Below are 230,686 nucleotides of genomic sequence, written 5' to 3'. Positions count from 1 at the left end.
AATGGTCTCAATGACCAGTGGAGTGAATGGGAGAACGTCGATCAGCGGGCTGCCGCGGAATCCGAACAGCCAGTCATTTCCGATTCGCACTCCGAATGGATTACACTCACTTGGCCACAGGCGGTGCAGATTGATCGACTAATCACGTTGTGGACCGGGTTCGGAGCGGCGGAGGTGTTAGCGTATGTCGGTCCGGAGTCACGTCATCCCCGTGAGGCGGAAGCGGACGACTGGCGATCGGTCGGCATCTACCGGGATTTGGAGAACGGATATCCCACCCAACTCTGGCCGAACGCGATGGTGTTTCCAAAAACCATCGAGACCCGTGCGATCCGGCTGCGGATGATCGAACCTTCGATCGCAAGACATCCCCACACCAAGAACCGACCCGCCGGCGGAAAACGTGTTTGGCTGGGCGAACTGCTGGCGTGCCGTGACTTGGACGAGGCTCCTCTGACCGCACTGTCGGAGTTTACGCCCGCGAAGTCGAACTCGCTTGCCCATGCACCGGTCCCGGTGCGGTTCCATCTGCCGGAAGACGGTTACGTCACCCTGGTGATTGAGGACGAGACCGGCAAACGTGTGCGAAACTTGGTGTCCGAGACCCCGTTTTCAGCAGGCGAGAATGTTGTCTGGTGGGACGCATCCGATGACTTGGGGCGTGATGTCGAGGCGGCCAAGCACGGTCTGTACAATATCCCCGCTCGCATGGTAGCACCGGGAAGTTATACGGTTCGAGGTCTGTGGCGGAAGAAAATTCGACCGTTCTATGAGTTTTCCGTCTACGGCACGGGCAGTCCGCCGTGGAGCACGCCCGATCACACGGGAGCGTGGTTGGCCAACCACTCACCGCCATCGGCCGCCGTGTTCGTGCCCGCCTCAAATTCTCCCACCGGAGAACCGGCCGTATTTCTGGGTTGCTATGTCACAGAAGGGCCGGACGGCTTTGCCTGGGTCGATCTCGATGGAACTAAACGAGGCGGATTGAAATGGATCGGTGGCAACTGGACTGCCGCTCCATATCTCGGTCGAGATACCGGTCCCGATGCCCCATCAGATGTTGCAGCTTATGTCGCCTCAACATGGGAAACGGCCAAGCGGTCCGGCATCACGGAACTCCGCGTGACGGCATTGAGACAATCTGGCAACAAGTTGACGCCGGAACCCGTGGTCGCCCATCGCCTGGGATCATCCCAACCTGAGCAAGATCGTTTTGAAGAACTTGGTGGCATCGCGGCCTGGAACGGCGTCATCGTTTGCAGCTTGCGACAGGAGCACCGGTTGCTGTGGATCGACGCCGAAGCTGGTAAGGTCATCGGAACAGCCAGCGTGCCGAACCCCCGTGGAGTCTTCTTTGACTCCCACGGACGATTGCTCGTCCTATCTGAAACGCAACTTCTGCGATACACCAAAGCGAGCACCCCGGCGGAATTGTCGTCACCGGAGACTTTGATCGTTGAAGGTCTCGACGATCCGTTCGGCCTCACTTTGGATGCCGAAGACAAGATCTACGTGAGTGACCAAGGGCAAAGTCATCAAGTCAAGATTTTCACTGCGAATGGAAAACCGATCCGTGTGATTGGTCACGCCGGTCCGCCCCAGGCAGGTGAATATGATGAATTACACATGAATCATCCGGCGGGTCTTGCCGTCGATTCTACAGGGCAGATTTGGGTCACCGAGCACGACTACCTTCCGAAGCGAGTCAGTGTGTGGTCACCGACAGGGAAACTCGTCAATGCATTCTACGGTCCCGGGAAATACGGCGGTGGCGGAGCACTCGATTCTGCTGATCCGTCCCTGTTTCATTATGCGGACGAATCGCGTGGCTCGCTGGAATTCCAACTCGACTGGCAAACGGGGTCGTCGAAACTGAGACGTGTGCTCTACCGTGCCCAAGCCGACTTTCCGATGCCCTTCCGCGCAGCCGCCCCAGAGAAATCATTGCGTCACAACGGCGAGCGGTACTTCACCAACTGCTTCAACACGAATCCTGTGACAGGGCACTCGACGGCGTTCCTCTTTCATGATCGCGATGGAACCGCTCAACCTGTCGCCGCCATGGGCCGAGCTAATGCGTGGGACCTCCTCAAGACGAAACCATTTCTCGATCGATGGCCCGATGGAGTCAATCCGCAATCCAAAGACGTGCACGGTCACGGCGGTCGGAATCAGGTATTTTTTGCCTGGAGCGACCTCAACGCAGATGCACAGGTGCAACCCAATGAAGTGTGGATGGAGCAGGCCGTCTGCGGTGGCGTCACTGTGATGGATGACCTTTCCTTTTGCGTTGCGCGTCTAAATGGACAAGCCGTTCAATTCAAAACCACGAAGGTCACCTCGGCGGGAATCCCCGTCTATGAACGCTCGAACAGAGTTGTGTTGGCGGACGATGTGCAGCGTCCCGGTTCGTCTGGCGGCGATCAAGTTTTGACGGATGACAGCAACGAAGCCGTAATCACATTGGGCGTGGAGCCGTTTCATCAGCATTCTCTGAGCGGAACCCGTGACGGCAAACCCATCTGGAGCTACCCCAATCCGTGGCCGGGTCTGCATGCGTCGCACGAAGCTCCTTCACCCAGCTTTGCGGGCCAAGTTATCGGTCCAACGCGACTGATGGGAGGCTTATTCGAGGTGCAAGGTTGCGAAGTCGGTCCGTTGTGGGCGGTGAATGCCAACATGGGCAACTTTTATCTATTCACTCGCGATGGGCTTTTTGTGGCAACCGTGTTCGAAGACGTTCGGCAAGGCAAACTCTGGAAAATGCCGGTCGCTGAACGTGGGATGTCCCTCGATGGCATCTCGCTGCACGACGAAAACTTTTGGCCGACAATTACCAGCACCCCCGACGGGCAGGTGTATGTCGTCGACGGTTCTTACAGCAGTCTCGTGCGTTTGGATGGTCTGGAAACGATTCGCCGCATCGACGCCTTCCCAATCGAAGTCAACGCTGAACAACTCACAGAAGCCCAGCGTTGGGTGCTCGACCGGGAAGCCGAACGACAGGCGACATTCGGCCGAAGCGTACTTCATGCCGTCATTCACCCGAACGGTGCCATCAAAACCGATGGCGCCCCGAAAGACTGGAGCAACGCGAACTGGGTGGATATCGACACTCGCGGCGTTCGAGCGAATTTCAATTCCAACTCCAAGCCATTCAATATTCGAGGTTCTTTGGCAATTGCCGGCGACAATTTGCATGCCGCCTGGCAGACATCGCAAAAGGATCTCATCCAAAACTCCGGCGAGATTCCGCATGCGTTGTTCAAGACGGGCGGCGGTCTGGACCTGATGCTAGCCACGAATCCCGCTGCCGATTCGAGCCGAAGATCTCCCGTTGCGGGTGATCTTCGGTTGCTCGTCAGTCAAGTCGATGGCAAACCGCGGGCGGTGCTCTATGAGCCCGTATCTCCGAAAGCAAACGGTGAGAAAATCCCGTTTAGTTCTCCTTGGCGAACCATCACATTCGACCGCGTCGAAGATGTCAGTGATCAAGTCCAATTGGCAACCGACGGACAAGGTTTTTACGAAGTTTCGATTCCCCTGAAAACCCTGCAACTGAAGGTAACCGATGGCCTGCGAATCAAAGGGGATCTCGGTATTCTTCGCGGAAATGGAACCGAGACAACCGCCCGCTCCTACTGGTCCAACAAAGCCACCGGCATCACCGCCGACGTGCCAAGCGAAGCTGCATTAACTCCACACTTGTGGGGAACGATCGAATGGCAAACACCATAGAGGCTCAACCATGAAATCCATACTTGCCGTCGTAACGGTTTCGCTCTTCCTCTCGATCACTGTGGTACAAGCGGAAGATCGGGAGTCGAACCAGGAATCGGAAAGAGCGATCATGCTCGCCGGAGACTGGCTGCCGGACGATCCGCATCAGATTGACTACAAGAAGCTCCCACGGGTTCCCGCACAGCACGCAATCATCAGTGATGTTCGTGATCAGGCAGGGACTCGTGTCCATCAACATGCGTACTTGGCTCACCATGATGACCGTTTCTGGGCCATGTGGAGCGATGGCCCTGGTCTCCCCAGAGGCGGTGCCACTCCCGAACAGCACCGAAACATCGTGCCCGGCCACGATCGACCAAATACTAGGAATTCGTTTGCAACAAGTGCGGACGGACTCCGATGGACCAAGCCCGCCGACCTAACCGGACCACCTCGGATCAAAAACTACGGTTGGATCGCACGCGGTTTTTGGAAGCGTAACGGCCAGTTGCTTGCTCTTTCCAGCCATTTCAATGCACCCGGCTATGACGGACTCGGGCTGAGTCTCGAAGCCTTTCGCTGGAATGGCAATCACTGGGTGCCTCACGGAACCGTCCTAGATGACTCCATGAACAACTTCCCCCCCAAGAAACTGCCGTCGGGGGAATGGATGATGACTCGTCGCGATCACCGAAGACAAGTCTCTGTGATGATCGGCGGAGTCAAGGCGTTCAATGATTGGCGGATCAATCCGCTCGCTGCATACGATGGCAACGGTCGCCCTGAAGAACCCTACTGGTATATCCTTCCCGACACCAAAACGATCGTCGGCCTCATTCGTGACAACGGGGGCTCGAAATTCCTTCTCCGCACATTCTCCCACGACAACGGCCAGACATGGAGCAAAATCCAACCAACCAATTTCCCAGACGCCACAAGTAAGTTTTTCGTGCATCGCACGAGCCGTGGCTATTATGTCATGGTGTCGAACTCTAATCCTCGCCGCCGTGACCCATTGACTCTCGCCATTAGCAAAGACGGACTCGTCTTCACGAAACTTTTTTGGCTAATCGGTGGACGTCATATCGACTACCCACACATCATCGAACACGATGAGCATCTTCTGATCGCCTTCTCCGGTGCCAAACAAACGATGGAGGTCATGAAGGTCTCGTTAGATGAGCTCGAAAAACTCGCGATGCCGAATTCCGTCGAACTCGCTCAGCACCTTCCCTCCGTCAAACGAACTCCGCAGCAACCACCACCAGCTTGGATCGATCTCGGAGACGACGGCAAGACTCTATACGCAACCATGGAACTCGTTGTGCCTGATGTCGGCACGCAGGCAACACTAGCAATGGCAACTTCAAGTGGAGAGGAACGTGTCGTTATCGGAATCAATAAGCAAGGCCATCTAACGTCGCAACTTTACAAAGAAGCGGTTGTCGGTCCAAAACTGAAACCGGGCAGCCATCATTCATTACTCGTTCGAATTCGCAGCCATCGCAACAAACCAGACGATTTGCACATTCAACTTGGATTACCCACGCAAATCCCGACTGAACCGAAAAACTGGAGCCTGTCCAATACACTTGGCAATAGCGATGCCAATCTATCAAAAATGGTCCGACAAGGAGATGCAATTGAGCCAACCGGGTTCAAGAAGATCCGTGTGGCGACGACATACAACGGGCTAGCAAATGCAAAACTCATCTCGACAGAACCGGCTAACACGCCATAACACACGAGTTCAAGGAAACTGATCATGTTCAAGCGTCTTCAGATACTCGCACTAATCCTCTTACTACCGACACCTCTGGTTGCATCGAACATAGTTCGCAACGTCAACCTGCGGGGTAACTTCGACAATTGCCGAATTCAGTTTGAGCGTGAAGAAACTGGCCATGTCGCATTCATTGGTGGCTCGATCACTGAGATGAACGGCTATCGCCCGATGGTCTGTGAGTTCCTCCAGAAACAGTTTCCGAAGACGAAATTCAACTTCACTGCCGCGGGAATCTCCTCAACGTGTTCAACAACTGGAGCATTCCGACTAGAGCGTGATGTGTTAAGTAAAGGCCCAGTTGATCTGTTTTTCATCGAGTTCGCAGTCAATGACGATCAAGATGCAGGTCATGCACGACGCGAATGTATTCGAGGACTGGAAGGAATTGTCCGCCAAGTCAGAGAACACAATCCCCAAGCCGATATCGTTATTACGTATTTCGTCAACCCAAGCATGTTAGAGACGCTGCAGGCCGGAAAAACGCCTCTGACCATTAGCAGCCACGAAGCCGTTGCCGAGCACTACAACATTACAACAGTCAATCTCGCGAAGGAGGTTGCCGAACAGATTTCAGCCGATGAACTGAGTTGGAAAGTCTATGGTGGCACACATCCAAAACCAGCAGGCAACCGGATCTGTGCGACGATGATCGCGGACCAACTGTCTCAATTGTGGGCCGAGGAACTCTCGCCCAAAACGACGAAGAAGAAACATTCGTCACCGAGCAAACCGCTTGACTCAAACCATTATGGCAATGGGCGGTTCGTCTCACCGGAGAAGGCAGAAATCGTCCGTGACTGGAAATGGGGAATTCCCGCCTGGGACGAACTTCCCGGCGGCAAGCGATCACGATTCACGAACATCAACATGCTTAGCGCAGATCGGCCAGGAGCCGAACTCAGCTTGGAATTCACAGGGAAAGCCGTGGGAGCATACATCGTCGCCGGGCCAGATGCTGGAATTGTGGAGGCGAGCATCGACAACCAACCATTCAAGTCATTCGACTTGTATCACCACTATAGCCGAGGGCTACACTACCCCAGAAGCGTCATCTTCGCTGCCGATTTAGAGCCCAAAGAGCACACCCTTCGACTCCGGATATCCGAGAAATCGAATGAAGAAAGTTCAGGGCACGCAATGCGAATCATCCAATTCGAGGTCAACTAGTCTCCAGGACTCAAAGTATTCACAGGAATAGCTCAAGGAAACACGATCGCCCACATGATCCACACTGCCGCGAATGGTTAGTCCAAATCGCTATAGGACTCCACAAGGGAACCATTCACTAGCAGCTGAGTTCACTTTCAACAATAACTCGAAGTTCTAACTCGCATCGTGCTCACAAAATTAAGTCAATGAAGCAACTGTCACCAGCACCAGCTCTCTCCCCGAACGCCATAGATTGCGTATGCCCTGTGACATCAATTTCGCAAACTCAGACTAGCAGTATGCGGCTGTCCCAGAGGTCGCCTCTGATGACGCATTTTCTCTGGCGTCTGGATTGCGCCCCTTCGCGAACGACACGGTGCATGCGATATCTGGTGCTAGTACTTATCCTTGCTCTCAGCGGAATCGACGTTCGTCCCTTGGATGCCCAGGACAGCCGGTCGATGGATGCTCACCCCCTAAAAACGGCGGACACTTCCAGCCCCCGCGCGACATTGCGAAGTTTTATCGATGCCTGCAATGAGATTCTTCGCCGGTTTCGTGGAGAGGGTTTAAGTTTCCGTAGCGAAGCGGAACGCCGTGCCGTTCGCGGAAGGGCTTTGCGTTGTCTTGACCTAAGTGAGGTTCCAGAATCTGTACGAGTACATGTCGGCCAAGAGGCGGTGGTTTACCTCAAAGAAGTGCTGGATCGGATCGACTTACCTGCCGAAGATACTTGGCCAGATGCCAAGCAAGTTGTGGACGAGGGCATCGCTCGGTGGCGAGTCGCTGACACCGAAATCACGATTGCAAAAGTCAAAGACGGACCACGAGAAGGCGAGTTCTTGTTTACCGCAGAAACGGTGGAACGCGCAGCGGAATTCTACGAAGTGGTTCGAGAACTACCGTTTCGAAAAAGAGATGGAATCACCCCAGGCTTTTACCAATTCTACCTTTCGGAACCGGGTTGGTTGATTCCACGCTCGTGGGTCCGCTCGTTGCCAAGATGGGCACATGCCCGCTGGCTGGGGCAGGCCATTTGGCAGTGGACTTTGTTCGGCATCACTTTGTTTCTAGCAGCACTTCTGATTGCCACAATCTATTTGTTTGGTTACCGACGAGCCCGTTCACTACGGTCCAATGTTCTGCGATATGTCTTAACGCTCGGTTTTCCAATCGCCGCAACAATTGTCCCGCTGACGGCCAACTACTTCATTAGCGAGCACATCCGAATCAGCGGCACAGTCCAACTTGTGACGTCATACTCTCTGCGTCTAATTTTTTTGTTAACGCTCATTGTGATGCTGCTTGGTGCGGGAAGTCGAGTTGCGGCTCTTTTAATTGCTAGCCCGTGGATTGCGCCAAGGGGTTTAGACGCTCAACTGGTGCGACTAGTCTGTCGGGTTGCCAGTATTGCCGCTGCTGCAGTTGTCTTCTTAGAGGGTGGGCAGCAGTTTGGAATTCCGCTGACAACGCTGCTTGCTAGTGCCGGTGTGGGCGGGCTTGCAGTCGCGTTAGCTGCTCAAGACACTCTTAAGAATGTGTTCGGGAGTATCATGATCACGCTCGATAAACCCTATCAAGTCGGCGAGCGGATAGTCACGAAAGACTACGATGGTTTAGTCGAGGAAATTGGCCTGCGAAGCACGAAAATTCGATTGCTGACCGGGCACCAAGCTTCCATTCCGAACGAAGAAATGGCGAGAAGCGATATCGAGAACATCGGGCGTCGCCCCCACATTCGGCATGCAACAACCATTCAAATGCCTTCATGCACATCCGTCGCCAAGGTTAATCGTGCGTTAGAAATTGTTCGAGAAGCGGTAAAAGACCACGAGGGATTGAAGGAAGAACTCCCACCGCGGGTGTTCTTGCGAGATGTCAACGACGCCTCAATCGGCATTATTCTGATCTATTGGTATCACCCGCCCGACTACTGGGATTACTTAGCGGTCAACGAACGAATCAATCTGCAAATCATGGAACAGTTCGAGGCCGACCAAATCCCATTCGCAAGACCCGGACGAACGGTTCACATTGCTGAACCAAGCCCGACTAACGAATCAGATGCTCCCAAATAGTCCAACGCAATCTTAGAATTCACTGATTCCAAACGACTATCGATTATGGTTTCGGAGTCGCACGATTATTGAAGACGTCTTTCAATCGTTGAGACATCTCCTCTGTCCAGTCGTTTGGAGTCGTGACTGCATTCCAAGCATCTATGTAGCTCGATGGTGAATAGTTGTGGCCAAAACCGAGGGGGACTGATGTGGCCATTGGCATGTCATACGCCGCTTGGAGAAAGGTAACAATCGGGTACCACCGCAATTGAGGTGAAACGTCGGGCCCGCGTTTTCCAATCAACCAATCAGGTTGTCTCCAAGCAAGTTCTGGCGAAAACCAAACCATGGGATCACTTGCATATTGAATGTATGCGACACGCAACGGGCCCCAAGCCTTTTCCGGTTCCAACGCGTTCTTCTGTGACGTAAATCGCACAAGACGGCTGTCACGAAACTTGGGAAGCCAAATTGGACTGCCTTCGTTTCGAGTTCGAACAAGTTGCTGCCATCTCACACTCGGGAACGGTGTGCCACTAAACACAGCGCCTTGAATGGGGTCTTCGAAGATGGTGTAGACATCCGCTGAACCCTCTGCCCCTAGTGCACCGAGACTCAAACCGTGCACATACAACCGGGGGCGTGAGTCTCTCGGAAGTGTTTTCCAATAACTATAGATTTCATCGAACAATGCCGTTGCAGAATCTATGGAATGTTGAGGTTCGACCAACAATGTGATCCAACTTGGCAAGTACGAATACTGCATACTCACAATCGCCGTGTCACCTCGATGCATGTATTCCACGGTGTCAACAGCCGATGGATCCAGCCATCCGGTTCCTGTCGGTGTTGCGACAATCAGGACGGAGCGTTGAAATCCGCCGACACGTTTAAGTTCTTTTAATGCGAGTTCCGCCCGCTCCTCCATCGTCGATCGCGAACGCATGCCAACATAGACACGGATAGGACGCTTTGCGACTTTGTTATGAAAGTCCTCGATCTCTTGTTGGGTTGGTCGTTGGGTCAAGAACAACTTCCCTTGGCGTCCAATTGAGTCCCAGTCAATATAGGATTCTTCGCCTTCGGTGCTATCGAAATCACTCGGAGGTTGAATCCCTTCTTCAGTGATTTGATCTAACTCTGCAAAGAAGTTGTCTGCGGAACGAAGCAGCATCGCGGCAATTAAGTCGTTTGTGAGCAGCAGGACACAAATGCTTACAAAGCTAAAACTTAAAAACAACGCGATTCGGCGTGGTGCGAATTTTTCAGCAACTCGCGCGGCAATAATGTTGGCGGTGATAAACAGTCGCCCGAGGACCAAGAGAACAATCCCAACGATTAACGCGATGCCTATGACACGCATCGGGTACGCTGTCTCGTGTGGAGGCATTTCCATAAGTGTTCGGATGGAATTCTGCCAAGCCGTCATTTGCCATAGCGCGGTGACAGTCACAATGGCAACCAGGGCTGATGAGACGATCTTTGATATCCGCTGTGTCTTGGCTTGCGGTTCTGGTAGCGCAAGGAAACGGTAAAGTCCAACGACGAGCACACCGAATCCATACCCGACAGCCAACGACATGCCGGACAGAATGCCCTGAACAAGATAGTGTCTCGGCAACAGCGACGGCGTTACCGAAGCGGCGAAGAAGAGGACCGCGAAAAACAAACCCACGAAGGAGAACTTGTTCCACCAAGACGAAAGCCAGATCTTCATTCTCATACCCTCGTTGCAATGGCAGACGAATTCGACTCGTGACAAACCCAAAGGCCGTGTTTGAACACGGAAACTTAGTCAAGTCGCGATTGGAGAATAACGGTTAGTCGAGATGCGAAAACAGTCGCTGCGGGCCTCTTTGACCGACAGCGACCGATTGAGAAGATACTCTCGGAAGACATAACGGGACTACGGAATCGGACAGGGTGATGCATCCCAGATGTCGTCGGCGTAATCCAGAATTGTTCTGTCGCTCGAGAACTTTCCGGAGCAGGCGATATTGATAATTGCTTTTCGACTCCAAGCATCTTGATCGGCGTATAGTTCTCCGACCTGTTCTTGCGCTTCTGCGTAGGATGTGAGATCGGCAAGATGCATAAAGTAATCGCCGTTCATCAATGTCTGAAGAATCGGCTCAAACAAATCGGGCTCGTCAGGACTGAAGTGATTGCCAGAAATTCGATCCAAGACGGCTCGGACTTCCGGCTCATTTTCGTAGTGCCACTCGGGATTGTACCACCCCCGATTCTTGGCAACTTGGTCGGCGGTGAGCCCGAAGAGGAAGAAGTTTTCCTCACCGGCCTCTTCCGCCATTTCAATGGTGGCCCCGTCGCGTGTCCCGATCGTGAGTGCACCGTTCATCATGAACTTCATGTTGCCCGTGCCGCTAGCTTCGTAGCCGGCCGTCGAAATCTGCTCGGAGACATCACTCGCAGGGATGAGTTTTTCGGCCAGCGAAACATTATAGTTCGGCAGGAAGACGACTTTGATTTTCTCTCGCACTTGCGGATCGGCATCGATGACCGCAGCCACATTATTGATCAGCTTGATGATCAATTTGGCAAGCCAGTAGGCCGGTGCTGCTTTGCCAGCGAAGAAGAACGTCCGAGGCGGCATGCTCAGATTTGGGTTCTCTTTCAACCGGTTGTACAACAGGATGATATGCAGTGCATTGAGCAACTGCCGTTTGTATTCGTGAATCCTCTTGATTTGGCTATCGAAAATGGTCGTTGGATCGACGACGAGACCAGACCGATCCTTGAGCCATTCAGCGAATCGGTTCTTGGCAGCCTGCTTGGCCTTGCGGAACTGGCTGCGAAACTCGGCATCATCGGCTAGTGGCCGCAGACGGCTCAATTGCGAAAGTTCAGTGACCCAACCCTCGCCAATCTTTTCGGTGATGAGTCGTGCTAAATCCGGATTGCAACGCAATAGCCAACGTCGCGGGGTGACACCGTTGGTCTTGTTGTTGAAGCGTTCGGGAAACATATCTGCAAAGTCGGTGACCACGCGTGTGCGGAGCAAACCCGAGTGGATCTCCGCCACACCATTAATACTATGACTCCCGACGATTGCCAGATTCGCCATCCGCACGAGTCGATGTTCTCCCTCTTCAATCAGACTCATACGTTTGAGACGAGCGGCATCCTTGGGATATTGTTCTTTGACCGTTTGGAGAAATCGCTGATTAATCTCGTAGATGATTTCCAATAGCCGCGGGCAGGCCAATTCAAAGAATCTGGTCGGCCACTTTTCCAGTGCTTCCGGCAGCAACGTGTGATTGGTGTAAGCCAACGTGTTCGTCGTGATTTCCCAAGCCTCGTCCCAACCGAGTCCATTGTTATCAATCAAAATCCGCATTAGCTCAGCGACTGCCATGGCAGGGTGTGTGTCGTTGAGTTGGATCGCGGCTTTGTTTGGAAGATTCTTAAGGTCTTTGTTCGTCCGCTGGAAACAGGCGACGATGTCGGCGAGTGAACAACACACCAAGAAGTACTCTTGCACGAAACGAAGAGCCTGACCAGCTGTTGTCGAATCGTCTGGGTACAAGACGCGTGTCACCGATTCCGCCAGAATCCGTTCCACTACCGCCCCGACAAAATCCCCCGTGCTGAACTCACCGAAGTCGAACTCATCGGGCGAGGAAGCTCCCCAGAGTCTCAGGGTGTTGATCGTGCGACCACCATAGCCAACCACCGGCCGGTCGTACGGAACTCCGAGCAAATGCGATGAATGGCCTGCGACCGCTCGCAACTGTCCGTGATCCAGTTCAAACGTGCAACCGAGTGGAATGGTCACGACATCATTCGGACGCATGACTTCCCATGGGTCGGGTCGGGCCAACCAATGATCGGGGTGTTCGACCTGATAGCCGTTCTCGATCGACTGACGGAAAATACCGTACTCGTAACGCAGTCCATAACCGACCGCGGGTATCTGCAAGGTTGCCAGCGATTCGATGAAACAAGCGGCCAGACGGCCCAAACCACCGTTGCCGAGTCCCGCGTCGGGTTCGGTTTCGATGACTTCCGGCCAATCCTGGTGCGGGTCGGACTGCAATTCCTCTTGAACGAGCTCTTCCACCCCCAAGTTGATGATGTTGTTGACCAATGTGCGGCCGATCAGGAACTCCATCGACAGATAATACACCCGCTTGGGGTTCTCTTTGTCGTACGTTTCCTGGGTCAATAGCCATCGTTGGGTCAACAAATCTCGTAGTGAACACGCGACGGCTTCGAATCGTTCACGTTGGGTAGCGTTCTCGACATTCACGGCGTGATCGAAAACCAGGTGGCGGTCGTAAATCTCGCGGGCCATTCGATCGGTGAAGCGGAAGCCTCCGCATTCATACTGACGCAGCGAATCCTTCGTGGAGCGTTCATTCATGGGAATCCGACTCTCAATTAATCATCGAAATGGGCGGTAATCAACGGAACCGACGACGACGTGGCCGACAACGGCTTCGATCTCTGAAATAGCAGAAAACCATGACGGTTGCACGGCTTCTGTTGTACGTTTTCCCTGGAGAATAGCGTTTGCGGGGCTTCGCGTCTCTACAGATTCGAGAATTTCCGAAGTCGCGGTGGACGTACCGTTTCCGTCTGTCTCGGAAACAAAACGTCTACCTTCGAGCGTGGCTTGATCTTTGTATTCGCGTTTCGTGCAGTTCCTCGTCATTCACAATGACGGAGTAATCTTTCCGGAATACAACATCACGACGGAGCGGGCCCCGACGTGATAGTCGTCCGTCTCGACCGGTGCGGCCGTCTCCCAGGGAACGATATCTTCCGGAGAGTCTAACGATGTATCGATCCAACGTCGCCAGGGTTGATCGTCGGTGACGGCTGGCAATTCGACGATGTGTGATTCCCAATGGGAATTCAAGATCAGGTGCGCCAGGAAATCAACGCCCTGAAATTCCACCCCGATTGCCACCAAATGGGATGAATCACTCCAGTCGGGAGCGTGAAGTTTGATACCGTGCCAATCGTGCGGAGCGTTGGCGATGATATCGATGAGGCTAAAACGATTTTCTTCGTGTTCGATGTTCCGTAACGATCGCCGTGCAATGAGCAACTTCACGAACCGAAGTAGATCGGCACGAGACTCGACGAGCGACCAATCCAGCCAACTGATCTCGCTGTCTTGGCAGTAGGCGTTGTTGTTGCCACGCTGCGTGCGGCCGACTTCGTCTCCCATGAGAATCATCGGCAGCCCGAGTGAGAGCAGATTGACAGTCAGGAAGTTCTTCATCTGCTGATAGCGGAGTTTCAAGATAGCGGGGTCGTCTGTTTCCCCTTCGGTTCCACAATTCCAACTCCGGTTATCGTTCGTGCCATCTCGATTGTCTTCGTCGTTGGCTTCGTTGTGTTTTTCGTTGTAGGACACTAAGTCGTACAGGGTGAACCCGTCGTGACAGGTTACAAAATTCACACTTTGCTCGGCCTCACGGCCTTTGTGTCCGTAGATATCCGGGCTGCCGAGAAGACGATCGGCGATTTGCCGAACCGAACCGGGCGTACTCCGGAAGAAATCACGGACGTCATCCCGGAACCTCCCGTTCCATTCCTTCCAGCTGTCCCCGATGAAGCTACCGACTTGATACAACCCGGCTGCATCCCAGGCTTCGGCAAGCAACTTGGTTCCGGCCAACACGGGATCGGATTCAATATCCCAAAGAACCGGCGGGTTGGGTAACGGATTTCCCGTTGAATCGCGGGCGAGAATCGAGGCTAGATCAAATCGAAATCCATCCACATGCATTTCCGATACCCAGTATCGGAGACTATCCACAATCATTCGACGGACAATCGAATGGTTGGCGTTGAGTGTGTTTCCGCATCCGGAATAGTTCGCATACTCCGCGCCCGGGGAGTTCAAAATGTAGTAGGTCGGATTGTCGATCCCTCGGAAGGAAAGTGTGGGGCCATTCCGTTCGCCCTCGGCGGTATGATTGAAGACGACATCGAGAATCACTTCAATGCCTGCTCGATGCAGGGCCTTGACCATATCTCGGAATTCATTGACCGCGTCGCCAGGCTCCTGACGCGATGAATATGCCTGATGCGGCGAAAAGAACGAAACCGGTGCATACCCCCAGTAATTTGTTTTGCCAGGTGGACAATCTTGGGCGTCGAATTGGAACACCGGTAGCAATTCCACCGCAGTGATGCCCAACTCTTGGAGATAGGGAATCTTTTCGATGAGCCCCGCGTAGGTGCCGCGTTTTTCTTCACTTAAACCGGAGGATGAGTGTTGTGTGAATCCGCGAACGTGCATTTCATAAATGATTGTTCTGGCCGCGGGTAATCGCAGTGGCACGTCGTCTTCCCAATCGTAGTCATCTGAGTCAACCACGACATTCTTCATCGCATGTGCGGTTTGACCGACACGGCACAGCGCTTCGCGGTCGTACTCATCCGGCACGACCACCGCTCGCCCATAGGGATCAAGAAGAACTTTCGAAGAATCAAAGTGAAGACCACGGTCGGGGTTGTTGGGTCCTTCAAACCGGTAGCCGTAGAGTTGCCCTGCACCGATTCCCGGCACAAACGTGTGCCAGTAGTGGTAGGTTCGGTTTCGGATGGGATCGAGTCGGATGATTCGACTGGGAGACAAATCATTCGGCTGATCGAACAGGACAAGTTCCACTCTCGTTGCATGGCGGGAATAAATGCTGAAATTGACACCCCCGTCATTGAGTGTGGCTCCTAATGGATAACTATGCCCAAGAGGATTTTGAGTCACGGTTCCGCCTTCACGGCCGCGACGAATGTTCTTCGGGGCTCCACTGCTCTGAAATCCGAGGGGCTTTGACATGATGCGAGACACCGAATGTGAGAGAAATCAATGATTTCATACTTGAACAAGAGAACCGGCAGACCGCCAATCCTGCCTAATCAGCAGAGTCTAGCAAGTTTCCCGATGTGATTGTCCACGGAGTCGCGTAGCGTGACAACGCAGTTTCGGAGCGAGGCTTACCTAACAGGACATATCGTGCACTGGGTGACGAGTTTCGGTGAGATTGGACGAATGGACTGATCTCATCATTCTGCCTGGTCGAATCCTTTTAATGCTGTTTCTGCACCGCGGAGAATGTTTTTCAAAGGATTGAGAACATGCAAGCACCGCTTGCGCGAACGCGATTTCTTCCGCTGACGTTGATGCTCCTTACGATACTTGGGAGTTCCAACGCATTCGCGACCGAACCAGGACCTGCCACTCCGGTTCAGCCGCTGGAGCTTCAGTGCGGAGGCCCACGACACGCGGAACTCATGCAGGCGTTCCAGCAAGCTCAGCAGTTCGCGTATGCAGGGAATGACGAATGCGTGGACTATTTCTTCGCGACGGCGGTTCAATGTTGGGGTGAAGTCACAGAAGGGCTTTCTCAGGATCCGCCCCAGCTTTGGCGTGGGAGCATGCGACTCTACAACTCCGCCGTGGTGTCCAGTCTGATTTACGGCCAACACTTCGGTCGGCTCGATCTTCTTCAAGGGCTCAAGGTGCGTGTCGGAGAAGAGTGGTATACGGTTCCTGTCACCAAACGCGGCATGCCGTGGCGACTCGATCAGATCGATTGCCTTCGCACCGCTGGGACGTGTTTCGAGAATCCGCATTTTCTCCCGACCGTCCGCGTCGGACTTGGCGGCAGCCTTCTTGGAGTTCATTTCCGCCGTTCCGGCAACCCCGAAGACGAACGATTCTTCGACAAACAAGCTATTTCCATCACCGCATTGCTTTGTCCCAATGACGAGTCCGCGGACACGCCGTCGGCATGGCGATTTGAATTCAACAGCCCGATCAACGAGACCACCAAGGTCGTTCAGGGGTACCGGCTGGGATTGTCGCGAAATATCGCCGCCGCCGTTCAATTCGTTTTGAGCCAACTTGAAGCAGAAATGAATCCGATCAAGGCGTTCTTGCAACCGGAAATCGCGATGGACCACGAGGGGTTGTTGATGTGTCAACCATATCAACCCGGCAAGATTCCGTTGGTGCTCGTCCACGGTTTGCTTTCCAGCCCGACGACTTGGGGAACAATCCTCAACGATCTCCTTAATCAGCCAAAACTGATGGAACGCTACCAAATCTGGGTGTACTTGTATCCCACGAGCATGCCGTTCCTGGCGACCGCTGCGGATCTCCGGAAAGACTTGCGAAGCACGCTCTGTTATCTCGACCCCAACGGACGCGACCCGGCACTTCAAAATATGATCTTGATGGGGCACAGCATGGGTGGGTTGCTGTCGCGATTACAGGTCGTTCACAGCGGCCATATTCTTTGGAACTTGTTCGCCAAAGTGCCGTTTAGCGAACTCGAGGGAACTCCCCAACAAAAACAGAAAATCGCGGATTGGCTGTTCTTTGAACCACAACCATTCATCACACGCGTCGTTTTCATGTCTGTGCCACATAAGGGATCGGGAATGAGTCAGCGGTTGATAGGTTGTCTTGGGAAGCTCCTCGCTGGCCAACCACACGAGTCCGCCGAAGACTGGAAAGAAGTCCGAAGACTCAACAAAGACAATCTACGCCCTTACATTCCTCGCCGTCTGCCCAGCAGTGTGAGAGGGCTCTCACCACGAAGTCCCGGTCTGAAGGGCCTGAACATGCTTCCGTTCGCATCGCATGTGAAGTTGCACTCCATCATTGGAACGGGGGGATTAGAGCCATGTTTCCCGGGCGATGGCGTTGTGGCTGTTGATAGTGCACGAATCGGTGGTGTCGAAAGTGAGTTGTTCGTTGACGCGGGACATTCCAGCATCAAAGAACAACCAGAAACCCTCCGAGAAATCCATGCCATCCTCTGGTTGCATCTGAGGGAAAGCCCGCCGGACCTGTCCCCGATTCCCGAACAATTGGCTCCGACTCCCGATCAGCAATTCGACATCCTGCCACCTCTGCCAACACCGTGAACGAGACGAGAGTTGCGGACACACTTACCATTCGACGGCGTCCTAATTCGACGTCCCATGGCGACCGGTCACATCTCGAATTGCGCAGGAAATGAGGAGTCCTTGTTCGGTTTGCACGGGACTTAGACTGATTTCCGCGGGGAACACGTCTCCGTTCTTTCGACGCCCGTAAAGTTCCAATCCCGATGCCATTGGTCGACACTCCGGCTCTGAAATATACTTTCGGACATAAGCCGGATGTCGTTCTCGAACCTCCTCCGGAACCAGTGTTTCGATGGGTTGGCCGAGAAGTTCCTGACGGTCAAAACCGAACAGATGCTCAATCTGTGCGTTCACCAAAACGATCTGTCCTTGATCGTTGACGATCACCATGCCATCGGGAGCCGACTCGAGTAGTTCTTGGAACGTCTGCTCGGTTTGCTTGCGTTCCGTGATATCGCGACCGACCAGATAAATCGAACCCTCCCCGGCAATCAGGCTGGCATTCCACAAAATCCACCGATACGAACCATCGCGGCAGCGGCAACGATGTTCCACTTCGGTCAACGACTCGCCAGCCAAAATTCTCTTGAGATTGTTCGCCAACTGAGTTTGATCGTCCGGATGCAAAAGACTTCGAACCGTTTGACCTTCGAGTTCGGATGAAGTCCAACCGAGCACTTTTTCCCATGCCGGATTAGTTTGGCTCAGGGTTCCTTCGGCGTCGAGGATCGCCAGCAAATCTAGCGAGAGACTGAAGAATCGTTCGCGTTCCTGTTCGGTCCGTTTGCGGTCAGCTCGTTCCGCGATCCAATTTTGAATTTGCTCTGCCAGCTCGGTGGCCGACTCGGGGCGGGCTTTTCGATCTTTGGCCAAGCCCTGAAGACAAATCCGCTCCAACTCGGTTGGTAAATCCGGCACGATCTCGCTGGGTCTTTTCGGCGTATCATGGATCACCGCATCGAGGATTTTGACAATGCTCTTTCCCGTGAATGGCGGTTCGCCCGTTAGGATTTCATAAAGAATCGCCGCCAGGCCGTAAATGTCGGTGCGTTGGTCGATCCGATCAATGTGCCCTAACGCTTGTTCGGGAGCCATGTAAGCCGGCGTTCCCAGTTTCTCTCCTTGCATTGTCGCGTTGGACGGTGTCGGGTCGGCATCGTCGGTAATAATTGTCGCCCCGTATTCGTCATCCAAGACGGTCTCCACGAGAATCTCGTCAAGCCGTTTGGCCAACCCCCAGTCCAAGACAATCACCTCGCCAAAGTCGCCAACGACGACATTGTCTCCCTTGAGATCACGATGAATGACATTCCGCGAATGAGCATAAGCAATGGTTTGGCAGATGTTGATGAACATTCCGAGCAGTTTGATCAGCTCGCTCATCTGAAGCGTGTCGGCCTTCTTTCGCTCCGCATGATAGGCATTAACGACCTCCGTCAGCGTGCGTCCTTTGATGAAACGCATCGTGTAGTAACACCGACTTCCTTGTTCGTTAGCCCTGTAGTCGTACACAGGGACGATACCAGGATGTTCCAACTGAGCGGTGAGTTGAGCCTCGCGAAAAAACCGGTGACGATTCTTTTGAGACCGGGCCATATCGGTCTTGAGTTCCTTCAAGGCGATCTCTCGCTTGAGGATCTGATCCTCCGCAATCCAGACCTGACCAATCCCCCCCGTCGAATGCAAACCTTTCAAGGTGACTTTGTCGCTCGGTTCCTCGGGCGGTTCGATCGCAACGGTGGTTTTCCAGCGATCGTTGTCGGCCAGTTCCTGAATTGTCTCGATGATCGAATCGTTCTCGATGCCCGACAAAGCGGCTTTCACATCGTCGGGCATGCTGGCGAGTGATTTCCGAACGTCGCCTCCTTGTTTGTCGATTCGCCGTTTGAGCAGGTATTCCACGTGCTCGCGGTCTTCTTCATCGAGCCAACCTTGCTGCACGAGAATTTCCGCCAACGTGGACTCTTTGCGAGAAGACCACAACGTGCAAGCATCGACGAACTGACGCATATCGATCAGATCGCATTGCATGGCAATGACGCCGAACAACAAATTCTTGTCCGCCTCGAAGTTCGTCATTGCGTGGCATCTTTCTTTGCGGATTGGGGGGCCAAGTTGAGACACAACTCTTGTAGAAATAGGAACACGATGTCACCGAGGATTTCAAGTTCCAGAACAGGACCGGTTCCCGCCCCGGAAGAGTCCTTACGACTCGCATTCTCAACGGACATTGAAGGGACATCGCGCGTCGATTTGGGAGTGTCTCTGAATCACCAAACATGCTGGACTTGCGACATTCCAAAGTGTACTCTAACGAACCTATCACAGTGAGGGGAAATCGACTTTCCCTTCACCGAAAATTGTTCGTGGACCTCCAGCCTACCCAGCAACCATGTGATAGAATAGAGCCCCTTGCCTCTTTCGTGAGTTTGTTTGACGCAACTTGCCATTGAGACGACTGAGATCAAGATTCCTGTCGCTTCGGTACGCCGTCTCACACGAGCGGTGGTGGAGCCAGTCAGGCTCATCAAAAATTAACTAAGAATCATTCAGGACCTGTGCCGAATATGATGCCCATTTCTCTGCGGAGTCAACTATGCACGAGCGTCTAAGAATGGCCTGTGTCTTACTCGCCGTCGCGGTGCATGCGGGGTGTGGGGAGACGGAAACCACCACTGAACCGGTGCGACCCGTCCGCGCAATCAAGGTGGGAGACCTGAAATCCATTGGTGGCCGAGAATTCCCTGGACGAGCATCCGCCAAGAACGAAGTCGAACTCTCGTTTCAAGTCGCTGGGCTTCTGGCATCGCTCCCTGTCGATGTCGGAAGCGATGTGAACAAAGGCGACGTCATCGGTACCCTTGACCCACGCGACTTCGAAACAGCCCTGGCGAGCGCACAAGCGACGTTGGCCCAAGCCCGTGCGAACCTGACGGCCATGGAAACCGGTGCTCGACCGGAAGAACTCGAACAACTCAAGGCAACCGTTTCCGAAGCCGAAGCGACCTATAAACAGGCATTGGTCGACTATCAGCGAACCGAAAAACTCTTCGCCAGAGGAGCAGCCACCCAACAAGAAATCGATGTGGCCGTTGCTCGCCGTGACCGAACATCCGCGCAATTGGTTAAAGCCAAAGAAGATCTCAACATTGGGATGAAAGGCGCGCGGGAAGAAGATCTGGAGGCCAAACGGTCCGAGATTCGCGCTTTGGAAGCCGCCGTGGCGAATGCCAAGAACCAACTCCAATACACGGTGCTCAAAGCACCGTTCGATGGCGAAATCGCCGCCCGATATGTCGATAACTTTCAGACCGTCGTGGAAAAGCAACCGGTGGTCCGACTGTTGGATGTCGCCACGATCGAGGTCACAATCCAAATTCCCGAAAGCATCATTCCGCTTGTCCCATTGGTCAAACAAGTGAGTTGTTTTTTCGATGTCTTCGGTGATCGGGAGTTTGTTGGTCGCGTGACGAAAGTTGGTAGCGAAGCCTCACGCACCACACGCACATATCCCGTTACGATTGAGATCGATCAACCCGAGGACGTGCGAATTCTACCGGGCATGGCTGCCAAGGTCCGGAACAAACCCGACGAAAATGAAGTCGTGGAAGAGGCGGGATTGATTGTCCCACCATCCGCTGTCTCCGCTGGTGAGGATGGGCAAAAGAGCTTTGTTTGGGTCGTCAGCGAGGCCGACAAAACGGTCACACGTCGGGAAGTTGAACTCGGCGAACTCACGCCGGTCGGGCTGTCTGTCTCCAAAGGACTCAAACGTGGGGAATGGGTCGTGACCGCTGGCGTGAACACCCTGCGTGAAAATCAGCAAGTGAAGATTTTCCAAGACGGGGGACGCTAACGCGATGAATTTAACAGCGTTGGCCATTGAAAAACGTGCCGTCACCTATTTCGCGATCTTGCTGGTCGTGGCTGGCGGAATCTTCAGCTATTTCCAGCTTGGCCAATTGGAAGATCCGGAATTCTCCGTCAAAACAGCGGTGATCACGACGACGTATCCCGGTGCGAGTGCCGAGCAAGTCGAACTCGAGATCACCGACCGGCTCGAAACCAAATTGCAGGAGATGGTCGAACTCAAGAACGTCTATTCCAACTCCCGCGCGGGGCTGTCGATCATCAAAGTCGACATCAAAAGCAATTATTGGTCGGATCGGTTGCCGCAAGTTTGGGATGTGTTGCGAAAGAAGGTCGCGGATGTCGAACCGACGCTGCCTCCCGGTGCCGGCAAACCTAAGATCGGTGATGACTTTGGCTATGTCTTCGGCTTTCTCTTGGCGGTCAGCAGTGATGGCTTCAGTTATGCGGAGTTGGAACAGTACGTCAAAGACATGCGGAAGGAGTTGAGCGTTGTTTCAGGCGTGGCTCGCGTCGATCTATGGGGCGTTCAAGACAAACGAATTTTCATTGATGTCTCGAGTGCTCAGCTCGCGGCCCTCGGTCTGACGCCCGAACAGATCATGACCACACTGCAATCGCAGAACCTGGTCGTCGATGCGGGTCGCGTGGACTACTATTCCCAACGACTCCGAGTCGCTCCGACGGGCGAATTCCAATCCCCCGAAGACATCGGCAATCTAGCCATCACCAGCAAAGTCAATGGCCAGGATGAATTGATTCGCATCCGCGACTTTGCCAACGTCCGAGTTGGCTATGTGGATCCGCCGGTTCAACTACTTCGGCAGAACGGTCGACAAGCGATCGCCATGGCGTTGGCTCCGGGCGCAGGCGAAAACATCGTCCAAGTCGGTCAAGCGATCGACCAGCGAATCAACGAGCTCGTCGCCGAACTGCCGGTGGGGATCAACGTCGAGCGGATTTCCTGGCAGTCCGACCAGGTGAGCGAATCGATTCGGGCCTTCATGGTCAGTCTTCTTGAGGCTGTTGCCATCGTTCTGATTTTGCTCGCGATCACGATGGGCGTGCGAGCCGGAATCATCATCGGAATTAGCGGTCTGGTGTTCCCGATTCTAGGGACGTTCGTGGTCATGGCCATTATGGGGATCGACCTGCACCGTATTTCACTCGGAGCATTGATCATTGCGATGGGTATGATGGTCGACAATGCGATCGTCGTGACCGATGGCATCATGGTTCGGATTTCTCAAGGAATGGATCGCGAAAAGGCGGCCATCGAAGCCGCCAGCGGACCGGCGTGGCCACTTCTTGGTGCGACGGTCGTGGCGTGCATGGCGTTTTATCCGATTTTTGCCTCGAGTTATGACACCGGAGAATACGCCGGTAGCTTGTTTACAGTCGTCGCGATTTCCCTGTTTCTGAGCTGGGTTTTCTGTCAGACCGTCGGACCGATTCTGTGCATCGCGATGTTGCCTGCTCCCAAACCGGGGCAGACGGAAACCGATCCGTATCAAGGATCGTTCTATCAACGCTTTCGCGGCTTATTGTCTTTGACAATTCGGTTCCGCGTGCTGTTTCTCGGCGGCATGGTGGCTTTGCTTTTAGTCTCCGTAGCGGGATTTCGTTTTGTCCCGCAGTTGTACTTTCCGGATTCCAGCCGCCAGCAAATCATGATTGATTATTGGGCGCCGCAGGGAACGCGAATTCAACAAACCAGTGCCGATCTTCGGCGGATCGAGGAATTTGTTCAGAAGCACGATTCGACGGCGTCCGTTAGCGCGTTTATCGGCAAAGGCCCGCCACGGTTCTATCTGCCAGTGAGCGCGGAAGACCCCTACTCCTCGTATGCTCAGATCATCGTCAACACGAAGTCACTCGATGGTGTCAACAAGTTGGTGGAAGACACGGATGCTTGGGTTCAAGAGAATGTGCCCGAGGCGATGGTTCGCGTTCGCAAGTACGCGGTTGGAGCGTTTGACGACTGGAAAATCGAAGCTCGTTTCAGCGGACCGGCGGTTGCCGATCCCGCAACACTAAGACGATTGGCCGAGCAAGGTGCGGACATCCTCCGCGATTCCCCGTACGCCAAGGAAGTTCGTGTCAACTGGCGAGAACGTGTTCAAGCGGTCGTCCCGGAATTCAATGAGGAACGTGCCCGTTGGGCTGGCGTCTCGCGGGACGATCTCGCACGGGTGATGCGTCGCGCGACCGACGGTGTCGTGGTTGGCCAGTACCGGCAACAAGATGATTTAATTCCAATCGTTGCCAGAAACATTGATGCCGAAAGGCAGAATGCGGCGTCCTCACTCGATGAGTTGCAAATCACACCGAAGTTGTCCAGCCAATCGGTTCCGGTGTTGCAAGTGATCGATGGTGTGGTAACGCCGTGGGAAGATCCGATCATTTGGCGATGGGACCGCCGACGGGCAATCACGGTGCAATGTTCTCCAAACAACGTCACGGCCCCCACGTTGCGAAACTCCGTGCTGAAGCAATTCGAGGACATCGAACTACCGCCGGGCTACCGACTCGACTGGGACGGTGAGTATTGGAGTGCGAAACAATCCCAAGAAGCACTCGTCCCGGGAATCGTCCCGGCGTTGGTCGTGATGTTGTTCATCCTCGTGGCTTTGTTCAACAGCTTTCGACCGATGTTGATTTGCTTCATGGTGATCCCGTTCGTGATGATCGGTATCACCAGTGGATTGCTCATGACGAACACGCCATTCGGATTTATTGCCCTCTTGGGAGCGATGAGTCTGTCTGGGATGATGATTAAGAACGTCGTCGTTTTGCTGGACGAAGTGAACTCGAACCTGGCTAAGAATATGTCGCCGTACAATGCGGTCGTCGAAGCGGCCGTCTCCCGTTTGAATCCCGTCGTCAATGCAGCGGGAACGACCGTCCTGGGTGTGCTGCCGATGTTGCAGGATGTCTTCTGGGTGGCACTTGCGGTCACGATTTTCTTCGGCCTGATTGCCGGCACATTGCTGACGATGGTGATGGTGCCAACACTTTACAGCTTGCTGTACCGCATTCCGTGGCAGAAGAACGCTCCCTCTGATTCACCAGGACAGACCACAGCTTGATGAAATGAGGCGTCATGCTCAATGATCTCACGTTTTACACGCACATTCTGTCTATTGTCGGCGACATCATCAAAGTTCGCGCGAAGCAGGCTGGGCTTGGTGATCTGGCGGTGGTGGAGAATTGGGATGGCGAACGTTCGCTAGCCCAGGTGATCGCCATCCACAGAGACGAAGTATCCCTTCAAGTCTTCACCGGTGGCAAGGGACTGTCGACCGAAGCGCGGATTCAATTCTTGGGTCATCCATCACAAGTCACGTTTTCCGAGAACATCTTGGGACGCGTCTTCAATGGTGCGGGCGAGCCAACGGATGGTGGTCCTTCACTCCAGGGAGACCCGCGAGTCGAAATCGGGGGACCATCGGTCAATCCCGTCATGCGGATTGTTCCAAAACGCATGATCGAGACCAAAGTCCCCATGATCGATGTGTTCAACTCGCTGGTGGAAAGCCAAAAGATCCCCATCTTTTCCGTCGCGGGGGAACCGTATAACCAATTGCTGGCACGCATCGGAATTCAGGCCGACGCGGAAATCATTGTGTTTGGTGGCATGGGCCTCGTGTTCGATGACTACCACTTCTTCCGCACGACATTCGAGGAAGAGGGCGTGTTTCCACGAACGGTTATGTTCGTCAATCAAGCCTCCGACCCGATCGTCGAACGCATGTTAGTTCCGGACATGGCCTTGAAAGTCGCGGAGCGATTTGCTGTCGAGCAGAAGAAACGTGTGCTGGTACTACTCACCGATATGACGGCCTATGCGGATGCACTCAAAGAGATTGGCGTCTCGATGGAACGTGTGCCAGCTACGCGGGGGTACATGGGCGATCTCTACAGCCAACTCGCTTTGCGATACGAACGCGCTTGCGACTATCGCGGAGCCGGATCGGTGACAATTCTTACCGTCACCACCATGCCCGGTGATGATGTCACCCACCCCGTTCCCGATAACACCGGCTACATCACCGAGGGTCAGTTTTATCTGCACGATGGCATGATCGACCCCTTCGGTTCGTTGTCGCGACTCAAACAACAGGTGGTTGGCAAAACCACACGGGACGATCATGGCCAACTCATGAATACCATGATCCGTCTCTATTCCGGAGCCCGAGAAGCCGAGAAGAAACAAGCGATGGCGTTTGACTTGTCGCCGTTCGATCACAAGTTGCTCACCTACGGAAAGATCTTTCGACAGCGATTCATGGAGATCGACGTTTCGCTCCCCTTGGTGGATGCCCTTGACCTTGGCTGGCAGACACTAGCGGAATGCTTCCAACCGGAAGAACTGCTGATGAAGCAGGAACTGATCGACAAATACTATCCCGCTAACGTGGGAGACTCGAAAACTTGAGACTCGCCTTAAACAAGAACTCTCTCAAACAGCAACAAGACCAGTTGGGCATGTTTCGAAAGTTCTTGCCCTCGCTGGATTTGAAACGCCAACAACTTCAAGCGGCTTGGAAAGACGCCCGGACGGAGTTGGCACGGTTGGAAGCCAACGAGGTTGAGTACCGCCATTCGTTGGAACCGCTCCTGTCGCTGTTAGGAAGTTCCACCCTGCAAACTCAGGACTTGTCGCGTCTTGTGCAGGTTCGGAATGTTGTGATCGAAGAAGAAAACATCGTGGGTGCTCGTGTGCCGGTCGTTAGGGAAATCGAGTTTGAACGAACCCCCTACTCCACTTTGACGTTTCCGTTCTGGGTCGATCAACTGGTCGAAAGTTTGGAGAACCTGGCCCGGTTGCGGGTTGAGTTGCAAGCCCAACAAACGCTAGTCGAACGGTTGGAACAAGCCGCCCGCAAAATTACCCAGCGAGTCAACCTTTTTGAAAAAGTGCTGATTCCCAACGCATTAGAAAACATCAAACGGATTCGCATCGCATTGTCCGATGAAGAACGAGCGGCGGTGGTCCGGTCGAAACTCGCCAAACAAAAGAATCGTAACTGACAGCCGGAACATCGCATGGCTATCGTGGAATTAAAAAGAGCCACTTTGTTTGGCACCAACTCGCAGCAAACCGTGATCATCGACGGATTGCAGAAGTTGGGTTGCATGCATCTGATCAACCTCCGAGAGACGCCGGTTCAAGCCCCCCAACTCGTCTCGAAAGAGGCTCGTGAAACACTGAAATACCTGACGTCGTCTCCGACTCAACGTCGACAGGAGAAATCTCGATATCGGTTCGATCGGGAGAAGCTGATTCGTGATGTCTTGGAGATCAAACAACAAAAAGAACGACGGATCTCCGAGCGAGACGACCTCAAAAAAGCGATTACCGACTTGGAACCCTGGGGAGAATTTCAACTCCCCGATGCCGATGAAACCGGCGGATTGCGGTTCTGGTTCTTTCAGGTTCCGCGACATCGGCTGACAGAAATTCCCGACGAGATCAACTGGTATGTTGCCAACGAGGGACCTCGTTTCGCCTACGTCGTTGTCCTCGCTCATGAATCCCCCGAACTGCCCTTCCCGCCCTTGGAGTTGGACCGTCGACCGCTTTCGGAACTTCGGCAGGAACTACAACGGATCGAACACGAACTTGAGGAACTCGATTGGAAACGAGTGACACTCACCCGTTGGCGAACACTGTTAAAAAAAGACTTGGATGCCGCGGACGATCAGGCAGCTCAACACGCAGCGGCACAGTGCACGCTTCGTGATCCAGACGTCTTCGCCTTGCAAGGGTGGGTTCCCGAGAGTGCTTGCGAGGACGTGAAACGATTCGCTGACGAGCATGATGTTGCTCTGACGTTGGAAGCGGTCACCCCCGAGGACCAACCGCCTACGCTTCTCAAAAACCCTGATCGTGTTGCCGGCGCTGAGGGTTGCGTCACGTTTTACATCACACCGAATTATCATGCGTGGGACCCCACGTTCATCGTCTTTTTTTCGTTCAGCCTGTTCTTTGCCATGATCGTCGCCGACGCCGGTTACGGTTTACTGATGGCAGGAATCCTTTTTCTCTCTTGGCGAAAACTTAGCCAATCGGCGTCGGCCATTCAGTTCCGCAATCTGCTCGTGGGCATCGTGTTTGCGACCGTGGTGTATGGGGTGTTGGTGGGAAGCTACTTTGGCGTGGAACCACGCGAGGGGTACTTCGCAGACAGACTCCGTGTCCGCATTGGTGGCGAACCGATGATGAATAACCAGACCGCAATGATGGGAATTGCAGTCGCGATCGGCGTGATTCATCTGAGCCTCGCGAATGGAATTTCCGCTTGGAATTCACGGCGTTCGTTCCGATGTCTTGGTCATTTGGGATGGGCGTTTCTTATCCAAGGTGGCTTCCTGATGGGGGCGGGACGTCTCGCGGAAATCCCTCAGCTCTTTGAAATCGGGAAGATGTTGGCAATCGGTGGAGGCGTCGGCATTCTACTTTTCAGTAGCGACCGCACGTTGCTTTCCTGGAATCCGATTTGGCATTTGCGTCGACTTTTTGATGGCATCATGCAAGTGGCCAATCTGTCGAAAGCGTTCGGCGACTGCCTGAGTTATCTGCGACTGTTCGCACTTGGTCTGGCCAGTGCCCAACTCGCGGTCACGTTCAATGACCTCGCTCAACAGGCGTCCCAAACTCGAGGCTTCGGGATCCTGCTGGCATTACTAATTCTCGTGGTCGGACACGGGATCAACTTGCTATTAGGTCTGATGGGCGGTGTCGTTCATGGATTGCGTCTCAATTGCATCGAGTTTTTCAACTGGAGCCTGACAAGTGAAGGATACACTTTTCAGCCCTTCAACAAGAAAGCGGAGACATAGAACCTCATGGAACTCTTCTGGATTATGCTCGGTTGGATGGGAATTTACGGCCCCACCGCGCTTGGAGCCGTGGGTAGCATCATCGGGTGTGCCCGTGCCGGGCAAGCAGCCTGTGGTGCAATGATCGATGTGGAAAGTGGATACGGACGTCTGGTTGGGCTTTCGGCGTTGCCTTCCTCACAGATCATTTATGGTATCGTCGTGATGTTCACACTGAATCGGCCCGTCACAACCGAGACGGCACCCGGGTTGTTCGCGGTGGGAATTCTGTGTGGAATCGCTCTTCTGTTTAGTGCGGTGTTCCAAGGGTTGTGTTGTGCCTCCGCGATTGTCGCGAGCAAGAGCAAACCGGAAATCTTTGGCCTCTCCGCTGCACCTGCTGCCATTGTGGAAGGCTTCGCCGTGTTCGCGTTCATTTTCGCTTTGGTGATCGCCGGCGAAATCCCCACACCCGGTAACTAGATCCATCGTCACGGAGAACGAAATGAATTCCAATCCGACGGAATCCGCCGGTGTTCAAAAGCTGATTGATCGGCTGCATCAAGAAGGTGTTTCCAAAGGGCAGTCTGAAGCGGATGCTCTGCTGTCCGCAGCACGTGAACAGGCCGCGGAAATCCTCGAACAGGCGAAACAGGAAGCCGAGTCCATCCTCAACGCCGCGCGAGAACAAGCCGAGCAAACGCGAATCAACGGAGAAGGTGCCATTCGATTGGCCGGTCGCGATGCGAGTCTGCGACTGACGGAAGAACTCCGTGCCGATTTCGTCCGCAAGTTACAATCGCTTGTCGGCCATACTCTGAAAGATCGTGAGTTCCTCAAGAGTCTCATTTTGGAAATCGCACGACATTCCCTTCCGGAATCGGAGAAGCCACAACCACTCAAAGTATGGGTGCTCATGGAACGTGATGTCGCACATGAATCCGCTGATGATGCTCGCCAAGAGCTCGATGAATTTGTGCGGTCACTCAGTGGCGAAGCATTACGAGACGGTCTGACGTTCAAAGTCGACGAACACGATTCTGTCGGGGTGCGAGTGCAAGTAGTGGACGACGAATTAGAGATTGACCTCACGACGGAAACCCTAACCGAACTTCTGTTGCAGCATCTTTCGCCCCGGTTTCGTGCGATCATGGAACCGAAGACCTAAGAAGGCAACGTTTTGTGTCTTACTTTACTCTGATTGCCAGTCTGCCTCCCTTGCCGCCGCATTTCGATGTGACGCGACCGCCGATCACACGTCTACAATTGGACGAACGGCTCAAAATGCTCACGGAGGAAGACACCGAGACCATCGCCCAGCTCAATGAGTTTTTGGCCTGGGATCATCAACCGTTAGAGCAATCGGACACGGAAGTCATCAACCGGTTCCACAAACTGAAGCACGAGGTTCACCATCCGATCATCTGGCGGATCGTGGAGAACCGATTGAACATGCGAACGATCATCAGTGCACTTCGTCGTCGCCGTGCTGGGGACGGACCGCCTCAAGGCGTTGGCGAGTTGGTCGATCCCATCCGTCGCAACTTCAAGGAACCGTATTTTCGACTCGAAAACCGGTTTCCTTGGATCGAAACGTTCGCGAGGCATTGGGAAGCCGGAGAGGCATTGGAAGCGGAACGAATTCTGTTTGAAGTCATGTGGAAACTCCGCCATCACATGGCAACGAGGTTCACGTTTTCTTTTGAAGCCGTGCTCCTCTATCTGGCTCGCTGGACGATCGTTGATCGTTGGACGAGTCGAGACGCCGAGGTGGGAAAAACTCGTTTTGATCAGATGATTGAGGAGACGCTGGGTGACTATGCCAACATCACCTTCTAAGGCCCGAATCGTCGGCGTGGCGGGGAACATTGTGACGATCGAGGCGGACTGCCCGATCATGAAAAACGAAGTGGCGTACATCCACGTCGGCGGAGATCGGCTCAAGTCGGAAGTGCTCCGCGTGTTCGGCAACACCGCGGACATGCAAGTCTTCGAGGAAACCCAAGGGGTCCGTGTCGGGGATGAGGTCGAATTGACCAAGGAAATGTTGCCCGCCGTCCTCGGTCCCGGTCTTCTGGGAACGGTGTTCGATGGTCTGCAAAATCCGCTGCACGAATTGGCCGAACGGGATGGCTTCTTCCTACATCGTGGCAGCACCGTTCCGGCTTTATCCACGACAGTCGAATGGGATTTTCGACCGACACGCACAGTCGGTGAGAAACTCCGAGCCGGCGATGTCTTGGGAACCGTTCCCGAGCGGCAAATTACCCACAAAATCATGTTGCCGTTCGGGGAAAGCCATGAAGTGGAACTGCTCTGGATCGCCAAAGGCAAATTCACGGTCGATCAACCGATCGCACGAGTTCGCGATGCCAAGGGACGCGAACGCGAAGTGACCATGCAACAGACATGGCCCGTTCGTCGCCCAGTCACAGCCAAACTTCTTCGGCAACGCCTGTCCGAACGTCAATTCCCCATCGAACGACTGACGACGACAATCCGCCTGATCGACACTTTCTTTCCGATCGCCCGCGGCGGAACCGCGTGTATTCCAGGGCCGTTTGGTGCGGGAAAGACCGTACTACAGGGATTGATCGCGCGGTACTCGGCCGTGGATATCGTTGTTGTGGTCGCCTGTGGAGAACGTGCCGGGGAAGTGCTGGAAACCGTGCACGAGTTCTCCACCATGGTTGACCCACGCAGTGGCGGCAAACTCATGGACCGCACGATTATCATCTGCAATACCTCATCCATGCCCGTGGCCGCTCGCGAGGCGTCAATTTACATGGGCATTACACTCGGCGAATACTATCGTCAAATGGGGTTGAATGTGCTGCTCATTGCCGACTCGACGTCACGTTGGGCACAAGCCATGCGGGAGACATCCGGCCGATTGGAAGAGATTCCTGGCGAAGAAGCGTTTCCCGCGTATCTCGATTCCTCCATCAAGAACGTCTACGAACGGGCGGGGCTCTTCAAGACCAATGACGGCAGCGTCGGCAGTTTGAGCATGGTTGGCACCGTTTCGCCGGCAGGTGGGAACTTCGAGGAACCCGTCACCCAATCCACGTTGGGCGCGGTCAAATGTTTTCTCGGCTTGTCTTCGGATCGGGCCTACAAACGTTTCTACCCCGCGATTGATCCCTTGTTTTCCTGGTCCCGGTATCTGGACCAATTGCAGCCCCACCTCGATCGTGAACTCGATCCCCAATGGACCGAATCAGTGAAAGAGATGACGGAACTTCTCCACCGCGGTGACAGCGTCCATCAGATGATGCAAGTCACCGGGGAAGAGGGCGTCACCATGGAAGACTTTCTCGACTATCAGCGAGCGACGTTTGTCGACTTGGTGTTCTTGCAACAAGATGCCTTCGACGCGGTGGACGTGTCTGTGCCCGTCGATCGGCAATTGGAATCATTCCGGCTCGTGCGTCGTCTGGTCCAGCAAAACTACGAGTTCCACGACAAAGAGCAAATTCGGACGTTCTTCACGCAACTCACTAGCCTCTACAAGAACCTGAACTATGCCGAGTTTGGGTCGGACCACTACCAGGACTTGGTCGAGCAAATTCTGAACTTGGACCGCCGCGCGATTGCCGGGGAATTCGACTCACTACAAGCAACGTCCTAAGCCGAATGCGGTCGATGTCTCAAGCCGCGTTCAGTTTGGAATCGCCAAAAACCGTCGCACGCGGCCCGAGATCCTGCGGCGAGCGTTTGGATTTTTTGCGTGAATTTCGAATGAACAAGTAGCATGTAGAGTTGTGGTCGCCGGTTCTTGTAAGATACTCAGGGTCTTAGATTCCCTGGAGTGTGGTACCGAATTATGCACAACGACAACAATTGCGTCCGCATCGGCCGAAGAGCTTTTCTGAAACAAGGAACGCTTACCTTGGCAGCGACTTCACTGGCTTCGTCGCAACTGCTCGCGAATGACCAAGCCGCAAAACTGCGTGTGGGGCTCGTCACAGACTTGCACTACGCTGACAAAGCCCCCGCCGGAAGTCGGCATTACCGAGAAACACTCGCGAAACTCGAAGAAGCAGCGAAGCAGTTCGAGCAAGACACGCCGACATTTCTCGTGGAATTGGGGGACTTCATCGACGCCGCCGATTCGGTCGATGTCGAGCAAGGTTATCTCCAAACGATCAATCGACCGTTTTCAGCCATCTGCAAAGATCGGCACTACGTCTTGGGCAACCACTGTGTGGATACGCTCAAGAAAGAGGAGTTTCTCGGCGGTGTGGAACAGGAGAAGTCGTACTATTCCTTCGATCGGGGAGGCTTTCACTTCATCGTGCTGGATTCCTGTTTCCGCAGTGATGGTCAGCCTTATGAACGCAAAAACTTCCATTGGACCGACGCGAATATTCCCGCTGCGGAACTCGAATGGTTAGAATCCGATCTCAAGAGCAATGACAAACCGACGGTTGTTTTTGCTCACCAACGATTGGATGTGCAAAACCATCACGGCGTCAAGAACAATGCGGAGGTGCGAAAAATCCTGGAAGCCTCTGGCAAGGTGTTGGCGGTCTTTCAAGGACACAGCCATCAGAACGACCTCAAGGATATCGGCGGCATCCAATACTGCACGCTCGTGGCAATGGTTGAAGGTAGCGGTGCCCAAAACAACGGCTACTCTCTAATGGAAATCGAACCGAACGGGACCATCCACCTCACCGGTTTTCGCAAACAGAAGAACTACGAATGGTAGCGGATCGCGGCTCCATTTCTCGGAGAGCGATACGAGACAATTCTAAGAGGCAGCTAAGTCGTGCAGAATGATGTCTTCTGCGTGGGCTTGCAGTTCGATATCGGCAGCGATGATGAGTACGCTGCCATGTCGGACGGGTTTGCTGGCTACCGTTCGGGGAGATGTTCGGAGCAGTCGCACACCGACCGGAAGTTGACGATGAATGTTTGCCATCCACTCATCGACATCGGCCGGCCAACGAACATGGAGCCAAGTGCCAACTTCTCCCGGTTGCAACAAGCGTTGAAAGCCAATTGACAGCCGGCCCATCGTCCAACGAGCGTTGATGTCTTGTAATGGTCGCAACTTGAGCAAGTTCTCGGCATCTTGGTATTCCATCACATCGATGCCAAGCGGTCCCTGGTAACCGTCTTGCTGAGCGGCTTCAGCGGCCACTTGCGTTTGTTCCCTTGCTGGTTCGAATCGCGAAACATCCACCGCCCCAATCCGATTGCCCTGATAACGACCGTCCGGTGTCGTCAACAGTGGAATGATGCCGACACAATTCGGTGGACCGTCTCCGCGTGCGGGGATCTCGAATTGAAAACTTGCTTCCGCCTTGCGTTCAACCCATGGTTCGATGACCAACGACTGACCGCGTTCGAGCTGGTTTTCGCACCAGCGGAACAGCGATTCCGAAAACTCACCGCCGCAACCAATTTGCCGATTGCGGGCGGCGGTACTGAAATTGGTCTTGATAACCCACCGCCCCTGGGCTCCCAATTCTCGGACCGCGTCCACGAGTTCCGTCATCGTCTCCACGGTGAGTTGCCCCGGCAAACCACATTGAAGCCGAGATTCCCAATGATGCGAAAATCGCCGACTGTTGGTGTGCATCGCGGCTGTTGCTTGGGCGTCGCTCAGTGGAAAGCCGAGGGACCGTCCGCAATCGATCGCATCGGACGACCACCCCCACGGACAGAATTCCCAATCCCCAGGTGTTTCTTGCACCCACCGAGATCGCGTTTCCACAAATTGCGGTTGCGGCAACCCCGCGTCCCAGAGTTCGGCAAATTCCGAATGATCACGCTCCCACGAGACAATGGCATCGTCGGCATTTGCGACCGCGATCCACAGCAGACACATTTCTCTGACCGTCCGACGCGCCGTCTTGGAAATCGGCTGTTCAGTCAGTTCGTGTTCAAAACCAAAGTTGCCAAAGAAGAGACGCGGCATGCTCAGACTTTTCTTCCGTTTGGCATCATCTTAAACTCATCAACGAAAACTGTTGCATGTATCCGGGCGACTTGCTGGAGACGATCTCGATGGAACTGACTCATTTCTTGAAGTGGCTGCCGCGAGTGGCGGTCGGCTTCGCTGTCCTAATCTCATCGGTCGCCGCTGGCGAACCGCAGTTTGCGGCACTGAACGGGCAAGACGATTGTCAAAATCCAGCCGCGTTCCAACTCGATCTACGATACCGCACCGAGACCGCCGAAGATAGCGGACGCTTCCACGCACTGACACGGTCAACATGCTGGGCACCGGAAAAAACGGCCGTTATCGTGTGTGACGTCTGGGACACGCACACCTCGCCAAAGGCGGCGGCTCGCGTCGTCGAGATGGCTCCGCGGATCAACCGATTGCTCGTCAAGGTCCGGAATCGTGGCGGCACAATTATCCATGCTCCCAGCGGTTGCATGGACTTCTATGCAGATCACCCGGCTCGCGAACATGCGAAAACGACACCGAAGTCGAAGAATCTTCCCAAAGATATCGGCAGTTGGTGTTACCAGATTCCGCCGGAAGAACAAGGCGAGTACCCGCTCGATCAAAAAGACGGGCTCAACGGCGACGACCCGGAGACGAAGAAAAAGTTTCTCAGCGATTTGGAGGCCAAAGGCCGAAATCCCGGGCGTCCGTGGATTCGACAAATTGACACACTGAAAATTGAAGATGACGACTACATCAGCGACAAAGGCGATGAAGTTTGGAGCATTCTTGAACAGAATGGCATTCACAACGTGCTACTGGTCGGCGTGCACACCAACATGTGCGTGCTCGGACGGCCATTCGGGTTGCGGCGAATGTCACAGAACGGCAAACGCGTCGCTTTGTGTCGCGATTTGACCGATACGATCTACGATCCCTCGAAATCTCCGTTCGTCAATCACTTTACCGGAACAGATTTAATCGTTGCCCACATCGAGAAATGGGTTGCTCCGACTGTGACGAGCGATCAATTCCTCGGCGGCGAACCGTTTCGGTTTTCCGAGGACAAACGCCCACGCTTAGTGGTCGTGATGGGTGAACGAGAATACCGCACGAACGAATCTCTGCCGAAGTTTGTCATGGAGCATCTTGGCAAAGATTATGCCTTCGAATTCGTTCACGCGAACGAAAGTGATCGTGACGACATGCCTGGGTTGGAAGCGTTGGAACACGCAGACGCAGTGCTCATCAGCGTTCGTCGACGGGCACTGCCAACGCAGCAACTCAAGCGAATTCGGGATTTCATCGAAAGCGGCAAACCCGTCATCGGGATTCGGACGGCTAGTCATGCGTTTGCACTCCGGAACGCGGATCCGGCGGAAGGCCACGCGGTTTGGCCGGAATTCGATCGCGAAATCCTGGGCGGAAATTACACCAACCACTACGGTGCTGGTCCGCAGGTGGAAATCACGACCATTACGGGAGCGGAAGATCACCCGATTCTTGATGGTGTCGATGCCACCAAGTTCCGGGGGTTTGGTTCGTTGTATAAGGTCAGTCCGCTGGCGAACTCGGCGACACCTCTGTTGCAGGGAAAGATTCCCAACCAGGAACCGGAACCGGTCGCGTGGGTGAACAAAACCAAACACGGCGGCCGCGTCTTCTATTTGGCCACCGGACATATTCAGGACTTCGACCAACCTGAATTCAACAAGCTATTCAAAAACGCCGTTGATTGGGCCGTCGGTCGGTAACGATTGAATTTGTTGTGTCGACCGGGTGAAACCGGTGGCATTGTTGGATTGCGCTTGCCTCATACATTCACAGAGAATTTCAACCTGATGCATTTTTATTGGATACGATTTGGTTTCGCGTTGTGTTTCGGCTGGCTATCGATCACCTCGCTACATGCGGCTGACACCAAGCCCGAATGGACGCACCTCACGGTGCCAGGGGCCTGGGAGGAAAACGATCCCAAGAAACTCGGCGAATATGACGGGTTTGCGTGGTATCGAAGTTGGGTGACGATTCCCAAGGCGTGGAAAACTCGTGATGTCGAATTGCTGGTTTCCGAGGTCGGAGACGTTCACGAAGTGTATCTCAACGGCCAGCGAATCGGATCGGCAGGTGCGTTTCCTCCGAACTACACCGACGGCAGTGCGGAAAACCCCCGTCACAAAGTCCCTTCATCCGCAATTCTGGCGGGCAAAAACAATCTTCTCGCGATCAAAGTCTATGACCGCGATGGTCACGGCGGATTTTTGGGGCAGGCACCGGTACTGCTCTCAGGAGATCAAGGCATCGCACTTAACGGGCAGTGGGAGTTCCACACCGGTGACGATCCCGCCTGGAAAGACGGACCCGCCGCGCTCACCACAACCGCAATTTTCTGGCGGGTGATGAGTCTTGGTGATGCCCTCCGCACCGCTCAACGCACCGGTGCAATTCCTCCCGAAAAAGCCGTCGAAACATTCACGACTCCCGACGATCTCGCCATTGACTTGTTGCTTGCTGAACCAGATGTCCGTCAACCGCTGAACATGACATTTGACGAACGCGGGCGGATGTGGGTCATTCAATACCTACAATACCCGTATCCAGAAGGGCTGAAGATTCTCAGTAAGGACAAGTTCTGGCGAAGTGTTTACGACAAAGTTCCCGATCCACCGCCGCACGGTCCGAAAGGGGCCGACAAAATCACGATCCACGAAGACACCGACGGCGACGGCACATTCGACAAGCACAAAACCTTTGTCGAGGGATTGAACATTGCATCGTCTTGTTTGGTCGGGCGTGGTGGGGTGTGGGTGCTGAACCCACCATACTTGCTGTTCTATCCCGATAAAGACCAAGACGACATTCCCGATGGCGATCCCGAAGTGCACCTCAGCGGTTTCGGGATGGAGGACACGCACTCTGTTGCCAACAGTCTGACGTGGGGACCCGACGGTTGGATTTACGGTGGTCAGGGAAGTACGGTCAGCGGGCACATCAAGAAACCCGGCGACGACAAAAACGTCACCCATTCGATGGGCCAAATTATCTGGCGGTATCACCCCGAAAAGAAAATCTACGAAATCTTCGCCGAGGGTGGTGGCAACACGTTCGGTGTCGAGATCGACGCCCACGGTCGCACGTTCTCCGGACACAACGGCGGCAACACCCGCGGGTTTCATTACGTGCAAGGCGGCTATTACCGCAAAGGTTTCGGCAAGCACGGCCCGTTGTCCAATCCGTTTACATTCGGATATTTCGAGCACATCAAACATCACAATGTGCCACGATTCACGCACAACTTCGTGATCTACGAAGACCGTTCCCTTCCCGAAGCGTATCGTGAGAATTTGTTTGGTATCGAACCGCTTCAGGGTCGGGTTGTAAGAACTGATATCTCGACGCTGGGTTCAACGTTCCAATCCAAGGACATCGGTTTTCCCGTGACCACGACCGACCGTCAATTCCGCCCGGTCGATATCAAAGTCGGTCCAGACGGCGCGATTTATCTGGCTGATTTTTACGAACCTCAAATCAGCCACCGCGAACACTTCTCTGGCCAGATCGACAAATCCAACGGCCGCGTCTTTCGGTTGCGATCCGCCGATTACCAAGGATATCCCACTCAAAACTTGGGGGAACTCTCGTCGAAGGAACTTGTCGAGATGTTGAAGCATCCGTCCAAGTGGTTTCGGCGTGAGGCACTGCGGCTGTTGGGGGATCGGAAGGATGAGGCGATCATTCCGTTGTTGAGTCAGGGAATTGATGGCAACGATAAAGACTACGCCTTGGAATGCTTGTGGGCACTCCATCAGACCGTCGGACTCGATGACGCTACGTTGCTCAAAGCCTTCCAGCACCAAAACCCTCATGTGCGATTGTGGGCCGTACGTTTGGCGTGCGACGACCACACCGTCAGCACACAGGTCGCCTATGCGATGGCAGAACTTGCCAAGAAGGAATCGAATGTTGAAGTTCGCAGTCAACTCGCGTGTTCGGCTCGTCGTTTGACGACTGAGAACTGTTTGCGAATCATCACACAGTTGATTCAGCACGATGAGGACGAGGACGATCCACACGTTCCGCTGCTGTTGTGGTGGGCCATTGAAGCTCACGCGGAAAAGGATCGGGAAGCGATTGTCGGGATGTTTGCCAACGAATCGGTTTGGGCCCGGCCATTGGTCGAAAACGTGCTTGCTGGACGCTTGATGCAGCGGTACGCCTCCGCCGGAAAACGGAGCGATTTGCTCACCTGTGCTGAGTTGTTCGCATACGCACCCAACAAGAACGCAACCGCGAAACTTCTCGCCGGTTTTGAAAAGGCATTCCAGGGACGTTCGCTCAGTGGGTTGCCCGAGGAATTGACCAAAGCCATTGCCAATGCTGGTGGCGGTTCGCTGGCACTTAACGTCCGGTTGGGCGATCAATCTGCCGTCAACACCGCACTCGAACGTATCTCCAATCCGAAAACGCCGATCGCGGAACGCATCGAGTTGGCTCGCATCTTCGGCGAGATCGATCAACCAACCTCAGTTCCGGTATTGCTCGGTGCATTGAAGTCCGTCGACAACGAAGAATTTCAGCAAACCGTATTGGCGGCGTTGCCACGTTATTCCGACGAGCGAATCGGTCGTGATGTCCTTGGACTTTACGAGAGTTTTTCCGCCCCCGTGCAAACCGCCGCTCAGGGTTTGCTTGCCAGTCGTGCGAAATGGGCGAAGATGCTCGTGGATGCCGTCGCCAATGAGAAAATCCCGACCGAGTCCGTTTCACCGGATTTGGTCCGCCGCATGACGCTTCACCGCGATGAGAAACTCGCAGCGAGCATCAAATCGATTTGGCCAAGTTTGAAAGGGGCCAGCGACGCACAAATGCAGGCCCGCATCGCGGAACTGGCGGCCATTCTTGAGAATCAGGGCGGTGATCCATCCGCCGGGAAGAAACTCTACGCCACAAGCTGCGGGAAATGTCACATCTTGTTTGGCGAGGGTGGACGTATCGGACCGGCGCTCACGACTTACAATCGTGACGACACACTGCGAATCTTGCTCAATGTCGTCAATCCGAGTGCGGAAATTCGCGAAGGGTTTGAATCGTATCTGGTCCTCACGGACGACGGTCGAACCGCAAGCGGGTTCCTATTCGATCAAGACAACCGTGTGGTCGTGCTCCGCGGTGTCGATGGGCAATCCGTCACCATCGAACGGGATCAAATCATCGAGATGATCAAACAACCCAAAAGCCTGATGCCGGAAGGGTTGCTCAAGTCACTATCGAAAGACGAAATCCGAAACCTATTCGCATACCTAAGAAGTGCTCAGCCACTGAACTAGGGCCTTGGCCCCGTAACATTCTCGTGTCAATCAGTCTCACACTCCTGGTTGATTGACACGCTCTCTAGCGAAATAAACATTAAAGGTATTTCACAAGTTGCGCTGCAACCTCAGCGATTCGATCGCTTGAGCCTTCGCGAACGTCTTGATACTGCAGGAGCTTCATATAAGTCGGAAGTTCTGCGGTAAAGAGATACACGGGAAGCAAAACGCCATTTTCAGTCTCCCGATGCCGAAACAACGCAATATTGAATTCTTCTTTGCAGATTTTTGATGCCATGTAATCGGGGGAAAATGCACATATAACCTTCCTTGAGTCGTCAAGGCATTCAAATATGTGTTGTTGCCATGCAGCACCCGAATTTAGCTCAAGGCGGTCGAGGAAGATGCGTAGTGAAGGTTGGCTATCAATCAAATGTTCCACTAACTGATCGACCTCAGACCTATTCTTTTGGGAGTAGCTTATAAAGACATCGAATCGAAAGTGATCGTTGCCTGTATCGTCGGTTCCATGCATGAACTGCCGTTTCAACCGCCCAAAAGTCTCATGCAACAAATGAATACAAGAAGAATCTCGAACCACGATCTTAATTTGACCCAATGGCATTCCTAGGGACAGCCAATGTAGAGAAGCCGTTACAAGCATCTCAAGCATAACTTCAGATGATTCTCCCTGATCGCCTGCAGCAAGTAGCGGCATAGCCACCTGCGAGATCGAATGATTACCTGCTGTAAACGGTACAATGCTCCGAAACACATCACCAACGACTTCAGGCGCGGTACCACGATGCTGCGGTTCGAAGCATAAAACTCGGTGGAAATACGCGTCGGGATGTTCAATCGGACGCGACAACCAGCAACTCGAGAATTTGCGTAAATCAACTTCTTTGTCGCGTGCTAATTGGGCTATGGAAATTCCTTTTCGATTCAGGGCACCAATCAGGCTCGTCCGCGTTGGAATGTAGTCATTGGGAAATGCAGAGACAATTAGTAAGTCAACTGACTCATGCTGCGGAATTGAGCTTAAGTCACCCACATAAAGCATGACATGCCGCTCATGCTCTTGGTGACGAACTGTGATCGTATCGATCAGTTCCATATACGTGTCTACCAAAAACTATGATCTGCGATTTCAAACAGGGAACTACCATCTATTTCGCGCTTGTCGCGGACTTCTTGACCAATCCGAAGCGTCTGAGTTTTTTGTAGAGTCCCACGCGGCTCAGGCCGAGTGATTTTGCGGTGGCGGTGCGGTTGTCGTTGTGGGCACGCAGTGCTTCGATCAGCATTTCGCGTTCACTTTGGGCAACACGGTCCGACAGGCTCCAGCCATTCGGTTTTCGCGCTCCCGTTGGCGTTTCGCATTCCGGTTCAGCGAACTGTGCGCGAATGATAACTGGCGAAAGATCGTTGACGGTCAGCATGTCCGTTTCGCAAAGCAACACCGCCCGACGAATATGGTTCTTGAGTTCCCGAATGTTTCCGGGCCATGGGTACCGTTTGACCGCGTCGATGAAGTCTTCATGAATCGTGTTGATAACGATGTCGTGCTGTTCGCAAAACTCCGTGACGAATGCCTGCACCATCGGGATGATGTCCAGCGGCCGATCTTTCAGACAGGGCAGCGGGAATTCCAGGACGTTTAACCGGTAGTAAAGGTCGGCACGGAATTGGGAGTTCTGCGTGAGAGATTCCAAATTCACGTTCGATGCGACGATCAACCGGGCATCGGAATGCTTGGTCTCAGTCGACCCGACCATTTCGTATTCGCCGGTTTCAATCACTCGGAGCAACTTGGCTTGCTGTTTCGGATCAAGAACATCGATTTCGTCCAACAACAACGTGCCAGTTCCGGCAGCTTGAAATCGACCAATTTTGTTGCGATCCGCACCCGTGAATGCACCGCGTGAATGGCCGAAGAGTTCGCTTTCGATCAAATCGCCCGGCAGTGCTCCACAGGCGAGCGTTTGGAAGGGGCGGTCTCGCCGCGGCGAAAGCATGTGGATGAACTTCGCCAACGTCGTTTTGCCGGTCCCGGTAGCGCCGACGATCAACAACGTAACGTTGTGCTGACTCACCCGACTCACGTTCTCCAACACCGGAAACAAAGACGGCGTGTACGTCGAGATGGCGACCGACCCAGCATCCACGGTAAACCGTCGTGGCACGGGACGAGCGTGTGGGGTGTTTAAGATTTCTCGAAGCCGATTTTGAACGTCTTCGTCGTTCCAGCAGTTCTCATGATTGAGATGCAACTGTGTGAGCAGATCAACAACACCTACCAATTCAATTGGGTAGGCGTTCGATCCGATCGTCACCAGATTGAGAGCGGCAAGTTCTCCATCAATAACACCTCGAAGAAACGTCGCGGCTTCGCTCGCAAATTCTCCGGCACGGGTGTCGAGAAACACGGTCGCACAGGGCGATCGCATTAGCAATTGGCTCGCGGTTTCGGTGTCTTCGGCGATCGTCGCGGCGACGGAAAAATCCGTTGCTAGCCAAGTTAGAGTTCGATTGGCTAGGGCAGGGTCGCGGGTCAGTATGACTGGGGAAGACGTCATAAGTCGGCGTTTCCTTCACGGCAGGTAGTGACTCCAACGCCACGAAATCATCGAGGGGAGGTACTCGATGAAGTTGAGAGAGAGTGTGGCTTCTGTCGTCTAAGGCAAGTTCTGGACCGAATTAGATAGGTGAATCCATTTCTCTAGCCCGCAACACGAGAAAGGGGAGTGTCCCCGTTGGATTACACTACTGAAACCGGTCGGACTCAGTTTGTATCGCCCTGTTGCCAAGGCGAAATCATCATGGCCGCCTGTTCTACCACTCGCAAGCGGAAAATAGGCAATCTAGTATAAAAAACGGGATTTTCCCGGTTGTAACGCTCTGAGTGATTACGGCATCCCATTTGCCTATACTGAATACACGTGACGGAATTCATTTCAATGCAACAAGATTCGTCACGTGCTCGCTTTTCGATGTCCCTTGGAAAATTAATTTTCACGTTTAAGGGACATGGTTGAGTGATGTTGCAGTTTTCTTGCGCTGAACGGGAGTGGCGCTAACTTTTGGAAACACGCAGGCCGCTCATGTGCGATCTCACGGTTGTCGTTCCTACGTACCAGGAAGCCGCCAATCTGCCAGAGTTAGTCTCTCGGATTGATCAGGCCACGAAATCCGCAGGCATTCACGCCGAGATACTGATCGTCGATGACAACAGCCCTGACGACACACCGATGGTCTGCAAGGAGTTGGCGGTGGATTTTCCCATCCGGCTCATCGTGCGAACCGAAGAGCGAGGTCTCGCCAGTGCGGTGGTTGCAGGGATGAAGGTGGCCCGTGGTGATGTGCTGCTGTGTATGGACGCCGACCTGTCTCACCCCCCCGAAGCCATTCCCGAACTGTATCACGCCGTTAGCGGCACGGCCCCCATTGCCGACTTCGTTGTTGGCAGCCGATATGTCCCTGGTGGCGGAACCGACGCCGCTTGGGGTCTTTTTCGGTGGCTGAACTCCAAAATCGCGACGCTCTTGGCTCGCCCACTGACGGCTGTTCAAGACCCCATGGCCGGTTTCTTCGCATTACGGCGAGAGACGTTCGAGCAATCCGCCCCGCTCGATCCAATTGGCTGGAAGATCGGGCTGGAATTGATCGTCAAATGTGGCTGCCGAGCGGTTGTGGAAGTTCCAATTCATTTTGCTGACCGAACGCAGGGAGAGAGCAAACTCAACTTGCGTGAGCAGATCAATTACTTGCGGCATCTGCGGAAGCTGTATGAATTCCGATTTCCGAATTGGAATTGGTTGTTGTTATTCGGCTGCGTTGGCCTGACTGGCGTTGTTGTCGATTTGTCCATGTTCCAGGTACTGCTGAACTGGCTGACGGTACCGATGGCGGCCGTCTTGGCCATTTGGATCGCGATGACATGGAATTACATCCTGAACCGATCCATCACGTTTCGGAACACCGAGCGAAAACCTTGGTTGAAGCAGTACGCGGAATTCTGCGCGAGCTGCTTATTCGGTGGGCTGATCAACTGGGCCACACGGAGCAGTCTTTGTTTAGCGACCGCGTATTTCGCGACGCACCCTTTGCGGGCTGCGTTGTTGGGAGTGATTGCGGGAACCGCGTCGAACTTCCTACTTTGTCGGTTCCTGGTGTTTCGACCCACGACTGCCGGTCTCGACACGCCGAGCGTGAACTCCGTTCAGCCCACCGAAGCCTCGACGGAAAATCCACAGTTCCCCAAGGTCACCGAACCCGCCCAACACCATCATCAGTCAACTGAAGGGGAATTGGAATCAAGTCGTCATCGACAGGTTGTTCACGATAATCCACTGCCGTGACCTGCCTATCTGAAAAAGTCACCATCTCCTACCTGGGCTCATCTTCAAGAGAAAACGGACCTTCAGCGAGACGGCCCCCTTGGGAAGTTGGAATCGAACGATTTGTTGTTTGACACCCCTTCTCTGTCGGCTACTATCAGTCACATGAGTGAGTCAGACGCGAAGTTCATCAACCGTTCATAATTTGTCGCGAATTGTTCAATCGGTCACACGGAAACCTTCTTTCTCGGCCTGGTGCCTCTCGCCAGAGAAAAAGAGTTGACAGTGGCCCGAACATCAAATCCGCCGAAGAAACTTCTTCATCGGATGAGACAAAAAAATTCACAAACGGTTCACCTTCTCGTCCTTTCAGATAAACGCAGCATCCCCGCTGAATCGGGCTTTCCTTCACGGTTTCGTAGAAACCGTCGGTTCGTTGTGCGCAAGCATTGCGCGAACCAAGCCAGTTGAGTCGGGGCGTTAGGGGTCGCAAGATGCTGCCCGATCCGGGACAACAACAAGACGAACTGTCGTCGCGTGCGCCAGTATCGAATCCATCCGATCGCGAACCTGCATCGGCCGATTCGGATCCAAGCGAAGACATTCGCTTGCACTGTGAGCATGACGATGGCGAACAGAAATCTTCTCCGGCGGAAATTCCGTCGGCGGAGAACGTCGTCGAACAACTACAACACGAGTTGGCACAACGCCTAGGGCCGCGAAGCTACAACCGTTGCTTCAAAGCCGGTGCGAAGTTAGCCGTAAGCGGAACAGTCGTCACCGTCAGCGCGGTAAGTCCGTTCCTGCTTCGCTGGGTTCAACGGGATTTTCGCGCGGTCATCGTTCAGACCGTTCGTGATATTCTCGGGCCAGCCGGTGAAACACGCTTCACGTTGGCGTCGGCATCGGCGGCGAACGTGGTTTCGACCGAGCCCAAGGAAACGGCGCAACCGAAACCAACTCCACTGGCAGTCGCTGCCCCTGAGGCAACCGCGACCGATGACCGAGACAACTCAGAAACCGACGCCGATCCAGCAACTCAACGTGTTCGGCGATTCGCGTCGTTGAGTGATTTCATCAGCTGCCCTGCTAACATGCTGGCGTTTACAGCGGCTCGTGAAGTCTGCGAACGACCGGGAACGGCCTGCAACCCCGTGATTTTCTACGGTGGTGTTGGTGTCGGAAAGACGCATCTGCTCGAGGGCATTGCTCGTGAGTTCAAGCGAACTCGTCCAAGAGCAAGAACGCTGTTTCTGACATCCGAAGCGTTCACGAATTACTTTACAACTGCGCTGCGGAACCGTAGCACACCCGGATTTCGGCAACGCTTTCGCGGCGTCGATCTTCTATTGCTGGATGACTTCGATTTCTTCGACGGTAAGAAAGGAATCGCAGAGGAGTTGTTGCACACGTTTCAGCAACTCACCTCGCAAGGCAAGCAAATCGTGCTCACGGCCGACCGGCATCCGCATCTGCTCACCAAGTTGAGTGATGAACTCGTTTCACGATGCGTCGCGGGACTGCTTTGCAAAATGGACACGCCGGATGCTTCCGCTCGGGAAAAAATCCTAAGTCGCCAAGCCCAACAACTCAATCTAAAAATCACCCCGCCGACACTCGAATGGATTGCGAATCGCTTCCAGAATGTCCGCGAAGGTCAAGGGGCTATCAACATTCTAGCCACGCACGGGCGGATGAATCCCGGCCAAACGTGTTCTTTGGCTTTTGCTCGAACGGCATTGGCTGACTTGGAGCGTGACTGCACCCAAGTCGTCAGTCTGGCCGACATCGAAGCCGCCGTTGCAAAGTTCTTCAATCTGACCGGAGCAGACCTACGATCGGCCGGTCGAAAACGTTCGTTGACCGGCCCACGAATGCTAGCAATGTTCCTTGCCCGCAAGCACACACAAGCGGCTTACAGCGAGATCGGTGATTTCTTCGGCGGACGCAATCACAGCACTGTGATATCGGCGGAGAAACGAGTCGTCGGCTGGCTCGATCAATCCGAAAACCTGCCTGTTGCTCATGAGTCTTGGAGTGTCGGCCAAATCCTTGATACCCTCGAAAAGCAACTGCGAGCCGGCTAGGCGTTGCTTTTTGTTTCTCGCTGCGTGAACAAAACACAAGGACGAAAGCAAGAGTTCAAGCAATGGAGTCGCCGACGCCCTGTTACCGATAGACGTCTAGCATTCCTCTTAAGAAGAGATGTGTGTTCACGCAAGCGAACCCACAACTGTCCTGCCCACGCACATCCGACACAAATACTCCCCGCCGAAAATGCATCGCAATTCGATTTTCGAGCCTTGTTCTCGGAAGTGGTGCAGGTCGAGATTCCATCCCGGTCACTGCGTTTGAACCAAGAACTAACAAGATTGACAAGATATGGAATTGACAACTGGTGTCGTTGTTCACTTGTTGGTGGAACTCGTTTTAGTCATTCGGGTCATGCTCAAACCGCACCGTGATCCGGCATCACGCATTGCATGGATCGCGGTAATTGGTTTCGTCCCGTTCCTGGGGATACTTGGTTATCTGCTGTTCGGCGAAACTAATATAGGTCGCCGCCGTTCCGAGAGACTTCGCCAAGTCCTAGCCGACATGCCGGAAGCACCTCCCATCGATGCTAGTGAGGAAACTAATCTCTCTCCATCGATTCCCTCGAAATACCAGCCGCTGTTTCGGTTAGGTGAATCAATTAGCGGTTTCAAGCCGGTCGGCGGAAACTCAGCAACGTTGATGAAAGACTCTAACACGACAATTGACTCGATGGTCGCAGACATTGATGCCGCGACTGAGCACGTTCACTTGTTGTTCTATATCTGGCTAGCCGACAACAATGGCACCAAAATTGTAGAAGCTCTCAAACGAGCCGCTAGTCGTGGAGTTGTGTGTCGGGCGATGGTCGACAATCTAGGCTCGCGTGCCATGATTCGCTCCGAACACTGGCAATCCATGCAAGACGCTGGCGTGCGATTGGCGATCGCATTGCCAATTGGCAATCCCTTTCTACGCACTTTAATCGGTCGCATCGACCTGAGAAATCATCGCAAAACATTAGTCATTGATGGCCACACCACGTACTGTGGAAGTCAAAACTGTGCCGACCCGGAATTTCTAGTCAAGGCGAAGTACGCTCCTTGGGTAGACGCCGTGATGCGATTTGAAGGTCCGATTGCCCGACAAAACTTGCAACTGTTTGCTAGCGACTGGATGACTTACACCGATGACTCGATGCACGATCTGTTACGTGAACCTCTTGTTGCTCCCGAGCCTGGAATTCCAGCCCAGGTGATCGGCACCGGCCCGACGAGTCGATACTCAGCGATGTCCGAAACCTTCGAAGCATTGTGCTATTCCGCCCAGAAAGAACTCGTCATTTCAACCCCGTATTACATACCGAATGACTCAATTCAGAACGCAATCTGTTCGGCCGCCTATCGTGGGGTGAAGACGACGATGATCTTTCCGGCACGGAATGACTCCTGGGTGGTCGCCGGTGCAAGTCGTAGCTACTACGCGGAACTGCTCGAAGCGGGCGTTGTGATTCACGAATATCAGGGGGGACTTCTCCACACTAAGTCTTTGACATTAGATGGAGAAGTTACACTGATCGGCTCCGCGAACATGGATCGTCGCAGTTTCGAACTCAACTATGAGAACAACATCCTGCTTTGCGATTCTCAACTGACCGAAGCCATGCGAGAACGACAGCAATCATACATCAATCAATCTCAACTTATTTCGTTGGATTCGGTCATTTCGTGGACTTACTCGCGACGACTCTGGAACAACACACTCGCCGTCTTAGGGCCGATTCTTTAACCGCAAGTTGCAAGACCTAGCAACGTCCAGAACGGCGGGCAATGCAAGGATTGCCACTAGTGATCAAATTGGACGAGAGTCGAATTTGAAGACAAGTGAGTCTCGACTTCGAAGCTAGCACTTCTAGATGGAATCGACGAAAGGGGTTCGTTGGCAGCATCCCAATGAATGCAAGAATGGCCACTAGGTCAACATCTCACACCGCTGAATAGAAGCCGAGCCGAACTTGGTCACAGGTTCCAGTCTGAGTGCGTTGAGTCTCCCCAGACCGCCTGCTCCCAAATAACTACAATTCGGCTGCCACGATTGAGAGTGAACTCGGCGAGGAATTTTCCCTCGAAATCTCTTCCACTTGTCATGTGGCTGTCGTAGCATGATGTGATGAGATTTCAACCTAATGCGCTCCGTTCGGTTGTTCTGGTTTTCGGCTGTCTCGGGGTGTTCCTGCATTGCGGATGCTCCACTGGCGACGAAGACTCGACCGCAACCTCGTCGTCATCGAAAGACCTTCGCCCTAAGGACTCGCATGAGCGAATGGTCTGGGAGTTATCCCGGATTCGCTTCGAGTCCCGCAAATCGAACGAGTACTTTGCAACGCAACATGTTGATGCGATGCGGAAGCAGCTAGGCAAGTCCGAGACGAACCAAACCGACCTTCGGCAATTCGAAGCTCTTTGGCTGCTCGCACCTCAAGAGTTGCAACTTGGCGATACCGAAGAAGCGGTTGCGAATTTGGAAGCCGCCAAGCGACTGCTGGAATACGTCGAACCGAAGATGTCCGAGGAACAGATCGAACTGTTCTACATCGATCTTGCAGTTGCTTGGTTGCGGCTTGCCGAAACGCAGAACTGTATCCATTGCGAAACTGGTGAAAGCTGCATTTTCCCGATACGCGACGAAGGAATCCATCGTCAAAAGGATGGCAGTGAGAAAGCCAAGGCCTACCTGATTGAGCTACTTGATCGCCAACCAGACAGTCTCACAGCGAAGTGGCTCTTGAATGTCGCAGCGATGACGCTCGGTGAACATCCGGATGGAGTTCCGACCGCTTATTTGATTCCAGCTGAACGATTCGAATCCGATGAGGATTTCCCCGTTTTTCAGAATATCGCCAAGGAATTGAAGGTCGATACGCTGGGTTGCTGTGGCGGCTCGCTGGTTGACGATCTCGACGGCGACGGCGACCTGGACTGGATGGTGTCGGATTGGGCACCGTCGGGGCAACTTCGATTGTTCCGCAACGATGGAAACGGAGGTTTCGAGGACACGACTGAACAATCCGGGCTCAAAGGGCTGTTTGGTGGACTCAATCTCGTGCAAGCAGACTATGACAACGACGGTGATGTCGACGTCTTGGTATTGCGAGGAGCGTGGTTGGGTGATGCTGGGCAATATCCGAATTCGCTCCTGCAAAACGACGGTGACGGCAATTTCCGCGATGTCTCATTTGAAGTTGGTTTCGGAGATCAGCACTTCGCCACCCAAACCGGGGCATGGGCCGATTTCGATAACGATGGCGATCTCGATTTGTACATCGGCAACGAAACCGCTGCGTCGCAACTATTTGAAAACCAAGGGGATGGGACGTTCCGTAACATCGCTGCGGCGGCAGGTGTCGAGAACAATCGGTATGCGAAGGCCGTTGTTTGGGGCGACTTCGACTCAGACCGGTTCCCCGATCTGTATGTCTCTAATCTGGGAGAAGAGAATCGTCTGTATCGGAATCAACGGGATGGCACGTTCAAAGATGTGGCACTCGAAATGGGTGTCACGGGGCCCATCCACAGCTTTCCCGCGTGGTTCTGGGACTACAACCAAGACGGTCGACTGGATCTCTTCGTGTCGAGTTACCTCGTTGGTATCAAACATGTTGCGGCTGATTACCTGGGGATAGAACACGAATCGGAACCAGATGCCCTCTACCGAAATGACGGCGGAAAGCTAACCGATATTGCCAGTGAAGTCGGGCTGACAAGCGTGACTCAACCGATGGGTGCCAACTTCGGTGACCTCGACAACGACGGTTTCCCGGATTTCTACCTTGGAACCGGATACACCAACATTCGCGGACTTATGCCGAATCGCCTGTTCCACAATCGAAACGGGAATCGCTTCTCCGATGTCACGTCGGCCGCCCGCGTCGGACATCTGCAAAAAGGCCACGGTGTTTCGTTTGCCGACTTCGATGAAGACGGCGATCAAGACCTCTTGCTGGAAATGGGGGGAGCCTATCCCGTCGATGCCTTTCAAAACGTGTTATTTCAGAACCCGGGATTCGGCCATAACTCTTTATCTGTGCGTGTGATCGGTCGTCGGTCGAATCGGTCGGGGATCGGTGCGAGAATCCGAGCGACTTTTCGAGAAACCGAGACAAGTGACGCAAGGACCGTCTATGCCTGGGTTGGGAGCGGTGGAAGTTTCGGCGCGAACCCCCTGCGACAGCATCTTGGGGTCGGCAACGCGAAGAAGATTGACCAACTCGAAATCTTCTGGCCAACCACCGGCGAAACTCAACGATTTCAAGATCTGCCTGTAAACCACATCATCGAAGTCACGGAAGATTCTACGGAAATCGCGAAACGCCCGTATGCCAACATGGAAAAAGTCAGCAGCGATCCGAACTGACCAAGGCCAGGTCGCCAACCCCCACGGTTTATGAGGGAATCTCGGATGAAAACGATGTTTCCAGGTGGTCGCGATTGATACTGCGGCTACAAAGCTTAGTGAAAACCTAGAAACTCGTGAGCTCCGCTCAAGATAGATCGTTGGGGCAGTCGAGTTCGCAACAACGCAAAAGTACAGTCAGCAAGACTACGGATTTCGGTGAAGTAATTCACAAATATTTCCCGAAGATTAAACAAAACCGGTTGACTTTACGGTCATCTCTGGCATCATGGGTGCCAATTCTATCGAAAAGCGGAATATTCTTTCCCGCAACACAAATCAGAATTTCACTTCTCGAAACCCTTCTTTTCCTCGTTTTAAGGAACTCTATTGTGCCTCGAAAGTACCAACGCGGTGCGTTCACGCTCATCGAACTGCTAGTGGTGATCGCGATTATTGCGATTCTTATTGCTCTACTGCTTCCGGCAGTTCAGCAAGCGCGTGAGGCTGCACGTCGAACAGAATGTAAGAACCACCTGAAACAAATTGGCTTGGCTGTCCACAACTTCCACGATGTCAATGGCGGTCTTCCACCGCTGACCCTGGCGTCCACACGCGCCTCGTTTTGGGTCATGATCCTGCCTTACCTGGAACAACAAAACGCGCAAGATGCGTTTATCAACGGTGCGAATGCCGGCACTGACAAAACGGCGATCGGGCTCAGTATGGAAACGAACTGGGACCGTCTCAACGCTTCCGAGAGAGAAGCCATGGGCTCTATCCCTGATTATTTCTGTCCGTCACGACGCGCCAGTGGAACCAAAGACACTGGCTCACAGCGTGGCCCGCTTGGGGATTACGCGGTGGTATTCCTCTACCGAGAAGTTGATGACAACACCAACTCCGAAGACAGCTGGTGGGGACACTACGACCCCTGCAGCGGCAGTCATGTAAACCGTCAAAAAGGTGCCATTCGCGTGTCCAAAGCGACTGATTGCTCCAACGACAATCGAAAAGCTGAGACTTGGAAAGTCCGTGCCGCATTCCGTGATATCACGGATGGCTTGACCAATACGGCCATTGTCGGGGAGAAGCATATCAGCGCGGATGAAATTGGCCGGTGTTGTAACGAGAATCACACGGATGGTTCATGGGCATTCTCGGCCGGTAGTTGGCGTGAATACCAAGTCGCTCGGAACATTCGTCACCGGTTCGGCAAGGGAGCCAACGATGACGGCAACGGTGCCGACCCCGCCCGTGACGTCGGTTTCGGAAGTTGGCACCCAGGAGTCTGTCACTTCTTGCTCGGTGACGGCTCTGTCCGTGGACTCAGCGACAACGTACCGGAGCTGATTCGTCGCCAGCTTGGTCACCGCTCAGACGGGACGACCTTTGAGCTTCCGTAACGCTTAATCACAACATGAACGTCCGGTCACATGACATGGGCCGCCCCGAAAAGGCGGCCCGTTTTTAGTTATCGTCCACCAATAGATTTAAACGCGGGATTGACAATGAAAACCTCAATGGCTTCGACGCTGGCCATCTTTGCCTGTTCACTGCTTATGGGATGTGGCGGCAGTGACAACTCTTCACTAAGCGGGACCGTGAAGTTTTCGGACGGCACCCCTTTAACTCAAGGAACTATTGTTTTCACAAGTAGCACCTACGAGACCGAGGCCCGGATTAACAATGATGGCACGTTCAGCGTGGAAGGCATCGGCAACGATGAAGCCGGCGCGCCCCCTGGAACCTATAAAGTCTGGTTCCGTGATGTGGGCGGTCAAGCGGATTTGAGTGCCCACTCGGAAGATGGTAGTGAGAACGAAGACAGTGCCAAAACAGACTTCTTGGTCGCGGAAAAATTCACAACAGTGGGTGCGACAGACATCACGAAAGAAGTGGAGAGTGGAAGCAACGAATTTGAGATCACTGTGGAGAAACCGTGAGGTTCAATCATTGGAATGGTTGCTTGAGGGCGGCGAGATTTCGAATGATCCCCTCACACACGATTCGTTGCGGTGCCGTCATTTTGGCGGCATTGTTGTGTTCGTCATGCAGTCGTGAATCGTCCCCCGTTGAAACCAGCGAGCAGAAACTCGACAACCGTAATGAAGCGGCGGCCTCGCCGAAAGAAACTCGCTTCGCAAAGTTGCCGCACCAACAATCGCGTGCTACGGAAATGTCACCGGCTCAGCCGACGGATTGGTTAGAACTTGTCGAGCCAACCGGTTTCGACTTCGCCTATCAAGACGGAAGCGAAGCCGGTTACTACCAGTTGCTGGAATCGGTTGGTGGTGGAGTCGCTCTGTTCGACTTCGATCGCGACGGCGATCTGGACGTCTTCGTGACCGGCGGGGGATATTTCGAAGAAATTCCCATTCAGGCGCGTGGTCACCGGTCGGCCTTGTTCCGCAACGATGGCGACTGGAATTTCGTTGACATCACCGAGCAGATGGGGCTAGCAGAAGCGGCATTTTATTCTCACGGTTGTACCGTTGGGGATGTTGACGCCGACGGCTGGGACGATCTGTTCGTCTGCGGTTTCCAAGGCTGTCGCCTGTTCCGTAATAACGCCGGATCAGGGTTCGAGGATGTCACCACCAAATCGAAATTGCAGTTCGACGGCTGGGGAGTAACGGGGGCATTCGCTGATGTCGACCGTGACGGCGATTTAGATCTGTATCTCGTCACCTACGCAGATTGGAAACCGGATCATACCCGTGAGTGCAAGAACGATCAGGGTATGCGTGACGTCTGCGGGCCCACCAAGTTTCCGGGAAGTCGTGACGTCCTTTGGCGTAACCGGGGTGATGGAACTTTCGAAGATATCAGTACACAGGCTGGGCTTGTCGACCGTAATCGCGGCCTGGGAATCGTCTGTGCTGACGTCGATGATGACGGCTGGATTGATTTGTTCGTCGTCAACGACGTCGAGGAAAATCAACTCTACCTCGGCGGGCCAGAATTGCCCTTCCGTTCCGTGGGTGAAATCGCAGGAGTTGCCTATTCCGATAGCGGCGAACGCGAAGGGTCAATGGGAGTCGATGTCGGCGACTTCAATGGCGACGGTTTGGCCGACCTTTGGTACACGAATTATGCCTTCCAGGACAATTCGCTGCTGCAAAAGGTTCCGGGAATCAGTTACGTGAATGTGACCAATGTTATTGGTCTCCGTGGGACGTCACGCCGGTGGGTCGGATTTGGAACCGCGTTAGCCGACTTAAACAGCGATGGTTGGCAAGACATTTTCATTGGCAATGGGCACGTCGTTTACGAGCGTTTCGATAGTCCCTATTACCAGCCGGCTCAACTTTTTGAGAATCAACAGGGTCAGCAGTTCGCCGAAATCACCGAGAAAGGTGGCCCATTTTTCAGCGTACCGCATTCGATCCGCGGGACGGCTGTCGGTGATCTCGACAACGATGGCGGTCTCGATCTGGTCGTCGTGCAGCAAAACGATCCGGTCGCCATGTTGCGGAATCGACAACCAGCCAAGCACTGGGTACGAGTCCTTCTTCAAGGGAAGGAATCGAATCCGAATGCCGTCGGAGCGGAAGTGTCTGCACCGTTCGATGGCCGCACACTCACACGCTGGGTGCGGGGAGGCGGGGGATACTGCTCGTATTTCGATCCGCGAATCCTATTCCCGCAAACGGATCCCCAACCCGTCGATGTCACTGTCCACTGGCCGAGTGGTCAAACCGAAGTCTTCCGGCAACTGGAACCGATGAGAACGCACAAGCTCACTGAGGGTGACGGTCAGCATGTCGACACCAGCCAATGATTCGCAACGCCATCCGATTCGTGAGTTGGTCGTTATTCTAACGGGAGTGCTGCTAGTCGTTGGAATAGTATTGGGCGGATGGTGGTATGCATCGCAAGCCGACCCCACGCCCTCGGAACTCGACGAAGCTAGAGTTCTGCTCGATGAAATCAAAGCGGGAACGAACGCCTCCGCGAGACTCGAAACCGCCCAAAAAGCCGAGCAGAAGCTTCGCCAATTTCTCCAAGAAGAATCGAATCAAGAAGATGCCGCGGACTTGCTGCTGCTTGCCGCTCGTTTGATTCAATCCCCGGTCGAGAACTTGGAAGGGCAAGTCGACCGCATTGATTTGTCGTTGGTCCCAACCCCCGACTTGGCAACGATGGCTTTCATCACCCTCAGCGTGGGTCAACACGCGATTGCGGACCAAGTCATTTCAGAAGCAGTGACACGCACAGCAAACGATCGCTCGTCGCAGCGTGAGCAGGTACTTCGTTTGGCGGCGATGATTCGGTATGAACTGGGTCGCAGAGACGAGGTGCTCGCTCATTGTCACGAGTTGATCGAATTGGCTCCTGAGGATCCGGGCCCGTATCGCGTGATGGCATTTGTCTACGAGGATCGCCAGGAGACGAAGCAGTTGGCGGAGGCGTTGCGTCAATTGATCCAACGAACTGACCATCCGGCTGACGATCCGTTTCAACTAAAACGCGTGGAAGCTTTGATCACACTTGGAGAAACCGCCGCTGCCCGCAAAGAATTCGACACTTTAGAGGTGGAGTCTCTCCAAATAAGTGCCGATGCCCCGATGGTTCGTGCGAAATTGCTGGAGCTAGAGGGACGACTCGATGAGGCCAGCGTCGTCGCCAATCGTGTTCTAGCCGAGAGGCCAGACGATGTGGATGCGTTGTCGCTCTTGGCTCGTGTGAATGCCGCCCAAGGGGATTTGGATGCCGCGATTGACCGGCTCCGAAGAGTCTTGGAACTAACACCGTCCGATGAGAAAGTTCATTATCAACTTGGCAAAATCCTTGCGCGGCAAGGGAAGTTGGAAGAAGCTCAGACGCATATCGATCGGCATCGAGAATTGCTGGATACGAAAGTTCTGCTGAACCGTCTGGAACATTTAGCATCGCAACGACCCGCCGACATCGAAATCCGAAAACGAATCGCTAAGCTGTATCGCAGCTTGAGTTGGGAGCCAGAAGCAAGATTCTGGGATCACGCTGCCGAAGCCGCCGCATCCTTCGGTCAATGAAAGCAGACTTCTTCATGGAGCCATCGTCAAGACATTCGAGTCGCGTCTGCTTGCGACTCTCCTCCCCTGCGCGTCGCCCCTATGTCGTAAGTTTGGTGATGGTCATCGTCGCAGGGTGCAGTCCAGACAACACACCAGACTCGGACCGCAAAGTCCAAACGGCATCTCACGCGGAAACGCCCGTCGCGGAAGATATTCGCAACGCACCACTTCCCCATACGTTCGACAAGCGTGCGGAACCTCGGCCGGCACGTGAGACAGATTGGTTCGAAGATAAAACCGCCTCATCTGGAATCGATTTCGCTTACCGAGACGGCAACGAGGCCGGATTCTACACGCTCTTGGAAACGGTTGGCGGCGGTGTCGGAATGATCGACTACGATCAAGACGGCGACTTGGATTTGTACTTCACCGGTGGCGGCATGTTGAACGGCCCGCCACTCACTGTCCAAGGTCGGCAACCAGCGTTATTCAGAAACGACGGAAATTGGAAGTTCACCGATGTGACTCAGTCGGTCGGGCTTAACGAGAGCGATCAGCAACATCGTGTCTATACACATGGTGTTGCTGTCGGCGACTACAACAATGACGGGCTCCCGGACCTTGCAGTCACGGGATACGGCAAATGCCGCCTCTTTCGCAACGAGAATGGTTCCCAATTTGTCGATGTCTCAGAGGAAGCCGGGATCGTCGGGAATCGCTGGTACACAGCAGCCGCTTGGCTCGACATGGATCAGGACGGCGACCTTGATCTGTATGCAGCCACGTATTGCAAGTGGACTCCCAAAGACCACATTGAATGCACGCAACCGACCGCCGATGGCGGCAAGATTCGTGAACCCTGCGCTCCCAGTCAATACCCCGGGGATAGAGACTCCCTTTGGCAGAATCATGGGGATGGCACATTCGAGGACGTGGCCGAAACCGCTGGACTGACCGAAAGCCATCGCGGCTTAGGCGTCCTCACGGCCGACTTCGATCAAGATGGACGAACCGACATTTTTGTCGCCAACGACGTCGACCAAAATGATTTGTACTTCGGCAATGGAGACGGGACCTTCACGAACGAAGCGTTGCGTTCCGGTGTTGCATTCTCTCCGACAGGAATGGCCGAGGGGTCGATGGGAGTCGAAGCCGGCGATGTCGACGGTGACGGCCTAATCGATCTTTTCTATACCAACTTTGTCGGCCAAGATAATTCGCTCTACCGCAGTGCTGGTGATCGCATTTTTCTGAACGCTGCGGATCGCTTCGGCATCCTGGGAATCTCGCGGTTGTGGGTCGGATTTGGCACAGCACTCTGTGACTTTGACGGAGATGGTTGGCAGGACCTCTTTGTCGCCAACGGTCATGTCTTCTACGGATCGAAAAACAGTCCTTATTATCAACCTCAACAACTGCTTCAAAATCAGAATGGGAAGCGTTTCGAGAACATCAGCAACGTCGGTGGCCCGTACTTCAGTGTTCGTCGTGCCGCTCGCGGGACCGCAGCGGGTGATCTCGATAATGATGGAGATTTCGATCTCGTCGTCGTTCATCAAAATGAGCCGCCCGCACTGCTCCAGAATCGGAAATCCAACCAACACTGGGTTCGGCTTCAACTCCACGGAACAGAGTCCAACCGCGATGCAATCGGAACACGAGTCTCTATCGTGTATAATGAACGAACTCTGACTCGCTGGGTCCGTGGCGGCGCGGGGTACTTGTCGTCATCAGACTATCGAATTCTCTTTCCAAGAGCGGACGAGACCCCGGCAACCGTAACGGTCCACTGGCCGACTGGTAGGCACGAACAATTCTCTGAACTCGCTGTGAATCAAACCCATGAGCTCGTCGAAGGTCGAGGGAAGAAACTCCCCAGTTCCGAAGGACAATGAAGGCGGTCCACGCCCTCATCGACGCTGGGTTTGGTTTCTCGCAGTTGCTGCAACACTGACCGCCGTGACGGTGTTCGCCCTATTCTTCAGACCGGACCAACAAAAAACTGACATCCCAGACGCCCGTGCTGCACTCGCCAAGGCCGTTAAGGAGAAGCGACCGCGTCGGCAACTTTCTCTGGTAAGACGAGCCAAACGACGGTCGCAGCACTTCACAACGACGACTGGTGAACTTTTATGGTGCGTCGCGCAACTTTTGGAGCACCAAATCACCCAAGATCCAATCTCAAAAAGCGATCGCGAGACGATCGACGATTTAGCCGATCGAGTCTCTGCCGTTGAATTTGAAACCGAAGATCTACTCATTTCCACACTCATTTGCGCACAGACTAACGAGACCGAACTCGGCCTAGTGTTAGCCGACTCTTTGATCGAACACGAGCAGCCTCGGGACGAGATCCTCAAAACCGTTGCAATGATGCGATTTCAAGCGGGCAAGTACGATGCCGCCATCCAAGTCTGCAAGGAACTCACTCAACAGTTCCCAGATGATCCACTTGCCTGGGACATGCTGCTGTCGATTTACGAGGGACGGGGCCACCGACTACAACTGATTGACATCTACGAGAAACTCATCTCGATCAAACCTCACACGAGCGATCAATACCGTACTAGGTTGGTGCAACGACTGATTGAAGTCGGCGATGTATCCCGCGCTCGCAACGAATACGAGCAGTTGCAGAACGAAGCATCAGCAGACGCTCCTTTGCTAGCAGCGCAGCTATTTTTCCTAGAGGGCAATTTCGACGAAGCCTTGAAACAACTCACAGGTGTGCTAGAAACCGACCCGGCAAATCTGCAAGCCCTCGTACTTCTAGGACGCATCCAACTAGCACAAGCTCGATCACGCGATGCGATCAACACATTACTGCAAGTTTTAGATGCCTCTCCGCAACATCGAGAAGTGCACTACTTGCTATCGCGAGCTTATGTGAACAACGACCAACCAAAGCTTGCCGCTAAGCATGCACGCATTCACGAGCAACTTCACTCAGCCCAGAAACAAGGGGCTCGAAATGATTAACCTTCAAAAACTCAGCCGCGAATTCAGAACAACACTTCGTGGCATATCGTTACTACTTCTCTGTCACCTAGCAATGGGTTGTGAATCGGAAAATACCGACCCATCGAAGTCTCAAACTGCGACAGTGACATCAGAAGACACTGAAAACATGACGGCTCATGAACGCATGACGTCATGGCTTCGTACAATTGCCGATTCGACGGCGGAGGAACATCCCTTTCTGGGCAGCAAGCGAGCCAAAGAACTCGCATCCTTTGTCCGCGAAGTGGAAGACTTTTACGGCGACAACATTCCCGCTGACTTCCGATCTTGGCACCTCTTTTATTCCTCCGGCAAGGCCGAGGTTCGACTTGGGAACCTGAAAGCTGGAATCCAGAGACTAAAAACCGCAAACCGCCTGGCAACCCAGGTCGACTTTAGTCAAGACCCGCTCGCAACTCAAAACCCGTCGGCCCCCGAAAGCAACCTAAACCAATACTATCGGAACCAGACCCGGTTTTACCTGGCGGTTGCAATGCTCAGGTTGGGCGAAACACAGAATTGCTGCGCACAAAACAACGCGGAAAGCTGTATTCTTCCGATTCAAGGTCGTGGACTACATACCCGCCAGGAAGGCTCACGACAGGCAATGCAATACTTCCTGCAAATTCTAGAAGATTCACCAGACGAGGTTGACGCGAACACTGCTGTCGAACTCGTTGAGTCATCACGATGGCTACTAAACATTGCTAGCATGACGCTAGGCGAATGGCCGGAAGGAATTCCAGAAGAATACCGTGTGTCCGAAGACTTCTTCCATGCCACACCAGATTTCCCGCGTTTCACTAATGTTATGCCCGATTTGCATCTAGATACATTCAATCTTTGCGGTGGCGCAGTTGTGGATGATTTCGATGGCGATGGCTACCTCGACATCGTGACTAGCACATGGGACACGCAGGGAGAAATGCGATTCTTTCATAATAACCAAGATGGAACGTTCGAGGACCGAAGTGTGGATTCGCAACTTGGCGAATTCTTGGGTGGTCTGAACATGGTGCATGCCGACTACGACAACGACGGTGATCTCGATCTCTTCGTCGTCCGCGGGGCTTGGTTGCAAGAGCACGGCCAACACCCCAACTCATTGCTAGAAAACAATGGCCACGGTGTCTTCACTGATGTCACAATTCCAGCGGGACTCGCAGACGAAAACTACCCATCCAAAACTGCTGCTTGGGCTGACTACGACAATGATGGCGACTTGGACCTCTTTGTGGGGAATGAATCGACAACGAGGCTCCGCGCGAAGAACCAACTGTTTCGGAATAACAGCGATGGCACATTTACGGATGTGGCTAGTGACGCCGGTTTAAACCAGCAGCTATTTTCTATGGGAGCTGTTTGGGGAGACTACGACAACGACCGTTTCCCAGACCTATTTATCGCAACCGGTTTTAGTGATCCTCTCACTGCTCTAGACGGTGGGGGGCCGAATCGTTTATTCCACAATGATGGTGAGGGGCATTTCGTCGATGTCGCAGTCGACCTTGGAGTGACAAAGCCTATCGCTGCGTTTCCCGCTTGGTTCTGGGACTACAACAATGATGGTGTACTTGATCTCTACGTAGGATGCTCATCGGGGCCTGTTGGCGTTCTCGTCTCGGAACACCGCTTCGGTCGGAACCACCTCTTTGCGGGCGATGGGGCGGGTGGATTCACAGACGCGACGGAATCCGTTGGGCTAACCTACCCGTCACAACCGATGGGGGCGAACTATGGTGACTTGAACAATGACGGGTTTCCGGATTTTTATCTTGGCACTGGTAACATCGAGTATTCAGAGTTGCAACCGAATGTCATGTTCTTGAATGAATCGGGACAACGTTTCACAAATGTCACCTATGCCGGTGGATTTGGCCACTTGCAAAAAGGCCATGGGGTTTCATTTGCAGACCTGGATAACGATGGAGATCAAGACGTTTACGTTCAACTTGGTGGAGCGTGGCCGGGAGACAAGTATTATGACGCCCTCTTTGAGAACCCGGGATTCGACAACCACTGGTTAAGTATTCAGCTGGAAGGTCGGCAGAGTAATCGATCGGCGATCGGTGCCCGGATTCGAGTTGAAATTCGTGAGAATGGAAAATCGCGGACGATCTACAAACATGTTTGCAGTGGTGGTAGCTTTGGTGGAAACCCTCTTCGACAATCGATCGGACTCGGACAGGCCGACCGGATCGACAAGTTAGAGATCTATTGGCCAACAAGCGACACTACGCAGACGTTCCAGAATGTTGCCGTCGATCAATTCATCCACATCGTTGAAGGCGAAGATAAAATCTTGCAACAAGAGTTAAGGTCATTCAAACTCGGCAGTCCATCATACTAGACTGTTTCACAGACACTACACCCGCGGAGTATGCCAGGAAACCGAGCGTCATAGTCTCTGCCACTAACAGTATACGACACTCGGTTAGCATCTGATTGAACTGCAATTGTTTCGGACTCGTCGGTCGTCTTTGGGTTTGACAGAAGTGAGTCCGCCGTTTAGTCATTTTCTGATTCGGGTTGAAAGAAAACCGCCAGCCAAACAGTTGGCTCTTCTGGTGATGTCCAGTCGACGCGATGTTTGCGGTGAGCCGGAATCAAAACCCAATCACCGGGCGTTAACTGTTGTGACTCGCCGTCGGCATAGACTAAAGTCGCCTCCCCCTTCAAGACAACAACCCATTCGGTCTCCTGTTGGTCATACCAAGAGTCGTCTGCGGTCTTGTGTCCAGTAGAGACAATCCGTTCGATGCGAACGTGCTGATTGGCAGCAAGAACTGTAATGAGTTCTTCTGGCAGATCCGTCGGCAAGTCGGCGAAGAGATTGTCCATTATTCATTCTCTAAATACTGAAATCGAGGCACTTGTTGGCCTTCGACTTCAACAGTCTCTAGAAACATCGCGAGTGGACGCACCCATAACCCCTTCTCGCCATAATCTTGACGGTAGACGACTAACTCTTCCTCCGTTTCACTGTGCCGAGCGACTCCCAGTACGAGATACTCATGTCCCTTGTAGTGACGATAACGTCCTTGATGAATGCTCATTCTCGTTGTTTCTATTCTTGAAGACTTCTCGATCGCGGCTGAAATTGTTCTCGACACCGAGTATAGTCAAATTTCGCTCAACATTTGAGAACCTGCGTGGGGTTTTGCGTCATAATTGACGTGTTCAGATCGATCGCGAGATTGTTCGCTCATCAAGAAAGTGGTGTCGTTTCTATGGTCTATTCAAAAGTCGCAATCATTGCGAGTTGCTTCCTCTCGATTGTCGTCACGAACAAGGGTATGACGCAGGAAGTCACGTCTCCTTTTAAGATTGAACGCACGGTTGCCACGCAAGGATTTGATGGCAAGTTCTGTTGGGTCCATGCCCGAGCTGGGGCAGTTCCGTCAACAGCAGGTTCCGAGGCGATGGTTGTCATGACGCTTCAAAAGTTGCAGCTGTCCGGCTCCGATGTCTTTTATGCACTCAACGAAATGCGGACGACGAATCTCGGAAAGTCGTGGACTCCCCCCGTCGAACTTCAATCATTCGCCCGAGTTCCATTTGCGTTCGATGGGCACGATGATTTGGAAATGACGGTTTGTGATTTCACCCCGCAATGGCACGCGAAAACGGAAACACTCCTTGGAACCGGTCACACAGTTGTATACGAGAATAACCGCGTCCGCAAAATACGCCCACGTGAAGTTGCCTACGCGGTCTACCACCCAAGCCAAGAAACCTGGGCAAAATGGCGAACTGTCGAATTGCCGAATGAACCGAAATTTCGAAACGCCGGTGCCGGATGCGGACAACGTGCCGACCTGCAAAACGGCGAGGTTCTACTGCCGATCTACTTCAAAGAAATTGGTGAGACGCAATACGCCACGACGGTGCTGCGGTGTCAGTTCGATGGAGAAACGCTCCGCTACCGCGAACACGGTACCGAAATGAGCGTGGATGTAAAGCGTGGCCTCGCTGAGCCGTCAATCACGGAATACGATGGGCGATACTTTCTCACGATGCGTAACGACGATCATGGGTATGTCTCGGTCAGCGAGGGCAACGACTCATTGAAGTTTTCGCCGCCCAAGAAATGGACGTTTGACGACGGTTCGGACCTAGGAAATTACAACACGCAACAACATTGGGTCCGGCATCCAATCCATGGTCTATGGTTGGTTTACACACGTCGAGGGGCTGATAACGACCACGTCTTCCGTCACCGGGCGCCGCTGTTCATTGCCAAAGTCGACCCAGAACGATTGCACGTAATCCGCGCGACTGAGCAAATCGTTGTGCCGGAGAAGGGCGCACGTCTGGGAAATTTTGGCATCACGGAAGTCAGTGAAAACGAAACTTGGATCACCGCGACCGAGTGGATGCAAGGAATCCCCCCGAATCCGCACGACCCTCGGCCATTGGTGAAGCGTGGAGCCGATAATCGTGTTTGGGTTGTCAAACTAAATTGGGCGAAGTCCGCGTCTGGGGCACAGTGAGCCAAACGGAATCCGTCGCCAAACGAAAGTTTCTTCCGAATCCCCGATGCAAGCAACCCGGCGAAAACGTATCATGAATGCTTGATTGGTTCCGCTGAGAATGCGAATATGCCATGAGCGTTCTTCGTGAATGGCCCCGCCCCAAAGTCGCCGTGGATCTCGATTGCAACGGGTTCCGGTAATTGATTGCTTGCAATGAAACACATCATGACGATACGACATAGCCTTAAATCGATTCTCCAAGGGGTCTGCTATGTGTTGATTCTTTCCGGTGGCAGTTCCGCGTTTCTTGGCAACTGTTTTGCCTCGGACGATTCGCAATTCTACACCGACGAGGTCAAACCTCTCCTGCGGGAACGATGCTACGCGTGTCACGGGGCGTTGAAACAAGAAGCTGACCTGCGTCTGGACACGGGTGATTTCATCCGACGCGGCGGCGATTCCGGATCGGCCATTGATCTGACATCCGTCGAAAGTAGTCTCATTCTGGACCGCATTTCGGATCCCGATCCGGCCTTGCGAATGCCGCCAGAATTTGAGGGAGAGCCGCTTTCCGCCAAACAGATTGAAATCATTCGCCAGTGGATTGCCAACGGAGCGAATGCTCCAGCCGATGAGAAACCCGAGGACGATCCCAAAGATCACTGGGCCTTTCAGCCGATTGTTCGCCCTAAAACACCGGTCGCGAACTCCGATTGGATTCAAAATCCGATTGACGCATTCGTGGCAGCGGGACACCAGAAACATGGTCTTACACCGCAACCGAAAGCAGATCGGCTGGTTTTGCTGCGTCGATTGTATCTCGACTTGCTCGGTGTACCGCCAACTTCCGCAGAGATCGCTGCCTTCGAGGAGGATACGTCGGCCGAGTGGTACACGAAAGTCGTCGATCAATTGCTCGATGATCCCCGACATGGAGAGCGTTGGGGACGTCATTGGATGGACATTTGGCGGTACAGTGATTGGTGGGGGTTGAACAAGCAACTCCGAAACAGCCAGAAACACATCTGGCATTGGCGGGATTGGATTGTGGAATCCCTGAACGAAGATATGCCGTATGACGAAATGGTGCGGCTCATGCTGGCTGCGGACGAGTTGCACCCCACGGACTCCGATAAACTGCGAGCCACCGGGTATCTCGCCCGGAATTTCTACCTGTTCAACCGAGCCCCATGGATGGAGGAAACGGTCGAGCATGTCAGCAAAGGTTTTCTTGGAATCACGCTCAATTGTGCCCGCTGTCACGATCACAAGTTTGATCCGTTTGATCAAGAAGATTTCTATCGGATGCGTGCATTCTTCGAGCCGTACCTCGTCCGACAGGACCTCGTGCCAGGGGAAACCGATTTTTCGCGTGATGGCATTCCGCGGGTCTACGATGCTCTGCTCGACAAACCGACGTATTTGTACATCCGTGGCGACGAACGCACGCCGGACAAATCGACCAAAATTGAACCGAACGTCCCGACTGTCTTGGCATTCGATGAACTGATCGTGGAACCCGTGTCGCTTCCGCCGGAAGCCTGGCAACCGGAGCGACGGGATGGGGTGCTCAACTCCTACATCGCGGATGCAACACGTCAATTCGAGGCCGCGGAAGAAAAACTCTTGAAACTACGAGCCACTCAGGAAATTTCAGTCACCGAGGAGACGAATGTCTCTCAGGCGGAAAGTGAATCCGCGAAAACCGAACTCGAACTGTGTGAACTTGAGTTTGCCGTCGCAAAAGTGGCCTTGGAAAGTGTGGAACGACGCGTAAAAGCCGTCAAAGCGTCTTGGGACGATGCGGATTCTGAGTCGGCTCATGAGGCCATCCGCGGGGAACGTCAGCTTGCAGTCGCCAAGGCCCAACTTGAGTTGGCCAAGGCTCAGCAAAAGCTCACGAATGCGAAAGACGATCAAAAGTCGAACGCGAAAAAATCCGTCACCGCGGCGGAAAAAGTCCTTGCGGAAGCTCAGACGAAGCTGAACAAACCAATTTCGGAATCAGAGACATTCACACCCTTTTCTGGTGCGAAATGGTCGGCTACTCGCTTCTTGAGCTCCGGAAAAGACGACCCGCCGCCATCGACGCCATCAACCAGCACCGGACGTCGGACAGCACTCGCGAACTGGATCACCGACCGACGAAATCCGCTGACGGCAAGGGTGGCCGTCAATCATATTTGGACGCGGCATTTCGGAAAACCGCTGGTGCCGACGGTGTTCGACTTCGGTCGCAAGGGTCTTCCTCCAACTCACCCCGAACTTCTCGACTGGCTTGCCGTCGAATTGATGGAGAGCGGGTGGAGCATGAAGCACATTCATCGCCTCATCGTCACCTCCAGCACCTATCGTATGAGTTCCACAAAAATCGGTGCGGAAACAAACATCGAAATCGATGCCGAGAATCGCTTTCTGTGGCGGCGAATCCCGATTCGATTGGAATCACAAGCAGTACGCGACTCGCTCTTAGCACTTGCCGGCACGTTGGATTTGTCGATGGGAGGACCGCCGATCCCCTCCGCCGCACAAGCGAAATCCAATCGACGGAGTCTCTACTTCTTCCACTCCAACAACGAACGCAACCAGTTTTTGACAACTTTCGATGAAGCGTTGGTGAAAGATTGTTATCGCCGCGAGCAAAGCATCATCCCACAGCAAGCGTTGGCGTTGACCAACAGCGAGCTTGTTCTGGATGCGTCAAAGCAGATTGCAACGCGACTCTCAAACACGCACAAGGCCGATGAAAATTTCATTCGCGAAGCGTTTCGCCAGTTGCTTGGAATGAATCCCAACGCGGAGGAGATTGCGGCCAGTCAGCAGGCGATCTCTGCTTGGAAGTCGCTCGAAGGCAAAACCAATCTCGATGCCCGCGTGAATCTTATTTGGGTATTGGTCAATCACAACGACTTTGTCACGTTGCGTTGACCCGTTAGGAATAGAAAATGATGCATCATCGTCGCACCTTTCTGGCCGACATGGGTATGGGTTTCACAGGGTTGGCCCTGGGTGCCCTCTTACACCGTGAGGGAGTGGCCAAGGAACATCACTGGTCGCCACCGACCGGACAACCGCACTTCACTCCAAAGGCGAAGAGCGTCATTTGGTTGTTCATGAATGGCGGTGTCAGCCAGATGGAGAGTTTCGACCCGAAGCCGATGCTGAACAAGTACGGCGGAAAGACAATTGCCGAAACACCATTCGCCGATGCCCAGGATCCTGAAAAGTTGGCGTTGGAACGTTTGGTCGTTCCCGATGGTAATGGAAATCAACGCAACACCCTTTATCCGCTTCAGACGGGCTATCGAAAACACGGGGAAAGTGGAATCGAAATCAGCGATTGGTTTCCACACCTCGCCAAACAGGCGGACAAGCTGGCCGTCGTGCGTTCGATGTGGACGACCGACAGCAACCACGGAGCACAAACCCAATTCCACTCCGGGCGGCATCGCAATGAAGGAGATTTTCCGACCCTGGGGGCCTGGGTGCATTACGGGTTGGGCTCGCTCAACGAGAATCTACCGCAGTTCATTTCCATCGGCAAACGTGAGTACTGGAACAAGCGGGATGGACATTATCTGGGACCATCACACGACGCCGTTCCATTGAGAATTGATCCAAAGAACCCGCTGAATTACAGCCGTCCCGCTCGGGCGTTTCATCCAGACGAACGAGCAATCGGTGAGAATCTCATTGGGCAGCTAAATACAATTCGGGGCGTCGAGTACCCCGATGACCCCGCCCTCACCGCGAGAATCGCATCGTATGAACTTGCGTTTCGGATGCAGCAATCCGTCCCCGACGTTGTGAACTTCGCCCAAGAGACTGCCGAGACGCAGGAGTTGTACGGCATCAACCAGCCCCATTCAAAGCAATTCGGTATGCAGTTGCTCGCCGCCCGTCGCATGGTGGAACGTGGCGTGCGATTTATCCAGATTCAACATGGCGGCGGTGGAGCCGGAGCCTGGGACGCTCATCGCGGCTTGAAGGCTAATCACTCCAAGAACGCCAAGGCTGTCGATCAACCGATCGGTGGATTGCTCGCCGACTTGGATCGTCGAGGGCTTCTCGATGAAACTCTGGTCGTCTTCGCCTCCGAATTTGGTCGGACACCGGGATCGCAAAGTTCCGATGGTCGTGATCACCACATCTTTGGTTTCTCGGTTTGGATGGCAGGCGGTGGATTGAAACGCGGTGTTGTCCATGGTGCGACCGACGAGATTGGCTTCCACGCTGTAGAGAATCGCCATTATGTGACAGACATTCATGCCACGATTCTGAAACAACTCGGTCTCGATTCCCGCCGACTCGAAATCCCCGGTCGCAAACGGCTAGATATCGATCATGGCCACCCCATCGACGAGATTATCGCATAGAACGAATTGTGTCCTTCGCTGAACAACATCGGCGCAATGAAAAAGCCTCGTGTTCCATTCGAACACGAGGCTTTCTTTTTTGTCGACTCGAAATCACGCCGCTTTGGTGCGGTTTCCTCGGTTCATCAGCCAAAGGAGAGCCGGGCTGGCAACGTAGATGGAACTGTAGGTTCCGACGATCACGCCCAACACCAAACAGAATGCGAAGCCATGAATCCCCTCGCCACCGAACCAGTAGAGAATCGCAACCACAATCCAAGTGGTGAGCGATGTCAGCAACGTTCGTGAGAGCGTTTGGTTGAGGCTGGTATTAATCATTTGCTCCGTGAGAGCGGGGTTCTTTCCACGGACTTCCCGGATTCGGTCAAACACCACGATCGTATCGTTGAGCGAGTAACCGACAATCGTCATGAATGCGGCAATCATCGGCAAATTGATTTTGAAGTCTTCCAGCTTCAGGACGGTAATGCCCAGTTGAGACGCACCGTAGGAAACCAACGCCACACCGCCGAGCACGACAAGCACGTCGTGCACCAATGCCAACACAGCGGCCAAACCGAAGGTAATCCGTTGGAAGCGGAACCAAATGTAAGCGACGATGGCAACCAAACTCACCAACATCGCCATCAAGGCCGATTGTTGCATTTCGTCCCCGACGGAACTGGAGAAGTTATTCACTTCTGCGAAGTCCGCCTCGGCAAATCCGCTGACCATGTTGCTCACGGCTTTATCGAGATTCTCACGCTCGACAACCGGAACGACCTGGATCGTCGCGGATGCGTACACCGTTTCGGTCTGAGCAGAGCCGTCTTCGCCTTCTTGAACTTCGGAAGACTCTTCCAAATCGACAATTTTGAAGAGTGACTCCGGTCGTTCGTAAACGGGTTCCGTCTTATCCGAATCGGGAATTGGTTGGCTGAGTTCCCCTAATGCGTTCTCGAACGCCTGACGGATTCGGCTTTCCGCGATTGGTGGGTTGAACGTGACCGGCACGCGATGACCGCGGAAACTATCGGTTGCTTCTTCTTCCGCGTCCTCTTTTCCGGCTTGGATTTCGCCGACGGTCGCAGCAACGGTTTGCAGCTGATAATTCTGTTCTTTCAGAATTGACCGAACTTCATCTTCCACCACCTCGGTATCCGGCTTCTTGGAGCGAACACGGAACATCCGCCCTTTCTCGGAACCGGTATCTTCCCCGATGTCGCTGAGTTTCTCGACGGTGATGGTCTCGTCTTCGAAACCAGCCTGCAATGCGGCTTTGACATCACTGAACTCTTGAGGCTCGGTCAGTTCAAACGTCAGCATCGTGCCGCCGCTGAAGTCGATGTCCAGATTGTCCGATCCCCGCATGAAGAGCGTGCTCATACCAGCGACAATCAACACGATCGAGACAACAAACGCAATGCGGCGTTTGCCGATGAAATCCAAATGCGGTGGTGTGAGGAACGACTTGCCGATCGGCTCTTTGATCCAACGTTTGCGTTCACACAGATCGAAGACCAAACGTCCGAAGTAGAGTGCGGTGAACATCGACATGATGATCCCGATGAACAAAGTCACGGCAAATCCCCGGACTTGGTCGGTACCAATCATGTAGAGCACGACGGCGACGATTAAGGTCGTCATGTTGGCATCGACAATCGCGGTAAAGGCTCGGCCAAAACCGTTTTGAATCGCCATACGTGGGCTGGAACCGCGTGTTCGTTCCTCTCGCATCCGCTCAAAGATCAGCACGTTTGCATCCACTGCCATCCCGATCGTCAACACGATCCCCGCCAAACCTGGCAGTGTGAATGTGGCGTCGATCATGGCCATCGTACCGATGACCAGAAGAATGTTGAGCAGCAAGCAGGTGTTGGCCACCACACCGGCAAAACGGTAATAAAGAAGCATGAAGACGAAGACGGCGGCACCGGCAATTCCGATGGCCATAATTCCTTTTCGTCGCACTTCTTCACCAAGCAGCGGGCTAACGGTTTGCTCGCTGATGGGGTCTTTCAGGATTGGCACTGCCAGAGCACCAGCGTTCAGGACATTCACCAACTCGTCGACTTCTTCGCGAGTGAACCGACCGGTGATCTGCCCTTGTGAGGAAATCACACTGTTGATGCTCGGTGCCGAATGAATCAAACCATCCAACAGAATCGACAAACGGTATTTCCGCTGCTCGCCACCTTGGTGGTTCGCGGTCAAGCGGGAGAAGCGGGTCGCCCCTTGCGGATAGAACTGAAAACTCACAGCCAATCGACCGTTCTCGTCAGTGGTCGGCGAAGCATTCCGAAGGTATTCCCCCGTGACGCGATCATTTTTTCTCTCGAAGATCACCAACGCACGGCCTTGAGAATCACTGTAGACCGGATACTGATCGGAGTTGTCGTCAAAGGAAACAGGCTTCGGTCGGCCATCTTTGCCGACACCGACAGAACGCCAACTGGCTCGCAGTTCGCCTTCGATGTAAAGATCGTCGGTTCCTTGCTCGGTGATCTGCTCGTAAAACTTTTCATGCTCGGGATTGAATGACGTTCCCAAGATCGCGAATTCGAGACTGCCCAAACGGGTCATCTCAGCCTTTTTGCGTTCAATTGTCTCGCGGTCCGCTTTCGGAATGATGACCTCAATCCGGTCGGATCCCACGCGGCGAACGGTAATTTCTTCAACACCAGAGGGATTCAAACGCCGGGAAACCGCCCCGACCATTTGATCCATCACATCACCGGAGATGCGTTCTTCGATTTGCCCTCTTGTGACAGCTGCTTCATCACCGGCTTGATCCAACTCTTCTTGAATCTTCTCTTGAAGTGCGACTCGGTCGACTTGGTAGATCAAGTTGGTTCCACCGGCGAGGTCGATCCCGAAATCCAATGCGGAGAGCATGGTATGGGGTTCGGGTTTTTCCGGTTTGCCGGGACGAGCGATGTCGAGAATTGTCAGGCTCTCAAAGTCGCCAATGTGTTCGAGCAAGCCTTCGTCTGTGATGCTCGTGTCAGCGATTGAAAGTTCCCGCAACTTGGGATGCTTGGCCAATTCGGGCAAGGCGGCATCAGTGACTTGTGTTCCATCCAGGTTCAAGACCTGAAGATTCTTCAAGCCTGCTAGCGACTTCAGCCCCTCGTCGGTGATGGCGGTTTGGGACAGGTCGATATCGGTCAGCATGCTGGTATCGCCGATCTGCGTAATCGGTTCGAGAGCGGCATCATCGGCTCCCGCGGGGAAACGCACCATGGTGATGCGGCGACGCTCATCCCGATTGATTTTAACTTCGGCTCCCAGATCTCGCAAAGCCGGAATCGGGCTGGGCTTGCCACAACCACTACTACCGCCGAAGAGCCCGATCAGCACAATGACCAAACCACAATACCGAAGTCGGGTCGCTGCGGACTGACGAGTCCGAACCGTCCGTTCTGACATGGAAATTTCCTTTGGGTCGTCCACGACCGAAAAACAAGTTGATTCAAACAAGGCCGTTTGCGGCTGATCACTCGCCACATCCGAGTGCGAAGAAGACGCCTCCACCGTCATCCCTCGGTGCCCGATGGCGTGTCCGACTCAGCCGGAGCACCTTCCGGAGACGTTTCCTCCAACGGTTCGCCCGATCGGTCGGCTTCACTGGTCATCACGCGAAGGTTTTCACGCCGTTTTTCCAGCTCGGCGACAGTTTCCTCCGAAATGTCGAACCGTTCTTGATTCGCTTCCCATTCGGCGAGTTTGGCTTCGTAGTTGGTGTCGGCATAGGAACCGGCAATCAGCTGATACAAGAAAGGCATTGCGGCAACCGTGGTCGCCAGCAAAATCACGCTCATCTTGAAGCCCCATTCGCGGACTTTCAGCCCTCGGGCCAGCAGGTTGCCGACAATAAACGGCAAAACGAACACCAAAACGGTGATCGTCAGCTTCAACCAACCGGGCACGACACCGGCTTCCAAATCCGCCTGGGTGACTGCAAACGTCAACGGGTTCGACATCTATTCCGTCCCTGTATCGTTCAATAATTGGAGATCATGCAATAACTGGAGATCATGGGAACACCGCAACTCGCGGCCTTCGTCGCTACACTCCGCAGACTTGTTACTTTGACTCGGTATCCGATTTCTTGTCGGAATCGGTCGCCGAGCCCGCTGCATAAATGCTGCCGAGCTTCATTCGCAACCGCGTGTTTTCGTCGACTTTCACAGTGGCTTCGTCGCGTTCGGTGTGAACTTGCACAATGGTTCCCAAAATGCCGCCCGCTGTGACGATCGAATCGTTCTTCTTCAACGACGATTTCAACTGCTCGACCCGTTTTTGTTCTTTTTTCTGTGGGCTGAACATGAATTGAAAGAGAATCATGATCGCCAAGAACGGGAACATCCACATCAGCAGATTCGGAGGTTCTGGCGCATTAGGTTTGTTGGCTGCCTCCTCGGCGAGGAGCAAAAACGTCGAAAACCAAGCCAAATTGAACATGAAATTCTTTCGGATTCGTTACCGAATTTGAGGATGTATCGTTGACAATTCGCCAGCGGACCGGGAATCTTAACGGAAAATCCCCAGCTTGGCACGCGACTTCGCCTATTTTTCAGCGCGGATTTTAGACGGACTCATTCGGGGCGGCAAGGTATCGGGTGCGAAACTCCGCCGCAGAACCAGATTCAATGGCCGATCGAAGGTCTCGAAGCAAGGTTTGATAGTAAGCGATGTTGTGCAACGATAGCAGAATCGGCCCCAACATTTCGCCCGCGACGAATAGGTGACGCAGGTAAGCCCTGCTGAACGTGCGACACGTCAAACACGCGCAATTCGGGTCCAATGGAGCATCATCGCGTTGATGGCTAAGGTTCCGCATCCGCACACGGCCGACCGATGTAAACGCCGTCGCGTTGCGTCCGTTGCGAGTCGGCATGACGCAATCGAACAGGTCAATGCCACGCAGAACACCTTCGATTAAGTCAAGCGGCCGACCGACCCCCATCAGATATCGCGGTCGATCCGTGGGCAGATGCGGCGTGGTGAAATCCAGAGTACGGTACATATCGACCGGATCTTCGCCAACGCTCAGCCCACCAACCGCGTAACCCGGGAAGTCGAGTTCCAGCAATTCACACGCTGACTTTTCCCGCAGCTTTGGATCGATCCCGCCCTGCACGATTCCAAACAACGCTTGATCATCGCGTCTTTGAGCATCCCGACACCGCCGAGCCCATGCAGTTGTGCGACGGACAGCGATTTCCAAACGTTCCGTTTGTGCAGCTTCAGATTTGGGTTGCGACTCGATTGGCGGACATTCATCCAGGCACATGATGCAGTCCGCACCGAGTTGCTCTTGAATGTGGACGGCCTTCTCCGGCGTGAGCTCGAACGGCGAACCGTCGATGTGAGACCGGAACACCACGCGTTCATCGTTGAGGTCCGACAATTGAGCCAAGCTGAAAACTTGAAACCCACCGCTGTCCGTCAGAATTGGCCCATCCCATTGCATGAACTGATGCAGTCCACCCATATCGGCTACAACATCCGCACCGGGACGAAGCGCTAAATGGTAGGTGTTCGCCAGCACCATCTGCACGCGGGCATCCCGCAATTGATCCGGCGTGATGCCTTTCACGCTCGCCAACGTACCCACCGGCATAAATGCTGGCGTTTTTACGGAACCGTGCGGCGTTCGCCAAATTCCGGCTCTCGCACCGGTTGGGTCTGTCTGTTCCAATTCAAAGGCAAAATGACTCATGCGGAGCATCATAGGCAATGGAATGCAACGATGCGATACTGCCTGAGTCGACGGTTCTTACCTTATTCGGACTTTTCAGGTTGCGGAAGAGATTGAATCCACTCGGTCAGCAGTTTGACTGCTTGCTCGTCCTGATGAAACGTCGCCAATTGCGGCATTTGGCCGGGACCGCGAATTTTCATGCGGTGCAGCAAGACCGATCGTTCCGGTTCACCGGGAGCGACCAGTCGGGGCTCGGGCAGATCGAACTTGTGATGCATCGGCTTTACATCGACGATGTTCATTTTCTCCAATGGCGTACCAAAACTTAGTTCGATTTGTGAATTTCCTCCCCCAGCTCGGACATGACATTGCGCACAGTTCGCATGCAGGTACGATTTCACCCGCCGAGTGAGATCCGCGGATTTATCATGGGGATCGACAAGCGACTGGAACTTTGGCTTCTTGACAGGCTTGTTCACGAGACCGAGCTGCTCAAGCACGGTTAGCTGGTTTTCCTGAATGGAACCGTAATCATGCGACTTATCCATCTGCCCCGTCGACAACCCCAACGTGAAGCCGGCGGCACGGCTATGACAAACCATGCATTCCGTGCGACTCGGGAAATGCCATTTCTGCTCGCGGATTCCGTCGGTCGTTTTCACTGAGAAGACGTCATCGGCTCCTGCATCCGAAACAAGCATGGCATCCGTTTGTTCGTCGTTCCAGCGGTAGGAATACCCGGCCCATTCGCCCTGTTGCTTCGTGAGGAACCGTGTTTCGATCCACTTCCGACTCGCGGGATTTCCTTTTTCCGACTCCAACGCGAACGATTTGACGATCACTGTCTCTTCAGGAAAATCCCAACCTTTGTAGTTAGCGAGTTTAATTTTCGATGCCGATTTTTCATCACTCGCCGGAATGACAATCCAGCGGGCTTTGAACGCTCCGTCCGACCACAACGGTGCGTTGACGGAATACGGTATCGCCCCCGGCAACAAACGATGTTCCTTCACCGATGCGAACAATCCACTCTCGGAGAGCTTCCGCGGGAATTGGGATGGTGCTGACTGCATTGGCGTTCGCTTGAGCCGATAGAATCCGCCATCCGGCTGGTGATCGCAAATCAGCAATTCCCCATCGGGATCAATTCCGAACCCGGTGATTTGCAAGCTTGTGTCTGCAATCTCGCGATGCCACTTCACCTGCCCATCTGCATCCACGCGAGCCGCCCAGACACGTCCGGTCGAGTAATCTCCGTAGGTATAAACGCCGTCGAGTTCCGGGAACTGCCGGCTCCACAAGACCTCTCCCCCGGTGAGCGACCGGGCAACGGTGTGGTGATGCTCAAAGATCGGCTTCACATGCGGTGTCGGCCCGAGTTCACGATTGAGATAGAACGGATGGCTCCCTTCGTAGACGCTCCAACCGTAGTTGTCGCCAGGATTGACGAGATAAACCTGTTCCCAAAGATCCTGCCCGTTTTGAGCCACCCAAACGTGCCCCAACTTCGAATCCACCGCAATTCGCCAAGGATTCCGCAAACCATACGCCCACGTCTCCGGGGCGACTCCCGGTTGGCCGACGAACGGATTGTCCTTCGGCACCGAGTACATTTTCCCGTTCGCGGGGTGATCGACATCAATCCGCAACACCTTCGCCAGTAGCAAGTCCATCCGTTGACCGACGAGGTCTCCATCAGAATCGCTCGTGCCGTCGCCGCTGGTGACAAACAACATGCCATCCGTCCCGAACGCCACCGCCGCTCCGTTGTGACCATTGGATTTCCAAGAAATGATCTCCACCGCCGACTCGGCATCCAGCTTGTAAGGCGATTCAGTCTGCATCGTGTACCGGGTGATGCACGTGTACTTCTCGTCGTCATCCTTCTTGCGATTGTGTCCAACGTAGAGATAGCCGTTCTTGCGGAACTCCGGGTGGAAAGCCACGTCGTAAGCCAGACTTTCCAAGTCGACCAAGACTTCCGTTTCCGTGCTCTCACTCGGATCGGCCAATGTCCGGCATAACCGTGATTTTTGTGTGTTCTCTGGTTGATCGAGATAAACCAACCGTCGTGTTCCCGGTTGCGTTGTCACGAAAACAGGACGGACGACTTTCCAGCCTGGATAAGCTCGCTCGACGGTGAACGGGAGCGGCGGTTCCGGTGATCCCTGGACCGTCGAAGTCGTCACCGGTTGGTATTCATCCACCGAAAACGCAAACACGTCCGGCACTTCCGCGAATGCCTGTCGGGAACTGATCAACACAAGAATGATGACGATGAAACCGACGAATCGACGCCGACAGAGTGTGGAATTCATCAAGGGAGATTTCCCTCAGATTGAAGTGGGCGATTGAGCGAATTATCAGCGAACGTTGATTGGTTCAGACATTCTGCCCATCTCGCGTGGGAAGTGCAACGATCGAAATGCACGCGGTACGTCACTTAGGGCGGATTTCGAGCACACTCAGGATTGGCCGATGATCCGAAGCCACCGCCTCATCCAATACACGCGTCTCAACGACGGTCCAACGATCCACCGGGCGAAACAAGACAAAGTCGATCTGCCGCGTTGGTCGTTTGACCGGGATTGTCGGCAACGCTTTGGAGTTCGTCCGCGTCCAGGCGACCACCAGTTGATCGAGAGTTGCACTCCCAATCACATCGTTCAAATCCCCCATCAACAACGCCGGCCCGTTGTCAGCAGTGAAACGCTGATTGATGAATTTCGCGGAAAGAGTTCGCTCTTGGTCATTGGCTCGATGATCAAAGTGCGTTGCCAAAATCAACAGTGACGTTGGCAGATCGGGAATCGTAATCTCACCGACCAATACTCCCCGTTGCTCACCGTCATTCACATTGGGGAGCAATTCGTTTTTGCGCTTCGTGATCGGGAATCGCGATAGAATCGCGTTGCCATAATGTCCACCTTGCAAGGGGATATTCGCTCCAAATGCGACGTTCATTTTCGTCAAGCGAGCAAGTTCTTTGGGTTGATGCACCCCATTCGACCGCTGCACTTTCTGATCGACTTCCTGCAGCGCCACAATGTCAGGGTCAACTGCGTTAATGACCTTGGCAATTCGTTCCACATCGAGTTTTCCGTCAACGCCCTCGGCATGATGGATGTTGTAACTGAGGACCCGCAAGCGAATCGGTTCTGCGGTTAAACCCTGTGATCCAAAAACGGCGAAAACCATCATCCAGGTCGAAAACTGAATCGCAATCTTTGTCATAACGGCTCGGCTTTAAGGTCGTGGGAAGGTTGAGAGAGTTGGTTGTCACATCGGCCCATGTTATCGTCAGCGGAACGAGTCGGCCAACCGGGCGGACAAGAATCGAAAGACGAACCAGCTATGACAAACGATAATCTCACGACCGAGCGGCCCACTTTCGTGACCCATCTGGAATGTGGCATGCAGGGCGATCGTTACGAAGCGGACCAAGTGCACGGCCTATCACGAGCTGGAAAACCGCTGATTGTTAAATATGACCTGTCTACACTCAGTCAGAAAATTAGCCAACAGGAACTCGCAACTCGCCCCGCGGACATGTGGCGGTACCGAGAATTTCTACCAGTGCGGCGGCGGGAGAACATCGTCAGCCTTGGCGAATGTCAAACGCCTTTGATTCCGATTCCCAGACTGCAAGCCGGCAGCGGCGACTTGCTGGTCAAAGACGAGGGCCGTCTGCCAACGGGGTCGTTCAAAGCGCGCGGACTGTGCATGGCCATCTCGATGGCCAAGGAACTTGGCATCACAAAAATCGCGATGCCAACCAATGGCAATGCCGGAGCCGCATTGGCAGCCTACGCAACCCGAGCAGGCATCGAAAGCTACGTTTTCTGCCCCGCAGACACTCCGGAAATCAACGTCCGCGAAATCGCTGCTCAGGGCGCCAAAGTTTGGCGGGTCAATGGACTGATCAACGACTGTGGACGAATCGTGCGTAAAGGCAAAGAATCGATGGGCTGGTTCGATCTCTCCACACTCAAAGAGCCGTACCGCATCGAAGGTAAAAAGACAATGGGCCTCGAATTAGCCGACCAACTCGGCTGGAACGTTCCCGATGTCATCTTCTATCCCACCGGCGGGGGGACGGGATTGATCGGAATGTGGAAGGCATTCAACGAACTCAAAGAAATCGGCTGGCTGACCGGAAAACTGCCCCGAATGGTCGCGGTGCAAGCCACCGGATGCGCTCCAATGGTCAAAGCCTATGAGGAAGGCCGAGACTCTGCAGAACTTTGGCAGAATGCCCATACGGTCGCAGCAGGAATTCGTGTGCCGGTGGCCGTTGGCGACTTTCTGATTCTGCAAGCGGTTCGTGAAAGCAATGGGTTCGCCATTGCCGTCAATGACGATGCAATTCTCGCAGCCCGTGATGAAGTCTCCGAACGCGAAGGGTTCCTAATGTGCCCGGAGGGGGCGGCTACATACGCCGCCTATAAACAGTCCATTCAAGACGGTCGGGTTCGTGCTGACGAATCAGCCGTGTTGTTCAACTGTGCCACGGGACTGAAATACGAACTCCCCCCCATGACGAACACATTGGATTGCACAAAACCGATTGACTATACGCATCTAGCAACCGCGAACGATTCCTAGATGCGACTTCCTTCGATTATCAAAGATCGACGCAACTAGGACCGAGTAGAAAACGAAGATCAAAACGACACAAACCCAATCATAGCAGATGCAACCAAGCGTTTCGCAGGATGTATATAGACTAGGCACGAACATTCGCCATTCTATCGTGAGGACTTTGATGGTCACGATTCGTCCTGAGACTGAACGAGACTACGCAGGAATCCGGAACGTCAATCGCATCGCATTCGACAATGCCGCCGAAGCAAATCTCATCGACGCACTTCGAGACGGCGGCTTCAAAGAAGTCTCATTGGTCGCAGATCTCGCTTCGGAAGTCATCGGTCACATCTTCTTTAGCCGCGTGAAAATCGTGACGGAATCGCCAACGCTAACGGCAGTCTCACTCGCACCAATGGCGGTCCATCCGAATCATCAGCGACAGGGCATCGGCAGTCTGCTGGTGGATGCAGGACTCAAGTCATGCAGAGACCGAGGATTTGATTTCGCAATCGTTCTTGGCCATCCAAATTCCTACCAACAGTTCGAGTTCTCTGCAGAACTAGCAACGCATCTCGCATCCCCCTTTGACGGTGGCGATGAATGGATGGCTCACGAACTGATTGCGGGTTCCCTTTCCAGTATTCTTGGGGAGGTCATATACCCTCCGCCTTCTGACGAGCTTGAATAACGATACAATCTATCAAATCGCCGCTTAAAAACTCATCAGCAACTATCAGAGCACATACCAAACGTGTGCGGTAAGTCTTGCAAACTTGCTTTTTCTCTCAGACGAGGTTCCCGAATGCGTTTCACCGGACAATTGGGATTATTTTTCCTGTCGCTATCAGTCTCGATCAATGCCGAGGAATTTACGACGCACTCATTTGATCGTCAGCAGTTGACGAAAGAGTACTTCTCGGAAGGTGCTAACGCAGCAGATGTCAATGGGGATAGCGTACCAGATGTCGTTTATGGACCCTATTGGTTCGCCGGACCGGAATTCAAGACCAAGCACGAGATTTATGAACCGAAACCCCAAGATCGAAATGCGTATGCCGACAACTTCTTCAACTGGATATACGATTTCAATGGTGACGGTCGGAACGACGTGCTAGTTGTCGGCTTCCCAGGAACACCAGCCTATGTATATGAAAATCCTGGTCAAGACGGATTCGATTCCCATTGGCCACAACATGAGGTATTTGACTGGGTTTCGAATGAGTCGCCTCAGTTCACGAATCTCGTCGGTGACGAACGACCGGAACTGGTCTGCACACGTGATGGTTTTTTCGGTTTCTTAACGATTGACTGGGATCGTCCCTTTAAGACTTGGACGTTTCACCCAATTTCCGAGCAGATGACAGCCAAGCGGTTCGGGCACGGCCTAGGCATTGGTGATGTCAATGGCGACGGCCGGCGAGACATTTTGCATTCCAAAGGTTGGTTCGAACAGCCCCTCACACATCAATTGACGTCCCGCTGGATTCCGCACGAGGTCTCCTTCAGCGAGGGCTACGGTGGTGCGGAGATGTATGCCTATGATGTGGACGGGGACGGAGACAACGATGTGATCACTGGGCATCGAGCGCACGAATTCGGGCTTGGTTGGTACGAACAAGTCTCGACAGACAACAACTCTACTGAACCGAGCTTTAAACATCATCTCATCATGGGACAACATCCGTCCGAGAACAAATACGGCATCGTGTTCAGTGAACTTCATTCGATCGCACTGGCCGACATGGACGGCGACGGACTTAAAGACATTGTCACGGGAAAAACCTATTGGTCGCACCACAAGCAAAGTCCACAGTGGGACGCCGGCGCGGTGGTGTACTGGTTCAAATTAGTTCGAAACAAGGACGGTGTTGACTGGGTCCCCTACCTCGCCGACGACCAATCCGGGATTGGGCGGCAAATTTCGATCGTCGATGTCAACCAAGACAAACAGCCTGACATTGTCGTGGGTGGAATGCTCGGTGCCAACGTACTGAGACAGGAAACGCAATCAGTCAGTCAAGACGAATTCGCCGCCGCCCAGCCAAAGATCTATACCGGTCCGAAGTTGACCAAAGTCAGCCATGGTAAAACTCTGCGAGGACCTAGCTCTAAGATCGATCCAAGAACGAGTCTCGTAGCAGACGCGATCGAAGGTGAGACACTCACGGCACAGCCAACTCGAGGAAATGCAAGACCACAGGCAATGTCTTCCTTTCCCGATGATCAATGGAGCAACAATTCTCACCTCTGGTGGACTGGCGCCCAACCCGGTGAAAAACTTTCTGTGGACCTCCCAGAGTTCACGGGAACCGTTGAGATCGAAGTTGTGTTAACATGTGCCCGCGACTATGGCATTGTCCAACTATCAATCGATGATAAACTCCTTGGCCCGCCCATCGATCTCTATAACCCCGAGGTCATCACAACGGGTGTGCTCTCATTTCCGAAAACTAGCGTCGAAGGCAAACGCCATCGATTCAATGTCCAGTTACTAGGGGCCAACCCGAAGGCTGCCAAAGCCTATATGTTTGGGATTGACTATCTACGAATCAAAAAATCGGATGACAGTTATGTTGTTGGCAAGCGAGTCGATGCTAGTCCAACAAACGCGGCAACCGGCATAAAACCAAAGTCCGCTGATGGCCGGGAACTCAATCTCGACTTTGAAACGGGCACGCTGGCCGATTGGACAGCTGATGGCAATGCGTGGGAAGGTCAACCCATCAAAGGTGACACCGTCTTCGCCCGTCGATCGGACATGAGGAGTCGCCATCAAGGCGACTACTGGATTGGCGGCTTTGAGAAGTTTGGAGACGAACGCGTTGGTACGTTGACTTCCACGCCATTTCTCGTCACCGATCGATATGCCACCTTCTTAATGAGTGGTGGTGATGGCGAGGACACACGTGTGGAACTCGTTCGGAAAGATACGGGGAAATCGTTCTATAAAGTCGTTGGGCAGAACAACGAGTCGCTACGACAAATCACTGTCGACCTGCGTCCTCACATGGGGCAGGAGATTATGATCCGGCTGGTCGACAATCACCGCGGTGGGTGGGGCCATGTGAACTTCGATCACTTTCGACTCCACAACCAACGCCCTGCTGACATCACACCGGTCTCTATTGTTCTTTCGCCCGATGAGTACCCCTATGCTGGGTTGTCCGCTGTGGAAGCTGCCGCCGCCATGAAACTCCCTGACGGGTTTTCCGTCGCCGTTGGCGCCGCCGAGCCTGACGTTCAACAACCGATTGCCATGGCCATTGACGATCGCGGACGGGTCTGGATCGCGGAAGCATACGAATACCCGATCCGGGCAAAAGGCGACCTGGGGCGTGATCGAATTCTGATTTTCGAAGACACTGACGGAGACGGCTCGCTCGACCGACGCAAAGTCTTTATGGAAGGATTGAATCTCGTCAGTGGACTCGAAGTCGGATTTGGCGGTGTTTGGGTGGGGGCTGCGCCATATCTCATGTTCATCCCCGACCGCAATGGTGATGACATTCCAGACTCTAAGCCCGAAATTCTCCTAGACGGTTGGGGCTATCAAGATACACACGAGACGTTGAATGCGTTCATCTGGGGGCCTGATGGTTGGCTGTATGGTTGCCATGGTGTGTTTACGCACTCGCGTGTCGGCAAGCCGGGCACTCCCGATGATGAACGTACCCCGCTCAACTGTGCGGTCTGGCGTTATCACCCGCTGCGGCATGAGTTTGATGTTTTTGCCCATGGAACTAGTAATCCGTGGGGTGTCGACTTTAATGATCATGGGCAGGCATTCATCACGGCTTGTGTCATCCCTCATCTCTATCACATCATTCAGGGAGCCCGATACCAACGACAAGGCGGACACCATTTCAACCCGCATACATATAGCGACATCCCGACAATTGCCGACCACCTGCACTATCTAGGTGCGACCCCACATAGTGGGAACAGCAAGTCGGACGCAGCCGGTGGTGGGCATGCGCACGCGGGAGCAATGGTGTATCTCGGAGGACGTTGGCCGAAGCAGTATCGCAACCAGATCTTCATGAACAATATCCATGGTCAACGATTGAACATGGACATCTTAAAACCAAACGGATCCGGTTACATTGGTAGTCATGGTCCAGACTTTCTTCTGACCGGCGACAAGGCTTCGCAAATTCTCAATCTTCGCTATGGTCCAGATGGCAATGCCTGGATGATTGACTGGTACGACATGCAGGCGTGTCACCGACGTGAAGCAAACCTGCATGACCGAACAAACGGCCGGATCTATAAAATCTGTTACGGACCGTCCGAAACATCGAAGCCAGAACAACCGCTCGCATCAATGAGCAACTTGGAACTCGCCCAACTTGTACTCCAACAAAACGACTGGTACGTCCGACACTCACGACGGATTCTTCAAGAGCGGGCCGCCGTCGGAACGATTGACTCGAAAACGATGGTTTTTTTCGCGAACATCCTAGCAAATCATCAAGAAGACACACGGCGACTTCGGGCGGCATGGGCCTTGCATGTTATTGGTTCGCTGTCAGACGAACAATATGAGACGATGTTTCACGATCCAAGCCCGTACATCCGCGGATGGGCACTTCAGCTGGCATTGGAGAATATAGATCAAAGGAGTGACAAAACTTTCGCCGCAGTGCCAGAAAGTCTATTGGCAAGAATGATTGAACTCGCAAGCCAAGACGAATCTCAAGTGGTTCGACGATATCTCGCGTCGGCTGCACAGAAATTGCCACTCAATCAACGATGGGATTTGCTTGCTGCTCTGATGAGTCACGCTGAAGACGCGGACGACCACAATCTTGGCTTGATGTATTGGTACGCGGCCGAGCCATTGGCAGATGAAGATACCGAACGCGCGCTAGCATTAGCGATTTCCGCGGGAGAGAACATCCCGCGAGTCCGCGAGTTTATGCTGCGACGAATTGGAAGCTCTGGAGCCGACTCAGCATTGGCTGCCCTTGTTCGTGGTTTAGAAAACGCAGCTACGAGCGATTTACAACTTACGTACCTTCAAGCCATTCGGTCGGCACTCATCGGTCAACGTCGAGCCAAAGCTCCTCGTGACTGGCAGCAGGTCTCCAAGCGTTTATTGACAAGTAACAACGAAGACGTCCGACTACAAACAACCGCGTTGGGAGTCACTTTCGGTGATCCAGCAGCGTTCGCTGTGATGCGTTTAAGAATCGAAGACGACACAGCGAATGTCGAAACCCGTCTTGTTGCTCTCAATTCACTCTTGGACGCCGGTGACCCAGGTTTTGTGCCATCCTTATGCCGGCTTTTATCCGCGTCCGACCCACTGAAGGATGCCGCAATTCAAGGTCTCGCTCAATACGAGGATCCAAAGATCGCAACCTCTCTGCTAGAAGCCTATCCGAATCTCAAACCGGATCAACGACGAAAGGCCTTAGGAACACTTTGCTCCCGCGTGACAACGGGAGTCGCGTTGCTAAGGGCAATCGAAGCGAAACAAATATCTGGAACCGACTTAACAGCCGATCTCGTACGACAGTTACAATTCTTTGAAGATCAGAAAATTGATTCTCTATTGAAGACCGTCTGGGGTACTGTCCGGGAGACCGCAGCCGACAAGTTAAAGCGGATCGCTAACATTAAAACACTGATCGCCTCGGAACAGGATCCGCCCGCCGACCAAGAACTTGGCCGTTCAGTCTTTGCGAAGACATGCATGAAATGTCATATCCTCTATGGCGTCGGTAACAAGATTGGCCCGGACCTGACTGGCTCGAATCGTGCGAACATTGACTATCTTTTGAGTAACATTGTAGACCCGAGTTCCGTTATGGCGAAGGAGTATCGCCCTACAGTCATTGCGACAACGGATGGACGAGTTGTGAACGGGCTGATCAAGAATGAAGATGCCAAGAGCATCACCCTTCAAACAGCAGATGCTGTGGTCATTATTCCGAAGAACGAAATCGAGGAGCGAGCCGAGAGTCAAAAGTCCATGATGCCGGATGGACAATTGAAGCAGCTCAAACCCCACGAGGTGCGTTCACTGATTGCCTATCTTCAAGGAAAGAAGCAAGTTCCCATGCTTGCGAACGCGGGGAACGCAACCTCAGTATTCAACGGTCGAGACTTAACTGGATGGAATGGTACTCAAGGTTTGTGGTCCGTTGAAAACGGTGAATTAGTGGGACGCACTGATGGGCTTAAGCAGAACGAATGGATTGTGAGCGATCTATCAGTCGAAGATTTCCGCCTGAGCTTGGAAGTACTACTCGTTGACAATGCGGGCAATAGTGGAATTCAGTTTCGCAGTCGGGCACATGACCATGAAGTGAGTGGTTATCAGGCAGATATCGGTGCGGGCTGGTGGGGGAAACTGTACGAAGAGCACGGTCGCGGACTCTTGTGGGACAAGTCCGGCGAACAACACGTCAAACCAGGCCAGTGGAATACATACGAAATCATCGCCAACGACCATCAAATCCAGACCCGAATCAATGGTCAAAAATGTGTCGATCTCAATGACCCGGACGGTGCCCACCGCGGAATTATCGCCTTTCAAATCCATAGTGGTGGAAAAACTGAAGTTCGCTTCCGTAACATCAACTTGGAGATTTTAGCCGAGGACTAGTGGGGTCGAACACTCACTTGAATCTTGTACAGATACAGGTTTGCAACACCCTCTGATCGGTTGCAAGGGCGGCGAATCGAGCGGTGTCGACGACGGTTGACACGTCATTGACACATGGGTCGCGATGCCCGTTGATCGTTCGCATCATCGTCAACGAGATATAACGATATGAACGCGGATGGTCCGGCGATTCGCGTTTTCTTTTCGTGATCCGACAAGTTTATCTCACGTCCCTGAAGATCAGTCCGCTCGATTTCCCCCTATCGAATTGCACTACAAAGACGACGACTCACCAACACTGCACAAAGACACACAAATACGGCGCCCGGCTCGCTCCCTCCGACCGTTTTTGGCCCAAAACTGTCTCCCCCAGGCGACACTGTCGAACCCGGTTGACCCTGCCTGACGAGTATCCTTGCAGACTCTAAAAGTATGAATTCGAGCCGAAGAATTATCGGTTTTCATAAGGCATTATTCAGCCGGAAGATAGGAATACAGCAAGCTCCCGGAGACCGGCATGTGAACGCTTCCGGCACACCCGTTGCCTAAATGGATTGCACGAACATCGGAACCACGATCAGCGCCGATTGTGGGGAGACTCAAAGTCGCCGGTGAGCCGAGCAGAGACTGTACTCGGCAGGATGTTCGCATCGGCATGTAGAACCTGAAAGTGCTCCATATGCGATTTCTTCCTAAGGTGTCATGTGCTTTGGCAGTCGCTGGTCTCTTGCTTGTCGCTGAAATTGCCAGCGCGGGACTAACAGGTGGCAGTCGAACGCGGCCGGGCAAAGGATTTCACAATCGCCCCAGCGCAAGCCGCAACTATCGGCCAACAAGTTGGTTCAACCGTTCATACTCCCAACCGCAGCGGCATTATTATGTGCCACAGTCAACAACACAGTATCGTATGCACACACCGGTTCAAACAGTGACTCCGCGGCAGATCGTTCCACAGAACGCCACGCCCCAGTCCCGAACGGTCATTGTGCCTCGACAAATTCGATAGTGTAAATTGCCAGTTCTTGCCTGGCAGCTATTCGCTCTCCAACCCTGTCGGTTGACGGGCAAAGTCGAACGCCAAGTTGTTGACTTCAGGAGACTGCTAGAGTTTTGGTCTCCGACCAGAGCACATGACGAATCTGCTTGGGATGTCCCGCCAATCCGGTGGGGCATCCCTTTTTTCGTATCGGAAGTCAGTCAACGTTTCCCTGTCGAACCGCGATTGCTGATCGACAGGTTCACCGAGATGTGAGATACTTGTTGGTCGGCAATGCTCGCAAGGTGTTGTCACGCATTGGGTCGATGGAAGGGATTAATGTGCCATATTCGCATCTACATAACGACCGCATCAACGATATCTACTTTCGTGCAGTTGCTGACTATACATACGACTGGGAGAGCTGGCATGACCCTCGAGGGAGTTTGATCTGGGTCAATCAAGCCGTCGAACGAATGACGGGGTATTCAGTTGCCGAGTGCATGGTGATGCCGAACTATCCCATTCCAATCGTTGAAGAGTCCGACCGTCGTGTTGTTCAGCAAGCGCTCGATCAGGCCGTTGCAGGCACATCACAGAACGACTTGGAATTCTGCATCCAGACCAAGTCTAATGAACAGAAGCAAATGGCTGTATCGTGGCAGCCCATGTATGATCGCGGTGGCTCCCATCTTGGATTCCGCACGAGCGTTCGTGATGTCACGGAACGGCATCGACTCAAAAGGGAACTCCGCCTCTATGCCGATCATCTAGAACAAATTGTCCAAGAACGAACATCGAAACTCTATCATTTGGAAGAACAACGCCGACAAATGGAGAAGCTCGCTGCACTCGGCCAACTTGCAGCCGGCATTGCGCATGAAGTGAACAATCCGCTGGCGGGAATTCGGAATGCGTTTGAATTAATCAAGTCGTCCTATTCACCAGACCACGAACACTACGATTTACTTGAGCTCATTGATGGAGAGATCGAGCGAATTCGCTCAATTACGCACCAGATGTACCAACTCTACCGCCGCGATCCGGCAAAGCCGACGGAATTTCCAATGGCTCGTGTCGTCAATGAGGTTGTGACGCTGCTCGAACGGGTCGCCCGCCAACAGCAAGTTGAATTGCGAGCGACGCCGACAGATTCTCAGTCCCCGGTCTTGCTACCAGAAGGCGAAGTCAAACAGATTCTATACAACCTTATTCGGAACGCGCTCCAAGCCTCTGCCCCTCAAAATTCGGTGGAGGTCGGTATTGCAGAATCCGAAAACACAGTCCATGTCATCGTGACAGATCGTGGAGACGGAATTTCTCCAGAGGTTCTTCCAAGGATTTTTGAACCATTCTTCAGTACTAAGACGGGGCAACCCAAAGGCGGGATGGGTTTAGGACTCTCTGTTTCGCGTAGTCTGATTGAAGCGATGGGTGGTTCGATTCAAGTCGATAGTCAACCCGGTGAAGGTAGTCAGTTCACGGCAGTCTTTCCGAAGCAAGTCGAATCAAACGGAGATCAAGTTCGATGAACGATCATCCTCCAGCAAGAATTCTCGTCGCCGATGACGAGCCTCTATACCTACGGACCACCGGTGATCTGCTTCGAAAATCCGGATTTGATTGTGTCTGCGTCTCCGATGCGCATGCAGCGATGGAGGCACTATCAAAGGAACCATTTGACCTAGTGCTTTCTGACCTGAATATGCCAGGAAATCTCAAACTTGAACTACTCCATCGTGGACGAGAGTTTTGGCCAGATGTTCCAATGATTGTAGTCACGGGGGTGCCTTCGTTGCCATCGGCAATTGAAAGTGTGCGACTGGGAATCGCCGACTATTTGCTCAAGCCCGTCAAATACGAAGACTTGCTTGCTAGTATTCGTCGTGTGTTGGCACATTCTATCGAGGAATCTGAGGCGGGTGCGTCCGCGCGATCTCGGCTTGAAGACGATGAGATCTTTGCGTTGTTCCCGGAAATTGTGAGTGGCAGCGAGCCCATGCGGCAGGTGCTGGAAGTCATTTCGCGTGTCGCTCACACTGACACCAACGTGCTCATCAGTGGTGAGAGCGGGACGGGGAAAGAAGTGGTTGCGAAAGCGATTCATCAACATAGCCGACGCAGTTCTCATCCGTTTCAAGTTGTTGACTGCACTGCGATTCCTGAATCGTTGTTCGAGTCTGTGATGTTTGGCCACGCGAAAGGTGCGTTTACAGGTGCGGTTCAAGACCAAGATGGTTTGCTGAAGCAATGTGACCAAGGTACTGCGTTCATCGACGAACTTGGTGAACTTCCTCTAGCATCTCAAGCAAAGTTACTACGGGCCGTTCAAGACCAAGCCTTCACGCCCGTTGGAAAGAGTCAGTTGGTTCGCGTCGATACCCGTTTTGTTTGCGCGACTAATCGTGATCTCGAAGTGGAGATTCAAGCTGAACGGTTTCGGCAGGATCTCTTTTATCGTCTGGCTGTCATTCACATTGACTTGCCACCGCTTCGTGAAAGAGGCAGCGATGCGATTCTTCTTGCGGAAAGCTTCTTGAGACAGTTCCAGCGTCCTAGTGAGCAGGTCGTTGGCCTTTCGGATGAAGTTGCCGAGTGCTTCCTGAAATATGAATGGCCAGGCAACATTCGCGAGCTAAGAAACGTCGTCGAGCGTGCCATGGCTTTGGCAAATTCAGATACGATTCAACTCACGGACTTGCCGAAACCCTTATTAGAGCGATCGGGAAAGCCACGTACGGTTGATTCCAGCTTTAGCGAGATATCGCGAGAAGAAGCTCTTGATGCTGCGGACTACAAGTACTTGAATGCCTTGCTCCAAAAGCATGGAGGAAACGTGTCCAAAGCGGCCCGGCAAGCTGGTCTATCCCGACAAGGAATGCACAAGCTGCTAGCCAAACATGCTATTGACGCTGCCGACTTCCGTGGGTAAACTGCGAGCCCGCTTTTCATCTCGTCAGACTATGACGAGCATACCACTGCACTCGCAGTATCCCTCCCGAACGACAACACCACAGTTCGCTAACCAACCTATTGTGACAACTGTGGAAGCCACTGTCGTCTACGTTTGACATTCTCCTACCGATCTCAAACTGCGAAACCGGCAACTCAACCGCCGTCGCGAAATTCCGCATCGCCATAAGTCCTTTTGCGACTACAACTTTCATCGCATGCCTCCTTGACATTCACGTCTCGGTTTTCGGTGGCACACGGATTGCGTTGGTTAGTCACCAAGTAATCTAACCGGAGGTTTCATCATGGGGACTTTTCTAGCGAAACGCCATCTCGCGACAAGCTCCAAATTCATTCGGCGTCACACGCTCAAGAAAGACCGTCAGCCGACTCGCACGCACCGTCTTGTTCGTCACTTTCGATCGGCGGCAGACGAAGAACTCGTTTCACTGAATCGGACTGTCATTGCGATCGGGATATTAGCATTGTTGCCGGTTGTGATGTTGCTAGCACTTCTCTTGTTTTTCCCAGATGTGCTCACAATTGATATCACACCGGGAACAAGATAGTTGACCGATTCCCACTAGGGCTAGTAATGAAGATACTCGGTCACGCGATTGCCGGGACAACTCGAAACATTTCACCAAGAGATACGCCTGGCATTCGCGAACAGAACAGGCCCCTTTGTTTCTGAGACCAAGATTCGTCAAGAAAGCAACTGCGATGAGCCAGCAACGGATTGTTATTACATCGAGTGATTTAGCCGACATTGAGAAAGCGTTTAACAGCACCTTCGCACAAGCGATTGGCCCGCAACCGCACATGCGACACTTGCAAGCGGAACTGGAACGTGCAGAGGTGGTGGATCCGAAAGACGTTCCCAGTGATGTCGTCGTTATGCGTTCGACCGTCGAACTGATTGATTTGGTAGATGGAATCAGTGAGTTTTACACACTTGTCTATCCTCAAGAGGCTGACATCTCTCGTGGACGACTTTCGATCTTCTCTCCGATTGGAACGGCCATCTTGGGGTATCGGATTGGCGATGTCATTGAGTGGCAGGTTCCCACACGGTTACGGCGAGCCCGTATCGTGAATGTCTATCCACACGCAGACCTAGCAGCCGAACTCGGTAACCAAAATCATGAAATCATCAATGCGAGGCTAAACCATTTCGTTTAGGCCTCGTCGTTGATTGCTAGACGAATTCGCTATGTATACGCTTCGATGCGACAGTGCGTGGTCGTTATTGGAAGCGATCGAGCCGTGAGTCACTTGCTCACGGCTCGACGACTTTTGCTACTGCTTCATGACCCCGAAATACAAAACAAGTGCTTTTCACCGCGAACGAATAGTTCGTCATCGACGGGTGCAGGGGTTGCGTCGACGGTTTCACCCATTGAGTTTGTCGCAACGATTTCAAACTCGCCGGAGTCTTTGATCACAACGATTGTGCCGCTGCGATCAGTCAAGTACACATACCCGCCGGCGGCAATCGGTGACGCATAGATGCTATTGAGACCGGGAACGCGAGTCGCTTTGTAATGCGGCTTGCCGGTCGCAGTGTCAATGCACGTTAAGATTCCGGTTCTAGCTTTGTAGAAGTACAATCGCCCCAAGGAAAGTAGCGGCGAAGCAATGTCTGGGGTGTCGCGATTGATCGTCCATAGCACATGGTCTGTGCCTTCGATATCACCTTGGCCGTCTGGGCGAAATGCTCCGAGGAAGGAGCCGCGAAAGCCGCTTGCAATATAGACTACGCCGTTTTCTGCGACGGCCGATGCCGCGGGACGCTCGGTTTGGCCGCCGCAACTCCATAATTCTTCTCCGGTTTCCAAGTCATAGGCGCGGGCCTTCGTTTGGCCGTTCATGATGATCTGTTTTTTGCCGTCGACCGTCACGATCAACGGAGTTGCCCAGCATGTGGGTTCATCGCGAGGCGTCTTCCACATCGTTTTACCGGTGTGCTTATTCAGTGCGAAGATGGCCGACTCACCTTCATGATCCCAGGGAACAATAATTTTGTCACCCGCAAGCGTCGGAGAACTTCCTTCGCCGAATCCATTGCGAGTTTCCATGAGACCAAGATCATCACGTTTCCACACCAGTTGGCCGTCCATTGTGTAGCAGTACAAACCACGGGAACCGAAATGTGCGTAAACGTGTTTTCCATCGGTGCACGGCGACGCCGATGCGAAGTTGTTCGTGGCGTGTGTCTGCTGATGTGGCTTGGCTTCGGTTGCGACCTGTTCCCAAAGCTTCTTCCCGGTGGCTCGGTCAAAACAGAACACTGTGAACTTTAATTTCTGTAGTGCAGCCCCATTGCCGCGACGTCGTCTCGGAGCCGCGGGTTGATTCTGTTTGTCATCGGCGTTTGCGGGGACGCCTGAAACGACAAACACTTTATCTTCCCAGATGACCGGCGAACCCGATCCTTGGCCTGGAATGGCCACCTTCCATTTGACGTTTTTCGAGTCACTCCACTCGACGGGCGGTGTGGCCTTCAATGCGACTCCGTTGCCGTTGTCGCCACGCCAGTGAGGCCAATTGTCAGCCTTGATCGGAGTTGCAGCGGTACACAGAACCAGCATGCATAAGAGACGTGTAGTTCGATACATCGAATAGCAATCCTTGGGGTCGAAGAAAACGAACGGTCAAAACAGCAGCAATTCGTTGAAACGGTGCACTTTCGTGGGCAACTAGTTGAAACCTAGTTTCGACATTGAAGCCCAAAAAAATATCGCCTCTGCACTGTCTTCGGATTTCATCGATTCGTCAAGCGTCGCGATCAACCTGGTTGAGAAGACCTGTTCATACCAATTATGAGGGGAGTCGATTGGTCGCGTTCGATGACTTGTGGCCGTGTGGAGATGATAAGGGATCGTCAAAGTTGAACTTAGACGCAGATAACTGGATACTCAAGCGGTTCGTCTCACGAGTTCAAGGCAAAGTTCGATGGGAGATCGACCGATGCGGCATTTGCACAATCGTTGGTGGAGAGAATCGAGGAACCGATTCCGATGTGCGTTTGCCACATGTGTGCGAGCCGCCGTAACGTCGCTTTTCCTGACGGTCTTTGTGAGCACCGTGGCTGCCGCAGAGAAGCAAAGTCATCCTAACATCGTTTTAATTTTGGCCGATGATTTAGCATGGGCGGATTTGGCGTGTTATGGACATCCTTGGCACGACACCCCGAATCTCGATCGACTCGCGGATCAGGGGATGAAATTCACGAACGGGTACGCGGCGGCGCCGATTTGTTCGGCCTCACGGGCAAGCCTTTTAACGGGCAAGACCACGGCTCGGCTGGGGTTTGAGTTCGTCACCAAGAACAAGCCAGGCCATCAACAGTTGGACGCTGACACGCCACTGGTCGCACCGCCGTTTACATTGAATTTGCCATTGGACGAAATCACGATTGCAGAGACGCTGCAACAGTCCGGTTATGCGACGGCGTTCTTTGGAAAGTGGCACTTGAACGCTCATTACCAACGGTATCTTGGTTGGAGCCCGACACATGGACCAAGACAACAGGGTTTTCAATTTGCGATCGAAGACTTCGGTGGGCACCCGTATTCCTGGGGCCGAACGACTCCGGAACCACTGACCAAGAAAGGTCAGTTCCCGAAAGACACGCTTGTCGAAAGCACTTGCAAATACCTGCGACAGTCGCAGAAGAAACCGTTCTTCGCGATGGTGTCACACTTCTATGTCCACACTCCAGTCAAAACGCCTTGCCGTTGGTTGATCGAGAAGTATGAACGTCTCATCCCTGCGGATTCACCTGCACGGGAACGACGATTGCGATACGCCGCCTTCGTTGAAACCCTCGATCACTACGTGGGACGAATTCTGAACGCGATTGACGAAACCGCAACACGCGACAATACGCTTGTCGTTTTCACTAGCGACAACGGCGGGCATCCGGAATATACCGCGAATGGGCCGCTACGAGGTTCGAAATGGAACTTGTACGAAGGCGGGATTCGGGTGCCATTGCTTGTTCGTTGGCCAAACCACGTTCTAGCGCGTTCGACGACTGATGAACCTGCGATCGGTTACGACCTCCACGCGACATTCGCCGAAGCGGCTGGAGTACCCCCGTCCCAAACCGATGGCATCAGCCTGTTGCCGTTACTAACGAAACAGCAAGCCATCCCTAACCGTGCGTTGATTTGGCATTTTCCGTACTATCATCCCGAACGCGGATTCGCAAAAGCACCGGATCGGATTGGCGTGGACGATTTTGTCACCAGTCGCACTCGACCTCATTCCGCGATGCGACTCGGAGCGTACAAGGTGATCCGTTATTATGAAGACGAATCGACCGAACTCTACGATCTTTCCCACGATCCGGCTGAGCATTTGAACCTGCGTTCACAGAATCCACAGATGGCAACACAACTAACACAGCAGTTGAAACGAACACTCGCCGACATGAACGCCCGATTGCCTTCATCCAGACCAAACACCCGTTAAGATTGACTTGGCAATGGGGGCTCAAATCCATTGCTTGATCACGATTTTCGACAGACCACAGCAACGCACTGACTGTGCAATCTTTTCCCCTCCTGAGAGATGCCATGCTCAAGAAATGTTTCATCCCATTGACCGTTATTGCCGCGATTGCTCTCGCATCGGGTAGTCTCGCGGTCGCTGAAGATTCCTGGAAGCTAAAAGAGCTTCGCTACAACAATCCGGGCCTCGTTGTCGACCTTGGTGTCGGCCTGTGGGCATGGCCGTTACCGATGGATTACGACAACGACGGCGACATGGACCTGCTGGTGTCCTGCCCGGACAAACCCTCGAATGGCGTCTATTTCTTCGAGAACCCAAGTCAAAAACCCGGCGAGAAAATGCCGGTGTTTCGGCCTGGTGTGCGGGTTGGCAAAACCAGCCACAATATGCAGGTCAGCTATGTGGATGGCCAGCCACGAGTCTTGCGGACTTGCTGGGAATTTCCTCGCGACAAGAAAACTGGCCAATTCGATTTCAACAAAGGTCAGCGGATTTACCCCAAGAGCAATGTCCACGAAAACCGCGTCCGTGGGAACATGTGGCGGTACGTCGATTATGATGGCGACGGCGATCAAGACATCGTCGTTGGTGTCGGTGACTGGACCGATTTCGCTTGGGACAACGCGTACGATAATCATGGTCAATGGCGGAATGGCCCGTTGCATGGTTATGTTTACCTCATTCGCAACGAGGGCTCCGCGTCGAAACCGGAATACTCGGATTCGCCGGAGAAACTGACCGCTGCGGGCGGTGCCATCGATGTCTACGGTTGGCCATCACCGAATCTGGCGGATTTCGATGGCGATGGTGACTTGGACCTGCTGTGCGGGGAATTCCTCGATGGTTTCACCTACTTCGAGAACATCGGAACGCGGACGGAACCGGCTTATGCAGCGGGTCGTCGCTTGAAAAATCGCGACGGCCAACCACTGGTGATGGATCTGCAAATGATCACCCCAACGGCGGTCGATTGGGATGGTGACGGCGATTTCGATTTGATTGTCGGAGACGAAGACGGTCGTGTTGCCCTCGTGGAAAACACCGGTGAGCTGCGAAATCGTGAGCCTGTGTTTCTCGCACCTCAGTACTTTCAGCAAGAAGCGGACACCCTGAAGTTTGGGGCATTGGCTACTCCGTATGCCTACGATTGGGATGGCGACGGCGATCAAGACATCCTCTGTGGAAATACCGCCGGATACATCGGGCTTTTCGAAAATTTGGGAACCGCAAAGAACGGGCTTCCTAAGTGGTCCGCACCGACGTTGTTGAATGTTCATACCCACGTGGACGATTCCGCCGGTCAACCGTTCCGTGTGCTCGCCGGTCCCAATGGATCGATTCAAGGACCGGCCGAAGCCAAGTGGGGTTACACGACGCTCTCGGTGGCTGATTGGGACGGCGATTCTGACCCCGACATCATTTACAATTCGATCCTTTCCCGAGTTGGCGTGCTCCGCAACGATGATGGAAAGCTCATCGATGTCGCGTTGAAATCGGGACAAAACGAAGCACCGCCGAAGTGGTATTGGTGGCAAACCCTCGCCAGCGATACGCTCACGCAATGGCGAACAACACCGGTCGCGGTGGACTTCGATGATGACAAAACGATGGATCTCGTTTTGCTCGATCAGGAAGGCTTTCTCACTCTGCGACGATCGGCCGGTGAGGCGGAGCGGGTGTTCGTTGATGAGAACAATCAACCACTGCAACTCAATTCGCGTTCGTGTGGCGGTTCGGGGCGAGTCAAGTTAGATGTTGTCGATTGGGACAGCGACGGACGCCTTGATGTGATCGTCAATTCCGAGAACGCACTTTGGTATCGTAACTGCGAAACACGCGACGGGAAGATCGTTCTGAAACGCATCGGCAATCTAGCGAACCGAAATGTTGCCGGTCACACATCCAGTCCCGCCGCATGCGATTTCAACCAAGACGGTCAACCGGATTTGCTCGTGGGTGCCGAGAACGGTCGTCTCTACTTCGCCGCTCACGACGACTGCAAGTCGTTCAATGCAGACCAACTTCGCGCAACGCCGGCTAAGAAAACCGCCAAACCGAAGTTCCCGGGTTTCGTGAGTGAGGAGTTCATCTACACGAAAGCCAGCTTCCCTCAATGTCATGCGTCCACAATTTGTGAAACCAACCGTGGACTCGTGGCGGCTTGGTTCGGTGGGACGAGGGAAGGCAACAAAGATGTCGGAATCTGGACAAGCTACTACGATGGGAGTCGGTGGTCAGGACCGTCTTTGGCTGCTGATGGCGTTCAACACGAAGGGCTTCGCTACCCGTGCTGGAATCCCGTGTTGTATCAACCACCTGGCGATGCTCCAACGATGTTGTTCTTCAAGGTCGGACCGAACCCGCGTGATTGGTGGGGCGAAGTGATGGTGAGCTACGACCGCGGTCGCACATTCCGTGACCGACGCCGTCTACCAGAAGGAATCCACGGGCCGGTTCGCAGCAAACCGATGCTGCTTGCTAACGGCGATTTGCTGTGTCCATCGTCGACCGAACACAATCACGATTGGCGAATGCACTTCGAGATTCTCAAGAATATGGCTCATCCAGAATTGGGCCAATCTTGGCAACGATTTGAACCCGAGGACCAACCGTTTCAAGTCATTCAACCCACGCTGCTGACTCATGCGTCGGGGGAAATCCAAGCGTTGTTGCGGTCCAAACATTCCCGCATTTTCCAAGCGTTCTCGCGTGATCAGGGTCACACGTGGACGGAACTTGCCGATGCAGGACTGCCGAATCCGAACAGCGGTATCGAAGCCGTCACGCTGACCGATGGCCGGCACTTGCTCTTGTATAACCACTCCGGTGGCGAACGGAAAGACGGTTGGGGATCACGGGCTAATTTGAATCTCGTCATTAGTGATGACGGTCGCACCTGGCGGGAAGTGGCGACGGTCGAGAAGGTGGAAAAAGGCGAACTTTCCTACCCGGCGATGATTCAAACCAAAGATGGGAAAGTTCACATGACCTACACCTGGAACCGTCAGCGTGTGCGTCACACCGTTATTGATCCGAACCTGATCGAGGCTGGCGCTGTTATTGGCGACCAAGCTAAATGATTGGGTCAAACGCATTGCAGTGACTGTTCACACCTAGCGATGCGTTTGGGCGTCTGATATCGAAACATGCAACGATCGACCGATTGCCGAGGAATTGGTATTCGATCGGTCGTTTTTTTTCAGCCACCGCCTTGGAGTTTGAATTCGAACTCGTTTTCTCCCGCTTCGACAGTTCGTTTCAGCGACGATGTTTCGTTGTATTCCTGCGGAACCAACTCCGGTCTTCCGCCGCTGGGGCGACCATCGTCACCAATAACGGGTTGCTCGAAGGTCGAAATCTTGACGAGATGTTCGCCAACTTTCGCCCCCATAATGTCGCGTTTGTATCGCAATTCGAATTTGCCATTCTCGTCCGTCACTCCCTCGGAACTTTGCCCACTGGACGTGGGGGAAAACAAGACCCGTGCATCGGGTAGCGGTTTGTCGTCGAGAAGAACGACCCCGGTCACAGTGCCGGTTTCGGGTTGGTCGTCGGGTGTCCCGGAACATCCGTATGCGAAAATGACCAGCAAAGGCAAGACACGAAGCCAATTTCGGAGCATGCTTTCAGCCTTCAAAGTGAAGAAACCTTGGAGAGTGGAAACGGCGATGGCGTGAAATCTGAGATCTCACGCCACCCGCAACTTGAGAATTGGAGGGTTCGATGGCCCTTAGTACTCGCCAACCACATTACCGTCGCTTCGACCGATGAGGTTTTCGTAGGTGCTATTGACGGCGGAATCGGTGTTGTGATCGATGTTCTCGCTCACAAACTTGACAGCACCGTCGGCGAGCAAGAAGTGAGAACCACCGGGGTGCGGACTACTGAAGCCACGATCACATTCGTTGCATGTGTCATTGAGACGCCAACGACCAGCTCCCATCACGTAAACCAACCCTTGATCGTTGTGATTCCCCGTATCGCCGTTCGTACCGAAAACGACACCAGCTTGCAGACGGACGCCGCCCAATTCCCAAGCCCGTTCGCCAATCGCGAAGGTATTGCTCAGGCCATCGGTGATGTCACGAGTCGCCATCGCGGTTTGCACACCGGACGGATTCGACGCCGGACCGAGTCGCGGCACCCGCCCCATGAAACCATTCCATGCGGATCGATCGAGGTTGTACGTGTCGTTTGAGCCGACATAGTTGGACAACGCGACAGGTCGACAACTCGAACCGGTGCAGTTGCCTCCGCCCCCACCTGTCGAGGGGATTTTCTGATCGTTGTTGAGATCGGGACCGACGTCGGATGGGCAACGGAACGCGGGAATTGGGGTCTGCATAATTGCCAGCATCGTCGCATTGCTGGCGGATGTTGGCATCGGCTGGGCCCCGACTTGGATGCTTTCGTGAGTATTTCCAAGTTCCAAAAACGGTAGGATCAACGACCCCCAAGCCCAATGACCACACGTTCCTTCCGGACAGGAATTCATCCAAGGCGTTTGACCAGAATGCCCCGAAGGGAAGTAGCTGGTCACATCATGATAGTTGTGCAGGGCAATGCCGATTTGCTTCAGATTGTTCTTGCACTGAGTCCGGCGAGCGGCCTCACGGGCCTGTTGGACAGCAGGGAGTAACAGGGCAATCAAAATGGCAATGATGGCGATGACTACAAGGAGTTCGATGAGCGTGAACCCACGTGGCCGACTGGCGCGTCGCATAGCGTCCTCCGTTAGACTGGAGACCTGGAACAGGGAATAGACGTCTGAGAAAAGAATTCAGAACGGATGCAGAATTGCGTCCTTCCTGAGAATATCGGCGGGCCAGTCGGGGTTCAAGAGTCTTGTTAAGGTGCTAACGATTATTGACTTTCGAGAAGAACCTTGATTTCCTGCTCGAGGGTCTCCAGCTCATTCTCAAGCCGAGTGACTTCGGCAGGATCGTCGTTCTGTTTCTTGGCGCCGGAGAGTTGTCGTCGGAGCGTCTGAACGCGGTCGCGTAGTAGTCCGATTTTCTTTTTGGTTTTCTTGTCCATGCGAGTGCACATGATTGAAAGGAGAGAAGGTCACGCTCCGCGTATCTGACTGGGAGCGTGCAGAACAGAAACTATTGTTCAAGCGCATCCACAGTGAGATCGTGAAATGCTTTTCGCAATTCCGATCCATCACTATTCGGCAGCTTGGCTCGTTGAACCATCAGCACAAAGATCATTTGGCGATTCGGGTCGATCCAACCTTGTGTGCCGAATGCGCCGCCGTGCCCGAAAGTCCCAGACGAAAGCGATGCCGTCACACCTTGCGGTTCGCGAACGATACACCAGCCCAATCCCCATCCATTGCCGTCGGTGAATCCCGTTTTGAGTTCCCCAGTTTGGACGGTTCGCATCTGTTTAACCGCGTCCTGCGAGACAATCCGCACGCCATCGAGTTTCCCTCCGTTCAAGATCATTTGATAGAACTTGGCCATGTCGGAGGCGGTGGAGAATAGACCACCAGACGGATTCGGCGGTTTGGCGTCTGAATAATCGTTGATCCAATTCTTGTACGGTTCAAGTCCTTGGCCATCTTGAGTGGGAGCATACAAGGTGGCGATTCGTTTTCCCTGTTTTTCGGTGGGAATGAATGTGGTGTCGGTCATCCCCAGCGGCCGGAAAATGCGGTCCTGCAGAAATTGGTCATAAGACTTGCCCGACGCAACTTCGATAATCCGTCCGACCACATTGAGGCCGGGGCTGTATTGCCATTTCGAACCCGGTTGGAAGCCGAACGGTCGGGCTGCCAACTCTTTCGCCGTTGCCTCCAATGACTCTTTCACCGCCTGGCTCCCCACCAAACCAGATGTGTGAGTCAAAACATCACGAATTGTAATTTCCCGTTGGAGTTCCTCGCCATTCTTCAGAGCGACGTTCTCGAATTCCGGGATGTATTGCGAGACCGGGTCATCAAGCGACACCTTGTCTTCGTCGACTAAAATCATTAACGCCGTCGCCGTAATGGGTTTGGTCATGGAGGCGATTGCGAAAAGGGAATTCGTCGTCATCGGACGTTCCGTCTCGAGGTCCGCCTGTCCAATCGCGGAGAGATGCTCGACGTTCCCATCCTTAGCCACCAACGTGACGATGCCGGAAAACGTGCCGTCATCGACGAACTTCTGCAGCCGTTTCGGCATTTGCGCCAGTTTCTCGGCGTTCAACTTCATGTGTGCCGCATTTTTGCTAGTCGAATTCTCGGCGACAGTCACCAATTCGTCGTTGGGGTTTTCTGTGAGCACGAGGCCGCGGAAGTGAACCTCCTGCGGAACTTTGTTCGAGTGGAGTTGCAAACCGATCGGACCCGTGCCGCAAAGTTCCGGTTTGGGATCAGTCCAGTCTGCGACGAGTTTCCCGTTGACAACATGCCGAATGCGATTGCCGATGGCGAGAATCTCCATTCGGTTCCAATCGTGCTGTTTCCCAGCTTTCTTGGCCGTGCCGTTATCTCGGTAGATGCTATTTCGACGATACAAATCGTAGAAGCCGTAGTTCGAGGGGAACATCACCAAGTGTCCGCGATAGCTAAACGGATCGGCTTGCTTCTCGATGGTTTCCCCCCACAGAGCGATGCCCGAGTGCATCTCGCTGGTAACTAACTTCGCCTCAAAAATGAGCCGGAAGTTGCGGTATTTCTTCTCTGTTACGAGGTAGGTGCTGGCTTTGGGGGCGTTCTTCTTGTTATTGCGTCCGACGATAATGCCATCTTCGACTGACCAATACTTCTCGGTCTGCCCTTCCCAACCCGCAAGCGAATTTCCATTGAACAATCGGACGGCGTCTTCACCGTCCGGAAGTTTGGGGACTTGCTGCAAACTCCAATCCGACTGGGCCATTGCCGCGGTCGTGGTCTGGCAAGCAAAGCAACAAAGCAGCATCAACAAGGTGCGGACACAACGTGTGGGCATGGCAGTGTCTCTCCTGATCCGAAAGCGTAAATGCCGCCGACCATCCACAAACGAGGTCGATTGCAAGACAAGAATTTGCGATTCCGTCGTGGCATCGTATCAAGAAGTGCGTACAGTTTCCTCTCCATACGCTATCCGTACGCTAGGCCAACACATGAACACATAGGCATACTCAAAGCTATTGAGCGTGTTCCGGATTGTCTTGGATGGAAAAGTTGTCAAGAAAATCGTGTTGATTTTTGTACAGACCGCCCCCTTCCATACATCCCGAATGGGGAGTTCCTCGCACTTTCCAGGGAAAACCTACCAAATTCCTCTTTTCAGCCGGGAAAACCCGGGTATTATTCGACCTACGTCTGATGTACTGTAGCCCTTGACAGCAAAAGACATAAACCCTGCTTGATTTGTTGCGTTCTCAGCGAAGAACGTCCACACAACAATCTTGCAAGAGCTACACCACATCTCCCCCGAATTTGTTTCCGGTTCAAGGACCGAAACTCGCTCGTCAGGGCGTTGGGAGGTATTCGGACGACTAGTGTCAACGGGAGAGGCCTGGGCAAGGACGTCCTCGCTTGGATTTACGGTTGGTCGCGTCAGGACGGTTCGACGTGGCAAATCTTAGTAATCGATAAGAGAGAGACGGATGAGCCAAGTTGCAACGGCAGGGGTACGCCTGCTGCCCGGTGCGGATTTGCCGGCGTATGCTTTCATTCCAGGAACGGATCTTCCCCACCCTTTTCGCGATCCTCGCGGTCATAGTTACGGCAAGAAGAATCGGACGACCAAGCCGCTGGATCCCGATGTTTGGGCTGACAACCGCAGCTATTTGCTGTCGCTCGACTACTTCAACTGTGGCTTCTACTGGGAAGCTCACGATGAGTGGGATCGACTGTGGCGGGCGTCCGGACCGGACACGATGGTGGGACGATTTCTCAAAGGGCTCGTCAAATTGGCTGCTGCGGGCGTGAAGGTTCGCGAAGACAGCATCCACGGCGTTCGTCGGCATGCCGCTTCCGCTGGCGAAGTCTTTGCCGATGTCGCAGCGGAAAGCGAAGACGACTTGTTCTGCGGTCTCCGTTTCACCGGTCTGCAATTCGCTGCCGATCGTGCCGCTCAACTGCTTTACCGCAATGATTTGCCGGCCGGCAAACCGATTCGCGTGTTTCCCTTCGTGCTGCAACCTGAACCATTGCCGTTTGCGTAACGGTTGTGTTGCGGTCAGTCGAATTCAAACGGACAGCCATTTCGCTGTCCGTTTTTTTATTGCATGACCTGTTGGTTCCGCCACTGCTCGGCCTGCAACGCCGTCATCCCGTTGGGAGGCGTTTGGGCCGCCGCTTTGGTCTCGGGACGGGAATACCATGCCGAGGGAGCGGATTGTGAGTGATCCGCGTTGACCACCCGTGGAGCTTCCTGCGGGTTGTGATTGCGACTCATCGATTGTTGACGATGATCGGGAACAACTTGCGGCCGCATAGCCACTTGAGGCGCTCGTGAGGCGGCTTTGTCGAAGACTTGCTGACCCGACTCACGGCTCTCCGTGACATGACCAGATTGCACGATGCCTGTGGACTGTTTTCCGGTGTTGAATCCCGCGAGATACCGCCGATCGCCAGTGAGTTCCGCCATCAGTCGGGCAGCCGGTTCGAGCGTCGGCTTCAAAGCCAATGCCTGTCGGAATCGGGCAATCGCGAGATCCGTCTGTCCCTGTTCGTGCAACACATACCCGACGTTGTAATGGGCTTCCGCTGTGCCCACCGTTGACGCAAGCAACGGGAAACCGACGTCAATATCACCGCTTTGAACCAATGCCAGCCCATACCGATACCGGTACGACTTGTTATCCAGTTCCGCTTCCATCGCGGACTTAAGCAACGGAAGCCCTTCCTGCCACCGCTGCTGACTCACCAGGAATTGGCCCCAAGCATGCTGTGTTTGTGCGCTATCAGGACGCAAATTGTACGCCCGTTGGAAATTCGCTTCGGCATCGGCGGTGCGATCGGCGAGTTGATCCAGTCGTGCCAATCCCAGAATGGCGTCGACGGATTTCGCGTCGTTCTCGAGTGCAAATTCATAGGACTTGCGTGCGTCGGCCGCATCACCAACCGATTCCCGCCAACGGGCATACTTCAGATGCAGCGTTGACGGATCGGACAAGTTCTCCGAGGACTCGAGCTCCGCGAGTAATTCTCGCTCGGCCGATGTTTGGGGTTTGCCCCCGAACATACCAGGACCGGAAACACACCCGGAGCCTGCCGATAGGCAAACGACTCCGAGCAAGGCATGCGTCAGTCGAATGCGGATCATGGCGGCGCTCCGTTGTCCGTGTTTCAAACATTGCAGAAGAACCGTTTGGTGGCTTCCGCCATCAATTGGTCGTTGAGTTCAATCTCTTTTCTTTGAAATCGGCAAATTGAGTAGATGATCTCCAATAAATCCCGAGGATCGCTCGAACGTGGAGATCTTCCGGAATCGTAATACTCGGTGTAAAGGTAATCGACGACCGACGGTTCAAAGGAAATTTCGCGGTTTTCGCAACAATGCTTAAAGATTTCCGTATAAACCTCTCGCGTGGGCGGGCCGATCTCGATTTTGTGACGAATTCGCCGCAAGAAGGCGTCGTCAACCAACTCGCGCGGTTCGAGATTCGTACAAAAAATGATCAACGACTCAAACGGGACCGCCAGTTTCTTCCCGGTGGTCAGCGTGAGATAATCGACTCGGTCTTCGAGTGGCAGAATCCACCGATTCAAGAGTTCCTGTGGACCGACAATCTGCCGACCGAAATCGTCGATCAAGAAGATTCCGCCATTGGCTTTGACGTGCATCGGAGCCGTGTAGAAATTACTTTCCCGGTTGTACCGCAAGTCCAGCATGTCGAGAGTCAACTCGCCGCCCGTGACAATGACCGGCCGACGCACCCGTCGCCAGCGGAAATCCGGTGTGGAAGCGTCTGACGGTGTGGACATTAAAGCTGAAGCGGCTTGCGAGGCATCGGCAAACCGGTTGTCGGCGTTGTCGGTTGGGCGATGAATCGTGGGGTCGAAGATGGTGATAATGCTGCCATCGACTTCGATGGCGTACGGCACAAAAATCTCACCGCCATGATCGTTCAGGAACTGTCCCAATCCGCTGGCAATCAGCGTTTTTCCGTTACCGGGAGCACCGTGAACGAACATCGACTTCCCCGTGCAAACCGCCGGGCCGATTTGGTCCAGTAGTCCGTCGGAAATGATTAAGTCGGCGAACGCTTCGCGTAATTCATCGGGATGGCATTGCACATCGGCCACGGTTTGCCGTTGGCATTGCCTCACATAATCGGACAACGGTACAGGGGCTGGTCCGACGTAACGACATGAGTCGAAGGCTTCTTGCGCTCGTTCTCGGCCGTACTGCGTTAAGTTGAATCGATACGAAGCGGGGCCGATCAAGTCGCCGGAAACAACTTCCAAGCAACGCTCGTCCTTGAGATGCCGCAACGCCTCCTCGACGAGTACAAATGGCAATCGCAACTGCCGAGCCAACTCCGCACCGAGCGAATGCCCCTGCAAATACAGGTGTTTCAACGTCAGATCACAGAGTGAACCGAGATTCACGCCCGCTTCGGAAAGCGATTTCGGGCAAGCGGGTGGCGTGACCGACTGTCCGGTGACTTGGCTCGAGTCGGTTGATGTGTTTCGCAATTGTTCCGTTGAACCTGGACTAATTTCCGAAGCAATCATCGGGAACTCTCTTTTTCCTAGCAGAACGGACCGGCAACGGGTCGTAGGGCTGAAATCAAAACGGACCCAGTCTCGAATGGATCAAGACTGGGTCCGTTCCTCGGGCAGCGGGGAGATTCGTTCACCACGGTTTCGGGGAATGCTCTTTCAAGTCAAGCCACAAAAACCGTCGTGGAATGTCGTTATTGCTGCTGGGTCTGCAGCGGTGTATAGTTCAAACGTGGATGCGGAAGAGTAGTCATCCAACCACGATACTGAGTGTCCACCTGCTGGGCTGGTGTACTGATCGGACCACCACGGCGAAGTTGAATTGGCATGGGGAAACCAGGCCCCACCATTTTTTCGACTTCCGAAGCGACCGATGCCATCCGAGCTTGGCTGATTTCCACCGTTGGTCCCGTTTGCACAAACGTCGCTTTGTAGACGTCCGGAACCTCGTCGATGATGTACTGCAAATGCATTCGACCGGCGTGGTTCAATTCGGCAGTTTCTTCATCGAAGTGGTAGTGGAACAGCGTGGTATGCTGTTCCCAACCTTTGGCCACGTGACTGTTGACGAAGGATCGCACCGATTCCCGGTCTTGGCAGTTATATGGGTGTGGCCAATAGTGAGCCGCGTGGTAGCGGTGACACATGGGTTGTTCCGGACCGACGGGTCGTGGGTACGGAGGCCACATCTTGCCTTTCTTGTAAGCTTGGCGGGTTCCGACTGGTAAATGAGCCCGCTCTTCGTACCATTCTTCGGACCATTTGCACGGCCCGAGCCCACCATCGGCGTAACGGCCGTCACACTGTTCGCAGCCAGTGCATTCACCGGCCCGAACGGTTCCGTCGGCATGGGTCACTGTGCACGCTTGATCGATGCACCCACCCGATTGATCCGCAGAATGTCCGGTTGCACAGCTTTCGGTGACTTCCGTCCCGCAACGCGAGGCAGACTGACACCCCATCATTAGCGATAGTCCCACCAATCCGGCGGCACCGGCTTGGCGCAGCTTGATTCGCATGTCCCCCCTCCTTGAGGCCCGGCGCCTAAACATCGTTCGAGTCGTTTGCATCCCTGCAAAACAAGAACTCCGCTGTTCCTCGACTCAAACTTGCTGAGCCAGCACGATGACCTGTCACCAACCGCACCCGCTTCCCGCAGTCCAAACGAAAACGCTCGGACTGAATCGCCAGGAAAGGTCTGAAACCGATCGTCACAAAACCTCAATGAAGTGGTTTTCGCCTGGGAATAACCCCCAGTAGCGAGTTGTGAGGACACAGTTCAAATTGTGCCAATGGTTCTGAAATGGCCGCTCGTTTGGCTTGCAATCATTGTATCGGCCAATAAGGTGGTGATTCATGACGCGAATGCAACGATCCCACGCAGACTCTCCCAATCAGTTCCGTCGAGACCCAACGGAAACGGGGCACTTCTGATCGCGAATTCCAGAGTGTCAGGGGACCTTGAACACCGTCAACTCCAGACATTACTTGACGTTGAGAATCTCAAGCTCATCGAATTTTCCCACGGACATACTCGTCCCGCCGACGACGATGAGGCGGTTTTGATCAAGGGGAAGCATGCGATGGAAGAAGCGGGCCGTGGGGGTCTCGGCGATGATTTCCCATTTTGAACCGTCTTGCGACAGTCGTTGGAGTTCGCCGTTAATCGTACTGGTGTAGAGCCGACCGCCGGTTGCAAACGCGGACGCGCCGAAACCGGTCATCCCAGGAGGAACGCCACCGTCGTGGTTGTTACTGTCGCCGTCTTCTTTTTTCGCGGGTTCATCAGCCGTGACAAGACTCGGACCTTCCGACCATTCGTTGGACTCGGGGTCAAAGAGATTGACACGCGCGGTGGGTCCACCGTATTCCTGCATGCCGCCGATTACAAACACTTTGCCATCGTAGGCCGCGGTTGCTAACGCACGTCGCTGAAACGGCGGTCTCGGTAGTTCCGTCCACTCTGGTTGTTCCGCGTTGAGGTCCATCGACCAAGCGGTCTTGTGCCAGAGGCTCTCATCGCCGCCAACGAGTTGCCAACCGCCAATCACGTAGACTTTACCGTTCAACACACAGGCATCGAACGAGGATCGCGGTTCCGGCAGCGGGGGCAATTCGGACCAAGAATTCGTATCCAAATCGAAAGCAGCCACGTCATTCTGCGACCACAAATCTTGTTCTTCACCTTCCTCGTTGACCGCCGTGAATCCGCCGATCCGGTACAGATTTTCGCCATGAGCGACCAAAGCCAACCCCTGTAACGCCGGTCCATCCGCCAACTCTTTCCATGTTCCGGACTTCAAACTGAGCTGGAGAAGCGTGCGTCCTTGGGTCTCTCTGGAATACGTGTGAGCCGCCCCAGTATGACCGCCATAGATGTATAGATTGCCGTTGAGCATCGCACCGCCGAAGCTGGTGGCCGGTTGCTTAAGCGGTTCGAGCTTGAAATCGTCCATAGTCTTGGTGAGTTCTATTGCACGCAAAGCGTGACAGTCGTGTCGTTTCGAGTGTCAGGGGACTTCTTGCCGTAGCAGCAGGAGCAGCAGGAGCAGTATACCCACACCAAGCAACCAACAGCCAGGAGGACAGACTTTCCTTCTCGAAACCTTCGCACGTTGAAACTCAGAGACCGAATGAACAATGACGGACATTCATCAGGAAGACGCATGCCAAGTGTTCATCTCATGACTACGAAAAGACGTGCACTGGACCAGTGAAGAACTCGTCACCGATTGCGGGACCGCGGGGAGGAACGGTTTTGCCCCACAATCGATGACGTGTTTACTCATCTTACGTCAGCTCGCCCATGTCGATCCGATCCCTCGATGCCGGTGGCTTGGGGAAGTTTGACGTTTGGGGGCTGCGTCTTTGAGGCGACTGAACGTGGCTTCGTCATATTTCTGCTCGACGGGCAATTCTCGCCAGGCTTTCACGGTCAGCGGAGGTACTGGGTCGTCGGCCGATTCGATCGGCTGCCCACTACAACCAAACATCAAGAGCACATCCCCGCCCCAAAAATGGTGCGAGTCGGATCATTCGGAAATCACCTCGCGACCGGCTCGAGTCGCATATGCATCGAGCACGTCCTGTGGTGTGGACTCCGAGAAGAACCGCACGCTCCCATCGGCTAAGGCGAAGTGGGCCCCACCTGGGTGTTGACTTCGAAAGGCCCCGTACACGGTCGACGTGTTGTTGTGGTTGTTAAAGTGGTGGTGAGTCGTTCCCCAGCAGTAACCGATGTAACCGAACGCCCACACACCGCCGTAACTCGTGGATGGAACACCCTGCGGAGCAAAATCGGTTTCGCCCAGAATAAAGGTGTTCGACAATCCATCGATGATGTCGCGGAATTTGGTTCGTGTGCGGTTGGGGTCGGCTGGATCATCAGTAATGAATGGCACAATGGCTCCGTTGTACGCCGGAACGGTTCCACCGTAGTAGGCGGCGTAGTGCAGGAGTGAAGTGTCTTGCGTTCCCGCGCTAAAAAGATAACTGCACTCGGCCCGGTCTTCGGTTCCACCGAGCGGTCCTGCCGGTTCGGTCATCGTCGGGCACAGGAGAGTCGGGATTTTGTATTGTTGCAGCGAGGAATTTGTGAAGCCATCGCCATCGTTATCAACCGTGCTATCACGTCGCTCCTCGGGGTCCCATCGTTGAGCGATGGCGTCGCTTTCCAAGAACGGCAGAATTTGAATAAACCCGGTGGTCCAGGTGTCGCCATCATCGCCAGGTTCGCGGTCCTGTGTGGCGTACGGCAGTTTTCCATGGGTGTCGTGGAAGTTGTGGATGGCAAGCACGACTTGCTTGACGTTGTTCTTGCATTGTGTCCGACGGGCAGCTTCACGCGCTTGTTGCACAGCGGGTAACAAGAGGGCGATCAGAATTGCGATAATCGCAATCACAACGAGCAATTCGATCAGGGTAAATCCTCGGTGAGAACCCGAGGACTGAAAAGAGAGGCGACGCATTCCAGCAGTCCTTCACAAGACTAAGAGAGACAATAGACATCACCCAATGTGATGTCCGAGAAATCTCGGCTTGACTGGCTGGCGGAGAGCTGGCTGGCAACCTGCGAACCTCATGAAACTGAGATTCAGTCTCAACACAATAGCAGCCGATTCTCGACTGTCAACCACACTTCCGGAAAATGTTCGCATATCGAAGATTTGTTCGGTAACGTGCACACAAGATAGGCAGCGATACGACTCACAATCGCCGCCGCCACACTTTGGTTTGCTGAGACGAAGGATTCGAGAGTCACGCGGTTGCCAGGTTTCCAATAATTCGTCGACGGTGTACTAAGCCATGGCATCGGAAGTTCGTAGCCGCGAATACGCACTGAAACACAGACCCCGGGAGATCATGTTCCATGCCGAACCTTGCCACGGACGTTGCGATTATTGGAGCCGGAATGTCGGGGTTAGTCTGTGGGCAAGCACTGCAGCATGTCGGACTTCGGGTCACAATCTTCGAGAAAAGTCGGGGCGTCGGCGGACGAATGGCCACGCGTCGTACGGACTCGGAGATTTCCTGCGATCACGGAGCCCAATATTTCACAGTGAGCGATTCGGCATTCGAATCCACGCTTGAGAAATGGCAACAACAAGGAGTTGTCGCTCGCTGGCGGGCACCGATTGTGGAAATCAAGAACGGTGAAATCCTCGAAGATAAATCGGAGACGAACCGTTTTGTCGGCATGCCACGCATGAATTCCGTCTGTCATTCATTGGCGGATGAGTTAGAGATTCACACGCAAACCCGAATTCTCGCCCCCCGTCGCGATGAAGACGCATGGGAATTGTACGACGAGAATGAGCAACTCGTCAGTCGCTCGAAAACTGTCTTGTGCACGACGCCGGCTCCGCAAGCCGTGGAGCTGCTGTCGGCAGTGCCTTCGTTGGTCCAGCAAATCCACGACGTCGAGATGAAACCCTGTTGGGCACTTGTAATGGTACTCGAGGTCGGTCTGGATCTTTCGTACGGCGGGGCGTTCATCAACGGGTCGGAACTCTCATGGATAGCCTGCAATTCGAGCAAGCCCGGACGCGAGGCATCGCCGGAGGTTTGGGTTTTGCATGCATCCGCCGAATGGAGCCAACACCATCTTCAGGATTCGCCAGAGTCGATTGAACGAGCACTTTTGAGAGCATTTCAACGAGAGACAGGCCGATGTCCGTCGGCAATCCGCAAGAGTTGGACGCATCGCTGGCGGTATGCACAGCCATCCAATCCGTTGCCTTCACGATATCTGTTCGATGAACACAGTCGAATCGGCGTCTGTGGTGACTGGTGTGGCGGTCCGCGGGTCGAGGGAGCTTTCCAAAGCGGCTTGGCGTTGGCGAATCGAGTCATCGAATTCTCCGCCCACTGACCTTCGAACGGGACAGCGAAGCCTGCGACCTTGATGTTCTCTCCACGATTCCAATCACATGATTGTCAAACACAAGCACGATCCGTACATAGCCAATTTCGGCCGTCGGTATGTGTTCTGGTAGGTCACACCTTGTGATTGCGTGGGGGCATCGATGTGTCTAGCTTCGATCGTTCCTGATTCGGAACATCGTGGATTCGTTGCGAATCAAGTCGGTTTCGGAGCCCACAAAAATTGAAAAGCCGAAGTCCAATCCCCAGAGGAACTTACTTTGTCTCGCCCATTGACAGGTCGTAACCTTGTTCACGGAGTTGAGCGAGGAAAGTTCTGGCATCCGTAAACACACCCGACGGAATTCCCAATTGGAGGGCAGCTTGGACGTGGCCCGGTGTGTCGTCCGTGTAGAAGCATTGATCCGGCTCGCATTGAATCGTTTCCAACAACGCGTCGAAAATCGCCTTCTCCGGTTTGACCGCCTTGACCTCATACGAGAACACTTCAGCGTCAAACTCGTCGAACAGGTCGAAGTGCCGCTTGGCAAATTCGATATGGGCGGCGTTCGTGTTCGACAGCATCACCAATCGAGTGCCCCGCTCGCGAATTGCTCGAAGGATCGGACGCATGGACGTGTTCAGCCAGAAGATATCGCTCACCGCGTTCATCAAATCCTGAAACACGATCGTCTTCTGTAATACCGCCTCGACCTGTTGATGAAACTCTCGAAGGGAAAGCTGCCCTCGCTCAAACTGATCGAACAATCCGTTGTACGGATCGAGCAACGGTTGGATGTCCGCTAGCGAGCATTCGCACAACTGACAAACCTGTTGACGCATTCGTTCATGCGAAAAGTACAGTAAAACGTTACCCAAATCGAAAACAATCGTGCGGATCATTGCTACCGAAGTCCTTTGGGAAGTGTCCGAGAGCCCCTAGGTTTGCCACCCGCCGCAAAAGTTATAGCCGTGTTCTTGGGGGCAACCGTTCTTATCGGTTGATCGACGAAGAATCAGACAAGCACTTCGGCAAACATGTCGCAGAAACTGCACGAAACGCCGGGACCGTGTAGAATTGTGTGGCGAAAAAAATGTTTGTTTCGTACGCTGAAATCGGTTTCTGGTTGAACACGTCACACCGGAACCTGAACGTACAAAACAGCGGATTCGAGACGATTCCTCTTACCCAGTATAGGCTACGATGGCGGAATTCTACGACGACGAAGAGGACTCGGGCAGCGGCATTGTCACCGAAGCTGGCACAATGCGTGGTCGCGACTGGCCCTGTCTGCGTCAATTCGGCGTATTTCTCGAGAATCGTGTGGGAAGTCTCAATGACCTCATGCGACATCTCGAACGGCAAGACCTCCGGATTATGGCATTGTCCATTGCGGATTCGATTGACTGCTGCGTTGTTCGGCTGATGCTCAATCATTACGAACGTGGACGGGAGTTGCTCGAATTATCCGAGTTCACAGTCTTTGAAACGGACGTGATCGGTGTGCAACTTCCCAACGTCGCTCAGCCGTATGTCCAAGTCTGCTCAGCACTTCTGCGAGCGGAGGTCAGCATTCACTATAGCTATCCGCTGCTGTATCGTCGTGGTGGTCAGGGGGCCATCGCGATGTACGTCGACGATATTGATCTCGGCCTGAAAATCCTCAATCAGAATGGGCTGAGAGTGATCACGGAAAAAGATTTGCTCGAAGACGACGAAGATGTCATTTGATCCTGGCTTCAATTCAATCTCACGAACGGAACCTCAGATTGCCGGACGAATCGCCTAAACCCCCAAGCACAATTCAACTTCCGCAGACGTACTCTCGGGAAATTCAGTCCAGTACTGTTGAATTGTCACGTTCATTTGCGTGAAAAGACTGACGGGACCGAATCTTGTCTGCCGACACAAAAACAAAAGTTGATGGGTCGGCGGGCTTGCCATGGTGTTCAGGATGACATAAGGTGCCATAATCTCAATGTGTACAGAAGATCGATATGTGGTCGATCGTTGCCACAAATTTCAATCGACAGGCAAATCACAATTCTGACGAAATGCCGGAATACAATGAGCTTCTGGAACGGTTTTGGTATTGTCCTGAGTCTAACGTTCTTCGTTGGGGCCCTACACTCCCAGCCCATTGCGAACCCGCCCGTTATCGCTGTTGCCCCGTTGCAAATCGATTTAGATGGGCTAACGGGTGACCATCTATTTTTGAGACAAACCAGCGAGGGCGTCCATCTGCATGGGTGCGTGCGAAATCTCCCTCCTGGTTGGCTTGAATTGCAGATCCCCGACTTCGACTTTCTTGTTGACATTGAAGCCAATAGTAATGGCCTGACGAAAGTCGATTTGCATATTCACGGGTATGAACTCCAGGAACTCGTTGGACATGAGATCATCCTGAGTGACACGCCCGACCCGCTTCTCCACCGAAGCCGTTTTCGTCATCGACGGTCCTCGATGCGAAACCGTATGCCGCAGATCAGCGGTGTCATTGCGTTGAGCAATGCGGGTGTTGAAGAGCATCGCTGCGAGTGCGATCTCGTCGAGTAGCGTGATTTGCGGTCCGCTGCCCATCGGTTCCGAATTCCTCCATGCATTTCCGATGTGGTTGATCGCTTCGAGTCGATCAGGGAGTGGCTTGCGGACGTTCGCTGGTGACCACAACATCTGGACGGTTGCGGAGTCGTTCGAAGCGTTGTTATTCTCTCTGCAAAGTCAACCGATCTAGTCTCGGAGTCGCGAGTGGCCTTGTGTTTTCGCCGGAGAACAACGATAGCCGTACGCGACGCACACTTGAAACTCGTTCCAATACGCTCGAGAGGAAGATAGACAATGGACACCACAAACGGGCCACTGAATCGAAAGTTGCGAATGGCTTTGGTGGGCGGCGGAAAGGGCTCGTTCATCGGACGCGTCCACGCCACTGCTGCCGTTTTGGACAACCGAGCGGTGCTCGTCGCAGGTGCCCTGTCATCCGATCCGCAACGCTCGAAGGAATCGGCACCATCTTACGACATCGCTCCGGATCGGGCTTATGGATCGATCGACGAGCTGGTCGAGAAAGAGTCCGCTCTTCCGGAAGATCAACGGATCGACTTCGTCAGCGTTGCGACGCCGAATCACACGCACTTTGCGATTGCCAAAACGGCTTTGCAGGCTGGCTTCAATGTCATCTGTGATAAACCGATGACATTCGACATGGCACAGGCGGAAGAGCTTGTGGGCATCGTTGAGAACAGCGGAGCCGTCTTCGCTCTAACGCACAACTACACCGGCTATCCGCTCGTCCGCCAAGCCCGTGAAATGATTTTGAACGGCGAACTCGGCGAAATCCAAGCCATTCGATCAAACTACATCCAAGGATGGCTGCGATCGAAACTTGAAGACGAAGATAACAAGCAAGCGAAGTGGCGGAGCGACCCGGCCAAGAGTGGCGTCGCCGGCGGATTCGGGGACATCGGCACACACGCTTACAACCTTTCCCGATACATGACGGGATTGATTCCCTCGGAGATCTCCGCCACGTTGAAGGTCTTCGCGCCGGGTCGACAACTCGACGATTACGGTTGTGCCCTGATTCGGTTCGAAAATGGCGGACTCGGCACCGTCACCGCAAGCCAAATTTCGCACGGTCGCGAGAATGACTTGTTCATCGAAGTCGATGGAACCAAAGGGGCTCTCGCATGGCGACAAGAGACCCCGAACGAAATGCTGGTCCGCCGCAATGGTGAGCCTCACAAACTCTACACTCGAAATCCGAACGCCCCGTACATGAACGAATCCGGTGCCGCCGCCTGCCGTTTGCCAGCCGGACACCCCGAAGCGTTCTTCGAAGCCTTCGCGAACATTTATCGTTCCGCGTACGATGCCATTGTCGCCCGCATCACGGGAGCCGAATTCGAGAAGCGTGACACGATCTACCCGAACGTGTACGACGGCGTCGATGGCATGAACTTCATCCAGCAATCGGTCGCGAGTAGCGCAGACAACGGAGCCTGGCTGCCGTTCCATCACCAAGCATGTCGCAAGTAAATCGCGCGGCCCATCGAGAAACTTGTTTTCGTGTGCCACCGGTGTTTCGCCGTCCGAAGAAACGCCGGTGGCTTCTTCTTAAGATCACGGCCCCAAACGCCGTGGCACAATCTTCTGTCGAGCTGTCTGTTGTGATGGATGAAAATCTGGCGTGGGATGACTTGCACGACGGGGTCAAATTCCGTTTTCGGGATTCGATTTTGTTAGTCAAGAATCATCGAGGCGGTTGGATCGAGTGCCGTTCCGTTTACCCAGAAAATGACTTCGTGATCACCGTCAAACGCAATGCTTACGAAGAATGGCAGACCGACTTGATTGATGCGAAACGGCGGCTTCTGAGTTCGTACTGATAACCCTTCCAATCCAAAAACTTGTCCGCATCGGCAACCCAAACGTGATCCCTATTTCAGAGAGTCAACGTTGGCTCGAAACGAAAGTCTCTTCTGGAATGGAGTATGGATCATGTCGAATTCATTTTTCGCTCGACACTCGTCACGCTTGAACGTCTTTGCAAGCACCCCGCGAAAAGTCTACGGCAAATACTTGCCCCGCAAGTCGAATGCTGCCAACCAACGCCCCATCTTGTCGGCGTTCCTACAAGCCCGCGACATGACCGAAAACGTCACTAAACCGCTGGGCCTCAACGATCAATCACTCGCCAGCTAAAACAGCGTTGCAATCCACTGCTGCCCTACAACGAGCAAGTTGACTTAGCGTCGTTCTCGATCGGGCAGCAGGTCGTGTTATGATATCCCTCGATTGCTGGTGCCACGACACTTCCGAGGGAGACGATGATGAAGCTGACACGAATTCTTTTCGGACTGTTCGTGATATTCGCCGTTACGGATTTGTCTGCTGAGGAATTGATTCCGACTCGGTCACTGAAGCATGCCGTCGATCTGAGTTATGCGTTGAATTCGAAAAACGCGTATTGGCCAGGCGAGAATTACTATCCGTTTCAATTACGCACCTTGGCGACGTTGGAGAAGGATGGTGTGCTGTCGAAGGCGTTTCGCATGCCAGAGCATCTGGGCACGCACATCGATGCCCCCAACCACTTTGAACCGAATCAACCGTCGGTTGATCAAATCCCGCTTGTCGATCTCATTGGTCTGGGTGTGGTGCTAGACATTTCATTGAAAGCGGAAGCTAATGCAGATGCGATGCTGACCGTCGAAGACATCCACCAATGGGAACGTCAACACGGCGAAATCCCACAACGTGCGATTGTGCTGCTCAACACCGGTTGGGGACGATTCTGGGAAAACCCGACACGCTACCAGAACCGAGATTCCCGTGGCGAACTGCATTTCCCGTCCTACTCACCTGAGGCCGCCGAATTTCTTGTGAACGAACGGAGTGTCCTCGGGATTGGTGTCGACAATATGAGTATTGACCGGGGGATTTCCAAGAAGTTCCAGGTCCATCACATCGTCAACAAAGCGGGGAAATTCGGACTAGAAAACGTTGCCCGTTTACAGAATCTTCCGCCAAAGGGTTTCACGCTGATCGTGGCTCCCATCAAACTCGAAACCGGAACCGGCGGGCCAACTCGAATTTGGGCCGTGTTGGACGATCCACCATCAGAGTGAAGCACGGATTCAAAGATGGCATGAGGCAAATGAGTCCTTCGAAGGCCGGTGGCTAGTTTCTCAAACTGCTCGCCGTTTTTTGCATACATTCGCAGGGAATTGCGAGAGAAACCGACCTTGATAGCATTTTGCGGCAACGTGTGATCTTGGCTAAAGTCCTAAACCCTATCGACCGCCTCGGGCGTAAGATACCCCAAGTATAGGTCCCACCGTCTTTGACTTCGAAATTGAAAAATTCGATTCTTTTTAGTCCTCAAAGCGAACCTGCGGACTGTCCTTGTGTCACTGTGGTTTCACGTCAACTCCACGCAGGAAGCCAGCGATGCGAATTCGAAAATACGAAGATGACGATGTGACTGCCATTCTAGAAACATGGGACAATGCAACCCGACTCGCACACCCATTCTTGGAAGAAGACTTTCTGGAACAAGAACGAACGAACATTCCTGAGTTATATTTGCCCCACGCAGTGACTTGGGTGGCAGAAGTCGAAGGAGAGGTTGTCGGATTCATCGCACTCATCGGCAATGAGATCGGTGGACTCTTCGTGCAGCCTTCGCATCATAGAACAGGAATCGGGCGAGCACTCGTTGACAAAGTTCACGCTACGAATGGGTCACTTGAGGTCGAGGTCTTTTGTGAGAACTCTATCGGTCGTCGGTTCTATGCCAGGTATGGATTTGTGGAAATGGCTGAAAAACGTCATGAGCCAACGGGACAAAAGTTGCTCCGCCTACAATACCCAATCGGTCCCAATGTTGATTCCTTAGACGGGTGAGTACACGCACACGGCTTCCCTCCAAGACGATTCAAACTAAAGACGTCCAGCTGTCGTATTAGCGTCGAGAGTTGGGAGTCGGTTGATGTAGAAAGAATGGACGTTCGACTCATCACGCTCGACTCTGCACGTCACCGAAGACCGGCACGGTTTCGAACGTTCCGCCGAGCACCGCTTTCGCATCCACACCGAGCCACTGATCGAGCACGGTTGCGTAGACGGATCGAAAATCCGTGTGGTGTTTGAGGTCGCCATCTGTGAGGTCATCCAGCCGGGGATGTTCCCCGACCAAACCGGATTTTACTTTTGGCCCGACGAAGAACATTTGCGACGCCAAACCGTGATCGGTCCCGCCGGAACCGTTTTCCTTTACTCGGCGACCGAATTCAGAGAAGGTCATCGTCACGACGCGATCGGCTTGGCCCTGGTCTTTCAGATCATTCTGGAAGGCCCGCACCGCATCACCGAGTTCCTGGAGCAAACGCCCGTGGATATCGAGTTGGCTCGCGTGTGTGTCAAATCCGCCATGCGAGACGTAGTACACTCGCTCCGGTAGTTCGGCTGAGATCAATTGACCGACGAGTTGTAATCGTCGACCGAGACTGGTTTGCGGATATTCAGCGGACTTTGCCCCCTTTGCGATATTCTCCAGTCGCCGTGCCGTCTGGTACGCCGACGCAGTCGAATTTTGAACCAACGAAAGCAACGGATTCGACGACGCCGGTTTCCGATTCGCGAATTTTTCCATCACTGCTTGGCGGTCTTTGCTGGTCTTGAGACGGTAGGAGTCCAGCGACCGTACCGAAGTCGCCGGTCCCGCGGGAGAAAACAACGCCAACGGACTTTCACCGTCTCCCACCGACATCGCCGACAACTCGGCATTAGCGAGTGAAGTCGTTCGCCCCAGCCAACCAAAGCGTTCGGATTTCTCACGCGTTGCTTTGTGCCAAATATCCATGGATTCAAAGTGCGAACGATTCGGATTGGGGTAGCCCACCCCCTGCACGATCGCCAGTTGCGAATCCTCCAGCAACTCCGAGAACCCTTTTAGCGATGGATGGAATGCGAGTTGATTGTCGATTTTCGAAACCGCCCGATTGGAAAGTTTCAAATTGGGACGAGCGGATTTGTAGATCGGATCGCGATACGGCACGACGGTGTTGAGACCGTCGTTCCCCCCCGTCAACTCGATGACCACCAAGACAGTCTCGCGGTTCGACTTCTCCGCAGCCATTGCGGCCCGACGAAATGCCATCGGCAAGGCGGCCCCCATCGCGAGCCCGGATGATGCTTGAATGAATTCTCGCCGATTGAATCCCGCCATGACGAATTTCCTCGCTCCTTGTGGTTCGACTTTCGCCGCATGTCTAATGAAAATCGACATGCGTCTTGTTCCTGGCACGTGCCCTCTGTCTGCTCACCACTCAGGTGACTTGAAACTCTGGGAGCGTCATCACTAAGTGTGCCGCCTCTCGAGCAAGCAAGCCGTTGATGGCGTGATCGCTACGGAACGGCGATCGCAAACGGTTTCGTTGTTCCCGCAAGGTCTTTGTGATGTCCTCGCCCGCCGGATGATTTTCGGACTGCAAGAACAAACCAAGAAAGAACTGTGCTGTTCGCCGGTCTTCCTCGAGATTCATTTCCGCTGCCAAAGTCGCCGGATCGCAGTGCGAAGCCGGGCCGTTGCCGCGGGTGAGTTGGTAGGCCAAATTCTGCCGCAAGAGCAATGCGTTGGGATCGATCCATTCGGCTCCACCGTCCCATCCTTTGACGCTCGGCGGAAAGAACAGACTTTGGCCGAGTGTGTCACACGCTTCGGCTAGCTTTATCGGACTGGCTTGGCCGCCCAGGCAGCGGACCGCTCCGATCAGAAACTCGACCGGGCTTTTGATTCGTTGTCCGATGGCGGCATCGGAATAGAAGAACCAACTGCGGAACATCGTGCCCATCAGCCAGGCGGTGTCGTAATCTCGGAGACGGTATTCGTCGGCCAGGGGATTGAGAAGTTCTTCCGGGAGTTCTACGGTCTCGCTGACAAACTCGCGAAAAACCTTCCGGACCAGGAACCGGGCACACGCGGGCTGCTGCAATGCGATTCGAACAACATCGCCTGCGGACCAACGCCCCGTCTGCCCAAGAATCGTTTTCGGACCCGTATCGTGCTGGGACGGATCGAAGATCGCCTTCTCGCCTTGGACACGCCATCCGGTCAACGCCCGGGCCGCTTCTTTGATATCTTGTTCGCTGTAATTGCCCACGCCAAGACTGAATAACTCGAACACTTCTCTCGCGAGGTTTTCATTCGGGTTTCCCTTGCGGTTGGTGTCGGAGTCGAGCCAAATCAACATTGCCGGGTCTCGCACCATCGCAGCGAGCAAGTCACTGAAATGACCGAGGGCGTGTTGGCGAAGAGTTTCGTTCTGTTGTTGCATCAACCGGAGACTGTCGACCTTGGCTTGTGAGGTCGCAAAATGATCATGCCAAAACAGCGTGAGTCGTTCTTGCAGAGGGTGTGGTGAAGACAGCATTCGCACCACCCATGCCGCCTGAAGTTGCTTCACCTCGTGGGAGGCGATTGCGGTTTCAACGAGCGAGTGCATGTCTGCCGCAAATTCAAACTGCCCTGCACCACCTTGCAAGAGTTGCGAAACCAGTGTGGCCGGTCGTGAATCAATCCCACTTTCAAGTTGTTCCGAATTGGCCCCGAAAGTTGCTCGCCGGAGAAGATGAGCAACCTTCGTGTTATCCCACGGGTTACCACCATTCGGATAATACGCTGCCCAAGCCGTTCGCGGACGGAAGCGGTCGAGCGTGGTTTGCGGATCGGACATAGGAAACCCACCGATTTCGATAGGCCGGGTCGTGACCCAGCATTTCATAGGAACTTGACTGCATGGATGTGCCGGACTTCGTCCCAGCCGACGAATTCTCTACCGTCCGCTGGAACTCCACGTGAGTGTGTAACGGAAGCCACTCGTGGAACGTTCGAGACGGCCGTCTATCGTGCCGAGTTTCTCGAGAGCTTCGGTCATGATGTCGAATTCCGAATTTGCGGTGTCGGGAGAAATCCCGTTGTTGAGAACCGATTCGTCAACAATCGTCCGCCGATAGTCACGGACGGCTTTCGCAAATTCCGCGAACGATCCGGCTTGAGCGGCGACCATGTTGCCATCGAGTTTCAACGACCGAAGCGTTTCAATTTCATCCAATGTCTGGCGAACAATCTCGGTGGTGGTACCGATGACGAAATGATCGTCCGTCGTGGCCCAAGCAGGTCGAAGGTTAAACAATCGTTGGTCGAAATTTTTGATCGACGTGGCATCGTCACGGAAGGCGAGGCTGGAAATTTTCACCCCGTGATGGTCTTCGGCAACCGCCCGCATTTTTGCCTCTCCGAAGGCGGCAATGAAATTGATGGCTCGCAGCGGGCCAGCGGAGATCTTGCGGAAGCGTTCAGCGTCTCGCAACGAAATCGCCAACACAGCGGCGGGTAGAGAGTTGTCTTCATTGATGCGGTAATCGAGATTCTGCTGCCGAGCAATCGCCCAACGAAATTGTGGCCCCAGGGTCTCCGCGAGTTCCGTCGGGAGAAACTCCGCCTTAAGAGCTTTGAACTGCTGCGAGATTTGCTCGTTCGCTTTCTCGGCTGCCGCGATGGTTTTGGGTGTCATCAACGCTTCGCGATCGCCCCAAATCCCGGACCAATCCCGCAGTCCACTCACCGACCACAGGGTGCCCGGCCCATTCAAGAGTGGAGCCAATTCCGCACCGTTGCCAAACAAGGAGCTGGGGACATCATGGTCGCCGTCGCCAAGAATCTCGATCTGAAAACCTTGCTCAGTTTCCGAAACGTTGACGGTCAATTCGTCCGTTCCCACAAGCATCCCCAGCCAGTTGCCGAAGACGATGAGTTGACCGGCATCTTTCACCGGGAGTTGCAACCGATCTGGTTTCTTGTTGAGGGCGTTGAGCGTTTTCCAATCGAGCCACAGATTCACGATTGGTGCGTCTTGTATTTGATTGGGACGGATAGTATTCAGTTTTTCCATCGCTGCGGAAACGGTGTTGCGATCATGCGAGCCGATGAGCCAGCGTCCCGTCAATCCGATTGTCATCTCACCAAGTTTGCGGATATCCGGCGTTTCGGTTTGCCGAACGCCAAGCGTGGCCAATTCGGAACCGATTCGTTCTTGGTACGCCGAATCGGACAGTTCATAGATCCAAACAAAACGTTTCGGACCGGCAACAGCCAAACTGAACCGCCCGGACAACAACTCGGACAAGCCTTCAGCATCCGCTCTGTTCGTGACACGTTCGGCGTAACTTAGAACTTGCCGCAGCGGGTCGGCTTCGGGACGATTCCACTGACGTTGCAGCTCCGCACTTTGGGCGATTTGCGTTGTGAAACGATCAACCAGAGGATGGGTCAGCAACCGGGACGGCTCGGTGATTTCCACTCGAATCAGCGGCGGCGATTCGAGAAAATCGGCGGCCATCGGAGGAGCGGCTTCGACAAACGACGGTAGCCACACGAGGAATCCCAACAGACCGAACAGCGAATGATGCCCAAGTGGATGCATGGGAGAATTCCATATGCGAGACCGCGTCGATGTTTGATGAGTGTTACCCAAATGTTTTGAATCGGGTTTCAACGAATTCCAAAGACTTTTAACACGATCTGAACGCGAGGTGTTGCCCCGGACTGTTCGTCCTCGGTAGAGTGCCCAGTCTCGTTGGTCAAAGGGCGAACTGATTTTGAGAAGTCGCGGACAAAGAACCCATTGGAGACTAGCCGGTCTTGTCGTGATCGGTATGGTGGCGGCCGCATTCGTGATGCCGGGGAATCGGCATACGCACCAGGATGGCGAACGATCCCACGCTCACAATCATCCGCATCCACATGTTCACGATCACCGGGTGCATCAAACGGACGAGATTGTCTCAGCTGGCCCGTCGCACACTCACTTCCGGTTTCTTTGGTTCGAGTTCTCTCTGACGGATCCGCCCAATCGTGACACCGCTCATGTCGGCGTCGTTGATGACAACATCCGCTCGAATCACTTGACCTCACCAGCGGCATGGATGCAATGGCTGCAAGTGCTCGTGCTACTGGCGGGCCTGCTTGCAAGTCGTGATTCTTTCCGTTGGTCGGTGAATTCCACACCGCAAGTGGAATGCGATTCCCCCACACACGGACGACTGCCCGAACGTCCGTTGCTGCCTCCTCCGAAATGGATTTGAACTTGCCACCGCAATTCTTGCGGCCTTGTTCAACTTGATTCACGACGGACATTTTCCGTCCGACGTGCGCGTTCCGTCCCCCGATAGGGGTGGACGATCCATTTCCGTTTTTATCGCCGCCAGCGACACCGTGAAGTGTGCGCAGGGTGCGCGACGAGGAGTTTCTATGAATTCTCAGTCTTCCCAGGTCCGCCATCCGCGCGGATTTACATTGATCGAATTGTTAGTGGTCATCGCCATTATCGCCATCTTGATTGCATTGCTCTTGCCGGCGGTTCAACAGGCTCGCGAAGCCGCGCGTCGATCGGCGTGCAAGAACAACCTCAAGCAATTGGCACTTGGGATGCACAATTACGAATCGACATACCGCACCCTTCCACCAGGGTATCTGCACAAATTCGATTCCTCCGGCTCCGGTGCCAATCAAATGGGCTTCTCGTGGGGATTGATGCTGCTGCCACAACTGGAACAGACGAATTTGTACGATCAGTTCGACTACACAATTCCCGTGTTCGATCCCAGTCAGCAAGTGCCGCGAGAGACGCATCTGTCGGTATTCTTGTGCCCGTCCGATCCGTATTCGGAAGGCAACTTCGTCGTCCGAGACGATTCCAGCACCCCGATCGAACAGTACGCCACCGCCAGTTACGCGGCGAATTGGGGCCCATCGACGGCTTCCGTCAATTTGGACGATACCCCATTGCAAAGTCAGGGCGTCTTCTATCGCAACAGCCCGACGCGACTGCGAGACATCACCGACGGACTCACCTCGACGCTATTCCTCGGCGAACGCACAAACGGACCGTTGCCCGGCACGACCAGCGGTGGGCATTCGGTATTTGAAACCGCATGGTCGGCTGCGGTACGGGATGTGGGTGATCCGGCCGACGACCACGGACATATGGTGCTGTTCGAAACACAGTTCCGCCCCAATCAACCCGGCACCGACGACAAAGGATTGTCGGCTCCTCATGCGGGCATTTGCCAGTTCGCGTTAGGTGACGGATCGGTGCGAGCCATCAGCGAAACGATCGATGCCGATGTCTACAACGCTCTCGCGACGCGATCGGGCGGTGAGGTTGTGGGCGACTTCTGATCGTCCAAATTGGTGGCTTCGTTAGAAGCAGTGAATTTCGGTCAACCGATACGACCCGTGATGACGATACACTCGATACTGTCATTCTCAGCGCGGGCGGGCTGTTGCGATGGATCGCGCCCGCCATGCGCGCATTGCGAGGTCGTTCCATGCAACGAATTGTTCTCGGTTGGTCGATTGGGGTCGGTTTGCTGTTGTCGCTGCTCTCAACCGAAGCGCGGGCACAGGGACATTTTCTGATTTATTCCCCGCCGGGTCAGTATTCAATGGACCCCACGGGACTCGATCACCCCGAAACGTACTTCGATGCGAATTGGGAACCCCCGTTGGTCGCTGACATCAGCTTCGGGACGATTACGCCGACCGCCGGTCTGTTCGACAAGGTCGCAGACACGGGATTCGCCACCCGCATTGCGTGGCATCACCCAACGTTGAAGAAACCGCTTGATTCCGGTCGGTTGTTCCTCGGCTGGACTGGCAGTTTCGAGTACGCCACGTTTTCTCAGTCCGACGACGCTCCCTTGAGCGGTCGGGCAATCCAGGCAAACCCCAGTAATCCGACGGGGTCGAACATCGCTTTGCCCAATCCGAATTACTCACCGTTCCAAGTCGATGCCCTCGATTCCTACGCATTCGGTATCGGGCCAGAGGCGACGTTTATGTTCTATCCGGTGAACGAAACCGGACCGGAGTGTTTCGTCGGTGCCAGTTTCGAAGGACTCGTGGGTTGGGCGGATGCGGATATCGTGCGGTTCCCAGCGGGTACACCCGCTCCCAATGCATTCCGTGCCAAACCACCCGTCAACGATGAAATGGAAAGCCTTTGGGGATATCGCGGCCAAGCCAAAGCCGGAGTGGCATTCGCGGATGGCTACGCAATTTCCACCAGTGTCGCTTCCACACTCTACCGAACGCAGGCGGTCACCAACATTCAGGACAACAACTGGTTTGTCACCTGGATGGTGCATTTCGAAGCCAACACACAAGCCTTGGCGAATGGTTTTGGTCGAATGCTTGGCCGCTGAATCGTTAGTTGACTCGGTACCCACTAGCACACATATGGGTGATCTTGGTAAGTCTCGCCGAGGTCACCCTTTCTTTTTGCAGGGTCAAAAGATCGCTCCAAACGCCGCGTCTTCGATTGGTCAGACCGGAAAAAGTTCACAATCCAACAGAGCGACCGTTGACATCCCAAGCCAATATATCAACAATCAACCTGCTATTGAGACTGAATCTCAACAACATTGACGCAATGTCAAGAGTTATGATAAGAAGTAGGACGTGAACACCAATGGTGAGAGTTTTCAATCTGACGTTTTGTTTGTTCCTGGCATTTGCCACTGGCTGCAATTCGTCGAGTTCTTCGGATCATACGGGCACAGGCAAAGACGGTTCCGGCAAGCAACACTGGGTCGCGACCACCGGCCATGTCTACGACGCATTGAATCGCATCTCCGAAGGTGCGGACGTTGAAATCAAGTTGCTCTGTGGACCGGGAATCGATCCGCACTCCTATTCGGCGAGTCCTCGTGATGTCCAAGCCATGTCCGAGGCCGACGCCATCTTCTTCAATGGCTTCCATCTGGAAGCGAAGCTTCACGACCTCCTGCATCATGAGTTTGGTGACAAGTCCTGGTCGATGGGAAGCGTTTTTCCAGAAGAAGCTCGATTGGATTGGATGGAGGATGGCGAAATTGATCCCGAGGCACCGTTTGATCCCCATATTTGGAACCATCTACCTGCATGGTCCACTTGTGTATCGGGTTTGATCGAGCAACTTGTCAAAATCGATTCGGAGAACGAAGAACTCTACCGAACCAACGGGGAAAAGTACGTCGCAGAGATCGAGGAGCTGCACAAGAAGGCCCTGGAGGAGTTTGCGAAAATCCCCGAAAAACGCCGGGTCATTGTGAGTGCGCACGATGCTTTCAACTACTTCGCGAAAGTCTATGGTTTCAAATCGGTTGCCGTTCTTGGAATTGGCAACGATGCGGAAGCCGACGTGAAAACCATGCGTGAAGTGGCGGAACTTGTCTCGGAACGTAAAGTTCCGGTGATCTTTCTCGAAACGATCACCAACCCGAAAGTCACCGAGGCACTTCAAGAAGCATGTGCAGCTCGAGACTGGTCCGTCAAAATCGCCGACCAACCGCTCCACTCGGACGATTTGGGCAGCGAGCCACCGCTCGACACGTTTCTCGGTGCATTTGAAGCGAATATCAATCTGATTACGAAATCGTTAGCTGGTGGGTAGCGTTCGATCAACAATCTCCGATAAGTTGTGTCTCGCGACGTGTCATCTTTCAAAAGTCATCAGCCGGATTGTGCAGGTTTGATGACAATATGCTTCCAGTTGGCGGCCGATGGAAACAGCAATCCAAACTCATCAACTCACCGTCGCGTATGGTGCCCAACCGGCGATTTGGAACGTCGACGTCAGCATCCCGAAGTTTGGGATGACAGGGATTCTCGGCCCGAACGGTGCCGGCAAAAGCACGTTTCTCAAGGCGATCTTAGGGACGGTTCCGAAACTGTCCGGCCAGGTCAATTTGCATGAGCTGGCCAAATTCGACGCCAACGCAATCGGCTACGTCCCCCAACGAAATACGGTCGACTGGGATTTCCCGACGAGCGTGTTTGACTTGGTCATGATGGGAACCTACGGTCGTCTGCGTTGGTTTCAGCGTCCCGGAAAAAAGGAACGCGAAGCCACCTGGGAAGCATTGCGGCAAGTCAAAATGGAAGAGTTCGCGGACCGACAAATCGGCGAGCTTTCCGGAGGCCAACAGCAACGTGTCTTCCTGGCTCGGGCGTTTGTTCAACGGGCTTCGATCTATCTCATGGACGAGCCGTTTGCCGGGGTGGACGCTAGCACCGAGAACATGCTGATCGAACTGCTTCACCAACTTCGAGATGCCGGGAACACCATCGTTTTGGTCCATCATGATTTAACGACGGTCGCCGAATACTTCGATCATGTCGTGTTACTCAACCGCAAGTTGATTGCGTGTGGTGATACGCCAACCACGTTCACCGCGGAGAACATCGAAACCGCGTACGGAGTCGCCGGGATGCAACTGTTGGGGCGGAAGTCGTGAATGCGTTTTGGAACGACTATACCGTACAAGTGGTTGTCTCCGGCAGCGCGATGATCGGTGCGGTGAGCGGCTCACTGGGGTGTTTCGCGTACTTGCGTCGACAAAGTCTGATTGGCGACGTTGTCGCGCACTCGACGCTATTGGGGATTGTAGTCGCGTTTTGGGGCGTGTACCTCGTCACCGGAGTCGGGAACAAATCGCTTTGGGTCCTGATTCCCGGGGCCATCGTTGCCGGTCTGGCTTCACTCTTGTTGACGAAAGCCGTGACGGGGCAAACTCGAATCAAAGAAGACGCTGGTTTGGGCGTGATGCTCGCGATTTTCTTCGGCACTGGCATGATGCTGCTTCGCTGGTTGCAACGGGCTCAGCCACCGATTCCTGGTCGAAGTGGCTTGGACGGGTACTTGTTCGGAATGGCCGCTGCCATGACGAGCAAAGACCTTTGGATGATTGGCCTCCTCGGAGCCATTGCATTGATGGCCATGCTAATTGCATGGTCCGGTTTGAAGGTCCTGACGTTCGATCCGGAATACGCCGCCGGTATCGGTTTGCCAGTTCAGCGTCTGGAATTACTGATGCTCTGTTTGATGGTGATCGGCATCGTCATTGGACTGCAAATTGCCGGTGTGGTCCTGATGATTTCGTTGCTCGTGGCCCCGGCAGCGGCGGCACGCCAGTGGACTCATCATCTCGGTCGGATGGTCGCATTGGCATCGATCATTGGTGCTGTTTGTGCAGCAAGCGGGGCACTGATTAGCGCCCTGGGTACTCATCTCCCCACCGGACCGGTGATTGTGGTGCTTGTCACAATTGTCTTTATCTTTTCGATCCTGTTTGCCCCCAGACGGGGCATCCTCTGGAGGAGACGAAGCATTGTCGATTGAGCTTTGGACATTGGCGATCGCGACGGTCACTTCCATCACGTGCGCGTTGTGCGGGAGCTTGTTGCTCGTCAATCGCAAGTCGATGGTCAGCGAGGGACTTAGTCATGCAGTGCTTCCCGGATTAGTGCTCGCGTTCGTGTTCATTCGCGACTACAACTCACCCATCCTCATTTTCGCGGCCGCCGTGAGCGGAATGGTCATGGTGTGGCTGACTCAACTCATCGAGCGGTCCCGTCTCGTCGACGACGATGCCGCTTTAGGGATTGTCTTCGCCGGCATGTTCAGTGTGGGTATTCTGATCGTCAGTGCCAAGCTGCGGAACACACACTTTCACGCGGACTGCATCATCGACGGAAATTTGGCGTTGGCTCCGCTCGACCGTTTGATTGTCGGCGGCATGGACTTGGGTCCACGGTCCTGCGTTGTGATGTGTGTGATGCTTGCTCTGGTGGTGGCGTTTATCGTGCTGGCCTACAAAGAGCTGAAGATCAGCATTTTCGACCCGATTCTGGCAGAACGATTCCGCCTGCGTCCTGCCTTGCTTCAATTTGCATGGCTAGGGTTGGTTTCGATGACCACCGTCGCCGCTTTCGATGTGGCGGGGTCGATTTTGATCGTCGCACTGATGATTGCCCCACCCGCAGCCGCATATCTGCTGACGGACCGCCTCGGCCGACTCCTGGTGATTGCCGGGATCGTCGCCACCGTCAGTTCGATTGGCGGGTTCTATCTGGCAATGAACATGGACGTCTCACCGACCGGCCCGATTGCTTCGTTTTCCGGCGTGATGTTCCTGATCATCTTTGCGTTTGCTCCGCGACGGGGTTTCATCGCGACCCGATTGCGACGAATCCGCCAGCGATCGCAAACAATCGAACTACTGATCCTAGAGTTTATCGCCCATGATGCTCAGCGGGACCTATCAGGCCTGAAGGTTCCCCAGTCCTCACTGACCCGCTGTTTGAAACGATTGATCCAGACTGGGTTTCTTCGGGAGACCGGATCGGACCTGGAACTGACTCAGAAAGCCCATGATCGGTTGCAACAAGCATTTTAGCACATGTTCACTTTCTTGTACACTTCTCCTGTCCCGTAGGGTGAATACTCGGTCGCTATTTGGACTGACGCGACCTGCCTGACGAAGCTCTCTCACATCGTTGAAGGAATCGACGATTTCTCGTGACTCAGGAAACACAAATCGTTATGGACACACAGTTTTGGCAAACGGTATGCGTGTTGGTCTTCGTCGGGGGTGTGGCCCTCGAACTAACGCGACGCCTCGTGCACTTCCTAACGACGCTCCAAAAATCCGTATGTGCTAGTCGGTCGCAGCGATCTTCCGTAAATCCCGGGCGACAACCTCGGCCCCAGAACCACATCGGGCTGAATCAGCGTCGGTGGTAGTCGCGTTACTGTCCGTCCGCGATTAATTGCTTCCTGGCTGACATCCATGCGATGACACGGCAACGTCAGCGCAAAAAGAAAGCCGCGAGGGGTAAAAGACCTCACGGCTTCGGGAAAATCGAAGATTGGATTTGCCCGTGTTAGCCAGCCATTGCCGGTTCGGTTTGGGCGGCACAATCGGGACAAACTTTCAATTCGCGGACAATTTCTCGTCCCTCGCCCCCTTTATCGACCGTTTTTTCGCGGTGCGCTCGTCCAGGACGTCGGGACAGGGGTTCTCGTCGCTCAGGATACTCTACTGTACGTCGTTGCACAACAAGTTGCTGGGCCGGTGTACCGGGTTCGACGACGTGATCACATTTTTCACAACGAAACATATAAACTCCTATCGGTTACGCTCGGAGCCGACCCGAGCAAACAGCACGATTCCCCATGGAACCGCTGCAAGCGGCGAAAAAGCAAAAACGCCGGGAGGCCGGCGTTTGATGTCGAAAATGGTATTGGCCTAAGTATACCAAAGATGACGTTCTCGGTCAAATTTTTGTCGTGTTGATGCTCCTGTGGGAGTCGCTGTTATCGACACCCCGAACGCCGAGCCTCCAAGGTTTTTCGGGTCCAGGGACTAGCGAATTAGACGACGGAACAGTCGGTTTCCCACGTGTTTCAGCGTTCGACTTCGTAATAGTAGGTACGAAAACGACCATCGATGTGAAATTTTCCACTCGCGTCTGTTGGCACTGTTTTCCCCGTCGGGACGCCGTAGACATCCAACACATTGACTCGTTTCGGCTTCGATCCTTTAAAAAGGATGCCTGCTTGTACGGGTTCCATGAGCAGTGGTGGACCACCGATGGTTTTGAGTTGCGTGCCATCCGCAGAGTATTCTGTCCCTGTTTGTTGGTCGCGGGCCATTGCGGTGATCAGAATTCGTGTTGACGCGGCCAACGGTTGGTTGTCGAGCGGTGTGAACAACAGTGACACAAACGGAGTTTGCACGGCAACGGTGACGCCGGGAAGTTCGATTGACTCTCCGCCCATTCGTCCGATGACTCCCTGCGTCTTCTCGGCTTGAATCGTCACCAATCTGCGATCGTAATCCCACTTCAAATCCCCCGTCGCGGACCGCACGGTTTTTTCGTTTCGATTCCAGTTCCGTGAGAGATCAGACTTCACCGCCGTCGCGTTTTTGTCGAAATCGATTGTGACACGGCCAACAGCTAGAGCCGTGGGCGATGTGCCTGCGTTGTCTCCGACATCTTTCACATCATGCCCGCTGGAAAGGTCTTGATGCAGCGGATCGGTGCCGGCAAATAGGTCCGCTTCGGACAACGTGCGGCGAGCGACGACGGGGCCTTCTTCGATGTGCCCATGATGAAGGGCAAAAAACAATGCCGGGAATTGACCGATGTAATGCGGGGTATCCGTGACGTAACTGCTTAGGTTTGGCCAACCATCGCCCGGGTACGCACGACTGCTACTGAAGTGATACGATGCATCCCATCCCTGCAACCCCATTCCATAAAATGCCATCAACGGAGCCGCTTCGGCCTTCCATTGGTTCGGCGGAAGCTGTGTCCATTCGGTGCAGGAGAACGGTCGGTTCTCCACTTGATACAGCCCAATCGCCAGCAATCCGCCACCGGGACGGCTGAGGTGCGATTCGTTCCGGACGGCCCCCTCAGCGATGTGGTGCCCACCGCTGCCGCCACCGAAGTAGTTGTGTCGGTCGATCATGTCGGCAGCGAGATCGGTCCACAAGTTCGCCGGGTCCGCGGACGGTCCTCCCGCTTTCCACGCGGTTGTGACGGTGACGGCCTTGTAACCTAAATCGCGGAGTTGTCCTTCACGACGCTCGTAGAAGTCTTTCTGAAGTCGTGCCAGAAACTCGATGAAATCCCCTGCCCGTTTCGTTTGGCCTTTGAAATCGTATGCGGGGCCATCACCGCCGAAGTGGTAGGCTCCCATCAGTTCGAGTTCACCGTTCTGCCAGGAATCGCCGCGTCGCAGCCGTCCCCACGCCTGTTTTGTGGCGGCTTCGGAGCCGTACTTCTGTTTCACCCATGCAAAAAACTTTTGGCGTAAGCGTTTCGAGTGCAGCGGGAACTTTTTAGGGTCTCGTAAATCACCAAGCGGAAAATGCCAGAAGATGGAATCTTCGTTGTGCGTTTCCAAGACGGCGAGAGCGGGGTCGTCGATGTATCGCAAACCGGTGTACGGGTTCTTGTGCAGGAGCAAGGTTTTCACGTAGTCCCACTGCAATTCCTGTAGCTTTGGTTCGATGTTGACCAAGCCATACGTGCGTTTGCGTCCGCGTCCTGCATCTGGGAGTTCGGCGAACAATTTTGCGTCATAGCCATCGTTGGGGCCGATCGTGAGCGGGTAGAACACCGACCAGGTCATGTAGAGCCCGTGCTTTTTGAGCTCAGCAAAATACCAATCGAATTCGTCAATTCGTTTTGCATCGAACCGTCCGTTTTGGAGGGGGCCGACTTCGCCGAACAACGGGTGTTGCCGCACCATGTTCACGCCATGCTTGCAAAGATACTTGATCCGCGTCGTCTGTTGTTCCCGCGTGAAACGACCAATGGAGACATTCGCACCGCAGCCCCAAAATTTGATCGGCTGTTTGGCATGTTCAAACCGAAGAGCATCGCCATCACGTTTGAGAAACCCATGTTGACCGGCGGGTGCTTCGATGTACTTCGACATATCGATCACCGAATCGGCGGAAAACCGATCGGTATCGAAGACGACAGGAAACCATTCATCGGGTTTGGCGGCAATGTCTTCATTGGGTTTTCGGATGCCGCTGGGGACAAAGCCGGTGTCGTCCAGGAGAATCGCATCGGTCCCGCCGTGATTGGCCACCTTGCTCTGGAAGCGGATCGTCAGCGAATTCTTGCCACGTCGCAAACGCAGGGAACCGACTTTGACCCACGCAAGTGCGCGGTGATCGGGATTGGGCGACACTTGGTACTGGCCACGCTTGTCGCGAAGACTCATTGTGGCAAAATCACCACCGTTCAGTTGGTAAGCCACCTCGGACAGCAGAACATTGCCCCGCCACCAAAATGTGTACTCGCCAGACTTTTCAGCCGTAAAACTGTACGTCGCGATTCCCGGTCGCCGTTTGTCGTAATGCGACAACCACTCCCCGCCCGACATCCCATCCTTGCGAACGTTGTCGTACCAACCGTGTTTCGTGACGGTTTTCTTCTGAGGGTTTTCCCCCTCGATCCAAATGGAGTCGGCGTTCGCAACCGCTGGGATGGTGCATGCCAGAACAAACCATCCCAGCACTCGGTAAATTCGCTTTCGGTCCATCATGGGGCTCTCGTGTGCGCGGAACAAGAAGAACGATGTCGTCATTTGTTCCGAGCTTAAACGGATGCCCCCCGGGAATCGAGTCTTCGGCAATCAACTCGGCTTCGAGTTCGCCACAGCGCGGTCCAATAAATTTCGAGTGACTTGTTGGACGCGGGTGTCGGGTCCGTGTGGACGACTACCGTGCGACCAAGGCAAGATGTGGCCGGGTGGTGAACTCAGCCCCTGTGACCAAAAGATGCTGGCCGCGTTGAAAACGAAGTTGTTCTTCGGACCAGGAAAAATCGTCGCCGCATAGGCACCTTCTCGCACGCCGCCAGACCAAATGGGCCCCTCGGCGAGTACTTCCAAGCCCGCTCGGTCCGGGTCTGGTTCTCCATGATGTTCCCAACCAACGAGGCCAGGAATCGAATCCCCTCGCTTCATGCCCGTCCCTTGGAACACCCAGTGCTCCGGCTTGGTACAAGTCCAATCGCCGCCACCGTTGAACGGAACAACGCTTCGCGTTCCCATGATTTTTCGCTCGTCCGGTGCTGTGCTTTGCAAACCGGCAAACAGCGAGGAATAGGATTCAATTTCGTCTTGCCGGAGCGGACCATAACAACCGGCACGAGAAATCCGTCGGTCGGCTTTTCCTTGGGAATTCGCTGTGAAAGGCGAGTCGATGAACACGGAGTTGCCACAAAGCCATAAGAAGTTGACACCATTTTGAATCGCGGACTCGGCGGCATAGTATTGTCGCACGTCCCAATACTCGTCATGTCCCACGCTGAGAAACGTGTTGCAGCGAGTCAAAAACTGGGGGTTCATTGTGTCGCAATTGGAACCGTAGGTGACATCGTAACCGTGTTGCTCCAACCAGTAACACAAGGGGTATTCCCACAACAAAAACTCGCCCGACCCGATCGACAATGGATGATCGAAAATCTGCACGTACTTGCCATACGGCCGATCGAAACTCACCGTCACCCCGGGAGCATGGGCACCATCGGGATGCGTGTAGAGCGATTCGTTCACCGGCCAGCGATTGTAAGCCTGCCACGTGTTGTCGCTGCATTGGAATAGGATTTCCGCTGGTCGTCGGTCGCGAACGATGAAAATGATGTAGCTCTGCCAATACGGATCCGAGGCGGACTCCGGGATTGTTGTCAATTTGCCGAGGTAGACCCCGCTCACCCAATCTTCAGGGATTTTGATTTCCGCAGCCGGAGACCATTCGCACTCTCGAAGTCGGCCGGGTAACGGGCCAATCTGCGGGACCGGTTGTGTCTCGCCTACCAACGGACCGAGCTTTGTGACGTGTCTCGCCCCGTTGCCACCGTAGAATCCCATGCGATAGATGTCGATTGTGAATCGACGGACCGGGTCTGTGCTCACGTAGATCGAAAGGGTGTCCCCGGCTTCGATCGACTGATGGGAACAGTAGCCTTCGATCAATGTGGTCCGGTACGGTCCCGAGTTGGTTCGCACCCGCGTGAGTTGCCAATCGGTCGTGCCGGGGCGGGCATTTTCCTGCTGAATTATGGAACGGGTTGCAGGACTTGTTTGGGCCGCTTGTCCTGTCGCCAACGCCAGCGGTGCCGCCAGGCCACCTTTCAGAACATCACGGCGGCTGAATTGATTGGCTTCCTCAGTCATTCTGATCCACTTTCTTTGACTGCAAACTTCGGAGGTAGGCAACGAGATCGGCGAGCTGCTGGCCGGAAAGATTTTCCTCCAATCCCTTTGGCATGATGGACACATCACTGGGCGAAAGAATTTCGATGTCGTCACGGGCAATGGTCACGGGATCGCCGGCTTGCTGTTGGATGACAAGTTCCGCATCGGTTTCCCGTACGATGAGGCCAGCATAAACTTGCCCGTCACTGGTGGCGATACGGTAGGAATCGTAGTCTCGGACAATGCTTGCCGAGGGGAAGACAATCGATTCCAACAAATCGCGAGCCGACCGGTTGGCTCCAATGGTGGTTAAATCAGGACCGATCTTCCCACCCATTGTGCCGACTCGGTGACACGTTACGCATTTTGTTTTTTCGTTTGCGAACAAGACTCGTCCGCGTGCCGCGTCTCCGTCATCGAGTAACGCAATGAGCGAATCCAGCCTGTTGAGTTTGGCTTGCTCGGCTTGCCGCATACGATCGAGCAACTTGTTCGCTTGAGGCAACAAATCTTGCGGATAGCGTTTGATGATATCCGAAAACTGCACTGCCGAAAGTTTTGCTCCCTGCTCGGCTCGGCTGATACCGTTCAAAAATTGCTGGACGACCTCCGCATCTCCAGTCCTCGCGTAAGGTCGGATCAATTCGCTCAATACGCTTGCCGAGACCTGCGGAAACACGCGAGTCAATTGCAGCAGTTGCGGCTTGCTGAGTGACGTGGTTCCGATTTTCTGAGCGATCGACAACGCTTGCGAAGGGTTGTCTTCCAGGGCTTTCGTTAGCAACTGAAACGATTTGTCAGTGAGGTGCCCACGTTTTCCGGAGCGGGCTTCCTTCGCTGCAACTCGGAGGAGAATTGGTTGATCCGAATCGGTTTCGATCTGTTGCAGTCGCTTGTCGAACCGATTCGTCTTCATCGAAGCAACAGCGACAATCGCCGCTTGAACGCTTTGATGATCATCGCTGGCGAGCAAGGAGTCCAACGCGGGAGCCCATGCCTCAGCCGCTTCAGTGCTAGTTCGAGTAGTCATCACTGAGAGCAACAATGATTGCAACTCTCTTGGAATGTCGGGGCGACTGAGTTGCTCGCCGATCAGTTGAACCACTTGCGGATCGTTCAGCGACCGCGATAGCAGACGACGAACGACATCCTGATTGGCCGACAGTTGAGCCGGGTCGGAAAGCAAGCGACCGGCGACGGTCGCCGTGTGTTCTGTCCAGTCGGAATGCCGTGCGTAGATGCGAGCAGCGACACGCTCAATCGCGGGATGGCCGGACTCGACTTGCGTGACCACTTCGGCTTCGGTCAATTCGCCGGAGGTCATTTGATCGAGAGCAATCAATGCGTTCTTGCGAACGTTGGGATCGCTGCTAGTGAGTGCTTTCCGCATCGAGTCCGCATCGTTGATTTCGATCAACGCAAACGTCAATGCGTGTTCCAATGCCCGATCGACGGGGTTCGCGAGTGATTTCAGAAGTACCGGAATCGCTTGCCGATCGCCCAACCGCCCAAGTGCTGTCGCTGCGACGCGACGGACGGTAGGTTCGTCGTCGATGACCAAACGGCTGAGTTGCTTGAAGGCCGACGGATCGGGATCGGCGACCAAACTGCGACACGCCGCCGCTCGGACACCGGGATCACGATCGGTCAGTGCCGTTTGAATGGCGGAACGAATCGCGGGGGTCTTCGGATGCATCCGCGTCAACGCCCAGACCGCTCCGTAACGCAGTCGGATGTCACGTGTGCGGATTGTGCTGGCTAGTAACCCGGTGACTTCCGCAGAACGTTTCGCACACTCATTGATCGCGTGTTCCCACACAACCGGTCGCCGATCGCCGAGGAGTTTGACGAGTTCCGCGGGGGTCAAGGAATTCCAATCAATGTCGTTGCCGCTTGGGTCATCCCATGCGGTCATCCCCTGACGGCGAATCCGATAGATGCCCCCGAGCACATCGGGCTTGGCGAACTGCGAAGTTGGGCAACCGCGATAGAACCAGCCACCGGTGTCGACCACGAGCAAACTGCCGTCGGCGTCTTCGACGATGTCGGTCGGATGAAAGTCCCGGTTCTCGCTCGCAAGGAATTCCCGTTGTCGGACTTCGTACGTCGACCCGTTGGGTGACAGTTCCAACCGCACGACTTTGCCTTGGTTGAAGAACGTCGCGAAGAAGTTGTCTCGCCAACGGTGGTCGAGAATCCCCGAGCGATACCGCATCGTCCCGGATACCGCCACGTGTCCGAACTCATGAACCGGGCCGAGAAGATCACCAGTGGTTTGCAGTTCTTTCAGCACGCGTTCGCGATGCGGATACGCACCGCCATAGAGCCAATGCACAAGAGCATCGACACGCGGGCGAGTGTAAAGAATATTGACGGTCCCTAGCATCTCACCGGTGGGCGTGAAATCGACTTCGACCGGGTTGTCCATTCCGCCGCCGCAGTGAATCCGTACATCGCTGCCGTCCGTCCGACAGGAAAACAAATACGAACCTTCCCGTTGGCTCGTAACTTCACCGTCTTCATTCTCGAACGTGTGGCCATGATAACCGTCGCACCAATACAACCGGCCGTCGGGACCGGACACGGGACCGTGAATACTCGCCGCATTGCCGGTGTAGCCAAACTCGCTGACGAGTTTCTCTCGCTTGTCGGCCACACCATCGTCGTCGGTGTCTTCGAGTCGCCAAATGTTCGGCGGTGAGGCGACATACAACGCACCATCATGCCAAGCAGCGCCCATAGGAAATGTCATTTTGTCGGCGAAGACAGTGCTTTTTTCGAAGCGGCCGTCCTGGTCCACGTCTTCGAGCAGACGAATGGAATTTGGTAGCTGTTCCTCAAGTTCGTTGGCGGAGAGATTCACACCGGCGTTTTCACAAACAAAGAGACGACCACGATCGTCGAACGTTGCAAAAGTCGGATGTTCGACCAATGGTGGACCGGCAACCAGCTCGACCGTGAAACCGTCCGGCACGGATATCTCAACGGGCTGGAAATCCTTCGGCAATGCCGGTGGGAGAATGTCTTCCGTTTGAGCTCGTTCCTCGTCGATGCCCACGTAAATCGCCGTCTGCGATCCACCGCCGTTCCACATGTCATAGCGAGGTTCGGCATACTTCTTGAAGTAGTCATCAAGACGTTGTTTCAACATCTCGCGTGTGTCTTCGTATTCCTCGAAAGTCACGAGGTTCGTGAATTCATCGGGGTCGTTCGTCAGGTGGTACAGCTCATGCGGCCCGTTGGGATGCCGATGCACGTACTTCCAATCTCGCGTCCGAATGCACCGCAATCGTTCAAACTCATAGAAGACCGCTTCATCTTCAACCGAAGTCGAGTTCGCCGCTGTCAGCTCTGTCGAGAAGTCACGCCCCGGAAGCGGAGGATCGTTCGGCAACTGATCGGACATGCCGAGATACCCCAACAGCGTCGGCAGAAAATCGTAGTTCGTGATCAGCACATTGGATTTCGCGTCTGACGAAATGTGACCGGGATGTCGCCAGATCATGGGGACTTTCATCATTTCGTCGTCGGCGGTGACGGGACGAGTGTGATCGCCCATGCCGAAGTAGCCCCCGTGTCCGCCGCTCCATCCCTGATCGGCCACGAAGATGACGACGGTGTTCTTTTCGATTCCCTTTTCTCGCAGCGTATCTAGCACGCGACCGACGCCGTCATCGACCCCGCTGACTTCCGTCGCCACCCGTCGGATGGAGACTGGATTGTTGTGGTAATCGAGATTGTGATACTGCCAAGGATGCGCCGGTTGACGCGGAAACGACGGTAGTGGTTTGTCGGCGTAATACTCGGCGTGTCGATTTTGCCCCTCACGCAACAACAGGCGACTCAGTGCATAAGGGCCGTTATACGAGAGAAACAGAAAGAACGGGTTCTCGGATTCCGCTTGTTGATCGATGAATCGAACGGCGTGTTTCGTCCAGAAGTCAGTCAAGTATTCAGGTTCGTTTCGCTGTTTGCCGTCTTCGATGATCTTCGCACCGTAGAAAGTGCTCGTTCCGCCGTGAGGCATGGTGATCCAGTAGTCATCGAGCTTTTCCTGTGGCGATATGTTCCCACCGAGATGCCATTTGCCCACGAGTCCACATGCATAACCGGCTTCATCAAGAATCTCCGGGAGCGATGTGAATTCACCGAGTGTGTTCCGTGCCTCTGGACCGGTTTGCAGTCGCCCACCACGCAAAAAACAATGCACGCCATGTTGTGAAGGCATCAAGCCGGTGAGGTACGTCGCCCGCGTCGGAGAGCACACCGGATTCGACGAAAACGCCTGCGTGAACAGTGTGCCCTCGCGAGCCATCTGGTCAATCTGCGGCGTGCGAATGTCTTCGTTACCGTAACATCCGAGCGTCCACGCCCCGTGATTGTCCGTCATGATCAACACGACATTCGGACGAGTTCCCGCTGCGGACACAGACGGGATCGACAAGCCGAGTCCAAACCCAAGGGACACCCAGCCAACCAAGAAAGAAAAGCAAGCAAGTTTCATGAGGTTCTTCCGAACGTCTCTTTTGACAGTTCCCGATGATGGTTCAACGCGTTTTGATGCGTTTCATTCTGCCAACTTCCTCGCGACACGCAAACCGTCAGCCGGAACTTCGTCGTCGGAATTCACCGGGCGTCGTTTTGGTGATGCGTTTGAACACGACGTGGAAATATTCCGAATGCTCGAAGCCACACAGTCCGGCGATGCGTTCGGTTGGCAAATCGGTCGTGAGCAGTAACTCGCGAGCACGTCCGATTTGCACGTGCCGGATTTCTTCTTGCGGTGTGCGTCCGAGGTATTTGCGAACTTGGCGTTCCAACGTGCTACGAGAGACCGCGCTGTTCCGCACGACTTCGTCGACGCTGATTCCGCGACACGCATTCTCCCGGATGAATCGCAGGGCTGAGGCAATGTCCCGATCTTGAATGGCGACCACATCAGTCGATTGACGGGTGGCAACATCAAGCGGCTCGATGATCTCGGTACGCGGAGGGCTGTTATCTCCGCTCATCAATTCCGCGAGCACCTCCGCCGCCCGATACCCGACGGCTTCCGCATTCGGAATGACACTCGAAAGCGGCGGCGAACAAACTCGGCAAAGCAATTCATCGTTGTCGACACCGATCACCGCGACTTGCTCCGGCACGGACACACCGATCTTCGAACAGGCTTCGATGACGTGTTGACCACGGATATCGTTGCAAGCCATGACCGCAAACGGCTGCTCGAAACCGTCCAGCCATTCGACAATCTGTTCTTGTTCCTGCTCCCAAGACAAGGCCGTGGGACCATGCCAAGGGGTGTTGTATCGTGCACACTCAGTTTCGCTGTGACGTTCAACCACCGTAGCAAACGCTTCCTCACGACGTTGCGACCATGCCTCACCACGGAACCCACAAAATCCAAACCGTCGGAATCCACGCTCCACCAGGTGATTCGCCGCCATTCGGCCGATTGCAGCATCGTCAGACCGAACTTGCGGCAAATGGGATTCGCCATGCCGATCGGTGACTTCGACCAGCGGAACGCCGGTTTTCTCAACGGCATCTAACAGTTTTGGCGTGGTCACCCGAGAGATGATTCCATCACCATTCCAATGAGGAAGCCACGACGGCGGCTGTTTCCAGAGATCCCGTTGTTCCAGAAAAACAGACCAGTCATCATGCATCCGCATGAACCGCACAATTCCCGACAGCAAATCGCGTCCGTAAACGCTGGAAGTTTCGATAATCAGTACAACACGTCGTTTCATGCCGTCGATTGTAGCGTGAAAATGGGAAATAGAGACCGACCAATCAATCGGTTTTCATTGATATGACACGGGTTTATCCAGGAAGCCGCAGCAGTCACTTGCGAATGATTGACGGACTTGGTAACACTGCGGCTAAACGTTCCGGGAGGACGGTCCGCGCCCCGTTTGTCTCCGAGACGGTCCGATTTTTCTTCCGTGATTTCTTGCCGAACAGGATTTTTTCGATGCCAATTGCAACACCCGCTCAATACGCCGCCATGTTGGACGCGGCTCAACAAGGTAGTTACGCCTACCCCGCCATGAACGTGACTTCGTTGACCACCATGAACGGGGCACTCAAAGCGTTCGCGGAGAAAAAGTCCGACGGCATCATTCAAGTCTCCACCGGTGGCGGGCAATTTGCCTCCGGTCTTAGCAACAACGATGCGGTTCTCGGGGCAATCGTGCTCGCCGAAGCCTGTCACCGATTGGCCGAACGGTACGATGTACTGATCGCCCTCCACACCGACCACTGCCAACCCGGCAAAGTGGACGGCTTCCTGAAACCGCTGATCCAGGAAACCGCACGGCGTCGCGAAGCGGGTTTGCCGAACCTGTTCCAATCGCACATGCTCGATGCGTCCGAATTGCCATTGGACGAGAACATCGCCCTCTCGAAAGAGTTGCTGAAGCTGTGTGCGGCGAATGAAATCATTCTGGAAGTCGAAGCCGGTGTTGTCGGTGGTGAAGAAGACGGCGTGGATCACTCCGATCAACCCGCTGACAAACTCTACACCACACCCGAAGATATGTTGGCAGTGTATGAAGCTCTCGACGGGTTGGGTCGATACATGTTTGCTGCCACCTTCGGCAACGTGCACGGCCACTACAAACCAGGTTCCGTCAAACTGCGTCCAGATATCTTGAAGAAAGGCCAGGACGCCGTCATGCAGAAGTACGGTGAAAAGGCCGAGTTCGATCTCGTCTTCCACGGCGGCTCGGGCACTTCGGTTGAAGACCTGCAAGCCACACTGGAATACGGCGTCGTGAAGATGAACATCGACACCGACACCCAATACGCGTTCACGCGCCCTGTCGTCGATCACATCATGAAGAACTACGATGGCGTGCTGAAGATCGAAGGTGAAGTCGGTAACAAGAAAGTCTACGATCCGCGTAGCTACCTCAAGAAAGCCGAACAAGGTGTCACCGACCGTATGGCCGCCGCATGCGACGGCTTACGTTCCAGCGGGAACACGATCTTCGGCAAGGTCTGATTTGACACAGACAATGTCAGATTCACTGAGAAGTGAGGAAGGAATTTTTCTTCCTCACTTTTTTTATTTGTTCGGGTGGGCAAATCGACTGAGTTGCAACTCGGCGAACTTTTTCGAGCTGGCAATTTGCACCCGAGTATTCTCGGGAGAATAGTAAACCCAACCGCGGTCAGGACCCCCGAACGACCATTCCAAGCGAATCTCATCCGCTTCAATCCAAAGCTGACTACCATCGTCGACGAGTCGAGTTGCTCCGATCATATTCTGAAAACGTCGATATTTCTCGAAGACTTTACCAGTACCACATTGCTCCTCAACGGAGTCCGTGGGGCAGAATCGGTAGCGATACGTGATTCCCTTTTCAATCGCCTTGTCGAAGTCAATCGCTGCAACACCGGCCTTTGTTGAAACAATTAACATCAAATCCTGATAGACGACTGGCGCCGCAACACGTTCGTTCCGAGCATTCGATTCTGTGTTCTGTCCGTAGGTGGCTGATTCGGACAATGTGATGAGTCCAAGAATGCCCCAGATAGCGATGAAAGACTTCATCAAAGTTCCCTCCGATTGAATCACTGATTTTCCATGGTCGTTCTTGTTCAATCTTCGTCCGCATCGAAGTATTCTGCAATCGCTGCGAGTAGCGGATCGATGGTCTGTTCCTGCAACTGATGCGGTGGATTCCAGGGCAACCATTGATGACCATCGTGTTCGGTCACGATAATCGGACGATCTTCAAGCAACCAACCAAGATAGATGACGAGCGTTTTCTCCACCGGTTCGCCGTAACGCTTGTACGGTGGAAAATACTGTTCCTCGAACCGGAACTGGTCATCGATTTTCACCGCCGATCGGGGCACACCGGTTTCTTCTTCCATCTCCCGCAGGGCACACTCCAAATCCGTTTCACCAGGATCAACATGGCCCTTCGGCAAATCCAACCGTTTCGGATGAATCATCAGCAGGAACTCCAACTCCGGCTGACGACGAAACAAAATCACCCCGCAGGATCTCTTTTTCGCAAACGGCTTCTTAGGCATCGAGCATCCTCAAAATGGATCTGTCAATTGCGTCAATCGAGTTAGGAGCGTCAAGAGAAGCTGATTTTCAGCCCCATGTCTTTCATTTGTAGCAGCGCTTCGGCGTTGCCTCGGGCATCGTCGACGGGGTCGTGTGTGTGCAGGGTTTTCCGCAGGTGTTTGAAGTTGACGAACGTGTCTTTCGCCAAACCTTTATACAGAGAACCCAAGTTCTGCGAGCTATGACCGAACGGGTTTTCACCAAGGAAATGGTGGAAGTACCAATTGATGAATTGCCAATCGAATCCGTTGTTGTCGGAGATGAACATCAACCGACCTTTGCCAAGCGTGCTCAGCCAATCGCGGAATTTTTCCATCACGGTTGTCGGTTCGTCGAAGGCCAAACACTCCTCGCGTGAGAATCCACTGACGGCAAGGGCCTCGGGAATGAACTGTTCAGAGATCGGTCGGAGACGACCGTAGAACGTCCGACTCAAACCGGGTTCCACAACGACGGCACCGAAGCAGACCATCGAATAATCCCCTGGAATCGGTCCGTCGGATTCGATATCGACCATGACGTACGGCATTTTGATGTCTCCGCTTGCAACAATAATGAAGAGAGTTTGTTGCCCTACACGATCGGTGACACCCGATTTTTCAGCCGTCAGATCACCACCAACAACACCCCGACGAGCAAGTCATATGCGGCGTGACAACCGACGGTGATGCCGAAGCCTCGGAGAACGAACAATGCGGAGAACACCAACCCCGCCGTGCAGCGGAAGACGAACGGAAAAATCGCGAACGGTTCCCCGATCGGTCCAACGTGATGAGCACCGGCGAAAAGGAGACTCGTCACCAGCACCGCAAACACCGCCGCCCAGCGTTTTGGCATGCGTGTCAGAAGAGCCAATCCATAGAGTGCCGGAAGCAAGCACAATCGGAACAGAAACTCCTCGTATATCCCCGCTCCCAGGTATGTCACTGCGATGGCCGTCGAACCGATCGCGTTTGCGGGCGTTTCCTGAGTCGGCACATTGGCCTTGATTGAAAGACTGGGAGCCGGGATCGAAACGGCGTCCGTTGGCATCAGTCGTTCAAACGCCAAGTTCTGCATTTGACCGAACACAATGAGCAAGAACGCGAACAGCAAACTTTCCGCGAACATTCCCAGCAACGTATCCAGCGACATCCGCCAACGATCTCGAATAGCGAAATGCCAAGCGAGTAATGCGAAGACGATCGCGATCGGGACGAGCCAATGAAATTGCACCCCCACGTGTTCCAACCCTAACCGCATCCAAGCATCGGCTCCGTTGCGGACGTCGTTTTCAGGATTGGAATGCCATAGCACGCCGATCTCGTACACAACCAAGACCGGCAGCAGGAACACGAGACAAACCAACGGTCGGCGGGTTTGATCCCAATACTCGTTGGCGGGCTCCATGGACGAAATTGTGGGTACCGCACTCACCATCGAGATGCGTCCTGTTGAATGGAATGATCAAACCAAACGGAATGCGTTGCTCACGCCGAACGTTGCTGGGGAACGGCCGACGCGGTGGTTCGCCAACCACCATCGTTCTGCGTGGGAAATGTGGCCGGTTCGATGTGTGGTTTGCCCAAATCGCGGTGCGGCACGTGCAGCTTCCAGCGGCGTCGGGCAATGACGCCCAGATCAACCGGCATTCCCGTATCCAATGACCGATCCACCGCCGATGGCAATTCGGGATCGAGCAGTTCACCAATTTGCTTCGCCAATTCCGTGTTCCACCAACCGCGTTGGGCCTCATCGTAGAGTCGGGCCGCGGCGGCACAATATCGCCACGAGGGATCGAATCGTTCGATGTCCGCCACATCATCTGGAACATGATGCACCAAACTGCGAAAGCGGTTGACGATGGCCAAAAACTGAGCGATGACCGACATCCGACCCGTTTCCGGTCCCCGCGGATAACCGGTTCCGTCAAGACGTTCATGGTGCTGACCGAGTGCACGACACAATTCAACCGGCAGGTCAGCAATTTGCGACGACAACGCCACGGTGTAAATCGGATGTTGCTTGTAGTCTTCCCAATGCTTGGCTCGAATTTCTTCCGGGGAAAGACGAAATTTGCGTTCCAAACGGATGAGGCCAACGTCTTGCAACAACGCAGCCGCCACCACCAAACCGGCATCCAGATCACCGCAGACCGCTCGCCCCTCAGCCACCAAACCATGATGGATCATCCATGCGGTTACGCGGGCTGTTTCCCAACCGATCGCCGCCGCGTGACTGAGTGTCGGGTGCTCTTCGGCATCGGGGTAACTCTTGGCAAGTTCGGTATCCGGATCGGGAAGCACACTCTCGATCTGAGGCCGCCATCGCAAATCGATCAATAGGCTCCGTGATAGACTTGCCAACTCGGCGAAGGACTCCTGCCGACCAGAAGCGATCAACGCCAACTGTGTCCCCAGAGTTTTCATGGTCGTCTTCGCAGCCGTCAACAACTTCGTCTGCGCTTCCAGGCGACCGATCTGAAGAGAATTCCAGTCGAGCAACGAAGACAGCACATGAGCGGGCAGACAGTCGTCGTGAGCCCCTTTGATCCGACTGAGTTCCGCGTAGACCACTTTCGAGGTGCCAATAGCTTCCTTGGCCAACCGATTCAACGCCGGTTCATGTCGAACCGGGCAATGGGGGTCTTCCAACAATGGTGTCCAGCGATGACTCAATCGCCCGAAAGATCGACGCAAAATGTGATACCGATTCGCCAGTTCGTTTCGTTCGTCGTCGGAGAGTCGCATCCGATGAGAGACAACCCGGTTTTGCAATTCACTGGCGGAGATTCCGGGGAACACCCAGTCGTTTGTATCGATCATTCGCATTCCGCTTTCACGATCTCGTGGCAGACCCACGGTCTTCTTTGGGTACTCGCACCCAAAACATTGGAGAACAATCGTCGCGTGGCCAAGTTCGAAATGGCCCGGTTTCTCTAATCGGCAAACTTTGCCATCGTGGTCGAGGAAAATCGTGAAAAAGACTCAAGATTATCGCAAATCGCGTCGACAGCCGGAATTGCTCCACGAACCAGCTCGAATTCGACGACACAAATTCGGTAACATAGAGGAAGTTCGCAAAATTGGTTGGCCGACGGGGAACAATGCCGAAAAAACCGGCTGCGAGACCAATGACGAGCCTGCGTGGAATACCAGGAATCCCGATAAACGGAAAGACGAGGATGCCGATACCCGCCAGAGTTCCCCCGATCCCTACGAACTTCCGCGGGACTTGTGTGTCCACTTTGTCGCCGCCTTCCGGTAAAATGACGGACGAACTCGAGTTGTTGAAGACGCCGTTCTGAGGATTCACACGGTAGAGATTTCCTCGCGACCGGTTCGGTTTTGAAGTCGTCGATTTAGCCATCAAACTTTCCGCATCCACCGCAGATCTCAAAGGACCGTAGCAGGTCTAGGAGTCAGACGCATGGCGACCGATGTCCGCCTGAAAGAGCAGTTGCCGGAATTGACCGATCGAATTGTCGAGAGCTATCTCGAAACAGGAGCGACTCACCACCTCGGACACTGTCCGCTACCGCATATCGATGCCATCATCCAGATTGGAGAGGACGTCAAGGAGATTCTCTTTCCTGGCTATCGTCGGCGGGAGAATCTGCACATGGGCAATGTCATGTACCATGTCGGCAACTTGATCGACAACCTGCACGACCGACTCACGGTGCAAATCTGTCGAGCCCTCCGTCACGCGTATGACTTGGAGCACGGTGTCCAGTGCGATCAAAAACGGAAAATTGACTTCGAAGCCGAGGGCCAGAAAAAGGCAATCGCGTTTTTGGAGTCGCTTCCGGAGATGCGACAATTACTCTCGACGGATGCTCAAGCCGCTCTCGATGGTGACCCGGCGGCACGTTCGCTCGACGAGATCATATTCTGCTATCCCGGTTTCGAGGCGGTCACGATTCATCGCATGGCTCATCGGCTGTATGAGTTGGATGTTCCGTTGATTCCGAGAATCCTGGCGGAATGCTCCCATTCGCGGACCGGCATCGACATCCATCCGGGGGCGAATATCGGCCCGTCGTTCTTCATCGACCATGGGACCGGTGTGGTCATCGGTGAAACCTGCGATATCGCCGCCGGTGTGAAAGTTTATCAAGGTGTGACGTTGGGCGCACTCAGTTTCCCGAAAGACGAAAACGGCGAAATCATTCGCGGCCAGAAACGTCATCCGACGATTGAGGAAAACGTGGTGATCTACGCCAACGCCACCATTCTTGGTGGAGACACTATTATCGGTCGCAATTCGGTGATCGGGGCGAGCGTGTCTCTCATGAAGAGTGTCCCCGCGAATACGGTTGTCACGATCGAAAAACCCAACCTTCGTTTCCGCGAAGCAGGGTGATCCGGCAATCGCTGTTTGCTGTCAATGGTCACAAAATTCTTGGCCACCGAGGGCCGACACATGGTTTAAACATCTGCGGTATGTCGCAATCGCAGGGCGTTCGTGATCACCGAAACCGAACTGAAACTCATCGCAGCGGCTGCGAGCATGGGGCTGAGTAACCAACCGGTGAATGGATACAGCACACCAGCTGCGATAGGTACGCCAAGCGAATTGTAAGCGAACGCGAAGAACAGATTTTGTTTGATGTTCCGCAAGACAGCGCGGCTGAGATGGATCGAACGAACAATGTCTTGCAAGTCGCCTTGCACCAGGGTGACCCCTGCGGTTTCGATTGCGACATCCGTTCCGGTTCCCATCGCAATTCCAATGTCGGCGGCGGCGAGTGCGGGGGCATCGTTGATGCCATCCCCCGCCATCGCGACCACATGACCGTCATTACGAAGAGCCTCGACGCGGTCGTGTTTCTCTTCCGGACTCACACCGGCTTCAAAATCGTCGATTCCAAGTTGATCGGCGACCGTGCGTGCCGTCTTCTCATGATCGCCGGTCAGCATACGGATCTTCAGCCCTAACCGGTGCAGTTCGCGAACGGCATCCTGGGTGCTTGGCTTGATCGGATCGGCCACCGCGAGCAACGCCAAAGATTTCCCATCGACGGCAGCAAACAGAACGGTCTTGCCTTCGTCTCGCCATTGGTCCGCCTGTTCGATGAGTTCCTCAACTCCGAAGACGCCCTGCTCTTGCAGCAAGCTCGGTTTTCCGATGAGAATTTGCTGACCATCCACGGTCCCGCGTACACCGCCCCCGGTGATGGAATCGAAGTCCGCGACATCGCTCCATTTGACATCGCGGTCCTTTGCGCCGTCGACAACAGCCCTCGCCAACGGGTGTTCGCTCTGGCTTTCAACAGCAGCGACGAGCTTCAACACATCGTATTCGGTCCACTTTCCAACGGGTTGCACATCGGTCAGTCTCGGCTTGCCTTCGGTCAGCGTGCCTGTCTTGTCGACGATGAGCGTGTCCACCGTTCGCAACGTTTCCAGTGCTGCGGCGTCTTTGAACAACACCCCCTCGCGAGCCGCCCGCCCGACACCGACGGTAATCGACATGGGCGTGGCTAGTCCCAATGCACATGGACAAGCCACAATCAGAACTGCGACGGAGTTCACTAACGCATAGGTAAATGCGGGTGCTGGACCAATCAGTAGCCAGACGAAAAACGTGACGATCGCCACGCCGACAACGAACGGCACGAAATATCCGGCAGCTTTGTCGGCGATCCTTTGGATCGGTGCACGACTCCGCTGGGCATCGGCCACCATTTGAATGATGCGAGCCAGCATGGTTTCGCCACCGACCTGCTCGGCTTTCATCAAGAACGAACCCGTTTCATTCAGGGTTCCACCGATGACGTTGTCTCCCGCTGATTTCTCGACCGGAATCGGCTCGCCGGTAATCATGGACTCATCGACGTTGCTCTCACCTTCGGTAATTGTGCCATCGACCGGAATTTTCTCACCAGGCCGAACTCGGAGCAAATTTCCCGTTTGCACTTCGTCGACTGAAACATCGCGTTCCTCACCATTTTCAACAAGGTGGGCTGTCGGCGGCGTGAGGTTCATCAGCTCACGCAACGCACCGCCCGTGCGTTTGCGAGCGCGAAGTTCCATCACCTGCCCCAATAGAACCAATACGACAATCATCGCCGCCGCTTCGAAGTACACGCCGATTAGCCCGGTGTGTTCCTCTTGAAACGATGTTGGAAACACCTGCGGAAACAGCACGGCGATCACGCTGTAACCGTACGCCGCTGCTACGCCGATCGCGATGAGCGTGAACATGTTCCAATGCCGATTGACTAGCGACTTCCATCCCCGCACAAAGAACGGAAGACCGCACCACAAGACAATTGGAGTGGCCAGGGCGAGTTGAATCCACTGTGATGCCCGAGGCGAAATGACATCGTGGATCGGCACTCCGAGCATCGGAAGCATTGCGATCAAAAACAACGGCAGCCCCAAAGCCAAACCGACCCAGAACCGGCGAGACATGTCCCGCAATTCTGGGTCGTCTTGATCGTCCATCGATACTGTCACCGATTTCGGTTCCAGTGCCATGCCACATTTCGGACAATCGCCAGGTTCGTCCTGTTCGATTTCCCGGTGCATCGGACAGGTGTAGATCGTCTTCGAAGACGTTGACGGACCACTCCGTTCGAGGGCCATGCCGCACTTCGGGCAATCACCGGGTTCGTCTTCCTCGATCTCCGGACACATCGGACAAACATAAACGCCGGGCTTCGACGACCGCGATTTTGCGTTCATCGAGTCCGATCCATGGCAACACTCGTTTCCGGACTCCGCATTCAAAACTGCTTCGGGATCGCTCTCGAACTTGCGTTGACAGTGTTCACAACAGAAATAGTAAGTGTTGCCGTTGTGTTCGCTGGCCAACGCCGATTGCGGATCGACCGTCATCCCACATACGGGATCGGTTTCGGTCACAGACGCGATTCGTAAATTCGGATCGTGTTGCACGAGTTCATCCAATTCTGGCCTAGAAGATTCGAAATCATCCTCGGGGCCGGTCTATCCCCCCAACGAACCGCAGGATTCGCTGCACTTTCGGCAAGCGGCGACGCATTCGTCCATGCCGCCGACCGTCTCGCAATTGTCAGCGCAGGCTTTGCAAATGTCCGAACACACTTGGCAAACTTGCGCGTGCATCTGCGAACCGCGAGTCATAAAGTCCGCGCAAGTCCGGCAGATTTCAATGCAGTCTAACATCAGCCGAACGTGTTCGGCCTCCACATGCGCACCGCCTTCTTCAAGACAATGCCGTGACAACATCGCTAAGCATGTCTGATGGCACTCGTTGCAATTGTCGATGCATTGCTGCATTTCCGCGGAGATGTTCTTCATGGTAGGTCCTCCGTTCTCGAGTTCCGATGTTGTGTTCAACGATCCTACGAGGACGAAGTTGGCCTTTCCACGGGAGAATTGCAGTTAAGAGTACCAGGTCATTTCCCCGTATTGAGTGCCAAGAACTGCTCAGACAAAACGCTACCGGATGCGTTCGATTGCGTGAACGCATCCGGCGGGAGCGAGTTTTCAACGCGTTGGCGTCTTTACACGTCGCACAATTCGACAGCTTGTTTCAGCCCTGCAAGCGGGTCGCCGGTGGGGATGAATTCTTGCCCAACGTACCCTTCGTATCCGATGTCAATCAGCTTCTGCATGATCGGCGGATAATAGATTTCCTGGGTCTCGTCGAGTTCCTTCCGCCCCGGATTGCCGGCCGTGTGGACATGACCGATGAGGTTTTTCAGCTGTTCGATTCGTCGGATGACATCGCCATTCATGATTTGCACATGGTAGATGTCGAAGAGCAGTTTCATCCGTTCGCTACCAACCCCGCGGCAGATGTCGGCACAGTAGTCGATATCGTCGCCTTGATAACCGGGGTGACCTTTCATGGGATGCGAATCGTCACGGGTGTTGAGCATTTCCAGACACAGCGTGATCCCCTTCTTCTCTGCCAACCCGATGACTTTCTTCAAACCGCTGACGCAGTTTTTCAACCCCTGCTCCCGCGAGATGTCCTCCGCCATACCCGTGAAGCAAATCACATTGGGAACCCCATGGGCAGCAGCCGCTTCGATCGCATCGCGAGTGGCTTTCAGCAGCTTCGGATAATGCTCCGGATTGTTGAAGCCTTTGACGAATGGCGGATCGGGAGACATATCGACAGAAGCAATCGCACAGGTCAAACCGTATTTCTTGAGCATCGGCCAATGCTCGGGCGCGACCAACTCGACACTTTGGCAGCCGAGTTGTTTCGCAACCTGCGCGGTTTTTTCCATGTCCCAATGCTCGGAAAAACACCACTGAACGACCGATTGTTTAATACGGCCTTTCAATTTGGATGAGCCCGAATCATCAATGAGGGTGGTATCCGGCCGAACCTGCAACGCTTTCTTGTCCTCAGCGGACGCCCGCGTGGCGAAAGCACCAGCCAAAGCGGCACCGGTTGTTCGAGTCAGGATTGCTCGTCGGGAAAGTTTGTTGTCGGGATGGTCAGCCATCGGAAACCTCAAGTGTAGTGATGTGGGAATTTTGATCGCGAACACCGAATGCCAGTGAACACAGCATCGACGTTCGCGTCTATCTTACCGGACGCAAGCTGCATCGTCATCTGTAGCCGATTCTCACTTGACCAAACGCCCCCTCTCAGCAAACACTTGGTAGGGGTTCTCTATACGTGTACGGTGATTGGATAGGATCGCCGAAGGGCCAATAATATGAGCGAAACGTCGGACGAGTTCGAGTTGGCGGTTGAATGGCTGCGGTACGCCAAGCGAATCGTGGCATTCACCGGAGCGGGAATATCCGCAGAAAGCGGGATCGCGACGTTCCGTGACGACGCCGGAATCTGGGAACAGTTTCCGCCCGAACGATTCGCCACCTGGGACGGGCTGCTCGAGACGTTGGAATCCCGACCGGATGAATTGGCCGCCTTTCTATTGGCCGTTCTTGAACCGATCGCCGAAGCGCAGCCGAACCCCGCGCACAAGGCACTCGCCGAGTTGGAACGACATCGCGATGTGACTGTGGTCACGCAAAATGTCGACGGACTTCACCGTCTGGCCGGCAACGCGGTCGTCAAAGAGATTCATGGCACGTTATTTGAAGTCGTCACACTTGGTGGGCGATTCGTGCGTTTGATTGACCGGGAAGAATTGAGACGCATTGTCCGGCAACTCCATGCCGTGCGTGCAGAGGGTTCACAAACGCAGGCGTTGCTAACAACGATCGAACCACTCATTGGGATGGACGCCAACGACGCGTATCGCCCGAAGCTCGTCCTGTTTGGCGACGAACTCAGTGAACCAGATTGGAGCGATTCCCTAGCCGCCGGTCGCGAGTGTGATCTTGTCATCAGCGTGGGTACCTCGGGTGAGGTTTACCCCGCCGCCATGCTTCCACTTCAGGCCCGTGACGCTGGGGCGAGAGTGCTCGTCATCGACCCGACCGTCGGCAGAAACGCCAACGTCTGGCTCAAAAGTAAAGCCAGTGAAACACTCCCCAAATTGGTCAGACGCGCATTTGGGTAAGTAGTGACTAGCCACCACGTGCAAGGTCGCTTCAGTCCTCAAACGTCAACCGCATCGTTTCGATGATCGGCTTTGATTTATTGGCAGTCGAGTCTGTGAGACGCAGTTGGATCTGAAAGCCATACCCAGCGGGCAAACTTGAAAGGTCAAGTTCCGCAGGCGTTCTCGCAATCTGCTTTGAAAATCCTGGTATGTAGTCGTAATGCTCGTTGAGTTCCGTCCATTTCGTCCACTCATTGACTTGACCATTCTTGTCGGTATCAACTCCGACCCGCGCTTCGACCGTTTCCACCCATGGTCCGGGACTGACGAAGTCCGTTTTCTGTTGAGTTGCCAAGTAGAACTGCCCTTCGGCAAATGCGATATCGGGATCGGGGTGCCCGTTGCCAATTTTGTCACACCACGTAAATGGCTCGTCAATGGAAGATGAGGTAAACCAGCCAACGCTCATTTGGTGGCCACCAATCGGATCGTAGTCACCAAAAAGGTAGTACTGGCCCCCAATGCAAATTGCCGCCCAGTCGCCATAGGCTTCCTGTTCCGGTTCATGCACTTCGTATTCTGCAATATTCGTCTTGAAATTCTTTGGATCTTCCTTCGCCCAATGCGGATGTTTATAAGTGGCAATTTTGCCGGTGGACTTGGTGCGATTGTCGACGGGTGGTTCTTTGAACTTGAATCCGTCGATCCCATTCGGACTCACTGCATGACCGGCTAGTGGGGAATCCCAAGAGCGTTTGCTAGCATTGATTGGACTCCAGTCCTCAATAATGACATGCATATTCCCTTGCAGATCTCGAATGAACCCGGCATCACTTCCGTGCGATGGGTCCTTGACGGCAATCCCCATATTCTTTCCAGGCTCACCATCAAAGAGATCTTCGTCGACGTAAACATGCGGGTCTTGATCGTTCGGGAAGTCGTAATAAATGAATGCCTTGCCGTCGACCCACTCAGCACTTGTGACCCACTTTGAGAAACTCTCCGTGACGGGGCCATGATGCACCCAATTCTTCATATCGCGACTCTGCCAAGCGTGATAGCCGCCTCTGCCGGGCTTGAGTCCACCAGGTGCATCGTATTGATTTGGAAACCGCGTCGTTTGAAGCGGGATATCAAAACCTTCCAGTTTCGCTGCCTGCGGTTTGAAAGGCGGCGAGACAGCTTGCTTCGGACCTTTTTTTCGCCGCGTTGTTCGACCACTGTAGCGACCGAACATCCAATAGTTATCGGGTCCGATTGTTAGTAGAACCGGAGCATCAGCCAAATTGCTAGGACCAAGGTTCTCGATTGGATTCCAGTTCTGCCAAATCGGCGACTGAGTGAGAACTAACGACTTGGCTGACCGTTTCACATCTGAGACACGAACGTTCGTCGTCACGGTGGCAGCTCCCGCCTTGGGCGAGACCGTACCGTCCTGAACGATCGCACCTTTGACAGACTGAAGATTCTTCGCCCAGTCTTCCGCTGTGTCGATCGTCCAGTCAGCAGCCTGCGAAGGTACACAGTAGAGCAACGTTGCAACTAGCGTCAGTGATAGTAACTTCATCGTTCGGCATGCTCCTTCGCAGGTTTTAGGTCATCGAGTCTTGGTCATCTCAAACAGCGATCATTACTTCTTGAGACTGATGAGGTATTTCATCAGGTCATTGAACTCGCGACGACTCTTCAAAGAACGGACTAACCCATTGGGCATCATCGAAGTCTTTGACTCAAAGACTTCGTCAACCGAATCCCGCGGAATTGTGATTGGTTTCGGAGCAGCCAAGTTTCGCAGGACAATGCCTTTGTCGTCTTCCGAAATGCGAATTCCTGTGATCACTTTGCCTTCGACCGTGAGCACGTTGACTTGAGCGAAAGCCTTGTCGATTTTCTGCGACGGATGCAGAACGGCGTTGACCCAACCAACAGGCATCATCGGCTTTGTGATCTTCGTCAGATCAGGGCCTAACTTCGGAGCACTTCCTGGCGGATCGTGACAAGCAAAGCATGAGGCGGCCGATGTGTAAAACAACCGCTTGCCTCGCCGAGCGTTTCCGGACTCCCAAGCTTCGTTGGCCAAGTCCTCTGGTGCGGCTGCGAGCAATTCCTTTTCCAATTCGCGGTTATCGACAACTTCCGGAGCCGTCAAATCCTCTTTCGCCATGAGTTCCCGCTCAAGCGGATGAAGTTTGGTCAACTCCTCGGGCTTCCAGAAGATAGTCCGATTCGCGGTCTCCGCCCGCACCTTCGCAACGGTCGCTGCGTCGATCGGCGTCGCCTTGTTCCCCCAAGTGTTGCGGACGAACGTCAGCACATCGGCCATGTCTTTATCGTTCAACAGATCGCGGAATGCGGTCATCGGAGGAACACCACGAGCAGGATCATAGACTTTTCCACGAACCTGCATTTTTCCCCACATGCCGTGCAACGCGAGTTTAATAAGTCGCTCTTCGCTTCCGTTTACCCACGGACTACCCACCAACGGCGGGTAAACAACTCCATTGCCTTGGCCACTAGTGAGGTGACAGGTCGCACAGTGCGATTCTCGCTGAAAGATCTGACTTCCACGTTTATAGGAGTTGTGAAACTTACGTTTCAAATGGCGGGGCACACGATAGTTGACCACGTGCAATTCCGGAGGAGCCGCGAAATCCGTTGCCAACTTGGTATCGAACTTTGTCCAAAAGTGTTGAACGGTGTTCGCAGCCACCGCGGCGTGCGGAACTTCAGAGTTCAACAACTTGTCGAGCAACTCTTGGTTGACGACATTGTGCTGTTGATGCAGCCAAAGTGCTTCCAAAAGATGGTGTGCTTCGGTCTCGTCATTGGGATCAAAGTCTTTTGCCCAAGCCTGAGCCGCAGCGATCACTGCGTCTGAATCGCGCGTACTCAACTCGATACGCGTCCGCTGCCGCACGCCATCTACAGGGTGTTTCAGATTCTCAAGCAAATGCTCAATCGGTTCGCCGTCGATGGCGACAGGTTCTTGCAGTGGGCGACCTTTCACTGTCAATCGCAAGATACGACCGTGTTTATGGTCACGACTAGGATCGCGAATATTATGTTGCATGTGACCGATGATCACGTTGTGCCAATCGGCTACGTATAGAGCCCCATCCTCGCCGACGATCGCATCACTCGGACGGAAGTTGCGATCTTCTCCGCTGAGCAGTTCTTGAACTGGCGTCCCCCAAACGTGACCATACTCACGTTTACCACCATCACCTCGATCTAAGTCATACTGCTTGACACCAAGGAACCCAATCACATTGAGGATTAGGAAGTCTTGTTGCATGTCCTTGGGAAAGTGTGTTGAGGAAAGAATGGCATTTGCCGGGACTGGTCGGAACTCTTTTTCCAAGAGGGAATGCATTTGGAAGCCATTCCCTTTGGGGCGAACTTGGTATGACCGCCCGCCCGTTCCATCATTCGCGTAGAGATACCCCCAGCGGTCAAAACTAATCCCATGGGGGTTCGGGCTGTTGGCTGCGACGGGCGTGATTGCAAACGTCCGTGGATCGAATCGATACATACCCGACCCACCGGTATGCAGATTCTGCTTCCACGGTGTTTCATGGTTATGGACCAAGAAAATCCCGCTCTGCCAGTAAATCCCACCATCAGGGCCATAGATCAAATTGTTGGCAGCATGGTGCGTGTCCGACGTCCCAAGCCCTTGCAGAATTGGATAGCGAACGTCGGCCTTGTCGTCGCCATCAGTGTCCTTTAGGAACAACAAATCAGGCCCCGATGTCACCAGCACACCACCACCCCAAAACTCAAAACCGAGCGGGTTGTGAACGTGGGCAAAGATCTTCCGTTTATCGGCAACACCATCGCGGTCGGTGTCTTCAAAGATCATGAGACTATCTTTGAGTTCATCGCCCGGTTGCCATTTCGGATAAGAGTTCCAACTTGCTGCCCATAGTCGGCCTTTACTGTCCACTTGCAATTGGACAGGATTTGCAAGGTCGGGAAACATCTCTTCCGATGCAAAAATGTTCAACTCAAACCCATCAGGCACTTTGATTTTCTTTAGGCTCTCCTCGGGACTGAGGTAGTCTGGACTACCTTCCTTCGCAGCGCTGGAACTACGACTACCGCCTCCAACATTAGTCTTGACAGCCACCGGTGCAGGAACATTCGTATCATCCGGCTTGATTGATTTTCCAGCCGCAGCGGCCCAAATCACGAGGTCCCGATTTGCGGACATCGTGTCTAGCATTTTCAATTCATGAACCAACACATCGGCGTTCGTCTGGCCATCGACAAAACTGAGAGTTGAACGCGAGCCCCAAATATCGTTTCCGTCTGTAGCCCGATACCGATTGTGCCAATGCCAGTTCTTATCCGCGACCGCGTCGTAAATCAGCGAGAGTGAAGCATCCTTCGCAACCGTCTCTCCGATCAACTTTTTAGCAATGACGTCCGCTAGTTCGCGATAGCCTTTGGCGTTCAAGTGAATGCCGTTCAGTGTCAGTTGACTGTCGACTTTTTCGTACAACTTCAACGTGGGTGTATACAGATCAACGAAGGTCGCATCGACGGCGTCGGCGGCATTCTTCGTGGCTTGTGTGTAGGCTTTGAGATTCGCATTGAGCGTACGTCCATCAGGCAAGTGAGGGTTGTGCGTGTTTTCGTACGCAATCGGGCTAAATAACACAAACCGAGCATCAACACCCTTCTCTTTGCGAAGCGCACGATATTTCTCGACGAGCTTGACCAGTTCATCCTTGTAAGCCGACGCCCCCGATGGACCAGCATGCGACTCGTTGTAGCCATACATGATCCACACAACCGTGGGTGCAACGTGCTGCAGGTACTCAGTGTCGTTAGTGAAGCCTTTGTTTCGCGGACGTTGATTGACAATATCACCAGAGAAACTCATGTTCCGGAATCGAACATTTTTCCCCTTGAGCTTAGCCTGCAATACGGTCTCGACCCAGGGATCGTGTTGCATCCGGTCGGCCAAACCGTTGCCATAAATGGCGACTACGTCGTTTTGCTTGAACTCGAAGGGAACATCCGCTCGGACTTCGGACCTTGAATTCAACGAGAAAACGGCGGCTAACAGGAAAGCCGTCAACGCAAACTGCCCCCTCAGCAGTCGGAGGAGAGAACTCGAATATCGGAGCTGCATTTGGTATCTCAACGAAAGAGGAATATGACCGGTAAAATACTATATAGTCTGTTTACCGATAGAATGCGAACGATGTGAGGGAACGGGCCCTGCTATCCCAAGCCGCTTAGCCCGACCACATAAAGAACCACGAATACGCTGATGTGTTTATTGATTCGAAACCGCAGTGAACACGGCCTCGATTAACATTGCCGCGAAGTTGACAACGAACCAACGAATCAGCACTGTATGGTATGAGCAAGACCTCGCATTTGCGGGCGGTCGGGTCACGACTTCCATCCACTAGCGACAACAAAAATCAGACACGAAATCGATACTCATGTGAGCGAGTCTATGTCGTGCTTGATAAAAGTAGCGCTAGTTCGATCGGGGTTTGGTCTAGGACCAGCGCGTACTAAGTGGTTGATGTTACTAGGACTTGCATTATGAAGTCGTTGCTCCAGCCGCAGCTTGGGCGTTTCATGGAGAGGCTGAGCTTGGCGGGATGCTGCTTTAACAACGACAATGTGAACCACCTCAACCAAGCAAAGTGCTCTCGCAGGTGTTTCGCGTGGAATCGGGAGTCGTCCTCGCGGTAGGTTACATCCAAGCTCCAATGGCAGCTGTTTTCGATGCCCCAATGAGCGCGAACGGCACGAGCGAACCGCTTCACGCCTATCGGCAAACTGCTGATGAAGTATCGTTCTTCTGTGGTTTCTTGACCGTCGTGAACGCAGAACCGTGTCACCAAATCGATGGCCTTCAAACCCCGCCAACGACTCGGGAAAGAGTCTCTCTTACATCATTCCCATCGTTGACCATGTTCTTCGCAACGGCCGAGGCAAGGGCATACAGGCAATCGTCGTTTAACCGATGGCCTTGGAGCCGTCGAGGACTCCGCCCGATTACATTTTTGGCGCGGTTTGGGCAACGCTCTACATCATGATGGCTGTCGCGGCCTGGTTAGTGTGGAAGCCGAGAGGATTCAAGGCAGCGGCCACTTCGCTCACCTTGTTCGCAATACAACTGGGCTTGACCGTCGCTTGGTCCTGGATTTTTCTCCGGATGCATCAACCCGGCTGGGCGTTCGCCGAGATCGTGATCCTGTGACTGGCGATTGCAGCGTTCTTTCAGATGTCGAAAGTCGCGGGTGGACACTGGGTCATGGGGGATTGCCTCGAAAAGCTCTAGTGCGGCCTGGCCAACTTCGTATGCGTGTTGAACTTCAGGAAGAAGCAGAATGACCGGATACTTCGCCTGCATCCGCTGAATCCGAGACGCATACTGATGCTGCTTCTCACTGGGCCCGCGGGGTATCGGGATCTCAGGTGTTCCTTTCGCGATGCGTTTGGCGATGATCAGAAGATCCTCAGGCCCGAGAGAACGCTCGTCTTCGCATGAGTTGCAGAAACTGTCCCACAGCTCCCGCAGTTTTCTCTCCCGCCTTTCGGCATCCTTGCGATCCATCCCGAGGATGAACTTATGCTGTTGGAGTTTGCCGGATTTGCTGCGTTCCCACCCGAGTTGCCAGGTGTAGTATCCGCGGGAGTCTGGCTTCCATTTCTGCCGGGACAGTGCCACCATTTGCACACACGACACAGGCATTCATACGAACATCATGTATGCAATTCGGGCCGTTATAAGAACATTTTTCGGAAATCTGAAAGGTTTCCAGCGACCGTCGCCTCCCGCCCCCGGTCTAAAAACGCTTGGTTTCCAATAAAAATAGGCACTTGACTGAAAAAGTCAGGTGCCTATTGAGTGGAGGCGGCGGGAATTGAACCCGCGTCCTGTGAGCCCTTGGTTTCGGCCTCTACGTGTGTAGTTTGCTGATTAATCTAACTGCAGTTGGTTCAGCAAACCAAGCCAAATTGCAGCGAGTTTCAACGAGGTCTTACGACAGGCGTAGAAACGTGACCCGTCGCCAGCCATGATTTTGCGACTGACTTTTGGACTCCTCAGGCGGGGATTCCGCAGTCAGGACTTACCTATTTCTAGGCAGCCAGAGCATACTGCTTTTCGGCAGATGAATTGTGATCAGCTTTTTACGTGGCCAACTGATCAACCACGACACGCCACCTCAACCTACGGAGAACCAGTCGAAGCCGATCGCCCCCGGTTGTTTCGTCGTTCTACTACTTCTTACGAATGAAAGGCCCGAAATGTTGAATCAAAAGTTGCTTTTTAACAAAACGACCCGATTCGGGGACCACACAAAGAGATACAGCTTGTTCGAAGCTGTTGATAGAATTGACTTTGTGGAAAAGAAGGGTGGCTGAGGGGATTCGAACCCCCGACATCCAGAACCACAATCTGGCGCTCTAACCAACTGAGCTACAGCCACCGTTTAGCCGCAAAGTCTGAGGATAACTTTGATCGAGCCCCTTTGCAACAGTTCGAAACGTGGTTTCCTCGGAGAAATTTGCTGACGGCCGGTGAAAGATTCTTTCACTCGTTCAATCGACTCGAATTGACCGAACCTATTAGTTACGGTTGGATGGATTTCCGGTCAATCGAATCTTGCCGACGCGATCGGCGATGACCTTCTGGAACTTTGTCGAAAGCTGGTCCGGCGTTTGATAGCCGACAATTTTCGTGATGACTTCCAGGTCCGAGGAGACGACCACCATTGTTGGAAGTCCTTCGACCTCAAGAGCTTCCATTAATTGGGGGTTCTTGTCGGCGTCCACTAGAACGGGTACGAAGTGCGATTGAACTTGTTGAATGATTCGGGGGTCGCTGAACGCGACTTTCTTCAACTTATGACAATAACCACACCACGACGCAGTGAATTTCAGAAGCATGGGCCGTTTTGTCTGCTCCGACTGGGCCAGGGCGGACTTTAGGTTCGTTTGCCAGACGATCGGTTTGATGTTCTGAGCGGTTTGCGGCGGGGCGGCGTCACAAGACTGACTCCACAGAAGGGCCAGGCCAGCCATGGTGACGAGAAAATAGCGATTGGCGGCGGTCATTTGCATAATATCGACTTTCCAGAATTTACCGGTCGCGTGTTCTTTGGATAGATCGACCATTTCACCGGTCGAGATTCGTGTTGCAGCTCACAGAATTGAAAATTCTCTCCAGACGGGATTCCAGGCGTCGCGTGGAATCATTTGAGCGAAACGCATTTTCTGTACCAGCACTCTTGCCCGCGTCGAAAAATGGCGTGGTCTCTACCACTATTTCGGTTCGATTGGCATTGCGTCATCGGCTTTTCGCTTTGTTCCGATGGGGAACTCACCGAATCGGATTCTTTTTCGAACTGCCGAAATTTGACCATTAAACATCGTTTTAGGTGCGCTAAGTGTTATACTTCTTGTCTGAGCGGACTCCCAAATTTTCAGATTCCGTGCTGGGCCAACGCCGACCAAGATGCTTGGTGGGTCGAACGGTGTCGCGTTTTCAAGACAATCGCGATGGCACGATTGTCCGCAATTCCGTTGATCTCAGTATTGGTAGGGAAAGTGGGTCTTCCAGATCAGTACCGAGTTGAGTTAGACCATGCCATGGTCGTCGGCATTCGAAACGGGGTTATCCCCGGATGCTCGTCGACCGTCGCGAGACCAAACACCTGACACGAAATTGTAAACCGCTCCAACCCCAGTGGTCATCGCTTGAGCGACTTGGACGTCGACTTCTGACGAGCCGAGTTCAATCACACGATCGGCGACCGGGTGAACTTACATTTCGCATTATGTCTGGCGGGGAAAGACATCTTGCATGCAGAACGACGTCAAGCCTGAGGCGAACGGTGCTGGAGTTGCATCCTCCAGCATGAGTCTCAAGATTTGGAATGGCGACAACGCCGATGTTCCAGTCCAACACACAACCAAACCACGGCCGCAGGGGCCGATGGAATCACCCGCGTTGATCATGTTCCCCGGAATGGGGGCGAGTCAGCGGATGTTCCAGGCACAACGGTTCGCAATTCCGGATCTCATTGTGCCGGAGTGGATTGAGCCGAATTACAAAGAATCGCTGTCGGATTACGCGCGTCGCATGGCGGAAGCGATTGATCCCGGTCGGCCGTGCATTGTGGGCGGAGCTTCGTTTGGAGGCATGGTGGCGTTGGAAGTGGCTCGCCATCTTGAGACACGGGCCTGCCTGTTGATTTCCACGGTGCGTTCTCGGAAGGAACTCCCCTGGCGATACCGCTGGTTGGTTCCGCTAGTCACCACGATACCGGGGACTTGCGAAAACCTGGCGGGATGGGGGATTCGGGTCGGGGTTGCTGTGAGTCGGCCGTTTCGGAAGAACACGATCCAAGAAAGTCCGTTAGTTCACATTGCCAATGAACAGGGGCGTTTTCTTCGCTGGGCGAGCATCGCCACACTGCGGTGGAAACCCAAACCGGACACTTTCCAATTTCCGATTGAGCAAATCCACGGAGACGCCGACCGCGTGTTGGAGTCGCGACTCTCGACTCCGGACATCGTCATTCCGAATGGCGGTCATGTGTTGCCGTTGACGCATCCGGTGGAAATCAATCAATTTCTGATGAATGCGATGACAAAATACGCCGTTCCCGCGAAGGCACTTCGAGTCGTTGCGGATTGAACGGTTCGTCGTTCGTAGTTTAATTCACGCTGAATGGAGGCGGGAATTCCCGACCGGCTTCCACAAGATGTCTCAACACCAATTCGCTGCGAGCTTGCACATTCAGGGTCTCGGAGACTTCCCGAAGTGACGGAGTTGGAAGATTCAGAACGTGGGCCGTCAAATCACACAGTGTGCCAATGGGCAACTGAGAATTGAGAATCTCGTCGCGCATTTCCATCGAAATGCGCGACGGGGGAACCCGTTGTAAGGCCCGACCGAACTGTTCGCGATAAGCGGTGACATTGAATTCCCCGTCGTCGGGAACCTCGTCGGTCAGAAGTTTCAGTCGCCCCATGCGGTACGGGTGTGCGGTTTCGATTTCCTCCTCGACAATCGCCCGCGACAAGCCCTGCAACACGAGAAAATACCGACCGTCCGGGAGTCGTTCCTCGTTCAAAATCCGCCCCAAACACACATTCGGAAAGATTGGGGCGTGTTTGGTTTCGTACAGAGATTCGTAGCCAGGTTGCAAAGTTGCGAGGGTGAGGAATCCTTCGCCAGCGACTGCGTCGGCGGTCATCTGGCGATAACGCGGTTCAAACATATGCAGCGGAAGCAACAAGTTCGGAAACAAAACCGCTCCCGGCAACGGAAACAACGGAGCAACTCCGTCGAATCCGTCTAAGTAGTGCGAGATGTCATCAGGTATGCTCATCGTATGTCCGATGGTTGATTTGGGTCCGGCAACTCATGGAGTTCGGGGATCAGTTCGGCTCGGCATTCGAGATCGGTTGGCCAGTCGGGGCCAGCGGAGTTGAGTTCCGCGAAACAAGCCTCGAAGTCGGTGAAGAATCGGTCTAAGTCCAATCCCAGATACGCCGGTCGATAGGGAGTGAGATATCGCAAGCAAGATCGCGAGAGTCGTCGTGCTCCACCCCAGTTGCCTTCGGTCAAATGAAATAAAGCCACAGCGGCTTGGATCAGTCCTTGATAGAAGTCACGTTCCGGACCAACAATGTCTGTCCAGAGTTCTTCCAGCACATCATGGCATTCAAAAAACTCCTCGGCATTGAACAGTCGAATTCCGTGAAGATATTGTTCCGGTGCATTCGGTATCATGTGGGGCCTACACGTACTGCCAGGAAACCCAGGTTGGACTCCGATGATGAATGGTGATGGCCCCGATTATTGAAATCCTAGTCGCCTCGTCCACAATGGCGAGACGGATTCTCAACTCGACACCAAGATTCTCGACGCACAAAACCAACGACCAATCGATGCGGAACAGGTGACCCAAACCTCACATGGCCAAGAAACAAGTAAAGAAAAAGACGACGAAAAGCCGATCGTCCGCGAAGAAAACCAAGACGACGGTCGCCCCGATCGAGAGTCTCGAAGACCGCCAAGCCCGAGCGAAGCGGCTCTACAAAGGGCTCAAGAAAACGTATCCCGAAGCGGAATGCGCCTTGTTGCATGAAACGCCGTTTCAGTTACTGGTTGCGACGATCCTTTCGGCACAGTGCACCGATGAACGTGTGAATTCTGTCACGCCGAGTTTGTTCGAGGAATACCCCACGCCGGAAGCGATGTCCAAGGCGACGCAGGAGGAGATCGAGTCGATCATCAAATCTCTCGGATTCTTCCGCAACAAGGCTCAGAACCTGTTGGGCATGGCGAATAAGCTCGTCCACGAATTCGACAGTGAGTTGCCTCGAACGCTCGACGAAATGATTTCGCTGCCCGGTGTCGGTCGCAAAACCGCGAATGTGGTCTTGGGAACCGCGTTTGGTCTTCCCACCGGCGTTGTGGTGGATACGCATGTCAAACGGTTGAGCAATCGGTTCGGTCTGACCGCTAGCCAGAATCCCGAGATCATCGAACGCGACTTAATGGCCGTTCTGCCGGAATCGGATTGGATCATGTATTCCCACCGCGCGATCCATCACGGGCGACAAATCTGCAAAGCTCGCAAAGCGATGTGCTTGGAATGCCCACTCTTGAGCGATTGCCCACGGGTCGGATTGCCGGATATCGACGAATCAGCGTGAAGCATCGGAACCGGTAGCGCGAATGTTTCTGGTCAGTACACATCGTTGCCGGTGAGGAGATGCTCGACGGCATCCGCTCGCCGGGCAACTTCGAGCACGCTAAGACGGATGTCCTCCGGTTCGACGGTGCCACGAGGATACGTATCGACCACACAAAACATCGCTTCACCATCGACCTCACGAATGGCCACGCCCCCGTGAGCCATCTCGCCATTCAAACGCAAAGCGCTTTCGTAATACGCCGCATCGGCTCGGCAACACAGGCTGTAAATCAGCAGGAGTCGTTGCGAGGCCTTGTGCTGGCTGTTCTCAATATGGACGGTTTGCTTCCGACTGTCGGGAAGTTCAATACAAACTTCGTAGACCATGCCGTTTCGTTTCCAGGTGACGTCTCGCCGGTTGACGAACGCATGGTTCAATAGCGTCTCGATATCTCGGACCTGCCCGCAAACCGCTTGAAACAACAACGCGGCTTCCATGGCATCGCGTGGTCGGTTGGTGGGTGACTTCTCCATCAACAGAGACAGACACTCGACCATTTCCATGGCGATGTCCGGCAGATCGCTGCGAACGGTTGGGATTGGCTCGTGATCGACCAAATGCATCAATTCGTTGAGCGACCCCGCTACAAACGGCAGACGCCCGGTCAACAAAAGATAATACGTGACGCCGAGTGCGTACACGTCCGAGACGACCGTCGCCGGACCGCCGTGAAACAACTCCGGTGCCATGAAATATGGAGTGCCGGCAAGTTGCTCGGCGGGAATGCCATCGTTGGAAAGAATCCGTTTGGCCAAACCGAAATCAGCCAATTTGGGCATTCCACGATTGGTCATCAGGACGTTATCGGGCTTTAAGTCCCGGTGCACAATTCCGTCTCGATGTGCCGCGGCCAATCCCTCGGCAATGTGGGCCATCAGAACGGTGGCACGCAGTGGTGGTAATCGGCCTTGGTCGTCCAAGACGCGTTGCAGCGATTGTCCGGGGATGAACTCCATTTCCAAGAAATTTAAGCCATCGACGGCTCCAATGGCATGCACAGTGACGATGTTCGGGTGGATCAGCGAAGCAGCCGCTCGGCCTTCGAGCATGAATCGCTGCGTGAAATCCACATCCTCTTCCGCCGCTTCCGGGCAGAGGATCTTCAAGGCACACTGTCGATGCAAATCACGATGCTTGGCCAAATACACACGGCCCATACCACCGCTGCCAAGCAGCCCTTGAATCTCATAAACGTGCAGTGACTGCCCGATCAGCTCATCCAACTCGTGACAATCGTCGCTTTTCGGCAACTTCTTGGCGGGAGCATTGTCGGTGTCGTCATGTTGGTTGTGATCTGTGTCGGAGGTACTTTGGCACGTTCGATTTTCATCCTCTTCGCGGAGTCCGGACGACTGATCGAACGAGGACGAAAGGTCGCGAATGACCATCGTTTCGGCAAACGCCATGTCGGGAGCGGTTCGCGCGGCGGCCCCGCAACGGGGACATACACTGGATTTCGTCAGATTGCGGAAACGCTCGTTGCAACCTGCACAGTACAGTACGCGTGGTGACTGCATAGGCTTTTCTGGTTGATTGGAACCGCGATCGTCATCCATCCAACATTCCCCAAACCAGCTGACTCCATACCGTCCCCACCGATGCCAGTGGAATGGCGATTGACCGGACGGTGTTCCAGGACTAGAGTTTTGACAGCATTTGAAACATGCTTTTCACAAAATGACGTGTTCGTGAGTGCCTGTGTCAGGTCTGTCAGGGTTTCCTCCAGTGTAACCGGCCAGGGGGATTCCTCCAAACGTCTATTCTATTTGTTCGAGTCGCCCCGCGTCACGTGAGAACTTCATGACCGAATCGCTGCCACCGAACTCCTCAAATTCCCAATCGGACGACCAATCAATAGCAAACGACCATTCGACACCGCCCTCCGATACTGAACCCATCATTTTGACCGAAGCCGATCTCATTGACGCACCGGATGTCTTTGAGAGTCATCAAACGTGGAAGCGGCCTGGGCCGAATCTCGGCGTGGCGATTCTTTGGATGATCGGGATTGGCTTGGCACAAGTCATCGGCGGCGCCATCGGGGCGATGATTTTCGCGCCGGAGTTGCTCGAAGCCGTCGTCAATCGCGAAGAAATTGATATTTCCAAGCTCCCTGGTTCTGCATTCATCGGTATCCTGACGGTGACGCAGGGCACGTTTCTATTGTTCGCACTCATCGCGGCCAGTTTGGTTTATGGTCGCGAGTTGCCACGACAAATGCCTCTCCGGATTCCCACCGGACGACACATTGGCATGATCCTGGCGTTGCTCCTGCCGATGGCGTTGTTTGACGGATTCGTCGCGCAACAAGTGGCCGACGTCTTGTACCCAACCAACGAAGCGGGACAACAATCCGAAGTTCCCATCCTCGAAGTCGTCGGCAAAATGACGGAAGCAGGGTCGTTTGGAACACTGCTATTCATCTTGGCCGTGACTCCGGCAATCGGCGAAGAAATCGTGTTTCGCGGCGTTATTAGTCGAGGTATGTTGGCGAGATTCGGATTGGTTGGGGGCATCGCGGTGACGTCAGTGTTGTTTGCCGTTGTGCATCTCGAACCGGCTCAAGCGGCGGGCGTGTTGACGATCGGCGTGGTGATGCACGTCGCGTACTTGGCGACACGGAGTTTCTGGGCTCCCGTGCTGATTCACTTTCTCAACAACAGCTTGCCGGTCTTGATGGTGACCGCGGTGATGGCCAACCAACCCGATGCGGATGCAGGCGAGGTGATGAATGAAGCGTCTCCATTGAGTTGGATCAGTGTGCTGACCGCTTTCATCACCATCGTTCTATGGACAATGCTGCTGTGGAAGACGCGGTTGGAATACCGACACGCAGATACCGGCGAACCGATTGTCACGCCGTATCCGACCGTCGAACCGCCCGACGAATCGATTCCCCATTACGCGGAGCATCGGACGTCACCACCGGGATTAGTTTTCGCTGCGGTTGTCTCGCTCGTTGCATTCTTTGCGAGTATGATTCTAACAGCCCCTACCGTGTAACGGGCCGAAGCGGATTCCTACTTCCAATGGAGCAGCAAATAGATGAGTCAGCGAGTCCTACTCACTTTGGGTTTGTGTTGTTGTGGATTTCTGACCGTGCACGCGGACGAGTTGCCGCGAATCGAAGCGGGGTCGCTGGGGCTCTCGACGGAACGCCAAACCGAAATCGATGCAGCCGTCATGGAGGGACTCCAGAAGAAGCGGATGCCCGGTTGCGTGGTGCTAATTGGTAGCAGTGAAGGCATCGCGTTTCTCAAAGCATACGGAGATCGGCAAGTCCAACCGAACCGTCATCCAATGACAACCGATACCGTGTTCGACTTGGCATCGCTGACCAAACCGATCGCAACCGCGACAAGCATCATGCAGTTGATCGAGCAAGGCAAGGTCGAGTTGGATGCCCGGGTTGTGGAATATCTTCCGGACTTCGCCGCCAATGGCAAAGACAAAATCACCGTCCGCGATTTGCTCGTGCACCAAGGCGGCTTGATTCCGGATAACCATCTGCGTGACTACCAAGACGGCCCGGAAGAAGCATTCCGACGCATCAATGCCCTGAAGTTGTCTGCCGAACCACGTACGAAGTTTATGTATTCCGACGTCGGCTTCTTGGTGTTGGGACGAATCGTCGAGACGGTCTCAGGGGAGTCGCTGAAGGATTACACGCAGCGGCACATTTTCGAGCCACTCGACATGATGGAAACGGGATACCTCCCCGCGAAACCACTCCAAGAACGAGCAGCCGTCACGCAACAACGCGATGGAAAATGGATGCAGGGCGAAGTGCATGATCCCCGCGCCTACGAACTTGGTGGCGTCGCCGGACATGCGGGATTGTTCTCAACAGCGGCAGACTTGGCCAAATTCGCCACCGCGTTTCTCGACGACGGCAAACCGATCCTTAGTCCGAAAACATTTGAACTAATGACGGATGCATACCGGGTCAGTCGCGGTGTTCGCGGTTTGGGATGGGACAAAAAATCGCCGTACTCGTCGAATCGCGGAGCGACGATGACGGACAAAGCCTTCGGGCACGGCGGCTTTACCGGAACCGCCATCTGGATCGATCCCGGCTTGGACCTCTACGTCATCTTTCTCAGCAACCGCGTGCACCCCAACGGCAAAGGTTCCGTCAACCGAATCGCCGGCGAAATCGGTACCATCGCCGCCGACGGGGTTCGTTCGAAATCACCGTAACGTTGAAGTTGTCGTTTCTTCGGACACTCACGCTTTGCGGATGAAGTGGGCGGCGTAGCTCCGGACGTGTTTGCCGTTGAGGACGTGGAACATGCGGAGTTGTTGGATCATCTCCTGACTGAATCGCCCCAGCGGGATGTGAACGAGTTTGCGACCGTACTGCTTCGCCAGTCGTCGCCAACCGGCTCCCGGAGCTTGGTAACTCAGAATCGCCACATGCTTGTAAGTCGAGTGGAAACATCCGGCGGCAATCAGTCGTTCTTCTAGCGTATCGGCAAAGTTGAACTGGCGATCTTGCCATACGTCTTCAATAGGACGGGGCGGGAATAAGAACATCGCGCCACCGTAAGTTGCGAGTGCGATGCCGGGGCCAACCATCTCCTCGTGGAAATTCGACGCGAACAACGCCAACGTCGATTCGTCGTGATGTTCAGCATGCCAGGTAATTCGCCAGGGGTAATCTCGCGGATCGGCGGGGGAATCGAACAGCATGATCACGCAGTCCAGACTTCCCTTCGCCGGTGGCAGCACTTTGACGAACAAATCGCCGGTGTGCCAATTTCGGAGCGTCTCGCGGATATCGAGACCATCTTTCATGCTGGCCGAAAATTTCTCCGTGCGGGCCAAGTCATTCCCCATGATCGCGAGTGCCGCATCTTTGATGTGCGTGCGGAACTTCTCGATCGCCACGTCTTCGGATGGCCAACTGCATTGACCAAAGGGATTCCACCCCATCTTCCATTCTTGCTGTTGCGGCTTAGGGGGAAGCGGATTGATTTGGCAACTTCGCCAGTGCCGCGCCTGTCCCGGCAACCGGTTTTTCATGTCGACCAAGTCGCCATCAGGAAGTTGAGCCCGATCGGTACCCATCTTGAAAGTTGGAAACGGCATTAAGTCCAAATAGGGATAATCGTAGGCGGTTTCCATCAGATGAATCGCGAATTGATCTCCACCAATTTGCTGTGCCGCCACGATGAGCGTATACAAGTCGGGCGTCATTCGTCGTTCGACGAGCGCCAAATTTCGGACGTACTGGAAGTAGGTTCCCAGCAGCTTCGGAGAAATCTTTCGTGCGCGTTGTCCGAGTTCCGTCTGATACCGATCCCGACCAGCGAGCACCATTTCCTTGATGCCGTCGATGGATAGGTTTTCATCGTTCTCCAATTCGAATCGGGCCCGTTCATAGAGCCCCGTTACGTAGGGCAATTCGCCGAGGAGAAACGTGAGCGTTTGCGGATCGCAAGTAAGGATTTGCGTGTCTTCAACAAGATCGTCTTCTCGCGACGGTTTTGTTTGTTCCGTGTAAGCGTCCTTGACCCATGGCCAATCCATGATTGAGCAAACAAACAGAATCGATGAATATTCCGTTTCGAGTTCATGCAGTCTTTGGGCCATCTTCCGAATGCGGTCGACCGGTTGCCCGGCTGGCAGAGGTGGGATCGCCGGCAACAACGCGGCCGCAAATTTGTCCGCAGCGGTTTGTTTGACGGCGTACGGGTCCGGCAGGCTCGCTTCGATCGGGCGAAACTGGGCGGTTTCCAAATCGATGAACGCCCGATGCATTCGCTCCTGCAAGGCAATTCGCAACGCTGCGATCACTCCTTGGCAAGGATCAATGGGCACATAGCTGCATGCCTTGGGTTCGTCATCGGTGTCGTCGTCTTCACTGTCCGGGGTCCAATCGTCGGATGCAAACGCTCCCGGTTCCGGCTGAATGACGGCGGTAATGCCCGGCAGGAACGCAATTGCCCGTTCCACGTCGGCTTGAAACGAGGGCGGCAACGGCACCGCAAGGCAATCGAACGATTGCGACAACATCACCCGCCGAATTTCGATCGCAAAATCGCCGCTGCCATGAATGATCGGCAACACGGTGATCTTCGGGCTAAACTTCAAAAAATCCGATGACATTACAGAGAGGACCTTATTCGTTGGCTTCGTTCGTTTCAACAAGTTGGTACGTCCAATGTCCTAATTCGTCTCGGGCCCGTTCCAATCGGAAACCGAGATCAAAGACTGAAGACGTTTGGAACGCACCATCGTCGTGTGGAACTGGAACAAACTCAGTCTCGCCACGCGTGTAAATCTGCATCTGGACAGCTGGACCTCTCACATCGATAATCCAATACTCGATCACCCCGGCCGTGAAGTAAGTTGCGAACAGTTCAACCGTGTCTTTTCGGACGGAACTGTCGCTGACAATCTCCACCACCAAGTCTGCCATGCCGTCGATCTCGACGAATTGATCATCCTCACCGGAAGCAGCCCGCCGGAGATGCGCTTCACCAGTTGTCAAACTTTGTCGAGTCAGAAGAATGACATCCGGTTCCGCCGACAAACCGACTTCGGCATTGGCAAATCGGGTGCAGTCCGTAAAGAGGTAACCCAAATCCAAACGCCGATTAAGATTTCCGAAAACGCGAACGATCTCCGATTTCGGCGAACCATGAGAGAATAGGTTTTCCGGAGACATATCTACCTCGATACGACCTTGGATGTAGTCGATCCGGCCTTGCTTGGGAAAGTCGTCGGATAACGCCCACGCCCGGAAGTCGGCGAGGCTATGGATGTCGCCGGGGATGACGATTCGATCGCCTGATAAGACCGTCGAATCTTGGGCGATCACAACTTCGGCCATGACTCGCTTCCTCTTCTCACGACAGGTCCATGGCCTCAAGCGGATGGAACCGAGTGACCATTGGACGGGTTTGCTTGGATTGGTCTTCCGACACGCTGACGCTCGAAATCTGGCTGATATTCGAGAGAACGATCTGGGCCACCAGAATCGTGTGACCACGGGGAATCGTTAATACTCGTCGTCATCCTCATCGTCCTCGTCGTCGTCTTCATAATCGGGGTGAAGGGGGTTGTCGGGGGAGAAGAAGAAATCGCCCAGGCCCATGGGAACGACGTTGCCGCCGAGGGTTTGGTTTTTCTTGTCGGCCAGGGAATTCAGATCGAGCGCATCTTCGCCGAGACACGTTTGCAGGGCTTCTCGCCACGCGGCGTCTTTGCTCAAGGGATGGTCGGGGTCGGCGGCGATGCGTTTCATGGCGTACCGCAGCACGTTGATGCCATCACGAGTCGAGAAGTCTAGTTTCAATTCATGCGACTCTTGCAGGAATTCCACCGTGAGGTTGAGCATATCTTCCTCAGCGAATGGCAAATGGTATTGCAGAATCGCCAATTCATCGACGCGGCTGGGATGACCGAGCGTGAGTGTCGGTTGTAGACGGCTGAGGATGTAATCGGGGATCTCGTAGGTGCTTTCGTCCTCGTTCATCGTGACAGCACAGCGAAAATCGGGATGAGCCGGAATCGTGACCCCCGCGATAATGCTTTCCACGTACCGTCGATGATCGAGCAGCGGAGCCAAACTCGCCCAGCTCTTTTCGTTCATGCGGTTGCCTTCGTCGAGTAGGCAAATGCCGCCTTTGATCATCGCGGAAACCAAAGGCGAAGCGTGGTACTTGATCGTTCCCTGCTCCCCCAAGACCGGCGTGACCAGCAAATCCTCGGGACGTGTGTCAGCCGTGCACTGGTAAATGTACAGTGATTGTTGCCGAGTGCGGGCGGCGGCAATGGCAAGCGTGGTTTTACCGATTCCCGGTGTCCCGACCAACCGTGGGGCGAGTGGCAAGTCCTTCTCGTCGAGAACCAACCAACAGGCCAGCACTTGTTTCAGCACTTCCCGCTGACCAATCCATTCGCCCTGGGACATATCCGGCCCGGCCAAATGTAGATTGATTCCATCAATGTCGACTGTTTCCGCCATGATTTCGTGATGATCTCAATGGAGTTCAAAAGTATTGGCACCCCTCCAGTCGGGGCGTATTCATTCGTGTTTTGTCGTCTTGCGATTATACACCGAGCCGCCACTCATCAACAGGAGGGAACCGCAAGGTTGTATTCCATCGGGCAGACTGCTCCACTGAGGGAGGCCACGAACTGGTAGTTACTACCCCGCCAATGACGATTTCTCGCGAGATTCACGCGAAAACATAGGGTTTTGACTATATCGCCTCGGAACATCTCCCCAAGAAATTGATTTCAGCAGCCCCTTCGTCTGTCTGGGCCCAAAGTCAAGGAACACGACCATGCGCCGAATCGGAACCTACGCACTTCTGAATGTCTTGCTATCGACATTGACGGCTCAGGCTCAGGCTCAGGAAGTTGTCGATGATTGGAAGTACACCGTTCGTCGTCCCATCGACAGTTGGAAAGCCGTTGCCTTCAATGATTCTGCGTGGAAGGACGGCGCCGGCGGATTCGGCACTGTCGGTACGCCCGGGGCGAGGATTGGCACGACTTGGTCCACGAAGAACATCTGGCTGCGAAAGACCTTCAAGCTCAAAGACATCCCAACGGAACCCGCGTTATTGATTCATCACGATGAGAACACGCAAGTCTTCATCAATGGTGAACAGGTCGCGAGTTTCGATGGTTACGTCACGCAGTACAAGTTGGTCCCATTGGCGAACAACAAACATGATGTCCTCCGCAAGGGAAAAAACGTGATGGCCGTTCACTGTCGTCAGACGGGTGGCGGACAGTTCATCGACGTGCATTTGGTCGATGGGAAGAACGTCCCGAAATTGCCCCAACCGAAACGCAACACGAAGCCGTTTCAATCTGATCTGATCACGAAATGCGGAGCGGAAGTCACTCCGGAAAATGCCTGGACGGAATACCCTCGACCGCAGATGGAACGGAGGAACTGGACGAACCTCAACGGCCACTGGGACTACGCGATCACAAAAATCGAGCAGAGAGAAGCGCCCGACACATGGACCGGGAAAATCTTAGTGCCATTCAGTTTGGAATCGAAACTCGGCGGAGTGCAGCGACTGCTCGATTCCAGCGAAGCGTTGTGGTATCGCCGAAGTTTCGAGTGCGACAAATCCTCCCGAAAACGTCAACTGCTGAACTTCGAAGCCGTGGATTACCGCTGCGAAGTCTTTGTGAATGGGACAAGCGTTGGGAAACACACCGGCGGCAACACGCCGTTTTCCTTCGACATCACAGCAGCCGTGCGGGACGGAGCGAACGAACTCGTCGTGCGAGTCGAAGACGCCACTGAGCAATGGCAACTCCGCGGCAAGCAAGTTCTGAACGCCCGTGGGATTTGGTACACGCAGGTATCCGGCATATGGCAAACCGTGTGGCTGGAAGAAGTCCCGCGACTTTACATCAGCGATCTCAAAATCAAGACAAACGCCGAACACGGTTCTATTGGCGTGGAACCAAACATCGAAGGCAACCGGGCCGATACCAAACTCCGTCTGCGGATTCTCGACGGTGACACCGTCAAGCATGATTCGAAAGCCAGCAACGCCGGCTCATTCCTCATTGCGATTACCGATCCCAAACTCTGGTCACCAGCGTCACCTCATCTCTACGACGTGGAACTGTCCCTGGTAACCGCTCGCGGTGAAGTGATCGATCAAGTCAAATCGTACGCTGGTATCCGCACGGTCGGCAAAACGCTGGATGCGGACGGTCACTTGCGGTTCACTCTCAACGGAGAAATCATTTTCCATTGGGGGCCGCTCGATCAGGGTTGGTGGCCGGATGGTTTGCTCACGCCGCCGTCCGATGAGGCAATGTTGTTCGATATCGAATGGCTACGGCAAGCGGGTTTCAACATGATCCGCAAGCACATCAAAGTCGAACCGCGACGATATTATTACCACTGCGATCGGCTCGGCATGATGGTCTGGCAAGATCAAGTCAGTGGTGGGAAGAATTGGCCCAAGTGGACGCGTTTGCAACCCAACCCCACCGATTCCGAATGGCCTGCCGAACAACACAAACAGTTCATGTCGGAATTGGAAGCAATGATCGATTCACTCGAAAATCATCCGTCAATTGTGGTCTGGGTGCCGTTCAATGAAGCCTGGGGACAACACAAGACAGTTGAGGTCGGTCAGTGGACCGCAAAACGTGATCCAAGTCGGCTCGTCAACGTTGCCAGCGGCGGCAACTTCTGGCCGGCGGGCGATATTGTCGATCACCATTCTTATCCCCATCCATCATTTCCGTTTGATCTGAACAAGGGCAACCGATTCGATGACTACATCAAGGTTGTCGGCGAGTTCGGCGGGCATGGCTTCCCGGTGCATCAACACCTTTGGGATGCCGACCGCCGCAACTGGGGATACGGCGAGTTACCGAAGACGATCGACGAATACAAGGAGCGATACGTCACCTCGCTGAAGATGCTTCGCGACCTCCAACAACAGGGAATCGCGGGAGCCGTCTACACTCAAACTACAGATGTTGAAGGCGAAATCAATGGCCTCATGACGTACGATCGCAAGGTAATCAAGATCTCCGCTCGCGAACTTGCCGAACTGCACAAGATGCTAATGGAAACCGACGAAGAGTGAGGATTTCATCGTCTAAGTCACAAACTGGGGATGAGTCTCTCGCGGGCGAGTCGTCGACCCCAAGATGCTATGAAATGAGTCGTAACTGCCAATTCGAAACGAGCCATAGTTTCTTCTCATACGTAGAAAAAAGGCTAGCGAAGCGTCGGTTCGACGTTCGCTAGCCTTGATTTTGACTTCGATTTCAACTCGACCGTAAAACGAGTTCCAAGAAACAGAACCCGCGACGGTCAGAATTCAACCGCTCTAACGTGATCCAAGTGCCAACGGTTTTGTGCCGGTCCGTTGGGAGCGATCCAAGTCAAAGCGGTCGAGGTGCATGACCTTGGCCCAGGCTTGAACAAAGTCGTTCACGAACTTTTCTTCGGCATCGTCACTGGCGTAGACTTCAGCGATCGCTCGCAATTGCGAGTTGGAACCGAAGACCAAATCGACACGGCTCCCGATCCATTTCACATTGCCAGTTTCTCGATCACGACCTTCAAAGAAGTGATCACACATTTGCGACTTTTGCCATTCCAAATTCATGTCCAGCAGGTTCACGAAGAAATCGTTCGTGAGTTGACCGGGGGTTTCGGTCAGTCGACCCAATGTGGGGTAGCCCACGGTTGTTCCCAAGACTCGCATGCCACCGATGAGTGCCGTCATTTCCGGCGCGGTCAACGTCAGCATATTGGCTTGGTCGACGAGGGCTTCTTCGGTTGGTCGCTCCAATCCTTTGCCTTGGTAGTTTCGGAAACCGTCGGCTTTGGGTTCGAGGGGTGCGAACGATTCCGCATCGGTCATTTCGTCCGTGGCATCAGTCCGACCGGGAACAAATGGCACCGTCACGTCATGACCGGCCTTCTTCGCCGCTTCCTCAATGGCAGCACACCCACCCAACACGATTACATCAGCGAGTGAAACTTCTTTATCGCCGGTTTGCTTTGCATTGAAGTCCTGTTGAACTTTCTCCAGCTTCGCTAAGACCTTTGCGAGTTTCGCCGGTTGGTTGACGGGCCAATCTTTTTGCGGAGCCAGTCGGATTCGTGCCCCGTTGGCTCCACCACGGTTGTCGGTCCCGCGGAACGTCGAAGCGGACGCCCATGCGGTCGTGACAAGATCGGAAATTGACAAGTCCGAATTCAACAAGGACTTTTTCAGGGCCGCGATGTCCTTCTGATTGACCAATTCGTGATCGACTTCCGGTACCGGGTCTTGGAACAATTGTGGTTCGGCTACTTCCGGACCGAGACATCGCGAAACCGGTCCCATGTCCCGGTGCGTCAACTTGTACCATGCTTTCGCGAAGGCTTTCTCGAACTCCTTCGGGTTCTCGTGGAAGCGTTTGGAAATCTTGCGGAAGCCGGGGTCTTCTTTCAACGCGATATCGGTGGTGAACATCATTGGGGCGTGCGTTTTCGTCAGGTCGTGGGCATCCGGCACGGTGCCTTGGGCTTCTTCCTCGACCGGAGTCCATTGGTGTGCGCCGCCGGGTCCTTCGATGAGTTTCCATTCGTAGCCAAAGAGATGTTCAAAGTAATCGTGTGACCATTCCGCCGGCGTGGTGGTCCATGCACCTTCCAAACCGCTGGTGATCGTGTCGCCGCCTTTGCCGGACTTGTACTTGTTTTTCCAACCAAGCCCTTGCTGTTCGATGCTGGCACCTTCGGGTTCAGCGCCGACATATTTGCCAGGATCCGAAGCCCCGTGGGCCTTTCCGAACGTATGACCGCCAGCGATCAACGCGATGGTTTCTTCGTCATTCATCGCCATGTTGTGGAACGTGGCACGGATCGCTTTCGCGGCAGCCAACGGGTCTGGTTCGCCCTTCGGACCTTCCGGATTGACGTAGATTAAGCCCATCTGAGTTGCCGCGAGTGGGCTTTCGAGTTTGCCACTCTCCTCCGAGTATCGTTTGCCGCCAAGCCATTTGCTTTCCGGTCCCCAATAAACATCTTGTTGCGGTTCCCAGACATCTTCACGTCCACCGGCGAATCCGAGTGTTTCAAAGCCCATGGATTCCAACGCACAGTTTCCTGCGAGAATCATCAGGTCAGCCCAGGAGATCTTTCGACCGTACTTCTGTTTGATTGGCCAAAGCAATCGGCGAGCTTTGTCGAGGTTGGCGTTGTCCGGCCAACTGTTGAGCGGTGCAAAACGTTGTGTGCCGTCGCTGGCACCACCACGTCCGTCGCTGACCCGATACGTGCCCGCACTGTGCCAAGCCATTCGAATGAACAACGGGCCGTAATGACCGTAATCGGCGGGCCACCAATCTTGTGAGGTGGTCATCAGCTTCTTGAGGTCTTTTTTGACCGCTGCGAGATCGAGTTTTTCGAACTCTTCGGAGTAGTCGAAATCCTCACCCATCGGATTGCTCTTCAGCGAATTCTGATGGAGGATGTTCAAGTTCAGCTGGTTCGGCCACCAATCGCCGTTGCCCATAAAACCGCCAGCGGTGTTGCGTTGGCTCGGCGGTGCGAGCGATCCCATCACGGGGCATTGAGCGGCAGCTCCCGTCTGTTTGTTCTCCGTGCCGGCATTTCCGGAATCGTCGTTGAGCTCCGAAAGCTCAGAATCTTGAGTCGTGTTCTTCGGTTGCTGACCAAACAACGACGTCGCGATACCCAGCACCGCCACGCCCGTTATCCAGGAGGTCAAAAATCGTTTTCGGAACATGGTCTTTCCTGTTTCGTGTGGGACATTGGTCTCGAATCCGGGATTTTCACCCGCCGAACAAAGTCTAGACCTGGCAGCGGAATTGTTCCAATGCATTCTTCTGATACGATCTATGCACGGCATGCATAGTTGAATTCCGGGAGGAACGTGGTCGTGGAGTTGGATCAGTTGCGATACTTCTTGCAAGTTGCCGAAAAGAGCAACTTCACGCGAGCGGCGGAGGAGTTGCAAATCTCGCAGTCGGCGTTGAGTCGGTCGATTCAGAAACTCGAGGAGGAACTTGGGCAACCGGTCTTTGAGCGGAAAACGCGAGCGGTCACGTTGACGGATGCCGGTGTGTTGCTGCAAAGTCGTGCTCGGCAAGTTCTTTCACTCTTGGCAGACACGAAGGCCGAGATCAACGACGATGGCCAGAGTGGTTGTGTCCGCGTGGGAGCGATTCCCACCATTGCACCATTTTTCTTGCCGAAGATTCTCCGTGTGTTCTCGAAAACGTACCCGAAAGCGAGTCTTGTGGTTCAGGAGAACACGACTGATCAACTTCTCAAGAGTTGCACCCAAGGGGAAATTGACCTGGCCATCGTTGCGTTGCCGATTCCCGCGAAGTATCTGGAAGTCGAGCCACTGTTCGATGAGGAATTGTTCCTGGTGTTGCCGCCCGAGCATCCGCTGGTCGAACAGCCGAACATTCGGATCGGTGATGTGGAACCGTACCCGTTCGTCCTGCTGGATGAAGCTCACTGTCTGTCGGACAATATCGTGACGTTCTGTCGGCAGCGGTCATTCTTGCCGGTGACGGTGGAACGCACGAGTCAACTGGCGATGGTTCAGGAGTTGGTTTCGTTGTCGCATGGTGTCTCGTTGATTCCGGCAATGGCGAGACAACGCGATGACAGCGACCGCCGCGTTTACCGTTCCCTCGCCGATCCCAAACCAACACGCACCGTTGCTGTGGCGTGGAATCCATATCGCTTTCAGAGTCGCCTTCTGAAAGCCTTTCGCGAGCACCTCGCACAGCATGGCCGATGAATTCGAATCGATCACAAAGCGAACAGTAACAGAGGCACGGGGTTCGTGTACTCGTGCTATCTCCTTCTGTGCAAACCGTTTGAAATCGCGGCGGAACAATTGTTTTCACCGTCAAAATTCTCTCAAAGCATAGAATCGGCTCAATTTCCCAATGATCGGACACCGAAATGAAAAAGGGTAGACAGCGGAGAGACCAGTTCGTTTCTGGGGCGGAACCGAATGACCGATACGTGGAGTCAGTGCCAAAAATTGGGGCGACGGGTTCGCACTCTCGGACTGTGCTTCGGACTGTCGGTTGTCGGGTGTGCCTCTCCGGAGTGGGATCGGCGTTCCGATGACTCGGCGGCTCGAGTGATGTCTTCAGCGTCGGAGTCGCTCAAGCGTCTGCCAAGTTGTCGCCCGGTGTCGGCATCAAAAGACGCCAAAACTTCCACGGTCGAGCAAACCGCTGCAACCGGACTCCCCACGGTTCCCGCCCCCGATGTCGTACCTTCGCAAGACGTGGTGCCATCGGCATCCGGGTTCTCCGTCGACTTTGGCGAAGTGCTGCAAATCGCTGGACGTGAAAATCCTCGAATTCATTTCGCTCAGAACCGCATTGCCGAAGCGTACGCGGACCTCGAACAGGCGGAAGTCTTGTGGTTGCCGTCGATCCGAATGGGACTCAGCTACAGCCGACACGATGGCCCTCTGCAGCGTGCCGACGGTGATGTGATCGACGTCAGTCGCAGCGCGACATACCAGGGCTTCGGGGCACGAGCGATCGGTTCTGGTCCGCCGGCCATTCCCGGTTTGTTGGCGTCGTTCCATCTTGCCGATGCGTGGATTCAACCGGAAATTGCCGAACAACGTGTCGCTGCTCGCCAATACGCTGCGACCGCTGAAAACAACGATGTCCTGCTGGATGCATCGCTGGCTTACCTCAAGTTGCTCGAAGCTCATCAGCGACATGCCATTGCGGTTGATACTCTCCAGCGTGCGGAACAATTGGCCCAACTGACGGCCAAGTACGCCAACGAAGGTCTCGCACCGCAATCCGACGCTGACCGTGCTCAAACCGAACTGACAATGCGGCAGACACTCGTCGAGCGAGCCACCGAAGACATCAACGTCGCGACTGTGCGGTTGGCTCAGGTGTTGAGTTTGGACGGCATCACCGAATTGGCCCCCCGCGAACCATCACTCACGCCGTTCGAATTGGTGTCACCACAGCGAGATCGCCACGAGTTAGTTGCTGTTGGGCTGTCCAACCGACCGGAACTTGCACAGAGTCGGCACTTGGTTGGCATGGCCTGCGAACAACTTCGCCGGGAGCAAGCCGCTCCGTTGGTGCCGAGCGTGATTCTCGGCATGAGTTACGGCGGTTTCGGCGGCGGACGAAACTCCGACGTGATCAACTACAGCGACCGCTTCGATGTGGACGTGATGGCCTACTGGGAAGTGAGAAATCTCGGTTTCGGCGAGCAAGCTGCCAGACACAAAGCGTCCGCACAGATTCATCAAGCCCAGTCCGATCAGGTGCGGCTGATGGATCAGATCGCACGAGAAGTGTTGGAGTCGCATGCCCAAGTCGATGCGAGACAACGTCAAATCGCGATCGTCGAAGGCGGAATTTCGTCCGCTCAAGCTGCCTACGAACGGGACATGCTCCGAATTCGCGAAGGCCAAGGGCTACCGATCGAAGCGTTGCAGTCCCTGCGTGCGTTCGACACGATCCGTCGGGAATATCTCCGCACGCTTGTGGATTACAACGAAGCCCAATTCCGTTTGAATCGGGCCCTTGGTTGGCCGAGTTCAATTTGACGCCAGCTCGGTTTCCGGTTCGTCGTGAATCATGAGACCATACAAACACGGCACCACCAGCAGTGTTGTGACCAAGCCCGCCAGCAAACCACCGATGACGGCACGTCCCAGCGGTGCATTCGCTTCACTGCCACGACCATGAGCCATCGCCATCGGTGCGAGCGCGAGTAACGCCGCGAGAGCAGTCATCAAAATCGGTCTCATCCGAATGCACGCCGCTTGCAGAATCGCGGGCAACGGCGGCATGAATTCATCACGCCGGAGGTTCTGGGCGTAGTCGATCAGCAACACCGTGTTCGCAACGACAATTCCCACCATGAAGATCACACCAAGCAGCGATTGCACGTTGATTGCCGTCGAAGTCACGAACAGCATCAGCACAACGCCAATCAACCCCAACGGCACGGCGAAGAGAATTACCAAAGGCATCTTGAACGATTGGAAGAGAATCACGAGCAACAGATAAACGAGAAAGGTTGCCATCAAAAATCCACCGGCCAAGTTGCTAAACATGTTCTGCATCCGAACATATTCGCCGCTAAGTTGCACTTGCACGCCGGCCAATGTTTTTTCGTGGGAATCATCCGCGTAGGGCAACCAAACACCGTCACTCTGGCGGACTCCGAATTCGTCCAGCAGCGTGACGACTTCATCGGCAATGTGCCCCAGATCACGGCCGTCGACCGCCATGGCCAGGTCAATCCCCGACTTCAAATCCTGGTGGACAACTTCGGTCGGCACACTTGAACGTCGCAGCGTCACCACGTTTCGCAGGGGAATCGATTCACCTTGCTGCGGGCTCGTGATCGGGATGTTCAGCAAAGTTTCAAGGGATTCGATATCTTCTTCGCGGTACTGCACGCCAACGTAGTATTGGCCTTTGCTGATCGGGTCGATGTAAAAATTCTTCTTGTTGAATTGAATGCTACTGTTGAGAGCCGCCACAACGTTCTTCACCACATACGGCAACGGCAGCCCTAAGTCCGCGGCACGAATTCGATCGACTTCGACGATGTATTGCGGATAGTCCAACCGTTGCAAAATCCGCGCATCGACAACGCCATGAATTTCAGTCAGACGGTCCTGGACCGCCTCGGCGATTGATCGCAACTGTGTCAAATCCTTGCCAATCACACGAATGTTGAGAGGCGTTGATTTCCCGCCGTTCATCGCCGTACGGATCATCCCGCCGGTGTCGAACCCAAACTCCAAGTCCTCGAATTTCGCGTCCTTCGCCAACTGGTCGCGAAGTCGTCGAACGTGTTCCTGAGAGGATTCATGTCGATCCGATTTCAATTGGACTTTAATCACGCCATCCATCGGGCCGGAGTTCGGCGTGTACGCAGCGGACCAATCCGCGACCGCTCCTACTTCGGACATCACAAGCTGCAAGTCGTCACCGATGCTCTGCCGAAGTTGTTCCTCGACGGCCGCCACTCGCTTTTCGGTCACTTCCAACGATGTCCCACTTTCCGCCCGCACGATGACTTCAAACGCCCCTGAATCCACTTCCGGGAAGAACTCCCGTTTCAAATGCGGACCGAACGCCACCAATGTGCCAACGAGGAGCAACATCGAGGACACCACGACTGTCAAACGGTACTTCAAGCACTTCAGCAGAGCTTTTTCGTAGGTTCGGCTCATGTGGTAGAAAACGAACTCCCAGTGGGCCAGCAGACCAGAGAACATTGCTCGCAACCGGCCGAAGATACCTCGCGGCGGAGCGGTTGTTTCATCGTGGTGTTCGTGTTCGAGCCAAGTCGCACAGCGGTTAGGCACAAGTGTCTGCGACAACAAATATGCGGCGATCATTGCAAACCCCAACGCCAACGCCATCGGTCGGAAAAGGAATTCCCCCAAGTCCGGTAGAAACGCCAACGGAGCCAACACAGCGAGTGTGCAACAAGTGGCCACAAACGCCGGTGTCGCAACTTCGCTTGCTCCGAGATAAGCAGCATCGCGTGGGTGTTCGCCTCGCATAAGATGCCGGTGCGTGTTCTCTAACCCGATGACGGCCAAGTCAACCAGCGGACCGATCGCCAACGAAAGTCCCGCGAGCGTCATCACGTTGATCGAGTTGCCCGTCGCTTTCAGACCAGCAATCGCCGCGAGCACGGAAATCGGAATCACCATCACCGCAATGCCCATCATGCGAACATTGCCGAGGAACAGCAAAATCACGAGCGAACACATCACCGCCCCCAACACGCCTTCCTCGACCAAACTATGAATCGCCTGACGAACGTAGACAGATTGATCCATCACGAGTTTCAAATCGACACCGCCTTGCGAGAGCTTTGCGGTCATGTCATCAAGTGAGTTCCGCAAGTTGTCCACGACGTCGAGCGTGCTTGCTCCGGGTTGTCGGTACACCGGAATATAAACCTGTCGACGCCCATCGACGCGGACCAAACTGTTCTGCATCAAGTTCGTATCGACCGGCGTAGCGACATCCGCGAGAAACGCAGCGTTGTCGTTTTCGCTGCGAAGCGGAATTTGGCCCATCGACTCGACGGACTCGTGCATGGCATTGGAACTGATCGCGTAGGTTCGTTCGCCAAACCGAGCCTGACCTGCGGGCACGAAGACGTTGTAATCGTCCATGGCATCCATCACCGCCAATGGCGAAAGTCCCCGAGCGGCAAGTTTGTCGCGATCGACATACGCCATGATCGCCCGCATCTTGCCACCATGAACCGCCGGTGCATTAGCGCCCGGCATGCCCATGATCATGTTACGGACTTCGTAGCGACCAATATCGTAGAGTGTCGATTCCGACGCCGTTTTACTGTCGAGCGCAATCACGCAAACCGGCGTCGTTCCCGTTGGATCGAACGGCAAAATCACGGAGGGATCGGTGCCCGGCGGCATGTTCTTCGCTGCTGCGGTGGCCAATGAACTCACCTGCGTGAGTGCTCCCGACGGGTCCACGCTGCCGTCGAAATAATTCCGCACAATACTCGCGCCCTGGATCGAACGCGACTCTTGCCGAATGCGTCCCGTGGCCTGACCGGTTTGGCGTTCCAGTCGGCTGGTGATGTTCTTTTCGATCGACTCGGCTGGCATCCCGTTGTAGAACGTCAGCACTTGCACCGCGGGCGACGTGTTCACCGGCAGAATGTCGATCGGAATGGAAACGAGGCACAACGCTCCTAGTACAACGACGGAAAGCACACCGACAATGACCGTACACGGTTGGGCCAACGAGCCTTTGATGAGAGATCGAATCATGTTGCGTGGAGTCTTCAAAAGCGTGTCAGAACGAGGCGAAACCCATCTTGCGGTGTTCCCTAAAATCAACATAGCTCACGATTTGCCGTCTCTCCGTGCGTTTTGAGCGGAATTCTTTGGACTTCCCGAAATCGAAAACCTATGAGTTGAATACCTCTGAAGTGAACTCACCGGGCCAAACTACGAGAACAACGCTTATGCACACTGATGAGACTTCCGCCGTATCCTCCCTGCCAAATACCACACCGAAACCTCATCGTCGCCGAGTCTTTGTCGCATTCACCGGGATTGCCGCTCTGAGCGGAATTGGCTTCTTGACTAGTAGCCAATCGTCCGCCGAAACGGCATCCGGGTTGTCACAGGAACCGCAGACCGAAGCGGTTGCTGAGCCACCCAAATACGACGTGCTTCGTCCAACGCCGGGCGGTCTAACACGTCGGCTCGAAATGACCGGCACGATCGAACCATTTGAATCGACAGAACTGTTCGCACGCGTGCCGGGCTACCTCAAGTCCTCTCACGTCGAGATCGGTGACGTTGTCCGTCAGGGGCAAATCCTCGCGGAGCTAGATGCTCCGGAGTTGCTCAAAGACGTGGAACGCTGTCGTGCGTTGTTGCAGCAAGCCGAAAGCCGAGTTATTCAATCGGAAGCGAGACTCGCAACCTCACGAGCAGAGCGACTGGCCAAGTCGGCACAAACCGAACAAGTCGCGGCTCAAGTCGCCGCCGCCACAGCTCAAACAAGTTTGCAGAGCAAGATGCTCACGCGGATTCGCAATTTGGCAGATCAAAATGCCGTGGAACAAAAGCTCGTCGATGAGCATGTCCATCGGTGGGAATCCGCCAAAGCCGACGAGCAGGAAGCCGAAGCGGCCGCCGCGGTCGCCGAAGCGGAGTTAGTCGCCCTGGACACTCGCATCCAGCAAGCCGAAGCCGATCTAAAAGCCGCTGAAGCGGACGTTCGTGTTGCTCGAGCAGAACTGGCCCGAGCGGAAGTCCTGAGTAGTTTCACTGCGATCAAAGCACCGTTCGACGGTGTGGTCACTCAGCGAAACTTCGATCGTGGAGCATTCGTTCGCCCCGCGACTGCAGGGGCCAAACAGTCTCTGTTCCGCATCGCCCGGACGGATCACATGCGAGTCGTCGTGCGAATTCCCAACCCCGACGTCCCCTTTGTGCAGTCCGGCCAATCGGTGCAAGTCCAGGTGGACGGGCTTCTCGGCCAAACCCTTGAGGCAAAGATCTGCCGAGTCGCTCAGCATCAAGATCGACGCACCCGCACGATGCGAGCGGAAATTGATCTCCCGAATACCGAAGGCAACCTCGTCGCGGGGATGTACGGCTCCGTGACGCTCACCATCCCGGCGTTGCCGGATGCCGTCACGATTCCGGAGTCGTCAATCGTCGCCCGCACACATCCCAACCAAGCGACGGTCGTGATCATTAAAGACGAGCAGCAAGAGCTTCGCCCTGTGACCATCGGCCGTACTGCCGACGGCCAAGTGGAAGTGCTGTCCAACTTGAAATTAGAAGATGTCTTGCTGAGCAATCCGCCTTCGTAAGACGCAACAACTCTCGTTCGCATCGACAGTGAAGCGATGGCATCCCGCTTGGAACAGAATCCGCGTGGAAATTGCGTCACCAAAATGCGATCGAGAACGCTGCAACCGAGACACTCGTTATCGGAAATCGAGCGGCGTTGACCGGTTGGTCTGAAGCGAGTCGATGGGCTTAATAAGACATCGACTCGTTGGTCCAACGCAGGCAATTCTTCCACGAATGTCACGCACGAGTCAGCCATCCGTGATTGTCAGTCGGAGCCTTCATCCGACTTGCCTACCAACTTGTAGGCGGCGGCTTGAGCTTGGCGACTGTAGTCAATGGACTCGCCAAGAATCCGCGCGGCTTCTTGGTCCGCATGAAAGCCTTTCGAGTTCTCGCTACTGATATAATCCAGCCGCCACATCGCCTTGCGTTGCAAGTCACGAATCGGTTTCAACTCTTCCTCGGTCGCTCCGGCTTTCTGAGCCGCGATGATGGCGTCCAGCATGTCGGTCATTGCAGCGGCCGCTCGATCAATCAACGATCGTGTCCGATCTTGGATTGTCTCAACTCGTGCGACGAGTTCCTTCTCGGGGACACGATGGCAAACTTGACACGCACGGTTCACATTGAGCATTGGACTGCGAACCCAGTGCGTGCTGAACTTTGTCGCTCCCTGTTTTTCATAGGGCATGTGACAGTCGCTGCAACTCACGCCGGCTCTCGCGTGAATACCTTGGCTCCACAGTTCAAACTCGGGATGTTGAGCCTTGAACACCTTCGTGCCAGTCTCTTTGTGAACATAATCGTAGAATGGCTCGTCCCCTTCGAATCGCGTCGACTCCCATTCGGCTTCCAAGTCTTCCATTTTGAGACCGTTGCTCCACGGAAAGGTCAGCGTCATCTTATTGGCACAGTAGTACTCAACGTGACACTGCCCACAGACGAAGCTCCGCATCTCCTGACGGGTCGCGAGTTCATTGGGGTCATACGGGGTTGATCGGTCCGAATCCCGCCATTTTTGGATACTCGGCAAGTGAGGAACCGGGTCGTCACTTTCAGCGAGTTTCGCAATCCCCTCGAAAAAGCCAGGTCGTGTGACGCGAATCGTCATCGTCTTCGGATCATGACAATCCACACATGAAACCGGATGGGCGTCTCCCATGTGCGGATCTTTGAACTCCGCCGGGTTACCGAAACTGTCCGGTGTTTTCAGAAGTTCCGCATGCACTTCTTCATACTTCTTCTGACTGACTGCTTCGAACCCCGCGATTACGGCGTCTTTATGAAAACCATCCGCGATGCTCTCGGGAGTGGCCTCTTGCCCCATCGCTTCCAGACCAATCCGGCGGTACGTCGGGATAATAGACGCATGGCAATGCAGACACGCCCCCGCCTGCTGAACTTCGGTCACCCGTTTGGTGACTTCCTGATCAAAAAGCATATGGCCATGCCCGCGGGCTTCGCGGTAATCAATGCTAAAGGCATAACCGGCGTAGAGACGTTTCAACCACGGGTCCGATTCCAACTTGCTCGGTGGCAATGCGTGATTGCCGCCATAGTCGGTCCATTCATTGTCGGAAGTTCGTAGATACGTCTCGTATTGCACGGGATAATTGAGCCCCCAAGGCTTGGGATCCGTGGTGGCTTCCGTGACTTCCACGACTTTCACCGTCGGCGTACGAGCCTCTTGCTTCCGTTGAAAAATGTTGATCAGCAATGCTGTCACACCAAACGTGGCGACAGACACCACGACCGTCAACAATGCCATCCAACGAAGCGTCGGTCTGCCTGCGGAACTCATCAATGACTCCGAAATACAAATGGACTAGTCGCGAACTGACTGCGAAGAAATCGGGTGAAACGCGTGACCAACATTGGAATGGCAATGCACGCAGGACTGTGTCTCGTACTGTGATCCGTCACCCACCGATGAAGTGGGCAACATGGCGTGTACCACATCCTGATGACAATCAAGACACGCGTTTTGAGTCACTCGCCGATTTCGCGGTTTGATTTCAATGGGTTCATCGTAATTTTGCAGCGTGAAGGCAAGCGAGTGAAAGAATCCGTTGTCGGCTTTCGTCACCCATTTACCGATCGGATGATGCGATAAATGACAGTCGTTGCAAACCGCGACGTGATGATGGCTACTGTTCTGCCAAGTATCGAAGTACTCCTGCATCACATGACAGTTCGCACACCCCTTTGGATCGTTACTGAGATAGCTTGCTCCTTGACCATAGCCGAACGTGAATGTTCCCACGCCCGAAAGTGTCCCGAGCAGCACACACAACACGATCGCTGCCGCTGACGATGAAAACAACGCGCGAAAAAACGGCGGACGTGGTGGTTGTTCAGGAGCCGAATCAGCCAACTTCGTTAATCCCAAAAATATGTGATTAAACGTAAACTGTAAAACAGTTTCTCTTTCGGTATTGCATATTTCAGGGAGTAGGCCAAAATTTCGACGGGAAACAGCCTGAACTAAAAATACGCACGATTCCGCATAACTGACATGTGTTGTGAGGTTGTTTCATTCGGTTTAACGATACGTGTAGAAAAGTGCGATTCCAAGTGAATGGATACGAGCACTGATTTTTGCCGATTGTCCAACTGCTTCTGTTAAACTCGCAGATGAGAATAGCAGCCCATTCACACAATCCCCTATGTAAAATAGAGTCTTCTATGAAAAAATGGAACATTCACCGGACCCAATACAAAGTAAGCGATTTTGTAAACTGGCAGAGAAACGATGAGCTAAACTTGAGTCCGAGTTTTCAGAGACGTTCAGTATGGCCAAGAGGAGCCAAATCCTATCTGGTGGATAGTATTCTAAAAGGACTTCCAATACCACCAATTATTTTACGTGACCTACCTGCAGATGTACGTACGTTCAAGGCAGTGCGTGAAGTCGTAGACGGCCAGCAACGGATTCGAACGATTTTATCCTACGTTGCCCCACAAACCTTGAACGACTATGAAGCGAAAGGAGACTTCTTCAAACTTAGCCGAACGCACACCCCTGAGTTTTCTGGGAAGACATTCCTCGAATTGCCGGACAAAATGCAGCAGCAAATACTAGACTACCAATTCATGGTGCACCTATTCCCCTCGGAAACGGATGACAGGGATATCTTAGAAATATTCGCACGAATGAATGCAACAGGTGTCAAGCTCAATAATCAAGAGCTTCGCAACGCACAATACTTTGGCGAATTCAAGACCCGCGCGTTCGTGCTGGCTGCAGAACATCTTGACCTATGGCGAAACTGGAAAACGTTCTCAGAATCTGCAATAGCAAGGATGGCCGAAGTTGAATTTGTAAGCGAGCTCATGATTTTCATCATGGATGGTGTAACTAGTAACGAAAAGAAGGTTATTGATCGCTACTACGAGGATTATGACGAGGAGTTTCCCGAGCAGGAAGAAGTTATTAGCAGGTTGCGATGGATCTTGGACAACCTGCGTGCACGACTTCCCAAGGAAGGTTCAGAAATAACAAGTTCAAAGACAATCCTCTACGCAATCTTTGCTGCAGTTTACAGTGATGCTTTTGGAATAGAATCGACATTGCGCCGTAAAAAGCCAACTGCGATAAGGAAATCTAGATGGAATGATCTTGTCGAAAAGGCATCTCAAATCACAGCTGGAACTGCTCCAAGTGATGTCTTGCTAGCATCAGAGAGAAGAGTTTCTCAGGCAAATTCCCGTAGAACAACGATTGACTACATCGCCTCTTAACACGAATTCCTATGTCCAAGAATTTCGTACAAAAGTTTACCCGGCAGATTGAAGGGTTTGAAGTAACTCGAACGCGCATCGAAGACCAATTTGAATCAAGAAGAATTCGTAAACGAGATGTAGAAACGCTATACGAAGGCTTGTTTCTTCGGGCAGTTGTATCATTTGAGGATATGCTCGAGTCAGTGTTTTTCTACGTGCTCTATAACAAATGTCGTCGCAAGATGTGGCGGCCGCAACTTCAAGGCAGTAGAAAAACGCTACGGGCTTGTGTGCTGCAGAAACAGAAGTACTTGGACTGGCTACCGATCAACCGGACAATCGAACGAGCACAATTGTTCTTAAACCAGGGACTGCCGTTTTCGCTACTAGACGATGACGATAAATCGAAGCTCAGTCAAATCGTTGCAATACGAAATGCCGTAGCCCATGCCTCTCCTCATTCCCAAGAGACGTTTAAGAAAAAAGTTGTTGGTTCCACACCGCTTCCGAAATCGGAGACGTCTCCGGCAGGTTTTTTGCGATCGATTGCACGTACGAACCCGAGAGCTTGTCGTTACCAGATATATGTTCAAAGCTTGGGGAAAGCAGCTTCCAAGCTGGCCTAACTACTAATTGCACTCGTTGGAGCGGAATGTGTACTACCATCAACATCTGCCACCCATACACATGCTTAGAACTGCAATGCTCTTAATGATGTTTTGCATATTCGCCGAGCCAAACTTCACTTTCGCCGCAAACGCAGCCGAACCACCCAAGCCAAATGTCGTGGTGATTTTCTGCGACGATTTGGGCTACGGTGATCTCGGTTGCTTTGGCCATCCAACGATTCGTACGCCGAATCTCGATCGTATGGCAGCCGAGGGGATGAAGCTCACGCAGTTCTATTCGGCCTCTCCCGTGTGTACGCCAAGCCGGGCGGCTTTGATGACTGGGCGACTTCCGGCTCGAAACGGAATGTGCAGCAACAAACGCCGAGTTTTGTTCCCGAATTCTGGTGGTGGTATCCCGGCAAATGAAGTCACGTTCGCTGAGGCTCTCAAGGACGTTGGCTATGCAACGGCGTGTGTGGGGAAGTGGCATCTCGGACATCTTCCGCAATTTCTCCCGACGAACAACGGTTTCGATACCTACTTCGGGATTCCTTATTCAAACGACATGGATCGGCTGAACGATGTCGGTCCAAGAGGCCGAGCGGCCTTCTGGGATCCCAAAGTTGAATACTGGAATGTGCCGTTGATGCGGGATCTGGAAATCATCGAACGCCCCGCCGATCAAAACACCATCACCAAACGTTACACCGATGAGGCAGTCAAGTTCATCAAGTCGCATCAAGACGGACCGTTCTTCGTCTATTTGGCACATTCCATGATGCACGTCCCGCTATTCCGATCCAGGGAATTTGCGGACACCAGTTTGCGAGGTCTCTATGGCGATGCGATGGAAGAAATTGACTGGTCCGTTGGGCAAGTGTTAGACACACTCCGCGAAACCGGGTTGGCAGACAACACACTCGTTTGGTTCTGTAGCGACAATGGACCGTGGCTGGTCTTCGACACGCACGGCGGGTCGGCGGGGCTACTCCGCGAGGGGAAAGGCACCACCTGGGAAGGCGGCATGCGGGAACCGACACTAGCCTGGTGGCCAGAACACATTCCCGCCGGTTCCGTCAGCATGGAACTTGGTTCGACCATGGATATCTATACAACGTCCCTAAAACTAGCAGGTGCCGACGTCCCAACGGATCGCGTGGTAGACGGCGTCGACTTGTCGCCCGTGCTCGTCGGTAATGGACCAAGCCCGAGGAAAGCCGTATTCTACTATCGAGGCTATCAACTCATGGCGGTGCGGATGGGACCTTGGAAAGCTCACTTTGTCACTCATGGATCCTATGGCTCCGAACCACGACAAGCCAAAAAACACGACCCACCAATTCTCTATCACCTTGACCATGACCCGAGTGAAAAATATCCGATTCAAAACGAGCATCCGGATGTGATCGACAAAATCAAAAAACTCGTGTTGGAACACCAATCCCAAATGCAGCCAGCACCATCACAACTAGAGATCCCACTCGGGAAAACCAAATAGTCGATCAACACTTAAATGGCCCCCACGCAAGTAACACGAATGTCTTACAGTTGGGGTCCTGAGTTCGCGATTTGCAGTTTCCTCGTTGGTGTGTTTATTGGAGGACATAGAGTGTGCCTCCGTCACAATGATTGGTGACATGACAATTCAGCAATCGCACTAAAGAAAAATCGTAGTGACGAAGCATTTGATTCTTGAACTCGCCAAAAGCCTTCATGCCAGCGGGTCGCCAGCATATGAGTTGGATGATCGTATGGAACTAGTCGCCGCAGCGCTCGAACAGCCGGCGACATTCTTTTCAACTCCGACAGCACTTTTTGCCACGTTCGATGACGAACCCCAAGGGACAAGGTTGCTTCGCGTCTACCCTGGTGACACCAACCTTGGGATGTACGCTGAACTCTATGCACTCCAACAGTCAATATTAGATCGGAGTATCACCGTTGAAGAAGCATGGAGTCAGCTGCAAGAAATTCGGTCACTGCCCAATAGCTACTCGTCCGCGTTTCAACTGACTTCGTATGGTATTGCCGGTGGGTGCGTCGCTGTGCTGGTCGGTGGCAATGCGACCGTTGTCGTGTCTGCGTCTGTTGTCGGCCTAATCGTCGGTGCCCTAGTACTAGGATTGTCGTATCTCAAATATCCGACACACCTCATCAATGTCATTGCTGGGTTTGTATCTGGTACGGTCACGTGTGCGGTGCAGGTTTGGTTAGCACCTGGCAACTACGAACTCACAGCATTGTCAGCTTTGATCGTGCTTGTACCGGGCCTGCACCTGACAATTAGTATCAACGAACTAGCAACACACAATCTTGCATCAGGTTCAGCTCGGATCGCTGGTGCCATGACGACGCTTCTGACGCTAGTGTTTGGCGTCTATATGGGCTCCGGATTCATTGCCGGGTTACAGCCAATACCAGCTTCTGTTGCCCCTCAAACACCATCATTGCTGGCGTCGGCCGGAGTCATGATTCCTGTCGGCCTATCTTTTGCAGTGCTATTCCGGACGCGATATCGTGACATTCTGTGGCTCTTGATTTCCACGCTGATCGGATACGGGACGTTGCGTATTGTGGGCGAGTTTTTGCGTCCGTTCGCGGCGGTTTCGATCGCTTCGGTTGTCGCTGGTGTGACGAGTCGGTTACTTTCGCAACGATTGCAACTGCCTGCCGCAGTCATGCTGATGCCGGCTCTAATTTTGCTAGTTCCAGGAAGTCTCGGCTTCACGGGCGTCGCTCACTTTATGCTACACGAAGACATTCCCGCTGGTGTTCGATTGCTTTCCACAATGTTCCTCACGGCAGTAGCAATTGTAGCGGGCCAGCTCGTGTCTGATGTGATATTCCCACCGCACGACCGCTATGACAAACGGAATCTCTCCACCGATGTTAAAACGATGGAGCATCAAAGCACTCGGAAGAAACCGTGACAGCACAATTGATAGGTGTCGATGCCACGATTCTCGGCGACGTCAGCCGCTTTGATGAGTGTCCGGTCCAGTGTCGTCATCCGTTTCGTCTTGCAAGATACTAGGGTTCCCCCTCATTGTCTAACCCCGGTGGCCCTTCTAAGACGATATCCAGTCGTTCCGCAAGGGCTACGATCGCTTCCCAGTCGTTGACAATAATGTCCTGAGAATGTGCTAGGTTATTCCTAAGCTTCTCAATCACCTTGGCGGCTTCTTCGACTTTCCGACGGGATTCGAACCGTGTTAGGTTCCGGAGTTTCTCATTGCGGGCGATGACCTGCACCTTGTCGGAAAATTGAAGGCAGTCTAGTAAACCCAGATCCTGATTCCGCCGGATCCGTTCCGCGAGAAGTTCCTCGGATTTCTTGATGCGGCCCGCTGAAAGATACTCCTTCCAACTTTCATCCAAGCAATGACGCTCGATCATTCGTGTAAATCTCATCTCGATCAACGTGACGATCCCAAATAACCACATTCGCACGGGTGGCTTTTGCAGATCCGTTCGGCTAACAATTCCTCCAACCTGTCCTAAGATTGAAACGAACAATCGTTGATGGTTTCGCAGTTTCAGAATCAGGTCTGCAAGTGGCATTGACTCCAAAATGACTTGGGAGTCATCAAATCGTTTGATTGCGTCAGTGACCGAGTCTTTCAGGTCTCTGAGCTCAGCATAACCGACCACCCGCCCTTCATGACGGATGCCAACAACCTCGAACCGTTTTGATTCCATGTGAGCACGAAGCTCCTTTGCCTGACATGTGTCATCAAAGGAAATCAATGGCTCGGCAATGTCGTAAACGACGAACGCTTGTTGGAAGACTCGGCGGAGACTTTGAACGGTTGAGGTATTGAGATTCATAGGAAACAATGATCAAACAGAAATTCAGAATTCGGCTACTCAGCCCAGCAACTGAAAAGTCAAGACCTAACGAACCCGAAACATGATTGTAGTTGCGATCGGACGGTATAATAAATCATCGTTGGCATCAACGTCGATGAAGTCTGCCACCGTAACTACTTCATGCAGGCAGTTGTCGCCGCCAGTGAACACCAGCCTGCGGTCTTGCTCGTGTACTGTACGTCGCATTCTTTACAATCCAAGTTACTTTGGTTCGTCGCTTGCATCTAGCAACTTGAAACCGGCTTCCTGATCGGGTAGTGCCGACTGAACGATGCCGATACAGCCAGTGGCTTTCTTACATTGCCCTCTAGCCACGAGTAGCCGACCATTGGACAGTCCCTCGATACCCAACGAACAATCAAGTTTATACCGGCCTTTCATCTCAAAGTTGGCGTCTGTCACCAGCAAAATTCTCGGATCGCCGTAGCATCCAAACCACCAGCGGTCGTGAGCAAATGTTGCGGTCTGAATCCCCAAATGGGTGTGGCCGCTTTTGACCGTGTGTTTCTTCACGAATTTAAAACTGTCGTCGTATTCATAGGCATAGTTTTCGTTCACACCATCTGGTAGCCCGCCCACGACGAAGTAGTGACCGTTTCGATGACCGATCCCACCTGCACCGTGGAAGACTTCTTGGGTTTCGTGTCGAGCAACCTCTTGAAGTGACTCAGCATCGTAGACGTAAATCCATGAGTCAGCATTGCCATTGGGGTCGTTGAATTTCCCGAGGTTCACAGCGACATAGAGTTTCCCATCGCGATGACAAAGATCGCCATGATGATTAGCGACTGGGATCTTCTTGATCAACTTGCCGTTCATGTCGGTCTTCACAAGCGTCGTCGTGAACGACCAATAAATTGATTTCTCATCGGTACACACTCCCTGCAGATGATGTGGATACATTCCTTCGCAACGAGCATTCAACATCTCTCCGCGGCCGTTATCAACTTTGATCCAATCGACTTCCAATCGGAACGGGCCGGCCTGCTTGTCGCCGAGAAGAATCCCAATCTTATCGATCTCATCGGGATCGAATTTTGCGGTCTTTACAACTTGCCCAAATGAGGTCGCCGCGAATTTCTCAAGCGGAATGCGGACTTCGATCCACTTGTCTTTCTTTGTCCTGAACGATGCTCGATACGAAAAGGCAATTTGGGCAGTCGACGGGTATAGATTTAGGTTGTATTCCCGGCCGTCGCCACGAACCCTCAGGACAAATTCGTCGCCCTGCTTGAGATTGAGTTTCGTGGGGCGTGTCCTTACCGAGGCAAATCCGCCGTTATTTTCTAGAGACAGCGTTCCGAAAAACTGCATCGTCTGATTGTTGCTAATCTTGAAACTTCCGTCGGAGCGACCGCCCATCACACCGTCATTCACACTCTGCCATTGTTTGGCCGCATCGGCAGCGTTGAAATTGAACAGCGTCCGAGGTTCGCTATGATCAGCAGCCCGTGTTGCTCCACCAATAGATAAGACTATCAACATCGTTCGAAATAGCATGTTGTCAATTCCTTGGTCGGATCGCGTCTGGTGTGGGCCGCACGCTGAGCAGATGTTCTTCGCCAACAGGCTTCGATTCTACCAAGACCAAGAGGTGGTGAGAATCGAATCGCTGCCGCCCTTGATGGCAGGGGTTTTTCCAGGAGGTCGCCAATTCACACCCCAACCGGATTTTGCCGAGTCGGTGGAATACCATCTTTACCGGACCGCTTGATGAATATGCTGCTTAGAAAAGACTCAACTTCAGAGACGCATTGCTTCACGTTTCGCTTTGATGAAACGGCAGTGATGGGGAATGTGGTTTGTGATATTTTGCAGTAGTTTCTCAAGGGACAATGGGCCGTCTTCGGAATGAGTTCCAATTCGCTGGAAATCGGACGGCGAAAGCGTGCGTAGGATCGTCGCGATCTGTTCTCTAGTCGCGTTGATTAGCTGAAGCTCGTTCTGAATGGTGCGGTGGGAATACGCTAGTCCAGCGGCGAACACATCAGGATCACCTCCGAAAAAGGTCGGATTGTCTTCTGCGATAACACGCTTCATTCGGTCTGCATAGATTGGTTCAAAGTCGGCAATATGGCAGACAATTTGTTGAGTTGACCATTGCCCCGGAATTGGTGACTGATTGAGCTGCTCTGCGTTCATACCCTCAATCGCATTGACTAGCATTTCTGGGCCTGCTAGGTATTGATCGATTAGTTCATTACGAGTCATTGCAAAACCTTATGGAGATTCTTGCTTGAGTGACATCCGAATGACGAGTCCTGCGGTTCGATCGTCATTGCTACTTCGAGCCGGCAGGTGGCATTTTAGGCAGGAGGCCGAAAGGCGAATTGCGCCGACATACTGATACGATTTCTCCGTCTGGGTTTCGAACCACTCTTTCCCTGATTTGAGAGCTTTGACCGCTGCCTTGTCAAAATCGCTTCTCGGTTCGTGATCGATATCCATTGCTCTTGCATCAATGGCCAGCCAACGGAGATGGACTTGATGGCTGCGTGCCAACTCCTTGAACACATCCTCAAGCGAATGCGAGGGGATCGGTAACCCCTGGTCCTCACGAAAGAAATCGCGATGCATCACTTGCAAAGAACCGTGGATGGTTTCGTGCAACAGCTGCGCTCGACCACGGGCTTCTTGAACGCTGCTTGGCAAACGACTGTCATTCGACTTCGTTTGATCGGATTTCCCCGAGTTCCGAGTTTGGTCGTCTGCCACGGCCGTATGTGATCGAGATTGTTGCGGGAGTCCAAAGAATAATACTGCAATTGATCCGACTACGATGCTAAAGCAGGCGACATGTGAGCACTGACGAAACAAGAGAAACCTCCACGGTCGTTATAGGTAGGAATTGATCAGCAGAGTGTGTCTTTGCAGGTTAGAAGTGCCGAATTTCAAACGTCTTGGCGGGGACATCCATTTGTTGTGAGGAAGCGTGCAACCAATCCATTGGTTCGGTTGCGAACATGCTGTCGTGCGTTTCAAACCTCACTTAATAGCAGGACGCCATCGGACTAGTGTCGCTGCATCCAATCCTTTTCCACGATGACTAGTTCTTGAGTCACAAAGCGTACTAGTCGCGATGATGTAGTCGATTAGGTAAGGCTACTCGCGATATCTTCAGCTTATCGATCTCCCGCGATTCCTGGCTACCCTACCTTTTGCAAAACAAAACATGCATTTCCTGTGCATGTTATACCGAAACGGGATGCTGCTGTCCAGTTTATTGGGTCACTCGTGTGTTTTGAGATCAACGCGGCATTCCAATGGTTAAGGCGGAACGAATTGATCGGTTTCTTCTGCAAATTCATCGATTGTGAACCGCTTCACCGAAGTTGACCTTGGGACGCAATGCCGGGATACTCAACTTTCACATCGAAAGTGATCGATCAAGAAGCTCGATTGGAGATCAGCGAATGAAACTCTGGACACAATTCCGCTCATCAGGACGGTTTCAGCCGTCACGCATCACCGTGGTGTTTTTTCTTTTGATTGTGGTGGCACCGATCTTGTCGCTAGTCGGTGGCAGTCATGTTTACAGTGCGGAGCGTGTGCGTGTTCCCAATATTGTCCTCATCATGGCAGATGATTTGGGTATCGAATGCTTGCCAAGTTACGGGGGGACAGATTACGAAACGCCGTTTTTAGATGTCATGGCTCTCACTGGGATGCGGTTCACACATGCGTATTCGCAACCGTTGTGTTCGCCCACGCGGTTGGAATTGATGACTGGTCGGGATAACCACCGCAATTGGCAGTCGTTCGGGATTCTCACGCAAGGCGAGAAAACATTTGGGCATTTGATGAGCAATGCAGGATTCAAGACCTGCCTCGCTGGGAAATGGCAATTGACGAGTTACGACCCGCCGGAGTTTCCAGGCTCAGGGCGACGTCGCGGTACCGGGACACATCCCAAAGACGCGGGCTTCGATGAGTATTCGCTTTTCCATGCTGAGGAGACGGAAGACAAGGGCTCTCGATATGCTAATCCAACGTTCTTGCGGAACGGCAAACTTCATCGTGAGGTTGCGGGAGCATATGGGGAAGACCTGACTGTGGAGTTCATCTTGGACTTCATGAAACGACACCGTGACGAGCCGCAGTTTGTTTACTACCCGATGGCGTTGCCGCACTGGCCAATGGTGCCTACGCCGCACTCAAAAGTGTGGAACGATTCCAACCGGCGACTCGAAGAGGCGACCGACTATTTTCCCGATATGGTCGCGTATATGGACCATACGATTAAAACGCTCGTGCACGGCATCGAAGAACTGGGATTGCGAGAACAAACCTTAGTTCTGTTCTACTCCGACAACGGCACCGATCGGCGGATTCAATCGAAGTTTCGTGGTCAGACGATTCCTGGTGGAAAGGGAGCCGTAACACAGAACGGGATTCGTGTCCCGTTGATCGCGTGGTGGCCGGGAACAATTGAAAGCGGTGTGTGCGATGATTTAATCGATCCGTCAGACTTTCTCCCGACTCTCGCGGAACTCGCAAAAACCGAAATCCCGACGAATTGGCAGACCGATGGAGTGAGTTTCGCCCCGCAGTTGTTTGGTGAGAAAGGATCGCCACGCGAGTGGGCGTTCTTCTGGTATGATCCGCGACCGGGTTGGGACAAAGAGAAGTTTTCGCGGCACGTCTTTGCATTGGATCAGCGATACAAGCTATTCTCCGACGGTCGACTGTTCGACATTCGTGGTACAGGTTTCCGTGAGGTTGCGGTCAACACCACACAACTTACCGACGAGCAACGTGCCGCCCAAACGAAGTTGCAAGCAGCGATTGATCAAATGATGCAACCGCCGCTTTCACCTCGTGTCCATGAGGAAGTCGATGCGTTTGGCGAACCGGTGAAAGCTCGTTAACGCCGGAATTAGAAATTCATTTTACTTTGCACTCTGTGTTCCGCGTGTGTTTCTTCATGGAAACACCGCCGGGCATAGGAAGAACTGTCTCAATCAATACCATGACGAACACACACCGCGTTGGATTCATTGGCACCGGACGTATGGCGACTTCACTGGCCGCAGGTTTGCGGTCGGCTGGGTTGGTAGATGCATCATCGCTATTTGGGACCGATGTGGTCGCAGCAGCGGCGGCAGAATTTCAGAAACAGACCGACGGCCAAATTGTCGACTCGGTTGCGGACTTGGCTGCAAAATCCGATGTCGTGTTTCTGTCGGTGAAACCGCAACATATGGGTGGGGTGCTGGACGGATTGTCGGACTCGCTGACCGACTCGCATTTGGTTGTTTCGATTGCCGCTGGTGTGCCGCTGCAAACGATGACCACCCACTTGGGCGAACAACGACGGTTGGTGCGTGTGATGCCCAATACGCCATGTCTCGTCAGCGCGGGGGCGTCAGCGTTCGCGATGGGGACGAGTGCCACACGTGAGGACGCGGAGTTGGTCAAGAGTCTGCTCGAGACTGTGGGGATTGCAGTTGAGGTTCCCGAGTCGTTGTTGGATGCCGTAACCGGGCTTTCAGGCAGTGGCCCGGCCTATGTGTATCAGATCATCGAGGCCCTCAGCGATGGTGGTGTTCGTATGGGGTTGCCTCGACAGGTCGCCACGCAATTGGCGGCTCAAACGCTCTTGGGAGCCGCTCAGATGGTACTCGAAACTGGCGAACATCCGGGAGCGCTTAAGGACGCTGTTACGAGTCCCGGGGGAACAACCATCACCGGTTTGCATGCCTTGGAACGCGGTGGCGTGCGGGCTTCGTTGATGAACGCCGTCGAAGCCGCTACGAAGCGGTCCCAGGAACTTGGCTCGACGTAGTCGCCTGAGTCTTCGAAGCGGTTGCCGAGTGATTCTTCCGTCGCCGAATGATGTAGCCGGAGAGCCACAACGCGAAACAGGCAATCAGCAGTCCACCGCACCAATCCCAGATCGAGTGTTGTTTGGTCGTCAGGATGGATGCAGACAACACCACGCCGGCCACGCAAAACGGGATGGCGTATCGATGACGTTCGGCAAGTGCAATCCAACAGCAGATTGTTGGCAACACGATGTGCAATGACGGAAACGCACAGGCGGGCGAGTCCATTGCAGCGAGCCATCGAAAGAGTTGGCCATCCCAACGATCCGGCAACGTCATCAAGTCCGGTCGGCGACAAAGTGTTGGGAAGAACAGAAAGATTGGCAGGACGATCGCGACGCAAATTCCATACGCCAAAATCGCCCGGCGAATGGTTTCATTGCGTCGTGCAAGCAGAACGGGAATCACTCCGCCGAGCAGCAACACAAAATAGGGAATGACCGTCCATGGCCAAAATGGAATCCATTCGTCGATCGCAGTCAGCGGCAACTTATGTGTCGGGAACCATTGAACATGGTTCATGGTCATATAGAAGACCGTCTGAATCGTTGCTAGCAGCAACAGCACGCAAACGTTCTGTCTCAGCGACCGAGATGAAGTTTCAGAACGAGGAGTCGGCGCGAGCATTGTTCTTCGATGAAGACGTCTTGATGAAAAATTCTCGAATTTTCCATCATCTTCATTTTGAGACGAAGTTCAATCCCGACCGATGAAAAAGCCCTCTGAGTTCCCAACTCGATCACATGGTCTAATGTTGTATCCAACCTGAATTGACATGTTCGCAATTTGCGATGAGCACGCCAACGAGCGTGCGGTGGAAGGTTCTGGAACCCGTCAATACAGGGTGGTTGAACCACTAGTACGGTCGCACGACTGGCAACTCTTCGTTGTTCTTGAATGGTTTGGCTTCGATGACGATTTCATCCGGGAGCGGTGCCGCGATTTCAAATCGCACGGGCTTCGCGCTTCGACGATAAACCGGCTGCGACTGCGGTGCTCCGGCAATCGGAATGGAATCCCATCGTCCTGCCGTCGCGGTCGGGAACAATGTGCGAGCGCCTTTGTGATCGATTGCGGTCACACGCCAGGACCGTTCGCTGGGCCATAGTCGATCCGCAAACCGACGTTGTTCATGACGGTGCAGCGTGCGGACGGTTTCGCCGGAGAGTTCCTCCAGGTACACCGTCATTTCCCCGACCTGCGGAAACTGAAGCACCAAAGACATGGGCTGATCCGGTGATTCTCCGGTTTGAATCGGCGTCCCTGTTTCCGCGACTCGCGAGAAACGGGCTTGGAAGCCGTCGTTCGTCACAGCCAACATCGGACGAGTCAACAATTTATCGCCGATGCGGACAGCCATCCGGGCCTGATCGAGTTTCCAATCACGTGAGGCTTCGATGACCAAGTCGTCCAACCCGAACCGTCGTTCGAACCGAGCCCGCAACGACGACGTGAGATGAACCGTCGCTGACTTGGGAACCTGACCCGTTCCCAGTGTTCCAATCGCCCCGAGCAGAATCGGCACCGAAGCGGCTTCGACCGTTTCAGGGTGACTGAGTTGCTTGGCGAGCTTGGTGGTGTCCTTCGCGTTGGAGTACACGGACAACAAAGCCGTCCGGCTTTGCGACGATTCCAAGCCGACATCCAAGTTTCGCAAAATTGCGTCTTCCGCCGCATTGGTCTCGCCTTGCCGAGCGAGCAACATGCCACATTGCAGGTTGACTTCCCAAGCGTCGGTCGCTTGTCGCAGGGCCGCCCGCGCGGTATCAGGGGCACACGCGATCTCGAGATATTCCTGAATCATCGCCTGATTGCACAACGCCGCCGCCAGCATTTCGTCTCGTCGGAAATTATCGTCACCGAACGACGCCAATTGCTGATAGGTTTCCGCGGCGGCCGTCCATTGCCCAAGTTCCTGTTGAGTGCGTCCGACGTAATAGTAGTACGGTGGAAAACACTCCATAAAGCGTTCCATCCGCCCCAGGATTCGCAACCGCACCTCCGGTCGCTCCTCGTTGATGGCTTCGGCGAGTTGGTCAAGATCGTTGCCACGCACAAGCCAATGGTCAGGGATGTTCCGTTTGCGGGCGAGTTTCCAGAAGGTATCGAGAAACAGAAACGACTTGTCGGCGACGGCTTGCAAACGTTCTTTTTCGATCCGCCAGAGTTGCAATTCCCGATCGTGCGTGTGGGACCGGTAGTCCCACCAACTGCGGGCACCGGTCTGAAGGGCCGACTGATATTGAGCCGTCGCGAGTTGCGTGCTTAGTCCGAAGGCTGCGAGCGAAATGTCCCGCATGACAGCCCGGCGATGAGCGGTTTGGATGACCTGCCGTTCCTGCTCGGCAATCTGCACCTCGGAAATCTCACCGAGCACCGCCGTGTAGAGCCGAATCACTTCCGCGTCGGCAATACCGTTGAGGTTCAGGTTATTGAGAACCTTTTCCTGCTCCTCGAGCAACACTCGCTTGGACGGCGTCCGTTGTAGGCGGTGAAACGAGGCACGACAGTAATTGAGTGCCACCGCCGTTTTTCGGGCGGCTGCTGGATCAAGATCGATATGCTCACCCGCCCAACTTGCTGGTGCGATCATCGTCACCAGAAGAAGGTTGAGAACACCAAATCGATGGAGCTTGAAAAACTTGCGAATCATGGGGAGGCGCATTTCGTCACACGTTGGCCCTCGACATTCACAACCGCTTCCGTTCGGTTCGATGTCGGAAATTCGCATCGTCAACTGACGCGATCCAATATATTCACTTGATGGAAACTCTCGAACGGATTCCGTACCGCCACAACTGTGTCGTCTTGCGGACTTCTGCATCGGTGATGGCCACGAAACAACCTTTGTTTCCTGACCGCCATAAGACAGATCCCGCGACAATCGAAATCAAACACCCCTAGTTTATGAACTGCAAGGGATTGGAGTATCAAGAATCCGTTTGTTCCGCCGCGAGTTTCGGAACCTCGTTCTAATTGAGAGATCCGGAGAAGGTCGTTGGTCTACGTTGAGTTTGGGGATTAGTTCAGCTTTCCTAGGCTGCGACAAGTCCCACCCATCCGGAATGATTACGAAGGATCGACGGGAGTGTAATCTTCCAAGGAGGCATCGTTGAGTTCCTCGTTGAGACGGTCCACCATTTGCCGGAGACGTCCGACGCCGCGGCGATTGAACCGCAAACTCAGGCGGGGCAAATCGCGTAGGTGTTCGTCGTCGGCTTCCAATTCATGCATGGCGGTTTTCTCGATCTTTCCCGACTCCACAATATCCGAAAATTCCTCGTTCAATTCCTCAACTAGTTCATCGCTTGGCTCACGATGCAACCGCAGCACGAGGCGATCTTTGACGTATCGCATGCTGTTGTAAACGTCGTAAAATCCGATGATTTCATCGACGGCTTCCTGAGCGTTATCGGTTACTTTGTAAAGGGACAGGTCTTCCGGCGAGATGAGTCCATCCCCCAGAAGTTCATCGACGACAAACTCTTGCCAGCGTTTCCAATAGGTACCGCCGGGTTGATCCAGCATGACGATCGGCATGAGATCGCGTTTGCCGGTTTGTACGAGTGTCAGAACCTCAAACCCTTCATCTTGCGTGCCAAAACCGCCGGGACAAAGAACGATTCCGTGTACCTCTTTGACAAATAACAACTTACGCGTGAAAAAATATTTCAGGTGAACAAGTTTCTCATCATTGTGGATGATGTAATTTGCATCTTGTTCAAACGGGAGCATGATATTCACACCGATCGACATATCCCGACCGGCTCCGACGTGGGCCCCTTCCATGATCCCGCCGCCGGCCCCTGTGACGACCATCCAGCCTTGCTCCGCCATCAATCGCCCGTACTCGACGGATTGGTCGTACGCCGGATGCCCCTCTTTCAAGCGAGCCGATCCGAACACCGTGACTTTGCGTTGCCGACGCAACGGTGTAAACACCTTGAAGGCGTATCGCAACTCCCGCAACGCGCGACTCACGAGTTTCAAGTCGCCACGGGTGGCATCGTCCCGAAAGAACTTGTCCGCGGTTTCCTTGATTTCGTCGACCAGAACCGATTTTTGACGCAAATCGGGATCGTGCTCTGTTGGCAGAACATCGGATTCCGAAACGTTCGGTCGGATATGACGGGGTTTCTTGCTCATGATCATCCCTGGTAAGAACGCAGCCTTGGGAGGAGTCGTTAATCCGCGAGGGCTTCTAACGCCTCGTCGCGGGTACTGTAAATCGCCCAGAGGGTATCGAGTGCGGTAATTTGCAGAAGTTCGGCGGCTCGGTCACTCAGAGACGCGAGAACCAATTCGCCACCACGAGTTTTGACAAGCGTATGACACCGCAACAACAACTGGAGAAACGCCGACCCAAAATAGTTCACTTCCGCCAAATCGAAAATCACCATTGGGACGGCCAACCGCAATGTGGGTTGGAGGATCACTTCCGCCGCCGATGGAATCAGATCCCACGGCATGGATTCCACATTGCCCTTCGCTGCAACGACTAGCAGATTGCCATGCCATTCAAAGTGAAACGCATCACGGATTTCGTTCATTCGGTCGATTCCCATGCTGGTTTGAAGCGGTTCCACCGGTCTCTGCAGACGATGTCGCAAACCGCCAATTCTGCCAAGCGGCAAGGCGGTCATCCGTGGTGCGCATCTTAGCAAGTTCCGGTGGGCGGGTCGCGGGTGGCACAAGTTGTTCCAAACTGCCAAGAACCGCTCGGCGTACCGTGACATCGCGATCGGTCCAGCCTAGACGAATCAAATGCTCGATAAAACGTGCTTGTCCCGACTCCCCCATGGCTTGCACGACTTGTCGCCGAATTCGGCCATCCCGATGCCAACTGAGTCGGATCAATTCGTCGAGGCCCTGAGGATCGCCATGTCGACTCATCGCGATCGCCGCTGCCACTCGAACGGTCTCCTGACTGGAAGCCAGCAGAGGACGCAATCCCCCCGATCGAGCCGAATCAGCCTGCCCGACACCGTCCAACACACGACGATTCCGACACCGTCCGGCCGCATCAATAGCCGCCAGCTGGACCGCGAGGCTTTCGTCGGTCAGCAGGATCGGCAACCATTCACCATGCGAGGGGTTCGCGTGAGCCGATGCGTACTCACACGCCAACTGCCGAACTCCCGTGACTTCTTGATGAGCCGCGAGCCGAATGATGCGGTCGATATCGGGGTGACTATCACGCCAGATCGCCGCCAATGCGGAACGCCAAATCAACTCGTCGGTTTCTTTCGCGAGGTGCTCACCCAATCGACGTGCAACACGCGGACTAAGTGAGCGTTCGGCTCCATGCTCCGCCAACTCCCGAGCGGCTTGCCGACGAATCTTGAGGTCTTCCGATTGAAAATCCGCCAGGGTCCGATAGACCGGACTGATTTCCGGCAGCACTTCTTGCTCGATACGTTGAACACCGACCGAACTCGGATCCGAAGCGGCGAGAAATGCTTCGATGGCTGGAATATCAGCGGGCTTCGCTCGTCGCAATCGTTCGAAGGCGTCTTGATATTCCGATGCTCTGATATTGGTTTCCGGATCGGTGATGAGTTTCAAGTCGGCTTGCAGATCGTCAATGCGTTGCCAATCGGATTGGGTTTCCGTGGGTGTGGTTGTCATGGGGCCATCCAACCGGATGGGGAGGTTGTTTCGCGACGCCAATGCCTGAACCGCGTCAGCCCGTTCCGAAGCCGTGCCGAAAAACGGGAATGGTTCCGTCAAATCCGTTCGAGCGGCCAACTCGGTGTAGCATCGCCTCCGGGTTGTGGTGCTGCCGCGTTCCAATCCATGTAAAAGCAGAGGAATCGCCAACGAATCTGGCCAATCTCGAATGGCCATCAACGCGGCCCGCTGCACATCTCGACTGGCATCGGTCTGCAAACGCCACAACAAGTTCGCGGTTTGCAAATCGGGGAAGTCTGCCAGCGATTCCGCTACCGCAATCCGAACTTCCAATGAGGAATCGCCAATGAATTCCGAAATTGCCCGGACTCCCCACCGCGACAGCGCCCGGACGGCTCCCGCTCGAATCGTGGGTTCCGTCCGTTGGACTTGCTGTTGCAGCAACTCCAATGCTTCGGGGGTTTGCAGATGCCCTAAGTTCTCCATTGCGGCTTGCCGGACAAACGTGTCCGTGTCGTTCAATTGATTCTTCAAGACCTCAATGGCCCCGGGATGCCGTGTCAGTGCCAACCAAGTCCCCAAGTTCTTTCGCATGATGGGGTCGTCTTCAACGGTATGGGCACCGCGATCCGCCCATTCCAATAAGTTCTCCGGCCAAAGTGGCGCGGACCAATCCGTCTGATCAGAATGATGAGTTGCATAGATCAAACAAGCTTCGAGGGCGGTTTGCCGAACTTCCGGACGAACCGCACGTCCACCGGATTCCGACTGCAACCCCTTGTTGATTTCCGCAATCGCGACCGGCGGAACGAACCGCGAGAGCCCCCGCCAAAGTTCCAGACGGACGGCGACCGGGAGTTCAGAGTTCTCCTCCAAGAGTTTCGCAACTTGGGCCAAGTTGTCGACTGGATCACCCGGTTGTTCCCCCAGCACGCGACACCAAACCTCCGCCGCTGCGGCTCGAAACGATTCGGAATGGGTCGGCAACTCAACTGATTCGGGACCAAATGATCGCCACCAATCCGTCGGCGATGCAGGAGCAGACTCACCAGAAACCCATGTTTTCAAACGCTTTGCAAGGTGAACCGCATTCGCCGGATCGTGCTGAGACCAGAGCAAAGTCGCATTGTGCCCCACCTGGTCGGACCGGGAAGCGAGATGCGGAAGCTGAGCATACCAGGAATCCGGCAGACGCGGTTGGTCCTCAAATACACTTGCGGAGGGAGTGGTTTCCAATGAATCGCTCGTGGCATCCTCATCGGATGTGGTTAGCCCACTTGGCAAGCTCGATGACTCTGCTGTCAATGTTCGCAGTGTTTGTGGATCGAACACGAATTGCCAACGCCAGTCATCACTCCGCGAAATGGCTGACCAACTGGAATTCTGTGTCCAACGGTCGTCGGAAATCGCTTCAACCACAGCACTTGTGACCGATGAGCTGGTTGTCGCCGATGTGCTGGGCTTCCAAAGCGTTGTCCGTAACAGGCTCTGACTGCATCCGCTGCCCGCAAGCAACGCGCAGGCCGAAACCAAGATGAGTCGGCTGTGCATCTGCATGATGATGGAACCCGTGAGAATCTCCGCAGCCCCGGACTTTATCACGAACGTGGAGATCCGAGAAGTTCAAGTTCCATCACCATCGGCGATGCCGAGTATCTCCATGCGTCGATAGAGTTTAGGACGAGTGATTCCGAGTAAATCCGCGGCCTTTTTCTTATTAAATTTCGCGTATTCGAGAGCCAACTCGATCTGCTCGCGTTCGACTTTTTCCAGGTACGGTTCCAATGGTGATGGTTGCGGGGCGATGGGTGGGCCAACGGTTTGGGCGTCGTATCCGGTGCGGAATCGGAACGGGAGGTCGGTTTCTTCGACAAGCGGCCCCGTCGCGGCTTCCGCAGCTTCGGCAACAACCAATGCCATCTCTCGCATATTTCCCGGCCAATTGTACGACTCAAATCGCTCCAGCACTTCCGCCGAGAACCCGCCGAGTTGTTTGGCAGCCGATCGATTCCGTTCTTCCAGAAACGCTTGGGCGATTGTCGTGAGTTCGGCCGTTCGCTGCCGCAACGGCGGGACTTCAATATGAAACGCCGAAATCAAGAAGTAGAAGTCATCCCGCAGCACTTCCGTCGCCCGTAACGTCTCGATATTTTCGGTTGTCGATGTGATCAGTCGGACCTCTGAAAGCTGGCCTTCGCTTTCCGACTCGACAATGACTTCCTGAATATCTCGCGGAATGTCTTGGAGAGAATTCAAGAAGATCGTTCCGGGGTGCCGCATCGGCTGCGGTGATGACTGAGCTTCGGGATCTTGCTCGCGGGAAAGCCGTCGGAATGTGAGTTTGAGATCGATCGGCTCAATCCGCCGACAATCCAACGGCACGAACGCATTGCGGCTGAGTGGGCCAGAGTAGTGAATCAGACGGGCAATGTGCTCTTTGCCCGTGCCATTTTCGCCCGTGAGCAGAATGGGAGCGGAATTCTCGCGAGCGGCGAAAATTTGCCGCATCACACGATGCATCGCTGGGCTTTTTGCAATGATGGAGTCTTGTCCGTAACGGCTCCGCAGCGTGGCGCGAATCGATGCCAACTCCGCATGCAATTGGTGGGATGGCCTCGTCGGCAAAGCCTGCGGCGGATCGATCGCGGTGATCACCCCCAGAATGCAGTCGACGTCCGCCGCTTCGCCAAGCAAAGGGAAGAATTGCAACATTCGTGGTATCGAACCGCCCGTCTTCGGTTTCAAAAACACGGGCACGCTAACGATCGTGCCGGCGAACGTCTCGGGCGGCGGGCACAGCGTCCCAATGATGCTTTCCGGTTCCAAAGCGTCGGAGGAACTCGCGTAGTCGCAGCGACGCCCCAAAATTTCGTCCGCACTCCAACCGGTGAGTTGCTCGCAACCTCGGTTGAAGAACAGGATTTCCCGATCCGGACCGACCAGGAACAGCGGCGTGGCGACATCCGTCAACCGAGCATTTAGTCGAATTCGACGGGCTTTGGCCATGCGAACCGCCTCTACGCGTCTCCGTTTTGCAGAACGTCACTGATTCGTTGGACGGCTTCGGTGTTTCCGTAATCCGACTTGCCGAAACCCGGCCGTGCACCAGCAGCAACGGCCGCGTCTTGGGCTTCGGGAAAGTTGGAAACCAGCATCACCGGCGGAGCGTTGCCGTCCAATTTCTGGATGAACTCGACACCATCAGCCCCATTGCAATCGAACTTTCGATTGACCAGGATCAAGTCGAAGGATCGCTGTTCCAACGCGGAAAGGGCTTCGGGTTCGTCCGCAGCCGGTGTGACGGCGACGTCGAAGTGGGACCGCAAAAACTCCGTAATGCTGGCGTGATCGAAACCGCATTGTCCGACATTGAGCACTTGCTTGCTCATCGTGAATTTGCCTCAGTATTTTCTACTTAGATTCAGACGGTTTCTTGCTCCGCCCGAAAAACAATTGATCGATGCTAATGCGTCCCGGCCCGATGAAGATCAAGGCAACGGCAATCACGCCCAACGTCAGAGCGTATTCCATTCCGCCGTCTTTCAACGAGAACGCGCTGCCGTGAATGACGAACGATGCCACTCCCATCGTGGCCGCCACCATTAAGGCAGCCAAACGCGTGAACAGTCCGAATACCAACAAGATGCCTCCGCCGAATTCCGACCAAGCAGCTGCGTGAGCCGCCACTTTGGCTGGGATAAACTCCGGCAATTCGATTTTGGCTTCAACAACTTGTGTGAACTTTTCCATGCCCGGTCCGTCGAACTCACCAAGCACTTTTTGAGCACCATGGAAGATCATGACGGCTCCAAGAATCAGTCGGAGGAGCAGGAAGCCAAAGTCTTGTGAGATTGTAGTCTTCGATGGTGAGTCAGTCATTGGTTGATTTCCCTATCAAAAAGAAACGACCCTGAAAGCGTCTGGCTTCCAGGGGCGTTTAGTTTAGCGGGGCGATATCGTGGATGCCAGACCGACGGAATGCAACTTCGTCGGTCGGACCCTCGAAATCGTGATTACTCTTTCGTAGGAATCGAGAAGTTCACGAACAATGCGCCTCGGTCATCTGGCACGGTGTAGCCGCCCATCATGGGGAGGTAATCCTTGATGACAGAGAATTCGGGCAATTTTGTGAAATCGACCCCCGGGATTTGATCGCCGAGTTGACCGGATTTCGCGAATTCGTAGACCGATTCCAATTGCGAGTTACGACGTTGGAACGACAACATCGAGGTTTTTGCCGGGAAGTGTGCGGCGATTTTCTTGTACTCCGGCAATTCGGCGACCGGCTCAACCCGTTTGTCGCGGAGAATTTGTTCCAAGTCTTTGGCATCGGTCGAGAAGATGAACAAACCCTTGCTGACCGCAAACGATACCCCAGAGAAGTTCGCACCGGCAGCTCCGGCGGCTTGGGGATCGACCTTCAAATCGTAGATCGTTTCTCCATTGAAATCACGGGCTTCGATCGCATCGCCACCATTGTCGAGTAGCTTGCCGACCAAACCTTGCATCTTCTTTTCGTCTTTGAGAGTCAACGCGACGACGGTTTTCGGCATGCCTGGGGTTGGGGTTCCGATTGCGCTCGCAGCGGCTTCGCCGGTTCCGTAGTTCACGGTGTAGATCGGGCCGTCCATTTGGTCGATGATGTCGGTCTTGATGTTCACACCAACGCCACCTTCTTGCTCGGCGATTTCATCAATCTTCGCTCGCAAGCCACCTGGCTGCCGAAAGACGAAATTGTCGACCAACGTCTCAATCGACGTGTATGCCGCGGCGGCATCCCAGTTGGTGATGGTGAAACCATCGACATCCGCTGGAATCCAAGCGGGCGGTGCCAAGTCGGTTTCGGGGAAGCGGAACAAGTTCAGCAACCCGGCCACGGGTTGTTCGACGTGAAGCAGAGTCTTCGAGACTTCTTCGAACTCGCCGGCAGCAACGTAGCTCGCGCCGCCCATACCTTTGAGGTTGTTAACACCGAGAATCGGCAAGAACGCCGATGCAAACGCCACCTGTGGGTTTTCGGCAGCGGCGGCCCGCAGACCGGCTTGGAGACCGGACAGCGGGTCTGCAAACCATTTTACGCCTGGTTTTGCGTCTTCGTACTTGCACTTGGAAAGGATGTACTTGTAGCTGGAGTTCCCGGAGAACGTGTCTTCGTGCTGCCCATCCCAACGCACGAGGGATTCTTTCAGGACGTCCACAGTTGACCCGAACATTAGCGTCGAGTCTTTCACGCAGTAGGCGAGCTTTGGTTTGAAGGGTGTGTCAGACTCTTCGATTTGTGGGAAGCTGTAAACGACGATTTGCGTGCCTTCGAACTCGACGACATCACGTTCGGCGTCGGTTTGTTCCAGCTTTTCTTGAGCTTGGTTCAAGAGTTGATCGACGGCATCTTCCTTGTCGCCGAAATCCAGGAACGACACGATCCCCACTTCTTGCTTTGGTTTGGCGACGACAGCCATCGCAACTTCACCGGTAGGAATGCTTGCGAGTTGCTTGAGGGTCAACCCGACGTTTTGTTCCAACTCGTCCGACGCCCGCTCAACCTGAACACTCACATCTTCCCAGAAGTCGGCGAAACGCTCGTCTTCGTACAACTTGGCCATCGTTGTGTTTTGCCACTGAGCTTTGAACTCCGTGACGTTGGGGAAGCTGAAGAACAGCATCACATTCGATGGTAACTTCTGATCGACTGCGACCGCGTCGGCAGCCCGGACGGTTGACCCGCTACCGATCAGCAAGGCAAGCGAGGTGAAAACCGCGAAAACGCTACGTTTCATTCCATTCATCCAATTGAGAGTCATGCGAGAATCCATGTATCGAATTTCTATCGTCCTGCGGCCAGAATCGCAACATACGGACCGGCATTACCGATGTTACCTGGGGGAACGTGCCCAAGTTTCACATCTAACGCTCGTTCCGTCGTCATTCCTCAATTTTTTTCAGCGGCGGTTTTGAGAATTTCTTGCGACGCGGTCCCGGAAGATACCGAAATCCGCTGTTGGCGTTGTTCTTGTCGTAGGCGAATGCATCGCGATTGTTCAAGAAATGCTTCAAATAGGTGACCGGAATGGCAAACCCCAGCCCTTCGCCGAAGGTCAGTTTCATGTTCGTCACCCCAATGACTTCGCCACTGGCGTTGAATAGCGGTCCACCGCTGTTGCCCGGATTGATCTGTGCGGTGGTTTGAATGTAGACGATGCCCTCGAAACTCCGATTCCGCGTGCTCACAATCCCCTTGGAGACGCTGCGTTCCAAACCGAGCGGATTGCCGATGGCGAAAACTTCGTCACCTTCACGGAAGTCGGCTTCCGGGCTGAGAAAGACTTTCTGGAACTTTCGCCCCTTGGTTTCCGGAATTTGCAACAATGCCAAATCGAAGAACGGATTCAAGGCGATAATCTTCACATCGTCGATTCGCCGCCGAGTGAACTCACCGCTTTCATTTTTGTCGAAGAGAACCACAGCCAACTCGGTTTCCTGCTCGACGACGTGGTAGTTCGTCACGCAGTATCCCCGATCATTGACGATAAATCCGGAGCCCAGCCCACTGGGAGTCTGCACCAACACCACCCCTTCACCGAACTTCTCGGCCAATTCCTTAACGCTTCGCACCGGCAAGTCGGCGGTTGTGTAGATTCCGTCGGTGTTCTTGGCAGGTTCGACAGGACCGGCTCCCGGCGAGACTTTCTGCCGTGAGCGGATGCGATCTTTCGGGACACGGATGATGTCCACACCCAAATCGACATACACCGAGTCGGCCGTTTCCTTGAGAACTTCCCCCTCCACTTTTTGCCCGCTAGAGAGTTCAATTACATCCGCCCGACAGACCGACGGGACAAATACCGACCCGCCTATCACGAACAACACAGCGAGAAGACGACAAACCATAAAAGTGCTTTCCGGCAGGGAATAGAAATTTGGGATCGGCGAGTCCGAGAAATCATCCTCGATAGTCGGTGTGGCAAAGCGTGCAGGCTTGCCCCATTTGTGAGCGGGCCAGATCAAATTTGTCGAACTGCTCAGCCTGGATGGCTTCGTTCATGTCTTGACTCGATTTCACGAGCATGTCCACGAACTCATCGAAACCGGGATCGCCTTCGTACCCGAAACCTTCGCGGTTGAGAATCTTCGTGACTGCTCCCAGAACCATGGCTTCGTGCTGAAGTTTCTCCGCGTTGGTTTTCATCGCGTCTTCGGTCCCGCCGTTGACGCTGATGAACTTGGACGCCACTTCCAAACGTTTCATCAATTCCCCGAAATCCGTGGTGTCCGGAATCGGTTCGTCGGCGGCGGCTTCTTCCAAGCCAGGGGGAACGCTGCCGTTCATGATATCGAGGAAGTTATCGAACTGCTCTCGCAGAGGACGATAAGACCCCGCCCCCGTGCGGAGTTGGTCCGCGTTCATGGTCTTCGCGAGTTGTTGAATGTAGCCGGCTTTATCTTTCCAGCGGAAGTCTTCCGGATGCTCCTTCGCCACTCCCGCCATCACCGCCAACGTCGCCAAATGCGGTGGCAACGCCAAGTAATTTCGATTGTAGGTACCGACATTTTGCAAGTCGGTGTTCAGCCGATTGCGGATATCCGTGACTTCTTTGTCGAGCGCGGCAGCTGTGATGATACTTTTCCAACCCGTGCTGCCACCGGCGGCTGGTTCTTCGGTTTCCGTTTCGGCCGGCATCGGATTCGGTTGAGCAGGGGCCATCGCGCCGTTGTTCCCGCCTGCTGGTAAACTGGCACCTGGAACCACCTGCGTGTTCGATGCCACCGCGAGCGGGTCGTCGTACCAAACGTCGAGCGGAACATCCCCGATCCATTTCTGCCCGTTTCGGACCTGAACCAAAACGCTATCACTCTCGGTCGATTCACTGGCAACCGGTTCCGATGTGGATTCTCCCGCCGGTTCTTCCGTAGAACCGCCTTGCTCGGCGTTCGTGTTCGTCGTGGTCGGAGCCGTCCCCCCGCCGCAACCGACGGCAAGCATCGTCAGGATGAGCAAGTAAGCAGGGAGTCGAAACGTATCTTTTTGCATGGCCATTAGCTTGGTCACCCATTGAAAATGCACCGTGAGGACGGAATTCCGTCCACAACCCTTCGGCTTTCATTATGATTAGCAGATTCCAGTGAAGCAAGTCGCGATTGGACCGTCGGAGCAACATCATTGAGAGGATTGCACTCGATAAATTAGGGCGAGTTTGGTGATTTTACCGAAGAAATCGATTCTTCGGCGTCGATGATTGATGTGAGATCATAAAGTCCGACGACCGTATCTCGGTGAAACCAAACCAAAATGCAATGGCGATCGTGCGATTCGAAACGCTGGTGGAATGTCCTGCCCCTGTTGGGGTTGGTCGTTCTAATGGCGTCGGAATCGCCCGCGATGGACGGGTTCGGGGTGACAATTGTTCCCCGGAATTCCAGTCCGCAAACAGGATTACCGACTGCCTCTACGAGGCCAACGCAACCACGGAATTCCGGTTCGCTGATCGTCGTTCCGGGAAAGTCGCCAAACCGAGGCTCCACGAACAATCTCCGCGTAGATTCCAAATCCGGTTGGCATCGAGCGAAATCGGTGGAATTCCTATCGCGGCCGCCGCAATTGCCATCAAAACGACAGCAACCTGTCGTCAACGCGACCGCTCCTCGGCCGCAACGGACCGTCGTGCCAGCGAACAATAACCAGGACCGTACGGAGTCAAACTTCGTGCATCCTGTGGCGGGAACCGAACCGGTACCGGAAACGGAATACGATGGTCGGTTCCCCAGACCGCGACCAGAGTTGGCTCCGCCACCGCAACCGATTGCTCCCAGACGCCCAATGTTGCCAAACCGGGGTCGTCAGAATCCCCCACGCGGCCCGGAGATGCCACGTCGATTGCCACCTGGCCCGCCGACCGTGAATGTTCCACCGCCGGCAACGGATCAACCGCGGCGAATCCCGGTGGGAACGGAGAACACATCGACCGGGCAATTGCAGGTCGACATCAAAGGCGATCGCATCACACTCACTGCGAATGAAGCCCCACTCGACGTCGTGTTGTCGATGATTGCCCGTCAACATGGGTTAAGCATTGTCGGAAGCGGCACGGCGGGGCGATTGGTGACGGTTGGGTTATCCGATGCTCCTTTAGAAGATGCATTGACGGCACTTCTCGGCGTGAATGGTTTCACATGGACGAAACGTGGAAACATCCTGATGGTTGCTCCACTCACGAAGGAATCCGTCGTACCGGCTGCCGTGCAGGGGCGAGAAGTTCGTGTGTTCGCGTTGAGTTATGCGTCGGCGTCGGACATTGACAGCGTGGTGCAGGGGTTGCTCTCGCCGATTGGTCGCAGTGTGGCCGTCGAGTCCGACTCCAAAGACAAACGCCGAACCCGCGAGCAAGTCATTGTCGAAGACATGCCCGATTCGATCGAGCGAATCGCCAAATACGTGGCTCAAGCGGATCAACCACCCAAGCAGGTCCTCATTGAAGCTCAGGTCTTGCGTGTCGATCTGACTAAAGAGTGTCGACACGGTGTGGACTTTGAACAACTCACGAATTTGGCGAACGCGGATATCACCTTGAAATCGGCCGGGTTTGCCAATGCGGCGGCAAGTCCCGCGTTGTTGTTGGGAATCAATGGGACCGAAATGGAAGCCCTGATCGAAGCCATCACACTCACCACCGACGCCAAAACGCTGGCTCGCCCCAAAGTGTTGGCAGTGAACGGACAAGAGGCACGCGTTCAAATCGGTGAGCAGCTTGGGTATTTCGTGACGACCACGACCCAAACGAGTACTCTCCAGAACGTCGAATTCCTGGATGTCGGACTCGTGCTCAACGTCACGCCGATCATCGGTGAAGATGGCCAAGTCCTGATGACGGTCAAGCCGGAGGTATCCAGCGGCACAGTGAACCCCGCCACTGGATTACCCGAAGAGGAAACGACCGAAGTCGAAACAACCGTGCTTCTCGGCGACGGTCAAGGAATGATTATTGGGGGACTGATCCAAGAACAAGATGTCGACACCCAATCGAAAATCCCGCTGCTGGGGGATTTGTGGGCGGTCGGCAAGCTCTTCCAACGTACGAACGTCACTCGTCAACGCAGCGAGATCATCGTCGCACTCACACCACGAGTCGTCCCCTACGATGGTTGCAACCAGGTTCGGGAGCAACTCAATCTCATGCGGGTGAACACGCCTCTTGTCGAAGGACCACTCAAACCGGTTGATCGTCGCGCCTTCGAAGCCGAACTGCCCGACGCGATCGACAACCCACGGTACTGTGACCCAAGTCGAATCCCTGATTTCTTCACGAACCGTCCCGGCGAAAAACCACTAACGCCCAACTACTACTTCCCTACACGGGATGAACGCCAACCCGTGATGCCGCAACCTCTGCCAAGTTTTCCTGCCAGCGAATCAACGGGACAAATTCCGCTGAATCCGTAAATCACGACAGTTTGAATTTTTTTCAAAATCGATCCCAAACGTGAGCTAAGGTTGAGAGACATTTACGTTTCTCACGGGATTCGATTCATGCCGAACCAACTAGAATTGCCGGACGAACTTAGCTTCCTGCTCGAAAAACGAGAGGGGCACGATCGCCGCAAAATGGACCGCCGTCGCAAACGTTCGATCGCCGAACAAAAGGCCAATGCACCGGAACGCGAACGACGAACCGGTCGCGAACGCCGTCGCAAGTCCCGACGAAATCAAGGCTAACTTCGACTGCAGCTCTCACTCCGTGACTTCAAGCCAAGCTCTTTGAATGCCGCTTGAAGTTGCTCACGTGCCGCCCGCGTTTCGGAACCGTTCTGATCTTGAGAAATCGGATATCGTTCTTGCAGATCGGTTTGGAGATCGTAGAGTCGGCCGTCGTTGTAGAGTTTCCATCGAGCCGTCCGAACCCATCGCAGTCCGCTGCTGGTGCCATCAGGTTCGACGCCGCCCGGTTTTGGAAGAACGGCTTCTTCGGCATACGCCCATTGTCGTGGAGATGGCCCGGTCCCTAGCAATCGTGAGGCGAAACTCACGCCGTCGATTTCGCGATCCTGCGGGAGTTTGCCCCCCGAGAGTTCGATGAACGTCGGCAGATAATCACTCATATCGACTAAATCGTCGATGATCTGCCCCGGGCGAATTGTTCCCGGCCAGTTGGCGATCAGCGGCACATTGGTGCCATCGTCGGTCAGCTTCTTTTTGCCACCCGGCACGAGTAGGCCGTTCTGCTTGGACACGACAGACTCGCGAATCAGTTTCTTGCCGTCCGCTCGGATGATGATTTCCGGTGGTGTTCCGTTGTCGGCGGTAAAGACGACAAGGGTCTTCTCCCGCAGCCCAAAAGCATTCAAAGCGACCACCAATCGACCAACATTTCGGTCCATCTCCGCCACCATTTCTGCATAGTTGTCGTATCGTCCAAATGGACCATGCGGGACTGGTGTTTCGAGATCGTCCGTGACTTCGTGACACACCGCCATCGAGTAGTAAGCCAAAAACGGTCGCTCGCGGTTGGTCTTCATGAACTCGATCAGCCCGCGAACGTAGAGATCCGGGCCATAGTGCCCGATAGTATCTTCACGAACTTGGCCATCGTGGTAGATCATGGGTTCGTAGAACCTCGGACCTTCATGCCAACCGAACAAATCAGAGTGCTGAAACCCCAACCGACGTGGATGCAACGGATCGTCCCGCAACAAACAGAGTTGCCATTTTCCTGCGATGTATGTTGCGTAACCGTTCTCCGTCATTCGGTTCGACCAAGTCGTCGATTCCTCGGTCTTGGGGAAATCGCCCCAGGTGACTTGGCCGTGTCGAAACGGATATTTCCCTGTCATCAAGGTCAATCGCGTTGGGTGACACACCGGCATACTAAACCCGTGACGAAACATCATGCCAGTGCGTGCGAGTTCATCGAGATGCGGCGTGGCATAAGATTGCCCGCCGTAACAACCCAGAACTTCCTGTCCAACATCGTCGGCCAGGATGAAAAGAATATTCGGCCGCTCGGCGGAAAATGCGGAGCCACCAAAACAGACCGACACAGCAATTAGCAAGATAAATCGCGTGAGCATAGAAAGCGCATTCTTAAGTCAATTGGTGAGGTTGTGCCCGGCGACGCCGGAGTGAAGACTTCACACAAAAAAAGGAGCCATGCTCGATTGAGCATGGCTCCTAAACTAACGGAGTTCTATCAATAGTTTCAACTGGCGGGTTACTCGCCCGAGTTTTCGCCTTCACCAGCCCCGACGGCTACCGGTTCTTCGGTAGGTTCGTTGGAACCGACGAAGTCGAGTTGCTTTTGCTCGCCAACTTCTTTGACGGTCACGGTGATCAAGTTATCGTCGTCGAATGAACCACGCAGCAACTCTTCACTGAGCGGGTCTTCGATGTAGCGTTCGACACTGCGTCGCAGCGGTCGAGCACCATAGTCGAGTTGTTGACCGCCTTCGTCGCCGCGATCGATCAAGAATTCTTTCGCTTCATCGGTCAGTTCGAGACGCACGCCTCGCTGTTCGGCGAGTCGTTCGCGAACTTTGCTGAGTTCGATTTCCACGATCTCTTTCAGTTCGTCACGGGTCAGTTTACGGAACACAACGACTTCGTCCAAACGCCCCAGGAACTCGGGACGGAAAGCATTTTGCAACTCGTGCATCACGCCTTCTTTCATTTTGCCGTAGGAAGAATCCTGATCGGCTTTCTGGAACCCGAATGCCGTTCCGTGTGCAGTCGCGGACGAACCCACGTTGGTGGTCATGATCAACACGACGTTCTTGAAGTCCACCTTACGACCGAAACTGTCGGTCAAATGCCCTTCTTCCATGATTTGAAGAAGCATGTTGTAAACTTCGTGGTGAGCTTTCTCGATTTCGTCGAGCAAGACCACCGCATAAGGACGCCGACGGATTTTCTCCGTGAGCTGCCCACCTTCTTCGTAGCCCACGTATCCGGGAGGTGCCCCGATCAGTCGGCTGACGTTGTGCTTCTCTTGGTATTCACTCATGTCGATTTGGATGAGGGCCTCTTCCTCACCGAACATGAATTCCGCCAGCGTTTTCGCGAGCAACGTTTTCCCGACCCCGGTTGGACCGGAGAACAAGAACGCACCCGTGGGCCGTTTGGGATCTTTCAGACCCGACCGTGCTCGCCGGACCGCTTTCGCCACCTGAGTGATGGCTTCGTCTTGGCTAATCACGCGTTTGTGGAGTTCTTTCTCCATTTGGAGCAGCCGAACGGTGTCTTCGCTGGAGAGTCGCATCAGTGGGATGCCGGTCATTCGGGCAACCACTTCGGCGACGACTTCCGCATCGACCACGCCATCGGTTTCTTTGCTCTTTTCCCGCCAATCGCGAGTGAGCTTTTCTTTCTTCTTCTTCAGTTTGTCGGCTTGATCCCGAAGCGACGCGGCCTTCTCGAAATCTTGATTGGCAACCGCTTCTTCTTTGGATTGGTTCAGCCGTTCGATGTCTTCATCGAGTTCCTTCAAATCGGGAGGCCGCACCATGCTCTTGAGCCGAATGCGGGCACCGGCTTCGTCGATGACGTCAATCGCCTTGTCCGGCAAACACCGAGCGGTAATGTACCGCGTCGAAAGTTCGACAGCTTTCTCCAAAGCATCGTCGGTGATCTGCACTCGGTGGTGTGCTTCATACCGATCCCGCAAGCCTTTGAGAATCTGCACAGTTTGATCAGCGGACGGTGGCTCGACAACGACATTTTGGAAACGTCGCTCGAGAGCACTGTCTTTCTCGATGTATTTACGATACTCGTCGAGTGTGGTCGCACCGATGCACTGCAACTCCCCCCGAGACAATGCCGGCTTGAGCACGTTGGAAGCGTCGATTGCCCCTTCCGCACCACCAGCACCAACCAAGGTGTGCAATTCGTCGATGAACAGAATCACGTTCTTCGCCCGACGAACTTCGTTCATCACGGCTTTGATGCGTTCTTCAAATTGGCCACGGTATTTTGTACCGGCGACCATCATGGCGAGGTCAAGCACAACGATTCGGCGATCGCGGAGCAAGTCCGGAACTTCGCCGTTAACGACCATCTGAGCGAAGCCTTCGACGATGGCGGTCTTCCCGACACCGGCTTCCCCGAGCAACACGGGGTTGTTCTTCTGACGACGGCAGAGAATCTGAATGACTCGCTCGATCTCATCCGACCGACCGATGACGGGGTCGAGTTTCGTTTGCCGAGCCAGTTCGGTCAGGTCACGGCCGAAACTATCGAGAGCTGGGGTCTTGCTCTTGCTGCTCTTACCGGACGAACTGGAACCGGCCCGCTCGCTGACACCTTCGCCACCTTCATTATGGCCGAGCAGGTTTAGCACTTCGTCGCGAACATCTTCAAGCTTAAGTCCAAGATTCATCAGGACTTGTGCCGCAACGCCTTCTTGCTCTCGCAACAGGCCGAGCAGCAAATGCTCGGTGCCGACGTAGTTGTGATTCAGATTGCGAGCTTCTTCCATCGCATATTCGATGACTTTCTTCGCTCGCGGAGTTTGTGGCAATTTGCCCATCGTGACCATATCCGGCCCCGATTGGACAATTTTTTCCACTTCCAGACGGATTTTCCGTAGATCGACGTCCAAATTTTTCAGTACATTGGCGGCAACCCCGGAGCCCTCTTTCACAAGCCCCAGCAGGATGTGCTCAGTACCGATATATTCATGGTTGAACCGTTGGGCCTCCTGATTGGCCAACTGCATGACCTTCCGCGCCCGGTCCGTAAATCGTTCATACATTGAATTTCTCCCTCATAATCCCCCCAACCGCGTGGCATCGGTCGTCATGGAAATAAAACCGACATCGTGAAACCGCCGCTGCATCCTCCATGAGCGTCTCTCCGAATTCCAAATTGATTGACGGGGTGATCTGTCGTTCGATTGGGAACTCGAATTCATGGACAACATACCATCTTTATTCATACGCCACGAAGAACGACCTCGTGGGAAGTTTTTCGGTTTCCCGACCAACTTCGTGATTGACTCCCCGCCTTCGTCAGATTGGAACTGTTTGGAAAAGATGACGGGGTTGCTAATTTCTACTGAAGAATTGTGTGAAACCGGGTAGACAACAAAAACTGTAAAAAGTAGTCACCTGATCGCTAATCGTGCTGAATTTTAGTCGTCCACCGGGAATGTGGCAAGATACTCCTATAGTGAGAGAGACACCCCCAGTCTGGAATTTGAGGAATCGGAGCGGATTTTGTGAGAATCTCTTGGACAGCCGGTGCACTGCGAGCCTTCGAGCGGGCTCGGGAATCGTCGGCTTCGCGAAATCATGACACCATCGAACCCACCGACTTACTCTGGGCATTATGGTGTGAAGAGACCCGCGCAGCGGAAATCCTGGGACAATGGGCGATCGAGAAACAGCAGATTCGCGACATTTGTGGAATCGAAACCGAATGCGTCCCTTCGCTAGAAGATGCCCGTGGAGATTTTCCGCCCCCCAGTTCTGACCTGCTTGCGGTTCGGCAGGCGGCATCGGAGTTGCTTGCCAAGGTTGGTGGCTCGACGGAGATCGGCACCGAGTTTTTGCTGTGGGGTCTTTTCGAGGTGGACTCAACGGTCTCGACAGCCCTGCGAGATTGGGGAATCACGGCCGCGGAACTAACGAAGTCTATTTGCCGTAGCTCGGGAATCACCACCGAACCGATCGCCGTCGATTTTGAACTCGAATCCGCTTCGGTCGAAGAATCGGAACCGACACCTCTCATCACAAAGGAGACCGATGACGGAATCGAACGTCTACTCGATGCCGCCGCGAATCGGGCTCGCGAAGGATTGCGTGTCGTCGAGGACGCTGTTCGATTCCTGTTCAACGATCGTTCCCTAACCGAACGATTGAAGGCGTGGCGTCACGATTTGCGAACAGCGTGCGGCGAATTGGATTCGGATCGCATGCTGGCATCACGCAATACCACAGGCGATGTCGGCACAACTGTGCAAACAACTGCCGAATTCCACCGCCAATCGGTCCGCGACATTGTCACCGCGAACTTCAAACGCACGCAGGAAGCATTGCGATCGCTTGAAGAGTTCGGCAAACTGCGATCCGCGAAGCTCGGTCATCAATTCGAGCAATTGCGGTATCGACTCTACACGTTGGAGAAGGATGTGCTGCAAACGGTCCCGCTAACTTCCGGCAGCGTTCCCAACCGGCTTCGGGATCGGCACCTCTATGTCTTGCTCACCGAAGCGGCTTGCCAACCGCATTCGTGGGAGGAGGTCATTGAAGCCCTTTCGCAAAGTGATCTTGCTCGGCAGACGATTGTGCAAATTCGGGAAAAGTCGATGTCCGATCGCGATCTCCTGGACTATGCCCGCCGTGTTCGTCAGTTGACCCAGGAGCGGGACATGCTGCTGATCATGAATGACCGACCGGATTTGGCCGTGCTGTGTGATGCCGACGGTGTGCATGTCGGACAGGAAGAACTGAGTGTGCAAGAGACGCGACGAATTCTTGGCCCGAACCGCTTGGTAGGCGTCTCCACGCACACGATTGAACAAGCTCGGATCGCAGTCAACGACGGTGCCGACTACATCGGTGTTGGACCTGTATTCACATCGAAGACCAAAAGCTTCTCGGCATTTGCGGGGTTGGAGTTTGTTCGTCAGGTCACCGCCGAGATCAACATTCCCTGGTATCCCATTGGTGGCATCGGTCTGGACAACATTGGGGCCGTGATCGAGGCGGGAGCCCGGAGCGTCGCGGTTTGCAACGGAATTTGCGGCGTGAACGATCCCGCGGAAACCGCCACACAGATCCTTCATCAATTGACGCAAACCGAATCGGAGTAGCTTGCCGTGATTTCAATTGCCTCCGCAAACGGATTGGAAGCCACGAAGTTGGCCTACGAACGGATGCAACATGGTGTGGACCCGTTGGATGCCGTGGTCGCAGGGGTTTCGTTGGTCGAAGATGACCCGAACGACACCAGTGTGGGTTATGGCGGGATTCCGAATGAAGGGGGCGAAGTTGAACTCGATGCCGCCGTGATGCACGGCCCAACTCAGCGAGCCGGAGCGGTCGCAGCGATGAAGAACATTCGCTACGCCAGCGCGGTTGCGAAGTTGGTCATGGAGCACAGCGATCATGTGTTGATTGCCGGCGACGGTGCTTTGCAGTTTGCGAAAGCATTTGGTTTCGAGGAAGAAAACCTTCTCACCGAACGAGCCCGTAAGATTTGGCTGTACTGGAAACAGACACTTTCACCACGAGGAGATTGGCTGCCACCGGCGATCGAAGATGTTGACCCGGAAGTGGCCAAATTCTTTCGCCTGGAACAACGTCGCACACCGGAGGAACAAGCCCTCGCCGCCACCGAACAACCTTGGTCCCGACCAACCGGAACTATTCATTGCTCCGCGATGAACTCCGATGGCGATATTTCTTGCACCACGAGCACAAGCGGATTGGCGTTTAAACTTCCCGGACGTGTCGGAGACAGCCCCATTCCGGGTGCCGGTTTGTTCTGTGATAACGCGGTCGGTTCTTGCGGCAGCACCGGTCGTGGTGAAGCCAATCTGATCCACGCCTCAAGTGCTACCGCAGTCGAATTGATGCGAGCAGGCCAATCTCCCAAAGAAGCTGGATTGGAACTCCTGCAACGCATCTCCGATCGAACCGAATCCCGACTCCGTGACAAATCCGGGCGGCCGAATTTCGGGCTTAAACTCTATCTGCTCGCGAAGAACGGCGACCATGGGGGAGTGTCGCTTTGGGGGCCAGCAACGTACGCGGTCACGGATGCCAACGGCACGCGATTGGAACCCTGCGTCTCACTCTATGATCGAGACCAGAAATCCTAAGTCGTGGTGCGATTGGCATTCCGTGGTTGAGCAGATTTCTATTTCGAGTTCCGAAGCGACTTCAAATATCGCTGTGTCGGGAATTTGGCCTGCGTGTACTCACCGCCGCGTTCGTCGCGAAGTTCGTCACATCGCTTCCGCATTTGTTCGAGAATTTCCTTCGACTTGGGATCGCCGACCAGATTGATTCGCTGTTCGGGATCGGTTTTCAAGTCGTGCAAGAATTCTCCCTCGGGCAAGTGTTGGAAGTACCGGGCGTAGACATAACGGTCTCCGCGGACGCCCTCCCACTTGGGAATTTCCGCCCGATCCATCAAGTGTTCGCAGAAGAAGTCGGTTCGCCAATCCGATGGTGATTGGCCTTGAACAATCGGCTTGAGACTACGGCCTTGGTATCGGTCTGGAATCTTGCCGATTGCGTAATCGAGAATCGTAGCCGGTACATCGACGTTCAAAGCCATCTGATCGGCAACACGAGCCTGTGGTTTTTGACGGAAGTCAGCAACGACCAGCGGCACACGGAGCGACTCTTCATAATGACTCCACTTGCCTGCAAACCCACGTGAGCCCTTGTAGTAACCATTGTCTCCCATGAACACGACGACGGTGTTCTCCATCCGTCCCAATTCGTCAAGTGCCGCCAACACACGACCAATGTTGCGATCTAAACCTGTAATCATCCGGTAATAGGCTTTGACGTTCTTCTGATACTTCTCGGGCGTGTCCCATCGCCAGTAAAACCGATCACGATTCATCGAAGTCTGAAGGAATTTCGGCAACTGTTTATGAAAATCCATTTCGATGAGTGGTGGCGGAATCGTGACATCTTCATACAGGCCGTCTTCAGTGGGCGGCCACGGGTAATGATCTTTCTTGTCACTATCCTCCGCGTGCGAGGCATTGAAACTGACCGACAAGCAAAACGATTGATCCGCATCGCATGACCGAAGGAACTCGATTGCTTTGTCTCCGGTGAGGTCCGTCAGATGGCGGGTACTTCCGTCGGCTTGTTTCTTGAAATACGGATTGCGATTCAACGAGACAAACGAATCAAACATTTGCTTAGGCGCACTGCGGGGAACTCCCACACCAAATTTGCCCACAAAACCCGTGCGATAACCGGATTGCTTCAATCGAGCCGGATAACTGTCGGCGATCAATTCCTCGGCGATCGGTGGCGTTCCGAATGTGTATTTGTGACTGCGTTCCCACAACCCTGTGAACAACGTCGCGCGACTCGCAGCGCAGATACTCGTCGTGACAAACGCATTCCGGAACCGCGTGCCGCGACCGGCAAGTGCGTCGATGTTCGGAGTCTTCAAAATCGGATGCCCGGCACACGAGAGAAAGTCCGCCCGTTGGTCATCGGAGAGAAAGAAGATCACATTCGGACGCTCAGCCGCTGCAATCGGAATCCGATCCATGCTGAGAGAACACAGAAGTACCAGCAAACCAAGTCGACTTATCATAGGAACGCTCATTGAGAAAACAGAAAGTCCAATTCCTTCCAACCGTCAGCGGAAACCACACCGCCACCGAAATTCGCCAAGCACATGGGAACGCTCATCGAGACGGCGTCACCGAGAATAACATCTGAGTGGAGCCGTCACCAACCGATGAGAGTTACCTGACGCAAACGTCAATTTGGTTGACGTGGTGAAACGGGAAGACGTGCTGCGATATACGGATTCGTCTGTTCCGCATAAACATGGGCAAGTTGTGTCGAGTTCACGGATCATTCTGGCGATAACTATTATTAGGGATGACCGGGTTGTAGGAATTCGGTTGTCAATAGGCTGCTCCACTGCGGAGGATGAATTGATGAAAGCCAATAAACGGCTGTTCGCGTGGATCGTTGGCATCTGGGCGTTGAGCTCTTCTGCTGCCAGTCAGGCACAGGATTTCGCATTGCTCTGGGACCGAACTCCAGCGGCGGAAGACATTTACGTTGAGCTGGACGCCTTGTTTCTCGCACGAGACGAGACCAACGGTACAACCATTGCAGCTCTGAACAGTCGCGGACAGGTCGGACGACCGGACGTGCTGGTGTCCGAGGAAGTGCATTTCGATCTTGAAAGCGGCTTTCGCATCGCTGCGGGTGCTGCCCTGTCTGAGCGGCAATCACTCGAAGCAGTCTATTTCGGCATCAATGACTGGACGGGCGACCGAGCCAGTGTGACGCGGCCGATCAATTCGGGATTGCGGATCACGGCGGCGTCGTTAGCCATCCAGAACTTCGCGACACGCGTGTCGGCCAGTGGCGAATCGGAATTACACAATGGAGAATTGAATCTCCGACATCGTCTGCGGGATTGCTCCTGTACGTTGCAAACCACGTTAATCACCGGTTTCCGCTTCATTCACTTCGGTGATCAGTTCGACGTGTTTGCTCTCGCTCCGCAACCGGGGCCGGCAATCGCCACGGAGCAGAACACCGTCGAGACCGACAACTACAACATCGGCCTCCAACTCGGTGGTGTGCTGGACTGGCATGTGAAGAACTTCACGCTGTCCGCAACTGTCAAAGGCTTGATGTACGCGAACGCTTACGACTCCGTCGCAACGAACACTCTCAACGATCCGAATGGGTTTTTCCGTCCGGGCCAAACGAGTCGGGTCACACAGAACGACGACGGCGATGTGGAATTCGGCGTCGGAGCCGACTTGGGAATTCAAGGTTCCTATTGGTTGACCGAACAACTTTCCGTGCGAGCAGGTTATCACCTGATTGTTCTGGGAAGTCAGGCGATGGGTTCCCAACAACTGCCTGGCACCGCAGTCGCTCCCGCATTAGGAGCAAACACCCCGAACCGGCTGAGTGAAACAACCGATGCGTTGTTCCATGGTCCTTCATTCGGCGTGGTCTACGCTTGGTAATTTGCCGCTAAAGTACAAGCGTACCGACAACCAGAAAACGCAATGCGATGCATCCGTCAACCTAGGGTTGGCATTGTGATGTCATCGCATTCTTTGCATGATGCCGCCTGATTCCTTACGACACACCTTGTGAAACCGTTTGATTCAGGATCGCGCCCCATGAACGACGACGAGAGCATTCCCAGACCATCCGAGCTGCCCAGTCCAGCTTCGCCGGCCTGGAAGACGGACATCTTAGCGTCCGTCGTGGTTTTTCTAGTCGCATTGCCATTGTGCATGGGCATCGCAATTGCCTCGGGTGTCCCGGTCGCTGCGGGTTTGGTCACGGGAATCGTGGGTGGCATCGTCGTTGGGATGCTCGCCGGAGCACCGTTGCAGGTCAGCGGTCCCGCGGCGGGATTGACGGTCATTGTTTACGACCTTGTTCAAAAGCACGGTCTGGAAACGCTGGGAATCGTCGTTCTGCTCGCCGGTGGATTGCAACTGTTGGCCGGTGTTTTGCGACTTGGACAATGGTTTCGAGCGGTCGCGCCCGCTGTGATCAAAGGCATGTTGGCCGGAATTGGCGTCTTGATCTTCGCCAGTCAATTCCACGTGATGGTCGATGATTCTCCCAAAGGCAGCGGACTGCAGAATCTCATGGCAATTCCACAAGCGATTGCAAAAGGATTGCCGTGGCCGACTCTGCATCCGCGTGAAGAACGAGTCTTCCGGACGCAACACTTGAAAGAACTGGGGATCTTGCATGCTGAGCAGGTGGACCTTCATGAAGCCGTCGGTGAAGTCGTTCCGGAGTTGGCGTTCACACAGATCGAAAACGGGAACATCGATCCCGCTCAGTTGAAGATCACGGAAGCTGGATTCAAAGAGTTGATCCCTAGACAGCAGGCGATCAATGAGAAACTCGATCGGCTTTCACAGGAACTTGATGAGTGGGAAGTCACGCACGGCACAGACCAAAAAGCCACCCGCGTTCACAAAGCCGTCGTCGCGGCACAAGAAGCCAATGATGCCGCCTTAGCAGACTTGCAGAAGAATCGGGTCCTCAATGTGCGAGGTTCGCAGCAAGCCGCCGACGATACGATTTTACAACTTGAGCAAAGCGTGACGAATCACGATTGGGCCGCGAAAATTGGCGTTCTGACGATCTTGATTATCATCGTGTGGAACATGATCGCGAGCAAAAGCGCCCGTCTCAAACTTGTGCCGGGTCCGTTGCTGGCCATCAGTATTGTCACAGCAGTGGCGGCTTGGCTGCAATTGCCAGTACTTTACGTCGAAATTCCCGATCAACTGTTGGAATCCCTGCATATCCCGTCTGGGACGGTTTTTCAGAACACGGACATCTCAGCGATCTTCACCGCTGCCATGGTCATCGCATTGGTCGCCAGTGCCGAAACCCTCTTGTGTGCAGTCGCGGTCGATCAAATGGTGGTCGGGGTGCGAACTGATTACAACAAGGAATTGCGGGCACAAGGTGTGGGCAACATGGTCTGCGGGTTGTTCGGTGCACTGCCGATGACCGGCGTAATCGTACGATCTGCAGCCAACGTACAGGCGGGGGGACGCACAAGGTGGTCCGCTGTGCTGCACGGTGTTTGGTTGCTTGTCTTCATCGTCGGATTGGCATTTGTTCTTCGCTTGATCCCGACTGCGGCGTTGGCGGGGATGCTGGTTCACATCGGCTATAAACTCGTGAACCCAGGAGGCATCAAGAAACTCGCTGAGTACGGAAAAGGCGAAGTCCTGATTTATTTTGCGACGCTCGTGACAATCGTCTGCTTCGATCTCCTCAGCGGTGTGATCGTGGGAATTGTGATCTCAGCCATCAAGTTGCTTTTGAATTTCTCGCGATTGGAAACTGATCTCAATCTTGAGTCTGAAACCTACGCCGTCCTCACGTTGAGTGGCGCCGCCACTTTTTTACGGTTACCGACATTCGCGCGAGAGTTGGAACGAGTGCCCAATGGGGCAGAACTTCACGTGCAATTTGAACGGCTGACTTTCATTGATCATGCATGTCTCGAGTTAATGCAAAACTGGGCGAAACAACACGAGACCACCGGTGGATCCATTCAGATCGACTGGGACCAACTCTACGCCCGCTACACACGTCAGTCCGAGTCCTCAGTCCAGACGGTGCAGCATTGATCGGCGATTCCAATCAACATGCGGCCGATGAATTCCGTTTGCAGTCGAACAGGAGACAACGCAAATGAGCAAAATGATTCATTTGCGAATCGGTCCAGTGATCGAACGCGCCGAGAGCCTGGTGGATCGGGTGCAACAGGAACTCCCGACGCACGCCGGATTGAGTGGTGTTGCCATCGGAGTTCGAGACGCCGCTCGGGAAGCCGAACACGTGGCTCGGCAAATTCGGAAACCGTGGGGGTTGCACCGTCTCCCCGTCATTTTCTTGGCGCTCACACTTCTGTTTTTCAGCTTGTGGCTGTATTTCCGGTTCTTTCACGTCTCGACACTGAAAATCGCGTTGCCGGTTCGTGATGCCGTGGCGTTGCACGATCGTGTCGCAGGTGGCGGACGCGTCAAGTTTAGTCAAGTCGATGTGCTCGGTTCGCGGGAAAGCGTTGCGAAGCTCGAATCCGGTGAAGCCGATGTTGCATTTGTGCAAGGCGGCATTTCGATCCCTCGCGATCTGCCTCGCTTGAGTATCCCCAATACGGAAACCCTGTTGTTCTTCCTACGGGACGGGATTGAGAGCACGCAAGATGTCCGGAAGATTCTGACATCCTTTCCCGACCAAGGCAGCCATACGGTGGCTCGTGATATCGTTGCGTTGTGGGGAACATCCGATCGTGTGGAGTACAACCATCAATGGCGTGAGATGACTCGCAATCCCGAGTTCAATATACCGAACGACATCGACGCAGCGTTGGTTGTCAAGGATCTCACAAGCGACGAAACGCTTGCGGGCATCCGACGCATCCGTCAAGCGGGGTTTCGATTGGCTTCGACGGAACTTGGGGCTCGGTTCGCTCGATTAAACTACATCACGCCGCGTGAGATTCCCGCCGGTTACCTGTTGGCTAGCCCTTCGACACCCACCGAACCTGTTGAGTGCTTTACAGTCTCCGCATTCTTGGTGGCCCGAGCGGATCTCACACCGCGTCTCTTTGCGGAAGCCGCGAAACTGCTCGATACCAACCCGAATACGCTTACTGATTTTGGTTTCGAGCCGACCGTTCGGGAGTCGATTGGGATGTTTGAAGGGATCGAAGCATTTCTCAGCATTCTGGTTTACATCGGACTTGCATTCCTGGCGCTCATGGGGTTGGAGGTCACAACGTATCGCCGCCGGTTCAATGAACTCAACACGCTCATTAGTTTGATCAGTATGCATCAGAGCAACAAAGACGTTCTCGGCGTGCAAGATGCAGAACGACGTCGCGAATTCCTGTTGTATCTCGGATTGTGCAGCGACTTACTCGGCCTCATTAGTGTGATCACCGGCTACTATTCGCAAGAAAACCCCTCACTGCTTTACAACAAATTGCTTGAAATCATTCATCATCGCAGCAGTGGTTTGAAGCTCAATATCCAATTGAAGATTCTGCACGCGGGGCTCTCGACGGAATCGCTTGGTGGTCAATAAGCGGGCGATTGATTGGGACGATCGAGCAAGCCACTCATTTCCGATACACATTCGAGCGCCCGCTCGATCGTCGTTTGCAGCCGTGTCGGATCGTTGCCGTACCCCAACCGCCGCGAAAGAAAAATAAATTCTTCGCTGTCTGTCGATGGAACGGTGAGGTCCTTGGCATTCCCACGAACAACCCGAAGCGCATCGATCAAACGTCTCAAAAAGATATAGGCGTCTCGGAGTTCTTCGTAGTCAATCGATGATAAGTAGCCAAGCTCATGCAGCGACTCCATCGCTTGGAGAGTGTTTGGTGTATGTAGCGATGGATTGTTCTTGCTGTACGTCATTTGAAGACCTTGCACGAGGTATTCGCAGTCGACCAATCCCCCATGACTCAGTTTGGCATGCACGGTGTCGGCTTTGACAAGTTGCATGACCTGACGCTCCCGCATGGCTCGCATGGCGGCACGATCGAATGCACTGCCGGTATAGATGATCGAGTCTCGCAAGGCCACGAGTTCCGCTCCGAAATCCGCATCTCCGGCGATCGGTCGGAAGCGAACCAACGACTGACGTTCATAAGGCCAAGCATCGCCATCCGGTCCGAAGTACGTCTCGAACATCTCTCGGGGAACCGCCAACCGACCGGCTCGACCATACGGACGCAACCGCAAATCAATCTGAAAACTTCCTTCCTGCCGCGCCGTGATGGCCTTCCGAAACGCTCCAGCCAACTCGACGTAGTAGTCCGAAACCGAGATGGAATTGTCTGTCCGATCGGTCCGACCTTCGCCTTCGTAGAGAAACATCAATTCGATGTCCGACGCATAACCGAGTTCACGTCCGCCAAACTTCCCCAAAGCCGCAATACACAACCCGCACTCCTCTCCGTTCGGCAATCGCGGCGTTCCGTATTTTTCGCGAAGTTCGCTGTCGCAAATCCGGTATGCGTTCTGCACAACGAGTTCCGCCAGGACAGAAAGTTCTTCGGAGAATTCGCCAAACTCCGAGATGTGCCCGAGGATGTGTCGCATGTCGATGCGAAACATTTCCCGGTCTTTGAAGTCGTTGAGGACTTTGCGTTTGACGCGTCGATCAGTGACGTTTTGCAGTAACTCGTCGAGTTCGCTTCGCAACTCTTCCGGACGTTTCCGTCGAGCAAGTGATTCGACATCGCGAATGATCGGGAACAGGTTCTCGTGTTGAACCCGCAGAAAATCTTCCCACAGGAAATCGCTGGCTCCCATTACCTTTGCGAACGCATTGAGAACTTTCGGTTGGTGCAGCGAGCCCAGTTCCTCCAGCCAATTGTCTCGCTGACGGGCTTCGTCGAGAAAAGCGCGAAAGTGAACCAGAGCGGCTTCCGGGTTCGGCGATCGGGGCAACAGATGCGTGAAGTGTTTGATCAACACCACTGTTGTTCGCAGTTCCTGAATTCGTACGGGGTCGGTGACTTTCAAGCCGTTGGTATCGGTCACATAAAGCGTGTCGAACACTTGGTGCCCGACCGAACTCACGATGACCCGCGACATGTCGATTCCCGCGGTGGTCAATGCATTGGAAAGTTCATAGAGAAACCCCGGCGTGTCCTCACCTCGAATGTGAAGTACGGTGTGTTGATCGGAACTGTCTGCGTCGATTTCGATCTGAACGGGAAGTAACGCGCTGGCGGGTTCGGATGACGTTTTGAATACGCTCGCGACACGTTTCGCCAGACGCCCTTGCGCTTTGCTGCTTCCGCCTTCGCGAACCTCCAGCATCATCTCCGCTAACTCATTCCGATAACGTGTCCACAGATCGAGCGGCGTTTTTTCGGGCGGACGGACGCGGAAGACATTCACGAACTTTCGGTGCAACGTTTCTCCGGAGTGCCCCGCTTCCCAACCACGTTCGCCGTCGAGCATTTGCCGATCGGGCATTTGCTCCTCAGTGAAGACGTGCCCACTTTCGATATCGAATCCATAAACGAACATCAGTCCGCAGATCAGCGACAAATCACCGGGTAAGTCGTACCCAATGATTGTGACCAACCAGCGTGACGGGGTTTCCTCGTTGGAATCGACTTCGACAACATTGTCGCTCGAAAGCCGTCGCATCAGGACGGCATGTCGGACAATGGCAAGCTCGCTGAAGGTGTTGGTATAAGACCGATCCATATGTGCGAGATGATCCGGCAGGCGTTCGGAGTCGGCTACGGTTTCCGAAGTTGTTTCGTCGATTTGGTCAATGTATTTCTCGAAGATGCGGCGAATGGAGGCGCATTGCCGTTCGTAGTGATGCAAGAACTCCTGACTGTTCGGGTAATCCAATCGACGTGCCAACCACGCTCGTCCGCGTTCGTCGCTGGGAAGTGTATGGGTTTGCTTGTAATGCAGTAGTTGCAAGGCGTGTTCGACCGTCCGCAAAAATGTGTAGCCGGTGGAGAGTAGTCGATATTCATTCGCTTGGATCAACCCCGCGTCCGCAAGTCGGGCGATGCCATCGAGTGTGTTGAAACTCAGCACCTGCGGGTATTTGGCCCCGTGAGCCAGTTGCAAAAACTGTGTGGTGAATTCGACATCGCGGATCGATCCCGTGCCGCTTTTGACTTCCCCCCACTCGCGTCCCTGTTTCTTTAGACCGTCTTCGATGCGGACTTTCATCTCACGAATCTGTGAGCGGACGGAGTCGATGGATGTTGCGAGGATCAACGATCGTGTTTGCTTGACGAACTTCGCCCCCAATTGCAAGTTCCCCGCAACCGGTCGCGCTTTGAGGAGGGCTTGTTTCTCCCACTGTCGCCCGTCACGTTTGAGATACTGCCAATGAGACTCAATCGTGTTGACCAATGCGCCCGAACGTCCCCACGGACGCAATCGCATATCGACCCGGTACAGGAACCCTTCCCCCGTCGTCTCCGAAAGGGCCTGGATGAGTTTCTGCCCGAGTTGCCAATATTTGGTGGCATCATCGCTGGATAGAAACACCAAATCGATATCGGAACTGTAATTGAGTTCCTCACCGCCAAGCTTTCCAAACGCAATCACGACAAATTCATCGAGCGCAATCCCGGCTTGATCGGCGAACAATGACAGACAACATTGCACGATGGCATCAGCAAGCAGCGAGAGTTGAATCGTCGCAGACTTCAAATCGAACAAACCGAACGAGTCGCACGCTCCGATCCGAAGCAATTCCCAATGTTGAAACCGCCGCAACCCATCGAGTTTTTCTTTGACCGTTGGTAGCGACGCGATCTGCGAGTTCGCTTCTTCGAGGAACTGATCACGACTTTTCATGTCGGCCAATCGCCGATGCTGCGTGAGTTGCTGCAAGTATTCGGGATTTCGCAGCAAAATTTCGGTCAGGAATTGACTGCCCACGAACAGCTTCACCAGGATTTCGACCGCTCGCGGATTCGAGGCCAAGCACTCGAGAATGTCGGGCTGATCGGCCACACTTCGCACGAAGCGTTCGAAGTTGACCAACGATCCGTCCGGCATGACGGCATCCGACAACGCAATCAACAATGCCGGCAACGACGCTGCCAAGGCGTCTCGACTGGTGGGGCTGGTCGGCAAACCTTGAATTCGTTTTAGCGCCTGTTCCGCATCCGCAAAACTGACATTGCTAAGCAATTCTAAGGCTTCCGCATCGTCGAGCGAACCCGGCGTCAATAACAAATGAGCTTTCGTAAACATCCTGTGACCGTTTCCAAGATGGTTGGAGCACTTCGGTGTTTCGTCAATTCGGATTGTCCGACTCGTGGCCGCGATTCCACAAGTCCGAGGGACACAAAAAAAGCGTGTCGATGAAAAGTCTTCGACACGCTTGGAAAATCCACGTTAATTGACTCACTCTGACTGCGATTCCTCTGCGACGACAGGTTCGGCTTCGTCGGATGATTCCTCACCCGGCGCATCTTCCCCGTCGGAGTGTTCGCCTTGGGGTTCTTCGGTGTTTTCAGCGGATTCCCCGTCCTCGGATGTCTCTTCCGTGGGAGGGGGCGGTTCTTCTTTCTTGCGTCTCAAGCGGTCGGCCATTGGCAAGTCATCAAGCGAACGCAGACCGAAGACTTCGAGGAACTGCCGAGTTGTATCGTACAGATACGGACGACCGAGCGTGTCTTCTTCGCCACAAATGCGAACCAAACCCCGTTCCATGAGCTGCTTGATCATCTCCGCCGACTGCACACCGCGAACGGCCTCGACATCGGCCCGTGTGACGGGTTGACGGTAGGCAATGATAGTGAGCGTTTCCATCGCGGGCGGTGAGAGTTTCAGTTCCGATTGTCGCTCGTGTACACGTCGCAGCCAATTGCTGTAAGCCGGTCGCGTGAGAAGTTGGAACCCGCTCGCGACACGTTCGATTCGAAACGACGAACCCGATGTGTCGTAGAGTTCATTGAGTTCGTCTAGCAACCGTTTCGCTTCAGCGGCGTCGGCTAGGGTGGCGACTTGCGTGAGTCGTCGCACGGACAATGCACCGTCGGCAACGAACAACGCCGCTTCGAGTCGACCAAGTTTCTCCGACCGGACTCCGTCACCAGCCCCCGGTTCCGGACGTTGCTTCGTCGGTGACTTGGTTGCTGTTCCCAGCCAATGCGTGCAAGCGTCATCAACGCGATGACGTTGCGACCAGTCACCAGAGCGGTGCCAAGGGGCTGCGTGTGTCGGGTAATCGAACATATCAGGCTATCGATATTGTAGGCTAAGCAAACAGTGCGTAACCTAGCATTTGGATCGGGCGAGGAGTTCGTCGAGGCTGAAAATTGCCTCAGCCGATGGGTCACTGATTTTTCGCGTGCCATTCCTCGACTTGAGCGAGCACACCCCACGCGGCTTCCAGCGGTTGACGCCCGGAGGCTTCAAAGTTCCGGGTGACACGGGGATTGTTCGGCGACGTCCAAACGCAACGCAGGTGAAACAGTCGATCGTTCTGGTCGGGAACAATCTTGTATTTGATGTTCAACTCGCGAAGCCGTTTGTCGGCCGCCATCCAGGTCTTGGGTTTCGAAGCTGAAACCGGAT

Annotated in this window: 161 protein-coding genes, 1 tRNA gene, 1 other RNA gene and 1 pseudogene (2 of these 164 only partly in view); 81 read left to right on the top strand and 83 right to left on the bottom strand. The window is 54.0% G+C overall.

Features of this window, described 5'->3' with window-relative positions; all coding sequences use genetic code 11:
* The 4 genes from G6R38_RS08935 to G6R38_RS08920 form a co-directional block, all read left to right on the top strand.
* Positions 1 to 3,738: the 3' portion of an NHL repeat-containing protein gene (locus G6R38_RS08935; RefSeq protein WP_166823094.1), read on the top strand. 678 nt of this gene lie to the left of the window's left edge; 3,738 of the gene's 4,416 nt are visible here — the last part of the coding sequence; the start codon falls outside the window, past its left edge; its stop codon occupies positions 3,736 to 3,738.
* A 10-nt stretch (positions 3,739 to 3,748) separates the two neighbouring features.
* Positions 3,749 to 5,461, top strand: a complete 1,713-nt coding sequence (locus G6R38_RS08930) for an exo-alpha-sialidase (protein ID WP_166823091.1) — start codon at positions 3,749 to 3,751, stop codon at positions 5,459 to 5,461.
* A gap of 24 nt (positions 5,462 to 5,485) precedes the next feature.
* Positions 5,486 to 6,673: an SGNH/GDSL hydrolase family protein gene (locus G6R38_RS08925; protein WP_166823088.1), complete on the top strand. Its 1,188-nt coding sequence runs from the start codon at positions 5,486 to 5,488 to the stop codon at positions 6,671 to 6,673.
* 362 nt (positions 6,674 to 7,035) lie between these two features.
* Complete coding sequence (locus G6R38_RS08920; protein WP_166823085.1) at positions 7,036 to 8,733, top strand: mechanosensitive ion channel family protein; 1,698 nt, start codon at positions 7,036 to 7,038, stop codon at positions 8,731 to 8,733.
* 43 nt (positions 8,734 to 8,776) lie between these two features.
* Here the strand turns inward: G6R38_RS08920 and G6R38_RS08915 are convergent, their stop codons facing one another.
* From G6R38_RS08915 to glgX, 3 genes are all read right to left on the bottom strand, one after another.
* Entirely contained in the window at positions 8,777 to 10,432 is a 1,656-nt protein-coding gene (locus tag G6R38_RS08915) for an alpha/beta hydrolase (RefSeq protein WP_206028514.1), read from the bottom strand.
* Between the two features lie 189 nt (positions 10,433 to 10,621).
* On the bottom strand, positions 10,622 to 13,099 hold the full coding sequence (locus G6R38_RS08910; protein WP_166823079.1) for a glycogen/starch/alpha-glucan phosphorylase: 2,478 nt from the start codon (positions 13,097 to 13,099) through the stop codon (positions 10,622 to 10,624).
* A gap of 291 nt (positions 13,100 to 13,390) precedes the next feature.
* Positions 13,391 to 15,532 (bottom strand): glycogen debranching protein GlgX, encoded by a 2,142-nt coding sequence (gene glgX, locus G6R38_RS08905; RefSeq protein ID WP_166823076.1) that lies wholly within the window; start codon positions 15,530 to 15,532, stop codon positions 13,391 to 13,393.
* Positions 15,533 to 15,831: 299 nt separating this feature from the next.
* Between glgX and G6R38_RS08900 the strand changes: the two genes are divergently transcribed.
* On the top strand, positions 15,832 to 17,628 hold the full coding sequence (locus G6R38_RS08900; RefSeq protein ID WP_166823073.1) for an esterase/lipase family protein: 1,797 nt from the start codon (positions 15,832 to 15,834) through the stop codon (positions 17,626 to 17,628).
* Positions 17,629 to 17,670: 42 nt separating this feature from the next.
* Here G6R38_RS08900 and G6R38_RS08895 read toward each other — a convergent pair whose 3' ends face one another.
* Together G6R38_RS08895 and G6R38_RS08890 are read right to left on the bottom strand one after the other, a co-directional pair.
* On the bottom strand, positions 17,671 to 19,689 hold the full coding sequence (locus tag G6R38_RS08895; protein WP_166823070.1) for a PAS domain S-box protein: 2,019 nt from the start codon (positions 19,687 to 19,689) through the stop codon (positions 17,671 to 17,673).
* The gene (locus G6R38_RS08890) at positions 19,686 to 19,841 is read right to left on the bottom strand and encodes a hypothetical protein (RefSeq protein ID WP_166823067.1); all 156 of its coding nucleotides are present in this window, start codon (positions 19,839 to 19,841) and stop codon (positions 19,686 to 19,688) included. Before G6R38_RS08890 ends, G6R38_RS08895 begins: the two co-directional genes overlap by 4 nt.
* 365 nt (positions 19,842 to 20,206) lie before the next feature.
* On the opposite strand from G6R38_RS08890, the gene G6R38_RS08885 reads away from it, so the two are divergent.
* The 10 genes from G6R38_RS08885 (at position 20,207) to G6R38_RS08840 (ending at position 33,019) form a co-directional block, all read left to right on the top strand.
* Positions 20,207 to 21,466 (top strand): efflux RND transporter periplasmic adaptor subunit, encoded by a 1,260-nt coding sequence (locus G6R38_RS08885; RefSeq protein ID WP_166823064.1) that lies wholly within the window; start codon positions 20,207 to 20,209, stop codon positions 21,464 to 21,466.
* 4 nt (positions 21,467 to 21,470) lie between these two features.
* Positions 21,471 to 24,569, top strand: coding sequence for an efflux RND transporter permease subunit (locus tag G6R38_RS08880; protein ID WP_166823061.1), 3,099 nt, complete (start codon positions 21,471 to 21,473; stop codon positions 24,567 to 24,569).
* Between the two features lie 14 nt (positions 24,570 to 24,583).
* Complete coding sequence (locus G6R38_RS08875) at positions 24,584 to 25,918, top strand: V-type ATP synthase subunit B (RefSeq protein ID WP_166823058.1); 1,335 nt, start codon at positions 24,584 to 24,586, stop codon at positions 25,916 to 25,918.
* Positions 25,915 to 26,514 (top strand): V-type ATP synthase subunit D, encoded by a 600-nt coding sequence (locus G6R38_RS08870; protein WP_166823055.1) that lies wholly within the window; start codon positions 25,915 to 25,917, stop codon positions 26,512 to 26,514. Before G6R38_RS08875 ends, G6R38_RS08870 begins: the two co-directional genes overlap by 4 nt.
* 15 nt (positions 26,515 to 26,529) lie before the next feature.
* Positions 26,530 to 28,326, top strand: a complete 1,797-nt coding sequence (locus tag G6R38_RS08865) for a V-type ATP synthase subunit I (RefSeq protein WP_166823052.1) — start codon at positions 26,530 to 26,532, stop codon at positions 28,324 to 28,326.
* 6 nt (positions 28,327 to 28,332) lie between these two features.
* Positions 28,333 to 28,788 (top strand): ATP synthase subunit C, encoded by a 456-nt coding sequence (locus G6R38_RS08860; protein WP_166823049.1) that lies wholly within the window; start codon positions 28,333 to 28,335, stop codon positions 28,786 to 28,788.
* Positions 28,789 to 28,810: 22 nt separating this feature from the next.
* Positions 28,811 to 29,473 (top strand): hypothetical protein, encoded by a 663-nt coding sequence (locus G6R38_RS08855; protein ID WP_166823046.1) that lies wholly within the window; start codon positions 28,811 to 28,813, stop codon positions 29,471 to 29,473.
* A gap of 14 nt (positions 29,474 to 29,487) precedes the next feature.
* Positions 29,488 to 30,144, top strand: coding sequence for a DUF2764 family protein (locus G6R38_RS08850; RefSeq protein WP_166823042.1), 657 nt, complete (start codon positions 29,488 to 29,490; stop codon positions 30,142 to 30,144).
* On the top strand, positions 30,125 to 31,936 hold the full coding sequence (locus G6R38_RS08845) for a V-type ATP synthase subunit A (RefSeq protein ID WP_166824134.1): 1,812 nt from the start codon (positions 30,125 to 30,127) through the stop codon (positions 31,934 to 31,936). The genes G6R38_RS08850 and G6R38_RS08845 overlap by 20 nt, the downstream gene beginning before the upstream one ends.
* Positions 31,937 to 32,131: 195 nt before the next feature.
* On the top strand, positions 32,132 to 33,019 hold the full coding sequence (locus G6R38_RS08840; RefSeq protein ID WP_166823039.1) for a metallophosphoesterase family protein: 888 nt from the start codon (positions 32,132 to 32,134) through the stop codon (positions 33,017 to 33,019).
* A 42-nt stretch (positions 33,020 to 33,061) separates the two neighbouring features.
* Here G6R38_RS08840 and G6R38_RS08835 read toward each other — a convergent pair whose 3' ends face one another.
* Positions 33,062 to 34,234 carry a hypothetical protein gene (locus G6R38_RS08835; protein WP_166823036.1) on the bottom strand — a complete coding sequence of 391 codons (1,173 nt, stop codon included), beginning with the start codon at positions 34,232 to 34,234 and terminating at the stop codon, positions 33,062 to 33,064.
* Positions 34,235 to 34,290: 56 nt separating this feature from the next.
* On the opposite strand from G6R38_RS08835, the gene G6R38_RS08830 reads away from it, so the two are divergent.
* Complete coding sequence (locus tag G6R38_RS08830) at positions 34,291 to 35,964, top strand: ThuA domain-containing protein (RefSeq protein WP_166823032.1); 1,674 nt, start codon at positions 34,291 to 34,293, stop codon at positions 35,962 to 35,964.
* 87 nt (positions 35,965 to 36,051) lie between these two features.
* The gene (locus tag G6R38_RS08825; protein ID WP_166823029.1) at positions 36,052 to 39,537 is read left to right on the top strand and encodes a PVC-type heme-binding CxxCH protein; all 3,486 of its coding nucleotides are present in this window, start codon (positions 36,052 to 36,054) and stop codon (positions 39,535 to 39,537) included.
* 79 nt (positions 39,538 to 39,616) lie between these two features.
* Here the strand turns inward: G6R38_RS08825 and G6R38_RS08820 are convergent, their stop codons facing one another.
* The gene (locus G6R38_RS08820) at positions 39,617 to 40,636 is read right to left on the bottom strand and encodes a toll/interleukin-1 receptor domain-containing protein (protein ID WP_166823026.1); all 1,020 of its coding nucleotides are present in this window, start codon (positions 40,634 to 40,636) and stop codon (positions 39,617 to 39,619) included.
* A 52-nt stretch (positions 40,637 to 40,688) separates the two neighbouring features.
* Positions 40,689 to 42,098, bottom strand: coding sequence for a sigma 54-interacting transcriptional regulator (locus tag G6R38_RS08815; RefSeq protein WP_166823023.1), 1,410 nt, complete (start codon positions 42,096 to 42,098; stop codon positions 40,689 to 40,691).
* 525 nt (positions 42,099 to 42,623) lie between these two features.
* On the opposite strand from G6R38_RS08815, the gene G6R38_RS08810 reads away from it, so the two are divergent.
* From G6R38_RS08810 to G6R38_RS08760, 11 genes are all read left to right on the top strand, one after another.
* Positions 42,624 to 43,880, top strand: a complete 1,257-nt coding sequence (locus tag G6R38_RS08810) for a glycosyltransferase (protein ID WP_166823010.1) — start codon at positions 42,624 to 42,626, stop codon at positions 43,878 to 43,880.
* A gap of 473 nt (positions 43,881 to 44,353) precedes the next feature.
* On the top strand, positions 44,354 to 45,946 hold the full coding sequence (locus tag G6R38_RS08805; RefSeq protein WP_166823006.1) for a DnaA ATPase domain-containing protein: 1,593 nt from the start codon (positions 44,354 to 44,356) through the stop codon (positions 45,944 to 45,946).
* Positions 45,947 to 46,241: 295 nt separating this feature from the next.
* Positions 46,242 to 47,681, top strand: coding sequence for a cardiolipin synthase (cls, locus tag G6R38_RS08800; protein ID WP_166823000.1), 1,440 nt, complete (start codon positions 46,242 to 46,244; stop codon positions 47,679 to 47,681).
* Positions 47,682 to 48,062: 381 nt separating this feature from the next.
* Positions 48,063 to 50,306, top strand: coding sequence for a CRTAC1 family protein (locus tag G6R38_RS08795; protein WP_166822997.1), 2,244 nt, complete (start codon positions 48,063 to 48,065; stop codon positions 50,304 to 50,306).
* 371 nt (positions 50,307 to 50,677) lie between these two features.
* Entirely contained in the window at positions 50,678 to 51,691 is a 1,014-nt protein-coding gene (locus G6R38_RS08790) for a DUF1559 family PulG-like putative transporter (protein WP_166822994.1), read from the top strand.
* 117 nt (positions 51,692 to 51,808) lie between these two features.
* A complete protein-coding gene (locus G6R38_RS08785; protein ID WP_166822991.1) occupies positions 51,809 to 52,231 on the top strand; it encodes a carboxypeptidase regulatory-like domain-containing protein in 423 nt (140 codons plus the stop codon).
* A gap of 44 nt (positions 52,232 to 52,275) precedes the next feature.
* Entirely contained in the window at positions 52,276 to 54,069 is a 1,794-nt protein-coding gene (locus G6R38_RS08780) for a CRTAC1 family protein (protein WP_166822987.1), read from the top strand.
* On the top strand, positions 54,050 to 55,306 hold the full coding sequence (locus tag G6R38_RS08775; RefSeq protein ID WP_166822984.1) for a tetratricopeptide repeat protein: 1,257 nt from the start codon (positions 54,050 to 54,052) through the stop codon (positions 55,304 to 55,306). The genes G6R38_RS08780 and G6R38_RS08775 overlap by 20 nt, the downstream gene beginning before the upstream one ends.
* Before the next feature lie 50 nt (positions 55,307 to 55,356).
* Positions 55,357 to 57,183, top strand: coding sequence for a CRTAC1 family protein (locus G6R38_RS08770; RefSeq protein WP_166822981.1), 1,827 nt, complete (start codon positions 55,357 to 55,359; stop codon positions 57,181 to 57,183).
* Positions 57,131 to 58,267 (top strand): tetratricopeptide repeat protein, encoded by a 1,137-nt coding sequence (locus tag G6R38_RS08765; protein ID WP_166822978.1) that lies wholly within the window; start codon positions 57,131 to 57,133, stop codon positions 58,265 to 58,267. The genes G6R38_RS08770 and G6R38_RS08765 overlap by 53 nt, the downstream gene beginning before the upstream one ends.
* 148 nt (positions 58,268 to 58,415) lie before the next feature.
* Complete coding sequence (locus G6R38_RS08760; protein ID WP_166822974.1) at positions 58,416 to 60,638, top strand: CRTAC1 family protein; 2,223 nt, start codon at positions 58,416 to 58,418, stop codon at positions 60,636 to 60,638.
* A 158-nt stretch (positions 60,639 to 60,796) separates the two neighbouring features.
* On the opposite strand, the gene G6R38_RS08755 is transcribed toward G6R38_RS08760, so the two are convergent.
* Both G6R38_RS08755 and G6R38_RS08750 read right to left on the bottom strand, forming a co-directional pair.
* Entirely contained in the window at positions 60,797 to 61,129 is a 333-nt protein-coding gene (locus G6R38_RS08755) for a cupin domain-containing protein (protein ID WP_166822970.1), read from the bottom strand.
* Positions 61,129 to 61,344 (bottom strand): DUF1653 domain-containing protein, encoded by a 216-nt coding sequence (locus G6R38_RS08750; protein WP_166822966.1) that lies wholly within the window; start codon positions 61,342 to 61,344, stop codon positions 61,129 to 61,131. Before G6R38_RS08750 ends, G6R38_RS08755 begins: the two co-directional genes overlap by 1 nt.
* Before the next feature lie 174 nt (positions 61,345 to 61,518).
* Here G6R38_RS08750 and G6R38_RS08745 point away from each other — a divergent pair, with 174 nt between their 5' ends.
* The 3 genes from G6R38_RS08745 (at position 61,519) to G6R38_RS08735 (ending at position 67,139) form a co-directional block, all read left to right on the top strand.
* Positions 61,519 to 62,781, top strand: coding sequence for a sialidase family protein (locus tag G6R38_RS08745; protein ID WP_166822963.1), 1,263 nt, complete (start codon positions 61,519 to 61,521; stop codon positions 62,779 to 62,781).
* 207 nt (positions 62,782 to 62,988) lie between these two features.
* Positions 62,989 to 65,691: a PSD1 and planctomycete cytochrome C domain-containing protein gene (locus G6R38_RS08740; RefSeq protein ID WP_166822960.1), complete on the top strand. Its 2,703-nt coding sequence runs from the start codon at positions 62,989 to 62,991 to the stop codon at positions 65,689 to 65,691.
* Positions 65,692 to 65,708: 17 nt separating this feature from the next.
* Positions 65,709 to 67,139 carry a DUF1501 domain-containing protein gene (locus G6R38_RS08735; RefSeq protein ID WP_166822957.1) on the top strand — a complete coding sequence of 477 codons (1,431 nt, stop codon included), beginning with the start codon at positions 65,709 to 65,711 and terminating at the stop codon, positions 67,137 to 67,139.
* 93 nt (positions 67,140 to 67,232) lie between these two features.
* On the opposite strand, the gene secD is transcribed toward G6R38_RS08735, so the two are convergent.
* The 6 genes from secD to G6R38_RS08705 all read right to left on the bottom strand — a co-directional run bounded on the left by secD (position 67,233) and on the right by G6R38_RS08705 (position 76,059).
* A complete protein-coding gene (gene secD / locus G6R38_RS08730) occupies positions 67,233 to 70,547 on the bottom strand; it encodes a protein translocase subunit SecD (protein WP_166822954.1) in 3,315 nt (1,104 codons plus the stop codon).
* A gap of 107 nt (positions 70,548 to 70,654) precedes the next feature.
* Positions 70,655 to 71,101 (bottom strand): hypothetical protein, encoded by a 447-nt coding sequence (locus G6R38_RS08725; RefSeq protein WP_166822951.1) that lies wholly within the window; start codon positions 71,099 to 71,101, stop codon positions 70,655 to 70,657.
* 103 nt (positions 71,102 to 71,204) lie between these two features.
* Positions 71,205 to 71,582, bottom strand: a complete 378-nt coding sequence (gene yajC / locus G6R38_RS08720) for a preprotein translocase subunit YajC (protein WP_166822948.1) — start codon at positions 71,580 to 71,582, stop codon at positions 71,205 to 71,207.
* A gap of 124 nt (positions 71,583 to 71,706) precedes the next feature.
* Positions 71,707 to 72,843: a tRNA guanosine(34) transglycosylase Tgt gene (gene tgt, locus G6R38_RS08715; RefSeq protein ID WP_166822945.1), complete on the bottom strand. Its 1,137-nt coding sequence runs from the start codon at positions 72,841 to 72,843 to the stop codon at positions 71,707 to 71,709.
* A gap of 62 nt (positions 72,844 to 72,905) precedes the next feature.
* Entirely contained in the window at positions 72,906 to 75,143 is a 2,238-nt protein-coding gene (locus tag G6R38_RS08710) for a PQQ-dependent sugar dehydrogenase (protein WP_166822942.1), read from the bottom strand.
* 121 nt (positions 75,144 to 75,264) lie between these two features.
* Positions 75,265 to 76,059 (bottom strand): endonuclease/exonuclease/phosphatase family protein, encoded by a 795-nt coding sequence (locus tag G6R38_RS08705; RefSeq protein ID WP_166822939.1) that lies wholly within the window; start codon positions 76,057 to 76,059, stop codon positions 75,265 to 75,267.
* Between the two features lie 120 nt (positions 76,060 to 76,179).
* On the opposite strand from G6R38_RS08705, the gene G6R38_RS08700 reads away from it, so the two are divergent.
* From G6R38_RS08700 to G6R38_RS08670, 7 genes are all read left to right on the top strand, one after another.
* Positions 76,180 to 77,430 carry a threonine synthase gene (locus tag G6R38_RS08700; RefSeq protein ID WP_166822936.1) on the top strand — a complete coding sequence of 417 codons (1,251 nt, stop codon included), beginning with the start codon at positions 76,180 to 76,182 and terminating at the stop codon, positions 77,428 to 77,430.
* 160 nt (positions 77,431 to 77,590) lie between these two features.
* A complete protein-coding gene (locus tag G6R38_RS08695) occupies positions 77,591 to 78,100 on the top strand; it encodes a GNAT family N-acetyltransferase (protein WP_166822933.1) in 510 nt (169 codons plus the stop codon).
* Between the two features lie 114 nt (positions 78,101 to 78,214).
* Positions 78,215 to 84,025: a PVC-type heme-binding CxxCH protein gene (locus G6R38_RS08690; RefSeq protein ID WP_206028513.1), complete on the top strand. Its 5,811-nt coding sequence runs from the start codon at positions 78,215 to 78,217 to the stop codon at positions 84,023 to 84,025.
* Positions 84,026 to 85,342: 1,317 nt separating this feature from the next.
* Positions 85,343 to 86,533 (top strand): two-component system sensor histidine kinase NtrB, encoded by a 1,191-nt coding sequence (locus G6R38_RS08685; protein ID WP_240928121.1) that lies wholly within the window; start codon positions 85,343 to 85,345, stop codon positions 86,531 to 86,533.
* Positions 86,530 to 87,933, top strand: coding sequence for a sigma-54-dependent transcriptional regulator (locus G6R38_RS08680; RefSeq protein ID WP_166822930.1), 1,404 nt, complete (start codon positions 86,530 to 86,532; stop codon positions 87,931 to 87,933). Before G6R38_RS08685 ends, G6R38_RS08680 begins: the two co-directional genes overlap by 4 nt.
* Before the next feature lie 325 nt (positions 87,934 to 88,258).
* Positions 88,259 to 88,522: a hypothetical protein gene (locus G6R38_RS08675; protein WP_166822927.1), complete on the top strand. Its 264-nt coding sequence runs from the start codon at positions 88,259 to 88,261 to the stop codon at positions 88,520 to 88,522.
* Between the two features lie 154 nt (positions 88,523 to 88,676).
* A complete protein-coding gene (locus tag G6R38_RS08670) occupies positions 88,677 to 89,135 on the top strand; it encodes a GreA/GreB family elongation factor (protein ID WP_166822924.1) in 459 nt (152 codons plus the stop codon).
* Positions 89,136 to 89,260: 125 nt separating this feature from the next.
* Here G6R38_RS08670 and G6R38_RS08665 read toward each other — a convergent pair whose 3' ends face one another.
* Positions 89,261 to 90,571, bottom strand: a complete 1,311-nt coding sequence (locus G6R38_RS08665) for a PQQ-binding-like beta-propeller repeat protein (protein ID WP_166822921.1) — start codon at positions 90,569 to 90,571, stop codon at positions 89,261 to 89,263.
* A gap of 352 nt (positions 90,572 to 90,923) precedes the next feature.
* Here G6R38_RS08665 and G6R38_RS08660 point away from each other — a divergent pair, with 352 nt between their 5' ends.
* The gene (locus G6R38_RS08660; RefSeq protein ID WP_166822918.1) at positions 90,924 to 92,432 is read left to right on the top strand and encodes a sulfatase; all 1,509 of its coding nucleotides are present in this window, start codon (positions 90,924 to 90,926) and stop codon (positions 92,430 to 92,432) included.
* 104 nt (positions 92,433 to 92,536) lie between these two features.
* Positions 92,537 to 95,551, top strand: a complete 3,015-nt coding sequence (locus G6R38_RS08655; RefSeq protein WP_166822915.1) for an exo-alpha-sialidase — start codon at positions 92,537 to 92,539, stop codon at positions 95,549 to 95,551.
* 119 nt (positions 95,552 to 95,670) lie between these two features.
* Here G6R38_RS08655 and G6R38_RS08650 read toward each other — a convergent pair whose 3' ends face one another.
* From G6R38_RS08650 to G6R38_RS08635, 4 genes are all read right to left on the bottom strand, one after another.
* Entirely contained in the window at positions 95,671 to 96,093 is a 423-nt protein-coding gene (locus G6R38_RS08650; RefSeq protein ID WP_166822912.1) for a transthyretin-like family protein, read from the bottom strand.
* 108 nt (positions 96,094 to 96,201) lie between these two features.
* Positions 96,202 to 97,194 carry a DUF1559 domain-containing protein gene (locus G6R38_RS08645; protein ID WP_166822909.1) on the bottom strand — a complete coding sequence of 331 codons (993 nt, stop codon included), beginning with the start codon at positions 97,192 to 97,194 and terminating at the stop codon, positions 96,202 to 96,204.
* A 140-nt stretch (positions 97,195 to 97,334) separates the two neighbouring features.
* Positions 97,335 to 97,508, bottom strand: coding sequence for a hypothetical protein (locus G6R38_RS08640; protein ID WP_166822906.1), 174 nt, complete (start codon positions 97,506 to 97,508; stop codon positions 97,335 to 97,337).
* 71 nt (positions 97,509 to 97,579) lie between these two features.
* Positions 97,580 to 99,409, bottom strand: coding sequence for a serine hydrolase (locus tag G6R38_RS08635; protein WP_166822903.1), 1,830 nt, complete (start codon positions 99,407 to 99,409; stop codon positions 97,580 to 97,582).
* Positions 99,410 to 100,052: 643 nt separating this feature from the next.
* Here G6R38_RS08635 and G6R38_RS08630 point away from each other — a divergent pair.
* On the top strand, positions 100,053 to 100,613 hold the full coding sequence (locus G6R38_RS08630; protein WP_166822900.1) for a DUF309 domain-containing protein: 561 nt from the start codon (positions 100,053 to 100,055) through the stop codon (positions 100,611 to 100,613).
* 56 nt (positions 100,614 to 100,669) lie between these two features.
* Here G6R38_RS08630 and G6R38_RS08625 read toward each other — a convergent pair whose 3' ends face one another.
* The 6 genes from G6R38_RS08625 to G6R38_RS08600 all read right to left on the bottom strand — a co-directional run bounded on the left by G6R38_RS08625 (position 100,670) and on the right by G6R38_RS08600 (position 107,087).
* On the bottom strand, positions 100,670 to 101,716 hold the full coding sequence (locus G6R38_RS08625; protein WP_166822897.1) for a tetratricopeptide repeat protein: 1,047 nt from the start codon (positions 101,714 to 101,716) through the stop codon (positions 100,670 to 100,672).
* A 23-nt stretch (positions 101,717 to 101,739) separates the two neighbouring features.
* Complete coding sequence (locus G6R38_RS08620) at positions 101,740 to 103,131, bottom strand: ATP-binding protein (RefSeq protein ID WP_206028512.1); 1,392 nt, start codon at positions 103,129 to 103,131, stop codon at positions 101,740 to 101,742.
* Between the two features lie 182 nt (positions 103,132 to 103,313).
* Positions 103,314 to 104,138 carry a hypothetical protein gene (locus G6R38_RS08615; protein WP_166822894.1) on the bottom strand — a complete coding sequence of 275 codons (825 nt, stop codon included), beginning with the start codon at positions 104,136 to 104,138 and terminating at the stop codon, positions 103,314 to 103,316.
* Between the two features lie 465 nt (positions 104,139 to 104,603).
* Complete coding sequence (locus tag G6R38_RS08610) at positions 104,604 to 105,575, bottom strand: Kelch repeat-containing protein (protein WP_166822891.1); 972 nt, start codon at positions 105,573 to 105,575, stop codon at positions 104,604 to 104,606.
* A gap of 339 nt (positions 105,576 to 105,914) precedes the next feature.
* Positions 105,915 to 106,112 (bottom strand): hypothetical protein, encoded by a 198-nt coding sequence (locus tag G6R38_RS08605; protein ID WP_166822888.1) that lies wholly within the window; start codon positions 106,110 to 106,112, stop codon positions 105,915 to 105,917.
* A 39-nt stretch (positions 106,113 to 106,151) separates the two neighbouring features.
* The gene (locus G6R38_RS08600; RefSeq protein ID WP_166822885.1) at positions 106,152 to 107,087 is read right to left on the bottom strand and encodes a DUF1559 domain-containing protein; all 936 of its coding nucleotides are present in this window, start codon (positions 107,085 to 107,087) and stop codon (positions 106,152 to 106,154) included.
* Positions 107,088 to 107,488: 401 nt separating this feature from the next.
* Between G6R38_RS08600 and G6R38_RS08595 the strand changes: the two genes are divergently transcribed.
* The gene (locus G6R38_RS08595; RefSeq protein WP_166822881.1) at positions 107,489 to 108,490 is read left to right on the top strand and encodes an NAD(P)/FAD-dependent oxidoreductase; all 1,002 of its coding nucleotides are present in this window, start codon (positions 107,489 to 107,491) and stop codon (positions 108,488 to 108,490) included.
* Between the two features lie 266 nt (positions 108,491 to 108,756).
* Here the strand turns inward: G6R38_RS08595 and G6R38_RS08590 are convergent, their stop codons facing one another.
* Positions 108,757 to 109,383 (bottom strand): HAD family hydrolase, encoded by a 627-nt coding sequence (locus G6R38_RS08590; RefSeq protein WP_166822878.1) that lies wholly within the window; start codon positions 109,381 to 109,383, stop codon positions 108,757 to 108,759.
* A 301-nt stretch (positions 109,384 to 109,684) separates the two neighbouring features.
* On the opposite strand from G6R38_RS08590, the gene G6R38_RS08585 reads away from it, so the two are divergent.
* Positions 109,685 to 110,212 (top strand): acetolactate synthase, encoded by a 528-nt coding sequence (locus G6R38_RS08585; RefSeq protein WP_240928120.1) that lies wholly within the window; start codon positions 109,685 to 109,687, stop codon positions 110,210 to 110,212.
* 477 nt (positions 110,213 to 110,689) lie between these two features.
* Here the strand turns inward: G6R38_RS08585 and G6R38_RS08580 are convergent, their stop codons facing one another.
* On the bottom strand, positions 110,690 to 111,154 hold the full coding sequence (locus tag G6R38_RS08580; protein WP_166822875.1) for a hypothetical protein: 465 nt from the start codon (positions 111,152 to 111,154) through the stop codon (positions 110,690 to 110,692).
* A 165-nt stretch (positions 111,155 to 111,319) separates the two neighbouring features.
* Between G6R38_RS08580 and G6R38_RS08575 the strand changes: the two genes are divergently transcribed.
* The 5 genes from G6R38_RS08575 (at position 111,320) to G6R38_RS08555 (ending at position 114,889) form a co-directional block, all read left to right on the top strand.
* Positions 111,320 to 112,519 carry a Gfo/Idh/MocA family protein gene (locus tag G6R38_RS08575; protein WP_206028511.1) on the top strand — a complete coding sequence of 400 codons (1,200 nt, stop codon included), beginning with the start codon at positions 111,320 to 111,322 and terminating at the stop codon, positions 112,517 to 112,519.
* A 131-nt stretch (positions 112,520 to 112,650) separates the two neighbouring features.
* The gene (locus G6R38_RS08570) at positions 112,651 to 112,869 is read left to right on the top strand and encodes a hypothetical protein (protein WP_166822872.1); all 219 of its coding nucleotides are present in this window, start codon (positions 112,651 to 112,653) and stop codon (positions 112,867 to 112,869) included.
* 112 nt (positions 112,870 to 112,981) lie between these two features.
* On the top strand, positions 112,982 to 113,185 hold the full coding sequence (locus tag G6R38_RS08565) for a hypothetical protein (protein WP_166822869.1): 204 nt from the start codon (positions 112,982 to 112,984) through the stop codon (positions 113,183 to 113,185).
* Between the two features lie 125 nt (positions 113,186 to 113,310).
* On the top strand, positions 113,311 to 114,111 hold the full coding sequence (locus G6R38_RS08560; RefSeq protein ID WP_206028510.1) for a cyclase family protein: 801 nt from the start codon (positions 113,311 to 113,313) through the stop codon (positions 114,109 to 114,111).
* A 322-nt stretch (positions 114,112 to 114,433) separates the two neighbouring features.
* Positions 114,434 to 114,889 carry a GNAT family N-acetyltransferase gene (locus G6R38_RS08555; protein WP_166822866.1) on the top strand — a complete coding sequence of 152 codons (456 nt, stop codon included), beginning with the start codon at positions 114,434 to 114,436 and terminating at the stop codon, positions 114,887 to 114,889.
* A gap of 112 nt (positions 114,890 to 115,001) precedes the next feature.
* Here the strand turns inward: G6R38_RS08555 and G6R38_RS08550 are convergent, their stop codons facing one another.
* The 3 genes from G6R38_RS08550 to G6R38_RS08540 form a co-directional block, all read right to left on the bottom strand.
* Complete coding sequence (locus G6R38_RS08550; RefSeq protein ID WP_166822862.1) at positions 115,002 to 116,273, bottom strand: DUF1501 domain-containing protein; 1,272 nt, start codon at positions 116,271 to 116,273, stop codon at positions 115,002 to 115,004.
* Positions 116,274 to 116,313: 40 nt separating this feature from the next.
* The gene (locus G6R38_RS08545) at positions 116,314 to 117,720 is read right to left on the bottom strand and encodes a DUF1800 domain-containing protein (protein ID WP_166822859.1); all 1,407 of its coding nucleotides are present in this window, start codon (positions 117,718 to 117,720) and stop codon (positions 116,314 to 116,316) included.
* A gap of 99 nt (positions 117,721 to 117,819) precedes the next feature.
* Positions 117,820 to 119,469 (bottom strand): hypothetical protein, encoded by a 1,650-nt coding sequence (locus tag G6R38_RS08540; protein ID WP_166822855.1) that lies wholly within the window; start codon positions 119,467 to 119,469, stop codon positions 117,820 to 117,822.
* A gap of 232 nt (positions 119,470 to 119,701) precedes the next feature.
* Here G6R38_RS08540 and G6R38_RS08535 point away from each other — a divergent pair, with 232 nt between their 5' ends.
* From G6R38_RS08535 to G6R38_RS08505, 7 genes are all read left to right on the top strand, one after another.
* Positions 119,702 to 120,130, top strand: coding sequence for a hypothetical protein (locus G6R38_RS08535; protein ID WP_166822852.1), 429 nt, complete (start codon positions 119,702 to 119,704; stop codon positions 120,128 to 120,130).
* 166 nt (positions 120,131 to 120,296) lie between these two features.
* Complete coding sequence (locus G6R38_RS08530) at positions 120,297 to 121,226, top strand: DUF1559 domain-containing protein (protein ID WP_166822849.1); 930 nt, start codon at positions 120,297 to 120,299, stop codon at positions 121,224 to 121,226.
* Positions 121,227 to 121,375: 149 nt separating this feature from the next.
* Positions 121,376 to 122,251, top strand: a complete 876-nt coding sequence (locus G6R38_RS08525; RefSeq protein ID WP_166822846.1) for a hypothetical protein — start codon at positions 121,376 to 121,378, stop codon at positions 122,249 to 122,251.
* Positions 122,252 to 122,517: 266 nt separating this feature from the next.
* On the top strand, positions 122,518 to 123,480 hold the full coding sequence (locus G6R38_RS08520) for a metal ABC transporter solute-binding protein, Zn/Mn family (RefSeq protein ID WP_166822843.1): 963 nt from the start codon (positions 122,518 to 122,520) through the stop codon (positions 123,478 to 123,480).
* A gap of 109 nt (positions 123,481 to 123,589) precedes the next feature.
* On the top strand, positions 123,590 to 124,324 hold the full coding sequence (locus G6R38_RS08515) for a metal ABC transporter ATP-binding protein (protein ID WP_166822840.1): 735 nt from the start codon (positions 123,590 to 123,592) through the stop codon (positions 124,322 to 124,324).
* Positions 124,321 to 125,208, top strand: a complete 888-nt coding sequence (locus G6R38_RS08510; RefSeq protein WP_206028509.1) for a metal ABC transporter permease — start codon at positions 124,321 to 124,323, stop codon at positions 125,206 to 125,208. Before G6R38_RS08515 ends, G6R38_RS08510 begins: the two co-directional genes overlap by 4 nt.
* The gene (locus G6R38_RS08505; RefSeq protein ID WP_166822837.1) at positions 125,198 to 126,265 is read left to right on the top strand and encodes a metal ABC transporter permease; all 1,068 of its coding nucleotides are present in this window, start codon (positions 125,198 to 125,200) and stop codon (positions 126,263 to 126,265) included. Before G6R38_RS08510 ends, G6R38_RS08505 begins: the two co-directional genes overlap by 11 nt.
* Before the next feature lie 487 nt (positions 126,266 to 126,752).
* Here G6R38_RS08505 and G6R38_RS08500 read toward each other — a convergent pair whose 3' ends face one another.
* From G6R38_RS08500 to G6R38_RS08480, 5 genes are all read right to left on the bottom strand, one after another.
* Entirely contained in the window at positions 126,753 to 126,989 is a 237-nt protein-coding gene (locus tag G6R38_RS08500) for a hypothetical protein (protein WP_166822833.1), read from the bottom strand.
* 286 nt (positions 126,990 to 127,275) lie between these two features.
* Positions 127,276 to 129,939 carry a hypothetical protein gene (locus tag G6R38_RS08495; protein WP_166822830.1) on the bottom strand — a complete coding sequence of 888 codons (2,664 nt, stop codon included), beginning with the start codon at positions 129,937 to 129,939 and terminating at the stop codon, positions 127,276 to 127,278.
* A 90-nt stretch (positions 129,940 to 130,029) separates the two neighbouring features.
* A complete protein-coding gene (locus G6R38_RS08490; protein WP_166822826.1) occupies positions 130,030 to 131,574 on the bottom strand; it encodes a twin-arginine translocation signal domain-containing protein in 1,545 nt (514 codons plus the stop codon).
* Complete coding sequence (locus G6R38_RS08485) at positions 131,567 to 136,099, bottom strand: PVC-type heme-binding CxxCH protein (protein WP_166822823.1); 4,533 nt, start codon at positions 136,097 to 136,099, stop codon at positions 131,567 to 131,569. Before G6R38_RS08485 ends, G6R38_RS08490 begins: the two co-directional genes overlap by 8 nt.
* A gap of 97 nt (positions 136,100 to 136,196) precedes the next feature.
* The gene (locus tag G6R38_RS08480; RefSeq protein ID WP_206028508.1) at positions 136,197 to 137,348 is read right to left on the bottom strand and encodes an AraC family transcriptional regulator; all 1,152 of its coding nucleotides are present in this window, start codon (positions 137,346 to 137,348) and stop codon (positions 136,197 to 136,199) included.
* Between the two features lie 224 nt (positions 137,349 to 137,572).
* Here G6R38_RS08480 and fbaA point away from each other — a divergent pair, with 224 nt between their 5' ends.
* On the top strand, positions 137,573 to 138,604 hold the full coding sequence (gene fbaA, locus G6R38_RS08475; RefSeq protein WP_166822820.1) for a class II fructose-bisphosphate aldolase: 1,032 nt from the start codon (positions 137,573 to 137,575) through the stop codon (positions 138,602 to 138,604).
* Between the two features lie 63 nt (positions 138,605 to 138,667).
* Here the strand turns inward: fbaA and G6R38_RS08470 are convergent, their stop codons facing one another.
* The 5 genes from G6R38_RS08470 to G6R38_RS08450 form a co-directional block, all read right to left on the bottom strand.
* The gene (locus tag G6R38_RS08470; protein ID WP_166822817.1) at positions 138,668 to 139,156 is read right to left on the bottom strand and encodes a hypothetical protein; all 489 of its coding nucleotides are present in this window, start codon (positions 139,154 to 139,156) and stop codon (positions 138,668 to 138,670) included.
* Positions 139,157 to 139,203: 47 nt separating this feature from the next.
* Positions 139,204 to 139,644 carry a bis(5'-nucleosyl)-tetraphosphatase gene (locus G6R38_RS08465; RefSeq protein ID WP_166822814.1) on the bottom strand — a complete coding sequence of 147 codons (441 nt, stop codon included), beginning with the start codon at positions 139,642 to 139,644 and terminating at the stop codon, positions 139,204 to 139,206.
* 50 nt (positions 139,645 to 139,694) lie between these two features.
* Positions 139,695 to 140,213, bottom strand: a complete 519-nt coding sequence (locus tag G6R38_RS08460; protein ID WP_166822811.1) for a 3'-5' exonuclease — start codon at positions 140,211 to 140,213, stop codon at positions 139,695 to 139,697.
* A 77-nt stretch (positions 140,214 to 140,290) separates the two neighbouring features.
* Positions 140,291 to 141,103, bottom strand: a complete 813-nt coding sequence (locus G6R38_RS08455; RefSeq protein WP_166822807.1) for a CPBP family intramembrane glutamic endopeptidase — start codon at positions 141,101 to 141,103, stop codon at positions 140,291 to 140,293.
* A 50-nt stretch (positions 141,104 to 141,153) separates the two neighbouring features.
* Positions 141,154 to 142,488, bottom strand: a complete 1,335-nt coding sequence (locus G6R38_RS08450) for an HD-GYP domain-containing protein (protein WP_166822804.1) — start codon at positions 142,486 to 142,488, stop codon at positions 141,154 to 141,156.
* Between the two features lie 151 nt (positions 142,489 to 142,639).
* Here G6R38_RS08450 and G6R38_RS08445 point away from each other — a divergent pair, with 151 nt between their 5' ends.
* Together G6R38_RS08445 and epsC are read left to right on the top strand one after the other, a co-directional pair.
* Positions 142,640 to 142,930: a hypothetical protein gene (locus tag G6R38_RS08445; RefSeq protein ID WP_166822801.1), complete on the top strand. Its 291-nt coding sequence runs from the start codon at positions 142,640 to 142,642 to the stop codon at positions 142,928 to 142,930.
* A 162-nt stretch (positions 142,931 to 143,092) separates the two neighbouring features.
* On the top strand, positions 143,093 to 144,028 hold the full coding sequence (gene epsC, locus G6R38_RS08440) for a serine O-acetyltransferase EpsC (protein WP_166822798.1): 936 nt from the start codon (positions 143,093 to 143,095) through the stop codon (positions 144,026 to 144,028).
* A gap of 65 nt (positions 144,029 to 144,093) precedes the next feature.
* Here the strand turns inward: epsC and G6R38_RS08435 are convergent, their stop codons facing one another.
* The 3 genes from G6R38_RS08435 to G6R38_RS08425 all read right to left on the bottom strand — a co-directional run bounded on the left by G6R38_RS08435 (position 144,094) and on the right by G6R38_RS08425 (position 148,115).
* Positions 144,094 to 146,568: a heavy metal translocating P-type ATPase gene (locus tag G6R38_RS08435; protein WP_240928119.1), complete on the bottom strand. Its 2,475-nt coding sequence runs from the start codon at positions 146,566 to 146,568 to the stop codon at positions 144,094 to 144,096.
* Between the two features lie 51 nt (positions 146,569 to 146,619).
* Positions 146,620 to 146,952 (bottom strand): four-helix bundle copper-binding protein, encoded by a 333-nt coding sequence (locus tag G6R38_RS08430; RefSeq protein WP_166822795.1) that lies wholly within the window; start codon positions 146,950 to 146,952, stop codon positions 146,620 to 146,622.
* A gap of 206 nt (positions 146,953 to 147,158) precedes the next feature.
* A complete protein-coding gene (locus tag G6R38_RS08425) occupies positions 147,159 to 148,115 on the bottom strand; it encodes a hydroxypyruvate isomerase family protein (protein ID WP_166822792.1) in 957 nt (318 codons plus the stop codon).
* Positions 148,116 to 148,331: 216 nt separating this feature from the next.
* Here G6R38_RS08425 and G6R38_RS08420 point away from each other — a divergent pair, with 216 nt between their 5' ends.
* Positions 148,332 to 149,144, top strand: coding sequence for an SIR2 family NAD-dependent protein deacylase (locus tag G6R38_RS08420; protein WP_166822789.1), 813 nt, complete (start codon positions 148,332 to 148,334; stop codon positions 149,142 to 149,144).
* A gap of 31 nt (positions 149,145 to 149,175) precedes the next feature.
* On the opposite strand, the gene G6R38_RS08415 is transcribed toward G6R38_RS08420, so the two are convergent.
* The 3 genes from G6R38_RS08415 to G6R38_RS28415 form a co-directional block, all read right to left on the bottom strand.
* Positions 149,176 to 150,693 carry a hypothetical protein gene (locus tag G6R38_RS08415; RefSeq protein WP_166822786.1) on the bottom strand — a complete coding sequence of 506 codons (1,518 nt, stop codon included), beginning with the start codon at positions 150,691 to 150,693 and terminating at the stop codon, positions 149,176 to 149,178.
* Positions 150,694 to 150,756: 63 nt separating this feature from the next.
* Positions 150,757 to 154,266: a PVC-type heme-binding CxxCH protein gene (locus G6R38_RS08410; protein ID WP_166822783.1), complete on the bottom strand. Its 3,510-nt coding sequence runs from the start codon at positions 154,264 to 154,266 to the stop codon at positions 150,757 to 150,759.
* A gap of 394 nt (positions 154,267 to 154,660) precedes the next feature.
* A complete protein-coding gene (locus tag G6R38_RS28415; protein WP_166822780.1) occupies positions 154,661 to 154,993 on the bottom strand; it encodes an ISAs1 family transposase in 333 nt (110 codons plus the stop codon).
* A gap of 125 nt (positions 154,994 to 155,118) precedes the next feature.
* Between G6R38_RS28415 and G6R38_RS08400 the strand changes: the two genes are divergently transcribed.
* A complete protein-coding gene (locus tag G6R38_RS08400; protein WP_166822777.1) occupies positions 155,119 to 155,355 on the top strand; it encodes a TspO/MBR family protein in 237 nt (78 codons plus the stop codon).
* 649 nt (positions 155,356 to 156,004) lie between these two features.
* On the opposite strand, the gene ssrA is transcribed toward G6R38_RS08400, so the two are convergent.
* The 3 genes from ssrA to G6R38_RS08385 all read right to left on the bottom strand — a co-directional run bounded on the left by ssrA (position 156,005) and on the right by G6R38_RS08385 (position 157,277).
* Positions 156,005 to 156,362, bottom strand: a transfer-messenger RNA (tmRNA) gene (ssrA, locus tag G6R38_RS08395).
* Between the two features lie 153 nt (positions 156,363 to 156,515).
* A tRNA-His gene (locus G6R38_RS08390) sits at positions 156,516 to 156,589 on the bottom strand.
* A 139-nt stretch (positions 156,590 to 156,728) separates the two neighbouring features.
* Positions 156,729 to 157,277: a thioredoxin family protein gene (locus G6R38_RS08385; RefSeq protein ID WP_166822774.1), complete on the bottom strand. Its 549-nt coding sequence runs from the start codon at positions 157,275 to 157,277 to the stop codon at positions 156,729 to 156,731.
* Positions 157,278 to 157,965: 688 nt separating this feature from the next.
* On the opposite strand from G6R38_RS08385, the gene G6R38_RS08380 reads away from it, so the two are divergent.
* The gene (locus G6R38_RS08380) at positions 157,966 to 158,802 is read left to right on the top strand and encodes an alpha/beta fold hydrolase (RefSeq protein ID WP_166822771.1); all 837 of its coding nucleotides are present in this window, start codon (positions 157,966 to 157,968) and stop codon (positions 158,800 to 158,802) included.
* 19 nt (positions 158,803 to 158,821) lie between these two features.
* Here G6R38_RS08380 and G6R38_RS08375 read toward each other — a convergent pair whose 3' ends face one another.
* Entirely contained in the window at positions 158,822 to 159,499 is a 678-nt protein-coding gene (locus G6R38_RS08375) for an LON peptidase substrate-binding domain-containing protein (protein ID WP_166822768.1), read from the bottom strand.
* A complete protein-coding gene (locus G6R38_RS08370; RefSeq protein WP_166822765.1) occupies positions 159,496 to 159,903 on the bottom strand; it encodes a DUF309 domain-containing protein in 408 nt (135 codons plus the stop codon). Before G6R38_RS08370 ends, G6R38_RS08375 begins: the two co-directional genes overlap by 4 nt.
* 185 nt (positions 159,904 to 160,088) lie before the next feature.
* Between G6R38_RS08370 and nth the strand changes: the two genes are divergently transcribed.
* Positions 160,089 to 160,832, top strand: coding sequence for an endonuclease III (nth, locus tag G6R38_RS08365; RefSeq protein ID WP_166822762.1), 744 nt, complete (start codon positions 160,089 to 160,091; stop codon positions 160,830 to 160,832).
* A 32-nt stretch (positions 160,833 to 160,864) separates the two neighbouring features.
* On the opposite strand, the gene G6R38_RS08360 is transcribed toward nth, so the two are convergent.
* Complete coding sequence (locus G6R38_RS08360) at positions 160,865 to 162,430, bottom strand: serine/threonine-protein kinase (RefSeq protein WP_166822759.1); 1,566 nt, start codon at positions 162,428 to 162,430, stop codon at positions 160,865 to 160,867.
* Positions 162,431 to 162,674: 244 nt separating this feature from the next.
* Between G6R38_RS08360 and G6R38_RS08355 the strand changes: the two genes are divergently transcribed.
* Positions 162,675 to 163,877 (top strand): CPBP family intramembrane glutamic endopeptidase, encoded by a 1,203-nt coding sequence (locus tag G6R38_RS08355; RefSeq protein ID WP_166822756.1) that lies wholly within the window; start codon positions 162,675 to 162,677, stop codon positions 163,875 to 163,877.
* A gap of 42 nt (positions 163,878 to 163,919) precedes the next feature.
* A complete protein-coding gene (locus G6R38_RS08350) occupies positions 163,920 to 165,074 on the top strand; it encodes a serine hydrolase domain-containing protein (RefSeq protein WP_166822753.1) in 1,155 nt (384 codons plus the stop codon).
* 27 nt (positions 165,075 to 165,101) lie between these two features.
* On the opposite strand, the gene G6R38_RS08345 is transcribed toward G6R38_RS08350, so the two are convergent.
* The 3 genes from G6R38_RS08345 to G6R38_RS08335 form a co-directional block, all read right to left on the bottom strand.
* Positions 165,102 to 166,985, bottom strand: coding sequence for a hypothetical protein (locus G6R38_RS08345; protein WP_166822749.1), 1,884 nt, complete (start codon positions 166,983 to 166,985; stop codon positions 165,102 to 165,104).
* 13 nt (positions 166,986 to 166,998) lie between these two features.
* Complete coding sequence (locus G6R38_RS08340) at positions 166,999 to 167,712, bottom strand: Uma2 family endonuclease (RefSeq protein WP_166822746.1); 714 nt, start codon at positions 167,710 to 167,712, stop codon at positions 166,999 to 167,001.
* Between the two features lie 168 nt (positions 167,713 to 167,880).
* Positions 167,881 to 168,849 (bottom strand): AAA family ATPase, encoded by a 969-nt coding sequence (locus G6R38_RS08335; RefSeq protein WP_166822743.1) that lies wholly within the window; start codon positions 168,847 to 168,849, stop codon positions 167,881 to 167,883.
* 322 nt (positions 168,850 to 169,171) lie between these two features.
* Between G6R38_RS08335 and G6R38_RS08330 the strand changes: the two genes are divergently transcribed.
* Positions 169,172 to 171,463, top strand: coding sequence for a glycoside hydrolase family 2 protein (locus G6R38_RS08330; RefSeq protein ID WP_166822740.1), 2,292 nt, complete (start codon positions 169,172 to 169,174; stop codon positions 171,461 to 171,463).
* A 246-nt stretch (positions 171,464 to 171,709) separates the two neighbouring features.
* Here the strand turns inward: G6R38_RS08330 and katG are convergent, their stop codons facing one another.
* Positions 171,710 to 174,124, bottom strand: a complete 2,415-nt coding sequence (gene katG / locus G6R38_RS08325; protein ID WP_166822737.1) for a catalase/peroxidase HPI — start codon at positions 174,122 to 174,124, stop codon at positions 171,710 to 171,712.
* A 153-nt stretch (positions 174,125 to 174,277) separates the two neighbouring features.
* On the opposite strand from katG, the gene G6R38_RS08320 reads away from it, so the two are divergent.
* Positions 174,278 to 175,153, top strand: coding sequence for a LysR family transcriptional regulator (locus G6R38_RS08320; RefSeq protein ID WP_166822734.1), 876 nt, complete (start codon positions 174,278 to 174,280; stop codon positions 175,151 to 175,153).
* A gap of 219 nt (positions 175,154 to 175,372) precedes the next feature.
* Positions 175,373 to 176,956, top strand: coding sequence for a TolC family protein (locus G6R38_RS08315; protein WP_166822731.1), 1,584 nt, complete (start codon positions 175,373 to 175,375; stop codon positions 176,954 to 176,956).
* Here the strand turns inward: G6R38_RS08315 and G6R38_RS08310 are convergent.
* Positions 176,948 to 180,187, bottom strand: coding sequence for an efflux RND transporter permease subunit (locus tag G6R38_RS08310; protein ID WP_206028507.1), 3,240 nt, complete (start codon positions 180,185 to 180,187; stop codon positions 176,948 to 176,950). The two genes, G6R38_RS08315 and G6R38_RS08310, sit on opposite strands and share 9 nt — an antisense overlap.
* 197 nt (positions 180,188 to 180,384) lie before the next feature.
* On the opposite strand from G6R38_RS08310, the gene G6R38_RS08305 reads away from it, so the two are divergent.
* On the top strand, positions 180,385 to 181,749 hold the full coding sequence (locus tag G6R38_RS08305; RefSeq protein WP_166822728.1) for an efflux RND transporter periplasmic adaptor subunit: 1,365 nt from the start codon (positions 180,385 to 180,387) through the stop codon (positions 181,747 to 181,749).
* A 248-nt stretch (positions 181,750 to 181,997) separates the two neighbouring features.
* On the opposite strand, the gene G6R38_RS08300 is transcribed toward G6R38_RS08305, so the two are convergent.
* Both G6R38_RS08300 and nrfH read right to left on the bottom strand, forming a co-directional pair.
* Complete coding sequence (locus G6R38_RS08300; RefSeq protein ID WP_166822725.1) at positions 181,998 to 183,533, bottom strand: ammonia-forming cytochrome c nitrite reductase subunit c552; 1,536 nt, start codon at positions 183,531 to 183,533, stop codon at positions 181,998 to 182,000.
* Positions 183,534 to 183,557: 24 nt separating this feature from the next.
* Positions 183,558 to 184,106 carry a cytochrome c nitrite reductase small subunit gene (nrfH, locus tag G6R38_RS08295; protein WP_166822722.1) on the bottom strand — a complete coding sequence of 183 codons (549 nt, stop codon included), beginning with the start codon at positions 184,104 to 184,106 and terminating at the stop codon, positions 183,558 to 183,560.
* Positions 184,107 to 184,417: 311 nt separating this feature from the next.
* On the opposite strand from nrfH, the gene G6R38_RS08290 reads away from it, so the two are divergent.
* The 4 genes from G6R38_RS08290 (at position 184,418) to G6R38_RS08275 (ending at position 188,996) form a co-directional block, all read left to right on the top strand.
* Positions 184,418 to 185,473 (top strand): DUF262 domain-containing protein, encoded by a 1,056-nt coding sequence (locus tag G6R38_RS08290; protein ID WP_166822719.1) that lies wholly within the window; start codon positions 184,418 to 184,420, stop codon positions 185,471 to 185,473.
* Between the two features lie 11 nt (positions 185,474 to 185,484).
* Positions 185,485 to 186,081 carry a hypothetical protein gene (locus tag G6R38_RS08285; RefSeq protein ID WP_166822716.1) on the top strand — a complete coding sequence of 199 codons (597 nt, stop codon included), beginning with the start codon at positions 185,485 to 185,487 and terminating at the stop codon, positions 186,079 to 186,081.
* 88 nt (positions 186,082 to 186,169) lie between these two features.
* Entirely contained in the window at positions 186,170 to 187,564 is a 1,395-nt protein-coding gene (locus G6R38_RS08280) for a sulfatase family protein (protein ID WP_390881384.1), read from the top strand.
* Positions 187,565 to 187,739: 175 nt separating this feature from the next.
* Entirely contained in the window at positions 187,740 to 188,996 is a 1,257-nt protein-coding gene (locus G6R38_RS08275) for a threonine/serine exporter family protein (protein ID WP_206028506.1), read from the top strand.
* Between the two features lie 100 nt (positions 188,997 to 189,096).
* Here G6R38_RS08275 and G6R38_RS08270 read toward each other — a convergent pair whose 3' ends face one another.
* From G6R38_RS08270 to G6R38_RS08245, 5 genes are all read right to left on the bottom strand, one after another.
* Complete coding sequence (locus tag G6R38_RS08270; RefSeq protein ID WP_166822712.1) at positions 189,097 to 189,894, bottom strand: hypothetical protein; 798 nt, start codon at positions 189,892 to 189,894, stop codon at positions 189,097 to 189,099.
* Between the two features lie 66 nt (positions 189,895 to 189,960).
* Positions 189,961 to 190,122 carry a hypothetical protein gene (locus G6R38_RS08265; RefSeq protein WP_166822709.1) on the bottom strand — a complete coding sequence of 54 codons (162 nt, stop codon included), beginning with the start codon at positions 190,120 to 190,122 and terminating at the stop codon, positions 189,961 to 189,963.
* Between the two features lie 15 nt (positions 190,123 to 190,137).
* Positions 190,138 to 191,436 (bottom strand): CIA30 family protein, encoded by a 1,299-nt coding sequence (locus G6R38_RS27830; protein WP_206028505.1) that lies wholly within the window; start codon positions 191,434 to 191,436, stop codon positions 190,138 to 190,140.
* Positions 191,437 to 191,679: 243 nt separating this feature from the next.
* Positions 191,680 to 192,147, bottom strand: coding sequence for a DinB family protein (locus tag G6R38_RS08250; RefSeq protein ID WP_166822706.1), 468 nt, complete (start codon positions 192,145 to 192,147; stop codon positions 191,680 to 191,682).
* A 9-nt stretch (positions 192,148 to 192,156) separates the two neighbouring features.
* Entirely contained in the window at positions 192,157 to 192,651 is a 495-nt protein-coding gene (locus G6R38_RS08245; RefSeq protein ID WP_240928117.1) for a c-type heme family protein, read from the bottom strand.
* A gap of 698 nt (positions 192,652 to 193,349) precedes the next feature.
* Between G6R38_RS08245 and G6R38_RS08240 the strand changes: the two genes are divergently transcribed.
* Positions 193,350 to 194,804, top strand: a complete 1,455-nt coding sequence (locus G6R38_RS08240; RefSeq protein ID WP_166822703.1) for a sulfatase-like hydrolase/transferase — start codon at positions 193,350 to 193,352, stop codon at positions 194,802 to 194,804.
* 101 nt (positions 194,805 to 194,905) lie between these two features.
* Positions 194,906 to 195,721: a pyrroline-5-carboxylate reductase gene (gene proC / locus G6R38_RS08235; RefSeq protein WP_166822700.1), complete on the top strand. Its 816-nt coding sequence runs from the start codon at positions 194,906 to 194,908 to the stop codon at positions 195,719 to 195,721.
* Here the strand turns inward: proC and G6R38_RS08230 are convergent.
* The 11 genes from G6R38_RS08230 to G6R38_RS08180 form a co-directional block, all read right to left on the bottom strand.
* A complete protein-coding gene (locus tag G6R38_RS08230; RefSeq protein ID WP_166822697.1) occupies positions 195,687 to 196,328 on the bottom strand; it encodes a phosphatase PAP2 family protein in 642 nt (213 codons plus the stop codon). The genes proC and G6R38_RS08230 overlap by 35 nt on opposite strands.
* Before the next feature lie 289 nt (positions 196,329 to 196,617).
* Complete coding sequence (locus G6R38_RS08225; protein WP_166822693.1) at positions 196,618 to 198,414, bottom strand: tetratricopeptide repeat protein; 1,797 nt, start codon at positions 198,412 to 198,414, stop codon at positions 196,618 to 196,620.
* A gap of 416 nt (positions 198,415 to 198,830) precedes the next feature.
* The gene (locus G6R38_RS08220; protein ID WP_166822690.1) at positions 198,831 to 199,907 is read right to left on the bottom strand and encodes an LOG family protein; all 1,077 of its coding nucleotides are present in this window, start codon (positions 199,905 to 199,907) and stop codon (positions 198,831 to 198,833) included.
* A 38-nt stretch (positions 199,908 to 199,945) separates the two neighbouring features.
* Positions 199,946 to 200,311 (bottom strand): STAS domain-containing protein, encoded by a 366-nt coding sequence (locus G6R38_RS08215; protein WP_166822686.1) that lies wholly within the window; start codon positions 200,309 to 200,311, stop codon positions 199,946 to 199,948.
* Positions 200,295 to 202,994 (bottom strand): HEAT repeat domain-containing protein, encoded by a 2,700-nt coding sequence (locus tag G6R38_RS08210; RefSeq protein WP_166822683.1) that lies wholly within the window; start codon positions 202,992 to 202,994, stop codon positions 200,295 to 200,297. Before G6R38_RS08210 ends, G6R38_RS08215 begins: the two co-directional genes overlap by 17 nt.
* A 21-nt stretch (positions 202,995 to 203,015) precedes the next feature.
* Positions 203,016 to 204,398 carry a sigma 54-interacting transcriptional regulator gene (locus G6R38_RS08205; protein WP_166822680.1) on the bottom strand — a complete coding sequence of 461 codons (1,383 nt, stop codon included), beginning with the start codon at positions 204,396 to 204,398 and terminating at the stop codon, positions 203,016 to 203,018.
* A gap of 11 nt (positions 204,399 to 204,409) precedes the next feature.
* Positions 204,410 to 204,781 (bottom strand): response regulator transcription factor, encoded by a 372-nt coding sequence (locus G6R38_RS08200; RefSeq protein WP_166822677.1) that lies wholly within the window; start codon positions 204,779 to 204,781, stop codon positions 204,410 to 204,412.
* A gap of 22 nt (positions 204,782 to 204,803) precedes the next feature.
* Positions 204,804 to 205,271: a DoxX family protein gene (locus G6R38_RS08195; RefSeq protein ID WP_166822674.1), complete on the bottom strand. Its 468-nt coding sequence runs from the start codon at positions 205,269 to 205,271 to the stop codon at positions 204,804 to 204,806.
* Positions 205,272 to 205,405: 134 nt separating this feature from the next.
* Positions 205,406 to 207,169 carry a hypothetical protein gene (locus tag G6R38_RS08190; protein ID WP_166822671.1) on the bottom strand — a complete coding sequence of 588 codons (1,764 nt, stop codon included), beginning with the start codon at positions 207,167 to 207,169 and terminating at the stop codon, positions 205,406 to 205,408.
* A gap of 145 nt (positions 207,170 to 207,314) precedes the next feature.
* On the bottom strand, positions 207,315 to 208,280 hold the full coding sequence (locus G6R38_RS08185) for a S1C family serine protease (RefSeq protein WP_166822667.1): 966 nt from the start codon (positions 208,278 to 208,280) through the stop codon (positions 207,315 to 207,317).
* Positions 208,281 to 208,332: 52 nt separating this feature from the next.
* On the bottom strand, positions 208,333 to 209,454 hold the full coding sequence (locus G6R38_RS08180; protein ID WP_206028504.1) for a hypothetical protein: 1,122 nt from the start codon (positions 209,452 to 209,454) through the stop codon (positions 208,333 to 208,335).
* 225 nt (positions 209,455 to 209,679) lie between these two features.
* On the opposite strand from G6R38_RS08180, the gene G6R38_RS08175 reads away from it, so the two are divergent.
* Both G6R38_RS08175 and G6R38_RS08170 read left to right on the top strand, forming a co-directional pair.
* On the top strand, positions 209,680 to 211,827 hold the full coding sequence (locus G6R38_RS08175; protein ID WP_166822661.1) for a type II secretion system protein GspD: 2,148 nt from the start codon (positions 209,680 to 209,682) through the stop codon (positions 211,825 to 211,827).
* 87 nt (positions 211,828 to 211,914) lie between these two features.
* A complete protein-coding gene (locus tag G6R38_RS08170) occupies positions 211,915 to 212,100 on the top strand; it encodes a hypothetical protein (protein WP_166822658.1) in 186 nt (61 codons plus the stop codon).
* On the opposite strand, the gene G6R38_RS08165 is transcribed toward G6R38_RS08170, so the two are convergent.
* Positions 212,097 to 213,452: a sulfatase-like hydrolase/transferase gene (locus G6R38_RS08165; protein WP_166822655.1), complete on the bottom strand. Its 1,356-nt coding sequence runs from the start codon at positions 213,450 to 213,452 to the stop codon at positions 212,097 to 212,099. The two genes, G6R38_RS08170 and G6R38_RS08165, sit on opposite strands and share 4 nt — an antisense overlap.
* Before the next feature lie 140 nt (positions 213,453 to 213,592).
* Positions 213,593 to 216,127, bottom strand: coding sequence for an ATP-dependent Clp protease ATP-binding subunit (locus G6R38_RS08160; protein ID WP_166822651.1), 2,535 nt, complete (start codon positions 216,125 to 216,127; stop codon positions 213,593 to 213,595).
* A 465-nt stretch (positions 216,128 to 216,592) separates the two neighbouring features.
* Between G6R38_RS08160 and G6R38_RS08155 the strand changes: the two genes are divergently transcribed.
* Both G6R38_RS08155 and G6R38_RS08150 read left to right on the top strand, forming a co-directional pair.
* The gene (locus G6R38_RS08155; RefSeq protein ID WP_206028503.1) at positions 216,593 to 218,188 is read left to right on the top strand and encodes a thiamine phosphate synthase; all 1,596 of its coding nucleotides are present in this window, start codon (positions 216,593 to 216,595) and stop codon (positions 218,186 to 218,188) included.
* A 6-nt stretch (positions 218,189 to 218,194) separates the two neighbouring features.
* Positions 218,195 to 219,199, top strand: a complete 1,005-nt coding sequence (locus G6R38_RS08150) for a N(4)-(beta-N-acetylglucosaminyl)-L-asparaginase (RefSeq protein WP_166822648.1) — start codon at positions 218,195 to 218,197, stop codon at positions 219,197 to 219,199.
* A 38-nt stretch (positions 219,200 to 219,237) separates the two neighbouring features.
* Here G6R38_RS08150 and G6R38_RS08145 read toward each other — a convergent pair whose 3' ends face one another.
* Positions 219,238 to 220,668: a sulfatase family protein gene (locus tag G6R38_RS08145; RefSeq protein ID WP_166822645.1), complete on the bottom strand. Its 1,431-nt coding sequence runs from the start codon at positions 220,666 to 220,668 to the stop codon at positions 219,238 to 219,240.
* 352 nt (positions 220,669 to 221,020) lie between these two features.
* Between G6R38_RS08145 and G6R38_RS08140 the strand changes: the two genes are divergently transcribed.
* The 3 genes and pseudogenes from G6R38_RS08140 to G6R38_RS08130 all read left to right on the top strand — a co-directional run bounded on the left by G6R38_RS08140 (position 221,021) and on the right by G6R38_RS08130 (position 225,689).
* Complete coding sequence (locus G6R38_RS08140) at positions 221,021 to 222,076, top strand: BBP7 family outer membrane beta-barrel protein (protein ID WP_166822642.1); 1,056 nt, start codon at positions 221,021 to 221,023, stop codon at positions 222,074 to 222,076.
* 159 nt (positions 222,077 to 222,235) lie between these two features.
* Positions 222,236 to 223,828 (top strand): annotated as a pseudogene (locus tag G6R38_RS08135) (SulP family inorganic anion transporter); the annotation flags it as partial.
* A gap of 463 nt (positions 223,829 to 224,291) precedes the next feature.
* A complete protein-coding gene (locus G6R38_RS08130; RefSeq protein ID WP_166822636.1) occupies positions 224,292 to 225,689 on the top strand; it encodes a TAXI family TRAP transporter solute-binding subunit in 1,398 nt (465 codons plus the stop codon).
* Here G6R38_RS08130 and G6R38_RS08125 read toward each other — a convergent pair.
* From G6R38_RS08125 to G6R38_RS08115, 3 genes are all read right to left on the bottom strand, one after another.
* Entirely contained in the window at positions 225,683 to 229,357 is a 3,675-nt protein-coding gene (locus tag G6R38_RS08125; protein ID WP_166822633.1) for a [protein-PII] uridylyltransferase family protein, read from the bottom strand. The two genes, G6R38_RS08130 and G6R38_RS08125, sit on opposite strands and share 7 nt — an antisense overlap.
* 153 nt (positions 229,358 to 229,510) lie before the next feature.
* Positions 229,511 to 230,344, bottom strand: coding sequence for an SMC-Scp complex subunit ScpB (scpB, locus tag G6R38_RS08120; RefSeq protein ID WP_166822630.1), 834 nt, complete (start codon positions 230,342 to 230,344; stop codon positions 229,511 to 229,513).
* 100 nt (positions 230,345 to 230,444) lie between these two features.
* Positions 230,445 to 230,686, bottom strand: partial view of a hypothetical protein gene (locus G6R38_RS08115; RefSeq protein WP_166822627.1) — the final stretch only. 916 nt of this gene lie beyond the right edge of the window; 242 of the gene's 1,158 nt are visible here — the last part of the coding sequence; its start codon lies off the right edge, out of view; its stop codon occupies positions 230,445 to 230,447.

Origin of the sequence: Thalassoroseus pseudoceratinae, assembly GCF_011634775.1 — a bacterium.
In the GTDB taxonomy this organism is placed as follows: Bacteria; Planctomycetota; Planctomycetia; order Planctomycetales; family Planctomycetaceae; genus Thalassoroseus; species Thalassoroseus pseudoceratinae.
This window is presented reverse-complemented; position numbering and strand designations above follow the sequence as displayed.

Coding starts and splice junctions, on each gene's coding strand:
- G6R38_RS08775 (WP_166822984.1), top strand. CDS start 54,050: ATGTCGACACCAGCCAATGATTCGCAACGCCATCCGATTCGTGAGTTG.
- G6R38_RS08745 (WP_166822963.1), top strand. CDS start 61,519: ATGGTCTATTCAAAAGTCGCAATCATTGCGAGTTGCTTCCTCTCGATT.
- G6R38_RS08350 (WP_166822753.1), top strand. CDS start 163,920: ATGAGTCAGCGAGTCCTACTCACTTTGGGTTTGTGTTGTTGTGGATTT.
- G6R38_RS08545 (WP_166822859.1), bottom strand. CDS start 117,720: ATGTCCGATCCGCAAACCACGCTCGACCGCTTCCGTCCGCGAACGGCT.
- G6R38_RS08410 (WP_166822783.1), bottom strand. CDS start 154,266: ATGCAGCTCCGATATTCGAGTTCTCTCCTCCGACTGCTGAGGGGGCAG.
- G6R38_RS08425 (WP_166822792.1), bottom strand. CDS start 148,115: ATGGCTGACCATCCCGACAACAAACTTTCCCGACGAGCAATCCTGACT.
- G6R38_RS08375 (WP_166822768.1), bottom strand. CDS start 159,499: ATGAGCATACCTGATGACATCTCGCACTACTTAGACGGATTCGACGGA.
- G6R38_RS08635 (WP_166822903.1), bottom strand. CDS start 99,409: ATGCCCACACGTTGTGTCCGCACCTTGTTGATGCTGCTTTGTTGCTTT.
- G6R38_RS08645 (WP_166822909.1), bottom strand. CDS start 97,194: ATGCGACGCGCCAGTCGGCCACGTGGGTTCACGCTCATCGAACTCCTT.
- G6R38_RS08665 (WP_166822921.1), bottom strand. CDS start 90,571: ATGTATCGAACTACACGTCTCTTATGCATGCTGGTTCTGTGTACCGCT.
- scpB (WP_166822630.1), bottom strand. CDS start 230,344: ATGTTCGATTACCCGACACACGCAGCCCCTTGGCACCGCTCTGGTGAC.
- G6R38_RS08355 (WP_166822756.1), top strand. CDS start 162,675: ATGACCGAATCGCTGCCACCGAACTCCTCAAATTCCCAATCGGACGAC.
- G6R38_RS08195 (WP_166822674.1), bottom strand. CDS start 205,271: ATGACTGACTCACCATCGAAGACTACAATCTCACAAGACTTTGGCTTC.
- G6R38_RS08200 (WP_166822677.1), bottom strand. CDS start 204,781: ATGAGCAAGCAAGTGCTCAATGTCGGACAATGCGGTTTCGATCACGCC.
- G6R38_RS08830 (WP_166823032.1), top strand. CDS start 34,291: ATGTATCCGGGCGACTTGCTGGAGACGATCTCGATGGAACTGACTCAT.
- G6R38_RS08915 (WP_206028514.1), bottom strand. CDS start 10,432: ATGAAGATCTGGCTTTCGTCTTGGTGGAACAAGTTCTCCTTCGTGGGT.
- G6R38_RS08285 (WP_166822716.1), top strand. CDS start 185,485: ATGTCCAAGAATTTCGTACAAAAGTTTACCCGGCAGATTGAAGGGTTT.
- G6R38_RS08845 (WP_166824134.1), top strand. CDS start 30,125: ATGCCAACATCACCTTCTAAGGCCCGAATCGTCGGCGTGGCGGGGAAC.
- G6R38_RS08700 (WP_166822936.1), top strand. CDS start 76,180: ATGACAAACGATAATCTCACGACCGAGCGGCCCACTTTCGTGACCCAT.
- G6R38_RS08225 (WP_166822693.1), bottom strand. CDS start 198,414: ATGATTCGCAAGTTTTTCAAGCTCCATCGATTTGGTGTTCTCAACCTT.
- G6R38_RS08930 (WP_166823091.1), top strand. CDS start 3,749: ATGAAATCCATACTTGCCGTCGTAACGGTTTCGCTCTTCCTCTCGATC.
- G6R38_RS08420 (WP_166822789.1), top strand. CDS start 148,332: ATGAGCGAAACGTCGGACGAGTTCGAGTTGGCGGTTGAATGGCTGCGG.
- G6R38_RS08725 (WP_166822951.1), bottom strand. CDS start 71,101: ATGTCGAACCCGTTGACGTTTGCAGTCACCCAGGCGGATTTGGAAGCC.
- G6R38_RS08125 (WP_166822633.1), bottom strand. CDS start 229,357: ATGTTTACGAAAGCTCATTTGTTATTGACGCCGGGTTCGCTCGACGAT.
- G6R38_RS08430 (WP_166822795.1), bottom strand. CDS start 146,952: ATGAAGAACATCTCCGCGGAAATGCAGCAATGCATCGACAATTGCAAC.
- G6R38_RS08690 (WP_206028513.1), top strand. CDS start 78,215: ATGCGTTTCACCGGACAATTGGGATTATTTTTCCTGTCGCTATCAGTC.
- G6R38_RS08735 (WP_166822957.1), top strand. CDS start 65,709: ATGATGCATCATCGTCGCACCTTTCTGGCCGACATGGGTATGGGTTTC.
- G6R38_RS08795 (WP_166822997.1), top strand. CDS start 48,063: ATGAGATTTCAACCTAATGCGCTCCGTTCGGTTGTTCTGGTTTTCGGC.
- G6R38_RS08480 (WP_206028508.1), bottom strand. CDS start 137,348: ATGAAACGACGTGTTGTACTGATTATCGAAACTTCCAGCGTTTACGGA.
- G6R38_RS08595 (WP_166822881.1), top strand. CDS start 107,489: ATGCCGAACCTTGCCACGGACGTTGCGATTATTGGAGCCGGAATGTCG.
- G6R38_RS08140 (WP_166822642.1), top strand. CDS start 221,021: ATGAAAGCCAATAAACGGCTGTTCGCGTGGATCGTTGGCATCTGGGCG.
- G6R38_RS08760 (WP_166822974.1), top strand. CDS start 58,416: ATGACGGCTCATGAACGCATGACGTCATGGCTTCGTACAATTGCCGAT.
- G6R38_RS08880 (WP_166823061.1), top strand. CDS start 21,471: ATGAATTTAACAGCGTTGGCCATTGAAAAACGTGCCGTCACCTATTTC.
- G6R38_RS08750 (WP_166822966.1), bottom strand. CDS start 61,344: ATGAGCATTCATCAAGGACGTTATCGTCACTACAAGGGACATGAGTAT.
- G6R38_RS08205 (WP_166822680.1), bottom strand. CDS start 204,398: ATGGCCAAAGCCCGTCGAATTCGACTAAATGCTCGGTTGACGGATGTC.
- G6R38_RS08590 (WP_166822878.1), bottom strand. CDS start 109,383: ATGATCCGCACGATTGTTTTCGATTTGGGTAACGTTTTACTGTACTTT.
- katG (WP_166822737.1), bottom strand. CDS start 174,124: ATGTTCCGAAAACGATTTTTGACCTCCTGGATAACGGGCGTGGCGGTG.
- G6R38_RS08330 (WP_166822740.1), top strand. CDS start 169,172: ATGCGCCGAATCGGAACCTACGCACTTCTGAATGTCTTGCTATCGACA.
- G6R38_RS08300 (WP_166822725.1), bottom strand. CDS start 183,533: ATGAGTTCCGCAGGCAGACCGACGCTTCGTTGGATGGCATTGTTGACG.
- G6R38_RS08340 (WP_166822746.1), bottom strand. CDS start 167,712: ATGGCCGAAGTTGTGATCGCCCAAGATTCGACGGTCTTATCAGGCGAT.
- G6R38_RS08370 (WP_166822765.1), bottom strand. CDS start 159,903: ATGATACCGAATGCACCGGAACAATATCTTCACGGAATTCGACTGTTC.
- G6R38_RS08335 (WP_166822743.1), bottom strand. CDS start 168,849: ATGGCGGAAACAGTCGACATTGATGGAATCAATCTACATTTGGCCGGG.
- G6R38_RS08885 (WP_166823064.1), top strand. CDS start 20,207: ATGCACGAGCGTCTAAGAATGGCCTGTGTCTTACTCGCCGTCGCGGTG.
- G6R38_RS08740 (WP_166822960.1), top strand. CDS start 62,989: ATGACGATACGACATAGCCTTAAATCGATTCTCCAAGGGGTCTGCTAT.
- G6R38_RS08695 (WP_166822933.1), top strand. CDS start 77,591: ATGGTCACGATTCGTCCTGAGACTGAACGAGACTACGCAGGAATCCGG.
- G6R38_RS08175 (WP_166822661.1), top strand. CDS start 209,680: ATGCAATGGCGATCGTGCGATTCGAAACGCTGGTGGAATGTCCTGCCC.
- G6R38_RS08360 (WP_166822759.1), bottom strand. CDS start 162,430: ATGGATGACGATCGCGGTTCCAATCAACCAGAAAAGCCTATGCAGTCA.
- G6R38_RS08490 (WP_166822826.1), bottom strand. CDS start 131,574: ATGACTGAGGAAGCCAATCAATTCAGCCGCCGTGATGTTCTGAAAGGT.
- G6R38_RS08615 (WP_166822894.1), bottom strand. CDS start 104,138: ATGCGAATCAAGCTGCGCCAAGCCGGTGCCGCCGGATTGGTGGGACTA.
- G6R38_RS08565 (WP_166822869.1), top strand. CDS start 112,982: ATGTCGAATTCATTTTTCGCTCGACACTCGTCACGCTTGAACGTCTTT.
- G6R38_RS08785 (WP_166822991.1), top strand. CDS start 51,809: ATGGCTTCGACGCTGGCCATCTTTGCCTGTTCACTGCTTATGGGATGT.
- G6R38_RS08470 (WP_166822817.1), bottom strand. CDS start 139,156: ATGAAGTCTTTCATCGCTATCTGGGGCATTCTTGGACTCATCACATTG.
- nth (WP_166822762.1), top strand. CDS start 160,089: ATGGCCAAGAAACAAGTAAAGAAAAAGACGACGAAAAGCCGATCGTCC.
- G6R38_RS08825 (WP_166823029.1), top strand. CDS start 36,052: ATGCATTTTTATTGGATACGATTTGGTTTCGCGTTGTGTTTCGGCTGG.
- G6R38_RS08680 (WP_166822930.1), top strand. CDS start 86,530: ATGAACGATCATCCTCCAGCAAGAATTCTCGTCGCCGATGACGAGCCT.
- G6R38_RS08875 (WP_166823058.1), top strand. CDS start 24,584: ATGCTCAATGATCTCACGTTTTACACGCACATTCTGTCTATTGTCGGC.
- G6R38_RS08640 (WP_166822906.1), bottom strand. CDS start 97,508: ATGGACAAGAAAACCAAAAAGAAAATCGGACTACTACGCGACCGCGTT.
- yajC (WP_166822948.1), bottom strand. CDS start 71,582: ATGTTCAATTTGGCTTGGTTTTCGACGTTTTTGCTCCTCGCCGAGGAG.
- G6R38_RS08515 (WP_166822840.1), top strand. CDS start 123,590: ATGGAAACAGCAATCCAAACTCATCAACTCACCGTCGCGTATGGTGCC.
- G6R38_RS08170 (WP_166822658.1), top strand. CDS start 211,915: ATGCCGAACCAACTAGAATTGCCGGACGAACTTAGCTTCCTGCTCGAA.
- secD (WP_166822954.1), bottom strand. CDS start 70,547: ATGTCAGAACGGACGGTTCGGACTCGTCAGTCCGCAGCGACCCGACTT.
- G6R38_RS08240 (WP_166822703.1), top strand. CDS start 193,350: ATGAAACTCTGGACACAATTCCGCTCATCAGGACGGTTTCAGCCGTCA.
- G6R38_RS08620 (WP_206028512.1), bottom strand. CDS start 103,131: ATGATTGCTTCGGAAATTAGTCCAGGTTCAACGGAACAATTGCGAAAC.
- G6R38_RS08585 (WP_240928120.1), top strand. CDS start 109,685: ATGGCGGAATTCTACGACGACGAAGAGGACTCGGGCAGCGGCATTGTC.
- G6R38_RS27830 (WP_206028505.1), bottom strand. CDS start 191,436: ATGCTATTTCGAACGATGTTGATAGTCTTATCTATTGGTGGAGCAACA.
- G6R38_RS08315 (WP_166822731.1), top strand. CDS start 175,373: ATGACCGATACGTGGAGTCAGTGCCAAAAATTGGGGCGACGGGTTCGC.
- cls (WP_166823000.1), top strand. CDS start 46,242: ATGGAATTGACAACTGGTGTCGTTGTTCACTTGTTGGTGGAACTCGTT.
- G6R38_RS08560 (WP_206028510.1), top strand. CDS start 113,311: ATGATGAAGCTGACACGAATTCTTTTCGGACTGTTCGTGATATTCGCC.
- G6R38_RS08465 (WP_166822814.1), bottom strand. CDS start 139,644: ATGCCTAAGAAGCCGTTTGCGAAAAAGAGATCCTGCGGGGTGATTTTG.
- G6R38_RS08655 (WP_166822915.1), top strand. CDS start 92,537: ATGCTCAAGAAATGTTTCATCCCATTGACCGTTATTGCCGCGATTGCT.
- G6R38_RS08160 (WP_166822651.1), bottom strand. CDS start 216,127: ATGTATGAACGATTTACGGACCGGGCGCGGAAGGTCATGCAGTTGGCC.
- G6R38_RS08455 (WP_166822807.1), bottom strand. CDS start 141,103: ATGGTGAGTGCGGTACCCACAATTTCGTCCATGGAGCCCGCCAACGAG.
- glgX (WP_166823076.1), bottom strand. CDS start 15,532: ATGTCAAAGCCCCTCGGATTTCAGAGCAGTGGAGCCCCGAAGAACATT.
- G6R38_RS08600 (WP_166822885.1), bottom strand. CDS start 107,087: ATGCGTCGCCTCTCTTTTCAGTCCTCGGGTTCTCACCGAGGATTTACC.
- G6R38_RS08625 (WP_166822897.1), bottom strand. CDS start 101,716: ATGATCCGCATTCGACTGACGCATGCCTTGCTCGGAGTCGTTTGCCTA.
- G6R38_RS08555 (WP_166822866.1), top strand. CDS start 114,434: ATGCGAATTCGAAAATACGAAGATGACGATGTGACTGCCATTCTAGAA.
- G6R38_RS08890 (WP_166823067.1), bottom strand. CDS start 19,841: ATGTCCGTTGAGAATGCGAGTCGTAAGGACTCTTCCGGGGCGGGAACC.
- G6R38_RS08895 (WP_166823070.1), bottom strand. CDS start 19,689: ATGACGAACTTCGAGGCGGACAAGAATTTGTTGTTCGGCGTCATTGCC.
- G6R38_RS08520 (WP_166822843.1), top strand. CDS start 122,518: ATGGTGAGAGTTTTCAATCTGACGTTTTGTTTGTTCCTGGCATTTGCC.
- G6R38_RS08765 (WP_166822978.1), top strand. CDS start 57,131: ATGAGCTCGTCGAAGGTCGAGGGAAGAAACTCCCCAGTTCCGAAGGAC.
- G6R38_RS08865 (WP_166823052.1), top strand. CDS start 26,530: ATGGCTATCGTGGAATTAAAAAGAGCCACTTTGTTTGGCACCAACTCG.
- G6R38_RS08820 (WP_166823026.1), bottom strand. CDS start 40,636: ATGGAACTGATCGATACGATCACAGTTCGTCACCAAGAGCATGAGCGG.
- G6R38_RS08660 (WP_166822918.1), top strand. CDS start 90,924: ATGCGGCATTTGCACAATCGTTGGTGGAGAGAATCGAGGAACCGATTC.
- G6R38_RS08190 (WP_166822671.1), bottom strand. CDS start 207,169: ATGAAACGTAGCGTTTTCGCGGTTTTCACCTCGCTTGCCTTGCTGATC.
- G6R38_RS08780 (WP_166822987.1), top strand. CDS start 52,276: ATGATCCCCTCACACACGATTCGTTGCGGTGCCGTCATTTTGGCGGCA.
- proC (WP_166822700.1), top strand. CDS start 194,906: ATGACGAACACACACCGCGTTGGATTCATTGGCACCGGACGTATGGCG.
- G6R38_RS08305 (WP_166822728.1), top strand. CDS start 180,385: ATGCACACTGATGAGACTTCCGCCGTATCCTCCCTGCCAAATACCACA.
- G6R38_RS08840 (WP_166823039.1), top strand. CDS start 32,132: ATGCACAACGACAACAATTGCGTCCGCATCGGCCGAAGAGCTTTTCTG.
- G6R38_RS08675 (WP_166822927.1), top strand. CDS start 88,259: ATGGGGACTTTTCTAGCGAAACGCCATCTCGCGACAAGCTCCAAATTC.
- G6R38_RS08270 (WP_166822712.1), bottom strand. CDS start 189,894: ATGAATCTCAATACCTCAACCGTTCAAAGTCTCCGCCGAGTCTTCCAA.
- G6R38_RS08450 (WP_166822804.1), bottom strand. CDS start 142,488: ATGATCGATACAAACGACTGGGTGTTCCCCGGAATCTCCGCCAGTGAA.
- G6R38_RS08145 (WP_166822645.1), bottom strand. CDS start 220,668: ATGATAAGTCGACTTGGTTTGCTGGTACTTCTGTGTTCTCTCAGCATG.
- tgt (WP_166822945.1), bottom strand. CDS start 72,843: ATGAGTCATTTTGCCTTTGAATTGGAACAGACAGACCCAACCGGTGCG.
- G6R38_RS08605 (WP_166822888.1), bottom strand. CDS start 106,112: ATGTTTGGTTGTAGTGGGCAGCCGATCGAATCGGCCGACGACCCAGTA.
- G6R38_RS08810 (WP_166823010.1), top strand. CDS start 42,624: ATGTGCGATCTCACGGTTGTCGTTCCTACGTACCAGGAAGCCGCCAAT.
- G6R38_RS08380 (WP_166822771.1), top strand. CDS start 157,966: ATGCAGAACGACGTCAAGCCTGAGGCGAACGGTGCTGGAGTTGCATCC.
- G6R38_RS08310 (WP_206028507.1), bottom strand. CDS start 180,187: ATGATTCGATCTCTCATCAAAGGCTCGTTGGCCCAACCGTGTACGGTC.
- G6R38_RS08345 (WP_166822749.1), bottom strand. CDS start 166,985: ATGTCATCGGATTTTTTGAAGTTTAGCCCGAAGATCACCGTGTTGCCG.
- G6R38_RS08755 (WP_166822970.1), bottom strand. CDS start 61,129: ATGGACAATCTCTTCGCCGACTTGCCGACGGATCTGCCAGAAGAACTC.
- G6R38_RS08835 (WP_166823036.1), bottom strand. CDS start 34,234: ATGCCGCGTCTCTTCTTTGGCAACTTTGGTTTTGAACACGAACTGACT.
- G6R38_RS08265 (WP_166822709.1), bottom strand. CDS start 190,122: ATGCGACGTACAGTACACGAGCAAGACCGCAGGCTGGTGTTCACTGGC.
- G6R38_RS08900 (WP_166823073.1), top strand. CDS start 15,832: ATGCAAGCACCGCTTGCGCGAACGCGATTTCTTCCGCTGACGTTGATG.
- G6R38_RS08925 (WP_166823088.1), top strand. CDS start 5,486: ATGTTCAAGCGTCTTCAGATACTCGCACTAATCCTCTTACTACCGACA.
- G6R38_RS08495 (WP_166822830.1), bottom strand. CDS start 129,939: ATGATGGACCGAAAGCGAATTTACCGAGTGCTGGGATGGTTTGTTCTG.
- G6R38_RS08670 (WP_166822924.1), top strand. CDS start 88,677: ATGAGCCAGCAACGGATTGTTATTACATCGAGTGATTTAGCCGACATT.
- G6R38_RS08710 (WP_166822942.1), bottom strand. CDS start 75,143: ATGAATTCCACACTCTGTCGGCGTCGATTCGTCGGTTTCATCGTCATC.
- G6R38_RS08215 (WP_166822686.1), bottom strand. CDS start 200,311: ATGAACGAAATCCGTGATGCGTTTCACTTTGAATGGCATGGCAATCTG.
- G6R38_RS08705 (WP_166822939.1), bottom strand. CDS start 76,059: ATGACAAAGATTGCGATTCAGTTTTCGACCTGGATGATGGTTTTCGCC.
- G6R38_RS08485 (WP_166822823.1), bottom strand. CDS start 136,099: ATGAAACTTGCTTGCTTTTCTTTCTTGGTTGGCTGGGTGTCCCTTGGG.
- G6R38_RS08530 (WP_166822849.1), top strand. CDS start 120,297: ATGAATTCTCAGTCTTCCCAGGTCCGCCATCCGCGCGGATTTACATTG.
- G6R38_RS08815 (WP_166823023.1), bottom strand. CDS start 42,098: ATGACGTCTTCCCCAGTCATACTGACCCGCGACCCTGCCCTAGCCAAT.
- G6R38_RS08550 (WP_166822862.1), bottom strand. CDS start 116,273: ATGTCGATTTTCATTAGACATGCGGCGAAAGTCGAACCACAAGGAGCG.
- G6R38_RS08290 (WP_166822719.1), top strand. CDS start 184,418: ATGAAAAAATGGAACATTCACCGGACCCAATACAAAGTAAGCGATTTT.
- G6R38_RS08855 (WP_166823046.1), top strand. CDS start 28,811: ATGAATTCCAATCCGACGGAATCCGCCGGTGTTCAAAAGCTGATTGAT.
- G6R38_RS08250 (WP_166822706.1), bottom strand. CDS start 192,147: ATGACTCGTAATGAACTAATCGATCAATACCTAGCAGGCCCAGAAATG.
- G6R38_RS08130 (WP_166822636.1), top strand. CDS start 224,292: ATGAGCAAAATGATTCATTTGCGAATCGGTCCAGTGATCGAACGCGCC.
- G6R38_RS08535 (WP_166822852.1), top strand. CDS start 119,702: ATGGTGGCGGCCGCATTCGTGATGCCGGGGAATCGGCATACGCACCAG.
- G6R38_RS08400 (WP_166822777.1), top strand. CDS start 155,119: ATGGCCTTGGAGCCGTCGAGGACTCCGCCCGATTACATTTTTGGCGCG.
- G6R38_RS08185 (WP_166822667.1), bottom strand. CDS start 208,280: ATGGTTTGTCGTCTTCTCGCTGTGTTGTTCGTGATAGGCGGGTCGGTA.
- G6R38_RS08415 (WP_166822786.1), bottom strand. CDS start 150,693: ATGAAGTTACTATCACTGACGCTAGTTGCAACGTTGCTCTACTGTGTA.
- G6R38_RS08540 (WP_166822855.1), bottom strand. CDS start 119,469: ATGCATCCACTTGGGCATCATTCGCTGTTCGGTCTGTTGGGATTCCTC.
- G6R38_RS08525 (WP_166822846.1), top strand. CDS start 121,376: ATGCAACGAATTGTTCTCGGTTGGTCGATTGGGGTCGGTTTGCTGTTG.
- G6R38_RS08165 (WP_166822655.1), bottom strand. CDS start 213,452: ATGCTCACGCGATTTATCTTGCTAATTGCTGTGTCGGTCTGTTTTGGT.
- G6R38_RS08385 (WP_166822774.1), bottom strand. CDS start 157,277: ATGGTCGATCTATCCAAAGAACACGCGACCGGTAAATTCTGGAAAGTC.
- fbaA (WP_166822820.1), top strand. CDS start 137,573: ATGCCAATTGCAACACCCGCTCAATACGCCGCCATGTTGGACGCGGCT.
- G6R38_RS08860 (WP_166823049.1), top strand. CDS start 28,333: ATGGAACTCTTCTGGATTATGCTCGGTTGGATGGGAATTTACGGCCCC.
- G6R38_RS08650 (WP_166822912.1), bottom strand. CDS start 96,093: ATGCTCCGAAATTGGCTTCGTGTCTTGCCTTTGCTGGTCATTTTCGCA.
- G6R38_RS08220 (WP_166822690.1), bottom strand. CDS start 199,907: ATGAGCAAGAAACCCCGTCATATCCGACCGAACGTTTCGGAATCCGAT.
- G6R38_RS08460 (WP_166822811.1), bottom strand. CDS start 140,213: ATGCCGTACGTCATGGTCGATATCGAATCCGACGGACCGATTCCAGGG.
- G6R38_RS08500 (WP_166822833.1), bottom strand. CDS start 126,989: ATGTTTCGTTGTGAAAAATGTGATCACGTCGTCGAACCCGGTACACCG.
- G6R38_RS08610 (WP_166822891.1), bottom strand. CDS start 105,575: ATGGACGATTTCAAGCTCGAACCGCTTAAGCAACCGGCCACCAGCTTC.
- G6R38_RS08575 (WP_206028511.1), top strand. CDS start 111,320: ATGGACACCACAAACGGGCCACTGAATCGAAAGTTGCGAATGGCTTTG.
- G6R38_RS08580 (WP_166822875.1), bottom strand. CDS start 111,154: ATGTTGTGGTCACCAGCGAACGTCCGCAAGCCACTCCCTGATCGACTC.
- G6R38_RS08280 (WP_390881384.1), top strand. CDS start 186,170: ATGTTTTGCATATTCGCCGAGCCAAACTTCACTTTCGCCGCAAACGCA.
- G6R38_RS08920 (WP_166823085.1), top strand. CDS start 7,036: ATGCGATATCTGGTGCTAGTACTTATCCTTGCTCTCAGCGGAATCGAC.
- G6R38_RS08630 (WP_166822900.1), top strand. CDS start 100,053: ATGAGCCAAGTTGCAACGGCAGGGGTACGCCTGCTGCCCGGTGCGGAT.
- G6R38_RS08910 (WP_166823079.1), bottom strand. CDS start 13,099: ATGAATGAACGCTCCACGAAGGATTCGCTGCGTCAGTATGAATGCGGA.
- epsC (WP_166822798.1), top strand. CDS start 143,093: ATGGCGACCGATGTCCGCCTGAAAGAGCAGTTGCCGGAATTGACCGAT.
- G6R38_RS08805 (WP_166823006.1), top strand. CDS start 44,354: ATGCTGCCCGATCCGGGACAACAACAAGACGAACTGTCGTCGCGTGCG.